Source organism: Paraburkholderia sp. UCT2 (genome assembly GCF_014397665.1).
GTDB classification, from domain to species: Bacteria; Pseudomonadota; Gammaproteobacteria; order Burkholderiales; family Burkholderiaceae; genus Paraburkholderia; species Paraburkholderia tuberum.
The window spans coordinates 1-167,921 of the sequence record NZ_VZQO01000010.1 but is presented as its reverse complement, the minus strand read 5'-3'; the positions used below and the strand labels follow the sequence as shown (position 1 = coordinate 167,921).

Genomic DNA, 167,921 nt, shown 5'->3' with positions numbered 1-167,921 from the left:
GCCGCCAGAAGGGCCGATCGCCGCGTCATGCTCCTTGCGAATACGTCGAGTATTCGTTGCGTCGCAATCCTTGCGCTCGGCCCTTCTGGCGGCCAGCGCAAGCCCGTTATTAGCGTGAACAGGCCCTAGGGGACGCGCAAGCGCTGCGCGATCAAAAGGAGACGCGCCGTGCAAGCAGGCGAACTGACGATTTCCAGCCGCATCGACGATCTCGACCTCGACATCGTCTACACATTCCTGTCGCAGGAAACGCCGTGGGCGCGAGGCATGCCACGCGCGACCTTCGAGCGCGCCGTCGCCGGGTCGCTGTGCTTCGGCGGGTTTGTCGACGGCAAGCAGATGGCGTTCGCGCGCCTCGTCACCGACGAGGCGACCTTCGCCTACCTATGCGACGTGTTCGTGCTGCCCGCGTATCGCGGCCAGGGCTATGCGTCGGCGTTGATGAAACATATCTTTGCGAGCCCTTCGCTCGTCACGCCGCGCAGAATCATGTTGGTCACGACCGACGCGCATCACGTCTATGCGCCGCATGGGTTCACGTCGCTCGAGAACCCCGAGCGGTATATGGAGCTGCATCGACCGGATGTTTACAAAGCGGCCGAATAGGCCCCGCCTCGGCACGCCTCCCACTGATGTGACCCAGCCTCAGCCGTACGCGCGCTCGCGCATCCACTTCGTCATGATCCACTTATCGCCGGCAAGCACCGGCGCGCCGCCGTGCAGAGTCGACGGATCGAGCTGGCGCTGGCCGTTCATGTAGCGGAAATACACCGCGCCGCCCGCGCGCACCTAGTCGCGCGTCAACTGCCCGCGATAGTGCAGCAGCCCTCGGCGCGCCTGCTGCCTGAGCATCCGCTGCACGAACGGCGACCAGCCGAACAGCGTGCCGCGCACGCCCATCGCCTGGCGCATCCACAGCCACAGATCGAAGCGGTCGCGATGCTCGACGATGAGCCCATCGCGGAACACGAAACGCGCCTCGATCCGGTTCACGACGTCGCGCCCCGTCTGGACGAAACGGTAGCGCGCCACCCACTGCGCGCGGCCGGTATGGTCGTCCGCCTCGATGTCGCTGAAGGTCAGCGTGAAGTCTTGCGCATGCTTGACGAGCATGCGCCACATGTCGCGCGCTTCGTCGCCCACCAGCTCGCCGAAAGCGGGGTCGCTGAAGACGACGTCGTCGGCATAACAGGCAACCATGGTCTCGGCGTCGCGTTGCTGGAAGGCGGTGTAGAAATGTTCGATCAGCTCGGTGTTGGGATGGCTCATTGATGTCGTATCGTGTATTGCGGGAGCGCGTCATGCACGCGCAGAGTCGCGCCGCGCTCCGGAAAAACAGCCCGCGCGCGGTAGGCGGCGGGGATGGCGCACACGATATCGGAAAACGGCGTGAAAAGGGGGGGCCGGCGCGAGCCGACCACGGCTTTTACCCTTCCGACACCGCTCCCTTGAAGCGCACTACCTCCGCCCGCCCGGCGAGCGTCCACACCACCGCCGCCACCGACGCCGCGACGAGCGCCGCTACCCCCAACGCCGCCGCAAAACCCGCGGCGAAGGCACCTTCGAAGTCGCGCGGCGCGGGCGCTTCTCGCCTCGGCTCGGGCCGCGTCCGGGTACGCTCGCGGCCGTGCTCGCCTGCGTGTCGCCCGGCGGTTATGTGTCGGCCGTGCCGCATACGCTCGCCGATTGCATCGCGCTGCCGGGCGTCGTCTACCGTGACATCGCCGGTCAGCCGATTGCGTCCGAAATCGCGCTCGCGTTTCGTCGGCACGAGCGAGCGCCCGCCGGCAAGGCGTTCCTGCGCTTCGCGCGCAATGGTAAAGATTCACGCTGACGGCAGCGTCGCTACGTTGATCGGGGTCGGCATCCTGTCGGATATTGCGGTAGGTCTGCCCTTCATGCAGCGCTACTGGGCGCTGATGACCTGCCCGCTCGTGACCATGCCGATGCGTCAGAAAGCTGGATCAACCTTCGTCCGCATATGCGCGGCCTCGAATCTCGGCCAGCGACGTATCGACCAGCAAGCGGCCCGCATCGAACACCGTCTCGAGCGCTTCATCCCACTCGCCCTCCACCGTGCTCCCGTCCCACGCGATCGGCAACGTGACCGTCCGGTACTCGCCGGTGCGGCGATGGCGCAGCAAGGTGAGCCGGCCCTTCATCGAGCGCTTGGCGTGATCCGTGACTGGATCCTTCGACACATCGTGCCACGTGTCGCCTAGCCGGATCGCCGAGCACTTCATCGCGAAGCGCTGCGTATCGCGGTTGATCTGCTGCAACAGCGCACCGCCCATGCCGAACACGATGTTGTCGGTGGCGAAGCCGGCCTCGTCCATCGCGGCGAGGATCGCGACGATCGAATCCGGGTTCACGCCGTCGCCCTGAATCACGCGCACATGGTCGAGCACGCGCCGCCCCTTGCTGTTGGTCTGCGACCCGAACGAAGCCTCCAGCGAGCGCAGCGTGTGCAGGACGATCGTGCACGGATCGCCGGAGTCCGGGCGAATCACGAGCATGCCGCCGGAATCGAGCACGGCCTGCTTCAGCTCGCCGCCCCATGCGTTCAGCGCGGCGAACAGGTCGTAAGAGTCGGACACCACCGAAACGATCGCGCCCGGCTTGCCGAAGCGGGCGATCATGTTGCGATACGCGTCGACTTCGCGCTCGCGGCCCCACGACGTGATCGTGCTGTGCTCGGCCGCCGGCACCGAGAACGCGGCCATGCGATCGCGGTAGTAGTGATTCGCCGCAACCACGCCGAGCACCGTATCCGAGCCCATGAAGCTGACGAGATGTGCCGCGCCGCCGATCGCCGCCGACTCCGCGCTCGACACGCCGCGCGCGCCGAAATCATGCAGCTTGAACGGTAGCTGCGAGAGATCGTCGCTGCTTTTGAGCAGATACGCGCGGATCGTCTGGCGCAGATGCCAGCTTTGCGTCGCGACCGTGATCGGATACCACACGCGCATCAGCATCGTCTCCAGATACGACGTGAGCCAGAACACCTGCGGATCGTCGCATTCGATGGTGACGAGCACGTTGTGCGTGGGCACGACCGAGCCTTCGGGCGCCGCGCGAATCCGCACCGGCAGATGGCCGCCATATCGCTGCACGACGTAGCGCCAGCCCGCCTCGTTGAACGGCTCGCCGTGCGCGCTGAAGAAGGTCCGCGCCTGGTCGATCATCGCGCCGGTAACCGGCCGGCACAGGTACTCCTTCAGCAGCATCTGTAAGCCGAAGAACAGCGTGCGGCCGTAACGTCCGCCGCGCGATTCGATGTACGAGAACATCGCCGTCGCGTCGGGCGGATATTGCAGATAGTGCGATGCCTTGTACGAATCCGTATTCAGAATCGGATTGGAGAGGATCGACGCGAGGTCGCTGAAACCCCGCGCGTTTTGCATGGACGGTGCTGCGCTCACGTGATTTTCTCGCTGGAGTGACCGGACGGCGCGAGCCTGCCCGACGCTTTCGAAACTCTGAGGCCGCGGCTTTACGCCTACAGACTATGCCGGGGATGACCCTGTACCTCACCTTACTACGGTATGCGCGATAGCGCTCGTCGTCGGACTGTAGCTTCTCTTCGCGCAGGATGAGTCTGACCTGCAGCGCCAACTGCAGCCGCAGACGATCATGTTCCGGATCTCGAGGTTCACCAGCAGAAGACCGGGCTCGAGCAGCGAATAGACGTCGTCCTAGCCCCCCGGCTTCAATTGCGGCGGCAGATTCGGCCACGTCGCGAGCAACCTGCCGAGCATGCTCCTGCGGCGCTCCGCACTCGCGGGCCACAGCATGTTCGCGAGCAGCACGATACCTTGCGCGAGCCCGCTGTCGCGCGCGCACGCGACGAGCGGCACGCCGCGGCTGAGCGCATCGTTGACGTGCTGATCGTCGCGCGGCAGTTGATGCGCGACCTTCGCGCCGAGCGTGCGTTCGAGCATCGGCAGATTGATCTGCGCGTCCTTGTCGTACTGGTTGACGACGACCCGCACCTTGCTGGACGGATGCCCCAGTTCGCGAAAGATATCGAGCATGCGGCGCGCACCATGCAGGTACAGCGGGTTCTGCCGCACCACCATGCAGATCGCGTCGCTATGCGCGAGCGCGCGGATCGTCGACGGATTCAGGCTCGGGCCGACGTCGATCAGCACCGCGTCGTAGCGCTCGCGCACCAGCGTCAGAATCCGGTCCAGCTGACCGGGCAGCAGTTCGGCGGCCTTCAACGGATCGCCGGCGCCGGCGAGCAGATCCAGGTTCGGGCACACGTGCATCGCGCACGCGTCGAACAGCGCCGGGTCGAGTTGCTCGTTGCGCGAGCACAGATCGACGAGCGTCATGGGCGGGGGGCGATTCGCCATCAGCAGGCTCGCGTCGGCGAATTGCTGGCTCAGGTCGATCAGCAGCACGCGCCGCTCACGCCGCGCGGCGAGCGCGCACGCGAGGTTGACCGCGATCAGCGTGGTGCCGCTACCGCCCTTGCTCGACGCCAGGGTGACCACGCGCGCGTGGCGGCGCCCGGTCTCGCGGCGCCGCGCTTCGATCTGCGCAAGCGCATCGACGACGGCCTGACGATCGAGCGGCCACGACAGCACCTGCCGCACGCCGACGCGCAGCGCCGCGCCGATCAGCGCGGTGGACGGCGCCGGCGTCACCAGCATGCAATGGAGCGTCGGCGCGCAGGCGAGCGTTTCCTCGATGCCGTCTAGTCCGCGGACGCTCAGATTGGCGTCGTCGACGATCAGCAGGTCGGCGCCGCGGACCACGCGCGCGTGCATCGGCAGTTGCCGGGCCGGACCGAACGCGGTGCGCAGCCGGTAACGCACGCCGCTCTCTTCGAGCCGCACGACGATTCGTTGCGCGTTTTCGATGCTCGCGGCAATCAGGAAGATGTCGATCATGGCAGCTCTGCGGCGCTTGGCGCGTCATGCGCGGGCTTTTATTCCAGTCGTCTGTTCACGATTGACGACGCAGGCTTCGGCGCGAGTTCCTTACCGCGACGCTCCTCCGTGAAAACCATGAGCCGGCAAACGGTGTTATCGAATTCCTGCGCAGTCGCTGCGAGCCGGCGAGCGGCAAGCGTCAGACGTCGGTTTCATCGTCGTCGCGCCGCTGCGCCGCGCTGCGTTCAGCGCGCACCGGCATGGCGTACAGCGCGTCGCGCAGCAGGTCGCGGCGGATTTCGGCTTGCGCTCGGCGCTCGAGCGCCTCGGCGACGACGAGCGTCAGCAGATCGACCGACGAGCCCGCCGCCTGCGCGAAAAAGCGCGCGCGCGATGCCGCGACATACCGCCGGTAAGTGCTTCTGGTTCCTCCCGAAGCGGCCGGCCTGCGAATCAGTTGTGGTTTCATGTCAGCCCCCGATGTCGAGCAGATTTGCGCCAGGTCACGCCGTCTGGTCTCAGCGCCCCGGCCGTTGGGCCAGGTCGCCGTGCCCGTGCCAACCCACGGACACGGCCCCTGGTTCACCTCGTATATCCGTCTCTCTGTGGAGACTAGGCCTCTCTCCCCGCTTCGTCGCGCCGGCCGGTGTCCTGATCCGGCGCTGCCCCTTCCCTTTGCGGCGCGTCGCTCGCGAACGTTGCCAGCGCGTTGCCTGTCGTTATCGCCACCCTTTTCGCGTCGTGAGGACAAAAAGTCGAAAAGGAAAAACGGCGAAGTCGTTGCCCTTTTTTCGTCCGGTTTTGAATGGCCGCCAAACCGGTCCGCCACTCACCCGTTTTCTAACGGTATTCAAGAAGGCCCCGCCGCGCTCCCGCAAACACCTGATGGCTTCCCCGACCATGTCTGCGAGTGAATTTTTACCGCCGGTCTTTTTTAATCCGGTTTTCCCCGTACCGTCGACCTGGCCGCAAAACATTTTTCTGTGCAGACCTTATTGCAATGGTTATGCCAACACGCGTTCGAATCGGTAAGGCGCCCGTCACGGCTTCACGCTGCCGAGAAATCGGTTTGCTTTTGACGCAGTGCGAGCCTGCCCGATTTTTGGCGTGGCGCGCATTGATTCGTTTCTGACACGCCAAATCGCCGCGCGCTGGCCGCAAAGCGCGCCTCCCGCTCCGTCTCGCCAGCCTGCTGACTCGCCGCGGGGCCGGCTACACGCGGCTTCGCCGCTCCTTCCGGTTGGCAAAGCGCCCCACCCGGCGCGGCAAAGCGCATTCGACTCGCGCTGTCCAATCTGTCGCAACTGTGAAACATGACTGCTCGCGCCCCGTCCGTTTTAGTCACGCCTTAATACCAGGGCAATTGCTACGCAATGTGCGATTCCGCGCATAACCGGCCTTGACCGCTTATTCATTAGTGATCCGTGTTAATCCGAAAATCCAACCCGCATTCTTCATCCCTGTTTCTTTGTCTGGCGCTTTCAGGCGCTTTCGCTTATCGTTAGGCCATGCGCCAATCAGAGCGCTTCTATCAGGTCAACGAGGCAAGCCACGGTTCAAGTGGTTTTCACGGTTCGGGGAAAAAATCGCCGGGCAGTTTCAGCAATGAACGACAAGGTCGCCGCCATTGCATGAATCGGTCCGCCATGCAGCGCGTTCCGGTTCGCGCCGCGCTTGCAGCGTGTCCCTTGTTCGTGATTGCTGCTGTCGTGAATGCGTCGCAGCCGGAGTGCAGCAACTGGCCGCCTGAATCTCACAACGTCGCACGGCAGTCCTGAGGATCGAACGGGGGGAACCATGACTACGACTTGTACGCCGGCCGATATGGAACGCACGGTTCTGTACGTGGCGAATGCGCCCGACCAGATACTCGTCGAGTTTCTGGCCGCATCGGGATGGCAAGCCGTGCACGCAAAAAGCACGGCCGTGGCGGAACGCATGATCGAACGCGGCAACATCAAGGTCGGTCTCGTTCAGTTGCCCGAAGATTGCACGTCACAGCAGCTGTCCGCGCTCGCGCTGTGCATGCGCCGCGTCGAAACCAACTGGGTCGCGCAGATCGTGCCGGGCCAGGCCGACAACGAGCTGGTCAGCCGTTTCATCCTCGATTACTGCTTCGACTTCGTCACGCAGCCGTGGCTCAACGAGCGGCTCGTGTTCGCGCTCGGCCACGCGCATGGGCTGTCGAGCCTGCGTCAGCCGCGCGTCGCGCCGGAGCCGTCGCTCGGCCGCCACGGCATGGTCGGGCAATGCGAGCCGATGCAGCAGCTCTACCGGCGCATCGACAAATGCGGCGTGACCGATGCGCCGGTGTTCATCGCGGGCGAATCGGGCACCGGCAAGGAGCTGACCGCTCGTGCTATTCACGACCGCTCGCCGCGCGCGGGCCGCACGTTCGTCGCGATCAATTGCGCGGCGATTCCGCCGAGCCTGTTGCAGGCCGAACTGTTCGGCCACGAGCGCGGCGCTTTTACCGGCGCGGTGCAACGCAAGCTCGGCCGGATCGAGAGCGCGCATGAAGGCACGCTGTTTCTCGACGAAATCGGCGACATGCCGCACGAATGCCAGGCGGTGCTGCTGCGCTTCCTGCAGGAAGGCACGATCGAGCGGCTTGGCGGCAACGGTCCGATCAGCGTCGACGTGCGCGTGATCTCGGCCACCCACGTCGATCTGGAGCGCGCCGTCGAAGACGGGCGTTTCCGTTCCGACCTCTATCACCGGCTGTGCGTGCTGCGCCTCGTCGAGCCGCCATTGCGCGAGCGCGGCGGCGACATCAAGCTACTCGCCAATTACGCGCTCAGCATGTACAAGCAGGACGGCGCGCGCAAGCTGCGCGGCCTGTCGAGCGACGCGATCGTCGCGATGTCGAACTATCCGTGGCCCGGCAACGTGCGCGAGCTGATCAACTGCGTGCGCCGCGCGGTCGTGATGAGCGAGGGCCGCTTCATCACCGCGAGCGACCTCGGCCTACCCGAAGCTGACAATGGCCCGGCGGTCACGCTGGCGGAAATCCGCAGCAAGGCCGAAAAGGATGCGATCGAGAACGCGCTGCTGCGGCACGGCTACAAGCTGTCCGATGCGGCGGCCGAACTCGGCATTTCGCGCGCGACGCTGTACCGGCTGATGCACTCGAACCGGCTGCATCAGGAGCCGGCCGGACGCGGCGCGAGCAGCGGCCCCCATGCCGATGACGAAGCAGAGCGCCAGACCTCTTCAGTGGCATAAGCGCGGATTTAAGCGTTTTTTGTAGTGAACGCTTAGCAGCGCACGGTCACGGCGATTGAGCATTCCCGACTTTCCGTGCTCTGCCCGCACGTAGCGTGGTCGTCGAGAACATCCTCGCGCCGCCGCCAGCATTGCCGCCCGGCAAGCGGCCTCCTACCTCCTGCGCAGTCCCGCCCACGGGGCTTTCCGGGCAGGCTTTCTGCTGCCTTCGACAGGCCTGCCGGCCATCATCGGCTATCCTGTCGGGTGAACGCCCCGCCCGACGGGCGCCGCTCTCGCGGCCCTTTCGCCCGTCCGGCGGGCCTGCGCCGCAGGAACTTCAGCGCCCCGCCCCGTGTCGGTCCCGGGTCACCCCGCTGAAACAGCCCATGTTCCGGCACAATCGTCCGCACTGGCTTCATCCCGCTTTACACCCTATGCCAAAATTTCTGCGTGTCTGTTTTTTCATTTTTCTGCTCGCAGGCGCGGCGCCCGTCTTCGCCGCCGCGCCTGAGCCTGCCCATCCCACGCCCGCGACACCCGCTTCCGCCGCCGTCACGCTGACACCTCAGCAGGCCCGCGACGCGCTCGCAGTCCTGAACGACCCCAAACGCCGCGCGCAAGTCGCCGATACGCTGCAAGCGATCGCCGCGGCCGGCGCGTTGAGCGCGCCGCCCGCATCCGCGCCGGCGGCGGCGTCGGCGCCCGCCGCCGCAAGCGGCGCAGCCGCGCTCGTGCCGGACGCGTTCAAATCCAATGGCCTCGCCTCGCAACTCGCGCGCGAGGGCGCGCATTACGCCGGCTATCTCGCGACCTCGCTGCGCGGCTCGATCGCCGCGCTGCTCGACGTCGCGTCGGTGCGCGCATGGTGGAACTGGCAGTTCGCCAATCCGCACGCGCGCGCGGTGCTGTTCGAGGTGCTGTGGTCGCTGCTGGCCGCGCTGATCCCCGCTCTGGTGCTCGAATGGCTGGCGCGGCGGCTGCTGCGGCGCGTCTATCGGGCGATCGCCGCGCGCCGCGAAGCCGCGCTGCAGGATGACAACGACAACTCACCGCCGCCCGCGCACGCCGCCGGCGCCGCGCCGGCAGGTCATCCGCCGCCCAGCACGCCGCCGCTGCCCCCGCTGTCATCGGTGCCGTCAGTGCTCGAAGCGCAGGCGCAAGCCGTCGCGACTGGCCCGGCCGCGCCGTACGCGACGCCATCCGCCAAAGGCCGCGCCATCGAAGCCGAAGGCAAGCGCAACGCGACGCACCACTGGACGCTGCTGCAACGTCTGCCGCGCGCGCTGCTGATCACGCTGGTGCGGCTCGTGCCGATCGCGGTGTTCCTCGGCGCGGCGAGCGCGCTGATGTCGATCTTCACCGGCAACGGCACGCCGCAGGATCGCGCGCTCGATTCGCTGATCGACGTCTATGTGGTGTGCCGCTGCGTCGTGATCGTCGGCGCGTTCTTCCTGCAGCCGAGCGCACCGCGTCTGCGGCTGCTGCGCATGGGCGATGCGTGGGCCGCGTTCGTGCTCGGCTGGATCGTGCGAATCGTCAGCGTGGTCGGCGCCGGCGTCGCGCTAGCCGAAGTCGCGCAGGCGCTTGGCATGAACGACGCCGCGCATCTCGCGCTGCTGAAAGTGGTCGCACTCGCCGGTCACGTGATGATCTCGATCCTCGTGCTGCGCTGCGCGAAACCGGTCGCCAACCGGATCCGCAATCGCTTCGCCGCTCACGAGTCGTTGGAGATGTTCGGCAACGCGTTCGCGGACGCGTGGGCCGTGGTGACCGTGGTCATCGTGATGGGCCTGTGGTTCGTCTGGGCCTTCGACGTACGGAACGGCTATCACGCGCTCGTGAATATCGGCGGCATGACGCTCGCGATACTGCTCGGCGCACGGCTCGCGTCGATCGTGATCTTCGGCGCGCTCGCGCGCATCTTTCATGTGCAGGACGAAGCGTCACACTCGCTCGTGCATCAGCACGCCTACCGATACTATCCGGCGCTGCGGCGCGTGATCGGCTGGATCATCGGCAGCGTCACCGCGCTGGTGCTGTTGCAGGCGTGGGGCGTCGGCGTCATCGATCTGTTCCGCAGCGGCACGATCGGCCACCGGCTCGCCTCGGCGCTCGCGACGATCGCCGTCGCCGCGATCATCGCGCTAGTGGTGTGGGAGGTCGTCAACGTGTCGGCCGAACGTCGCCTCGATAACTGGACGAGCAACGGCGATCTGGTACGCGCCGCGCGTCTGCGCACCTTGATGCCGATGCTGCGCACCGCGCTTTTCTGTGTGATCGCGCTCGTCGTCGTGCTGACCGGCCTGAGCCAACTCGGCGTGAACATAGGCCCGCTGCTCGCGGGCGCGAGCATCTTCGGCGTCGCGCTCGGCTTCGGCTCGCAGAAGCTCGTGCAGGACTTCATCACCGGCATCTTTCTGCTGATGGAAAACGCGATGCAGGTCGGCGACTGGGTCACGCTCGCGGGCGTGTCGGGCACCGTCGAATATTTGTCGATTCGCACCGTGCGGCTGCGCGGCGGCGACGGCTCGCTGTTTACGGTGCCGTTCAGCTCGGTGTCGACCGTGAACAACACGAATCGCGGCATCGGCAACGCGGCGGTGCGCGTGAATATCGTGTTCGGCCAGGACGTCGAGCGCGCGATCGAGACGCTGAAGGAAATCGGCGCATCGCTGCGCACGGACGACAACTTCAAGGACGGCATCCTGGCGGACTTCTCGTTCTGGGGCGTCGATGCGGTCGACGGTTCGGCGATCACGCTGGCCGGCCAGATGCAATGCCGCGATACGTCGCGCTGGGGCGTGCAACGCGAATTCAACCGACGCATCCTCGAGCGCTTCGGCGAACTCGGCATCGAGATCGCGAATCCGCAGCGTCATCTGCTCACGTGGGACCCGGCGAGCAAGGCCAGGTTCGATACGGCCCCGCCGCGCGAACGCCATGGCGACCGGCCCGACGGCGACGCCGCGGGGGACGGCCACGCTCCGCACAAGGGCGACGCGCCGCTCGACGACCAGATCCCGGTTGACCCGAGCCCGGCCGGCGGCCCTGGTACGCCCGGCAATCCGGGCTCGACCTCGCCGCACGCGTGACGCGTCGCGCGTCGCGCGCGTAAAGGTTCGCTAGCGCGGCGCTAGCGAACCTGCCACCAGCGCGGCAACAGGCGCCGCACTTCCGGCCTGCGAAAGCGGTCGTCGATCAGATGCACGACGCCGCGGTCCTCTTCGGTGCGGATCACGCGCCCCGCCGCCTGCACGACTTTCTGCAAACCCGGATACAGGTACATGTAGTCGTAGCCATTGCCGAAGCGCGCATCGAGCGCGCGGCGCATCTGCTCGTTGACGTCGTTGATCTGCGGCAGACCGAGCGTCGCGACGAACGCGCCGATCAGTTGCTGCCCGGTCAGATCGACACCCTCCGAAAACGCGCCACCCAGCACCGCGAAGCCGATGCCCTGATTCATCGTCCTGAAGCGCGCGAGAAACGCGTCGCGCGCGGCTTCGTCCATACCGGGTTCCTGGGCCCACACCGGCAAGCCGGGATGCCGCTCGCGCAGCAGCGCGACCACGCGTTGCAGATAGTCGAAACTGCTCAGGAACCCGAGATAATTGCCGGGCTGGGAGTCGTACTGCTTCGCGATCAGCTCCACGATCGGCGCGAGCGAGCGTTCGCGGTCACGCCAGCGCGTCGACACATGAGCGGCCACGTGCACCTGCAACTGCTCCGCGCGAAACGGTCCCTCGACGTCGAGCCATTGCGTGTCCTCGGCTAGCCCAAGTGTGTCGCGATAGAAATGCTGCGGATTCAGCGTGCCGGAGAACATCACCGTGGTACGCGCGGCCGCATAGCGTGGCGCGAGGAACGGCGCGGGGATCACGTTGCGCACGCAGAGCGTCGCACTGGTTTTGTCGCGCGGCGCGTAGCGGTCGGTGCTCAATGTCACGTCGAACATCGAGTGCTCGCCGAACTGCTCGGCGAGCGCGACGAAGTGCATCGCGTCGAAGAAAACGCGCAGCGCATGTTCGTCGATCGACAACGGCGCGTCGGCGAGCTGATCCGTTACCGCGCCGATCAGGTTCTGCGCGGCGGACAGCAATTTGCCGGGCACCTCCGCATACACCTGATAGCTGGACGTCTGCGTGCTCTTCACCGCATTCCACTCGCGCTGCAAGCGTTCGAGCGGCTTCTTCAGCGCCACCGGCGCGCTCTTGCGCGCGAGCCGGAACGCGCCTTGATCTAGCGACGCGGTATACATGCGCCGCGCGCGTTCGAGCAGGTTGTGCGCTTCGTCGACCAGCACGCCGACGCGCCACTGGTTGATCTGCGTGAGCGCATGCAGCATCGCGCTGCCGTCGTAGTAGTAGTTGTAATCGCCGACGATCACATCGGCCCAGCGCGCGAGCTCCTGCGACAGATAGTACGGACAGATATTGTGCGTGAGCGCAGCCTCGCGCACCGCCGCGCGATCGAGCCGTGGCGTCGCCAACGCGGCGGCGCGCGCCGCATCGAGACGGTCGTAAAAGCCGCGCGCGAGCGGACAGGACTCGCCGTTGCAGGCTTTGTCCGGATGCTCGCAGGCTTTGTCGCGCGCGACCAGTTCGAGCGTTCTGAGCGGCAACGGCGCGCTCTGGTGCAGCGAGTCGATCGCATCGAACGCGAGCGCGCGGCCCGGCGTCTTCGCGGTCAGAAAGAACACGCGATCGAGCCGGTCTTCGCCGCAGGCTTTCAGCAACGGAAAAATCGTCGCCAGCGTCTTACCGATACCGGTCGGCGCCTGCGCCATCAATGGCTTGCCGTCGCGTGCCGCGCGATACACGGCCACCGCGAGCTCGCGCTGCCCGCGCCGAAACCGCCCATACGGAAACTGCAACGCGACGAGCGCCGCGTTGCGCGCGACGCGATGCGCGTCTTCCTGCACGGCCCAATCGAGAAATCGTTCACACTGGTCGACGAAGAAGATTTCGAGTTCGCGCGCGCTGTGCTGCTGCGTCAGCACGGTTTCCTTCTGACTGCCGAGATCGAAGTACACGAGCGCGACCGTCAGCTCGCCGAGCCCGCGCGCCCGGCACAGCAGATGCCCATACACGAGTGCCTGCGCCCAATGCAGCACGCGATGATTCGCGGGCATACGCGCGAGATCGCCGCGATACGTCTTCACTTCTTCGAGCCGGTTCGCGATTCCGTCGTAGCCGTCCGCGCGGCCGCGCACGGTCAGACTGCGATGCGTGCCCGTCAGCGTGAGTTCGGTTTCGTAGCCGCTCGCGCGACGGCCGGCGACCATCTGATGACCCGCGATACCTTCGAGCGAAGTCGGCGCGGGCGTGAAGCGCAGATCGAGATCGCCGCGCCGGGCGGTGAATTCGCACATCGCGCGGACGGCCACCACGTAGCTCATACGACCCGCTCCGCTTCGGCTTGCTTCGCGGCGTCCGCTTCGCTCTGCGCCACTTGCCCGGCCCAGCGCACGTCGACGACGCGCACCGGCATGCCGTGCTGCGCGCAGTACGCGAGCCAGCGGATCTGGTTGTCCTGCAGACGATCGCCGGGGCCTTTCACCTCGATCAGTTCATAGCGACGCTCGGCCGGCCAGAACCGGATCAGGTCGGGCAAGCCCGAACGATTGCCGCGAATGTCGCGCAGCAAGCGCTCGAAGCACAGCTTCAGATGCGCGGCGGGCAGACAGTCGAGCGCGAGCGCGATGAGCTCGGGCGTCAGCAGTCCCCAGAACACGAACGGCGACTGCATGCCGGCCTTGTCGTGCAGATGCCGCAGAATCGTGTCGCGATAGACGCCGCTATCGAGCTGCGCGAAGCACGCGGCGAACTGCGTGGCGCGACGCGCGTGAAAGTCCGGCGCGTGCAGATCGGCCGGTCCGCGTTGGAACGGATGAAAAAACGCGCCGGGCAACGCCGTGAACACCGGCTCCCAGCACAGCAGGCCGAACAGCGAATTGATCAGCGCGTTCTCGACGTAGTGCACCGGCGCGGCGTCGCTGCTCAAATGATCGCGCACCAGGTACTCGACGGCCACCGGCGTATCAGGCTTCGGCAGCACCAGCGTGCCGCGCTCCACAGGCCTCGCCGCTGCTGCGCGCGGCACCGGCTCGCCGCACTTGCGCCGCAAGCGCGGCAATATCCGGGCGACGCGCTGCGCCTCTTCTTCGCTCTCAGGCGCGGCATCGGCCTGCGAGGCCAGCGCCAGCGCTTCGCCGTAACGCTCGCTGCGCTCGAGCACCCGCATGCGTCGAAGACGCGCGCCGGGCCAAGCGCACGCGTCGTACACCGCGAGCGCGGTGTCCCACTGCCCGCGCCGCTCGCAATCCTGGCCGATCCGGAACAGCAGTTTCGCGCGACGCGTTTCGAGCCACGGATTCGCGGTGCCGATCGAGCGGACGGTCGCGATCAGTTCGTGAAGGGTGGGGGTGTCGGTGTCGACCGGTAGCCATTCGAGCGCTTCGCGGCACGCGTGGAGCGCGAGATAAACGTCGACGTCCGCGCGTTGCTGGAACGCGCGCGACAAAGGCCCGAACGCGACCTTCTCGTACTGGAACACGCCAAGATCGGCGAGCACGAACTCCGACCAGTCCTGATGCAGATTGCCGAAGAACATCAGGCGCAAGCGATCGCACAACGGCGCGATCGCGACGTGCAGCACGCGGTCCGTAGACGCGTCGTGCCAGGCGGCGAGCGGACGTGATGTGCATGCTTGCGCGTCGCCGCTTGCGGTTTCGTAAAACTCGCGAAGCGTTTCGAGCAGATCCGGTTTGCGCAAAGCCTTTGCGCCGGGAATCCGCGCGATCGCGTCCGCGAAGATGTCCAGCAATTGCGCACGCGTGCTGAGCGCAAACAGGTCGTCGAGAGACAGGGCCGGCTCAGTGTCGATCCAGCGATGCACCGTCATCGGCATCACCGCCTGCAACGGACAGCCGATTTCGTCGTAAGCCAGGCGGCTCGCGCGGAACAGCATGCCTTTGCGCATCAGCATGCGCACCAGCAGCGCACGCGATGCCTGCGGCAACGTCGCGAAAGTTTCCAGAAAAGCGCGCTCTTCGTCGTCGAGCAGATCGTCGTAACGCGCGGCGAGCCACGCAAGCGCGCGCTCGAAATTCAGCAGGTAGTAAGGGGCTTCAGAGCGGATCTCTGAGCGAGCATCGGTTGCCACGGACGTTGTGCGGGACCTGTATGTTTATACAGTGATGATAGCAAAGTCCGGCGCTGCGACCGCCGCGCATCAGCCCGCGAGCCACACGACCGTCAGCGAGCGCACGCCCTGCGCGCCGCGAATCAGTACGCCCTCGATATCGGCGGTGGCCGAAGGGCCGGTAACGAGCGCCGCGTAACGCGCCCTGCGGAAATCGTCGCGACGATAGACGTCTTGCAGTCCATCGAGCAATTGCGCCGGATCGAGCAGCACGACCAGATGCTGGACGATGTAGCCCAATGCATTGACCATATATTCGCGCTCGCTAAACCACACCGAGCCGGTTTCGGCGACGCCAAAGCGCGCACGGACCAAACCGACGTCGACGTCCTGCAGCGATGCGGGGTCCGTATCCGCGCCGATCTTGCGCGTGCCCGGCACTTCGGCGCTCGCCGATGCGATCGATGCCGCCGCGCCAAAACGCTCGCGGATCATATCGCTGACGTCGCTCGCGCTGGCCGCTTCGACGCAAGTGCCGCCCATCGTTTGCAACGCCGCTGTGAAGCGCGCCCGCAGATCGCCGCCAACCGCCTCGAACAGCGGCACGTCGGGACGCGGCCGCGCGGCCGGTTGCGCGGCGCGCACCTTGGCGAGAAAAGCCTCACGCGTTGTCATCGCCGCCTCCGCGATTCTTTTTGTACCAGGCATGAAAAGTCATCTTCGGCGCCTCCGGCAATTCGCGCTGCCGGCCCCAGATATTCAGCGGGTTGTACAGCACGAAATTCGGCAGCCGCCGCAACGCGCTGCCCATCGACGACACCGTCGCGCGATACAAGGTCGGACTCGATAGCAGACGCCCCGCCATCTTCAGGACCTCCTGCTTCACGAACGGCACTTCGTGCTGCTCGGCGATCACCGCGCGCCATTTATAGATCTGCTCGTGAATGTTGATCTTCACCGGACACACATTCGTGCAACTGCCATTGAGTGTCGATGCGAACGGCAACGCGCTATAGCGTTTCAGATCGAACGTCGGATTGATGATCGCGCCGATCGGCCCCGAATAGGTGCCGCCATACGACAGGCCGCCGCTGCGTCGATAGACCGGACACGTATTCATGCACGCGCCGCAGCGGATGCATTTGAGCGAGTACCAGAAGTCCTCCATCGCGAGCCGTTCGGAGCGGCCATGATCGACGAGGATGAAATGCATCTCGGTGCCCGGCCGCGGCGCACGAAAATGCGACGTGTACTGCGTGATCGGCGAACCCAATGCGCTGCGCGACAGCATGCGCACGAACACGCCGAGATCCGACACCTTCGGTATCAGCTTCTCGATTCCGATCGATGCGATATGCAGCGGCGGCACGTTCGCCGAAAGATCGGCATTGCCTTCGTTCGTGCAGACGACGACCGTGCCCGTTTCCGCCACCGCGAAATTGCAGCCGGTCATGCCGGCCGTTTTCTCGCGCACGAAATACGGCCGCGTATTCATGCGCTGGCTTTCGGCCAGATAGTGGATGTCGCTGTTCGTCGGATCGGTGCCGATGGTCCGGCCGAACAGCTCGGCCACGTCCGCGCGCAGCTTGTGCACGGCCGGCACGACCATATGACTCGGGTCCTGGTGATCGAGCTGCTGGATGCGCTCGCCGAGGTCCGTTTCCATCACGGTAATGCCGCGCGGTTCGAGGTACTCGCGCATCCGGCATTCGTCGGTCAGCATCGACTTGCTCTTCACGAGCGTCGTCATGCCGCGCTCGGACATCAGCTTGTGGACGATCCCGTTGTGCTCTTCCGCGCTTGCTGCCCAATGCACGACCACGCCATTGGCCTCGGCCGCCGCCGCGAACTGCTCCAGGTAGTCGGCCAGATGCGACAGCGTGTGTTCCTTGATGCCCGACGCCAGCGAGCGCAACGTTTCCCATTCGGCAATGCCGTGCGCCTGCGCGTCGCGTTTCTCGCGCAGGTCCCACAGACGCTTGTCGTGAAACGCGACATGCTCGGTCTTGCTGATGAAAGAACCCGCGGCTTTGGCGTGATCGATGCGGTGATGGTCGCCGCTCATGCGCGTGCTCCATTGAGAACCTGCGCGATATGAATGAAGCGCGCGTCGGCTTTCATGCGTTCCGCGCAACCCTGCTGGTGCATCAGGCACGACATGTCGCCCGAAACGATGTACTCGGCGCCCGCATCCAGATGGTCGCGCACCTTGTCCTGCCCCATGCGCACCGACACCGCCTCTTCGGTGACCGAGAACGTGCCGCCAAAACCGCAACATTCGTCGGGCCTCGCCGGCTTGACGAACTCGATGCCCTTCACGCCTTCGAGCAACGCGCGCGGCTTCGAAAACGGCGTGCCGGCGATTTCCGACGCCGACGCCTGCTTCAGATGACGCAGCGCGCTGCAACTGGTGTGTAGACCGACGCGATGCGGAAACTCGGCCCACGGGAATTCGCGCGCGCCGATCACGTCGTGCAGAAACTCGACCAGTTCGTAAGCGCCAGCGCGTACTTTCTTCACTTCGTCGGTCTGCTCGAGCGCGGTCAGATGTTCGCGCACGTGATGAATGCAACTCGCGGACGGCCCGACGATGTAGTCGTAACCCGCGAAGTTGCGCGCGAATAGTCGCTCCGTGGCGGCGGCGTCCGCATGCGCGCCGCTATTGGCCATCGGCTGGCCGCAGCAGGTCTGCTGCTGCGGATAGTCGACCTCGATGCCGAAACGTTCGAGCAGTTCGAGCGTCGCGATACCGACCTCGGGATAGAACGCGTCGATAAAGCACGGGATAAACAGCGCGACTTTCATAGGCTCTTCAGGAAAAGCGGCGGGAACGATGTCTGTCGACCGGTGTGGCCTGTCTGGCCGTCTTGGTCATGTTGGTCTGACCAAGACTATAAAAAAGTCCGTTGGCGGTGTCAATTCGGACGGCGTGGGCCTTGAAATCAGGGAATCAGGAAATCACCGCGGCCGACGGCTTCGTCGCATCGTCCTTGTAAATCTCTCGCACGAACGCCAGATGCCGCTCGGCGGCCTTGCGTGCCTTGGGCGCATCGCGTGCGACGACCGCGTCGTAAATCGCCTGGTGCTGGCTCATCAACTGCTTTTCCATCGCGTCGTCGTAATCGATCAACCGATGATACTGGCGCATGCCCTCGCGAATCAGCGTATGAATGCCGTGCATCACATGCGCCAGCGCGACATTGTGCGTGGAGTCGGCGATCGCGAGATGAAACGCGGCATCGAGTTCGGCGAGATTCGCGCGATCGCGCGACAGCGACGCAGCCTTCAACGCCTCGAACGCCGCGCGGATTTTCTTCAGATCGGTGGCGGTTGCGCGCTGCGCGGCATAGACCGACGAAATCGCTTCGAGCCCCTGGCGCAACTCCAGAATGTCGGCACTGGTGCGCGGATTCTGCAGCAACAGTTCGGCAAGCGGCTTCGAGATGATGGGCGCAGTCACGTCGACCACCGTGAAACCGCCGCGCCCCGACGTTTCGATGTAACCGTCCGCCTCCAGCCGGATCAGCGCCTCGCGCAGCGATGGTCGCGACACGCCGAGCTGCGCCGCGAGATCGCGCTCGGCCGGCAGACGGTCGCCGGGCATCAGCGTACCCTCCGAGATCAAGTGCTTGATCTGGTCGGACACCACGTCGGAAATGCGCTTGCGCGCGAAGGACGGAATCGGGGTGAATGGCATAAGCGGCGAACGATGAAGCCGGTTGACAGAGCGCGCGGCTACTCCACGGTGCGGGGAATTATACCGTTCGACACCATGCGACGATTCGCCGATCTCAACGCGGCTGCTCCGTATAAAAGCTCACGAGGTCACGCTTCATCGCGTGCAGCGCGGCATCGTCGAGATACACCATATGGCCGGTCGGATAGTAGGCGATGCGCACGTTCTCGCGCAGCGACCGATCGAGGCCGAGATGCGCGAGCGCATATTCGGTCGCATAGAACGGCGTGGCGAGATCGAAGTAGCCGTTCAGCGATAACACCCGCAACTGCGGATTCTGCCGCATCGCTTCGGCCAGATCGCCGCCCGCGTAGGGCAGCTCCAGCCGTTCGCCCCACCATTCGCGATGTTTCCAGTCCCATTGCTTCAACGCGTCGTCGCTGAACACCAGGTAACGGTCGGTTGGCGTGTAGTGCAGGTCGTCCGACAGATGCTGATGAAGCGCCGCATTGAACGCATTCGACACGCTGTTCACCGACGCATCGAAGTCCGGGTCCTCCGATGCATCGTCGTAGTTCAGGCCTTCGAAACGCGCATCGTAGCGGCCCACGCTGCGCGACTCGTTGCGCAGCAACTCGTTTCGAAAACGCGACGGATAAAGACGCAGACGGTTACGCTTCACGAAACCCACGTCCAATCCGGTGAAGTACGCGATGCGCGCGGCGATCGCGTCGCGCTGATCGTCGGGCAGCGCATCGCCCTGTTCGAGCGCCTGCGCATAGGGTCCGCGGGCGAACGCGCGTGCTTCGTCGAGAAAGGCCGGCAGGCTCGCGGGCTTCGGCGTGACCTTGTCGTGATACCACGCGATCGCCGCGAAACTCGGCAGATAACTCTCGCTCCTGAAATCGTTGCCAGGCGTGAACGCCGCGGAATTGAGCACCGACGACAGCAGGATCACGCCGTTCAGCGCGATATTGTTCTGCCCCAACTGATAAGCGAGCATCGCGGCGCGCGCGGTGCCATACGATTCGCCGAGCAGGTACTTCGGCGAATTCCAGCGCTGATTCACCGTCAGATAACGGTCGATGAATTGCGCAAACGCACGGACGTCCTGATCGACGCCCCAGAAGTCCTTGCCCGTGCCATGCCCGACCGGTCTCGACAGGCCCGCGCCGACCGCGTCGATGAACACGAGGTCGCTGGTGTCGAGGAGGCTGTCGGGGTTGTCGTCGAGCGTGTACGGCGCGGGCGGCGTGCTCGCGGGGCTCGCGGTGCGCACGCGTTTCGGGCCAACCGAGCCCATCATCAGGAATACGCTGCCGGCGCCTGGGCCGCCGTTGAACAGAAAGGTGATCGGACGCGTCGCAGGCGTCCTGCTCGGCACCGTGTACGCGACATAGAACACGCTCGCGTTGGGCGCGCCGGTCTTGTCGTGCAGCAACAGATTGCCCGCGCTCGCCGTGTAGTCGAGCTTGCGGCCGTTCAGGCGAAGCGAATGCGTGGTGACGCTGGTGGTTTCGGGCGGCACGGGAATCGCGGGCGTCGAAGCCCTGTCGTTGCGAGGCCTTGCCGTCGCGTCGGCCGAGTCCGGTGCATTCGATGCAGCCTGCGTGTCGCCACGCGCCGCCGTCCGCTTGCGCGGCTCGCCGTTCGGGCGAGCCATCATCGCGCGCGGCTCGCTCGGTTCGCCGACCGGCGACGCGTTCGCCTCCGGCCCCTGGCGTGGTGCGCTCGGCGCGAATGCGGCGGCGTCCGTGCTTCCCCCCGTTGCCGTGCTTTCCGAGGTGCTCGACGCATCGGCCTGTTCGGCTGCCATGCACCGTTCGCCGAACGGCACCACACCAGCGACAGAAAGCGTCACCGTCAGCGCGGCGGCCGGTAATCCGGTTGTCAGCAAGCGGCGCAATGAAGAAGAGAAGCGATGGATCATGAAGTTTTCCGCGACGAGTCGAAACGCGCTGGAATCGGGGTGGCCGGGTTCGGGAGCACACCCGGCGCTCGATTCTTGACGCAAGTTTGCGCGGCGTCAACCGTCGGCGCCACAGCACGCCGAACATTACAAAGCGCTTTTTCCTCGACGTGGCGCAGACCTGCGCAGTCATGGCAGAATCGACAGCGCCTTCGTCGCCTTGTCGAGAATACCCAATGGACCAACTGGTACTGGATGCATTCGACGCTGCCGCGCTGATCCCCGGCTTTCGCGCGCCGCAACTGCCGCACGAGCAGCCCGACCTCTCGACGCTCGACGCCGCCGACCACGCGATGCGGCACTGGACTAGCACCGTCAACGGCCCGCTGCCGCCCGGCTCCGACGTGCACCGGCAGGAAATGTGCCGCATGTTTCGCGAGACCTTCAATCCGTATCGCCCGTCCGTGCTCGCATGGCCGCAGCTCGAAGCCGCGACGCTCAAGCGCATCGTCGATCTGCCGATCTGGGACATCGCCGTGCAAACCGAAGGCAGGGCGCGCCTGCGCATGGCCGCCTACGCGGCCTCGCTCGACACCCCGGACCTGCGCGACGCACTTGCGCTGAATGCGTGGGAAGAGAACCGCCATAAGGAAGTGCTGTCGCGCATGGTGCATGCGTATGGCATCGCGCTCGCGAGCGAGCCGTCGTACGTCTATCCGAAAGACACGGAACGGGCTTACCTCGTGACCGGCTATAGCGAATGTATCGACAGCTTCTTCGCGTTCGGCCTGTTCGAGGTGGCGCGGCGCTCGGGCCTGTTCCCGCCGGCACTGACCGAGACATTCGAGCCGGTGATGCAGGAAGAGTGCCGCCATATTCTGCTCTTCGCGAACTGGGTCGCGTGGCATCGCGCGCAGCTTTCATGGTGGCAGCGCATCCGCTTCGAGCTCAAGGTGGCGGGCGTGTGGGCGTTTCTGGTGTGGGAGCGCATTGGGCTCGCACGTGCGATGGATGCCGACGGCAACGTCCATGAGCACGATAACAACTTCACGGTAAACGGCGCGCAGTCGGTAACGGATGTCGATATCAGCGTGCCCGAATTGATGCAACTGTGTCTTCAGGAAAACGAACGTCGATTCGCTGGGTACGACCCACGGTTGTTGCGGCCCGAAACGATGCCTCGGCTGGTGCGCTTCGGCTTGAAATTCGTGCGCAGGAAAAAGTAAGCCGCGCCGAACGCACTGCCCAGCCACCTTCGGCTGGCCATGATGCCCACCGGCCGGATAGTCGCAATCTACAACCCACCGCCCTCTCGGTCCCGCCCCCCTTCCACGAACCGCGCGATCCTCTCGCACGCCTCGATCAATCGATCCTCGCCCACCACCAGCCCCAACCTCACGAAGCCGTTCGCCGTCTCCCCGAACGCACTCGCGTCGAGCACGGCCACGCCTTGTGCGCGAAACAGCTGCCATGTGAACTCGGTCGTATCGAGCCCGGTCCCGCTGACGTCGACCATCATGAACATGCCCGCTTCGGGCAACAGGCACCGCAAGCCCGGCACACGATGCAAGCGCTCGAACACGACGTCGCGCCGCCGCCGGTAGATCTCGCGAATATCGGCGACGATCTCCGCCCTGTTCTCCAAAGCCGTCAACGCGGCCTGCTGGATGAAACCCGGCAGGCCGTACAGCATCGCGAGCGCGAGCCGCGCCATGTGCTCGATCAGCGTCGCGGGCCCGATTGCCCAGCCGACGCGCCACCCCGCCATCGCATGCGACTTCGACAGACTGCCGAGCGTGACCGTGCGCTCCGCCATGCCGGACAACGACGCAATGCTCACGTGATCGCGTTCGAACGTGAGTTCCGCATAGACCTCGTCGGACAGCACCCACAGGTCGTGCTTGCATGCGAGCCGCGCGATGCGTTCGAGATCGGCGCGCTGCATCACCACGCCGGTCGGGTTGCACGGCGTCGCGAAGAAAATCGCCTTCGTGCGCGGCGTGATCGCCGCTTCGAGCGCGTCGCAGTCGACGTGAAACGCGCGCGCCGGATCGACCGGCACCGCGACGAGCGTCGCACCCGCCGCGCGCACGCAAGCCTCGTAGGTCAGATACATCGGCTCGGGAACGATCACTTCGTCGCCCGCTTCGAGCAGGCACAGCGACACCGCGAACACGCCGTTTTGCGCGCCGGCGGTCAGCACCACGTTGGCGGCGCTCACGTCGCAGCCCGTCGTGCGCGCGTGCTCGGCGGCAATCGCGGCGCGCAGCGGCTCGCGACCGGCCATCGCCGTATAGTGCGTATCGCCGGCCCGCAACGCATCGATGGCGCGCTCGACGATCGGCGCGGGCGTCGAGAACTCGGGATCGCCGACGCTCAGCACGATCACGTCTTCTCCCCTGGCAACCGCCTGCTGCGCGACCCGATGAATTTCCCACGCCGACGTGCGCCGCCCTTGCAGTCGCTCGACCAGATTCGAATACTTCATTGCGCTCACCCGTTGTTGTGCGGTCCGTTCCGCCGATCTCTTTCCAATTGACCCGCCAATGTAAAGGCACGCCGGCGAAACGTCCAGATACGAAAAAGGGTCATGCGAGCGGATAACCTCGCATGACCCTGTACGCAATGTACTGCTGTTTGAATGACTGTTTTGCTTCAAACCCCCGTTAAAACTTCGGCGCGTCAAAGCTGCCGGCGCAGTTCAGCCGGCGGCACCTTCATCAGATGCCGGTATTTAGCCACCGTGCGTCGCGCGACCAGCACGCCCTGATCCGCGAGCATCTTCGCGAGCGTCACGTCCGACAGTGGATCGCGCGTATTTTCCGCGGCAATCATCTCCTTGAGCAGCGCGCGCACCGCGGCGGCCGAACAGGTTCCGCCGCTTTCGGTGCCGAGCTCGCGCGGGAAGAAATGCTTGAACTCGAAGATGCCGCGCGGCGTCGCCATATATTTGTTGCCCGTCGCGCGCGAGATCGTGGATTCGTGCAGGCCCAGCTCGTCAGCCACGTCACGCAGCACCATCGGCTTCAGCGCGATCTCGCCGTACAGGAAGAACGCCTTCTGATGCGCGACGATGCATTCGGCAACCCGCTGGATCGTATCGAAGCGCTGTTGCGCGTTGCGGATCAGCCAGCGCGCCTCCTGCAGCTGCTGCGCGAGCGGCGAACGGCTCGCGCCGGCCGACTGCGCGAACAGCTGCGCATACATGCGATGGATTCGCGCCCGCGGCTGCACCGCCGGATTGATCGACACGACCCACTTGTTGCGCACCTGACGCACGATCACGTCGGGCACGACATAGTTATCCTCGGTGCGGCCGTAGCAATTGCCGGGCTTCGGATCGAGCTTGCGCACCAACGCGCAAGCCACACGCAATTCCTCCGCGCTGCAGCCGATCTGTTTTTGCAACTCGGCCTGCTCGCGGCGCGCGAGCCTTTCCAGATGATGCTCGGCGATCTGCCGCGCGACGTCACGTCCCGGCGTATTGGCGGGTAGCGCATTGATCTGCAGCGCGAGGCATTCCGATAGCGAACGCGCGCCGAGCCCCGGACGATCGAGCGCCTGCACGAGGCGCAACGCCACCAGCAGTTCTTCCTCGGTCAGCGTGGGTTCCAGATCGACGCTATCGGCCAGGTCGGCCAGCGACTGCCGCAGATAGCCGTCGTCGTCGAGCGCCTCGATGATGAAACGGGCCACCGCGCGATCGCGGTCGTCTAGCCGGTACAGGCGCAACGCGTCGTGCAACTGCTCGCGCAGCGTGGGTTGCGAGCGAGCCCAATCGGCCGGGTCGCTGCCGTCCGCGTCGCCGTTCTGGCGCATGGAGTTGCGCGAACCGTAGTCGCCGGAAAAATCGGCGGGCATGTCGTCCTGGCCCGCGCTTTCGAGCGTATCGCTACCGGCGCTTTCCGCCGGTAGTCCGTCCGGCTCGGCGGCGGCAAGCGTATCGACGGCGGGCGGCGCGTTGGCGTCTTCACCTTCGCCTGGCGTCGTGCCGGCGAGCGCGACGTCCTCCGCTTCGGATGAGTCGTATTCGAGGAACGGATTGGTATCGAGCGCCGTGCGCAATTCCTGCTGGAACTCGAGCGCCGACAATTGCAAGAGCCGCACCGACTGCTGAAGACGAGGCGTCAGTGCGAGAGACTGCCTTGTACGTAGTTCGATTGAAGGCATTGGAGTGATCCCGTTCGTTAGTAGCCTCAGACTCAACGAGCCGAGTTCACTGACCAACGCAACGTCCGTACCAGATCGCGCAAGACGCTGTTTTGATTGCGCTTTGTTTATTCAGGAGGATGAATTGCCCTGACCGGGCGCGCCGGTTTTTACAAACGGCAGGCAATTTCCGGTCCCTTTCTTCACCTCTCCGGCGCGCCTCGCGCATGGCCGCGCCGCAGCCCTATTCGTCAGTCGAAACTCCCCGGTGCATGCGGCTTTCGCGAGCGGCATGGATTGGCTCGCAGCCGGCAGGCACGATGGTTGCGGAGCAACGGTGTGTGGACGGACGCCGCCCTTCGCAAACGCCTCGATCGAGCGCGGATGCGAGTACAGCGTCCGGTGTCGAGAAACGGGCCCCTGACGGTACCGTAGCGGCGACGACCCCACGTGTCTCATCAGCGGCTTCGGCCGCGATCGGCCACCGGCCAACAAGACCGCCATTTTCATTACCACCTGATGGAGAGAACCATGAAGACGATCCAGCTACTGAAGACCGCAGGCAGCATCGCCGTCGTCGCGTTCGCGCTGAACGCGAACGCCCAGACCAGCGCTTCGGCCCCGCCCGCGGCGTCGGAAAGCGTCGGCCAGCATATCGACGATGGCACCATCACGACCAAGGTCAAGGCTGATCTGCTTGCCGCGAAGAACGTCAAATCGACGCATATCCACGTGAAGACCCGCAAGGGCGTCGTGTGGCTCACGGGTTCGGTGCCTTCGGCCGACGACAAGTCCGCCGCCGAAGATGTCGTGCAAAGCGTGAAGGGCGTGACCAGCGTGAAGAACCATCTGAAGGTCGCGGCTGACTGATATCCGCGCGATCGGTTCGCACCGATTCGACTGAACAGAACGTAACAGAGCCGGCTGGCAGAGCCGGCTCTTCCTTATTGCACTGACCCGTCGATCAATGCTTCATCGCCGCATACTGGTCGCGCAGATCGCGCACCCGGTCATGCGTTTGCAGCACGCCCTGGTACTGCCGCTCGACGATTGCCCGCACGTCCGCCGGCAAATCCTTCTCCAGCGCGTCGTGATAGCGTTTCTTCGCGACGTCCTCGCCTTTTTCGCACTCGGCAAGAATCGCATGGTCGCTGCGATTCGCTACCGCCGATTTCACGTCGACCCAGCCGCGATGCAGCGCACCGCTCATGCTGCCGCCGGTTTCGGGCTTGCCGCCCAGTGTCTGAACAGCATCCTGCAACTCACGCGCGCCGCGCGAGCAGTCCTCGGCACTCGAGCGGAACAGCATCTTCAGCTGGTCGTCGTGCGCATCCTCGGCTGCCTTCATAAAGCCCTTTTCGCCATCCTTCGACGTTTCGACCAGTTCATTCAATACGGAAACAACGTTGGTAGCCATTCAATACCTCCAAGGGTTTCGTTCATCGCGGAATCCGCCGCGCGGGGCTTTTTATGTGCCTCGCGATGAATCGGTTCGACGCGCGGCGGGCTGCATTTGATAGCACGCATCACGCGTGCCCGGCACCTCGCGCGAGCCGATGCGTAGCGAAAGGCAGCTCGAACGATCGCAGCCGCCGCGCGATGCGCGGCAACCGCGGGTGTAGCGCGACGTCGAAACAGCGCGGAAAACGGAAAACGGAAAACGGCCCGATGATCGTCATCGGGCCGTTTTTTGTTGGTATGCCGCGTCGCTCATATCACGCGCGCTTCTCCGCGAATTCCTTGATCGGCTCGGGCGTCTTCAGCGGATCGAAATCGGCCCAGCGTCCCTGCTGCCAGCGGCCGGTCGCCTTCTCGATCGACACGCCGCCCGCTTCACGCAGCACGCGCGCGGCGTCCAGCTGATTGTCGGGCGACACGTGCACGGCGACGAGCACGCCCGAATCGCGCGACTCCTCGTGATACGGCACGCGATGGTCCGATTTGCCGCGCTCCGTGGTGCGCGACATCGCGCCGACCAGCGAGCCGACATACGCGCCGACGCCGGCCGCGATCAGCGACACCAGCAGCGGCGCGGAAAACACCGCGAAGATCGCCACGCCAATCACCGCGCCAATCACCGCGCCGATCGTCACGCCCATGCCCGCGCCTTTAGGCGCTTCTCGCGCGCCGGGGTCGGTATCGGTGTCGCCGCCGATCGGGAAACGCGCATGCTGGCCGCGCGGATTGACGAAAAACAGCGTGACGTCCTCTTCCACGAAACCCGCATCGAACAGTTTTTGCGCCGCGCTTTCCGCACCGGGAAAAGTCGTGAAGCGTGCCGCGACGATGAGTGACATACGCCCTCCTTATCGTTAATTGCCGTTCGTGGACGATCCTGTCGCCGGTGGCGCGAGTCGGAAGCAGCGCGCCCAGTCAATGCGACACGCAGCGGCGCTACGCCGCGGCGCCGCGATCCGGTTCCATGCCTTCCACTCTGAACAGTCCGCTATGCAACACTACGCCTTCTCCGTTGTTCTGGTCGAGCGCTTCCGCGCAGACCGAGCGGATGCGCTGACGGCCTCTGTCGAAAGCGGCCATCAACGCCGCTTCAAGCGCGGACTCCGCGCCGAAATGATCTTCCAGAGCCTCGGCAGTGATCGCGCAAACCACTGGCTCGCCATCGACGCGCGCAAGAAAGCACACGGTCAGATTGGCGCCGTCGAAGGCCGCTTCGTCATCGGGGAAAGTGATCTGCATCAGAGAGTCCTCATAAGCAGGCCGTGGCAGGATCGCGTTCATGACGAGCCCTTCAATTTGCCGGCCAGTTGCTGCGCCATCTCGAGGTGATGCTTGACGGTTGGCAGCGCTTGCGCGGCCGCGGCCTTCAGTTGCGAGTCAGTGCCGCTCTCGCTTTGCTGCTGGAACAGGTCGACCGCGCGCTGATGCGCTTCCACGCCGACCTGCTCGACATAGGCCTGATCGAACTCGGTGCCCTTCAACGTCTGCAGTTTGCCGACCAGCGCGGAATCCGCGGACGGCGTCGGCTTGAAGCCCTTCTTCGCGACCAGCCCGGCCATTGCGTGCGACAGCTTCGTGTGGTCGGCGATCATCTGTTGAGCGAACTTCCTGACATGCGGATCGTTGGAGTTCTTCAGCGCAACCTTGCCAGCGGCGATTTCAGTGGCGTCCGACTTCGACGCTTCGAGCACGAACTGCTGATCCGCCGGTGACAGCGTCGTGCCGCCGGTCGGCGCTGCGCTCGCGGGCGCATCGCTCGCCTGCGCGCAGGCCGTGTCGATCGATGCCGCGCTCACGCCCAACACGGCCAGCGCGGCAGTCAACACTTGTAGGGAATACCGGAATTTCATGCATTTTCTCCCTGTCGAATCACCGATGCGCAGGCTCCGAAGCCAACGCGCCGCCCGCGATCAAGCCGCCTTGCGCTTCGTCAGTTGCGCGATCAGCGTCCTGTTGAACGCGGGAAGGTCGTCGGGTTTGCGGCTCGAAATAAGATTGCCGTCCTCGACCACTTCCTGATCGACCCACGTGCCGCCCGCGTTGCGAATATCGTCCTGCAGACTAGGCCAGCTCGTCACCGTGCGCCCCTTGATGATCCCCGCCGATACCGGCAGCCACGTGCCGTGACAGATCACCGCGATCGGCTTCTTCGCGTTGTCGACCGCTTTGACGAACGCCTGCGCCTGCGGCAGCAGTCGCAGCGCGTCGCCGTTCACGACGCCGCCCGGCAACACCAGCGCGTCATAGTCGTCGGGACTGGCCTTGTCGAAGGTCGCATCGACGTCGACGGAATCGCCCTTGTCGACGTGTTTGAAGCCCTGGATCTTGCCCGGCTTCGCCGAGATCACGTGGACCGTCGCGCCCGCCTCGGTGAGCGCGCGTTTCGGCTCCATGAGTTCTGCCTGCTCGAAACCATCTACGGCGAGTACCGCTACCTTGTAGCCATTCAGTGCATCAGTCATGCGTGCTCTCCTTCGTGCGGCGCCGCGCTCATGCACTTGCCCGTGATGCATGTGCAGAGGTCTGCGCCTTCGCTAAGCGTGGTTCAGCAAAAAACGTGCCTGCTTGAGGCAGTGTTCAGCGGGCGACATTACGTTGGCGGCGCACCGACGCTGCGGTTGCGCCGTTCAGCTCGAGCCGCCGCGTGTGCAAAAGCGCCGTGGTCAGACGTCGGTTTCGTCTTCGTCGGAGCGTTCCGCGCCCGGCGGCACTTGCGGATCGACGACGTGGTCGGTGTCGATATCGCGGTCCATCTCCAACGTCGAATCGCCATCGGCCGACGCGCGCTCGCCCGTACCTGAGCGATCGGTATCGCTGCCGAGTGCGGCGTCGCCGGCTTCGAGCGCGTGATTGTCGAGCTCCGTATCGACGTCGAAATCGTGACGCCTCGCGCCCGCCACGTCGCTGCCGCTATCGGACGAGTCGCTGGGACCCAGCGCGCCCGTCGTGCCGGACGTTTGCTTGACGGTCTGCTGCGGCTCTTCATCGGGGTTGAGTGTGCTGCTCATGAAAGCTCCTTTTCCGGTTGGTCACGTCGACTTTTCCGCAAGGACCGTTCCGCCTCAGCGCGCTGGTCACCTGCCAGTGGCATCGCCCTTGCTTCCCGCCGATCACACGGCACACATCGCACCTACCCGGCGAACCGGTTCGAACCGGGTTTGAAACTTCTACCTGCAACAATGGCTACCGCGACTCATTCCACGACCACATCACGCAGCCCGACCACCGCGAACGGCAACACCGCACCCCAACCGATGCCGCCGGGACTGCGCCACGCCGACGACACGAGGCCCGGCTACACACGCAAGCGCGACCGGAACGGCTTCATCTATTTCGACGTCGACGGCAAGCGCATCGTCGATGAGGACGAGATTCAACGCATCGATTCGCTCGCGATTCCACCCGCGTACGAAAACGTGTGGATCTGCCCCGATCCGCGCGGTCATCTGCAGGCGACCGGCCGCGACGCGCGCGGCCGCAAGCAGTACCGCTATCACCCCCACTGGCGCGAAACGCGCGACGCCGACAAGTACGAACGGATGGCCGAGTTCGGCCGCGCATTGCCCAAAATCCGCGCGCGCGTGGCGCGTGATCTGAAGCTGCCCGGCATGCCGCTCGACAAGGTCGTCGCGGCCATCGTGCAGTTGCTCGACACGACGCTGATCCGCATCGGCAGCGCAGAATACGCGCGCGATAACCACTCGTACGGATTGACGACGCTGCGCAAGAAACACGTGAAGATCAGGGCCGGTCAATTGCGCTTCCAGTTTCGCGGCAAGAGCGGCATCGAGCACGACGTGACAGTGGACAATCCGAACATCAAGCGCATCGTGCGACGTTGCGCGGAGCTGCCCGGTCACGACCTGTTCCAGTATCTCGACGAAGACGGCACGCGCCACAGCGTCGGCTCGACGGATATCAACGACTACCTGCGTCGCGTAAGCGGCGCGGACTTCACCGCCAAGGACTACCGCACGTGGGCCGGCAGCGTGTACGCGCTGGCGGCATTGCGCCGCTTGATGTGCAGCAGCGCGGCCGAAGCGCGTCGTCATATCGTCGCGATCGTGAAAGAAGTGGCGACGCTGCTACGCAATACGCCCGCCGTCTGCCGGCGCTGTTATATCCACCCAGCGATCATCGGCGCGTTCGAGGCCGACGAGTTGCAGAGCCTCGCGCCAGGCCAATCGCGCCGCGGACTCAAGGTAGATGAAGTGGCCTTTGCGGTGCTGCTCGCGCAGGCGCAAAAGCGTGCGGCGAAACTCGCGCGCGCATCCGGTGCCAAAGGACGCAAGACGCGGGAGTCGTCGGTCGACGACAGTATCAACGGTTCGTTGACGAGTCTGCTAGAAAAGTCGCGCGTGGTGCGCAAGAAAGCCACCGCCGCGAAAGACAAAAGCGCCGCGGCACATTTGCGAGCCACGGCACGCGTTCATACGCGGCGCGCTGCGCGGGAAATGGCCCCCGAACCGAAACCAAGGGCCCAGTGACAGGCTCAGCGCTGAATCGACCCCGGCTCAAACGTCTTCCTCGAACGCCGCCATCACGAGCCAAACGTCGCGTTCGCCGTCGCGTATCTCCGCCGCCAGCGCATAGGCATCGTTTGGTGAACATACGCGCGCGAGCGTGCTATGCGCGACTTCACCGTTGTCGAACACACGCTCCGACAACGGCCGCACTTCCTGCTTGCCTTCGAACATCGGCTGTTGCCGACGATACACGAGCGTCTCGGCCTTCCAGTTGCTGAAGCACTCGCGAACATGCGCGAAGTCCCCGCCGCAGATGTTCGCCTGATAATGAATTTTCTTCGTCACGATTTTCTCCCTCGATGGGGAGCGCGATACCGCCGGCGCGTTACGATGAACGCGCAGGTGCATGGCCGCGCCCGCATCGATCCAGCGTTACTGTCCCTTCGTATCGCTGCTGGCATTGGCGCCGGGCGTGTTCGTCGTATCGGTCATCGGCTTGTTTGCCTTCGACTTCTTGTGATGATGTTTCATCGACGAAGTCGATCCCATGGTGCTGCCCGTGACATTCGACGCGGGCTCGTTGCCCGCCGTCGGCGCCGCGGTCGCCGCGCCATGCGCGTTGCCGCCGCCGGTGCCGCTATTGCCGTTCCCGCCGCCCGCCTGCGCGAACGCGGCGCCCGACGCGACGGCGCCCGACGCGACCACACATGCCGCGAACAGCCATGCCTTCGGATACTTGCTCATCTGGGTTCTCCCTGAAGTAAAAGGACGGGTGCGATCCTTCGGTTCCCTGCTGCCATCGCTGAGAGTCGAGCAAGGCCTATGCCGCGCGATGCAGTCGTCGCATGCGTGCATCGCGCTTTGCTGAGCAGCGCTTGCGTCGGCACTGACGAAATAATTGCAAACGCGCTCGCATCCTTTACGCGCGCGCTGCCTCGTCGCGCGGATGCGCCGCGCGCCACGGCGTAACGGCGCCGCATGGCTGGATGGAACGGCCGTTGCTAAATGCCTCGGTACATTCACCCCTTCAAAAGGAGCCCATCATGGTGATGCAGACCCAGACACAAGGTGCGAACATCGTCGGTAAAGGCGCCGCGACCGCGGAAGGCCCAGGTCCGGATGTAATGGCCGCGGCTACGCTCGACGGCAACAAGGTTATCAGCAGCGACGGCGAGCACATCGGCAAGATCAAGGACATCATGCTCGACGTGCGTTCGGGCCGCGTCGCGTATGCGGTGCTGTCGAGCGGCGGCTTTCTCGGCATCGGCGACAAGCTGCTCGCGATTCCGTGGAGTGCGCTGACACTCGATACGCAGGAAAAATGCTTCGTGCTGAACATGGTGGCCGAGCGCGTGAAGAACGCACCGGGATTTGATAAGGATCACTGGCCATCGATGGCGGATCAGACGTGGGCCACGACCGTGCATCAGTACTACGGCAGCGAACCGTACTGGGGCCGCGACGTCTATACGAGGCGCGACGACCTCGGCGTCGATGACATTCCCGCGGGTTCGTCGGATGCGCCCGAGGCTGGTGGCGTGAAGCTCTGATCGCCAAATCGACCATTTTCGACGCGTGGCGAGTCCGACATTCCGCTTCAGGAGACAACACAATGGCGACCCGAAAGACCAGCAGCAAATCGAAACGCCCTGTGTCTCGTGGCAAGTCGGGACGGCCACCGCGTCAGCGCCACGCGCAGGCGCATGCCGCGCATCGCGCCAAAACCGCGAAGTCGAACGGCGCGTCCGGCGCGAAGAGATGGTCGCATCACGTAATGGAAACGAGCGACGCGATGGACATCCAGAAGGATATTTTCAAAACCGGCAGCGCGGAGTCCATCGCGCAATCGTTGAAGCACTCGTCGACGGCGAGCCGTCGACGCAAGGGCACGCCGTTTCAATCGGCGATGTCGATGCTCAATTTCTACATCAATCGAGCGGGCCGAAACCTGCCGAAGGAGCGGCGCGATACGTTGCAGCGGGCCAAGCGCAAGCTGCGCGAAGCGTTTGGACGAGAGCCGCGGTGAGGTGACCGGATGACGGCCCCATCACGCGGCACGGCGCTTCAGTCGGCTCCGGCTCCAGGCTGAATGCCGAAGGCAGTCTGCACGGCTTCGTACCGCGAATTGACGTTCAGTTTTTCGAACACGTTCTTCATGTGCCATTTGACCGTCTCGGGTGCCAGATTCAATGATCGTCCGATTTCCTTGTTGGACAGCCCGCGAGCGACGTAGCCCAGTATTTCGAGTTCTCGCGCGCTCAGTGTGCCCGGCGTTATCTTCGTGTCGGCATAGCTCGACGAAGAAGATGGCGCGTTATCCGCCTCGTCGAAAGCCGACAGCACCGTGCCGATATACGTGGCGTGCCCGGTCGCGATTTCCGATGGCGTGCGGCGAAAGCGTTCCAGTAACGCACGCATCGGCGGCCCCTCGTCCACGAAGCTATTGATCATCCCCATCGCGCCGCCGATCCGCAGCGCGTTTCCCAGCGCGGCGAACGCCTGTTCCGAAGCACCGTTCTGCTCATGCGCGAGAGAAAGCAGCAGCGAAACGACGGCCTCGGCATAGCGCCAGCCCAGTGCAACCAGATTGTCGAGTGAGCGCGAGAGAAAACCAACGGCGTCGCCGGCGGCATTTTCAGCGAGCAGAACGCGGGCTTGCAGCACGCAGTAGCTTGCCCACGTTTCCATCGCCGAGCCCCGTCGCCCTTCGCACATCATCGGTACACTCGCGCTCAGTTCGTCGGTGACCTGTCGCGCCTCGACCACCCTACCGTCGGCAAGCAGTTGTCTGACGGTTTCCGCATCGCACGCGAGCTTCAGACGCAACCATCGACGGGTTATCGCGAGCTGTCGACCGTCCTCGAGAACGGCGAGCGCCGGCCCTTTTTTGCCATCCCGCCACAGCAGGCGCGACGCGGTGAGCATATAGCGCATCAATGCGGCGAGCGGCGAAGTCTCCAGCGCGATGGTCATGCGACCGTCGATCAACTTGCGCGCCTTGGACAGCTCGTTGCACTCGTAGTAAATCGACGCAAGGCAACCGGCTACCGCGGCCGCGCCCGCCGACCACTCTCCTAGCTTGTCTTCGGAGTACCGCATCGCGACCTCCATCACCCGCCTCGCATCGGGAAGTTCGCCGTGTATCAGCGCGGCGATGCCGTACACCGCGTCGCGCAACATATCCGCGCTGTTCGGTTTCCGGCTGAGTCCCACCTGATCGACCCGCGCTCTCCATACGCGGGAGATGTAGGCGAACTGCCCTCTATACATCAAGCCGAAAATCTCCGCGCTTTGCCCGTAGTGGCGTACCCACGGTTCCGCAGGCGCCGTCGATGCCTCAACGGCACGCCCGAGTTCCAGCGCATGTTCGCTGTCGTCGTTCACGCAAGCGATCACCGCGTGGATCGCGTTGATCTCCGCCCATGCGACCTCGTCGGCTATCGACCGATCATCACGGGCCATTCGTTCGAACTCGTCGGCAATCTCGCCGATCTCCTTCGACGCGCGCGCGGTCTCAAGCGACATCGCGAGAGCCCAGGCTTTCACCAGACGCAAGCGCAGTCGACCCGCGATCACGTCCGGCGGCAGTTTGCGAATCCAGCCCGGCAGCATGAACGGGTCGCCGCGTTGGAGCATCTCCATCGCACAGTTTTCGGCCCACTGCGCCGCCTGCCCGATGTCGCCCGCGGCCAGCGCATGTCGCACGGCTTCGCGCCACAGGCGAGCCCGCGCGAACCACAGGCTGGCCCGGCGATGCAGCAACGGAACCTGTCGTGGCGTCTGACGCATGAGACGGCGGCGAAGCGCATCGCTCAGCAATGCGTGATAGCGATACCAGTTCTGCGTCTCATCGAGCGGCCGGATGAACACGTTATGCCGCTCGAGCCAGTCCAGCTTTTCTCCGCTTTCGCCCTCACCGCCCATGACATCGTCGCACAGCGTCGCCGTAAGCCGCTCGAGAATCGACGTGTAAAGCAAAAACGTCAGCATGGGCGGCGGTAAATGCGCGAACACCGTATCGTTCAGGTAGCGATCGATGCCGAAGCGGGAACCGGCGAGATGACTGGCGAGCGCGGCCACGTCATCGATCCGGTTCAGTCCGAGCGAAGCCAGTTGCAAACCGGCCACCCAGCCTTCGGTCGCGGTGTTCAACAACTCGACGCTGTTGCGGTTGAGCAGCGCGTTACCGGTGTGGTCGAAAAACGCCTGAGCATCGTCGAGCGAAAAGCGCAGATCGTCGACATTCACACGCGAAAGTTTGTCGGGCGAGCGCAGCCCGCTCAGCGACAGCGCCGGTTCGCCGCGCGCGCCGAGCAGCACGTGCAGGTTGTCGGGCGCGTAGCGCAGCAGGCGCGACACGATCGCGAGAACGGGTTTCGCGCTCAGACGGTCGACGTCGTCGAGCACCAGGAAAACACCGCGGCCGTATGCGGCGATGCCATTGAGCAGCACTGAAATGACCGTTCTGACCGGCGTGTGTGCATCGTTATCGAGAAGTTGCTGTGCCCGCCACGCGATCTCCTTCGACGCGCGACAAAGCGCCGCCACCAGATAGGCCCCGAGTTGCTGCGGATCGTCGTCTTCTCCATCGAGACTGAGCCACGCAACGGGACGCTTCTTTCTCGTTTGCGCTTCGCTCCACGCGGCAAGCAAGGTCGTTTTGCCGAAACCCGCGGGCGCGGTCACGAGCGTAATGTGACGCGGACGTCGTTCATCGAGTCGCCGGAGCAATCCCGGCCGTTGCACGCAACCCGCGGGAAGACGCGGCGGCATCATCTTGGTCAGGATCAGCGACACGATCCATTCGCGCTCGAAACTATCAGCGGTTGTATTCATGAGGTGTCCTCTCACCGGCTATCCGTGAGAGGCATGGAGGGTCGTTGTGAATTTGCTTTCAAGATACGCCGAACCGTATGACGACTCAATGAGGAGCCGCGCAACGAGGCGCGACCAGCGCAATCCGCTTCAGGTCGCTCATGGTCTCGTGTCGGATCGCTAGCGGAGATCGCCTTGCGCGTCCTGCTCGGACCTGTCCTTCTCCGCGACAGCGTCTTCCGGCTCGGCGCTCGCCGGCGCTTGCGCTTCCGCGCTGCCAGCAGCGACCTCGTCGAGCCGGTAGCCGTGCGTATAGACGGTCGTCAATCGCACGCCGTTGTCCGGATGCAGGGTCAGCTTGCGTCGCAGCCGGTAGATATGCGTGTCGATCGTGCGCGACGTACTATCCAGCTCGCGGCCCCACGCAAGCTTCGCCAGAAGCCGCTTGGAAACGACCCGTCCGAGGTTCGCGAAGAAATAGGCCGCCACGTCGAATTCCTTTTCCGTCAACAAGATCGATTCGCCGTGCAGAAAAACACTGCGCTGCGTGACGTCGAATACATAAGGCCCAACCGCGATTGCACTTTCCACCTTTATGCTGCGTCGTGTGCGACGCAACAGCGCGCCTACCCTTGCCCCCAGCTCTTTGGCCCGGAACGGCTTGACGACGTAGTCATCCGCGCCGGCGTCCAGCGCCTGCACGATGTCCACTTCCAGAAGCCGGCTGGTCACGAACAGCACCGCGGGTTCGCGGCCCAGGTGACGGCGTATCCAGTACAGCACCTCGAAGCCGCTCATGCCCGGCAATTCCCAGTCGAGCACCACGAGATCGACCTCGTTGGCCTGAAGGAAACTGATTGCGTCCTTGCCCCGCTCGACCTTGTTTATTCGATGCCCGGATTGCCCGATCTCCCTTTCGACCGAATCAGCTTGCGCGGGATTGTCTTCCACCAACAGGATATTCATCTATCGCCTTTTTTCTTTCGCCCTGGCGACTTGAAGACCGGCCCGCTCGACAGATGCGGCGAAAGACATTCGCATCTGGAATTTCACTCACACGAGCAACCAGTTCAAACAGGACGAAAAAGCCAACATAGAAAATCGCATACGGCACCAGGTCGGCGTGAGCGGCCAGCGGCGCCGGCCCCGTATGCATTGTGAATTTCGAGAAGAACGATAGAGCCAGTCGCTTTTCAAATCGCCCCCCTTTGGGAGGGGGGATTGTGTTTTCGAAGGGGGGGTCATATTGCACGATCACCCCCCCTTATCAGTGATTCGATCTGGCGCGCGAGCATTCGGCCGCGGGTCGGCGACGGTAATGGATCGGGATCGTCGCGGACATACAGCCGGTTTCCCCGTCGCGCTCGTACCGACGCCGCCCTTGACCTTCAGGTTGGCGGTCACGCGCGCGGAAAAGCCGATTGCAACGGCCGTGTAGCCCTTGTAGTTGCCCGAGCCGATTCCAACCGAGAGGGTCTTGCCGGGGTCGACGTCCGGGATCATCGTCAACGAGGTCGCGCCGGCGATGCCTGAATAGGCCTGGCGCGCCACCGCGTTCACCCCCTGCTGAACCGAGTCCAACCGCTGCATGTTGACCGCGTCGGTCGGACTGACGCCCGGCGCGACGTGCGAGATCGTCCGTTCGTGACCGAGCGAGCCGATCGACACCGAGTTCGCGTCGCTGGCGGCGGAGCCCGCACCGAGCGCGACCGAGTTGGGCGCGACCGCAACCGCATTCGCGCCGAGCGCCGACGAACCCGCGCCGCCGAGCGTGACTTTCGTGTGGGATGGGTCGTCGTACTGGACCGCGTCGCCGAGGCCGGTGGACAGTCAAGCGAGGCTGCTGTTGGTCGTGGTCAGCGCGATGGAAAGCGACGTTACGTCGCTTTGTGCCTGCTGATGTCAGTTGAGGTCGAAGTCGACAACGAAGTCAATTGCCCAAAATTGACGGCATCGGCCGGGCACACGCCGCGCCGCGCATCACGACGACCTTGCCCGGTTGCACGCGGCCGTCCTTGACCGCCGCGATCGCATCGTCGGATGTCGAGAAGCGGATCGCCTCGCCGGTGAACGCGCGCTGCTGACAGCCGGTCCAGTCTGAACAACGCTCACACCCCACTGCCGCCCACGGTCCGCTGACTCTTCCACTGCCCCTGCTGTACCTCGAACAGCGTATAAGGCGGCTTGATCAGATCTCCATGCGGATCGAACGCGATTCTCCCCGTCACGCCAGTCACGTTCACTTTTGGAAAAGCCGCGACGATCGTGGCGCGATCGAGCGAGTCCGCGTCCTGGATCGCCTGAATCATCGCCAGCGCGGCGTCGTATGCGAACGGCGCATAAAGCTCGACATCCTGATTGAAGCGCGCCTTGTAGCGCTTGCCGAACTCCTGCGCGGACGGCAGCTTGTCGAGCGCCGGACCGGGCTCGAGATCGCGCGTACCTTCGCCCGCGTTGCCCGCAATCTGCAGGAACGCGTTGCTCTTCAGCGCGCCCGCGCCAAACAGTTGCGCGCGCATGCCGAGCGAGCGCATCTGCTTGACCAGCATCGCGCCCTGTTCGTCGAGCCCGCCGAAGAAAATCAGATCGACGTTTTTCTGCTTCAACGAAGTCAGGATCGCGCGCAGATCGACCGCCTTGTCGTTGGTGAACTCGCGATCGACGATATTGCCGTTCGCCTGCTTCGCGCCCTTCTCGAACGCATCGGCGAGGCCCTGGCCGAACGCGGTGCGGTCGTCGATGATGCCGATGCGCTTCGCCTTCAACTGCTGCACCGCGAACTCGCCCGCGATCACACCGCCCACGCCGTCGTGCCCCATCGTGCGAAACACGTTCGCGAAACCCTGCGCAGTGAGCGCCGGGTTCGTCGAGCCCGGCGTGATCATCGCGACGTTCGCCGTGTGATAGACGGCCGAGGCCGGAATGCTGCAGCCCGAGTTGTAATGGCCGATCACGCCGACCACGCCGTCGTCGACGAGCTTCTGCGCGACCTGGATCGCGATGCGTGGATCGGCCTGATCGTCCTGCACGTCGAGCACGTATTTGACGGGTTTGCCGCCGATCATGGGATGCTTCGCGTTCGCTTCGTCCACCGCGAGCTGCGCGCCGTTCTGCAGATCCTTGCCGACCCGCGCGACGGGTCCGGTCAGCGGTCCGACGAAGCCAATCTTGACGATTTGCGGCTCGGCGCCGTACGACGGCGCATGCGCACACAACATCCCAAGGGCGAGTGCGACAACCAGGTTTCTGCGTTTCATGATGTCCGTCCTCTTCCGTGCAGCAGTTGCGGTGGTTAAAAACGACGCGGGCTATATGGCGCGAGATCGACCGGCGGCACGCGCCCCGCCACCAGATCGGCGACGACGCTGCCCGTCACGCCGCCCAGCGTGACGCCCAGATGCTGATGACCGAACGCGTAGACGACACGTGGCGACCCGCTCGACGGCCCGACGACCGGCAGGCCGTCGGGCAGGCTCGGACGGAAACCGAGCCAGTCGCTATCCGGTTGCGGCAATTGCGGCAGCGCGTGCTGCGCGGAGCGCGTGATCAGATCGAGCAGCGCGGCATTGCGCTGTGATCCATAGCCGCCGAGCTCGACGGTGCCCGCCGCGCGGATGCCGCCGTCCATCGGCACCATGTAGAAGCCGCGCTCGGCCCAGCCGCACGGCCGCGAAATCAGCGACGACGTGCCGGGAAAACGCACGTGATAGCCGCGTTCGGTATCGAGCGGTACGCGGTCGCCGCATTGGCGCGCGAAGCGGCCTGAAAACGCGCCGGCACAGACGACCACCTGCGCGGCGTCGTAGGCGCGACCCGCGTCGTCGACGATGCGCACGCTGGTGGCGCCCGGCACGAGCGTACGAACCGCGCTGCGCTCATGCGTGAGACCGCGAGCGAGCAGCGCTGCATGCAGCGCCTGCAAGAAGCCGCGCGGATCGCTGAGGAACCAGCTGCCGTTGAACAACGTGCCGTGCGCAAAGATCGGCGCGAGATTCGGTTCGAGTGCGGCGATGCCGGCGCGGTCGAAGTTTTCGAAGCTCACGCCGAGCGACCGGCGCAATGCGAGCGACGGCTGGGCCGCCTCGAACGACGCCGCATTCGAATACAGGTACAGGCATTCGCGGGGCCGCACGAAGCGCGACAGGTCGTCGCTCTCGAGCATCTCGCGATAGCCGTCGAACGCGCGCGACAGCAGGCTTGCCAGCGCCTGCGCGCTGTGCTCGTAGCGATGCGGCATCGACGCGCACAGAAAGCGCGCAAGCCACGGCGCGAGTTGGGGCAGATAGCGCCAGCGAATCCGCAGCGGACTCGTCGGCGAAAACAGGAAACGCGGAAGATTGCGGAACACCGCCGGGTTGTTCACCGGAATGCAGCCGTAGTTGGCGAACGTGCCCGCATTGCCGTATGACGTGGCCTCGCCCGGACCGAGCGCGTCGAACAGCGTGACGTGGTGACCGTCGCGCATCAGCCAGTAGGCGCACGACAGGCCGATGAAGCCCGCGCCCAGCACGGCGACTTCGCTCATCGCGTTCGCCGGCCGGCCGAACTGGCCGCCCGACCCGAACCTGCACCGGACGCACCGACCGGCAGGAGCGTGCTCTGCTGTTCTGTCACAACCGTCCCTCCTGTACAACAGTTGCGCGTCGCCTTTCGACACAGCGCCATACAAATCATGCTTTAATACTCACACAAAGTTTTTTTGTGTGCAATTAATTTGGCTTTGTGTGGACTTAGGTACTTTCCCCGAGCGAAACGGGCGGGCATCGTGCAGGGCGACGTACTTCCGCTTGGCAAGCCGACGACAAACGGGTTTAGTATTGGCTTGTCCGGTACGGTCGAACGAGTTTTTGTATGGAGATTCACGCTGGATGAAAAGCGCAATTGACCACACAAACGGAGAAGACGTTCTCCAGACAAAGGGGCGTCAGCCGACTTATCTCGAAGTGTCGCGCAGCCTCGAGGAAAAAGTCCGCAGCGGTCTCTACCCGCCGGGCAGCCGCCTGCCGCCGCAGCGCGAGCTTGCGTTGGAGCTGGGCCTGAATGTCTCGACCGTGTCGCGCGCGTACAAGGAGCTACAGACGCGTGGGCTGATCGTCGCGAGCAAGCGGCGCGGCTCGATCGTCACCGGCGGCGCCATGCCTGCCGTGCATGCCCGCAGCGACAACACGTCGGCAAACGGCAAACCCAACGCGAACGCCGTGCTCGATCTGACCGTGAACCGGCCTGCCACCGGTGAATTCCTCACACAACTCGCGCGGACGATGGCGCAAATTGCGCACGATCCCCGCTATCCGGAGACCCAGGAATATCAGCCGCCGCAAGGCCCCGAATGGGCGCGGGCCGCGGGCGCGCAATGGCTCGCCGCGCCCGGCTTCACTCCCGGCGCCGACAGCGTGGTCGTCACGAGCGGGGCACAGCACGGCCTGTTTGCGGTGTTGAGCAGCTTGATGGGTCATGAAGGCGTGATCCTGTCGGATCAGCTGACCTACTATGGGCTGAAAGCCCTTGCGCCGGTGTTTCAGTTCGAACTCGTCGGCATTCCGAGCGACGACGAAGGACTGCTGCCCGAGCGTCTCGAAGACGTCTGCCGGCATCGGCGCGTGAAGGCGATCTTCACGGTGCCGAATCTGCAGAACCCGACCGTCGTGACGATGAGCCTCGCGCGTCGCGCGGCGCTCGCCGACATCGCGCGTCGGCATCACGTCGTGATCATCGAGGACGACGTGTACGGTCCGCTGCTGCAAGCGCGCCTGCCGACGATCGCCAGCCTGTGCCCGGAGCTGACCTTCCATATCACGTCGACGTCGAAGGTCCTCGCGCCGGGTCTACGCATCGGCTATCTGCGCACGCCGCCGCATGGCGCGGCGCTGGCCGCGGAAGCGGTGCGAACGACCGCATGGATGCCTGCGCCGCTGTCGACGCTGATCGCGACGCGCTGGATCGAGGACGGCACCGCGCAGACGATCCTCGACGCGCAGCGCGCCGAGTTGCGCGCGCGCCAGGAGATCGCGCGCGAACTATTGCCCGCCGAGCATCTGAAGAGCGACCCCGCATGCATGTTCGTGTGGTTGCGCGTGCCGCCGCCGTGGCGCTCGGACGACTTCGCGGCAAACGCGCTCGCGCGCGGGGTCAACACGATGCCCGCATCCGCGTTCGCGGTCGATCGCTCGACGGTCGAGCACGGCGTGCGGATCAACCTCGCTTGCGCCGAGTCGCGCGAGCAGTTGACGCGTGGCCTGCTGATTCTCGCGCACACGCTGCGCGACCGGCCGCGTGCGCTGTTCGGCACGATCTAGCTCGCGGTGGAAGCGTGAAGCGGAGCCGCTAGAATATGGGACCTCCTGCCCCGCCGAGCCGCCTTCATCCGATGACTCCGTCCGACGATTCAAGCCCTTCCTCACGCACGCACGCCGCCGATGCGCTGTTCGCTTTCCTGAAGACGCTGCCGCTCGGCGACCGCTTGATCGAGGGCGGCTTCATGGCCGTGCAAGCCGTGGCGGGCGCGAGCCTCGCGTTCGGCATCGGTCGCGCGCTGCACACCGAGCAGGCGTTCTGGGCCGCGATCACCGCGATCGCGGTGAGCCAGCATAGTTATATCGACACCCGCAAGCTGTCGCGCGACCAGTTCATCGGTGCGATGGTCGGCGGTATTTGCGGGCTGATCGGCACGCTCGCGGGCGGCGGCCATTTTGCCGCGTACGCGGCGACCGTGGCGATCGCGATCCTGATCTGCTGGGTCGTCAACGTCGGCAGCGCAGCGCGCCTCGGCGGCATCACCGCGACGATCATGCTGCTGGCGCCAGGCATCGGCCCGGCGTGGGACAAGGCCTTTCTGCGGCTTGCCGAAGTGACGCTCGGCACGGTCTGCGCGGTCGTGGTCGCGCGACTGATGGCGTCGTTCGAAAGGCGCGCGTTCAGCAAGGGCGGACCGCCCAGATAGAATCCCCCACGCGTTGAGTCTTTAGTCAGTCATCCAGAGCATCGTCCGTTGGCGTGCGGCGCCGGTAACGTCCCGGCGTCACACCGACGCTTTGCGCGAACGCCTTGCCGAACGCCGCCTCCGATTGATAGCCGACCGCCTCGCCGATGTCCGCCGCGCTGCGTTGTGTGCGCAACAGCAGATCGCTGGCGATCGCCATGCGGATCTGCGTCAGAAAATCCATCACGGTCACGCCCGCGCGCTCGTTGAAGTGGCGCGCGTAGGTCGCGCGCGACATCGCCGCGCGCTCGCCGAGTTCAGAGATCGTCCATGCGCGTTCGGGCGCGTCGAGCATGGCCTGCACCGATGCGCCGAGGCGTGCGTCCGTCAGCAACGCGAGCATCCCGGTGCCGTTCGCATTGCGCTCGCCGTGCACGCGCAGTGCCATCGCGAACAGCGCGTGGCTCAAGGCCGTCACGATCGCGAGCGCGCCAGGCTGACGCCGCTCCGCTTCGCCGCGCATCAGAGTGATCATCGTCTGCAACGCATCGAGCGTTTGCGCATCCCCGAGCGATACGTGCAGCGGATCGGGCAGCACATTGAGCAGCAACGCCGATGAACCGGGTGCATAGACGAAGCGGCCGCACAGCAGATCGACGCCGTCATGAATCGCGGTGTCGTTGGGCGCGTGCGCGGCCGTGGCAGTGGTTTCGTGGCCATCGTTGCGCCGCACCGGCAGCATGCCGTCATGCCCGAGCGTCAACGGCAGGCCACCCGCCGAGCGCTTTACGTCGCGCATGCGATGCGCGGCGCCACGCGGAAACAGCATGAAATCGCCGGCCTGCAATTCGAGCGGCTCGCCGGCGGCGGTCTCGATCACACAGCTGCCGTCGAGCACCAGATGAAACGGCGCGACGCCCGCCTCCAGCGGCGCGTGATCGATGTCGAATGCGCCTGATAGCAGGCAGCGAAGATCGAGACTCGCTTGCGGCCGGGCAAGGTCGATCAGGCGACTGAGCGTGTCCATGAGACGAGCGCGCTAAAAGTTGAGTCGAATCAGTATTCAGGATATCGCGGCGCGGCGCAATACTTTGTCCCACGACGCCGGCAACCGCCGGTGCGCAACGGACCAAGGAGCACTGCCATGTTGAACTGGATCGATTACCGCAAGGAACTGTTCGGCCGTATCGGCGAAATGTCGAAGCTCGCGCCCGAAAGCGTGAAGGCGTATCAGGCGATGTCGAGCGCCGGTCAGAAGACCGACCTGCTCGGCGCGAAAACGCGCGAGCTGATTGCGCTCGCGGTAGCGGTCAGCCTGCGCTGTGACGGCTGTATCACGGTCCATACGGCCGAGGCGCTGAAGCACGGCGCGACCCGCGAGGAAATCGCCGAAGCGCTCGGCGTCGCGATGGCGATCAACGCGGGCGCGACGCTGGTGTATTCGGCGCGCACGCTGGACGCGGTCGCCGCGCATACGCAGGGGTAAGCGAGGTTGATGATTAGACGCAGCGATCGCCAAGTCATCGTCCGTCCTTACGTGCCGCGTCGACCGGTCATGTCCGGCGATGCGGCGCGCGGCCCTTGTTGCAGCGATCGATCAAACGCCTACCAGCCTGGTGACCGTTCCTCAGAACTGAATCGTCGTGCGCAAACCGGGAACTGCTTCGTTTTTGATGCGCTGGGTCGTTACGCGGAGAACCTGAGAGCGGTGGATCGTCTTCACGAGTTGGCGTTTTTTCCAGTCGACCGCCTCAGGCCCGCGCGCGCGAGCATGAAACTCGCGCGGCCCATCGATGAAGATTCGGCCTTCCAGGGCGAACGCGAGTACGCCGTCGCGTTATCGCTGCACGACGTGCCGAACCTCGGCCAGCTGCTGCCGGCGTTGCTCGCCCTGCCGCTCCAGCATCCAGCCGGGGTACTCCGCCGGCAGCGCGCTGACTTCGGCCAGCTTCGCGAGCTCATCGGCGGATAGCGCGACGTTGGTCGCCGCGATGTTGTCGTCGAGCTGCTCGATTTTCTTCGCGCCGACGATGACCGTGCTGACGACACGCTGATGCAGCAGCCACGCCAGCGCGATCTGCGCGACCGAGACGTTTTTCGCTGCAGCGATTTCGCGCATCACATCGATGCAGTCATACGCGCGCTCGCGATCGACAGGCGGAAAATCGAAGTTCGTGCGACGGCTGCCCGCTTCGGCCTGCTGCTCGCGTCCGTATTTGCCGCTCAGCAAACCGCCCGCGAGCGGACTCCACACCATCAGGCCGAGGCCTTCGCTTTGCAGCATCGGCACGAGTTCGCGTTCGAGATCGCGGCCCGCGAGCGTGTAATACGCCTGCAGCGTTTCGAAGCGCGCGGTGCCGAGCCGCTCGGCGATGCCGAGCGCCTTCGCGATCTGCCACGCGGCCCAGTTCGACACGCCGACGTAGCGCACGTGGCCGTGCTGCACGAGCGTATCGAGCGCGCGCACGGTTTCTTCGATCGGCGTGGCCGGATCGAAACCGTGGATCTGATACAGGTCGACGTGATCGAGTTGCAGACGCTTCAGGCTCGCCTTGATGCCGTCGAGGATGTGATAGCGCGACGCGCCGCGCGCGTTTGCGAACTCGCCGGTCTGGCCGAACACCTTGGTCGCGATCACGACCTTGTCGCGCGGTACTTGCAGATTCTTCAGCGCCTGGCCGGTGATCTGCTCGGACAGGCCGCCCGCGTAAACGTCGGCGGTGTCGATGAAATTGATGCCCGCGTCGAGCGCCCGGCCGACCAGCCGCTCCGCGTCGTTCTGCTGCAGATCGCCGATCTGCCGCCAGATGCCTTCGCCACCGCCGAAGGTCATCGTGCCCAAACACAACTCTGAAACAAACACACCGGTACGGCCCAACTGGTTATATCGCATCGTCGACGCTCCATCGTGGGTGCAGGAAGAGTCGTCAAGCGTACTGCAATTGGCGGAGGTTGGTAGGAGAGGCACACACGCCGCAAAAGACTACGAATTCCAGCAGCGGCGCGAAGCCCGATGCGCCGCGCACGAGCGGCGAAAACCTGCGAGACTGACGGCTATTGCGCCGTCAGCGTGGAATGACCCACAACCACAAAACGGTCGACATTGCCCGGTACCGACTGGATATCCCCCGCGCCGCCCTCATCTGCACAAGCATGACTTCGGCAAAGACTTCCGCCGCACTCGACGCGGCGCCCCGCTCCCGCAAGGCCCGCTCCACCGCGAGCGCGGCGCGCCCCGCCGCGCCAGCCTTACCGCCAGCCCAGCAGGCACTCGACGGTTTTCACCCAGCCGTCGCCAACTGGTTCCAGCAAACCTTCGCCGCCCCGACCGACGCACAAGCCGCCGCGTGGCCGCAGATCCGTAGCGGCCGTTCGACGCTGGTCGCCGCGCCGACGGGCTCCGGCAAGACGCTGACCGCGTTCCTGTCCGCGCTGAACGACCTGGTCTCGCAAGGCCTCGCGAACGGCGGCACGCTGCCCGACGAAACGCTGGTCGTCTACGTGTCGCCGCTGAAGGCGCTTTCGAACGACATCCGCCTGAATCTGCAACTACCGCTGCAAGGCATCGCCGCCGAACTCGACAGGCTCGGCCTGCCGCCGCTCGACATTCGCACCGCGGTGCGCACCGGCGATACCACGCAGCAGGAACGCAACGCGTTGAAAAAGCGCGCGCCGCACATTCTCGTGACGACGCCCGAGTCGCTGTACGTGCTGCTCGGCTCGGATTCTGGCCGCCGCATGCTGGCAACGGTGCGCACGGTGATCGTCGATGAGATCCATGCACTCGCCGGCAGCAAGCGCGGCAGTCATCTCGCGCTGAGCCTCGAACGGCTCGACGCGCTCTGCGCCCGGCGCCTGCCGCGCATCGGGCTGTCGGCGACGCAAAAGCCGGTCAGCGCGGTCGCGCGGTTTCTGGTCGGCGGCGCGAGCCTCGAGAGCGACGTACCGGCCGAGTGCGCGGTGATCGACGTCGGCCACGTCCGCGCGCGCGACCTCGCGCTCGAGATCCCGCCGGTGCCGCTCGAAGCGGTGATGGCCAACGAAGTGTGGGAGCGCGTCTACGACCGGCTCGCCGAGCTGGTCGCGCAGCACCGCACGACGCTGATCTTCGTCAACACGCGCCGGATGGCCGAGCGCGCCGCGCGTCATCTGACCGAGCGGCTCGGCAAGGACGCGGTCGCCGCGCATCACGGCAGTCTCGCGAAAGAACATCGTTTCGACGCCGAACAGCGCCTGAAACGCGGCGAACTGCGCGTGCTGATCGCGACCGCTTCGCTCGAACTCGGCATCGATATCGGCGACGTCGACCTCGTCTGCCAGATGGGTTCGCCACGCGCGATCGCGCCGTTCCTGCAACGCGTCGGCCGCTCGGGCCACCACGTCGGCGGCATGCCGAAGGGGCGGCTCTTTCCCGCCTCGCGCGACGACCTGCTCGAATGCGCGGCGCTGGTCGATTGCGTGCGGCGTGGCGAACTCGATGCGCTACGCATCCCGCGCGCGCCGCTCGACGTGCTCGCGCAGCAGATCGTCGCGGAAGTGTCGAGCGCCGAGTGGAGCGAGGATGCGCTGTTCGACATGCTGCGGCGCGCAGCGCCGTACGCGGATCTGTCGCGCGAGCAATACGACGCGGTGCTGCGCATGCTCGCCGAGGGCTACACGAGCCGCCACGGTCCGCGCGCCGCGTACGTGCATCGCGATGCGGTAAGCGGCACGCTGCGCGGCCGGCGCGGCGGCAAGCTGGTCGCCGTGACGTCGGGCGGCACGATCCCCGAAAACGCCGATTACGCCGTCGTGCTCGAACCGCAGGCGATCAATATCGGCACCGTCAACGAGGACTTCGCGGTCGAAAGCCTCGCCGGCGATGTGTTCCAGCTCGGCAACGCGTCGTACCGGATTCTGCGAATCGAGAGTGGCCGGGTGCGGGTCGAGGACGCACAAGGGCAACCGCCGAACATTCCGTTCTGGCTCGGCGAGGCGCCGGGGCGCAGCGACGAGCTGTCTTTCGCGGTCACGAGATTGCGGGAGCAGGTCGAGCGTTTGCTGACGCAGGGCGAGCCGGCGTCACACGCGGTTGCGTCGGTGCCAATCGCCGCGGCGCAATTCGAAGCAGCCGCAACGCCCGCGAAATCCGCGGCAAAGAGAGGACGCAAAGCGAAAGCTGCCGTGGCGCAGAGCACGACGCAGACCACAACGGCGTCCGCAACCGCCTCAGCCACGCTGCCCGCGAGCGAAGCCGAACCCACGGCCGCGCGCCTCGACCGCGCCATCGCCTGGCTCGCCGACGAGCTCGCGCTCGACGAGCCCGCCGCGCGCCAGATCGTCGAATACCTGGCGCGTGCGCGCGCCGCGCTCGGCGTACTGCCGACGCAGAGCACGCTGGTGATGGAGCGCTTCTTCGACGAATCGGGCGGCACCCAGCTCGTGATCCACTCGCCGTTCGGCAGCCGCGTGAACCGCGCGTGGGGGCTCGCGCTGCGCAAGCGCTTCTGCCGCAGCTTCAACTTCGAGTTGCAGGCCGCCGCCACCGAAGACGCGATCGTGCTGTCGCTGACCGGCAGCCACTCGTTCGCGCTCGACGAGGTCTGGCGCTATCTGCACTCGAACAGCGCCGAACATCTGCTGATCCAGGCACTGCTCGATGCGCCATTGTTCGGCGTGCGCTGGCGCTGGAACGCGACGACCTCGCTCGGCCTGCCGCGCTACACGGGCGGCCGCAAGACCGCGCCGCAACTGCAGCGCATGCGCAGCGAGGATCTGCTCGCGAGCGTGTTTCCCGAGCAGGCCGCGTGTCTGGAGAACGTCGTCGGCGAACGCGAGGTGCCGCGCCATCCCTTAGTCGACCAAACCATCGACGACTGTCTGCACGACGCGATGGACAGCGAACGCTGGCTCGCGCTGCTGCGCCGCATCGAGCGCGGCGAGTTGCGGCTCGTCGCGCGTGATCTGCCGGCGCCGTCACCGCTCGCCGCCGAAATCCTGACCGCGAAGCCCTACGCGTATCTCGACGACGCGCCGATCGAGGAGCGCCGCACCCAGGCGGTGCTGAACCGCCGCTGGACGGACCCTGAAAGCGCCGACGATCTTGGCGCGCTCGACGCCGCCGCAATCGACAGCGTGCGCGACGAGGCGTGGCCGCAGGCGCGCAACGCCGACGAAATGCACGAAGCGCTGACGGGCCTCGCGTGCATCACCGGGGCCGAGGCGCTCGCGCACGAGGATTGGCCGACGCTGCTTGCGGCGTTGGCGAAAGCCGGCCGGGCGACACGCTTGCCGCTGGCCGCGCAAGCCAACGCGAGCACGGGCAACGACAACGCCAGCGACAGCGCACTGTGGCTGCCCGCCGAACGCCTGACCTGCTTCGAAGCGCTGTACCCCGGCATCGCGTGCAATCGCTACACACCGCCGCTGAGCGCCCCGAAGGGCTACACCGAGAGCTGGAGCACCGACGACGCGCTCGTCGACGTGTTGCGCGCGCGGCTGACCGGCTTCGGCCCGCTGACGGTCGAGGCGATCGCGCGCCCGCTCGGTTTGCCGGCCGACCGGATCGAACAGGCGCTGATCCGGCTCGAAGCCGAAGGCTATCTGTTGCGCGGCCGCTTCACGCCGCACACGAGCGGCGAGGAATGGTGCGAACGGCACCTGCTCGCACGCATCCACCGCTACACGGTGAGGCGGCTGCGGCGTGAGATCGAGCCGGTCGAGCGGCACGACTTCATGCGCTTCCTGTTCGAATGGCAGCATCTGACGCCGACCACACGCGCCGAAGGCCGCGACGCGCTCGCCGCCGCGCTCGACCAGCTCGAAGGCTTCCAGGCCGCGGCCGGCGCGTGGGAGGAAGACATCCTGCCCGCGCGCGTGCGTGCCTACACCAGCAGTTCGCTCGATGAGCTATGCCGCGCCGGCAAGATCGTCTGGACCCGCCTGACCGAGCGGGCGCGCGGCGCCGCCGGTCCGGTCCGCGGCACGCCGATCGTGCTGCTGCCGCGCGTCCAGCTGCGTGCGTGGCGCGCGCTGCTCGATCCGGCGCGCCAGGTCGAGTTGTCGGCGCTCGCGCAAAGCGTGCACGACACCCTCGCGCAACACGGCGCGATGTTCTTCGACGAACTGCTCGCCGAGGTGCGCGTGCTGCGCATGGAGCTCGAAAGCGCGCTCGGCGAGTTGGTCGCGGCCGGCCTCGCGAACTCCGACAGCTTCGCGGGCTTGCGCGCGTTGCTGAAGCCAGTCGCCAAACGCAACGCGTTTTCCAGCAGCCGGCGCGCGCGAGCGAGCGCGCTGATCGGCGGCATGGACGACGCGGGGCGCTGGGCGCTCGTAAGCCGTCCGTCCGCCGTCGCGCCGGAAAATCCCCCCGAACGGCGGCGCCAGTTGCCGCCCGAGGCGCTCGAACACGTCGCAATGACGTTGCTGCGCCGCTACGGTGTCGTGTTCTGGCGCGTGCTAGAACGCGAGGCCGAATGGCTTCCGCCGTGGCGCGATCTGCTGCGCGTTCTGCAGAGGCTCGAGGCGCGCGGCGTGATCCGCGGCGGGCGGTTCGTCAACGGACTCGCGGGCGAGCAGTTCGCGCTGCCCGAGGCGATTCCGCTGCTGCGCGAGGTGCGCCGGCAGCCGAACGACGGTGCTCTTATCTGCGTTGCTGGGACCGATCCGCTGAATCTCGTCGGCACGCTGCTGGTCGGCGACAAGGTGCCGGCCGTGACCGGAAACCGCGTGCTGTATCGCGACGGCGTGGTGGCGGCCACGCTGGTGGCCGGCAAGTTCCGGTTCGACGCGGCGCTCGACGCCAACCCGCCCGAACGCGAACGCGCCCGCGCGCTGCTGGCGCGCCGCCTCTAGCGACGTCATCGTGGCGTCGTTCTGGCGGGTAATAATGCCGCCGCGCGCGGCCGCGCCGGCCCATACTCATGCTTAGCAAAACGTTAATGATTCTTCGCTCGAATTGTCACGCTTAGATACAATGAGGCAGTTTCATTTTAGTATGAGGAAGACTGTCTGCCGCCGCCCGCCTTGATAGGACCGCCGGCACACTCCGGGGATTTCATGAGCGACCAGCTACACGACCAGGTGCTTCACGCGCGGTTCGGCACGAGCAGCCCTTGCTGGCGCCTGGCGGCCGCCAGCGACACGCTGGAACTCGTGCCTGCGCACGGCCACGCGGCTGTCGGCGTCGCCATTTCCCTCACCTCTTCTCAAGCTTCCCAAGTCCGCGCGCTGAGCGGCGTGACCTCCCACGTCGTCGTCGACGTTCAGTTGGACGCCGCGCCGCTGCGGCTGCATCTGGTCGGCAAGAAACTCGATTGTCATCGTTGGGGCGGCACCGCGTCGGCCGATGGCGACACCGAATCCGTCGCGCGAGCGCTGCTGCACGGTCTGTCGTTCGCTGAACAGGTCGTCTCGGAGGTCAATTCGGTCGTCGTGATCGTCGACCGGAACGGCCGGATACAGCGCTTCAACCGGCTCGCCGAGGAGCTGACCGGACTCAGGGAAGAGGACATCATCGGCCGCAGCGTCTGGACGTTGTTCATGTCGTCCGACGACGGCGGGGTCTCGAACGAGGTCAGCGCGAATTTTTTCAATCGTGGCGAACCGTACGAGATCGAACGGCGCATCAAAACGGTGCACGGCGAACGGCTGTTCCTGTTTCGCAACAAATTCGTGCGCAGCGGCAGCGGCATCGAAGAGCAGTTCCTGATCTGCTCGGGCACCGACATCACCGAGCAACGGCTCGCGCAGGACCGCCTGATCGAGCAGGCCACCACCGACCCGCTCACTGGCCTCGCCAATCGCAACGCGATCCAGGAGCGCATCCAGATCGCGATCGAACTGGCGGCGCCGGGCGAAACCGTCGGCGTCCTGTTTCTCGATCTCGACAACTTCAAGAAGGTCAACGATCACTACGGCCACGTGTTCGGCGACCGGCTGATCTGCGACGTGTCGGATGCGATCCGCGACTGCCTGAATCCGGGCGACTCGCTCGCGCGTCTGGGCGGCGACGAATTCATCGTGCTCGCGGCGAAGGGCTCCGCGCATGACCTGGAAAACACCGCGCAGCGCATTCTCGATCGTATGCGCGTGCCGTTCGCTGTCGGGCTCGTCGAGGTCTATACCGGCTGCTCGATCGGAATCGCGCGTTCGCCCGAGCATGGCGAAACCCTCGAATCGCTGATCCGTTCGGCCGACACGGCGATGTACGTCGCGAAGGACGAAGGCAAGCGCACGCATCGCGTGTTCTCGCCGGAAATGAATCGCCGCGTCGCGGAGTTCATGTGGCTCGACACGAATCTGCGCCGCGGACTCGAGGAAGGCCAGTTGGCGCTGCACTATCAGCCGAAGCTGAACCTCGCGACGGGCGCCGTGCAAGGCGCCGAAGCGCTGGTGCGCTGGAATTCGCCGGAGCGCGGCCAGATCATGCCGGCGGAATTCATCCGTTATGCCGAGGAATCCGGACTGATCGGCGTGCTCGGCCGCTGGGTGATGGAAACCGCAGCGAAACAGGCGGCCCGCTGGAAAGCGGCCGGCTATGACCTGCGCGTCGCGATCAACGTATCGGCGCGACAACTCACGGATACAGCCGTGGTCCGCCATTTCACCGAGGCATTGCAGCACGCGAGTCTCGATCCATGCCTCGTCGACCTCGAACTGACCGAAAGCTGCCTGATCGAAAACGAAGCGGCCGCGATCGAGCTGATCAAGCAGTTCCGCGAACTCGGCGCGCAGGTGCATCTCGACGACTTCGGCACCGGCTACTCGTCGCTGTCGCAGCTCGGCCGTATTCCGCTCGACGTGATCAAGCTCGACCGCAGCTTCACGGGCTCGATCCACGCGGATATGAAGGCACAGGCGCTGGTGCGCTCGATGGTCGCCGTCGCGCAGGAGCTCGATTTCCAGGTGGTCGCCGAAGGGATCGAAACCGAGGCGGAAGAAGCCTTCATGAAGGGGCTCGGCGTCGATTACGTGCAGGGCTTCCTGTACGCGAAGCCGATGCCCGCCACCGAGTTCGAGCGCTGGCTGCTCGATAGGCGCAGCAAGCTCAGGCTGATCGCCTGAGCCCTGCTGTCGCGCGCTTCAGCCGAGGCGCGCGGACCAACCACCCACTTCGTCTTCATCCATCCCGACGGCGCGCGCCGCGCAGTGGATTTGCGTCCACGTAGCCGCGTCGATCGGAATGCCGGCGGCCTCGCGCTGCGCGCGCGTCACGCGCTCGGGCTCGCCGGGTTCGTAGATGCGCTCCGCGCCAGCCGCGAGCGGCGACGCCTTCACCCACGCGAGGAACGCATCGGCTTCGGCTTGCGCATCGGGCGCGTCGAATGCGGTCGGATCGATGATCACCGATAGCATGCAGTTGATGATCGCGTGCGTGGTACCGAGCGTGTCCGCATGCGTCGTGAAGCCGCCCGACAGCGCGCCGCCGAAAATCTCGCAGATCGCCGCGAGCCCGAAACCCTTGTAGCCGCCGAACGGCGTCAGCGCGCCGAACGGCGCTTCGTGCATGACTTTCGGTTCGAGCGTCGGCATGCCTTCGTGATCGATCAGCGCGCCGGGTGGCGTGAGCTTGCCCTGGTTATAAGCGACGCGCGTCTTGCCGAACGCGATCGTGCTGGTCGCGAAGTCGAGCACCAGCGGCGGTTTGCCGGGCCGCGGATAAGCGGCGCAGAACGGATTCGTGCCGATGCGCCGGTCCGCGCCGCCGAATGGCGCGACGAGCGGATCGCCCGCCACGTTGACGAAGTGAAACGACACCAGCCCGGCGCGCGCGCACTGCTCGGCCCAATGCCCGATGCGGCCGATATGATGCGCGCCGCGCAAGCCCACCGCGCAGACGCCGAGCCGCCGCGCGCGCTCGATGCCCCGCTCCATCGCCTCGAACGCGATCACCTGACCGAAGCCCTTGCCGCCTTCGACGGTCAGTACCGCGCCCGCGTCCTTCACGACGTCGGCGTGTCGATTCAGTTGCAGTTGCTGGTCGGCGAGCGATTCGACATAGCGCGGGATCATGCCGACGCCGTGCGAGTCGTGCCCGGTCAGATTCGCGGCCACCAGATGATCGGCCACCAGCTCCGCTTCGCGCGGCGTACTGCCCGCTCGCTCCCAGATCGCCCTAACGTAGGCATGCAGTTGATCGGCCGGAATCCGGGGCGTGGTGGTTTGGGCAGTCTGGGAGTCGGTCATTCAGCGTGTCGGTGAGGTTCGAACGGAAGGAATGAAACGGCGGGAAAAACAGCTGCATCAAAGCAGCATCGATAAACAGCGGGCCCGGGTCACGCCCGAGCCCCACTCAAACGAAACCAGAACTCACGGCGCCGCGGCAATCACTTCGGCAACCGCGGCCGTCAGCTTCTTGCCGTACGGCACGTGCAGGAACTCGTTCGGCCCATGTGCGTTCGACTTCGGCCCGAGCACGCCGCACACCATGAACTGCGACTTCGGGAAGCCCGCCTTCAGCACGTTCATCAACGGGATCGTGCCGCCGAGGCCCATGTAGGCCGCGTCGGCGCCGAAGTGCTGACGCGACGCATCGTTGAGCGCGGTGGCGAGCCATGGCGCGACCTCCGGTGCGTTCCAGCCGCTCGCCGCGCCCGCATCCGGCTTGAACGTGACCTTCGCGTTGTACGGCGGATCGAATTCGAGCAGCGCCTTCAGTTCGGCGACCGCCTTCTCCGCTTCGATGGTCGGCGGCAGCCGCAGCGACAGCTTGAACGCCGTGCGCGGACGCAGCACGTTGCCGGCGTCGGCGAGCGCGGGCAAGCCAGCCGCGCCCGTCACCGACAGCGACGGACGCCACGTCGAATTGAGCAGCGCCTCGCGCGGATCGGTCGTGGTGGGCAGCACCTGACGGCCGTCCTGGCCGCACGCCCACGGCATCTTCTTCCAGACGTCATCGCCGAGAATCCTTGCGGCGGCCTCCGCTTCGCGCAGACGATCGGCGGGCACCGTGCAGTGGAAGCCCTTCGGCAGCAGCGTGCCGTTGGCGGAGTCTTCGAGACGGTCGAACAGTTGCCGCATGATGCGGAAGCTCGACGGTACGATGCCGCCGTAGACGCCCGAGTGAATCCCTTCGTCGAGCACCTGCACTTCGAGATCGCCGCCGACGAGTCCGCGCAGCGACGTAGTCAGCCACAGCTGATCGTAATTGCCCGCGCCCGAGTCGAGACACACGACCAGCCCGACGTTGCCGAGCCGCTCGCGCAGCGCGTCGACGTAGGGCAGCAGATCGTAGCTGCCCGACTCCTCGCAGGTTTCGATCAGTCCGACGCAGCGCGGACGTTCGACACCCTGTGCATCGAGCGCGGCGAGCGCCGTCAGGCTCGCATAGATCGCGTAGCCGTCGTCCGCGCCGCCGCGGCCGTAGAGCTTGCCGTCTTCGAACTTCGGCGTCCACGGACCGAGGTCGTTGCGCCAGCCATCGAACTCGGGCTGCTTGTCGAGGTGGCCATAGAGCACGACGGTTTCGTCGCTGCCCGAGCGCGTCGCGGCCGTCTCGAAGAAGATCACCGGCGTGCGGCCCGGCAGGCGGATCACCTCGAGCTTCAGGCCGCGCACCGGTTGCTGCTCGGCCCATTGCGCGGCGTCGGTGATCACGCGCTCCAGATAACCGTGTTTCGCCCAGTCGGGATCGAACGCCGGACTCTTGGCCGGCACCGCGATGTAGTCCGTCAGCGCGGGCACGATCTCGTCGTTCCACTTGCGCTCGACGAATTCTCGTAGCGTGTCCGGGTTGAGTTGAGCCTGCTGGGTCGTGTCGTCGGTGATCATGATCGGGTCCGTGAAGTACTGTTCGGTCGAAACGATCATGATAGTCCCGATGCGTGTCGGGCTGAACCCCTTGCGGTGATTAGGGTGGAGGCTGGAACGCGCAGGTGCGAGGCGCGCGGCCGCCATTCGCGCGACAATCGCTACATGCATCGCGCATCAGGAGCTTGTATGGGTGGCAACGTGGCCGTTCAGGCCATCGGCGCGGCGTTCGCGCTGGCGCTGTATTTTCTGCCGGCGATCATCGCGGACCGGCGCAAGCGCCGCGACGTGCTGACGCTCGCGCTCTTCAATGCCTGCCTCGGCTGGACCATACTCGGCTGGGTGCTCGCGCTGTATTGGGCGCTGCAGCCGAATCCGGCGGAGAGCCTCGCGCGGGACGTCGTGGAGACACGCAAGGTGTCGACCTTGCGCGCGTTTTCATCGGCGCTGACGCTGCGCGTGCGGCGACGCGAGGCCGCGCGCGAGCGGCACAAGCGCTGAAACGATTCGGGCGGCTCGAGCAAGACGAGCAGCAAACGAACTACAGGAAACCGATTGATTGACGTGCACGGGCGTCACTCAGGGGCGTCACTCAGGCCGCGCGCCCGATGCGACTCCACTGTACCGAGCCCGCCGGAATGGAGCGCGGCTCCGCCCGCACGGCTTGCGCCGCAAAGCTTTCGTGACGCAGTTCGCCGTGTTCGTCGAACCACTCGCAGATCACCCAGTCGCCGGGATTCAGCGCGACCGGACCTGCGTACGTCACGGTCATGCGCGGGCCCCCTTCTTTTAACTTGACGACGTCGCCCACATTGAAGGCGGCGGATGTTGTCTGGAATGCGTCAATGGTAGCGGTCAGCATATTGGGTCCCCCTATCTTGAGCGTTTATTAAGTTGAGCCCGGCTTTATCGACTCCGACCTGTTGAATCAACACTCTAAAGCCAAGACAGACTAACAATTGAATTTAAACGCGGCAAGCGCTTTTTTATTGATACCGTTTTCATTGAACCCGCAGTTCATGCTCGCTGGCTAAAGTTCCCGGCATTACCGAAAACAATCATCGCGACACCTTGCGGCTAACCCTATGTGCGCTACCGCACAGACGCAACACTTACTGCAGGCCGTTTGCAGGCCGGTAGAAAATGCGAGGCCGGTTTCGTCTGATTAGAAAAGCTAAGGCGATGTCGTCGAGCCGTTAATCGGATGAGCCAGTTTGATCTAAATCAGAATTACCTGTGAACGAGCAGATCGCCGGTAAATACCATGCAGTTCGTTATACCGCTTCGTTCAAATTGAACGATTTTTTCAGCGAGCCAACAAATGAAAACGATTACCAGCGGATTAATTTCAAACTGCCGGGGCGACTGAGCGCCGCACGCCTTTCTGATGACGCACCAGCAGCACGCTAAGGCCGATACACACGAACATCAGCACGGCATTGATAGCGAGGCTCAGCTGGAACGCGTGCGCATAAGAGGCGGGTGCCGAACTGCCGCCGAGCGCCCCGAAGAACGCGCCGCTGATCGCCGCGGTGCCGAACGCGGAGCCGATCTGCAACGTCGACGAGACCACACCCGATGCAAGCCCGGCCTTCTCGGGCACCACCTCCTGCAACACGATGCGCATGATCGACGGCAACAGCAGACCATGTCCGACGCCCGCGCACACTAGCCCGCAGTAGAACAGCAGATCGGGCGTCGCGGATTGGGTCGCGGACCAGCCGGTCACCGTGAAGCCCAGCGTCATCATCGAGAAACCGAGCGTCAACACATGGGCGCCGATGCGCTTGACCACGGCCGGCGACGTCAACGGCCCGATCACGAAGCCGAGCGCGAACGGCATGATCGCGATGCCCGACGCGAGCGGCGTCCAGTGCAGGCCGGTTTGCAGAAAGATGCCGTAGGTCAGGAAGAACGCGCTATTGCAATAGAACAGGAACGCGAGCACGAGACCGAGCGCGAACGCGCGATTACGGAACAGTTGCAGATCGACGAGCGGATGCCCGCCAGCGCGCTCGACGCGCCGCTCGGTCGCGACGAACAGCGCGAACACCGGCACAGCGAGTGCGAACATGGCGAAGGTCCACGCGGGCCAGCCGGCTTCACGGCCATGCGTCATCGGATAGATGACGAGCAGCAGCACCGCCGACAGCAGCGCGACGCCCTTCAGATCGACGCCGGTATGCGTGGCCGGCTGGTTCTCCGGCACGAACTTCCATGTGCCGATGAACGCCGCGATGCCGATCGGGATGTTGATCAGGAAGATCACGCGCCAGTCGAGCCCGAACGGGTGATACGTGATCAGCGCGCCGCCGCCGAGTTGCCCGACGATCGACGACAAGCCGAACACGAAGCCATACAGACTCATCACGCGCGTCTGCTGATGCAACGGCACGACCGCACGAATCGTCGCGAGCACCTGCGGCGCCATCACCGCGGCCGCGATGCCTTGCACGATGCGCGAGATCACGAGCATGTGGCCGCTCGTCGCGAAGCCGCACAACGCCGACGCGATTACGAAAGCCGCCATGCCCGTCATGAACATGCGACGGCGGCCGAACAGATCGCCAAGGCGGCCCCCCGTGATCAGCAGCACCGCGTAGGCGGACGCATAAGCCGACACGACGAGTTGCAGTTGCGCGTCGCTCGCGTTGAGGCCCGTGTGAATCGACGGCAGCGCCAGATTGACGATGAAGTAATCGAGCGGCGCGAGAAAGGCGCCGACGAACAGCACGGCGAGCGCGAGCGCCTGGCGCTGAAAGCCGGGCGCCGACGCTTCGGCGGCGACAGCCATGCCGGCCATCGCCGGGCCGGGACCGGTCACGGCTGCGCTCGCCGCGCAGCTGACTGATCCACCGAATGCCGCCGGAGCGGACTTGATTGCTTCACTTTTCATGACCGATCGTTCAAAAATTGGTTAAAAAATTTTTGCGCCACTGCTCGCGAACGAGGCGTTACACCAGCGCGCGCATCGCCACATCGACGATACCGATCAGCGCATCTTGCTGATGCGCGACCCGCCCCATGACCCGCAAGCCCTGCATCACGCATAACAGGAAATCGCCGACGGCTTTTTCGTCGAGCGTCGAATCGAATGCGCCGCTCGCCTGACCGCGGATCACCGCCGCAGCGAGCAAAGTCGCCATGCGGCGCTGAATCGCGGCGACGCGCGCGCGCAGCACTTCGTCATCGGGCTGCATTTCGAGCGTCGTATTCGTAATGAAACAGCTGCGCCGGCCGCTCAATGCGCAGGACACCCTCGCGTAGTGCAGCAGCGCGTCGCGCAGCGCCTGCTCCGGTTCGGCCGTCGCGCTCAGTCGCTGCGCAAGCCGCGCGACCGCGCCTTCCGAGTAATGATCCAGCGCGGCGAGCATGATGCCGTGCTTGTCGCCGAACACGCCGTACAGGCTGCCGCGCAGCAGGCCGGTGGCCTTGCACAGATCGTCGATCGACGTCGCGTGGTAGCCGTGATCCCAGAACACCTGGCTCGCGTTCGCCAGCACGGTGGCCGTGTCGAACTCGCGCGGACGGCCCCGGTGACACGCTTCGCCGGCTTTTTTCGCGGCTTGCTTTGAATGACTCAATTGCGATGACCTTGTTGCCTGGTTGCGTCGGTCTGTCGATATTATGACTGGATGTTCAATAAATCAAGGATGGCATTCCGTAGGCCTACTCGCGTCGGGGTCATCCGTTCATTCGACAACCGGCATCAAAAAACCGGCGGCGGACATGGCCCGTCGCCGGCTTCGTTGCGCGCTCACAGTGACAGCAGGGGCTCAGGTCTCGAGCTTCGCATCCATCGTAATCGTTGCATTCAGCACCTTCGACACTGGGCAGCCGGCCTTCGCGTCCGCGGTGGCTTTGTCGAACGCGGCCTTGTCTCCGCCCGGAATCTTCACGGTCACGTCGAGATGCACTGCGGTGATCGCGAAGCCGCCGCCGTCCTTGTCGAGCGTGACGGTGGCCGTGGTGCCGATGCGCTCCGGCGTGATGTTGGCCTTGCCCAGCTCCGCCGACAACGCCATCGAGAAACATCCCGCATGCGCAGCCGCGATCAGCTCTTCCGGATTCGTGCCGATGCCGTCCGCGAAGCGCGTCGCGAACGAGTACTGGGTGTCCTTCAGGACGCCGCTGTCGGTGGAAATCGAGCCCTTGCCGTTCTGCAGACCGCCTTGCCAGACTGCCGATGCCTTGCGCTTCATTGCGCTCTCCTGTTTGTGCCTTGCCGCGCACGCTGCTCGACCAAAGATGATGCCCGCCGCGGCGGTCCGCCCGGATGTGTCCGCGCCTGGGCATCGGTCGCAGGTGCCGCGCGGCTTGCAGGCGCGGGCGTGGACCGGATTTCATCATAGGCGCTTCCGCGTCCCGGCGCGGAAAAGCGCGTTTTTCACTATCTCAAAACTGGCAACAATATTTCGCCAGAAAGCCGCTTTTTTGCTGACCTCGTAAGAAATAGACTGCGTTCAACGGATCGGGGAACGCGGTTCACACCGATCCACCACACAATCAATTGGAGGTCATCATGAAATCGCTTCTTTCCGCAGTCGTCGTCGCATCCGCTCTTATCGTTCCGGCACTGTCGTTCGCCCAGCAGGCAAACGGTCCGGTCACGCGCGCTCAGGTGCGCGCCGAACTCGTAGCCGCGCAAAAAGCAGGCCTCCTGAACCAGAACGACACCACCTATCCGAAGGCCGTGTCACAAGACTCGACGATCGTCACCGCTTCGGCGCAAGGTTCGCAAGACGTCGGCGGCGCAAAGGCCAGTTCGTCGGACGCGGGCGCGCCGGCGACGGTGCAGCAACGTCTCTTTTCGACGTATCGCGGTAACTGAGCGTGGTAACTGATCGTGATAACTGAGCGCGCAAGTCGTTAATGCAGCGCGCAGTAAAAAGCCCCGGTTGCGAAGTTCGGCAACCGGGGCTTTTCGTTGGCGCGCGCGGCGCCGCTGCGCAGCCGCTCGTTGGCAAAAGCGCTATTCGGGAAACGGCAGGCTTTGCTGCCCCAATGCGCGCATGTCGAACACGTTCAGCGTCATCGCGACCAGCGCGTAGTAGCCGAGCAGGCCGACCAGGTTCATCACGACCTGATGCCCGAAACGCCCGACCGCCTGCGCATACGTCGCGGCCGTCACGCGCTTCGTCTCGTACAGTTCGCTCGCGAAGTCGTAGATCAGCGCGTCGTCGGCATCGGCGAACTCGGGGCGGCGCCCCTGGCGGATCGCCTCGGCGTCCGCTTCGCCGACGCCCGCCTGCAGCGCGATCGGATAGTGGATGTACCACTCCGCCTGGGCCTGCCAGCGCGAAGCGGTCACCAGAATCGCGAGTTCCGACAGCCGCAGCGGCAGCCCGGTCTGGTAGCGGCAAAACGCGCCGAGGCGTTGCGCGTGCTGCGCGAGCTCGGGGCTGTGAATCCAGCCGAGGAAAGGCCCATTCAGGTTGCCGCGCGGCCCGGACAGGATTTCGTCGAGCACCGCCTTCTGTTCGGGCGTGGCAGTGGACATGTCGAAGTGAGGCAAGCGCTCGGTCATCATCGTTCTCGCAAAAGGCGGTGGGTCGAATCTCAGCGGGCGGCGAGCGACGCGCCGATCGCATCGCTGAGGCGGCTGACGATCTCGTCGATGTCGCGCTCCGTGCAGATGAACGGCGGCGCGAGCAGCACGTGGTCGCCGCTCCTGCCGTCGACGGTCCCGCCCATCGGATACACCATCAGGCCGCGTGCGAACGCTTCGCGTTTGATCGTCGCGTGCAGTTTCAGTCTGGCGTCGAACGGCTCTTTGGTAACGCGATCCTTGACGAGTTCGACGCCGACGAACAAGCCGCGCCCGCGCACGTCGCCGATATGCGCATGTTGCGCATAGTGCTCGCGCAGCCGGCCGCGCAACTGCTCGCCACGCGCCTGCACGTTCGCCAGCAGATCGTCTTCCGCGATCACGCGCTGCACTTCCAGCGCGGCCGCGCACGCGGTCGCATGGCCGATATAGGTATGGCCATGCTGGAAGAAGCCGGAGCCGCCGACGATGGTCTGATAGATGCGGTCGCTGACCAGCGTCGCGCCGATCGCCTGATAACCCGCGCCAAGGCCCTTGGCGATGGTCAGCATATCGGGCGCCACCCCGTCTTCGTCGCACGCGTACAGATAGCCGGTGCGGCCCATGCCCGACATGATCTCGTCGAGAATCAGCAGCACGCCGTAGCGGTCGCACACCGCGCGGATCTTGCGGAAGTATTCGCGCACCGGCGGCACCGCGCCCGCCGTGGCGCCGACCACCGTTTCCGCGACGAACGCCGCGACCGTGTCCGCACCGAGCGCGAGAATCTTCTGCTCGAGTTCATCGGCGAGACGCTGAGCGAACGCTTCTTCGGTTTCGTCCGCGCGCTGCTCGCGATATGCGTAGCACGGGCTCACGTGATGCGCTTCGATCAGGATCGGCAGGAACGGCTCGCGGCGCCATGCATTGCCGCCGATCGCGAGTGCGCCGAGGGTGTTGCCGTGATAGCTCTGCCGACGCGCGATGAAATGGCGCCGCTGCGTCTCGCCCTTCTCGACGAAATACTGGCGCGCGAGCTTGAGCGCCGCCTCGATCGCCTCCGAGCCACCCGACACGAAGTACACGTGCTCCAGTCCGGCCGGCGCGCTCGCGACGAGCCGGTCGGCCAGTTGCTCGGCCGGCTCCGTCGTGAAGAACGACGTGTGCGCGTACGGCAACCGTTGGGCTTGCCGCTTGATCGCGTCGATCACGCGCTGGTTGCTGTGACCGAGGCACGACACGGCTGCGCCGCCCGACGCGTCGATATAACGCTTGCCCGTGGAGTCGATGATTTCGATGCCGTCGCCCGCGACGGCCACCGGCAAGGATTGCTTCGGAGAGCGATGAAAAACGGTGGACATGATGTTCAGTTCCTGGTGAGGGCGGCGGGCGCTGAAACGCGGGCCGGTTCGGGCGTCGCGCATGCGACGAAAGTGTCGAACGCGCATTGCCTCTGGCGATACGCTTTCATCGACACACCAGCGTTGCCGATTTCGAACAGCGCGGTGGCGAGGGTGTTTTCGTCGTCGGGATCGTGAGGATCGTCGCGGTAGATCGGCAAGCCCGACGGCGCGCGATCGTGCAGTACGTCGAGCAGGGCCGCCGGTTGCAGCGGCCGGCCGCGGCCGGGCGATTTCGCCGAGCCGGTAGCCGATGTCGTACGGCTCGCCGCTGACCTGAAAAACACTGAATTCCTGCATCGACGCCACGGGCCGCACCATATTCAACAATCGGTACGTATTTATACGCTAATACAACATTTGTTGTCAAATGCCGTTGAACGATATCGAGCGGAGCGCGGCGTGCCTCACGCAATCGCTCAAGGCACGTACGCGCCCTTCGCATGTAACGATTGTTCGGCGAGCGCAAGCTGCTCGAGCGCATCCGCGCCTTCGAGCGCGAGCAAATGCGCGACCAGCGCTTCGGCGATCGCGGTGGCGGCCACCAGCGACGGAAAGAACGACGGGCTTTCGTGCGAGAAGATCAGTACCTTGTCGGCGTTCAACGCGATCGGCGACACGGCGCTGTCGGTGATGGCGATCAGTTTGCTGCCTTTTTCGAGCGCGGCCTCGGCGACGCGCGCGGCTTCGACCGAATACGGCGCGAAGCTGATGACGATGGTCGCGCTGTCGCGCTCGATCGTGCGCAGTTGCATTTCGAGCGTGCCGGCCTCGCCGTTGAGCAGCGACACCGACGGACGAAACAGCCGGTAGCCATAGACGAGACCGAACGCCACCGCGTAACACGAGCGGAAGCCCGCCACGTGCACGTGCGACGCACGCCGCAACACGCGCGCGGCCTCGACGATCACGCGGCCGTTATGCGCGGCGGTCGTTTCGAGATTGTGCTGCTGCGCGACGAGAAGATCGTTCGCGAGCGCATCTTTCGATTTGACCATCGAGCGCGCCCGGCTCGTCAACGGCTCGGGCCGCGTGCGCACGCGCGCGACGAACAGATCGCGCAATTCGTTCCAGCCGGGAAACCCCAGTTGCTGCGACAGCCGCACCAGCGACGCGGGCTGCACCTGCGCGCGCTCGGCCACCTTGCGCATCGACGACACCGCGACCTCGTCGGGATGATCGAGCAGGAAGCCCGCTCCCATCTGGAACTGCGGGCTCAGGTCGGGAAAGCGCGCCCGAATCAGGGCGACGAGCTGATCGAAGCTGTCTGGCATGGTGAGGTGGGTCGGCGCCGAGGTGAGAGATGACAACAAATGTTACCACCGGGCAGGCGCGTTCAACGGCGCGAAGATGCTCGGTTCCCCAGCGCTTCCCGATGCGCGTCGACGAAGTCCGCCATGCTGTCGAAGCGGAAGTCGATGTCAGGCTGCGAGCCCGGGTTCATCGTCGCGCCAAAGCCCGGCTGCGAATGACGGCGGTAAATCCAGCACGATGCCAGGCCGAACTCGTTTGCGGCCTTGTGGTCATGGAAGAGGCTTTCTGCCGTGTGAAGAATTTTTTCCTTCTTGATGCCGCGCTGATCGAGCTTCTGAAGCATGTACTCGAAGTTGCGCGGCGACGGCTTGTAGGACCCGACGTCCTCCGCTGTGATGACGGCGTCGAACTCAACCTGCAGCCTGGCGTTGCTGAAGGTGAAACTTTCGTTGTCGATGTTCGACAGGATGACCAGCTTGTAGTGCTTCTTCAGATATTGCAGCGCGACCGCGGAATCGGCGAATGCCGGCCAGTTTCTGATCGACTGGCCGTACGCTACGCATTCTTCGTGTGTATAGGGCAGGCCCCACTCTTCAGCCATGCGCTTATATACGATGGGAAGCAGTTCCTGATAGCGCTTCGCAGGGGTGAAGTTCTGCTGCGACGACTCGTGGCGAGCGTGCGCTTCGAGAACCTGGTCACGCGTGAGCGGTGTCCTGGCTCGCTCCAGCAGAGGCCTCAGGCCTTCAAGGATGCCACTCTCCCAGTCGATCAAGGTGCCGTAGCAGTCAAAAGTCAGTGTATCGAAATCGGTCAGTTTCACGACTCCTCCTGTCGGATGGCGTGCTCAAAGGTTGAACCCATGCCGAAGCGGAGCTAATCTGGTCAAACACGGGTCCAATACCTGGAGACTATATGCGCCACCTCGTCCTAACAATGGCTGTCTTAACAGCCGCCGGCATCACCGCATCCGCCAATGCTCAATCGGTGGTCACCCTCGGTCACTCGGCTCCGCTTACGGGCCCCCAGGCGCCGAACGGAAAGGACAACGAGAACGGCGCCCGCCTTGCTATCGATGAACTCAACAAGAGCGGTGTCACGGTCGCTGGCCAGAAGGTAACTTTCAAACTGGACTCCGAGGACGACCAGGCAGATCCGAAGGTTGGCGTTCAGGTCGCGCAGAAACTCGTCGACAGCGGCGTGATTGCTGTCCTCGGCCCGTACAACTCAGGTGTGGCTATTCCGGCATCGCGCGTCTATAACACCGGCGGGGTACCGATGCTGCCGGTTGCCTCCAATCCGGCGCTGACGAAGCAAGGCTTCAGGAACATCTTCCGTATCGGCGCGAGTGACGAGCAGCTAGGCGGAACGATGGGTCAGTTTGCGGCCAAAACATTGAAGGCCAAGACCGCCGCGGTGATCGACGATCGCACGGCATATGGGCAAGGTGTGGCCGAGCAGTTCGTCAAAGAGGCAAAGGCAAATGGAATTCAAATCGTGGACCAACAGTTCACGAACTCGTCGGCGACTGACTTCCTCGGGATTCTCACCAGCATCAAGGCCAAAAATCCGGATGTCGTCTTCTTCGGCGGATACGCTGCTCAAGGCGCGCCGATGGCCAGGCAGATGCGCGCACGCGGACTGCGAGCCAAGCTGCTTGGCGGTGATGGCATTTGCTCGGCCGACATGGGCAGGGTTGCCGGTGACGCGGCCTCTATCGTGTATTGCGCCCAGGGCGGCATCGCGCTCGACAAGACCCCAGCCGGCCGTGAGTTTCTGCAGAAATACAAGGCCGCGTTCAACACCGACACGCAGGTTTATGCGGTCAGCTACTACGACGGCGTAAAACTGCTGGCCGATGCGATGGTCAAAGCGGGAACCACGACCGACAAGGCAAAGCTCACCGCCCAGTTGGCAAAGACCAACTATAAGGGCGTGGCAGGCACCTACTCTTTCGATGAAAACGGCGATCTGAAGGGCGCACCCACGACCGTCTATGTGATCAGAAACGGCCTTCCGGTGCCCTACGGGCAGTGACGTTCAATCGAGTAACCCCAACGCATACATGAAAATCACTCGCACTATTTCGACAGTCGAGGTCCATACCGGCGGCGAAGCGTTCCGTATCGTGACGAGCGGGCTTCCTCGTCTTCCCGGTGACACCATCGTCAAGCGTCGAGCGTGGCTGAAGGAGAACGCCGACGAAATTCGTACCGCGCTGATGTTCGAACCGCGTGGTCATGCTGACATGTACGGCGGATACCTGACCGAACCCGTTAGTCCCACGGCAGACTTCGGAATCATCTTCGTCCACAACGAGGGTTATAGCGACCACTGCGGACACGGCGTTATCGCGCTGTCTACCGCGGCGGTCGAGTTGGGCTGGGTTCAGCGCCAGATTCCCGAGACGCGAATCGGCATCGACGCTCCATGTGGCTTCATCGAGGCGTTCGTGCAATGGGATGGTGAACACGCCGCCAACGTACGCTTCGTCAACGTTCCGTCGTTCGTCTGGAAACGGGATGTCACGGTCGAGACGCCGTCGTTTGGCACGGTAAAGGGTGACATCGCCTTCGGTGGTGCCTTCTACTTCTATACGGACGGTGCGCCGCACGGTCTCGCAGTCCGGGAGTCTTCTGTCGAGGAACTGATCAAGTTTGGGGCCGAGGTCAAAAAAGCTGCAAACGACGCGTACCCGGTTGAGCATCCCGATATCCCGGAAATCAACCACATCTACGGGACCATCATTGCCAACGCGCCACGGCACGAAGGCTCGACGCAAGCCAACTGTTGCGTGTTCGCCGACCGTGAAGTGGACCGTTCGCCCACCGGCTCAGGGACGGGCGGACGCGTCGCGCAACTCTATCTGCGCGGCGAACTGGCGAGCAACGAGACGCTCGTCAATGAGTCCATCATCGGCACGGTCTTCAAGGGGCGTGTACTCAGTGAGACGACCGTCGGCGACTTCAAGGCCGTCGTCCCCGAGGTCCAGGGCAACGCATACGTTTGCGGTTTCGCAACCTGGATCGTGGACGAGCGTGACCCGCTGACTTACGGTTTCCTCGTCCGATAATCGGTTCCTTGCAGTCGCTTTTAGCGCGGAACGCCGTGACAGGCATTCCGCGTTGTTTGATTGGCGAATCGCGCGGCCCGACCAGTAGGTCAAAGCGCGGCTTCGGGCGCGAGGCCAGCGCGTTGGCATCACCTCATCGCCCGTTCTTACCTTGCGTCTTCTTTGCGGTCGCTCTGCTTCGGTTCCGAAGCGCGAAGAACACACCGGCTCCGAGCGCGACGAGCAGAACCACGATCAGGCCGCCACTGATGCCGCTCATGCCGGTCATGCCACGAGATTCGCTCTGGCTGGGCGCCGCCGAGGCAGCCACGGGCGCGGAAGCCTCCGCCGCGACGGGCTGCGGAAGCGCCACACCGGCGGCACTCCCTTGACGCACCAGAGAAGCCTCCGATGTCGGCGAGGCCTGGGACACCTGAGATGCATCAGACGCGGATACGGCTGGAGGCGCTTCGGGATTGGGACCGACAGGTGCCATCGCCGTTTCCGAGGCCGTCACGACAGACGCGGCCGGCTCAGGCGCGGCCGCCTGTGGAGCGACGTCGACGGACCGGGCCATCGCCTTCCACTGCGCGAACACCCCATCCACGCAGTGCACATCGATACAGGCGTTTCGCGCCTGCCGCCACTTCGCCAGTTGCGCGGAAGAGAGTTTCCCGCTGCTCAGAAGAGCCTGTTGCTGCGCGAAGATGTCGTCGTACTCGTTGTTCAGGATCGCGTGATCGCAAATGACGCGCTCAGCGGGTTGCTGCGAGGTTGCACACTGAATGTCGTTCGCCGATGCCGCGGTCGAACCCAACGCCGCCATGGATAGCAGCAATACTCCGAATCGTCGTGCCAGGTGCACCCGTCCTCCCAGAATGTGAGTGTCAAAGTCCAGGCACCACGATGAATCCGCCTGGCTCGTCACCATATGTATCGACTCTGCCTTCCAGCAGATACCGTGCCGCCAACGCGCATAGCGCCGCGTCGACGTCGTCGATCGAAGTCAGCGACGCTGTTGCGATACCTTCCCGTTCGAGGATTGCCCGGCGCTGCGGACCCTTTTGCTTCGCGGATGCGACGTCCGTCCCGAGGAAAGCGCACGTGATCGCGTGGGGAAATGTCTCGAAGCACACGCGGCCATTGATTTTTTCGCCGCCGCTGAAAAGCGGAAAGTGCGCGACGAATGCGTCGTAGACGCGCTCGCCGTTGAACATCCATCCATAGAAGCCGCTGTTGCTGGCGATCGCCGTTTCGCGAGCCGGTGTCGCAAACGAAAAGATTCGCTGCCGCGCGAGCGCCTTCTCGGCTAGTCGTCCTGCGGCGCCTGTTCGCCAACGACACGGCGCATCGATGCCGACCGCCGCCACCCCGAATGCGCGACACCGTTCCAGCATCTGTTCGGGGGTCGCGTTGCCGAGATGGCTCACGATCTCGGTGCCGCGCAGGACGACCAGATGGTTTCCCTTCCGGTCGCCGCCAACATCGATGCCCGCTACCGTGGTCGGCGTCAAAGCAGCGCCACCACCCTCACATCGCCCTGCTCCGCCGACGCCACCACCTTCTCGCCGATCCGGCGGAACGTGATCGACACCGACGCATCCCCGACCCGCAGATCGCTGACCTCGAGCCAGTCGATACCTTCGGGCAGCATCGGCTGTTCGATCAGCACTTCGCGGCGCTCGGCGTCGATCGTGATGCCCAGACACGCCTCGAGCATCATGAACGGCGAGCCCGCCGCCCATGCCTGCGGCAAACACGCGACCGGATAGGCCGTGGGCGGCTCGCCGCGGCGTCGCGGGAAGCCGCAAAACAGCTCGGGCAAGCGCATGTCGAAATTGACCGCGGCCTGGAACAGCGCCTGCAGCAGCTTCACGGCCGACGCCTTGCCGCCATAGCGTGACAGCCCTCGCGCGCACAGCGCGTTGTCGTGCGGCCAGACCGAGCCGTTGTGATATGCCATCGGATTGAAGCGCGCCTGGCTCGCGGCCAGCGTGCGCACGCCCCAGCCGGTGTGGAACAGCGTCGAGTCGAGCGCCCGCACCACCGCCTCGCCGCGCTCGCGCGTGGGCAGGCCGAACGCCAGCAGATGCCCCGCGTTCGATGCCATCACGCGACACAACTCGCCATGACCGTCGAGCGCGATGCCGTAAAAGCCGACCTCGTCCATCCAGTACTTTTCTTCGACGCAGCGGCGGATCTTCTTCGCGCGCTCCGCGTATTGCGCGGCCGCGTCGCGCAGGCCGCGCAGCTTCGCGTAGTGAGCCATCGTGTCGAACGCGGCGCTCGCATAGGCCTGCACTTCGACGAGCGCGATCGGGCCGTCAGGGAAGCGCCCGTCCGCATGGAACACCGAATCGTGACTGTCTTTCCAGCCCTGGTTCGCGAGGCCGCCATCCGATTCGCGCTGGTAATCGAGCAGCCCGTGCCGGTTTTTGTCGCACACGCCCGCGACCCACTGCGCCGCGCGTTCGAGCGCCGGCCATAGTTCGTCGATCAAGCCGACGTCGCCGGTGCGGGCCGCGTAGGCGCCGGCCAGCACGATGAACAGCGGCGTGGTGTCGACACCGCCGTAGTACAGCGCGAACGGGACTTCGCCGGCCGCGGCCATTTCGCCCTTGCGCATCTCGTGCATGATCTTGCCCGGCGCGGCGTCGCGAAACGGCGAGTTCTCGCGCGCCTGATGCTCGGCGAGAAAGCGCAGCACGCCGGCTGCGAGATGCGGTTGCAGCCACAGCGTTTGCAGCGACGTGATCACCGCGTCGCGGCCGAACGGGGTCGAAAACCATGGGATGCCCGCGTACGGGTACGGGCCGGTCGCGAGATCCGTCGTCAGCAGGCCGAGGTCGGCGAACGAGCGGTCGATCCACGCGTTGAACAGCGGATTGCTCGAACGCACGCGCGCGCTCGCGTTGCGTCGCTCGCGCATCACCAGGTGCGCATCCACCATTGCCGCGCGTACCGCCGTGCGGCCGACGCGCGGGCGCTCCGCATCGATCTGCGAGAGATGCGCTTCGCTCAACGCATGCATCGGCTGCGACACGTCGGCGCCGGGCTTGCCGGTCATCGGCACGACGTGCACCGCTATCGACAGATAGATCGACACGCATGCCTGCGCGGGCAGCTTGACGGTGTAGTCGGCGCGGTCGGCGAACAGCTTGTCCGGCTGCGGCGAGAACGCGATCCGCACGTTGCGCGCCACGTCGTCGAGACCGATATAGCCGAGCAGCACCTCCTGATTCTCGATGCGCGCGGGCTGCACGCGACCCTGTTTGTCGCGCTTCAGGCCGCGCACTTCGAACATATCGCGGAAATCGCTGGAAAACGAAATCGACAGCGGCACGGTCGCATCGTGCGTGCCGTAGTTCGTGAGCTCGATCGCCTCGTTGAGCACGGTGCCCGACAGCACGCGCACACGCTCGACGTGGATCACGCCTTCGGGCGTGCTGTCGCCGCCGAGCGGCGGCAGCGGGCGGTTGGTCAGATGCGCGGTGAAACTGGTGTTGTCGCTGCTGACGCTGCCCGACAGCAGCGACGGCGCGCGGCCGCCGAAGGTCAGGCGCAGTTGCGACATCACGCGCGTATCGTTGACGAACAGGCCATCGTCGTGGCCGGTGATATCGCCGAGCGGATCGTTGACGATGAAGGTGTCGCCCGACTTGAGCACGTGCTGCGTAGCGCTCGCGACGTTAAGGTTTTCCGTCGGGATGAAAACGCCGTCCTGCTCGGGCTCGCGATGATCGACGCCGCCCGAGTGGGTCAGCCCGCCGAGGGCTTCTGGCTGCTGTATCAAGGTCGCTCCTATGGATTCGCTGCTGCGTTTGGTTGCACTTCGGGTCTCGCCTCGGATCGGCCGCCGGATTGCCCGGTTGCCCCGTCACCCGGGCCCCGGTTGGCCGGCCCCCGGTAGGCCGGCCCCCGGTAGGCCGGCCCATCCGATTGTAGAGGCTCTTTCCGCGTGAGACGAGCTTATCGCCTCGGAGTTTCGGCTTTTTGGGCCGTTTTTTGACGGCGTTTTCGGTGGCACGGGACGTGCAGGCGGCAGGATACGCGGAACGTAAAAAAACCCACGGCCTCGTGAGCCGTGGGTTGGCGACCGTCGTTGAACGCGTTGTCGGGCGTCTATCCGGCCTGTTACCGCTTCGCGACCGGCTTCGCTTCACGCAGCGTCTCGCCGATGAACAGCTGACGCGGACGGCCGATCTTCTGCTCGGGATCGGCGATCATTTCGTTCCACTGCGCGATCCAGCCGACCGTGCGTGCCATCGCGAAGATGCAGGTGAACATCGACGTCGGAATGCCCAGCGCGCGCTGCACGATGCCCGAGTAGAAGTCGACGTTCGGGTACAGCTTGCGCGACACGAAATATTCGTCTTCGAGCGCGATCTTTTCCAGCGCCATCGCGAGCTTGAACAGCGGGTCGTCGTGCAGGCCCAGCTCTTCGAGCACTTCGTGGCAGGTTTCGCGCATCAGCTTCGCGCGCGGATCGTAGTTCTTGTACACGCGGTGGCCGAAGCCCATCAGCTTCACGCCCGAATTCTTGTCCTTCACCTTCGCGATGAAGTCGGGAATGTTATCGACCGAGCCAATCTCTTCCAGCATGGTCAGCGCGGCTTCGTTCGCGCCGCCGTGCGCCGGGCCCCACAGACACGCGATACCGGCCGCGATACACGCGAACGGATTCGCGCCCGACGAACCGGCGAGACGCACGGTCGACGTCGACGCGTTCTGCTCGTGGTCCGCGTGCAGGATCAGAATGCGGTCGAGCGCGCGCACCAGCACGTCGTTGACCTCGTACTCCTCGGCGGGATTCGAGAACATCATGCGCATGAAGTTCGCGCTGTACGACAGGTCGTTCTTCGGATACACGAACGGTTGACCGACGCTGTACTTGTACGCCATCGCGACCAGCGTGGGCAGCTTCGCGATCATGCGGATCGCCGATACGTCGCGATGCTGCTGATTCGTGATGTCGAGCGAGTCGTGATAGAACGCGGACAGCGCGCCGACCGCCGCAACCAGAATCGCCATCGGGTGCGCGTCGCGACGGAAGCCGCGGAAAAAGAAGTGCATCTGCTCGTGCACCATCGTGTGCTGCGTGACGGTGTTCTCGAACCCGGCTTTCTGCTGGGCGTTCGGCAGTTCGCCCTTCAGCAGCAGGTAGCAGGTTTCGAGGAAGTCGGCGTTCTGCGCGAGGTTGTCGATCGGGTAGCCGCGGTAGAGCAGTTCGCCCTTGTCGCCGTCGATATATGTGATCTCGGAGTTGCACGCCGCCGTCGACATGAAGCCAGGATCGTATGTGAATTTGCCGGTCTGGCCGTACAGCTTGCGGATGTCGATGACGTCGGGGCCCAGCGAGCCCTGATAGATCGGCAGATCGATGGTCTGGTCGCTGTCGGAAAAGCTCAGCGTTGCGTGTGACTTCGAGTTCATGTACGTCTTCCTTTTGCTTGATACCGCACTCGCGCCGGCATGCATCGCAGTCGTACGGCGAGGCGCGACATCGGCGCTCCCGAAGAAGTACGGGCATGCTCAGGCTCCGCTGCGCATTCTACGGGTCGGCGTGTCGTTGATTGCGTCGATTGATCGCAACAGTCCATCTCCGTGGGCGCAACATTCGTTGTCGGCACGCGGCGGGTGCATCGCGATGCCGATGAAAGTTGCACGAAAGTCGGAACACCAGCCGCAACAATGTTTTGCTGCCAGCACACTGCGTCGGGCGGGATCCATCTGCGATACTCAGTCCGTGCATTGATGCTTGCGGCCCGCGATTCGAAGCGGGTTTTTTTGATCACACAGAAAAGCAGGACGAATACAAATGAATGTCTCTCTCGAAACGCTGTTTCCGGATCATGTCCATACCGAAGACCACACGGTCACCGCGCTGAATCATCAGGATATCGTCGTCGCGTTGTCGGCGGCGCTGAAGACGCAGGACGTCGCGGTGCTGCACATGCTCTATCCGCGCACCGACGCGCGCACGCATCGCAGTCTCGACACGCTCGTCGACGTGCTGCATGGACACGGCCTGCATGAAGTCGCGGATCTGATCGCGCAGGAAGCGCACTATCTGTTGTTCAAGGACCCGGTGAAGGCGTGGAAGGTGTTCCACGAAATCCGCAACGACTCGCTCGCGATCGGCGTACATCTGTACTATCACGGGCTCGTCGGCGAGGCGGCCGAACGCGCGCTCGACAAGGACGCGCATCGCAAGGCCTGATGCAGTAACGGGCGATCGGCGGCGCGCGCCGGCCGATCGCCCTTGGTCTTCGCTTCACTTGCTCAGCGCGCGCTCATCGCCTGAATGAAATCATCCACGTAACGATTGAACGCGGACGGATGCGCGAGGTTCATGCCATGCGACGCACCGCGTACCGTTTCGCGGCGCGCATCGGGCAACCATCCCAGCAACGCCGTCACCGTGCGGTGGAACATGTCGGGACTCTTCTCGCCGTCGATCAGCAGGACCGGGCAGCGCAGAACGGCCGCGTCCTCGGGCACGTAGGCGGGTAGCGGATCGCGGAATTGCCGCGCGAGCGTGTGCGCGTTGTCCGTCGCCATGCGGCGAAAACCCGGGGTGCTCATCGCCCAGAAGCCGGGGCGGCTCACCGAATCGACGAACAGTTGCAAGCCTGCTTCGACCTCGCCGCTTTCGATCAACCGAGCCGCTTTCGCACGCAATGCGTTGACCGTCTCCGGCACGCTCGCGGGTGGACGTCCGGCGATCTGCAGCGGGCCGCCCGGATCGGCGAGCGTCAGCGTGCGCACGTGTTCGGGATGGCGTCGCGCGAAATGATAGGCGACGCAGCCGCCGCGCGAATGCCCGACCACATGCGCGGGCCCCGCGCCGAAACGCGCGATGAACTCCGCCACTTCATCGGCGTGGCTGCTCCAGCTGAACGGCAGGTCCGCCGCGCTATCGGTCACTGGCCAGTAATGCGTGAGACTGACCGCGACGCAGCGATAGCGCTTCGACAGTCCGGCCAGTTGGGGCTGCCAGTAGCGGTAGTCGCACAAAGAACCGTGCACGAACAGCAGCAAGTCGCCGTCGCCGGCCTCGACGTAAGGCACGCGCAAGCCGCTGCGTAGTCCGATGAAGGATGGCGATGACGACAGCGACGAAGCGGAAACGGATTGATTCACGGGTGATCGACGGACAGCGCGGCATCGGCGCGCGAATGCGGGCGGAGCCGGCAACAAGCATTGGAAATGAGCATATCGGCGTCCCGGAAAATGGGACGCGATGCGTATTGTCACATAAGGGTCAGCGACGCGTCGGGCAGGCAACTGCCAGGTGCCCCGACCAAGCGCTTATTGAGCACCCACGAAAAGAACGAATTGCGCGAACATCGCCGCGCATGCATGCGCCGGAGGGCATCAGACCAACCACGCGTCGCGACACGGGGACTAGTCACTCAGGAGCCGCTTCAATTCCTCAAGAAATGAGGTGGTGGTATAGCCCCAAAGAATCGGATTGAAATTGAATCCATAGGTTTCATAGAATTTCTTGTCGAGACTTTCGCCTGCTTCTTTTTTGATTTTGTCTATTTCACCTAGCGCCTCTGCAATTTCTTCTGGTGAACTATCGCGTTTGTAGCACGATACAACCTCCTCCAAAGTATCACCCCAAAGATCGCTGTCCTGGTTGAGATATCCCCCGAACAGGACATAGAACTGGGGATATGATTCTTCGTTCATCATTTCAGTAGATTGGACGTCAAAATGTAATACGGCATGCCATTGTATTCTTCATATTTCAAGACAACCTGAACCGTACTCATATCCTTTAATTGCCCGGTTTCTCGGAGAACTCCATACCCTGCAGTTTTTCCCACATTATCAAACAAAATTAAAACTTGCCTCGGATTTGATTGAGCCCAATTCCTGATTTTCGCTGTGTTGGATTCCATAACCTTGGAGATCGCCCATTCCGCCGTCGGTAAATCCCTAAACGACGATACTACGTCTCTTTTGGGTTCCAAGCGCAGCCTCTCCCGCAACTGCTCGACAGTCTTCCCTATATGTTTTTCTATTGTGTGCCCACCGAGCCCCGGATTGAGCGCCTTCGCCCCGTGCATTTGCAGATTGATCCGGCCCATCGTAATGCTGGCCGCGCGGGCAGCCTTGATCGAGCCAGCAAAGCTGAACGGCACGATCATATCCAGTGACAGGCCGATGTTGTTCGCCATGTCGGGGCTGGCTTTCACCTTCTCCGCCAGCTTCGTTGTGCCTTGCTGAATGAGCGTACTGGTATCCTGCGCGGTCCAGACCTGTCGCAGACCGCCGCCGCGGTATCAGAACCATGTACGCCGAACACCACGCACCCGGCCTTGCTTGCCATCGTCGGTTCCGGCAGCACACATAGAGCCGCTGCCCCGACCATTTCCAGCACTCCGCCGACAATCTGCAAACCGCCCCACAGCCGGTTGGAAAGCATCTCGGTGGGGCTGATCGACCGGCGGGAGAGCACCGCCGACAGTTGCGGCGCACTGAGCACCACGCGCACGCCATCCGCATCCTGCTGATACGACATTCCGAACTCCTCTGTAACTGTTGGGGCTGCCAAGCTAGCAGGCGACCACAGGGGTACGGAATGGGCGATGGATGATTTTAGGGTTTCGTTGCGATCAACCAAATGTCACCATTTGTGCGCATCGGAATGCACATCGCGACAAATGGTCGGCGCGGCTCTATGTGTGCTGAGGCAGCCAACGTTGGCAAGCAAGGCCGGGTGCGTGGTGTTCGGCGTACGTGGATCAGATACGGCGTCGGCGGGTTTGCGTCAAATCCGGACGCGCCAGGATACGGCCACACTGACCCAGCAGGGCATCTGCGATGGAATGGGGTGGAATGCAATTTGGCAGTCACCCAAGCCCTTATCCACCGCTCAAGCGTCCCCGGCTTCGTCCACCCACCCCGCCGCGGCCGCCGCGCCCGCGCCACGCACCGCGCAGGTCAGCGGTTCGTCGGCGACGTGCACGTCGAGGCCGATTTCCCGGCTCAAACGCCGCCCCAGATTGCGCAGCAGCGCGCCGCCACCGGTCAGCACGATGCCCTTGTGCGCGATGTCCGTCACGAGTTCGGCGGGAGCCAATTCGAGCCCGCGCTTCACCGCGCCGATCACCTGGCTCAGCGGCCCTTCGATCGCCTCCGAAATATCGCGGTTGCTCAACTGCACCGTGCGCGGTAGCCCATCGTCGACGCTGCGGCCGGTTGCGTTCATCTGCTCGAGCGGCACGTCGTGCACGGCCGAGCCGATGGCTCTCTTGACGTGCTCGGCGGTCTGCTCGCCGAGCAGCACGCCATACAGATTGCGCACGTAGCCGATGATCGCCGCGTCGAAATTGTCGCCGCCGACGCGCACCGAGCCACTATACGCGGTGCCGCCCAGCGCGATCACGCCGACCTCGGTGGTGCCGCCGCCGATGTCGACCACCATCGAGCCGGTCGGGTCGCCCACCGGCAGGCCCGCGCCGAGCGCCGACGCGAGCGATTCGCCGATCAGGCTGACCTTCCACGCGCCAGCCGCCTCGGCCGCTTCGCGGATCGCGCGGCGCTCGACGTGGGTCGCGGAGGCCGGCACGCACAGCGTGAATACCGCGCGCCGGCTGAAGAGCGAACGCGGCCGCGCCATGTCGACGAATTGCTTGATCATGTGTTCGGCGGCGGAGAAATTGGCGATGACGCCGTGGCGCATCGGCCGCACCGCTTCGAGGTTGCGCGGCACGCGGCCGAGCAGCTGGCGCGCCTCGGCGCCGATCGCGGCGATCCGCTTCGACCCGCTCGCGGGCTGCCTCTCGAAGCACACGACGGACGGCTGGTTCAGCACGATGCCGCCGTCGTCGGTATAGATAAGGGTGTTGGCCGTGCCGAGATCCACCGCCACGGCGTGGCGGAACAGTCGCTCAAAGAGCGGGTAATGCGGCGTCGGTCTGGCCATATGCAGGCTCTGATGTGTCGTTATGCGCCGTCCAAGGCGGTCTGGAAATGCGCCCCCGGTACCCCGAAGCCGCGCGACACGCCCCGCTGGGCGTTGCGCTTCCCGCGCGGCGGGGGTGATTTTCAAGCTATTGCCCATATGACGGCAAGCCCATCAGAATCTTTAGGGCCACTTTCTAGTGGGTTTGTGTCAATCGCGCGACAGCTCGCCCAGCGCGCGTTCCAGCGCATCACGGCCGAGCGCGACGCCGTCGGCGGTGATCGTGTGGCCGACGCCGGGCAGCACGTAGGCGTCGACCGCATAGCCGGCGGAGTTGAAAGCGTCGGCCGCGGATTCGAGTTCGCGCACCGGGATCACCTCGTCGTTCTCGCCGTGGACGAGCGTGAGCGGCGTCGCGCGGTTCGACGACACGATCGGCGAGGCGAGCCGCCCCGAATACGCGACGACGCCGGCCGCGCCCTCAACGCTCGACGCGACGTGATGCAGCGCCATGATCGAACCTTGCGAGAAGCCGACCAGCGCAAGCCGATCGAAAGACAGCTGCCAATGCGCGAGCTCGGCGTCGAGCACGCGGCGCAGCGCCGGATAGGCGGCGGCGACGCGCGCCTCGCGGTTCGCCGCGCCGACGTCGCGCAGGCTGAACCACTGGCGGCCGCCGAAGCCGCCGTCGAACGGATCGGTGCCGTCGAGCGACGCGAACGCCGTGCCGGGCAGGTCCTCGCTCCAGATGTCGGCGAGCGGCATCAGATCGCGCGCGTTGCTGCCGACGCCGTGCATCAGCACGACGAGGCTCGTCGCGGGCGCGTTTTGCGGCGCGCGCCGCCAGCCGTGTTCGAATTGTTGCCAGCTCATGGTGGGGTCCTTTTTTCCGTGGGATTGGGTGTACGTTTCGGCCTTTGCTGACGCAACCTCAGCCGCGAGCATACGCCGCGTGCCGCGTTCGCGCCGTCGGGCGCCGCATCGGCTGCTGCCGTGGCCGGCGCCGCCCGGCGATTGCGGGTATGCTTTTGCGCATCGACGGACCCGCCGCCGCGGTGCACGGTCCACGGCATCCTGCGCCGAGCATGCATTGCGAATCGCGCGCCCTCGCCGTCCGTCCTCACGCCGTTCGCGCCGTCCGCCGCAAAACCTCCGGAGAACGCCTTTTGAGCCAGCCCAACGCCGCGCCTGATTCCGCGTCGCCGCCGCCTCAGCCACCCGCGCCACCGTCGCCGCCCGCGCCTCTCGAAGGCGGCCGGCTGGTTCTCGCGACGATCGCCGTCGCGCTCGCCACGTTCATGAACGTGCTCGACACGTCGATCGCGAACGTCGCGATTCCGACCATTTCCGGCAACCTCGGCGTCTCGGTCGACGAAGGCACGTGGGTGATCACCGTGTTCGCGGCCTCCAACGCGGTGGCGATTCCGCTGACCGGCTGGCTCACGCAGCGCATCGGCCAGGTGAAGCTGTTCGTCGGCGCGATCCTGTCCTTCACGCTCGCGTCGTGGCTGTGCGGCATCGCGCCGACGCTGCCGATCCTGCTGCTGGCGCGGGTATTCCAGGGCGCGGTGGCCGGGCCGCTGATTCCGTTGTCGCAGGCGATCCTGCTCGGCTCGTACCCGAAGGAGAAGTCGTCGACCGCGCTCGCGCTGTGGGCGATGACCGCCACCGTCGGCCCGATCGCGGGCCCGGCGCTAGGCGGCTGGATCACCGACAGTTACAGCTGGTCGTGGATCTTCTACATCAACATCCCGGTCGGCCTGTTCGCGGCCGGCGTCACGTGGATGATCTACCGCACCCGCGAATCGCCGACGCGCAAGCCGCCGATCGACGTGGTCGGCCTCGGCCTGCTGATCACGTGGGTCGCGTCGCTGCAGATCATGCTCGACAAGGGCAAGGATCTCGACTGGTTCTCGTCGCCGGTGATCGCGATTCTCGGCCTCGTCGCGCTGATCAGCTTTGCGTTTTTCCTCGTATGGGAGCTGACCGAGGAGCACCCGATCGTCGATCTGCGGCTCTTTCAGCAGCGCAATTTTCTCGGCGGCACGATCGCGATTTCGATCGCCTACGGGGTATTTTTCGGCAATCTCGTGCTGCTGCCGCAATGGATGCAGGAGTACCTGAACTACCGTTCGATCGACGCCGGCCTCGTCACCGCACCGCTCGGCATCTTCGCGATCATTCTTGCGCCGATACTCGGCCGCGTGCTGCCGCACTCGGACGCGCGCGTGATCTCGACGGTCGCGTTCGTCGGCTTCGCGATCGTGTTCTATATGCGCTCGAAGTACGTGATCGAGATCGACACGTGGCACCTCGTGCTGCCGACGCTGCTGCAAGGCATTCCGATGGCGCTGTTCTTCGTGCCGCTAACGGCGATCATCCTGTCCGGCCAGCCGCAGAGCCGGATTCCGGCGGCGGCGGGGCTGTCGAATTTCGTGCGGGTGTTCTGCGGCGCGGTGGGCACGTCGATCGCGGGTACCGCGTGGAACAACCGCACGATACTGCATCATGTGCGGCTGACCGAGCAGGCGTCGGTCGACAACCCGTTGTTCGCGCAGCAGATCGACAACACGCAGTCGGTGCTGCATCTGAATCCACAATCGGCGAATGCGCTGTTCGATTTCACCGTGAACACGCAGGCCGCGATGATGGGCCTGAACGACGTCTTCTTCGTGTCGGCGATCATCTTCCTGCTGATCATTCCGCTGATCTGGATCACGCGGCCGGCCAAGGGCGGAGGTGGACCGGATGCGGCCGGCGCCCATTGAGGCAGATTCGTTTTCGCGCGACGGCGACGCTCGCGCGGTGGCCACGAAGCGGCATCAGCGGAAATAGCGGGCCGGCGTGTCGCCGAACGCATCGCGAAACACCGCGATAAACGACGACACGTCGTTATAGCCGACTTCGAGCGCCACCTGCGTGACGCTCTCACCGGCGCCCAGATGTTCGAGCGCGGCCAGCAGACGCAACTGCTGGCGCCATTGACCGAAGGTCTGCCCCGTTTCCTTCGCGAACAAACGCGCGGCCGTGCGCGCGGTCACGCCCGCGGCCGCGGCGAGTTCCTCCAGCACCAGCGATTGCGCGGGATTCGCGCTGAGCGCCTCGGCGATGCGCCGCGCGCGCGGATCGCCCGGCCAGTTCAAGCCAAGCGGCGCGGCGGGCAAGCCGGCGACGCGATCCAGCAGCACCTGCAGCAGACGGCGGGCGGGTTCATCGGGCGCGCGATCGTGCGGCAGATCGGCCGCGGCCGCGAGCAGCGCCTGCACCAGTGTGTCGGGGACCAGCGCGCCGGTCTGCGCGGGCAGCGGCGCGGCGGCGGCGGAGTCGTCGGTGGCGTCCATTGCGGCATCGGTTGCGACGTAGAGTGAATACGACTGCACCGGCCGCGTCGCGTGCAGGCAGTGCAGCGTATTCGCGGCGATCCACAGCGCGCGGGCGGGCGGCACGACCCAGCGGCCGGATGCCGTGCGCACGGTCAGCACGCCTTCGCTAACGCAAATCAGACGCGCGCGCCGATACGCGCGCCACGGCTCGTCCAGCGTCGCATGGCGCTCGCCGACCACGAAGACCGCTTGCTCGATGCCGTCCGGATCGAAGGCTTCCGTCATGGTGTCTGCTCTGACGCGGGACGTCCGCGAAGGGAGCAAGATTAGCATGCGCGCGGGGCGCGGCTGCGTGGCGGGCTAACAGGGTCCGGCCACCGTGAGCGCGCACCTCGCCTAAAAGCGGGCAGCTCAAAAATCTCTCGAAGGCGATGCTAACTTTCTCGGCCAGCTGTTAGCCTTGAGCACCTGAACAAACGAGCCCCTTCGTCCATCGGGCCAGCCGTAATCAGAGCCTGAACGAGGCTGACAAATGGCGCGATCCCGGCAACGCTCCTCACGCCGCCCGGATCGCCACGAGCCTGATCGCCGACGAGCCCTACCACCCGTACTTGAGTTCGACGCCGGCGTAGTCGGCATTGCGGCCGCCCGCCTCACGAATCGAGTTTCCCACCTGGAAGTGCACGGCTTCGACCGAACCTACCAGATTTGCCGCAATCGTCCAGTCCGCGCGCAACTGCACATACATGCCGGTCCACCGGCTGCCCTTGCCCGCCGTGCCCGGCACTGGCTGATTCGGCTGCTGGTACACGGCGTCGCCGGTCGTCTCGCGCCACTGGAAGCCCAGCGCGCCAAGCAGCGTGAGACTGGCCGAAGGCTTGAGCGTGATGGACGGTTTGATGTGGATCAGGTTCGCGTAACCCGTATAGCCTGCGAGCGTGAAGTAATAGCCGTTCGGAAATAGCGGATTGAAGGTCTCAAGCCGCCCATCATGCGGGTGCCGGTCGCCAGAGGCAGCGTCGATCTGCAGCGCGACGCGCGGCGTCCACGGCAGGTCGAGCTTGTAACCCGCGAGCGAGCCGATCGCCCACGCGAGAACCGTACTGTTACCGACCGTTCCCGTCTGCAGCATCGCCTCGGCATCCCAATCGACGCGGCCGCGCGTGCCGAAATAATGCAGGTCCCAGACGTCGCGGTGCTCAGAACCTTGAGCGTCGAGGTATCGCGCGTTGGTGTTGTTGTAGCGCGACCAGTAGCCGGACATATCACCCGGCCCGACGGATTGGCGCTCGAAACGCACGCCGCTGAAAGTGAGATTGCGGTTCGACACGTCGTCGAACACCGTCGCGTTACGGTACTGCACAGGCTGCGTCGCGTAGGCGATAAAGCGCCACTTCTGGTATTCGTAGTCTGCCCAGATAGCATCGAACGCCTGTCGTACGTTCGGGCCATCGCGTACGGCAATGAAACGCTGCAAGTCGAATGCCATTTCCTGGCGGCCAACGCGAAACTTGAACGTACCGCCGCCGACCGCTCCGGTGTAGGCCACGAATGCCTGCTCGAGATCGAGCGGATTCTTGTCCACCGGCGTGACCACGTTCTTGCCAAACGCCCGCGCATCCACGAGTTGCACGAAAAACTGCCAGTGCTCGGCGAGATGTGCATCGGCATGCACTTCGATGCGCTGAATCAGATAAGTATCCGACTGCGCAAAGCCGATACCGAACAGCGGGGCGTCATTGGTTTCGATACGCTCACGCAGGTTCGCGCCAAGCGACAGATATGAGGCGGGGTCGCCGCCGAGCGGAAGGTACTTGAGGCTGTCGAGCGGCTTGCGCGGAACGCAGGGGTTCGCAAGCACGGACCAGTCCTCCTGCCAGCGGTTGAACATCACGGCAGGACGTTTGACGTTGCACGCGTCGGTCGTTGTGGCGTCATTCGCCACCGTGCCAGTGGTCGCGCCGGCCGAGTCAGCCGCGAGGCTCGCACCTGCAACCGGTTGCGCCGCCGTATCCGCGAACGCTGCGTCGGCGCCCATCAGCAACAGCCCGGCGATGGCCGTCAAGCGCGCGGCCTTCTCGAATCGACGCCCGCGCATCGTGCTCGATACCATGGATTTCCTTGCCTGTGTCGGCTTATGTTTGTGTTTGCCCGTCCCGCTCACGCGCCGGGCCTGAGCGGGGTGATTCCCTACGCCGCCTGGATTCATGAGTGCCCCGGTGCGCTCGCGCGCTCATGCTCTCCCGTGGTCACCGCGAGCCCGACGAGGGCGCACGCCGGCGCAAGCAGCGTCCAGAATCCCATGTAGACCACCCCCAGTGCCCCGGCCACCGCGCTAACCGCAAACGCGACAATGGCCGGCATCATCGACCCGAAGCGCGAGCGCGCCGCCGCGCGCACGCTGTCGACCGTGCCCGGCGACAGCATGTCGATCACGTCCAGAACGGCTTGCGTGACGTTGCCCGTCATTACGGTATTCGGCACGCCAGGACGCTGGATCAGGCGCGGATGCGCATTCTGCACACCCATCGCGAACGCACCCACGACGCCGGCCACGATGACAGGCAAGCTGTCGGGCCGGCTGACCGGCGTCGCCCATACGCCGGCGAGGCAAAAGCCGACGATCAGCACGGCCTGCACCGCATAGAGCAGGCGTGCGCCCTGACGCGCATGCCCCTGCGGGAGCCAACGCACGAGCAGGCTGCTGAGAACGACCCCGCCGATAAACGCGGGGAACACGATCAGCTTGAGCAGAACGCCCTGCCCCGAGCCGGCGATGCCGGCGCCAATCAACACGAAGTTGCCCGTCACGTGTGCGGTGAACAGACCGAACAGTGCAACGAAGCTCAGCGTGTCGACAAAGCCGGCGATCGCGGCAAGGATCGTGTCCTCGGACTTCATTGCGCCGCGCCTGCGTGAATTTCGGCGATATAGCCGCCCGGGAACTGCACGACCGCGGCATCACGCCTGGCCGAGGTGAACGGCGGCACCAGCACGTTGACGCCAGCGGCCTTCGCCTTTTGAAGCGTATCGGCCAGATTCGATACTTCGTAGCCGGTCACTTCGCGCCCGAACGGGTAAGGCAGATGACCGTCCGTCACGAGCACGGTCATCTTGCCGAACGGCGATTCGATTCGAATGCGGCGATAGGTGTCGTCAGGTCTGCCGATCTCGACACCTGGCGCCTTCAGGTCATCGGACACCACCTTGCCGTGCGAGAATTTGACGAAATCGTGAACCAGCTTGTGCACGCTTTGCGGCGACACGTAGACCCGATTCTCGGGAATGGTCTGCAGCTTGTCGTAGTGCGGGGCCTCGGTGTGCCAGTAGAGCTGCATGTTGGTACCACCCGGCCACGTGATGATCGCATCGCGGCCGATCGGGTCGGGGAACGTATCGACGATCACATCCGCACCGAGTGCACGCGCCGACTTCACCGCCGCGTCCATGTCCGTCACGAGGTAGCCCGTGCGCTCCGCGCCGAAGGGATACGGCATGGGCGTCTTGAAGCCGAACACGGAGATCGTGCCTGCCGGGGTAAATACGAGCTGCGACATCGTCTGACTCGGTGTCGGCGTGACCTGGAACACACCCTGCTTCGACTTGCTGCCGCCGAACGTCGCCGCGAAGCTGTCGGTGAAGCGGTCGAAGTCCTCTGGTGCCACGTATACGTGCGTCGTGTCGTACTGCGGACCGACTGCGACCGACGGCGCTTCGACCGGCGCTACGGGCGGCTTCGCGAAAGAAACGGGCGCGGCGACGAGACCGCCCGCGATCATCAGGGCAACTAAGGCAGTGCGAATTGCTTTCATAGCGGAATTTCCTTGATATTTCATCGTACTGATCAATCGGTCAGGCGCGGCTCTCGCCGGCCGGACGCTGCGAATCGCCGAGCAGGATCGCGAGCACGAGCCCCGCGATCAGTCCTAGATGCTCGAAAAAACTGTTGAGCGCCATGAAGCGCTCGACACCGGCGTGGTTCCAGAAGTCGTTGGCAACCAGCATCGCGACGACGGTCAGCATGCCGAGGCCGCCTGCGCCGATCCACGCGAAGCGGCGCAATACCACGCACAGCGAGCCGACGATCTCGACCGCCACCGCGAGCGCTGCCCAGAGGGCGGCCGGGTGCAGGCCGAAATGCGCCTGCTCCGCAATCGCGCCCTCGAAGTTCAGCGCTTTGGTGACACCGCCGATGAGGTAGGCGGACACGAGCGCAAGGCGCACGAGCGGCCCAACCCACGGCGGCGATAGCAGCGAACGAACCCATGCGGGGTTGCTGCTGCCGTTCCATATCGTCATGTCAGATCGCCCAGCAAGAGCAGCCGAATGCGCCCCAGAAGCCCTTTGCGTCCGACGTCGGCAATGCACTGGCCCACGCGCTCGCATGCGCATGGCCGTGAAGATCGCAGGCGCTCGCGCAGGCGCACATCGCCGCGGCAGCGGCGCGTCCGAGCGGCGCGCCCTCGCGCTGCGTAGCGCCCCAGCCGCCATAGCCGCCGTATTGGCGCACCGGCGACCAGTCCGGCATTGCAGGCGGGATTGGCTGATCGTGTTGCGAGAATGGACCCGCGCCCCAGACGATCTTTCCGCCGACCACCGTGAGCAATGCGGTGGTGCCGGCAATGTCGTCCTCCGCGCACGAGAAGAAGTCGCGGTCCGGAACCATGAGGTCGGCGAGCTGCCCGGGCACCATGCGCCCTTTCTTGCCCTCTTCGTTCGAGAACCACGTGACGTACTCCGTCCACATGCGCAGCGCGGTATCGCGATCGAGCAGGTTACGTTGCGGATACATCCGCAGACCGCCAACTGTCTTGCCGCTCACGAGCCATGCGAGCGACACCCACGGGTTGTACGACGCGACGCGCGTCGCATCGGTGCCGGCCGAAACCTTGATGCCCTTCTCGAGCATTCTCGCGACGGGCGGCGTGGCTTGTGCCGCTTGCGCGCCATAGCGCTCGACGAAATACTCGCCCTGATAGGCCATGCGATGCTGAACCGCGATGCCGCCACCCAGCGCCGCAATGCGATCCATCGATCGCTCGGAAACGGTTTCCGCGTGGTCGAAGAACCAGTTGATTCCGTCGAGCGGAATATCCTTGTTGACCTTCTCGAACACATCGAGCGCACGGCTGATGGTTTCGTCATAGGTCGCATGCAGGCGCCACGGCCAGCGGTTCTGTGCGAGTACCCGCACCACGCCTTCGAGTTCACCTTCCATTCCGGGCGGCAGTTCGGGGCGCGCCACGCGGAAGTCCTCGAAGTCGGCCGCCGAAAACACCAGCATTTCACCCGCACCGTTGTGGCGGAAGTAGTCCGAACCATCGTGATACTTGACCGAGCCGGTCCAGTTCACGAAGTCTTCCTTTTCGGCCTTCGGCTTTTGCGTGAAGAGGTTGTACGCGATGCGCACCGTCATCTCGCCCGCATCATGGAGCTTGCGGATGACTTCGTAATCGTCCGGATAGTTCTGCGAGCCGCCGCCGGCATCGATCGCGCCGGTCACGCCAAGGCGGTTGAGTTCGCGCATGAAATGACGCGTCGAATTGTATTGATACTCCAGCGGCAGCTTCGGGCCTTTCGCGAGTGTCGCGTAGAGGATCGACGCATTGGGGTTGGCCAGCAGCAGCCCGGTGGGGTTGCCCGCGCTGTCGCGCATGATCGTGCCGCCCGGCGGCTCCGGCGTATCCTTCGTGTAGCCCACCACGCGCAACGCGGCGGCATTGAGCAGCGCCCGGTCGTACAAGTGCAGGATGAAGACCGGCGTATCCGGCGCGACGGCGTTCAACTCATCGAGCGTCGGCAGCCGTTTCTCTTCGAATTGGTGCTCGGTGAAGCCGCCGACCACGCGCACCCATTGCGGCGCGGGCGTGATCGCAACCTGCTGCTTGAGCATCTCCATGGCAACGGCGAGCGAGCGCACGCCGTCCCAGCGCAGCTCCATGTTGTAGTTCAGACCGCCGCGGATCAAATGCAGGTGATTGTCGATGAGGCCTGGCAGCACCGGCCGGCCACCGAGATCGATAACTTTGGTTGCGCGGCCCGCGAGCGGCATGACGTCGGTATCGCTGCCGACCGCGACGAAGCGGCCATCGGCAATCGCCACGGCACTGGCGATCGGGTTCGAACGATCCAGCGTGGTGAACCGTCCATTGTGCAAAATGAGATCGGGATGAGTAGCGGTTGCGCCCATTTGCGTTTCCTCGTTTCTATCAGTTCGATTAAAGGCCCAACAACTGCCGCAGGGATGGAATGGCCTGTGCGCCGATCAACATGCCAAGCAGGCCGATGAGGGCAACGAGCGGAGGCGCGGGCGAGCGGACCTTGATCACGCTGTAGATCACGCCTATCAGCATCCCTGCACCGAGGGACATCAGATAAGATTCCATACGATCAGTCTCTCCGTGAGATTGGAATGCTGATGCGAGACCTCGCGGTTCAACCCGAGTACCTCGCGGGCAATGGACTGCAGCGCAGCGATCGGCAGACCGCGTGCGCTGCCGCCGACTTCACGCGGAGCGCATCGCCCCGCTTTCGGCGATCGCGGAGGCGATTAGCGTGCCGGTACAGCCGGCAGCACCTCGTGCGGCGTAGCCGTGCGCTGCGCTGCCTTATGGACCATCGTGTACGCGTAGTCGACGCCCATGCCGTACGCGCCCGAATGTTCCTTCGCGATCGCCATCACGGCGTCGTAGGTCGCGCGGTGAGCCCAGTCACGCTGCCATTCGAGCAGGACCTGCTGCCACGTGACGGGCACAGCGCCCGCCTGGACCATGCGCTGCATCGCGAAGTCGTGCGCGTCTTTCGACGTGCCCCCCGATGCGTCGGCCACCATGTAGATCTCGTAGTCACCTTCGAGCATGGCGCAGAGCGCGAACGTCGTGTTGCAGACCTCGGTCCACAGACCCGCCACGACCACCTTCTTGCGGCCATTCGCGGCGAGCGCGTCGCGTACCTTCTGGTCGTCCCACGAATTCATCGACGTGCGTTCGAGCACCTTGTGCTCGGGGAACACGTCGAGCAGTTCCGGATACGTGTAACCCGAGAAGCTTTGCGACTCGACCGTGGTGATCGTGGTCGGAACGTTGAACACCTTGGCCGCCTTGGCCAGACCGACGACGTTGTTCTTCAGCACCTGGCGGTCGATCGACTGAACGCCGAACGCCATTTGCGGTTGGTGATCGATGATGATCAGTTGGCTGTTCTGAGGAGTGAGAACTTCGAGCTTCGAATTGTTCATGACGGGTAGGTCCTTTGAACCGGAGAGAGGAGGAAGCCGCCATGCCGGCATGACCGGCAGGCGTCCAATGTGCATTGGCGCTGGGCAATTCGACATCCAGCTCCGGTTATTTGACACGCAAGGACAGAGCAGCAACAACTAAAAAGGGATTAAATTTTATTGCCCAAAGAATTAATCTTAAAAGCTCTTAATTGGTATTTTTTTAATCCAGAGTAGCCGGTAGTCTTTCCACGAATTCGCTGGGTAGATCCTGTCACGGGACAGGTCGTCAATGAGACTCGCACTATGAAACCGTATATCCTTTCCTTGTTGGCCGGCATCCTTGCCGGGGTCGTCTATGGTGCGATCGGCGTGCAATCGCCGGCCCCGCCCACCATTGCGCTGATGGGCCTGCTCGGCATGCTGGCCGGCGAGCAGATACTTCCCCTCGCACGCAGGGTGCTCTCCGGTTACAAGTTGGGTGCCGCATGGCGCGAGGCGAAATGCAGCCAGCACATGTTCGGCTCGCTGCCGGGCGCTCAAGGCTCCAACGCGGCCGCAAGGGACCAGCAGTCATCCTCATTCTGAGCGGCGCTTCACCGAAGCCGCGGTAAATTCGAGGCGGTTGTCTTCACAGCGGTCTTGCTGCGGCGGAGCAGCTTGACCTGGGACTGCGCGATGTCACTCCATGTCTGCTCCGCTCGACGCACGGCGCAATCAAACGACTCGTCTTCCACCGTGCAGCGACCGTCTACCGTGATCAGCCACCCCTTGCGCGTACGCGTGCAACTCACGCGTCCGTCTTCCATGAGGTCGGCGTACCAGCGCCAGACACGCGCATCGTCAGCGTTCGCACGAACGGCGGCAGCGAGACGCGCGATCTCGAGGCTATGCGGGTGCGAGCCTTGCAGTTTCAAACCCATTTCATTCCCTTTTCGAAGCCACTCAAAACTGGGCGCCAGGAGCAAGAGGCCTGTTCGCTGAGGCGACGCGCGCCTGAAAGTCCTTGTGACAAGCTGAAGAGTTCTGAACAGACGCGCGTTGCCTCGCAGGCGCGTCACGCAGATCTCGTCGTAGCGCCTCAGGACTTGAGGAACGCGAGCAGGTCCGCATTGACCTGATCGACGTGCGTGCTGCACATGCCGTGCGGCGCGCCCTTGTACACCTTGAGCGTCGCGTTCTTGACGATCTTCGCCGAGAGCTTCGCCGAATCGTCGATCGGCACGATCTGGTCGTCGTCGCCGTGCAGGATCAGCGTGGGCACGCTGATCTTCTTGAGGTCGTCGGTGTAGTCGACTTCAGAGAATTGCTTGATGCACTCATACTGGCCTTTGATCGAACCGGCCATGCCCTGGCGCCAGAAGTCCTGCACGAGGCCCTGCGAGACTTTCGCGTCGGGGCGGTTGAAGCCGTAGAACGGCGTGGCCAGATCCAGATAGAACTGCGAGCGGTTCGCGGCCACGCCCGCGCGGATGTTGTCGAACACCGACATCGGCAAACCGTTCGGATTGTTCGCAGACTTGACCATTTGCGGCGGCACCGCGCCGATCAGCACGGCCTTCGCCACGCGCTTTTCGCCATGGCGGCCGATGTAATGCGCCACCTCGCCGCCGCCCGTGGAATGGCCCACGAGCATCGCGCCCTTCACGTCGAGCGCGTCCAGCACAGCCGCGAGATCGTCGGCGTAGGTGTTCATGTCGTTGCCCTCGGACGGCTGGCCCGAACGGCCATGGCCGCGGCGGTCGTGCGCGATCACCCGGTAGCCCTGATTCACCAGGAAGAGCATCTGCGCGTCCCACGCGTCAGCCGAGAGCGGCCAGCCGTGCGAGAAGACGACCGGCATGCCCGTGCCCCAGTCCTTGAAGAAGATCTGCGTGCCGTCCTTCGCGCTCACGTAGTTGCCGCCGTGATGATGCGAGGTGCCGTGCGTATGCGCCGAGCCGCCCGTCACGGACGCGGCTGCGTTCGCGGACAGGCTCGACATGGCTGCCACGGCGCCGGCCATGCCCGCACTTGCCGAAAGCAGCCTGCGGCGCGACGCCGAAGGCCTGGTCGAATCGATTTGCTGGGTGTTCATGCTAGATCTCCGTCGTTGCATCGCCGCGCGCGGGCGTGGCGACGACCTTGCGTGTTGAGATGGATAGCGATGCGGCGAGGAGCGAGAACTCGCTGAATAGCGCCACATGCCGGCAGGCACTCTAATGATGCAAGCGGCCGAAGTCCTTGGCGCAAACTGAAAAGTCCTGAAATGAAGCCGCAATGCCTTTGCGCCCAGCGAGGCGCAAAAGCTTTAGCCACGATTCGGCGCCGTCGTCGCGCTCACGCACGACCCCAAAGCTCGATCGAACGGATATCTCGCATGCGCCAGAGATTAAATATTCTTAATCAGACTCTGCCTGATCCAGACGAACCTATACTTTTTCCGCGAGCCTCCTTTCGCGTAGTTGCTGTCACGCCACGTTCACCAACCAAGACTCGCATCATGAATCCGTACATCCCTTCGCTGCTTGCCGGTACTCTCGCCGGGGTCGTCTACGGTCTGATCGACGTGCAATCCCCGGGCTTCTAGCGGATGAACAACGTCGAGTTTTTTCATTACCTCCTGCTGTTGATCTGCGGAGCGGGCGCCCTGACGTGGCTCGCGGAGCGCATCGCGATCCCGCCTGCCGTCGTTCTGCTGCTCGGCGGCTGTGTGATCGCAGTCGCCGGCAGGCGCGTACCCGACGTGGACCCGAACCTGCTGCTCGCGGCCGTGCTGCCGCCGCTGCTGATGTCGAGTTCGTTCTATACGGCGTGGAAGGAATTCCAACGCGGCATCGGCACGATCGTTTCGCTCGTGCTCGGGGCCGTGACATTCACCACCGTCGCAGTGGCTGTCGCCGTGCATGCCTTCAACCCGAACCTGCCATGGGCGGCGTGCTTCACGCTCGGTGCGATCGTCTCGCCGCCCGACGCGGTCGCCGCCAAAGCGATCCTTCAGCGCCACCCGCTACCCGCCAGGCTCGTGGCCGTGCTGGAAGGCGAAAGCCTCGTGAACGACGCGTCGGGCCTGCTGCTCTATCAAATGGCGGTCTCGGCAGCGCTAGCCGCGACGATCACGGTCACGAGCGGATCGGTGCTGTTCTTTACGCTTACCCTGATCGGCATCGCGGTCGGCATCGTGTGCGGCCAGGCCATGTGTTGGGTGCTGCCGCGTCTGGGCGATCCGATGCTCGGCATCGTCGTGACCTTCGTTATGGCGTGGGCCAGCTACGGTATCGCGGAGGCCGTCGGCGGATCGGGTGTGCTGTCCGTCGTGACCTGCGGTCTCGTGCTCGGCATCCGCCAGCATCGGGTATTCGACGCCGATATGCGCATAAAAGCCAAGGCGACCTGGGAAGCGGTCGTGTTCGTGCTCGAGGCGCTGGTCTTCATCCTGATCGGCCTCACACTGCATGCACTCCTCTCACGGGTGAATCACGAATCGGCCGTGTTGACGGCCGGGCTGCGTGTCGCGTTGCCGGCAACTGCGGCAGCCATCGTTGCGCGCCTCGCGTGGGTGTTCGCTGCGATCTGGCTGCCCGACCAGATACGCGCGAAACGCTCGGGCCGCGAGCCGTGGAGCTTCAAGGAAGCGGTTGTGCTCGGCTGGGCGGGTATGCGCGGCGTCGTCAGTCTGGCGGCCGCAATCGCGCTGCCAGACAATTTCCCCGGCCGCGACCTGATCGTCTTCAGCACATTTCTGCTGATCATCGCGACGCTTGTCGTGCAGGGCGGCAGCCTCGCGCCGCTCATCCGGCTGCTGAAACTGCGCCCGACAGCCCGTCACACCATGTCCGAGCATGAGGCGCGCGCCCATGCGTTCGGCGCCTCTCTCGCTGCGCTCGAGGAAATCGACGAGCGCTCGTCCGGCATCGAACGCGCGACGTTCGAGCGGCTGCTAGCCGAATACCGGATTCGCGTCACCGCGAACGAAAGCGCATACCAGTTGGGTGCGGACCGAATCGAACACCGTGCGCACTTCCTGCGTGTCGAACTCGAACTCGTCGGCGTGTCGCGCGAGGCATTGCTCGGCCTGCATCGCGACGGCAAGGTGGACGACGCGGTCCTGCATCGCATCGAATCCGAACTTGATTTCGAGGAGCTGCGGCTGTTGCGGCTGCTCGAACCGTGACGGCTTGCCTCCACCTCGGCCCTTAGCGAAAGGTATTCATCATGCCCACTACGATCAAGGCTCTGCTCACGCCGCGCGAAAGCGACATCGGCAACCTGATCGTGCGGCGCGTGCTTCCCGCCCGTGCCGCGCGCCTCATCGGACCATTCATTTTCTTCGACCATATGGGGCCAGCCGTGCTGCCCGCTGGCAGCGGCGTGGATGTGCTGCCGCATCCGCATATCGGCCTCGCGACCGTCACGTACCTGTTCGAAGGCTCGTTCATGCATCACGACAGCCTCGGCTATCGGCAGAAAATCGTACCCGGCGACGTGAACTGGATGACGGCCGGTCGCGGCATCGTCCATTCAGAACGCACGCCGCTGGAGGATCGGCCAGTTGAACAGGCGATCCACGGCATTCAGACCTGGGTCGCGCTGCCTGTCGAACACGAAGACGCCGCGCCCGCGTTCATTCATCATCCGGCCGATACGCTGCCGACGTTCACGCGCGACGGGGCAACCGTCCATGTGATCGCAGGCACGGCTTTCGGGAAGACCTCGCCGGTCGAAGTCTTTTCACCCACGCTCTACGTCTATGCCGAGTTCGCGGCTGCCGGTCGCCTTGCACTCGATGCCGAGCACGAGGAGCGCGGCGTCTATCTCGTCGACGGAGATCTGGCCATCGACGGGACGCCGTTGTCTCCGACAACGATGGCCGTGCTGGAGCCGCGTGCAACGGTCGAACTCGCCAGCGCGCATGGCGCGCGCGTGATGCTCCTCGGCGGCGCGCACCTGCCGGGCGAACGCTTCATCGAGTGGAATTTCGTGTCTGGTTCGCGCGAGAAAATTGTGGCTGCGCGGCAAGCCTGGGCTCCGCGGACCTTCGGCAAGGTGCCTGGCGAAGAGCATGAGTGGACGCCTCAACCCGAGCGTGGCACACATTGAGCATCGACTTGGGGAGCGATTGCGTTTGGCGCGTCATGCCGCTCATTGCGCGCCTCAAGAAGCCTTGACGCGCGCTTCGTCTCGACCGAGCCACGCATGAATCTGGCTGACTACCGCTGCGCCGTCTCCTACCGCTGCGGCCACCCGCTTCGGCGCGCCTGATCGGACGTCGCCGATCGCGAAAAGCCCCGGCACATTCGTCTCGAGTGGGAAGCGCTCAGTGCCTGCGTTCGCATCGGGCGGCCCCGTTTCCACAAAGCCGCGCTCATCCAGTTGAACGCCCATCGATGTCAACCAGTCTGTTTTTGGATCGGCGCCGATGAACAGGAAAAGATGCTGTATCTCAATGAGCTCACTACCCTGTTCGTGATGAAAGACGCGAATTCGCTCAAGACCACCGTCGCTCGCTTCCAGTGATTCAAGCGTGCATCTTGCGCAGATCGACACGTTTGGCAGAGCGCTGAGCCGGTCTATCAGGTAACGGGACATGGTGGCTTCGAGACTATGGCCACGTATCAAAACGCGTATGCTTTTCGCGAAGTTGGCGAGAAAGACGGCAGCCTGCCCAGCCGAGTTACCGCCACCGATCAGCACAACGTCTTTCCCGCTGACTAGACGCGCCTCGATGGGCGACGCCCAATAGTAGATCCCTCTGCCCTCGAAGCGCTCAAAGCCCGTCACGGAAGGCTTTCGATACACTGCTCCGCTCGCGACCACGACTGTCCGCGCACGCACGCACTGTCGATCGGAAAGCGCGAGCACGAAGTTGCCCGCCGCGCCCTCGACCCGATCGACCGCAGTGGGAATGGCCACGTGAGCACCAAATTTCAATGCCTGCTGAAACGCGCGTGCTGCAAGAGCTTGCCCCGATATGCCGGTCGGAAAGCCAAGGTAGTTCTCGATACGTGCGCTCGCACCGGCCTGACCACCTGGCGCGCGCCGATCGAAAACCACGGCCGAAAGCCCCTCCGACGCCGCGTAAACGGCCGCCGCCAGGCCCGCCGGACCCGCGCCGATGATAGCGATGTCGTAGCACTGCGACGCACAGAACGTCGGCACCAGGCCGAGCCGGGTGGCGAGCTCCACTTCGTCGGGCGCCCTCAGGACCGACCCGTCCGGGCAAAAAACAAGCGGGAAATCGTCGGCCTTCGAAGTGAGGCCGGCGAGCAGCTGCACGGCGTCCGAATCCTTGTGTGCATCGATCACCGCAGCCGGATAGGCATTGCGCCGCAAAAAGCCTTGCAGGCGGACCACCCTCGCGTCGTCACCCTTGCCGACGATAATGGGACCGAGCCCCTGCTCGATGAGCCCGAGACGCCTCAGGATCAACGCGCGCATGATGTGCTCGCCCAACTGGGCGTCCGCGATGATCAGCGCCCGCAACTGCTCTGAGTTCAGGACGAGCGTATCGCAGTCAGTCATGGCAATCGCGTCCACCAGCGACGGCTTGCCGGTGAGTTGCGCCATTTCGGCCATGAAATGGCCGTCATGATGGTCTGTCACGACCGTGGTACGCCCTTGCGGGTCGCACGAATAGATCCGCACACTCCCGCGCTGCAAGATGAATAGCCCTTCTGCAATGCGCCCGGTCCTGAAGATCGAATCGCCGGCCTTGAACGACTTCGGGCGGCCATAGCGGCTCGCACTGCGTATCTCCGCATTGGAAAGGCGCGGAAACATTTGATGCTGCCGATATTCAAGGGACGAAAACGGAAGTTCAGAGTCGAGTGAGCTTGCGTTCGTATTACCTGCGTCGATCATATTCGCCTCGCCTGCCGGCCGCGTTGAGTTCGAGTCCGGATGTTAGCGACATCAAGCCCAAAAGTTCTTGTTGCGAAGCTGAATAGTTCTGAAGAGACCAGCAACCCCAGGGGAAGCGCTTTCCCATCGAATGGGCCATTGCGCCACGCGCAACACGAGCTCGCGCGCCGAGTATATTCAGCGGGGAGCTCGTGTTGTTTTGCTTGGTGAGCATCGCAACTTGCCCACGGGGCATGCCATGGAACGCGCAAAAATCACGATCGCCGACGACTTCATTTGTCCATGGTGCTGGATCGGACATCGAAATCTGGAGGCCGGCAAGGCCCTTGACGATCTTCCCGAATTAGATGTTCGTTATCTTCCGTTCGAATTGAACCCGGAAATACCGCCTCAAGGGATGCACCGGCGCGCCTACCGAAGGCTCGAGTTCGGTAGCTGGACTCGCTCGGAAATGCTGGGCGGACGTGACTTTGCCGTGACGCGCCGCTATTTGAACTTGACGAGATCCTTGAAGATCAGTTGAGCCCAGGTATTCCCCCTGGCCTGGACGAGCGAACCGCCATCCTTGAGCGGTCCTAGCGCAATCGGCGCGAAACCGAGTTGTTCAGCCAGAGCCGCGACCGGTGCCACCGCACTTTCGTCATCGCTCGACAGAAACACGACGCGGCTGCCGCCATTCACACTCGGATCAGCGGCCAGAACGGCGGCGGGCAGATGGTTAAAGCCCTTTACGAACATGGACCCGGCAAACGCTTTGGCGACAACTGCGGAGGACGGCAGACCTTGTAGCTCTTCGACGGGAACGCCATAAGCATTTGTCGCGTCGATGACCGTCTTGCCCTTCCAACTCTTGATCTGCTTCGCGACCTCGCGGTGCTCCCAGAAAGGAACCGCCAGGAAGATCGTGTCGGACGCGATTGCATCCTGCAGCGTCCTGGGGACGACGGTAGGGCCGATCGCTCGTGCCTGCTGCATCAACGTCTCGGGAGGGCGCCGGCTGGCGACCGTTACGTCGATGTTCTTTCTTGCAAACGCTCGAGCGAGTGCCTGGCCTACCGCGCCAAAGCCAATAATCGAATAGCTCATGCGAACTCTCCATTCAGGTGACGTTTTGATCAACCATGGACCCATGGTGATTATTGGCAACCGGGCGCGCGGGACCGTTGCCCGCGTCAGGCGGCCCGCTGCGCGCGATGCGCCATGCGAGCCACAGCAGACACGCGGAGCCGAGCGCCTTCAACGCCGTTTGCAGCGACGACAGCGCGAGCAGACGTGACAATACCCGCTGGACAATCACCGAAACCAATCCAGGTTATTGATCAGGATTTCATATTTACAGACGCAACACGGACCATCTTCGTCAAGTTGACAGGCCCCCTACGCGCTTTTCGGCGCGATTTCAGATAGCCGAGAAGCCGCCGTCGACAGACAATTCCACCCCATTCACGAAGCTCGAATCGTCTGAAGCAAGAAACAGCGCGACCGTCGCAATTTCCTCAGGACGACCCATCTTTCCCCGCGGGATCAGGGATTCGAACATCCGCTTCGCCTCCTCGGTGAGAACCTGGTCCTGCATCGGTGTGGCGATCGGCCCCGGGCTCAGCACGTTCACCCGGATATTCCTGCCCTTCAGTTCGTTGAGCCAAGTGCGTGCGAATGAGCGCAACGCCGCCTTGCTCGCCGCATACACGCCGTAACCAGGAAAACCCTTCACCGAAGCAACTGACCCGGTCATGAAGATCGATCCGCCATCGTTGAACAACGGCAACGCCTTCTGAACCGTAAACAGCGTGCCGCGCGTATTCAGGCCGAATTCCGCATCGAAGTGCTGCTCGGTAATCTCGCCCAATGGGACGGCTTTGCCCATGCCAGCGCTCGCGAACAGGATGTCGATCTTGCCCTTTTCACGCCTGACTGTATCGAACAGGCGGTCGAGGTCGTCGAGATTGGCCGCGTCGCTGCGCACGCCGGTCACGTTCCGGCCAATCTGCTTGACGGCTTCGTCGAGCACCTCCTGCCTGCGGCCCGTGATGAAAACATAGGCGCCTTCTTCAACGAACCGCTTGGCGCTCGCCAGCGCCATGCCGCTCGATCCGCCCGTGATGACTGCAACCTTACCCTCAAGCTTTCCCATGACATCTCCTTTCGTGGTGTCGGACAGCGTCTCGGTTCCCATTTGCACAAATGTGCTGTATCTTGTGGATCACCGATCCAGATACAGCTTCATTTTATACGGATCACCGATCCGATTGTCAAGGCGATTTATGCGAGCCGACGCTAGAAAAAATTACAGCCATCTACTTGCGGTCGCGCGTGACGTCGTCACCGAGCATGGCGCCGATGCGTCCATGCGAGATATCGCCCGCCGGGCCGACGTCGGGTTGGCCACCCTGTTTCGCCATTTCCCGACACGAGAAGCCTTGTTCGAAGCGTTGCTGCGTATGAACGTGGACGAACTGATACAGCAGGCAGCCAAACTAGAAACGTCGAATCCGCCTGACCAAGCGCTGGTGTCCTGGTTTCGCGAAGGGGTTGCATTCGTTCGTAGCTATAGCGGCATTTGCGCCTTGTTCGCGACCGCGCACGCGGACCCTGACTCCGCGCTTCACGCTTCGAGCACAGCGCTGCGTTCAGCGGGCGCGCGACTACTGCGCCGTGCTCAGGCCGAGGGAACGGCGCGCGCCGATATGGATGGGGTCGACCTGTTCGCCCTGATGTCGGCGCTCGGCTGGCTCGACGGCCAACCCGGATTCGCGCCACGCGGGGATCATCTCTTTCACATTATTACGAGCGCCATCCTGACAAACCGGTCGAGCAACGATGTCGAGAAGGCAACGTGTTGAATCAGATCGCCGACGCATACTTTCCTACCAGGAAAGCCCCGGGGATTCGAACCAGACGGCGGAAAGCTGACTGGAGCCGACACTCGAATGGCCATTACCGCACTTGATCGATCGGCCGCTTCTGGCCGCGCGGAGACATCCGGGTCAGTCCTCGATCTCTCTATCTCAGCCGGGTTGAAGGTGCTGGCACTCCGTTTGGAACCAATAGTCGACCAGGCGCTGTGCCGCTTGTAGATCATCCGGGTAATACGGATCATCAAACCACGGTGACGGGTCGTAGCCCGCTTTCCTCAAGGCAGCGAGTTCGCTTTGGTGCTGCGCCATCGTAGGGGGCGCGTTTGTCTTGAGCGCCGCCAGGTCGCGGCACTCTGTCGGAGTGAGGTGCGGCCCGGTATACGACATGCCACCGGCGACACAGCCGGTGAGCAAAATCACCAGAGCGGGAAGTATTGACTGTGTTCCAGGCCGATTTCTCATAGTACGTCTCCTTCCCTGCGCCGCGCCGTGAACCAACTCGTAGTGCGCACCGTTGCCGCTGCGGGTGAAAATGCCCGCCTTCGACGCATGTCACTTCGAAGCCGGAGCCGGCGTCGCCTTCTCTCACCACCTTGTAGATTCCACACGTCTGAACCTTCTCGCCCGGTTTGTGCCCTTCGGCCCTATCACGCTCCTTCGGTTGATCCGCCGCAGGAGCAGCAAGCATCGTTCCTCCCGGCTACCGCGGAGCCCACGTCAGGCGTGAACGTCAACTTGTCCCGCGAGGCGCCGTCTGCAAGCCCGCGCCTCTCCACTACAGGCCAACTATCGTCGATCCAGTTGCGCAGGCGCGACTCGGCCCCCTGGCTGGGATCGGTCGCCGTGACGGCGAAACCATGAGCCAGGAAGTGTGTCACCCAACCCGCGCCAATGACATCAGTGCCGACGACGGCGACGTTGACGGCTCGCGTTGTCATCGGTTAGCCCTCCTGGCAGACAGCGTGGATTGGTTCGCGCAACGGCCGCAGCCCAATGATCTTCCGTGCTTCAGCCGGCGTGGCCGGCTCGTAACCCATCTCGCGGACCAGGCGAACAAGCCGCTCGACCAGGTGAACATTGGCGGCCAACTGACCTTGTCTGTTAGTAGAAATTGTCTTCGAGTCCGACGCGCACGTCCCCTCCCAGCAACAGCGAGTTCGTCGCGGCAGGCAACTGCGCGGCGCCGATAGCGCTGACGTTGAAGACGGCGTTGCGGGGCAGATGATCGATCATCGTCTGCAACAGCCGGGGCGTGTAGGGCAACGCGCCCCGGAACGCATTGGCGCCGATCACGATATTGATAAAGTGCGGTGCGTCGTCGAGCCCCTCGTTGATGGCGCGCTGAACATCCTGGACGATGTCGGCGAGGCTGACCGGCCACAAAGGGACCCTCGACGACTTAGGCTACATCGTCGACAATCGCCATAAATTTGACGCATGCGGGCGTCTTATCAGTTGTGTCGCGCCGTTCCGGAAGCCGATTGATCGAATCCAGGCGGCGAACAATCTGCGTTCGAATGCGCTATCAGGGATATGACACGCTCTTCGAGACCCTCCCGCATCCGGCTGCAGGATGCTCCGCAATGAGGGCGGCCGAATCGGATACTCCTCATTGCATTGCAGCAAAGGCGCCGCCGCCGTCCGCACCGGCAGGCGCGCAGTTCGCCCGTTGCCGATCCCCCGCTCCTTGCCTGCCGCGACGTCACTGGATCAGCGGCACCACGCCGAGCTTTTCAGCCAGCATCCTTTCGTAGACACCAAAGTGCAGATCGACCTCTTCCTGGGTGACCACGGTCACGAAAATAGTGATCTGCGCGGGCTGCAGGCCCAGCACCGTCGCGATCGCCGCTTCCAGCTGGGGCGCGCATAGCCGGTCGTCGGCGAACGTGGTGCCGACAGCAATCTCGTAAGCGGACTCCTGCCGGAACACCACTTCAACCAGCCGCGCCCGGGCACTCATGTTGCTGTCGATCGCCAGCCGGATGACTTCGACCGCCGTGCGCATCGTCTCGGTCGGGAACCCCTTTGTTGAGCGCAACCGGATACGGTGACGCCCAAGAGTGAGCCAATCGTATTCGAATTCCATGGTGTCCTCGCATGGTGTTGCAGGGTGTCGTGAACGTAGGGGTGTGGCAATCCAAATTCAAGAACAAAAAGTCGCCATGGCCCACTTGAAATTTCTGTTTTCAGTCCTATCTTGAATATCGCTCAGGCAGTCGCGCCGGCATTCCGGCGCGCTGCGTGTTTCGATTTGTTTGCCGCAGCATGGCAGACGGACTGGAGCGCGTAGGCCGGTTCGTTTCCCTGCTGCATCCAAGGAGGAAACGATCATGAGTGATCTCTACTTCGGGACCGACCTTTTCAGCGAGTTCGACCGTCTGCAACGGCAGATGGCGAGCCTCTTCGGCGGTTTCCCGTCCAGTATCCGTTCCGGGCGCCTGGGCGCCTTCCCGCAGGTCAACATCGGTTCGACCGACGACTCTATCGAGATCGTTGCGTTCGCGCCCGGTATCGATCCGGCGCATCTCGACGTATCCATCGACAAAGGGCTGCTGACCATCAGCGGCGAGCGCCAGACCGTACGGCCGGAAGCGGCCGGCGACGACTTGCGTACTTATGCGCAGGAGCGGTTCGTCGGCACCTTCCGGCGCGTCATTGAACTACCGCAGCATGCGGACCCTGACAAGGTCACGGCGCAGTACACCAATGGTTGCCTGACCGTGAGCATCGGCAAGCGGGAGACGTCAAAGCCGCGGGCCATCACCGTCCAATGAAACCCGTCGCAGAACTGAGGAGGACATCATGAACGACACGACAGAACTTGCCAGGAAAGACGAAACGGCGGTGGCCCGTCGCGAAGACGAGCAGTCGCAACGCCCGATCACGCTAACGCCGCCCGTAGACATCTTTGAGGACAGCCAGGGCATCACCCTGTGGGCCGATCTGCCCGGCGTTACAAAGGACCACCTTGATGTGAAGGTACACGATGGCAACCTGTACATCGAGGCCGAGGCGGTGGTGCCCACGCCGGCGGGGCTGCGCCTGCAACATGCGGAGATCCGCCAGCCGCATTTCGCGCGGGCGTTCGCTCTTGGGGCTGACTTCGACGCAACGAAAATCGATGCGAACCTGAAAGACGGCGTGCTGAAACTGACGATACCGCGCCGCGACGAAGCCCGGCCGCGCCGCATCGAGGTGCGGACGGACTGAGGTCGGCAGTGGACAGCAACAACGGCGAGAAAACCGGTGGCGGTCGTCTGGCCGCCACCTACTGACTGCGGAGGCCTCGATGCGGACGTCATACATGAATGCTGGCGCGGACGCACGCTCAGCATACGGCGCGGTGCCGGTACGTGAGCTCAGGACGCGCCGCGGATCGCGAGGCGGCCGTGGCGGCGTTCCGCAGATGCAGTCCGGAATGTCGAGGGCAGAGTCGCGACTTCAGCGCAATGACAGGAATCCGGTTCTCCGGCCAGACTGTAGAGGAGGATACGATGAATACGGATCCGAAAAAGTGGAATCCCTTCAAGTTCCTACGCGGGGCGGCCCGCAAGTCCGATGCGGACAGCCCGGAAAGCCCCCCGGCGAACGAACAGTGGCGTGCCCCGTGGCCTGACATTCCGCGGCTGTTCGCACGCGAACCGTGGCGTGCTTTGGAAGAGTTCTTCCATGACCCGTTTGCAGGTCGCGGCGCCCTCGAACGATGGTTTGGCGACTTCAGTTCATCGCGCTTCCAGCCGCGCATCGACGTGGTCGACGAAGGGAAGGTGTTGCGCGTGACCGCCGAGCTGCCCGGGATGGAGCGCGAAGACCTGAGTGTGAGCGTCGAGGACGGGGCGATCGTGTTGCGCGGCGAAAAGAAACAGGACGTGCGCAGCGAGGAAGACGGCTGCTACCGGCTCGAGCGCGCCTATGGAAGCTTCATGCGCACGATTCCGATGCCGGAAAACGCCGACCCCGATCACGCATTGGCAAAGTTTGACAATGGGGTGCTCACGTTGACTGTGCCAAAAACGGAGCCGGCGCGATCCACTAGCCGCACGATCGATATCGGCTAGGCCAAACAGGCAAGAAGTGCCCTGGTCGCGGCGGACATCGGGCGAGACGGGCCGTTAGCTCAGCTGGTAGAGCAGCGGACTTTTAATCCGTTGGTCACTGGTTCGAATCCAGTACGGCCTACCCCGTCGGCTCGCTCGAGTCGGACCTTTGCACGCGCGACAGGGCTGGATAGCCGGTGGCCGGTCAGGGGGTGCCGGATGAGCGCATCGGCTCGAGCCCGGCTTGCGGAAAGTTTCTCGTCAGCGTGTAGCTTGGTCATTCGATGATCTTCTTGCGGAAGACTCTCCGAGCTTGATCGATGAATTCCACCAAGGGCGTCCAGCGACACTCTGCTAACGAGAAAGTTGAAGGTCTTTTCAGGGTCGGGAGTGTGAGTTCGCAGATGCAGGAAGCTGCCGTCGGGTTGCTCAATGCCGCCACCGTCAGCAATGCGCCGCCACATTGCTGACGGCCTGCTGGCTCGCGCGGAAAATCATCTGTTCCGACTCTCCGCGCTTCTGCTTGGTAGTCGCTTGAGCTACTGGACGCGCAGCCTCTTCCCCGGCAGTTGCGACCGCTGTGTCGCGTATGTCGACAAATTTGGAAAGTTTGCCATGGGCCTGTGGCAAGAGCCTTCGAGGAAATCAAATGCTCGCTCCGGTAGCCCGCCTACGACGCGAGCGAGCCACTAAGGCTTCATCCACACGTGCGTATATACGTGGAGAACCAGGAGCACGGGCACGACCGGGGCTAGCTGGACGAACGAAGCCAACCTCGCGGAATTTCCATAGACTGCGCGAAACCCCGCTGAGCTGTTGAAAGACGCCACCCGAATCGCTACCTCAACAGGAAGGACAAGCAGGAGGAATACACTTCCCTCACCATCTGTTGGAACTGTCGCCCTCGGCATCGCTTTCGCCCGGAATTCGTCTACGTCGACATGTCTTCCGCAACCATTGATCTCAGTTCCGTACCTCCAAAGATTAAGTGGCGTTGGCGCGAGTCCGCGCTCCACCATTTCTGGAGGCGTGGGGTAACCGCGGATGTGCGTGGTACGCCAGATCACGAGAGCCAGCATCACCACGATGACGCAAGGGATCGCCCAGACGACAACTTCAATTGCAGTGGAGTGTGCCCATTTGGGCGCATAGGTCGCGCTCCTGTTTGACGCGCGATAGTGCGATGCGAAGTGCAAGGTCAACAGAATGACCGGAACGACCACGAGCAGCATCAGACCCAACGCAAGCAGGATCAGACGCTTCTCCTGTGCACCGATGTCGCCCTTGGGATTGAATGAAGTCATGCTGCATCCGCCGAGCAGGCCGAATGCGCCGAGCGGCATAACGCGGCCTGCGGCAACGCAAAACCGTTTGACGGTATCAGATTGACCGTGCGCACTTGACCCGATACAGGGATTTCTTCTACATAAACCTGGGATTCTGCATGTCATGGACCTTGGTTGCCGGTAACACCACAGGCGGACGAACTCACCTGCGGCAGCGCCCCTTTGGCTGGCGTGGAAAGGGACCGGCCAAACTGAACCCGGCCGGCCCCAAGATGGCTAGCGGCCTGTCGCATCCTGCACAGCTTCCTTCGTGGTTTCCCCAAGTGGGGCGGACTTCGGCGCTGCCACTTCGAGATGTGGTTGCGCGACGCCCGCTTCATGGCGCCTGCGCGAATAATGCGCTGGCTTGGTAGCGCCCTCCAGTCGCGCCGCGTGAGGCGCGCCCCCGGGACGATGCACGTCGTGCGTCACGAATCCCGAATCGTGATTCGGTATCGCAAACCAGTCCGGATGCTCAAACGACGCGCGAATGTCGTCCAGACCCGTCTGCCAGTGCTCGCTCATCGTGTCGATGCTGAATTCGTAATCCTTATAGTGCCCCTCATACGCCTTGTTCTTGTATATGAGGTGCACAACATTGACCGTGCTGCCATCGGCAACTTCCCGTGCCTCCCGGATGAGCGGATGCTGCTTCTCCAGGCCCGGCGGCACATGCTTCAGTAGCTCCTTGATGAGCTGTGCATGACGCTGGGTCGATCCGAGCATCGCGGTGATAGCGCGGGTCCGGCTGGAATACTGGATATCCTTGGCGCGCTCGGACACATCCAGCATGTCGCCCGGGAGGCCGCCGCTCGAACTCCAGAGGTCAACCTGGAAGACCAGGGTGTCCTTGTGCTGCGGGTCGCTTACAACCTCGGTCAACGGGGTGTTCGACACCAGACCGCCGTCCCAGTAATATTCGCCATCAATCTCGACGGCAGGAAAGCCCGGAGGGAGCGCACCCGAGGCCATGAAGTGCTCTGGCGAAAGGCGCATCTGGGTGTTGTCGAAGTAGACCAGGTTACCCGTGCGCACGTTGACCGCGCCGACGGAGACGCGAATATCGCCATCGTTGATTCTGTCGAAATCGGCGAATTGCAGAAGGGTCGCCCGAAGCGCGGTGGTATCGTAAAAGCTCACTTCTTCTGGCGAGCGCTTGCCCATCCCTGGGATGGGCACCGGAAGGCGCGGCGAGAAAAAGCCTCGCTGCCCTTCGGTGAGTGCGCGGCCTGCCGCCCAGCAGCTCGACCACTTGCGCGACAGGTCGTGCATGCCCGCGGCGCGGGGTAGCCACGCGCCAAGGTTCCCAAGCATGTCCGCCGGCTGGCAGATGGTGTTCCAGAATCCATGCAATGCCTCGGTACGCTTGCCCGGAGCGTTGCCCGCGATGATGGCTGTATTAAGCGCGCCGATGGAGATGCCGGAAATCCAGTCCGGATGAATGCCAACTTCCTCGAGGCCTTCGTAGACGCCGGCCTGATAGGAGCCCAGCGCGCCGCCACCCTGTAGCACGAGAGCGACCTCGTCATAGGCCGGAAGCTTGAAAGTCTTGCGAGGTGTGCCTGATGTTTCTTGATCTTGACGCACTGGGCGGCTCCTTAGTGCATCGACCAGCCGTGGCTGACGATAATGGACTGGCCCGTCAATGCGGACGATTCGAAGCCGGCGAGGAATGCCACGGTGTTGGCGACGTCTTCCACCGTCGTGAATTCGCCGTCGACCGTTTCCTTCAACATCACGTTCTTGACGACGTCTGCTTCCGAAATGCCCAACGCTATCGCCTGCTCCGGAATCTGCCTGTCGACAAGCGGCGTGCGCACGAACCCCGGACACACGACATTGGCCCGTACACCGCGCGAACCACCTTCCTTGGCTACCACGCGTGCGAGACCGAGCAGTCCATGCTTGGCCGTCACGTAGGCAGCCTTCAGCTTCGACGCTTCGTGCGAGTGGACCGAGCCCATATAGATAATCGACCCACCGTTGCCCGCAGCGTACATGTGCCTGACAGCAGCTTTGGTCGTGAGGAACGCGCCGTCCAGATGGATGGCGAGCATTTTTTTCCAGTCGGAGAAAGCATAATCTTCAATCGGGTTGACAATCTGGATGCCCGCGTTCGAGACCAGCACATCGATGCTGCCAAGCCTGTCGACAGCCTGCTGGATGCCGGCGTTGACCGCTTCTTCGCTCGTCACGTCCATTGATACAGGCAGCGCTTTGCCACCCTCCTTGCGGATGCTCTCGGCCACGCTCTCAGCAGCCTTGAGGTTCAGGTCCGCGATTACCACCGACGCGCCGAGCGCCGCGAGCTTGCGTGCGCACTGTTCACCGATACCACTTGCAGCGCCCGTCACGAGCGCGACCTTATCTGTTACGGACATGCCTTTTCCTTAATATGTCAGAGGGGTGCTTACTGATTCGCGGCAAGCTTGAGTGCCGGCGCCTCGGCGAGGTAATCGAAAGCCACCTCCCCGATGTCGAGCGTGAGATTGGCGATAACGTGCCGCGCGCCGACGATTTTGCGCACCGGCAAATCCGCCACAGGAGCCAAGGCATGGGGGTGCAGCTCAAGCGCGGCCGGACCGCCCCACGCGCCGAGCACCGTGACATCCCGCAGGAAGTAGCGCACGAGCTCGCAGATGCGGGCTGAACCGTCGACGTCCGGAATGACTTTCAGTAGATAGTTCGGCGTGTCCGCCAGCTTCTTGCGCTCGACCTCGAGGTCAAGTGGCTCGTACTTGTAGCCCATCGTGCCCGTGGCAATGCGCTGGGTGCCATAGTCGAGCGTTCCAAGCAGCGTGTCGTTGCCGTCAACACGCAATTTCGGACTCGCCAGCTTCTTGGGGAAGCCCCAAATCTCACGACCGCCTGCGATCGGGCCTTCGTCGTCGAGGTACATCGCGTGTGTGTAGCTGCCTGGCGCGCCGGCATCATCTCTCACCGAGATAACCTGGCCGCTTTCCGTGTAATCGCCGAATCCCGACGAGTCTGGCATGCGAATGAATTCGTAATGCACGAGGGGGCTTGCGACTGTCAGTGGTTCCGGCACCACGGCGCGCAAAGCGTCCATGTCGGTCTCGTACGAAATGATGAAGTACTCACGATCAAGGAAGCGAAACGGCGGGCGGGGGTAGGAAGGATTGTGGACGGGCATCGCAAAAGCATCTTTGCGGATTTGTTCGATTTTCAACTATCTCTCCAGTAGTGACGTCAAATGACGTCGCGTCTTTAAAGCCCACGCATGCGTACCAGAGATGCTGTGCTGCATACTGCGCCTCTGCCTTATCACACGTGTCGGGACGCAACGCTCAGGCGCCGGGTTCGAGTGGCCCAGTGCTTTGCATCGTTGTACAGAACATGGGCAATAGTAGCGCCTTGCTCCATGCATTGGGGTCCTTGCTGGTCGCAAAACATTGTGCCCCTCGCCGCAACAATTGGTTCGATCCTTGTGCGCGTCAGCTTCTCATCGGCGAAACGCCGCGTGTAGCGATGTCGCTTCGTGATAGGCAATGTCGCACATATAGGCATACGTATTAATTGCCACATGGCTCGTTGTTTCGTCCCCGATGCCTCGCTTGCTTCAGGCATGTCGATTCGAAACCGCGTCCCCGAGAAGATAAACGCGCGCAAAGTCACAGTTAGACATTAACGGAAGCCGCGACCATCATTGCGCCTGCGTTTCGCGGCGGCGGATCGCCTGCTCTGGGAGAGTACACGGCGTCGCCCGCCTCAATCGGATGACCGCTCAACACGCACGTGCCCGGCCCCTTCGCGATGAACACCCGTCAGGGGTGGTAATCACAGCGACCGCCGCACGAATCGCACCAGGAAACCGACAGGGTCTGCAAAGGGTTCGGCGCCACTTTCAGGTCAGGCGGATCTTCGGTTGGACGAGACCGTTGATCTGTTCCGCTGTCCACAGCAGCGTCGCCTTTCGAAAGCCATGGAGAGCCTGCTGATGGCGCCGGTAGAGCATGGCGTGACTCAGTTGAGCGAAACGTCCGCGCACGAAACCGCCACGAAAAAGTCCGAAGCGCCCAAGCGTGCCGAACGCGTTGTAGTCGCTCAGCGAGACGAGCGAACCGAAATCGCGGAAACGGAAATCGGCAAGTGGCTTGCCTGCAAGCCACCCCGGAAGGTGACGCGCGAGATGCTCGGCCTGCTGCGTGGCGACCTGCGCGGTCGGTGCAAGTTGCCGTTCGTGACCGGCAAGTGTCAGGCTTGCGCAATCGCCAAGCGCGAACACGTGATCGTCACGCGAAGACTGCAGACTCGCTCCGACGACGATCTGGTTGGACCGGTTCGTTTCGAGTCCGTCGAGATTGTTCATGAAATCCGGCGCCTTGATGCCCGCTGCCCAGACCATCAGATCGGCTTCGGCAAGCGTGCCGTCGCCGTGGCGAAAACCATTCGCCTCTGCCGCGGTAACGCGCGTCGAAGTCAGCACGCGAAAGCCGATATGCTCGAGCTGCGACTGGCTCGATGCCGATATCTCCGGCGCAAACGCCCCGAGCACGCGCGGGCCGCTTTCGAGCAGCGTCAGACTCAGCCGCTCTCGCACAGTCGGGTCTCCGTAACTCGACGCAACGTCAAGCAAGCGGCTCAGTTCAGCGGACAGCTCAACACCCGTTGCACCCGCGCCGACGATCGCCACACGCAGTGGTTCGTCCTTCGCGACGCTTCGAAATACGCGCGCTCGCAACGCGGCGTTGAACGCTTCGGCCTGTTTTTGACTGTCGATGAAATGGCAGTGCTCTTTCACGCCCGGCACGCCGAAATCGTTCGCCCGGCTACCCAGCGACAGCACAAGCACGTCGTACCCGACCGTTCGCGGACCGAGCACTACTTCACCCTCCGGCGTCCTGAGCTCGTCGAGCTGGACCAGCCGCCGGCTTCGATCGAGCCCGCGCATTGCGCCGGGCTGATAGGTGAAGCCGTGATCGCGGGCATGGGCGAGGTAGATCACCTGCTGCTGCTGAACATCGCGCGTGCCGGCTGCGATAGTGTGCAGCATCGGCTTCCATATGTGCGTCGGGCTGCTGTCGATCAGCGTGACGCTGGCCCGGCCGCTACGCCCTAACAGGTCGCCGAGTCGGGTAGCCAGCAAAATTCCCGCAATCCCGCCGCCAACGATGACAATCCGTATTGGTTGTGACATAATAAATTCAACGCGTGATGAATAAATCACATCGTAGCCCAAAGCACGAACTCCGTCAAACCGTGGCCCTCCTCAGCGTCTCACGCGCCGTCAGTTAAACTTCGGCTGAATTGACGATCCACAACTCACACCCAAATGAACGACGTAAAGTCAGGACCTGCCAAGCGGATCGAGAAAAAGCGTACCCGCGGACGACCCGCGTACAGTGCTTCCGTCGGTGCCGACGTCCTCCTGCGAAAGGCCCGGCACACCTTCGCAAAGCGTGGATTCGACGCTACCAGTGTGCGGGAAATCGCGCGCGACGCGGGTGTCGACCCGGCGCTGATCGCGCATCATTTCGGGTCGAAAGAAGCGCTATGGGTTGCGGTGGTAGAGCAGATCGCGGATCAGGCTGCGCCAATGATCGACGCCACAGCCAGGTTGCGCTCGGCCACACTAGGTGCGCGTGAGCGTGTCGAACACGCAGTGGTTCTTTTCATCGATCAGGTTTTCGACGAACCCGACCTTGGTATGTTTTTTTCGACTGCCGCGACCGAAGAAGGCGAGCGCTTCAACATACTCATCGAGCGTCTGGTGCGCCCCTATCACGACGTATTCGTGCCTTTGCTCGAAGATGCATCGAGGGCGAAGGAATTGAAACCGCACCACCCCGAAGTCATGTTTTCCATGCTGATGAACGCCATCAGCAATACCGTGGCTTACCATCATATGCTTCGGGCTTTCTCGTCACTTCCTGAAGATCAGACCAGGTTCAAGCGCGCGGTGCGGGACACGGCGCTGAACATGATCAGAAAGTAATCAGCAAGACCCAATGCGCTTCGCGACAAGCCCAGAATCCTCCACCTGCTTATCGTGCGCGTGGTCTCCTGACGCATTCGCTGCCCAAGAGAACTACCATGGCGATGACCGCCCCAAGGACCGTGTCCACGATCCGCTCGCCGACGAGGGCGAGGGGAGCGCTCGTCCCGCCCACCGCTGAGATGGTCAACGCGGTTGGGGTAATGAAGGTCAGGGCCAGGGCGTAGTGCCGCGCGGCCACGACTTCGATCGCGAACTGGAGCAGCGCGAGGAGCCCGACGAGCCAGAGGCCTTTCGGGTCGACGAGCTGGATCAAGCCAAAGACAGCCGCGCCCAAGACCGTGCCCACAACGCGGTGCACGGCCCGAATGGCACTTGAGCGCGAGACGTGGCTGCCCTGCAGCACCGCACCCGCGACCATAACCGTCCAGTAGGCACGGTGCTCCCCAAAAGACAGGCTCAGCAAGCCGGCGCTGGCAACCGCCACGATCACCCTCGCGGCGATCGTGGCCTTTTCCCCGTCGAGCAAGCTGGGAGGAAACCGCATGCGCAAGCTGGGCGCTTCGCCCTTGCTCTGGTGCACAAGTGGCAGCGCGAGGGGTGCGATCACGAGCAAGTACGCACTGAGCGCGCCGAGCGCGACCAGAGAGGGGATCATAAAGACGCCAAGGGGCGAACCGCTGAAACGCGCGGAAGCGGCCAGATGACCGCTGACACCGGCGACCAGCACGAACTGCATCGGCCCGGGCGGGCCCATTCCGACACCGAGCAGAATGATGCTGGCGAGCGCAGCCACGGCGACGAGGCAGGCGATGGTCAGCCACGCATTCGTCGCGCACAGTACGCCCAGCGTGGAGGCGGCCACGAACCCCGCCGCGACGAACGGCAAGGCCTGGAGCCGGTCGCCCAGGCGCAGCGTCGAGCCGTAGAGAGCCGTGAAGGCGCCGAGAGAAGCGATGAGCCCGAGTGACTGGTGGCCGGCCAGCATGAACGCGCTCAGAGGCACGCCCATGGCGACGCCCCCTCCGACGCCGGCCGACCACCGCCACGGGCCGTCGTTGAAGCCGAGCAGGCTTTTCAGTACGCGGGGCGGCAAGAAAGGTCTTCTCATTTGGGATTGTTTTGTGAAGCGGCCAGGCGATTAGATAATGAAATTTGAATCGAAGGCGGAGATCGCGTTTTCGCTCCGACGGCGCTCCGGATTGCACGTCTTGTCCGTCGACACTTCAGAGCCGCATCCCGCAGGGTCGCAAGTGACCAACCGCCTTTTCGCGGCTTCAAGACGGCCCTCTCCTGACGACGTCGGTCTACGCGTTCGTGCTACCAGTTCGTTTGTCGCAAGTGCCGCTTCCCCCGAACCCACCGAGGTTCAAGTGCGCGAGCGCGATCGAATGACGTTCACGTGACGGCCATCATGCGGACCGCTTGCCTCGCGCAACGGTGTGCGACGACGTGATGGCTCCGGTCCTCCGACTTTCAACCAACGCACGCGTACGCTGCGAGATTCGCGCCGCTGCCTCCCGGATCGATTCGACAAGACGGTCCAGATTGGCAAATTCGAGTCGCTGGGTCGGCACGATCACCGCAAGCGAACCGACTGCTTCACTGGAGTCGTCCGTAAATAGCGGCGACGCCAGTGCAGAAACGCTGCTTTCCAGTTCGCCCCTCGACAGATAAAAACCGGCACGCCGGATTTTGAGCAGCGACGCGCGAAACTCGTCGAGTGTCGCCCCAAGGCCGCTTTGCGCGATCTCGTCAGCATACTGATCGAACAGGACCGCGAGCTTGGCCTTCGGAAAGGTGGACAGGATCGCTTTTGGAGCGGCGCCGAGAAACAGGGGGCGAGGACGGCCCCGGCCGTACCGGAGGTCAAGCGCCGCGCCGTGAGTCTCACGATGCGTGTCCACGAGTTCGTTACCGTACCAGCGCGACATCACCACATCGAAGCCGGAGTGTTCACTCAACTCACGCATGATCGGCTGCCCGACCGCAAGCAGCGGATCCGACATGCGCAGGTGGTAGTCAAGCTTGATGATGCGAGGGCCGAGACCATAGTCTCCTCCTGCAAACCGGATGAGCAAGCCAGCATCCAGGAGCTCGCGTACATAGCGATAAGCCGTTGGAGCTGAGCAATCGAGTTCGGCGGCAACGTCTTCGACGGACAGGAACGGCTTCGCCTCCGAAAACAGCTCGAGTATGGATAAAAGTCTCGTAATGCTCGACATCTATGCGCTGCGCCTCCTCGTGTGTGAACGGAATTATATGCACTGGCAAGATCGCCATTGACGCCTTCGACGACCACCGCGCGGAAACAGTCGCACGCGAGCCACGCAGCGCCACGCTTATGCAAGCCCCATGCGCTCGGCCATTTCGGTTTGCCAGACACTTCGCGGCCTGAATCCCGATAGCGTTCTTGCGTGGCGTTCGACAGCCGCCATCAGTTCAGCATCGGGCAAGCCGAAGTCCACCGGCACCCGCATCGGCTGGTCGACGTACCACGGGGTGTCGATGTAGAGCTCGAGGCGATTGCCCTCGGGATCGCGCGCATAGATCGAAACCGAATTGCCGTGGGTGACGGGGTTGATTTCCTGCAGGCCTTCCGCAACGAACTGCCGATGAAACCGCCTCAACGTGGCAAGGCTGTCAGCTGTGAACGAAATCTGGTTGATCGGATTGAACGCCAGGTGCTCGGGGCGGCCGCTCGCGAGCACGATCTGGTGATGCACCGCGGGATCGCGGCTCAAGAATACCAACTGCACAGCGCCGTGCGGCGTCTGCAGCGAACCCCGATCCGTCACGGTGAATTCCATCACCCGCGTATAAAAGTCCTCCACGCGCGCCATGTCGCTCACATAGAAGCCCATGTGACTGAGGGACAGCCCTGCCCTCGCTTTCTTCATACCGTTCATGCTTGTCTCCAAGTAGTGATAAACCCCAACAAAAAACACGTTGTGACATCTGCTAAATTTAGTCTATTCTCACAATAAGATAAATGCACGGGTTTTTTACAAATCTAGGCGTTGATCCAATCTACTTTTTATCTATCCGGAGCATCAATGAAACTCGCCAGCTTCTCCACGCACCTTGGCTCGTCGTTCGGCATCGTTCGCGATGAAACCGTGTTCGACCTTGGCAAACGTCTCGGCGGCCGCTATGCCGATCTGAAGGCACTGATTGCCGCTGACGCATTCCGCGAGGCCGCGCAGGCCGCCGATGGCAGGCAGGGCGACTACCCGCTGTCGGAAGTCACGCTGCTGCCTGTGATCCCGAACCCCGAACAAATCTTTTGCGTGGGACTCAACTACGCAGACCACGTCAAGGAAACCAACCGCGAAACCACCGAGCATCCGGTCATCTTCATGCGGGTGCCGGCTTCCCAGGTTGGCCATGGCCAGCCGATGCTGCGTCCGCCTGAGTCGCAGAAGTTCGACTATGAGGGTGAGATTGCCGTCGTCATCGGGCGCGGTGGACGACGCATCGCCGAGGCCGACGCGTGGAATCACATCGCTGGCTACGCCTGCTACAACGACGGTTCCGTGCGCGACTGGCAGCTTCATACGGGCCAGTGGGGCCCGGGCAAAAATTTCTATCGCACCGGCGCGTTCGGACCGTGGATGGTGACGAGCGACGAGATCGAACCCAACGCGGTGATGACGCTCGTCACCCGCCTGAATGGACAGGAAGTACAACGCGCGACGACGCAGATGCTGATTCACGGCATTGCCAAACAGATTGCCTACCTGTCGACGTTCACCCCGCTCTCTGCGGGAGACGTGATCGTGACCGGCACGCCTGGCGGCGTCGGCGCGAAGCGCAATCCGCCGCTGTTCATGAAGGCCGGCGACGTGGCGGAAGTGGAGGTTGATCGGATCGGCGTTCTGTCCAATCCAATCGCCGACGAAGCGTAAAAGTCGTAGCCGGGCGCGTTCGTGTGCGCTCGGCGTCTTATCTGGCGGAACAAGACATGTTAGAGAAAACTATTTCGACGCACGCGTGCGACTACGACGTGGCCGTTATCGGTCTCGGGCCCACCGGGGCGACGCTCGCGAACCTGCTGGCAATCGAAGGCTTGCGGGTGCTGGTGCTGGAGCGAGACAAGGAGATTTTCGCGCTTCCTCGCGCGGTGCATTTCGACGGTGAATGCATGCGCGTGTTCCAAACCCTCGGTTTAACCGACAAGCTGCTACCCAAGCTGTTCGTGGGTCCCGGCATGAAATTCGTGAACGGGGAAGGCAAGTTGCTGATCGACTGGCAACGGCCAACCTGTATCGGACCACAGGGGTGGAGTGCGAGTTACAAGTTCCATCAGCCCGATCTCGAGAATGCGTTACGCGAGCGTCTTGCGCAGCAATCGAGCGTTGACGTCCGGTTGCGCCACGAAGTGTTCGCGCTTGACGAGGCGAGCGATGGCGTCCAGTTGCGCTTCGAGGATACGTGCTGCGGCAAACTTGGACGTACCACCGCGCGATATGTAGTTGGCTGCGACGGTGCGCGCTCGATTGCGCGACGCTTCATGGGCACCGAATTGACCGATCTGAAATCGCATGAACGCTGGGTTGTGGTCGACGTATTGCTCGATGCACCGCGGCCCGATCTTGGCGACTACTCGGTCCAATACTGCGACCCGGCGCGCCCGACCACTTACACGCGTGGTCCCGGAAATCGGCGCCGCTGGGAAATCATGGTGATGCCCGGTGATGACGTGACGCAACTCACGTCCCCCGAATGGCTGTGGGACAAACTCGCTCGCTGGATTTCTCCGGCCGATGCGCGCCTCGAACGTTCTGCCATATATACATTTCACTCGGTCGTGGCGGACGGCTGGCGCCGTGGCCGACTGCTGCTTGCAGGCGATGCCGCACATCAGACGCCACCCTTTATGGGCCAGGGGATGGGAGCCGGCATTCGCGACGCGTCGAATCTCGCGTGGAAGCTTGGTGCCGTCATTCATGGCGAGGCGCCCGATACCCTCCTCGACAGCTACGAATCCGAACGCTCGCCGCACGTGCGCTTATTTATCGAAACGGCGGTACAGCTCGGCTCAGTCATTCAAACGACGAGGTCAGACCTGGCCGAAGTCCGTGATGAAGAAATGAGCGCAGCGATTCGCAATTTTGTGACCCCACAACCCAGGCTTGGCCCGGGCGCATGGATCGATGAACCATCGGGCGTGGCCGGGCATATTGCACCGCAACCCCGCCTGCTGGACGGACAACTCGTGGACGACGTGGTCGGCTATCGGTTTGCGCTGCTTGCGCGACCCGAATTGCTCCGTAAATGCCCCGACGTCGCCAATAGCGCTGCGCAAGCGGGCGTCGGGATTGTGGCCAGCGATGGAGCGGCTGTTCGCGAGTGGTTGGAGTCGATCAACGCTCCAGCGGTGCTTGTACGCCCCGACCGGTATGTGTACGGCGTCGCGCAGGACGGTGAATCCTTGCAAAACCTTCTGCACCACGCCGTACCCGGCTTGCAAACCGAAGGTGCTGTGGCCATGTGAGCCCGCACCCCCCGTTGTCACGCGAGATGTCTCGCGGTCGACGCACGTAGACCATCGGACAAAGAATCCGATAATCAAATTGGAGGAGTCATGGGAATATCCCACAGCCCGGTCGGCGGCGCCGACCGTTCACAGCCATCCGGCTTGTCCCGGTCGCAGTGGAAGATGATTCTCATTGCAAGCCTTGGCGGCTCGCTGGAGTTTTACGATTTCATCGTCTACGGCTTTTTTGCCCATAACATCGCGGCCCAGTTTTTCCCGAACTCGTCGTCGCTGGTCAGCATGCTGGCTACTTTCTCCGTGCTCGCAATCGGGTACGTGATCCGACCGCTCGGCGGCATTGTGCTCAGTAGCTGGGGCGACCGGTATGGCCGGCGTCCAGTGTTTCTCGGCTCAATCATTGTGGTCACGACCGCGACGATCTGTCTTGGTCTGCTGCCCAACTTTCAGAGCTGGGGCATGACTGCATCGATCCTGTTGATCCTGCTGCGCATGCTTCAGGGTTTTTGCGTCGGCGGAGAAATGCCCGGCGCGATTACCTACGCAGTGGAAGCCGCGCCGCATCGGGCGGGGCTCGCCGCGGGCATTATTATCTGCGCGGTGAACCTGGGTGTTTTGCTGGCCACATTCGTCAACCTCGGCATCCAGACCTACCTGTCCGCCACGGACGCGGCGGCGTATGGCTGGAGGATCGCGTTTCTTTTCGGCGGCGTTTGCGGGATCGCTTCCTACCTGATGCGCCGTAATCTGGACGAGTCGCCCGAGTTCAAGAAGATGCAAGGAGCTGTCGTCAAACAGCCGTTTCGCGAGACCTTGCGACGTCATGGCAAAGCGGTCGCGACGGGGGCACTGGCGATCGCCGTGATGGCCGGCGTCAACGGCATACTTTATGGCCACATGCCCGCCTACCTCGTCCAGCAGCTGCACTATGCACCACGGACCGCGGCAATTGCCCAGAACGCTTATCTGATCGTCAGTTCCCTCGGCCTCCTCGCCGCAGGCTGGCTCGGGGACAAGATTCCACGCCGGTACCTGCTTCGAGCGTCAGCGGCGCTGCTGATCGCATTGAGCTACCCGTTCTATGAAGCGCTGGCGAGTCATACCGTCAATCCGGTGGTGCTGTTTGTGCTTGCCGGCGTGGTTTTTTCACTGGCAAGCGGGACATGGGCGTCGGTGCTCGCCGACCAATTCCCTGTCCAGGTCAGATTCAGCGGAATCGCGCTGGCTTACAACCTGGCCGTTGTCGTATTCAGCGGCTTTGCGCCCTTGCTGGCGACCATGCTGATTCGCATGACCGGCTCCCTGGCAGCGCCAGCCTGGTATGTCATCGCCGCATGCACGGTCGCGCTGCTTGCGAGCTATGGGTTGCCGACGGGAAAGTCTCGGGCCGGGCCGCCTTCAAAGACAGATGGACTGAGCGGCGAACTGTTGCGTTGAGCCGAATCGAGCCACGACGCGGCCGGCACCGTCTCTCACAAGAGGTATCCATGCAGTATTTTCGGGAGATTTACGATGAAAGATGCGTCCATTCAGGCCGCCGTCGAGGCGTTGGAACAACAGCGCTGCGACGCCACGGTGGCTGGAGACCTGCTCAAACTCGCGTCGCTACTCGACGACGATCTGACGTTCGTCCATTCAGCTGGCTACGTTCATGGCAAGTCGGAGTATCTGTCCTTCCTTACCGAGAAGATCAAGGTGCGTCAAATCGTGCGTCCGCAACCGCTCGCGTATAGGTTCCTGCCAGACACAGTGATCACGACGGGCCATCTCGAGCAATCCCTGGTGCGCAGGACCGATGGATCTGAGCTCAACATTCGCGCGCTCATAACTGAAATCTGGGTCAAACGCGAGGGCGGCTGGAAACTGCTGCATCTCCATTCTGGGCGCTTGCCGGATTGACGCAGATCCCTATCTTGCCGTCCATCTCGGGGTAAGCCTGGACACCGATCCTGAACAGGTTAGCGATCTTATGCTGCGTGCCTGTCAGGCGCACCCGTCGATTCTCGACCATCCGGCGCCATCCGTCATGTTCAGTCAACTGACGCCCGACGGCATTACGCTGAGCGTCACCGGTTATGTCCGCAGCCCCCGGATCACGGGGGATATCAAGAGCGATCTGCTGTTCGAAATCCTCAAGCGATTACGTGCGGCGAAGATCCCACTGTCGAAGCCGCAAACCGTTATGGTCGGGAATCTGCATGACCAGAGTCGCGCCGCCTTTGCCACAACCAGCTTATCGGTCTAGCGTCCGCCGGAGCAGGAACGAGCCGGCGGTCAAGAAACCAGGCGGGATCAGCGCGTTTTCGTCGAAAAATCCGGCGGCATAGTGCGTCCAACTCACGCGGTCCGCTCGGACTAATAATGCTTCCCGGACTGCAGATCGTCGATCACTAACGCGAGAAGCATGCCAGCACGCGAGTCGCCCGCTCATGCGCGCCAGATAGGTTTCGCACGGCTCGGTACGCGCGGCGATGTCGCTACCTGGTGCCCCGCAACCTGGGTGGTGCATAGGGGACCGCATTCGGCCCCATTGCAGTGCGTGCGCGTTGCAGGCGCTCGCCCGTCAAGGTGCGCACCGCAACGCGGCTACCCTCGATATGGCGCGCGATCAACGCAACGCTACGATCCGTTTCGCGACAACGAATCGCATCGAGGATCGCGACATGTTCGTCGTAGGTTTCGTCGATGCAGTCGCCATACACGAGATCGAGCCGCCGCACGACCCGGATGCGATCGGTCACGCGCTGCATCGCATTGGTCAGCTCGGCGTTATCGGCGGCCTGCACGAGGGCGTGATGAAATGCTTCGTCGAGCGCGACCATCTCGCGGCCGTCACGCCGACGATGAACAGGCGGGATCTTCCAGATTTGTTCGAGCTGACCGAGCATCTGTGCGACGCCTTCGGAGAGCTCCCCTTCGGCACTCGCAAGCTTCGAGACAGCAAAGGTTTCAATCAGCTTGCGCATTTCATACAGGTCTTCGAAGCGCTTGAAATCGACCGGCACGACTTCCCAGCCGCCGCGCACATAGCCGCGCATCAGGCCGTCGCTTTGCAGGCGCTGCAAGGCCTCGCGCGCAGGCGTGCGGGACACGCCGAAACGCTCGGCGATGCTGCCTTCCGTCACGCGGTCGCCGGGCAGCAGGCGCATATCGAAGATATCTTCGCGGACACTGACATAGACATGATCAGCCCGCGAGGGGGGAATGCCGGTGATGTCGTTCACGCTTGGAACCTGAGTTGGCGAGTGTCGGGGCTGAGATTATTGTCCGACCCGAACGCGCCATGTCAACACGCGATGAAAAAACCGGCATCGCACGGACATCAGCCGCGAGCGAAATACGCCTTTACAGCCGACAGAAACGTATCGATGTCCGCGCGCCTGCAGCGCGGACGATTTCGATTGAATTGAAAATCGGGTTATGCCGCCACGCGCTCACGAGTGGCTGCTGGCGAGCGAAAGCGCCGGGTTGCGCGCAGTGGCATCGCGCTGCTGTGGGTTGGGCGATTTCAGTTCCGAGCCGCGTTCGGACCCAACGGAGAAAAGATTGACCGCTCCAAGGAGGTTTCGTGCTTGCCGGTTCAAGGCGTCCACGGCGGCGCCCGATTGCTGGACGAGCGCGACGTTCTGTTGCGTGCTGTGCTCCAGGCTTGCGATCATCTCGCGGACCTCGCCGATCTGAAGCGTTTGCTGCTGACACGCGTCATGGATTTCGCTCATGATGCCCGTGACGCGCGCCGACGAACCCACGACCGCGGTGATGGTCGAGCCCGCGTCATCGACCTGGGTAGCGCCGTCTTTCACGCGAGCGTCGCTCGCCGCGATCAGTTGCCTGACTTCCTTCGCCGCTTCTGCGCTACGTTGCGCGAGGACTCTGACCTCGCCGGCCACCACGGCAAAACCACGTCCCTGGCTACCTGCCCGCGCGGCCTCGACAGCCGCATTCAGCGCGAGGATGTTGGTCTGGAACGCGATCCCGTCGATGACCGAGATGATCTCCGCGATGCGCGCCGACGACGCCCGTATCCCATGCATCGTCTCCACCACCCGGCCGACCGCCATGCCGCCTTCCCCAGCCGTTTCCGAGGCGTGCCTGGCAAGCTCGTCCGCGTGTCCCGCGTTCGCAGCGTTGGTGGCCACGCTCGCGTCGAATTCCTTGAGTGCGCCGGTGGCCTGCTCGAGCGCGCTGGCCTGGAGCTCGGTGCGCGCGCCAAGATCGGCATTGCCGGCGGCAATCGCGTGACTCATGTCGGCGACTGCATCGGCGCCATCGCGCACCTGTCCCACGATGTCCGCGAGCGCTTCTCTCATCCGCACGACAGTCGCCATCACGCTACCCGTATCGCCGGTGCGCAACTCGGCGCGCTGGGAAAGATCGCCGCGCCGGATCGCATCGGCGAACGCGATCAGCTCCCGCGGCTCGGCGCCGAGCGACCGGCCTATGTTGCGCACGACAAGCACCGCAACGCCAAGACCGATCACGCACGCAAGCCCTGTCAGCGCGAGCATCATCAAGCGGAAATCGACGCTTATCTGGCGTGCCTCGGCGCCGCCCTGCCGGTTCAGTGCTTCCTGAAAGTCGATCAACTGGTTGATCGCCGCGAGCCACTCGACCAGCGCGGGGCGCGCTTGCTGGAGCAGCACGGTGCGTGCCCCTTCGGTGTCGCCGGAGGTTTGCCGTGCAATCACCTCGTCGATAAACGGCGTGGCCTTGTTGCCCGCCGCGATCACGCGCGAATAGATAGCGCGCTCGGCTGCGGTGATGTCGGTGCGCTGCGCGTAGACGGCGGCAAGCGGCTTTGCCGCCTCGTCATAATCCGCCGCGAGTTGCTGGATATGCGCGACGACGGCCGGCAGCTCATCATGCGATACGAGAGTGACATCGCGCACGGCGATTGACCGGTCATGGACGCTACCGCGAAAGTTGATGGCGTACCGTTCTTTGACGCCGTTCACGTCGATGATCTGATCGAGTCGTTGCCGCACGGACTCGACGCGTGTGATGGCGATGACCGTCAGCGCAACGAGGGCGAAGAGGACGATGCCGAAGCCGGCAACCAACTGGGTGTGGACACGCAAACCCGCCGTAGTCCTCATGAGTTCACCTTTTTCGTGAGAGATGCATTATTTGCTGCGCGTGTCTTCGGCTGTTTCGAAGACGGCGCTCGCAGACAGCGTGCAATGACTCGCGGTCTGACATATCGCCTGAAACGCCACCACGATGCGTCATGGCATTGTGCCGAGGCGCAGGCGGTTCGTGAAATTGGTTTGCCTCATGGCGACGATTGCGAACACTTATGACGCAGCCGCCATGCGTAAGCCAAACACTGCTTATGCACCGACGGCGGCTCAGCCCGAACGGGAGACGGCGCGGGCACAAATGAGCAACCGCCATGGCGCCTGCGCGGCAACGCAGTTCAATTTCTCAGGAGTATATCGTCACCTGACGAGTTGCGCTGGAGACGACTCGGACGATCGCAGCGATAACACCGGCGAGCCGCCCGGCGCCGACTCGCAATGCGTTTATAGCGCAGGCAGCAGGCTCGGCAGGCTCGTCAGGAAGGCGCGCACGTGCATGGCAATCACCGCTGCGGCGGGCATGCTGTTTTCATTCGAATAGATGCGGCGGCGAATCGCCAGATGAGACACGGCGCCATGTAACAGCCAACCCACTTCGCCCAGTTGAGTCGGGTCGGCGGGCATGCGTAGACCCAGTTCATACGCGGACTCCGTGACGATGATCTCGAGCGCATGGCTGACGATCGCGTTCGTATAGGCCGGCGCCGTGTGCAGGCCCTCGAGCGACGAATAAAGGAAGAGCCTCAGCCAGCGGCGCGTCAGGAGCGTGTCATAGTACTCGCAGTAAAAGCGGTTGAGTCGGCTTTCAATCGGCACACTTCGGTCTTGCAATTGAACAAACCAGATTGCGTCGAAGATTCCGACGACTTCCCGCTTGTAGACTTCATCAATCAAAGCGGCCTTGCTCGGGAACAGGCTATATAACAAGCGTTGCGATACGCCGCAGGCTTCCGCGATGGCGCGGGTCTGTGCGCCGAGACCATGCTCCGCGAAATATTCCGCGGCCTTCTCCAGCACGCGCGCCTGACGCTCGGCGCGCGGCAAACGCTGCGGCGCTTTTTTCATCGGCCGCTTGACCGCCACGCGGTCGGCGCCGGTTCCACGGCTCGGCTTCTCGATAGTCCCTTTGGTCTTCATCGCTCCCTACGCTCCCGGATCATAGCTGTTATCATCACATGACGATTTGCGTTTTGATAAAGTATACACCCCGGGCGTGGGCGGCAGTCCCGCGCTGCCCTGCGTGACCCTCGCATTATCTCAGCCGTTGCGAAGCGAGCGTCGTCCTTGCTGCTGCCAACTAACCTGGAACCGGATGTTCGTGCATGTCCGCGTTGCCACGGAGGCATCGTGATGGGAGTCGGCGTGACGGCGCCCGCATTGGCATCGAATCCCGCCCAGCCGATGGCGGGCCGCCACGAACGCTCTCTTTAGCAAGCCTGAAGCACGTTGATGACGCGGCTCACGAGCAACGGGCGCGTATTGTGTCCATATTCGGCCATATGCGCGGAGGCCCCGTGCGCCCTCAACGCTTCCGCGCTTTCCCAGCGCTCGATGACAGCGAACGTGTCCTTGCCGAGCGGTGTCTGAATCGTCCCGAACTCAGGTACGTCGATGACGGCCTCGTAGCTGATGCACCCCTCTTCGGCCAACACCGCCGGCCGGTTCTTGTTGAAAAGTGCCAGCACGGCTTCGCGTTGACCGGGCTGTGCAGTGATTGTGGCAATGACATGGATCATCCGGGTACTTCTCCTTTTCTGTTTCGGCGCCGATCGCCGTGTGAAATCATAGCCGCGTTTGCGTACGTTTGCCGATAGAGCCTCATCGAGTTCAGACCGCACTTCCGACGTGGCTCGTCAGCGATTCGATCCGTCACTACATCGCGACGCTCAGCACGCTCTTGCCTATCTGAACATGACAGCGGCGTAATGCAGAGGTCAGCCTGGCGTCACCCCATCCGCGGACAATAGAGCTTACTCACCCTCGCGGCGGTGGCGCGGCGAGACCCCAGGCTTCATTCATCGTGCCTGAAGCTGACCACAATTAACTTGAGAGGTAATTCACCATGAAGACTCTGATCTATGCAGCGTTGGTTGCCAGCGCACTCGTCGTCCCCGCAGTCTCCTTTGCACAGGACGTCACTGCCCCGCTGACGCGCGCCGAAGTGCGCGCGGACCTGGTGCAAGTCGAACAGGCCGGGTATCGCCCGAGCGCCAATGACTTGCACTATCCAACCGATATTCAGGCTGCGGAGGCGCGTATTCACGCGCAGGATGCCACGACGCCGAGCAGCATGGCAGTCGGCGGAGTGTCAATGAACGGCTCCTCGCAGTCGGGTGCGCCGTCGACGCCCGCAGGTGCTCACTCGATCTACTTTGGTCACTGATGCACCTTCATGTGCATGTCATCCGTGAATCGTCGCTTGACTCTCCACCTAAAGCGATCTTCATCGAGAGGTAAGTGACGATCATCCTGAACGATACGGCTGTAGGTTACCTCGATGTCGTGCAGGCGCAGACCGTCGTACTCGAAGCACAACGCAGCGTGCTCGATATCCAGACACGCCAGCTAAGTGCCAACGTGCAACTGCTGCATGCGCTGGGCGGCGGATGGTCGAGCGATGAACTCGCCCAGGTGGCTGCCACGCCGGCACTCGTCGCGACAACGATGGCGCACGGCGCAAATTGAAGGCCTGCACAGGGCGCAACCGTGAGGGGTGACCCGGTTGCGCACGCTGTCGATAGCACGCGTAGCCGTCCGATGTGGCGGAACCTCTTCGGAATGCCGCGACTCTGGAAATTCTCCTGCGCGTGTCCGGCTTACGAACCGTGACGGGGAATCCGCCCAAAGAAAAGATGCTTGGGATCATTGAACCCGGGGGTCGAGGGGTGACCTGTCGTGACGAGCGAGTCGACGAAGTCTTCGTCTTCGGCGCTCAGGCGATAGCTCAAAGCTGGCAGATAATCGTCCCATTGCGCCACGGTGCGTGGTCCGGCGATGGTTGAACTGATATAGCTGCTGTTGAGCACCCACGCGAGTGCGAATTGTCCCGCACTCAGTCCACGCGCCTCTGCATGCTCGCGAACGCGCCGTGCCAGCTCCAATGATTCGGGCCGCCATTCGGCCTGCTGCAAGCGGCGGTCGCCGCGCCCTGCACGCGTATCGGCCGCGGGCGTCACGCCCAATTCGTATTTGCCGGTCAGCACGCCGCGAGCGAGTGGGCTGTACGAAATCACGCCGAGGCCGTAACGATGCGCGGCTGTCAGCTGTTCGGCCTCGGCCTGCCGATTCGCGAGGTTGTAGAGCGGCTGACTGGCTACCGGGGCAGCGAGACCCAGTGCCTGGGCGGTATGACTGAATTCGGCGATCTTCCATGCGCGATGGTTCGACAGGCCGTAGTAGCGCAATTTGCCGGCCTGGACCAGATCATTTAGCGCGCGCACCGTTTCATCGACCGGCGTGTCGTGATCTTCAGCGTGGAGGTAAAGCAGATCGATATAGTCCGTCTTCAGGCGCTTGAGGCTGGCCTCAACGGCTCGCACCATGTGTTTGCGCGACGCGCCGCGCGCATTGACGTCACCATCGCCGAATGGACTGGCAAATTTGGTCGCCAGCACCCAGCGATCGCGCCGGGCGGCGATGCAACGCCCGACGACACGCTCCGATTCACCGCCAGCGTAGACGTCGGCGGTATCGATCGAGTTGACGCCTTGTTCATGCGCCTGGTCGACGATGCGTGCCGCGGTTGCTTCGTCGGTCGGATCGCCGAACAGCATCGTCCCAAGCGTCAGCGTCGAAACCTTGAGGCCGCAGCGGCCAAGTTGGCGAAATTCCATATGAGACTGTTCCGTTAGTTTGAAGGATCTAACCTGGGAATTCCACGTGACACATCCATAGAGACGGGCACGTCGAGACCAGGTGATTGAAGCGACGACAGTTGGCACCCTCGTCTGGGCAACGCACCATTAGGGCCGTGCAAGGCTCCGCCCGTCGCGGAGAAACGGCCGCTTCATTCATTCACTTTTGCCCGTCGTACTTCTCCACGAACTCGGCCGCCGTGAGCCCACGAAAATCGGCCAATGCCGCGTCAATGCGCTCGGCGCTCCAGTCCCACCAGGCTATCTGCTGCATGCGCTCCGAGGTGCGCGCGTCGACGCGAAAACGCAGCACCCGCGCCGGCACCCCGACGACGATGGCGAACGGCGGTACGTCCTTGGTCACAACGGCTCCTGAGCCGACCGCGGCGCCAGTGCCGATCGTCACGCCGGGCATGATGATGGCATCGTGGCCGAGCCACACGTCGTGACCAATCTCGACCGGCTCCTGGGCCCGCCACTGGAAGATGTCAGCGTCGTCGTCGAGAGACAATCCGTACGATCGTGAGCGATAGGTAAAGTGATGGTGGGTCGCACGCCACGAAGGATGATTGGGCGGGTTGATGCGTACGCCGGTGGCGATATTGGCGAACTTGCCAATGAGTGCGTGGGCGATCTGATTGTCACCCATCGCATAGCCGTAGTCGCCGATGACGGACTCGGCGACATGGCTGCGCGGACCGAGATAGGTGTAACGGCCAAAGTCGCTGGCGCGAACTACCGCCGTTGCATGGATTTCCGGATGCTCCGACAGAACGCGACCGAGCGCCCACGGATCGACGCCGACGCCATGATTGATCAACATATCGATTCTCTTGCTTCAATGATAAGGAGAGCCTCGGGCCGCCGGCTGCGCACTTCCCATGACGATCGCGCCAGGGCATGTAGAGCGACGGCGACGCAGGTGAGCGGTCCGCGTTCAGGTGACACGGCTGCGCAGGTAAGCGGAAACGCGTTCGGCACAGACGACCAGGACGAAGGTGGCGATCAACAGGAACGACACCGTCTGGTACTGGAACAGGTTCATTGCAGTCAGCAGCTGGAAGCCGATTCCGCCTGCTCCAACAAAGCCGAGCACGAGCGACGAGCGCAGGTTTTCGTCGAAGCGGAACAGCCCAATGCCGAGCAGCGAGGGCAACACGCCCGGCACGACAGCATGGCTTAACACCTGCAGGCGCCCTGCACCGGTCAGCGTCAACGCTTCGACGGGGCCCATATCCATGTCTTCGATTACTTCCGCGAACAGCCGCCCAAGCATGCCGACCGAATGGACCGCAAGCGCAAGTGCGCCCGGAAACGGCCCCAGCCCGACCGCCGTGACGAACAACAGTGCCCAGACCAGATCGGGCACTGCCCGGGTGACGCCGATCAGCGCGCGCGCGGCGTAGTACAGGGGCAGCGCCGGTGTGACATTCGCGGCCGCCAGAATCGACAGCGGAAAGGCGAGCAGCACCCCGAACACCGTGCCGAAAATCGCCAGGTCAATCGTTTCGAGAATCGGCCACAAGTTTGGGACGAACTGATCGAACGCCGGCGGCAAGGCGCGCGAAATAATGTCGACCATACCGTGGGCACCGGTGACCAGATCCTGCGGACGGGCCTGGACGACGATCCACGCCTGCACAAACAGCGCGAACAGCACGACGGCGGCACACACCGACCAGATGGTCCGGCCGCCCGACGAGCCCGTCGATGCGCGCATTTCAAGAACCTTGCTCATGACGCCTCGGCCAAATAAAGGCTCGCGATCTGTTGACGGGAGACGGCCGACGCCGTCCGATCGAATTCAAGTAGGCCGCCGCGCAGACCGATCAGTCTGTCGGCATATCGCGTCGCCAGTTCGGGCTGGTGCAGTACGCACACCACTGCGAGACCGTCCTCGTCGGCGAGGCGGCGCAGCAGCCGCATGACTTCGTCGGCTGCTTCGGGGTCCAGACTGGCGACCGGCTCGTCGGCGAGCAAGACGTGAGGACGTTGGGCCAGCGCACGGGCCACCGCCACGCGTTGCGCCTGTCCGCCCGAAAGCGTGCCGGCGCGCTGGCGCGCCAGATGCAGCAAGCCGACCTCGTCCAGATAGGACAGCGCCGGATCGATCTCCTCGCGAGGCACCCGACCCAGCGCGGTTGCCAGCGTCCGGTGTCGGCCGAGCGCGCCGCAGCAGACGTTCGCCAGCACGCTGCGCCGCTTCACGAGATTGGCGTTCTGCGAGATCAACGCAAGCGGCAGACGCGCCTCACGCAAAGCTTTGCCCGACAGTGCGGCGAGATCGCGTCCAGCCACCTCGACCGACCCGGTGGTCGGCCGATTCAGTCCGACCACGCACTTCATGAAGGTCGACTTGCCGCTGCCATTGCTGCCCAGCACCACGACCAGCTCACCGGCGCGGACCGACACATTCATGCCGCGCAGCGCAGTGTGGCCATTTGCGTAACGCATCGTCAGATCACGGACAGCCAGCTTTACACCGGGCCCACGCGTCGTATGGAGTGCTGTTCCGGGTAGGCTCGACGCGCCGGCTGAAAACCGGCTCGCCGAATCTATCGGGACGCCACCCGAGGTGCTGGACAGAGTGCTCACAGTTTTGCCAGGTCGATGTGAAGAGTCGAAACCAGATCGCGGATCTGGTTATAAGCAGCATCCGTTTGCGGCACCGTCTTCAGTTCCGGGTTTTGGTTCGATGCCAGGAACTTCTGATCGGCTTCCGGTAATTGGCGTAGATCGAGCGAACTCAGCACACTGGTCAGACGGGCCTTGAAATCCGCCGGCAAGTCTCCGCGCACGGCCAGCGGGTCGAGCGGAATCGGTTCCGATTTCCACAGCGTCACGTAAGCCGCAGGATCGAATTCGTTGTGTAGCTTGGCGCTGGCGATTTCTTCGCTGTTCAGCTCCCCCGCTTCGACCTTGTGGTTGCGCAGCGCCTCGAACGACGCCGTGTGGCTGCCCGCGTAGACCGCTTTTACGCCCTTGTCCGGATCGATGCCGTTCTTGCTCAGTCCGAAGGCGGGAAACAGATGGCCGGACGTCGACGCCGGATCGGCGTAAGCGAACGAGCGACCCTTGATGTCGCCCAGCGTCTTGATGCCCGAGCCGGGCCACGTGACGATGGAGGCGTAGTAAGTGGCCGGCTTGCCCTGCTCGCCGGCGAACGTGGCGACGGCTTCGGCGTGCGCGACCTGATGCGCGAGCACGTAGCCGAGCGGACCGAATTCGCCGAATTCGAGCTTGTTGTTGCGCATTGCCTCGATCTCGGCGTTGTAGCTGGTCGCGACGTAGAGTTGCACCGTGCAGCCGAGCTTGTCGCCAATCATCTTGGCGAGATCTGTATAGACCGGCAGCATGCGCTGAGCCGATTCGTAAGGTTCGACACCAAAGCGAATCACACCATCGTTCGGACACATACCCGCTGCATGTGCGGTAACGGAGACAAAACTCACGGCCAGAGCTGCTGCAGATAAAAAGTTGGATACCTTCATATTTTCCTCAATTTATGTTTCGTACAGACCAGGCGACTCAACAACGGATTGCTTTGTTCCGGGCATCAGACAACGCGCTCGCCTGCCCGATACGTCGCGCGGGGGACAGGCAGCGCATCGTGCATCCGCACGCGCACAAAATCGGCACGCAAACCGGGGGCGATGGCGCCGCGGTCGTCTAACCCCACTGCGCGCGCGGGTTGCGCGGATACCGTTGCCATCGCGCGCGGCAGCGTCCAGCCGGCCTTGCCGACCAGTTCGAAGGCGGCAGTCAACAGGCTCGAGGGCACGTAGTCCGATGACAGGATGTCGAGCAGTCCGGCTTTCGCAAGTTCGATTGCCGAGACGTTGCCCGAGTGCGATCCGCCTCTTACGACGTTGGGCGCGCCCATAATCGTTGCAATGCCGTGTTCGCGCGCGGCTTGCGCGGCGATGCGGGTGGTTGGGAATTCCGCCAGGACGATGCCTTCGGCCGCTGCCTGTTCAACATGCTCGATTACGGTGTCGTCGTGGCTCGCCACCGGCACGCCGAGCTCCATGCAGCGCGCAACGATCTCGCGACGGTGCCGGTCGGCGAAACGTTCCTGTCCGTCTGAAAGCTCAGCAATCACTGCGGCGAAGTGTTCGTCGGTCAATTTGCCGTGCCGTTCCTGCCAGCGACGCCATTGATCCCGATCGTGCCATTGGCGCTGGCCCGGCGTGTGATCCATCACCGAAGCGAGCCGCAGCAATGGATGTGTGCACAGTGAATCGAATACATTCACGACGTCGGGGGCGGCGATTTCGCAGCGTAGGTGGAGGAAATGCTCGGCACGCAGCAACTCGCACGCGGACAGGCGCGCGAGTGCCTCCACGCACTGCGTCTGAAGATCCCGGCTGTGCATGTCGACGTCCGAACGCGCGCCGATCCTGAGCGAATCGAATACGGTTGTGATGCCCGCCGCGGCCACCTGTGCGTCATGAATCACCAACGCCGCGTCGATATTCCATCTCACGCCCGGCCGCGGCGCCAGATGCTTCTCGAGATTGTCTGTGTGTAGTTCGACCAGGCCCGGCAACAGATAGTCACCGTTCCAGTCTTCGGCTTCGGCAGCCGACGTCGTGCCCCGTTCAAGGTCGACAATGACGCCGTTTTCAATCCGCAAGGTTCCCGTAAATTCCTCGTCCCGCGTGACGACGCGAGCGTTCCTGATCAGCATCGACATGCTCCGTATGTGTGTCGGCTTTAGCGTGCTGCTGTACGACGCAGCGTTGGTCGTGATTCGACGCGATGAGTCGTGCTGTTGCGTCCGCGATCTCGACGCTCCGCCCGGCAGAAAGCGACGCTCGTGCTTCATGGGCGTTTCCTGCCGGCCCAGAAAGCGGTTGCTGGCCGCACTTTCGTCTAAACGTCTAGATGTTTAGGGAAAGATCCAACCGGCCGATTTCGCGAGCACGACCGTGATGGCTTCATCACGGTCCGCGCTCTACCATGCACGACTGCGAATTCATTTCACCCGACCGGAATGACAAGACCATGACAGCGACCGACAACAAACACCGAGCGTTTCAATCGAGCCCGGAGTAAACGTTGTAATGGAGCGGCAAATCGAACAGATTCTTGATTGACGAGGTGGACAGGGGCATCGCAAGTGGACGCCATTCGTCGTCGATGAGCATCGAGGGCAGTCGCAATGCTGAAGCTGGCTGCCTCAACACTGGCTCATGTTGGGACGGCCGCCTTGGCATCCACGTAAAGCGCGTAGAGCGACTGGCCGGCGGCCATGAACAGGCGGTTGTGCGCTGCGCCGCCAAAGCACAGGTTCGCACAGCGTTCAGGCAGCGCAATGCGGCCGATGGCCTCGCCGTCCGGTGCGAACACCATCACGCCGTTCAACGTCGGTCCTGTACCCCAGCCGGCCCACAGGTTGCCGTCGGTGTCGCAGCGGAAGCCATCCGGCGCGCCGTGCTCGCCGTCGCCGAACCACACGGGCCCTTCACCAAAGCGCATTCCAGTCGCAAGGCGCTCCACTGCGGCATTGGTAATGCGATATTTCAGAAAGCGCGGATCGAGGACCTCCACCGACGGATCGGGATAGGTTTCGCTCTGTCGCCACCTTGGAATCTCTACCATCTCCCATCTTCCATTTACGATTTGCGGGGCGGGCAAGTCAGTCGTTCTTCTGGATATACGCTGCGAACGCCTGCTCGTAGTCCGGATGCCAACGCGATAGCGCGGGGCGATTCTCTACAATGTCTCCCGCAGCCCAAAGGATGCGTCGCTCGTCGAGGGAGCGAGGCACATCGTTGTCGGGGCACAGAATGTAGAAATCGCCGGCACCCAGTCGCTCGATCATGAAATCGACAGTCTGCTCGGGCGTCCAGGCAGCGGCCGGTTTCTCGGTACGACCTTGCGCGGCAAGCTCCGTAAACACAAAGCCAGGGATCAGCAAATGCGCGCTGATCCGGCAGCCTGGCGTATTGCGCAACTCGTGCTGCAGTGCTTCGGTAAACGCCTTCAGGCCGGCCTTGGAGACGTTATAAGCCGGGTCGCCGGGCGGCGTCGTGATGCCCTGCTTCGAACCGGTGTTAATGACGAGACCCGGGCGTCCGCGCGCGATCATCGCGGGCACGAAGGTCTGAGTGCCACGAATCACACCCCACAGGTTGACGTCGAGCACCCGCTCCCAGTTAGCGGCCGCGCCGAACATGGCGCTACCCGGTTGAATCCCCGCATTGTTCATGAGGATATCCGTGCCGCCGAAGCGATCCCGAACGGCTGCTTCGAGGCGGACCAGGTCTTCGAGGCGGCTGACGTCCGTCTCGACGGCCAGTACATCCTTCGCGCCTTCAGCAGCCACGCTGGCAATCGCCTGCTTCGCGTGCGCCAGGCGGTCCTCACCCAGATCCGCGATGCACACGCGAAGCCCGAGCTGCGCGAACCGCTTCGCCGAGGCGAGTCCAATGCCGGCAGCGCCGCCTGTCACGACGGCGACGGATCCGGGAGTGAAAGTAAAGTGTGTCATCAATAGTCCTTTCTGATACGTCATAGAACGTCAGCCCGCCACCTCACAAGCAGACCGCCAAACGGCAGGTACGTCGATAGGTCGCGCGGCCGGGAAATTCGTCACTCACCTCAGTCCATCGGGCAAAACGGCACTGGCGACAGAAACACCGATTCCTGATGGACGAGATATGGCAGGATGCGCGGCGTGAAAGCTTGCCAGCGTGGATCGGCTGCGAGTTTCGCGCGCTGCGCTGCCCGATGCGCGTAGTCCTCATAGCCCCAGCAGAACACGATCGAGTTCAACGTGCCTGAGTCCTTCGTCCAGCAACCCTTGAGCCGGGCGTACTGACTGATGATGCCAAGCCCTTCGCGCTCGTAAATGTCCAGGAACTCGCCTGCCTTTCCTGCCGTTATCTGATACGTACGCATTTCTACCAGCATGATTCCCTCTGTGTCGATCGGTACTCTTTCACAGCACGGCGCCGTCAGACCGCGTGGCTTTCGACGTGCACCTTCAGCGCGCTGAAGAACTCGTCGAGATTCTTGCTCGCGGCGGACTGGATCAGGCGCGACCCCACGCTCATCAGCTTCCCGCCAATTTCGACGTCAGCGTCGTACACCAGCACGGTCGTATCCCCCTGCGCTTCAAGTTGCAGGCGCGCCGTGACTTTGGCAAAACCCAGCGCACCCGCACTGCCCATACCGGCAATCGTATAGGCCCTGGGCGGATCGAGATCCGACAATTCGACGTTGCTTTTGAAGGTCGCCGACATCGGGCCGACGCGAATCTGCACGGTCGATTCGAAATGCAGGTCGTCGAGCCTCTTCAGCGCTTTGCAGCCAGGCAGGCATGCTTCGAGTACTACGGGATCGTTCAATGCACGCCATGCGGCTTCAGGGGGCACGGGCAGGATGGTTTGATCTGTCAACTTCATCGTCGCCGCTCAGCGCTCGTAGAGTTTGAACAGCGCCTGCGTGCCGTTGCGCGCGCAGCCCCGCTCGGCCAACTCCTGGTACATTACGCGCACCAGTTCCAGACCCGGCAATTCACGTCCCATGCTCCGCGCTTCCTCGTGCGCAATCCGCATGTCCTTGATGAAATGCTCGATGAAGAAACCGGGTGCAAAATCGCCCTTGGCAATACGCGGCCCCAGGTTGTTCAGCTGGAATCCACCCGCCGCGCCTCCGCCAATCGCGCTCAATACGGTGTCGGCATCCAGGCCGGCGCTGTGCGCATAGGCGAGCCCTTCGCACACGCCCATCATCGTCGACGCAATGACGATCTGATTGCACAGCTTCGTGTGCTGACCCGCACCCGGGCCGCCTTGCAGGACGATGTTGGTGCCGAGGCAGCGCAACATCGGTTCCACGCGTGCGAGCACAGCGCTTGCGCCGCCGACCATGATCGACAGGCGCCCTTCGCGCGCACCGATGTCGCCGCCCGATACCGGCGCGTCCAGCATGTGCACCCCGCGCTCAGCGGCGTGCGCGGCCAACTCTTCGGCCAGTTTTGGACTCGACGTCGTCATGTCGACCAGCACCGCATCGCGCCGCGCATGCGCGATCAGACCGTCGTCGCCCAGATATAGTGTGCGGACGTCCGCGGGGGTGCCGACAATCGTGAACACGACGTCCGATACCTCGGCGAGCGCCCGCGGGGTCGCTTGCCAGGTCGCGCCGGCCTCGATGAGCGGCTCAGCCTTCGCACGCGTACGGTTATAGACATGCAGCGGATAGCCGGCGGCGGCGAGCCGCGAGGCCATCGAGAAACCCATGATGCCAAGGCCGATAAAGCCAATCGCGGGTTTGCCTGTAGATTGATTCATGAAGGTTGGTCCGTTCAGAGTTTGTCGCGCAGCAAGTCGCGCAATAGCATGGGAGTCAGTGGATGACGGTCGGCAACGACGCCAAATGGCGCCAGCGCATCATTGACCGCGTTGGTCAATGCGCCGATCGCTCCCATCACCCCGCCTTCGGCCATCCCCTTGATGCCGGCCGCCGTCGACTTGCCAGGCGTATGCAGCGGGATGATCTCGAAGTTGGGCAATTCAGTTGAAGTAGCGATCAGGTAGTCGGCGAGTGAGCCGGTCACGTTCTGTCCTGAGTCGTCGTAACGCATCTGCTCGAACAGCGCGCCCGACAGTCCCATCGCCACGGCGCCATGCTGCTGCCCTTCCACCACGGTGGGATTGAGCAGCGTGCCGCAGTCTTCGGCGACGACGTAACGCGCGATACGGATTGCGCCGGTCAAGACGTCCACCTCGATCTCGCATCCATGAGCCGCATTCGAATAGGTCATGGCCGGAGGGTCGTAAGTCAGGTGAAATTCAAGGCCCGGCGTCAAACCTTGCGGCAACGCAGTGGGATCCAGATACGCACGCCGCGCCACGTCGGCAAGCGTCAAACCTGTGTCGATCCACTCGTGCGCGCGACGACGCTCGATTCTCGCGTCGATCAGGCGCAGCGACTGCTCGTCCGCCAAACCAAGGCAACCGGCGGCGATCGCGAGCACCTTGCGGCGTGCGTCGAGTGCGCACAGGTAAAGCGCGCCGCCGCCTGCCGTGCCGCTGCGGGCGCCACGACTGCCCATACCGTATGGTGCGATATCAGTGTGGCCCATATGAATGCGCACGCTCGACGGCGGCACGCCCAGGCCCTCCGCCACCGCGTTGGCCATCGCGCTTTCATAGCCCTGGCCGCTGGGCCCTAGACCGACCGACGCGTTCACCACCCCGCCTGGTTCGATACGGATCCAGCTTGCCTCGTGCCCCGAACCGGGAATTCCCGCGGCCTTATAGAAGCGCGAACCATACGTGGTCGGTTCCACCACGTTGCACAGGCCAAGCCCCAGGTAATGGCCAGTTGCGCGCGCCGCCTGCTGGCGCTCGCGAAAGCCCGCGTAGTCGAGCGCCGACAGCAAGGCCTCGAACGTCTGGGTCGGCGTGATGTCGTCCAGACATTCTCCCGTAGCAGTGCGGTACGGCAGTTCTGCCGGACTCAGCAGGTTGCGCCGGCGTACCTCGACCGGGTCGAGTGCCAGTTCCCGCGCGATTGCATCCAGCGTGCCGTCCATCACCCAGCTGGTGATGGACATCGGCGCGCGCATCGGTGCATTGCCACATTTATGACTGAGCACGACCTTCACATCGAAAGCGTAGTCCTGCAGCCGGTACGGTCCGCTCAGGATCATCGCAATGACGCGCGCCAGATAGTTGGCAGGAAAGAAGCAATAGGCGCCAAAGTCTTCGCGGAGTTCGAGTTCGAGAGCGAGCAGCGTGCCGCGCTCATCGACCGCTGCGCGGGTGCGGCAGAAGTCCTCACGCGAATTGGCGGCCGCCGTCAGGTTCTCGAGGCGATCCTCACGCCAGCGCACGGGCCGTTTCAATTGGCGAGCCAGCGCAGCAACCGTCAACTCTTCGCGGTACAAGGCGATTTTCTGTCCGAACGCTCCACCGACATCGGGCGAAATCACGCTCACCTGAGACTCGTCGAGCTTGAGGCGCTGCGCCAGTTGAGTGCGCAAAGGATGTGGCACCTGCGTTCCAATATGGAACGTCAGGTGGTTCCGTCCGGCGTCCCAGACCGCTGCACAGCCGCGGGTTTCGATCGGCACATGGGTCTGGCGCTGCTGCTGGAAGGTCGCTTCGACTATCCGGAAGGCCCGGCTGTTGGCGCGCTCAGGGTCGCCATGCACATAGGTCTGGTGCGAGACCAGGTTGCCTGGCACGGCCGGGTCGACTTGCGCCGCGTTGGGCTCCAGCGCCTGCCACATGTCTGTTACCACGGGCAGCGGCTCGAACTCGACGAGCACCTGCTCGGCAGCGTCTTCAGCGAGGTACCGGTCCGTCGCGACGACGCAAGCGATCAGATCGCCCTGAAAACGCACTGTGTCCACTGGCATCGTTGCAAATTCGACGGGCTTCAGTCCTTCGACGGGTGGTGCGACACGGAACGGTGTAGTCCACTGCGCGAGTTCCACGCCCGTGATGACGGTTACGACGCCGGGCATTGCGGCGGCGCCGTGAATATCGATGGAGACGATCCGCGCATGAGCGTGCGGCGAGCGAACAAAGCACACGTGAAGGACACCGGGTATCTCGATGTCGTCGAGATACCGGCCATAGCCTGTCAGCAGCCGATAGTCTTCGGTGCGAGGCGTCGCTTTGTTAAGGTAACGAAACGTCTGCTCAGACATCGACCGTCTCCGCGCGCATCCGCTCGGCCGCGAGCAGGATCGCCCGCACGATGTTCTGATATCCGGTACAGCGGCACAGATTGCCCGACAGCACCTCGCGCACCTGGGCCTCGGATGGCCACGGGTTCTCGCGCAGGTACGCTTCAAATGTCATGACGATGCCGGGGGTGCAGAACCCGCACTGCAGACCGTGGCACTCATGCAGCGCCTGCTGGAGCGGCGACAGACGACCGTCTTGCGCTACCGCCTCGATGGTCGTGATCTGCGCTTCATCCATCTGCACGGCGTAAGCCAGACATGAGCGTGCCGGACGACCATCGATCAACACGGTGCATGCGCCGCACACACCGTGCTCGCATCCGACATGCGTGCCCGTCAGCCGGCAATCTTCGCGCAGCACATCGGACAATAGCTTGCGAGGCTCGCAATGCACATCATGGCGCGCACCGTTCACACTCAGATAAATTGCTGTCTTTTCCATGAACGGCCTAATCGGGTTGTGTAACGCCAGCGGTTATCCGCTGCAATGCTCGAGCGATGAGCGCCTTGACGAGGTCGCGCCGATACGCGGCGCTAATGCCTGGCTGATCGTGCACCTCGACGGCGTTTGCGACTGCCTCGGCAATCCTGCCGACGCTCGGCGCATCGGCCGTTTCGCCGACGAATCCCGCAGCGATGTCGTCAAGCACCAGCGGCACATCTGCCACACCGCCTACGCCGATCCGCAACGAGGCGAACCTGTCATCCGCGAGCACGGCGGTGACAGCGCAAGCCGCGATCGCGAAATCGCCGTGTCGTCGGCTAAATGCTTCGAAGGCATGCCGCTCGCCGGACAACGCCGTCGGAAAGCGCACCGTGCGAATGATTTCGTCAACCGCCAGATCGGTGGTCATCACCGCGATCAGAAACTGTGCCGCCGACACCTGTCGGCTGCCGGCCGGCCCGACAATCTCGATGCGTGCGCCTAGCGTGCTCGCAATGAGCGGTAATTGCGCCGCGGGGTCCGCATGCGCGAGACTGCCGCCGAGTGTCCCGCGCTGTCGGATGGCGTAATGTCCGATCGTCGCCGCCGCTTCAGCCAGTAGCGGGCAAGCAGCGCGTACTGTGTTGCTGGTGGCCAGTTCGTGATGGCGCGTCATTGCGCCGACCGCTAGCGTATCGGTTTCAAGCGTGACGCCCTTGAGTTGAGGCAGCGCATTCAGATCGACCAGGTGCGCCGGTTGCGCGAAGCGCATATTCATCATCGGCCCGAGGCTTTGTCCTCCGGCGATCAGCTTGGCGTCAAAACCGTGAAGAGCAAGAAGCGACAGTGCGTCGTCGAGCGTGTGCGACCGGTGATACGAAAATGCGGCGGGTTTCATATGCCTTGCGCCCGCGGACTCAGGCCGCAATTCCGGGCGAAGACCGGCAACCCGCGACAGCCCCCGCCCGCCGATAACCGAGGCAATCGACGACGGCCATTCCCGATTCGCTTGACGCTGCTCATGATTCGCTCCAGCCGCGTGCGCGGCGCTGTTCACCCGGTGGGATGGCTGCCGCTTCAGCCATCGCTTCGGAAACGAGGATATCGCCGATAAACTAAATCGTCAACTGACGACTACATTTACAAATTGAGAGGATCATGGTCGGTGCAGTTTGCAGGCCGTGCATTTTCTTGGTGCCACTACGATGTTTGTTGGATTTTCAAATATGTCTTCACATGAAGACATATGATTTGATAGAGTATATCGTCCGCCGGCATGAACCGGTGTCGCCATGCTCCCGGTTTCAGCCGTGCACTATCTCAGTGCCATCGCGAAGCGAGCGCCTCATCTATGACTGCCGGCATTGGCACTTCCCGCGCCAGGGCGTTTGCGGGTCTTTCACTCAACCCGTTTCGGTTCTCCGCTCATGTCTTTGTCAAGCCGTCAATCGGTCATCATCGCGTTGATCGTCGCCAGTGCCTATTTCATGGAGAACCTGGACGCTACGGTGATTGCGACAGCGCTGCCCCACATGGCCGCCACGTTCGGCGTCACGCCCGTGAGGCTGAGTATCGGCATGACCGCCTATCTGCTCGCGCTCGCGGTTTTCATCCCCATCAGCGGCTGGGTAGCGGATCGCTTTGGGCAACGCTCAGTGTTCGGTAGCGCCATCGTCGTGTTCACCGGCGCGTCGATACTTTGCGGGCTCAGCAACGGTCTCGTCGAATTCACGGCCGCGCGGATCCTGCAGGGACTCGGCGGCGCAATGATGGTGCCGGTCGGCCGGCTTGCAGTGCTGCGCAGCACGGAGAAGCGTCACCTGATGCGCTCGATCGCCTACATTACCTGGCCCGGGTTGGCCGCACCGGTGCTGGGTCCAGCGTTGGGCGGCTTTATCTCGACCTATTTCAGCTGGCGCTGGATCTTTCTGCTGAACGTACCGATCGGCCTGCTGGGCCTGGCGCTGACCGCCACGTTCATTCCGAACCACCGCGAATCCAGCCGTCGTCCGTTCGATGTGCCCGGATTCGTGCTTAGCGGAGTCGCGCTAACCTGCCTCATGTACGGCATGGAACTCGTCGGGCAACTGCATGGCGACTGGCACGTCGCGGCCGCGGCGCTGACCGGTGGCGTGCTCGCCGCTGCCTTCGCGGTACGGCATTTCCGGCGTGCCGAACACCCGCTGATCGATCTCGCGCCGTGGCGAATCCCGACCTTTCGCGCAACCCTCGATGGCGGTTCGTTGTATGTGGTCTCGGTCAGCGTTTCGCCCTTCCTGTTACCGCTGTTCTTCCAGCTCGGTTTCGGGCTCAACGCGTTCGCCGCCGGTCTGCTGGTGCTCGCTTACGCGGCCGGCAATCTGGCCATGAAGACCGTCACCACGCCCATCCTCAAGCGCTTTGGTTTCCGCAAGGTAATGATCGTCAATGGCCTGCTCACTGCCGTCACCATCGCGCTGTGCGCCCTGCTCTCGCCGGACACGCCGCGCGCGCTGATCATGCTGGTGCTGCTGGTCGGCGGCCTATGCCGATCGATGCAGTTCACCAGCATCAACACGCTCGCATTCGCGGACGTGCCGCCGGCGCGGATGAGTTCGGCGAGCACGTTTTTCAGCATGGTCCAGCAGATGACCATCGGTCTCGGCATCGCATTCGGTGCGATCGCGCTGCATGCTGCAGTCCTGATACATGGCGGCCACGCGCAGTTGTCGCTTGCTGATTTCCGGGTCGCGTTTCTGCTTGTCGCGGTACTGGTACTGATCTCCGTGCTGTACTTTATCGGCCTCGAACCGGACGCCGGCTGCGAGGTTAGCGGCCATACGGGAGCCGCATCGCGGTAGTGCGGAAATTGTATCGGGAGCGTTAATGGCGACTGGCCCAAATTAAACAGAGAGAGAGTCCGTGCAGAATAACCCGGGAACGCCATTGACGACTTCACAAGCCGCCTCGCCCCACGCGGCGCCCGTAGCGGACAGCTCAGTCGCTCGCAGCGCCTCGCAACAGGCGCTGATTCTCGCGGGCGTTTGTATCGCAGTACTTGTGCTGCCGCTGAATTTCGGCGGTGCGGCGGTGTCGGCGCCGACTATCGGCACCGCGCTGGGAGGCAGTCCAGTGGCAATCAACTGGATCCTGAACGCGTTCATGCTGAGCTTCGGCAGCAGTCTGATGGTCGCCGGAGCGCTCGCGGATCTGCTCGGACGAAAACGCGTATTCGCCGTCGGGGTAGCGCTCTTTGCAGCGACATCACTCGGGATCTCCGCCGCGCCGAGCCTCGTGTGGGTCGACTTTCTGCGCGCGCTGCAGGGCATTGCTGCCGCGTTGGTGCTGGCCGGATCATCGGCAGCGCTTGCCCAGGAGTTCGACGGGCATCGCCGCGCTCGCGCGTTCAGCATGCTCGGCACGACCTTCGGCGTGGGGCTGGCGCTGGGTCCGCTTCTCGCCGGGTTTCTTACGCAAACATTCGGCTGGCGCTCGTTCTTCCTGGCGGATGCGGCAATCGGCTTGACGGGCTTTGCGCTCGGCGTTCCAAAACTGAGGGAATCCTATGATCCGCACGCCAATGGTCTCGATTGGCCTGGCGCCATCAGCTTTACCGCGGCACTGACCCTGTTCACCTTCGGCCTGCTGCAAGGGCCGGAGAGCGGCTGGAGCAGTCCGCTCATCGTTGCACTGTTCGTGGGTGCCGCGGTCATGGCGATCGCCTTCGTATGGATCGAAGGTCGTGTTACCCGGCCTATGCTCGACCTGTCGTTGTTTCGCTATCCGCGCTTCGTCGGCGTGCAGGTACTCCCGCTTGCGACCGCATTCTGCTACGTCACGTTGCTGCTTGTCTTGCCGACGCGATTCATCGGCATCGAAGGACATACCGCGATCGGCGCGGGCTTGATGATGGTTTCGCTTTCGGCGCCGATGCTGATCGTGCCGCTCACCGCTGCGCATCTCACGCGCTGGATGTCGGCCGGCGTCATCTCGGCGATCGGCCTCGTCATTGCGGCCATCGGCATGCTCTGGTTCAGTGGTATCGGACTTGATGCGTCAGCCACTGTCCTTGCGATTCCCCTGTTCGTGATCGGTGTCGGTGCGGGGCTGCCGTGGGGACTGATGGACGGCTTGTCAGTCAGCGTTGTTCCAAAGGAACGCGCCGGCATGGCGACGGGTATTTTCAGCACGACGCGCGTGGCGGGCGAAGGCATGACCCTCGCGGTGGCTAGCGCGATATTGGCAGTGCTCACACGCTTGCGACTATCCGACGCACTCGCGGGATCTCCCGGCGCGTCGGCTCATGCCGTCACAGAAGCCGCCCAGCGCGTGGCCACCGGCGATCTGGCACATGCTGCGGCACTTCTGCCCGCACTCGGGCAGCCTGCACTCGTGCATGCGTACGACGGCGCGTTCCGGGTACTGCTCCATATGCTGGTGGCCATCACGCTCGCCTCCGCGATCATGGTGCTTGGGTTCCTTGGCCGCACACCATCCGCGACGAGCCCAGACCATGCCAGCCCAGCGCTTTCCGGAGGCGAAGGGATCGCCGACCGGTGAGACGCGCGCGGCTGCATTGGAGAAGACGCGGGTTTTCGCAGCGAAGGCTTCCACGGAGGAAGCCACAGGTAAGGATTCAACCACGACGATGACTGAATACTGACCGACGCATTACCGATCCTGCTCTTTGACATTGAATCTTTATTCATGTCAATTCAGTCAATGGATTTTTCCGCAGCAATATAAATTGACAAAATCACAAGCGAATTTCTTTCGATCCAGCGCATTAGCTTGAGATACCTTACCAATTAGAATACTGGACTCTACTGTCAATTTCAGCAAGACAGTTTTCCAATTTTTGGACGTTCACGACGCATTCTTTGCGGGCGAACGTGACGATCCAGTCCCGCCTTGCGCAATGTATCGCCGAACTTTAGCCCACTATTTACGGACTGTTTTCGAAGAAGAGCAGTGTCGAGAACTTGCTCAGGCTCCCTTCCTGGAGATCCTGCAACCCGCTCTTTGTCATGCCTTTTTGCAGTACTCCTTGTTAATTCCAATTGAGCTATACCACATAATTTTAAACTTGGCTGCTTTCATTTTTATCATCCTTTTTTAGTCTTGAAAGAAACCGACCTCCTATTGCAGGCATAGAGAAAATAGATTGGCGCTATGAAAAGCCCAATCATAGGATGTGCCTGGTTTCCTCCTGACCTGAACTGGGATCACAACGTGAAATTACGCACGACACAAATCGCAGCAAGCATTCTTTCCATCGCCTCCGCAATCGTCACCGCGCAACCCGTGTACGCTGAAGATATGACGCGCGATAGTGGCTCGCCGGTCGGCGACAACCAGAACTCCCAGACCGCCGGTCCTGAAGGTCCGGTACTGCTGCAGGACTCGCATCTGATCGAGAAGCTGCAGCGCTTCGACCGGGAGCGCATCCCGGAGCGCGTCGTTCATGCGCGCGGCACGGGTATCTTTGGCGAGTTCGCGCCGACCGCCGATATCAGCGCGTTGACCACCGCCAAAGTGTTCACGCCTGGCACAAAGACCCCGGTCTTCGTGCGCTTCTCGACCGTGATGGGCTACCGTGGATCGCCTGAGCAGGCGCGCGACCCGCGCGGCTTTGCCGTGAAGTTCTATACGCAGCAAGGCAACTGGGACGTCGTCGGCATCAACTGGCCGATCTTCTTCATCCGGGACGCCATCAAGTTCCCAGACTTCGTGCACGCAAACAAGCCGTCCGCCGTGACGGGCGTGCAGGATCCGAATCTGGCCTTCGACTTCTTCGCCCATACGCCGGAAGCGACCAGCATGCTGACGCACCTCTACACCGACGAGGGAATGCCTGACTCATACCGCCACATGGATGGCTACGGCGTGCATGCGTTCAAGTTCGTCAATGCCAAAGGCGAAGTTCACTACGTAAAATTTCACTGGAAGAGCCGTCAGGGCATCGAGGGCATCCGTCCGCAGGATATTCCTCATTCGATCGGTGCCGACTGGAATCTGATGACCGACGACCTGTACAACTCGGTCAAGGCGCATTCGTATCCGCAATGGGATCTGTACATTCAGATCCTTTCGCCGAAGGATCTGAACAAGTTCGACTTCGATCCGCTTGACGACACGAAGGTGTGGCCGTCGTCGATCCCTGAGCAGAAGGTCGGGACGATGACGCTCAACCGGGTTCCGGATAACTACTTCCAGTCCACTGAAGAATCGGCATTCGCGCCGTCCCGCCTCGTGCCGGGCATCGAGCCTTCGGAGGACCGGATGCTGCAGGGTCGTCTGTTCGCGTACGCCGACACGCAGATGTATCGCCTGGGACCGAACTACAACGATTTGCCGATCAATCGTCCTGTTGTGACTGTGTACAACAATAACCAGGATGGCTTGATGAATTCCGGCGATCGCAAGGCTGAGGTGAACTACGAGCCCTCCAGCATCGCGGAGATCTCGCAGCAGGCCAGGTACAAGTCCGTGCAGACGCCGGTCAGCGGAACGACGCAGCAAATGGCGATCCACAAGACCCTCGACTTCCGTCAGGCTGGCGAGTTCTACCGGACGCTGTCTGAAGCCAACAAGGCGGATCTGGTCACGGCATTGTCGGGCGATCTGGGCCGTGTAACAAACGACGCGAACAAGTACACGATGCTGTCGTACTTCTACAAGGCTGACTCCGATTACGGTACCCGCCTCGCACGCGCCACGCACGCGGATCTCTCACGTGTGCAGGATATGGCGTCGCACCTTGGCGATAACTGAAGCCAGTAGGCAACGCAGACGGAGCCTGCGCAAGCGGGCCCCGTCTGCCTGAACACGATTTCCGACGGAGAACGTCATGCGAGGTTTCTCTACTGCGCGGCGAGTAGTTCGAAACGCAGCCGTGGCAGCGATAGCCGCACTTCTGAGCGCGAGTTGTGCGGAGCACGTTTATCGGCCAGCAACGTATTCCGGCACGGTTGACACGCGAACATACACCGATGACTGGTTCGCGGCGGCCCGCGAAGGGCGAACCGATATCATTCAATTGCTGATCGACGCGCACTATCCGATCGAAACCGCAACGCCTCAGGGATATACGGCGCTCATTCTTAGCGCCTACGATAATCACCCGGACACGCTAAGGGCGCTTCTTGCCGCTCACGCCAACGCATGCGCCGCCGACAAACACGGCAATACCGCGTTGATGGGTGCACTGTTCAAGGGCGAAACGAACATTGCGCAAATATTGCTCGGGACGCACTGCCCTATCGATCAAACCAACAACGCAGGGGAAACGGCGCTATCGTTTGCTGCGCTGTTCGGCCGGCTCGATATGCTCTCGGTGCTGGTGGCGCACGGAGCGAACGTCAATCATGTCGACGCACGCGGCGGCACCGCGCTGCAAATGGCCATCTCGCAACACAATACCGCCGCAGCCGATGCGCTGCGCCAGGTCGGCGCTACGCAGTAATGTGGAGGAACTCGATAGGCTGTCCGGAAACTTGACCGCAGAAGTTCCGTTCCGCCTTTTTTACTCGCTCAAAAGCGCGCCGGGTTCATCCATGCTCGACTTGCAACCGGTATCCACGGCGGCGTCGCTCACGCGAAACGCCGGGAATTTTGTAGCAAGCTCGGCGATTACGTTTGCAGGCCGCTCTGCGTTCACGCGAAAGTATTGATGATGCTTCCAACCATGCCGTTTGCACTGACAGGCGACGCGCTCGCAGCTTCCGCTTCGACGAGAGCCAGGGCGCCGCTTTGCGGCGTATGCGCGGCAACGCCCTGCGAGGACTGCTGCATCACTTGCATGGCCACGCTTGCGGCGGTTTGCGTAACGTTCATGATCTTTCCTTTATTGAAGACGCAGACGTTAGCACGTCTTCCGATTTTGCGCAGATCTCACCAATTGAATTCGCTGCTACTGTAAGCGCGAAAAATCGCGCTGCGGGTCTGGATGGCACGAATGTCATCTTGCCGACTGATTTGCGACATGCAGGAGCCGTTATGTTGATACGTCGCTCAGAGGCCTATGTGCATTATTGAAAGAGCGTAAGCAAGAAGGAATACAACGGGGTTGTCTTCAATGACGGAAATCACGGCCGTAGTCAGCATCACGATTGCAGATATCACGCGTCTGACCCACATATTCGGCGAGGAATCGATTCAACAGGCTCTCACTCAGTTCGGCGAGGAAGCAACGGCTTTGCTAAACCGGTTGCTGGCTCAGCATCAGGTCATTGACCGATATCGTTCCGATGTCGACGGACATTGCTCTGCGTGTTTCCGTGTGCTGTCGGGAGGCTTGCCGCGTGATGCCAGCGAAGCGGCGCAGACCATAGAAAAGGCAGGGAGTCATCTGATTCGCGAGCGGCTACTTGCTATTTTTGGCGGCGGGACAGGCGCCCGGATCAACTGCGATCTGTCGGTGTTCGTTTTGCCTTCCGAAGCAGTCTCAGGAGATGCCAAAACAGGTTGGTTTCAATGGACGAAAGATCGATCGAGGTCCCAACCGAAACATCAACATAAGGACCGGGACAACTCATCGACCAGAGTGAGAGCAATTCTGCGCGAACGCTCCGTACAGACCGTGTTGCAGCCGATAGTGCGCATTAAAGACGGTGCAGTGACGGGTTTTGAAGCCCTTTCCAGAGGTCCGCAACGGACGCCATTTGAACGCCCGGACGTGCTGTTCGACGCGGCCCATGCGGCCGGCTGTGCCGTGGAGATGGAATTATTGTGTGCCGAATTGGCTCTCGAGCGCACCAAAGGCAAACTGCCGCCCGGGAAGTTTTTGACCATCAATCTGGGCCCGGATGCCTTGACCCTTGCTGCGGAAAAACTGCCGTTGGCTGGCCGGCAGGAAGTCATGTTCGAACTCACCGAGCACTTGCCGCTCAACGAAGCCGAGGGTTTGCGAGACGCGGTAGAACGCCTGCGTAGCATCGGCATTGGCTTGGCCCTGGACGACACGGGCTGCGGGTTCGCAGACTTCGATACCGTTCGCCTGCTGAAGCCAGAAATCGTCAAACTGTGCATTACAGTGATCCGCAATGCCGATAAGGGTGCGCCCTTTGCAGCCGCTATTCGCGCGTCGGCTGAACAGCTCTGTAAGCTCGGCTGCAAGGTGCTTGCTGAAGGTGTCGAAACGGCAGCCCAGCACGACGCATTGCAGAACTGCGGCATCGAACTTGCGCAAGGGTGGCTTTACGGCAAGCCGGCGGCCGTTGCGTCAGTGCCAGGCGGCAGGTGACCCAACGGCGGGTTCGCAGAATGATTTCGAAAGAGCTGGCGCGCACCGAAGTGCACTGGACACCGCCGCCCGCGCACAGCGTTCCGTTGACGCGACAGCTTTATCGTTTAACGCTGATTTCATTCTCACGGTAGGCAGCCGCTCGAACTCCGTTGCATTTTGCCGCTACGTCCGTTTCAACAGCGACGTATCCACCGGTAACGCACGAATCCGCTGGCCGGTCGCGTTGAAGATCGCGTTGCAGATGGCCGCTGAAGTCGGCGGCACGCCCGGCTCGCCAACGCCGCCAGGCGGTGCATCGCTCGGCACGATATACACGTGAGTCTCGGGAACGGAATCGATACGGGCAACCTGGTAATCCGTGAAGTTCGATTGCTCCGACGCGCCGTTGCGGAAAGTGAGTTCACTGTACAACGTGTTGCCGAGCGCCATCACCACCGCGCCCTCGAACTGCGCAACAACCCGATCGGGATTGACGATGCGCCCGCAGTCGACGGCCAGATCGACGCGTGTCACACGCACCGAACCGTCGTCGGCCACCTGCACATGCGCGACCGCGGCCACATAGCTCAGGAAGCTCCGATGTACCGCAATCCCGCGCCCATGCCGCGCCTGCAATGCGGTCGACCACCCGGAGCGCACGGCGACCGCGCGAACCACGGCCGCATAGCGGGCGGTGTCGATCGGGTACTCGTCGATCGACGCGCCGTAGTTCGGGTAATCGACGCCTAGTGCATGCAGATCGACATGCCGCGGCGTGCCGAGCAGCGTGAGCAGGTGCTGCACCGGATCCTGCCGCGCGGCCGCGGCAAGCTCATCGACGAACGACCCTAACGCGAAGCCGTGGGGAATGTTGTACACCGATCGATACCAGCCAATGCGCGTGTGTGCGGAGGCGGCGCCGTTCTCACACCGCACGTTGGCGATGTCGTAGGGCATATCGGTCACGCCCTGCCCCAATTCCCCCGCCGCCCCATAGCGGACATCGGCCTTGAACGTCGAACTGATGGACGGAAACACCGTGCGGTGCAACCACGCGACCGTCTTGCCTTGCGCGTCGAGCCCGCCTTCCATGTGCTGGGCGCACACCGCATGGAAATAGTCGTTGTGCACGTCGTCTTCGCGAGTCCACGTGAGCTTCACGGGCGCGCCGACCTCGCGTGACAGGAATGCCGCCTCGGCCACGTAGTCAGGCTTGGACTTGCGGCCGAAGCCGCCGCCCAATAACGTGACATTGATCGTCACGGCCGGCTCCTGCACGCCGAGCACCTGTGCCACGGTCGTGCGAGCCTGCTGCGGATTCTGCGTCGCGGTCCATACTTCAACCGCACCGTTCGCATAGGACGCGGTCGCGGCGAGCGGCTCCATCGCCGCATGCGCCAGGTGCGGCACATAGTAGTCCGCCGAGACATGGTGGGCGGCGCTCTTTAGCGCAGCCGCTGTGTCGCCGTTGTTGCGAACGATTTTGCCCGGCTGCCGCGCGGTGTCCTCGAGCGCCTTGCGATAAGCCTGACTGTCATACGATGCATTCGGCCCAAGGTCCCAGTCGAGCCTCAATTTCCGCCGCCCTTGCATCGCGGCCCAAGTGCTGGTTGCCACCACCGCGATGCCGCCCAGCGGCTGGAAACCGGCGGGCAACGGCGCAGCGGGAATGCGCACCACATGCAGCACGCCGGGCACTTTCATCGTGTCGGTCGAATCGACGCTCTTGAGCGTCGCGCCATAGACCGGCGAACGTTCGATCGACGCGTACGTCATTCGGGGCAACACGACATCGATGCCGTACGTCGCCCGGCCGTGGACGATGTCGTCGAGATCGACGATCGGCAGCGACTTGCCGATGTAGCGCCAGGTACCCTCGTCTTTCAGATGCAGCGTGTCACGGCCCGGCACCGGCTGACGCGCCGCCGCCGTTGCGAGCGCGCCGTAGGCCACGCGCCGCCCGCTCGCCGCATGCACGACATGACCCGGCTCAGTGTGGCAGGTCGCCGGCGCCACGCGCCATTGCACGGCGGCCGCCGCCACGAGCATCTGCCGGGCCGTGCCACCTGCTTCGCGCAATGGCTGGAAGAACTGGCGGATGCTGCGCGAGCCATCGGTATTCTGGTCGCCATACTTCGCATCGCCTTGCGCCTGCACGACCTTGACGGTGTTCCAGTCGGCATCGAGTTCGTCCGCAAGAATCATCGCGAGACTGGTGCGGATACCGGTCCCCATCTCCGAACGATGCACGACCAGAATGATCTCGCCGGACGGCGCGACCGAGACGTACACGTTCGGTGCGAAAGCCGCTTTAGTGCCATTCGCGGATGACAGCACGCTCGCCGCGAGTGCGGTACCCGCGCCGCCGATCTGCAAGCCCAGCACAACCCCACCTGCCAAAGTCCCTTTCAACACCCCGCGCCGGCTCAGATTGACGATTTCGCCCATCACGCCTCCGACGCTGCCGCCTTGATGGCGGCCATGATGCGTTGATAGGTGCCACAGCGGCAAACATTGCCGGACATCGCTTCGACAATCTGCTCGTCGCTCGGCTTCGGCGTCTGCTTGAGCAACGACGCGGCCTGCATGATCTGTCCAGGCTGGCAGTAACCGCATTGCGGCACATTGGCGGCTTTCCACGCGCGCTGCACGGGGTGATCGCCGCCTTTGCCGAGTCCCTCGATGGTCGTGACGGGCTTGCCCTGAACATCCGCCAGTGCGGTCACACACGAACGCACAGCGACACCGTCCAGATGGACCGTGCATGCGCCGCACGCGCCGACCCCGCAACCGAACTTGGTACCGTGCAGCCCGAGGAGATCACGGACTGCCCACAGCAGCGGCATATTCGCATCCGCATCGACGTTGTGATGAACGCCGTTCACAATGAGTTCCATCAACTGATTCCTCGTAGTCGACGCGAACGGCACGAAGTCGTCATGCGCCGTATCGCTTTAACCGCCCAAGCCTATCAGGCTCTCGCCTGATAGGCGTTGCACCATCCCGCGCCGCTCACCTGTTTCGCACCAAACAGCGCGCAAAGCGCGCTCGTGTCGGCTGGCTTGCCCTGATAGAACTGGCAATTCGAGCAGCGCTGGGTGGCGCTGAAGCGCGGATATTTCGCGTGATCGACGCGCGATGCGTCGGTCCGGTAGCCGAGCGCCTGCGCGGCCGGATCGCTTTCCTGAAGCTGCGTGGGCGCGGCCCACGCCGTGCCGCCGGTCATTGCCAGCGCCGCGGCGCCAACGGTATGCACAATGAAAGTTCGTCGATTGGTTCGCATGTTCAATACACTCTTTTCACGACACCAGAACACGTTGCGGCGGCGCCATAAACTCCGGGCCTACCGGGTCCTTGACGAATTGCGAGACGATCGCGTCGATTTGCGCGAAGGCCTTTTCGTCGAGTCGCCAGCCGAACGCGGCTTCGAGTCCGTCCAGTTGCGACGGACGGCGCGCACCCCACAGCGCGATCGTCGGGCCGCGGTCCAGCACCCAGCGCACTGCAAGCGCAAGCACCGACTTGTCGAAGTTATCGCGCGCGAAGACGTCCAGTGCTTTCACAGCGTCGACATACTGCTGACGACGCGGCGCACGGAACTTCGGGTCATGTTGACGCAGATCGTCGCCCTCGAAACGCGTCTCGGCGCCGATGCGCCCTGCCAGCAATCCGCGGCACAGTGCGCCATAGGCGAGTGCAACCAGCCCATGCTGTTTTACATAAGGCAGCACATCGCGGTCGATGTCGCGTTCAAACAGGTTATAAGGCGGCTGCGTGGTGGACAGCGGCGCCACGCGGCGGAACGCGTCCATTTGCGCCGCAGAGAAATTGCTGACGCCGAGCGCGCGAACCTTGCCTTCCTTGCGTAGGTCGTTCAGCACCGCGGCCGTCTCTTCGATTGGCACGAGCGGATCGGGCCAGTGAACCTGGTATAGATCGATGTAATCTGTCCGCAAGCGCCGAAGTGTATCCTCTACTTCGTGACGAATGCGCTCCGGCGAAGCATTGCGAAATACCTTGCCGTCCTGCCATTCGAGAGCGACTTTAGTCGCGATGACTGCCTTGTGGCGATATCCATCGGCCAGTGCTTTGCCGACGATTTCCTCCGACGCGCCGAAGCCGTACGCCGGCGCCGTGTCGATAAGGTTCACGCCGCTGTCGAGCGCCCGGCGGATCACCGCAATCGAGTCCTTCTCATCAGTGCCGCCCCACATCCATCCGCCGATCGCCCACGTGCCCAGGCCGATACGCGATACAGGCGTCGATAAACCCTCAACTTCAATTGTTTCAATAGTCATGCGATGCTCTCTGGTTAAAGCGCCGCATCCATGTCGAATGCGGTCCGAGAAAATGCGACGTGCCCAAAGGACGGGCAGGCGAGTCGATTATTTCAGCCGCATCCGGCGATCACAAGAAGGCACCTGAAGGTTCCATACTTTCCCCATGGAAACAAATTGCTACGACGGCCCTCACGCCGCCGAGAACCCACAGAAGAAAACCGATGACCTCGCGCGCAACGTCATCGAGCAGATCGCCGACAAGTGGACGATCCTCGTGATCGACGCGCTGGGCACCCATGGCGAGATGCGTTTCTCGCGGCTACGCGACGAGGTGGGGGGCGTCAGTCAGAAGATGCTCACGAAGACCTTGCGGCAACTCGAGCGCGACGGTCTCGTCACGCGCTATGTGCATCCCGTGATACCGCCTCGTGTCGACTATCAGTTGACGCCGTTAGGACGCAGTCTGCTCGACAAGATCTGTGGGATCTGGGACTGGGTGGAAGCGCATATGGCGGAAATGGAATCGGCGCGACGGCAGTTCGATCTCGGCGAAAGGCGTACCGATCGCGCGCCTTCGAACCGGGACGCGGAGTCCGGCTCAGAAACGCGCCTGGAATAGCCGAACGCGCACTGTCAGGTTGGCCGCGAGCTGGTAAGACGTTGCGACATCAGGGACGCCCGGAACGCGGCAAAGGAGGAACGCATTCGCCTGGAAGCGCGGCGCGTTGGCAGCGCGCTTGCCATGGGTGGTCGGGTCGCCGGTGTCTTCCTGAGCCGTCTCGATAGACGCGAGGCCGGCCACGATCGATAGAGGAACGCCGTGCCTTCATGGCCTCATTTCAGGAACCCGTCATGTGGATCGTCCAGCTCGCGCTGCGCCGCCCTTATACCTTCGTGGTCCTCGCCGTACTGATCCTTATCGTCGGCCCGCTTGCGATACTGCGCACGCCGACCGATATCTTCCCGAACATCGACATCCCGGTGGTCAGCATCGTCTGGACGTACAATGGCTTTTCCGCCCAGGACATGGCCAATCGCATCACGTCGAATTACGAGCGCGCGCTGAGCTCGGACGTCGACGACATCGAGCATATCGAGTCGCAATCGCTGAACGGCGTCTCGGTGGTGAAGATCTTCTTCCATCCGGGCGCGGACATCAATCGCGCGATCGCCGAGGCAGCGTCGAACTCCGCATCGATCCTGCGCGTGCTGCCGCCCGGCACGCTCGATGGCCCCGGGCTCGCCGCACGTCACATCATTCCGCTGTTGCTGCCAGTACTGCCAGTGCCGGAAGAAGGTGCGGACATCGCTGTAAGCGGATGGGCGAGACCCGCCGCGGACAGCAGCGAGACGGCGGCCTGATCGGGCATGCCATTGGCGTCGAGAGCCCCTGCTGCCGCTAGCGCGCCCAGGTCGCTGTCGACACCTATTTGGCCAACTGTAAAGGATGTCGTTAGAAACGCCGGTGCCGTCAGCGTGACCGCATAGCGCTGCTGTAGATTCGTGACGACTGCCGATTGCGCAGCCTGCACGTCGGCCTGGTTTGCCAGCACCTCCTGGAACTGTGAGTTGGTCGGGAAGCCCGCTATCAGACCGCTCTCGCTCGTGCCGAGTTGCGAAGCGATGTAGACAAACATCAGTTCGGTCTCTGGCGTCGTATTGAAGGTGCCGCCGGCAAATGCCACCGAATGCAGGCCAATGCCACCAGAGGTCACGGTGAGGATGCAGGGAGGCGTGGCATTGAACGTAATCGCGTAGTGTCCACCGCCGTCGGACAGGGTGGAGCCCGAGCCCTGCACACAACTGAAGCTGACCGTCGCGCTGGCGACCGCACTACCGGTGGCGGCCGTGCCGGATATAGCGACGGTTGGCGTCACGTTTCCGCCACCGCAACTGTCGAGGCCGATACAGGCGTTTCCGCCGCAAGCGGCGAGCGTTGCGAGGGAAGCCACGCAAATTGCAGCCAGCGCCGGACGAACGAAACACGCGTAGTGAGTGTTCATGGTTGCCTGCCGTTGATAGATCGGGATGGGGCAATCGGTTCCACGGAACGGACCAATGCTACGTACAATTTTAGCGCCCCATGCTTGGAGACCGTCCTACACGTCAATCACATTCGCCGGTGTTATCAACTGCTGAACGGTGGCTCGTCGGCTCGCCGACAGGCGACGTTCATTGTGTTGCATCGACCGGTTGAATCCGCCGTGCAGACCTGCCATTTGAATTCAGCCCTTGGAGTAGCTGCCCTCGTGTTTCGGCAGGGCGTCAGATACATGAACCCACGGTAACTTGCTCGATGTCCAAGTGTGATGCTCGGGAGGAACCAGGTCCGGCACGTCGAGACTGCATGTCGTAATGTCAATCTCGTCGGGGAAATCGTCGTGTTGATAGGTCAATTGCGTGCCACAGTCCGGGCAGAAAGTTCGCAAAACCGCTTTACTGCTTGCGAAGCTCCTTGGTTCGCCATGGACGAACCGAAACTCGGATCGCTTGACGCTAAACCAGGCGACGAACGGGGCCGCAGATGCGCGGCGACAGTCTGCGCAGTGACAAACTGTGGAGTTGAAGGGTGTATCCAATACTTCATAACGGACTTCTCCGCAAAAACAGCGACCTTTGAGCATTGCTCCCTCCGTGGCGTGACAGTCGCCCGCAGCGCAACGATCGTATGCGCCCGCCAATTGTAGAGGTCCGGGCTGAAGATCTCGCAGGGTCGATAGCGCAGGTGGCGCTCGAACTAGGGGATAGCGCCTCGGTCGGCTGTTTCCTTTCCGAGTGTAACGGCGACTGACCGCTTTCGGCTACCAGTTCGGATGGCCGTTCCTGGCCGAGCGGTGACGACTAACTACCCAATAACGCGGCCATCTGCGCCGTAGACTCCACACTCGTCGCCTTGTACCTTTGCTTCGAGCTTCCGTGCTAACTGCCACATCTTGCCGAGAATCGCGACGTCAGGATTCTTGACTACTACATTGCCTTGCCGGAAATCAAACCACGCCATGTTCCCACTTACAGCGGTTCCGGCATGGGCTGTCCAGACGGCCAATCCCTCGCTCTATCCGCAGGACGTTGGCGTCGCCAACGATCGCACTCGCATAACCGTCGAGACGCATATCTGGGTCGGACTGAACGAGTGCCTTCCACTCGTCGATACCAATTTTTAGTCCGCTTTCGTCAAACCAATTTTCCTTGCGGGTGATGTGGACGTCGTATCCCATATCTATGTCCCCGAACTCGCAGTTAGTCTGCAAAGCAGCATTGTCAGCGATCTGGCAGCCTCGGTCGAGTGCCCGCTTCTGGCCGGCTGGTGCCTGATGACGCTCCGTGGGAGCCGACACACAAGGGCCCTCCGATACGCCTTGGCAAGGTGGTAACCGAGGGTTTCACGGGATGAAACATTCGCTCGTATCCGCCGATAACTCGAGCAGGAACCACCTGGATGGCCGCCGGACAGTCCGCCGGCGCCACACGGCGCGCCCATACACATGCCACTTCGCACGGCAGCCCTGCGCGGTTTCCATTCATTTGCACGAGGACTCAGGATGCACAAGCTCAGTTTTACGCAGAAGCTTTGGCTGCCGTTGATCATCAGCCTCGTCGCGTTGCTCGCCGTCTCCGTATCGGCGGCGTGGCAGTCGCGCGAGACGCGCATCGAAGAACGTAAGCACGACCTCACGAACATCGCGCACGTCGGACTCAGCATCGTGACGGAGTATGCGGCGCTGGCGCAAAGCGGCGCGTTGCCGGAGGCGGATGCCCGCAAGCAGGCACTCGAACGCCTGCGCGGCGTCCGCTACGGCGAAGACGGCTACTTCCTCGTGATCAATTCGAAGCCGCAGATGGTGATGCATCCGATCAAGCCGGCACTCGAAAGCAAGGATCTCGCGGGCAGCGCCGATGCCGACGGCCGTCACCATTACGTGACGTTCGCGTCGACCGCACAGGCGCCGGACGGCGGCTTCGTCGACTACGTGTTCCCGCATTCAGGCGCGGCGTCGACACAGGCGGTCGGCAAGATCGGTTACGTGGTGCGCTATGCGCCGTGGGATTGGATCATCGCAACCGGCGCCTATGTTGACGACATCGACGCTGCGTTCATGGCGTCGTTGTGGCTGATCGGCGCGATCTTCGTGGCCGTGTCCGCGGTCCTCGTGACGCTCGTCGCGGTGACGAACCGCAGCATCGCGCGCATGGTCGGCGGCGATCCGGCCTATGCGGCCAACGTGGCGGACGCGATCGCATCGGGCGACCTGACGGTGGCGATCCGCACGCGCAACGGCGACACGTCGAGCCTCCTACACGTAATGCAGCGGATGCGCGATGCGCTGACGGGGAGCAGCGTCGCTGTGTTGTCGCCGGGCGGTATACGGCCGGGTGCAGCGCGCATGTCATCGCGCGCCAGGTGCTTCAGGGCCTCTACAACGACAACGGCGAGATTGTGCAACTGAGCGTGCTTGCCGCCGACGACCCCTCCGCCGAGTCGATCAACGTGATCGAGACGCGCAAGCCGATCCGGTTGTCTTTTCCGGTCGGACTACGCCGGCCTCTCTACTGTTCGTCAATCGGCAAGCTGCTTCCTGCGCACCAGCCGCCGGCGCGGTCGACGACTACCGGGCGAAGACGCGCCTCGTCGCATCCACGCCAGAGACCGTCATGGATCCGGGCCTGTTGGGAGATCAACAAGGTTCATGATTATCCTCTGTCCTGTCCTCTGCAGTGCATAAGCGCGGACCTTGTTCAACCCCCTACCTCAACGCCTTGTTGCGGCAGAGCCCGCAGCCATCATCCCACACCGCAATATCGCCAAAGACCGAAAGAAGATAACAAAATCGTAATCAGGCTGTCAGTCCGGGAGCAACGTCAATTGACGACAATGGGCTCATCGGTGCATTGCGTCGGGCATGCCCTGATGGGATCCGATCAACGGGCCGATTGGCAAATTCTTAGAGACTTCGGAGGAAACTGTGAAAAAGACAACACATATAGCGATTGGCGCCCTTGCGTGTTCGATCGCGATGAGTGCCGTGGCGCAGACGCAGCCCACCGGCAAGACCCGGGCGGACGTTCGCGCGGAACTCATCGAGGCGCAACGGGATGGTCTGGTGCCTACGCCGAAGTACGACTACCCGCCAAGCGAAGCTGCGATTGAACGCAATAAGGCACTGTATGCGATCACTCACAATGGTGAAGAAATATCTCCCGTTTTAGCGGCGCCAACGCAATCCTCCAGTGAAACGGTGCAGTGACAAGCTTGCCAAGAATGTCTGCGTCAGCGCGCGAATGTCAAACCTGGAGTCGAAGATGACTTTATTGAACATAGCAATCCTTTCCGCTTTTCTTCTTGCGCCCGTTGAGGTCGCCTATGCACGTGATGGACCTCGTGAAGAAGGATTAGGGTAAGAAGTACAAGGAAACATGCAATGCCCGCCTCGGACTCACACGGATCGGCAAAGCCGGCGATTTCGGAAGACCGCGCAGTCTGTCGGCGGGGAAACGCGTGTGACGTAGCGTAAGGTCAATGGGCCGCGCCGTGAAGCGAGGCGCATCGTTCATGCGCAGGCATCTGTCGGACGCGCCGAGTCGTTACTGGGAGTTTCATGACAAGCATGGCACGCAGCGCGTAGTGGTACGGCCGATTCTGAGCATGCAAAACCCACTGTTCATAAAGCGCGCAGTCCAGGCGGGCCTCGGCATCGCCCGGCTTTCGCGCTCGCTCATTCAAGGTGAGCTGGCAGACGGCTCATTAAAGCCAGTGTTCGAAAACATCGAATTGTGCGGCGACGCGCGGACAGTGTGGGTGCTCTATTCCGGACAACCGTACATGGCGGTGGCGCTCCGCCGCTTTGTCGATTTCGTGGTAGAACGTTATCGCCAGAATCCACATAAAGACAAGCGCGAAACTGTCGTTCCCGTGGGGGCGGCACAACACCATTTCAGCAATACTGAACTGCAGTGGATGGGCATTTTGTAGGTCCTAAAGTGCAAATACTTTCGTCAGATCCCGGCTCCACGCACCGGCGCGCGAGCTAGATCATGGCGAGGTACTCAAGCAAACCTTAGGAATCTACACTTATGAAGCGACTCCTCATTACGGGCGCAGCGATCGGTTGCACGATCGTCCCGATGGCCGCGCTGGCGCAAAGCAGCGTCACGCTGTATGGCCTGATCGACGAAGGTCTGAACTATACGAACAATACTAAGCAAGGTTCGGCTGTGCAGATGGAAAGCGGCTTTGCACAAGGCAGCCGATGGGGCGTGAAAGGCAGCGAAGATCTGGGCGGTGGCACGAAGGCCCTCTTTCAGCTGGAAAATGGCTTCGACGTCAACTCCGGCGCACTTAGACAAAGTTCGCGCATGTTCGGCCGGCAGGCGTACATCGGTTTGAGCAACACGAAGCTCGGGACCCTGACAATGGGCCGTCAGTATGATTCAGTCGTCGACTATCTCGCCCCGCTTACGGCGAACGGCAATTGGGGCGCTATCTGTTGTCGCATCCGTACGACAACGACAACTCAGACAATTCGTTCCGACTGAACAACAGCGTGAAGTACACCAGTAACGCCTACGGCGGCTTTTCTTTTGGCGGTCTGTACGGTTTTAGCAATCAGGCGGGTGGCTTTGCTGACAACCGGTCGTATAGCCTCGGCGCACAATTCGTCGCTGCCAACGTTTCAGTCGCAGCGGCGTACATGCAGATCAACAACCCGGGCGGAAACTCCGGTGGGTCGCTTGCAGCCGACGACACGAATTTTTTCGCGAGTCGCCAACAGGTGTGGGGCGCCAGCATTAACTACACGATCGACTCTGCAATACTCGGCTTCGTATATAGCCACACGGCGCTTAATAACGCGACGGGCTCCGTCTATGTCGGCAACTTCGCGAATACGGCAAGCAGCCTGAAGTTCGACAACTTTGAATTGAACGCGAAGTATCAATTCCTGAAGAATGCGTTCGTCGGAGCGATGTATAACTACACGATCGGTCACTTCAATAGCGCCGCCGGCGATTCGAAGCCGACGTGGCATCAGGTAGGACTGGTGGCGGACAACAACCTGTCGCCGCGTACTGACGTGTACGTGCAGGGTATGTATCAGCACCTGGCGGGCGGCAGTGCGCCCGCGGCGCCGCTCAACACGGCGTTTATCACGGGTGCAGATTCGCCTTCGACGACAGCAAATCAGGTCATCACGCGCGTAGCCATTCGCCACCAGTTCTAACCGGTTCCCGCTTCATCGCGCCATCCCGCGCCCACGCATTGACAGTCAATACGTGGGCGCGCGCTCGTGTTTCCTTTGCATCAGTCAGACGTGACGCCCGCATGCGTCGGGCTCGTAGAGGCCAACGCCGTCGCGCTAACCGGGTCGTTCTGGTACTCGATTGCGTAAAGCTCCTTGTTGCGGCCAATTCTCGTGGCTGGCGGCGGATAGTTGTTCTCCGGTACCGGCAAGAGCCCATCGGCCTGCCTGCACCAGTTGCTGGTGTACTTCGGCGCGCGTCATTCCCGGAATGGCGGTTTGGGCGGAAGCGCTTGAGCCAAAAGTAAGGCTGACTGCGGCGGGTGCGACTGCGACGCTGGAAAGCAGCTTGATCGTGCTTCTCCTATCAGGTTTGGAAATGTGGACATGGCCATGCTTTCCATTCCGATCGCACGACCTGTCCTATCTCTCACCACGCGACTACGGAATTGCTATCTGCGTGCGGCGGCTGTCGATTGCATTCCGAACCGCGTCCGGTTATCCGGCAGATGACAGACTTGTATTGTGGCTGACCGGAACCGGTAAGCACGGCCCACACATACTCCAGACTAGGCCTGAATTCAAGCAGCAGTTTTACTGCGCGAGCCTTGGGTCGGGCAACTCTATTTGCTATTTATCAGGAATTCGTCATGTGGATTGTGAGGCTTGCCCTGCGCCGCCCGTACACATTCGTGGTACTGGCTCTGCTGATCCTTATCGTCGGGCCGCTTTCCATTTCGCGCACGCCGACCGATATCTTCCCGAACATCAATATCCCGGTGGTCAGCATCGTCTGGACGTACAACGGCTTTTCTGCCCAGGACATGGCCAATCGCATCACATCGAATTACGAGCGCGCGCTGAGCTCGGACGTCGACGACATCGAGCATATCGAGTCGCAGTCGCTGAACGGCGTCTCGGTGGTGAAGATCTTTTTCCATCCGGGCGCGAACATCAATCGCGCGATCGCCGAGGCAGCGTCGAACTCCGCATCGATCCTGCGCGTGCTGCCGCCCGGCACGCTGCCGCCCAACATCATTACCTATAACGCCTCGACGGTGCCGATCCTGCAACTCGGCCTCTCCAGCGACACGCTCTCCGAACAGCAGCTCTACGACCTCGGCAACAGCCAGATCCGCACGCAACTGGCGACGGTACAAGGCGCGTCGGTGCCGCTGCCGTTCGGCGGCAAGGTCCGGCAGATCATGGTCGATATCGACCCGCGCGCATTGCAAGCCAAAGGCCTCGCGCCGCTCGACGTGGTCAACGCTGTCAACGCACAGAACCTGATCCTGCCTGGCGGCACCGCGAAGATCGGCACGAAGGAATACAACGTGCAGATGAACGGCAGCACGGACACCGTAGCCGCGCTCAACGATCTGCCCATCAAGACGGTGGCGGGCGGCGTGGTGTATGTGCGCGACGTCGCGCATGTGCGCGATGGCTACGCGCCGCAAACCAACATCGTGCGCAGCGACGGCAAACGCGCCGCGCTTCTTACCATCGAAAAGTCCGGCAGCGCGTCGACGCTCACCATCATCCAGCAGGTCAAGGCGATGCTGCCGCATATCGCGGCCGGCCTGCCGAGCGCGCTGCACATCACCGCGCTGTCGGATCAATCGGTGTTCGTGAAGTCGGCCGTCGTGGGCGTGGCGCGCGAAGCGCTGATCGCCGCCGCCCTCACCGCTTTGATGATCCTGCTCTTTCTCGGCAGTTGGCGCGCCACGCTGATCATCGCGGTGTCGATTCCGCTCGCGGTGCTGACCTCGCTGATCGCGCTGTCCGCGCTTGGCCAGACCATCAACATCATGACGCTTGGCGGCCTCGCGCTCGCCGTAGGGATTCTCGTCGACGACGCCACGGTCGCCATCGAAAACATCACGCATCATCTGGAGAACGGCGAGCCGCTGCACGACGCGATCCTGAACGGTTCCGGCGAAATCGCCGTGCCGACGTTCGTATCGACGCTGTCGATCTGCATCGTGTTCGTGCCGATGTTTCTGCTTTCAGGCGTGGCGCGCTATCTGTTCGTGCCGCTCGCCGAGGCGGTGGTGTTCGCCATGATCGCGTCGTACTTTTTCTCGCGCACCCTGGTGCCGACGCTCGCGATGTACCTCATGCGCACACGCAGCAACGCGCTGGTGACGGGCAGTGGACCGATCGCGCGCCTGATCCGCTTTCAGGCCGCCTTCGAACATCGCTTCGAGCGGCTGCGCGAACGCTATCGCGGCGTGCTCGGCGCGGCGATAGCGAGTCCGCGGCGGTTCATCGCGATCTTCCTGCTGTTATGCATCGGCTCGCTCGCGCTGGTGCCGTTTGCGGGCCGCGATTTTTTCCCCGCCGTCGATACTGGCGAGATCCGCCTGCATCTGCGTGCGCCGACCGGCACGCGTATCGAAGACACCGCGCGCCTCACCGACGAAGTCGAAGCCCGTGTGCGCAGCATCATTCCGAAGCAGGAACTCTCGGCGATGCTCGACAATATCGGCGTGCCGGTGAGCGGGATCAATCTGACCTACGACTCATCGGACCCGATCGGCCCGGAAGACGCCGACGTGATGATCACCCTCGCGGCGAAGCACAAGCCGACCGCTCAATATGTGGCGAGACTGCGCACGACGCTCGCCAGGGATTTCCCCGGTGTCACGTTCGCCTTTCTGCCCGCCGACATCGTCAGCCAAATACTCAACTTCGGGCTGCCCGCGCCGATCGATATCCAGATCGTCGGCAACCGGCTCGACGCCAACCGCGCCGTGGCGAACCGCCTGCTCGCGCAACTGCGCGGCGTGCGCGGTCTCGTCGACGCTCGCATTCAACAACCCGGCGACGCCCCCGCGATCAACGTCAACGTGGACCGCACACGGGCGATTCAGGCCGGGTTGCTGCAACGCGACGTGTCGCAGAACCTGCTGATCGCGCTGTCCGGCAGTTCACAGACCACGCCGAATTTCTGGCTCGATCCGCACAACGGCGTGAGCTATCCGCTGATGGCGATGATGCCGCAGTACGACATCAACTCGTTGCAGGCGCTCGCCAACATTCCGGTCGCGCAAACCGGAGGCACCGGGTCCAGCGTGATGACCACGGCCGCAAACACGGGCGGTCCGGCACCGCAAAACCTGCTTGGCGCGTTGAGCACACTGACACGCGTCACCCAGCAAGCCGTCGTCTCGCACTACAACGTGCAGCCGGTGCTCGACATTTTCGCGTCGGCGCAAGGACGCGACCTCGGCGGCGTGGCGGCGGACGTGACCCGGCTCGTCGATCAGATCCGACCGCAATTGCCGCCTGGCGCGTCGATCGTCATGCGCGGCCAGGTGCAGGCGATGCACGACTCGTTCAGCGGTCTTGCGAGTGGCCTCGTGTTTGCGATCGCCTTGGTCTACCTGCTGATGGTCGTCAATTTCCAGTCGTGGCTCGACCCGTTCATCATCATCAGCGGCTTGCCGGGCTCGCTCGCGGGCATCGCATGGATGCTGTTCAGCACGGGCACTCGCCTGAGCGTGCCGGCACTCACCGGCACCATTCTGTGCATCGGCATCGCCACGGCCAACAGCATTCTCGTGATCAACACCGCGCGCGAATTTCACCGCGGCGGCAAGCCGCCGCTGCGGGCCGCGCTCGAAGCCGGCTTCAGCCGCTTCCGTCCAGTGCTGATGACGGCGCTCGCCATGCTGATCGGGATGCTGCCGATGGCGCTCGGCCTCGGAGATGGCGGCGAACAGAACGCGCCGCTCGGACGCGCCGTGATCGGCGGCCTCGCGCTCGGCACGGTGTCGACCCTGCTGTTCGTCCCGGTCGTCTACGGGATGGTGCATGCATGGCTCGACAAACGCCGCGCGGCGCGCATTGACACGCAAGAATCCGGCGTTCCCGCCCGCACTCATTGATTCCGACGAGACCTTGCCCATGAACGATTCATCCCTTCCGCCCGAGCTTGGCGAGCGGTCAGAAGCGTCCGCCGAGACCGCCGACACCGCGCGTTTGCATAGCGCCAAGGAAACCCAGCATGCCGGCGCCACGCCGGCAGCGGCCGCCAGCACGAACGCGCGCCGCCGCATCTGGCCGCTTGCGTTGACCGGACTTGCCGCGGCCTTGCTGATCGTCGGCATCGTGCCGCGTCTGCGCGCCAGTGCCGCGCTCACGCAACAGACCCAGGCGCAAAGCATGCTCAATGTCTCGGTCGTCACACCGCGCGCCGCGCCGGCCGTCCACGAACTGTTGCTGCCCGGCGCGGTTACGCCGTTCGCGGAAGCGTCGATCTATGCGCGCACCAGCGGTTATCTGGCGCACTGGAACACCGACATCGGTGCACAGGTGAAAAGCGGTCAGACGCTCGCGACAATCGAAGCCCCCGAACTGGATGCGCAACTGCGCCAGGCCCGCGCCGACGAAGCCACGGCGCAGGCCAATTTCGAGTTCGCCAGGACCACCGCGCAGCGCTGGCAGCAGATGTTGAAAACGCAATCGGTCGCGCAGCAAGACGTCGACACCAAGGTCAGCGACATGGAAGCGCGCCGCGCGATGCTCGCGTCGGCGCAGGCGAACGTCGCGCATCTGGCCGAGCTTGTCTCATACGAGAAGATCACCGCGCCGTTCGACGGCGTGATCACTGCGCGCAACGTCGACGTCGGCGCACTGGTCACGGCGGGCGGCACGCCGGGCACCGCGGGCATGTCGGGCGAGCTGTTCCACATCCAGCAGACCGGCGTGCTGCGTGTCTTCGTCGATGTGCCGCAGAACGACGCGCCCTACGTCACGCCGGCGACCGGCGTGTATCTCACCGCCCAGCAGTATCCGGGCCGTCGCATCGCCGCGAAGGTGGCGCGCAGCACCGATTCGATCGATCCGTCGAGCCGCACGCTGCGCGTCGAGATCGACGTCGATAACAAGGATGGCGCGCTGATGCCCGGCGCTTACACGCAGGTGCATCTGCAATTGCGATCGACCACGCCGGCGCTCGACCTGCCTGTCAGCGCCTTGCTGTTCCGGCCGGACGGCGTGACGGTCGCCGTGGTCGATAGCAACGGCCGGGCGCTGCTCAAGACCGTGCATATCGGCCGCGATTTCGGCACGCACGTGGAAATCACGACAGGCCTCGCCGCCACCGACCGCGTGATCGACAACCCCGGCGATTCGCTGAACACCGGCCAGATCGTGCAGATCGCGCCGGCCATGCCTGGCTAAGTGCATCGTCACAGAAAGGATTCACTGATGGTTTCTCTGTCTCTTTCACGGCCGCGGCTGTACCGCACGCTCGTGGCCGGGATGATCGGCGCGCTGCTCAGCGCGTGCTCGACCTTGCCCTCCTATCAGCGCCCGAGCGCCGAGATTCCCGCGCAGTATGCGGGCACCGCACCCGGCTGGGCGCAGGCCGCACCGGCTGACGCTACGCCGCGCGGCCCATGGTGGACGATCTTCAACGATCCGGTGCTGAATCAACTCGAAGCGCGTATCGACGTGTCGAACCAGACCGTGCGCAAGGCGGTCGCGCAGGTCCAGCAAGCGCGGTCGATGGTGGACTATCAGCGCGCCGGCTTTTTCCCGACGATTACCGCTGGTGTCGCGCAGGATCGCTCGCGGACCTCACAGAATGTCGAAGGCAAATCGCTCGCGGGCAAGACCGTGCCGGACTATTCGGCGGGCGTGTCGGCGAGCTGGGAGCCGGATTTGTTCGGACGCGTGCGCGATAGCGTGAACGGTGCGCAGGCCGACGCCCAGGCGAGCGCAGCCGACCTCGAAGGCGTCCGCCTGTCGATGAGCGCGGATCTCGCCGTCGACTATTTCTCCCTGCGCTCGCTCGACACGCAGAAGAAGCTGCTCGACGACAGCGTGACCGCCTACGCGGCCGCGTTGAAACTGCTGCAGCAGCAGCTGAAAAACGGTGCGATCGATGCGTCCGCGGTTGCCCAGGCCACGACGCAACTCGAAGCGACGCGCACGCAGGACACCGACATCGACGTGACGCGCGCACAACTGCAGCATGCGATTGCCACGCTGACCGGCGAGCCGGCTTCGAGCTTCGCGCTGCCGCCAAACGGCTCGGCTGTCACACCGCCCGCGATTCCGGTCGGCTTGCCGTCGCAATTGCTGGAGCGTCGCCCCGACATCGCCGCCGCCGAACGGCGCGTGGCGTCGGCCAATGCGCAGATTGGCGCCGCGCAGGCGGCGTTCTTCCCGGATCTGGTGCTGTCGGCGAGCGCGGGACTGGAAAGTACCTTTTTCGCACCCTGGCTGAGTGCGCCGAGTCTGTTCTGGTCGCTCGGCCCGCAACTGGCCGGCACACTGTTCGACGGCGGCAAGCGCCGCGCCACTCTGCACGGCGCGACGGCGCAATACGACGGCGCAGTCGCGGACTATCGCCAGTCGGTGCTGGTGGCGTTCCAGCAGGTCGAGGACAATCTGTCCGCCTTGCATTCCCTTGCCGACGAAGCCGCCAGCCAGCAGCGCGCCACCACGGCCGCTGAACTGTCGTTGCGGCTCACGACGAACCGTTTCAACGCGGGCGCGGTCAGCTATCTCGACGTGGTCACGGCGCAGACGATTGCGTTGACGAATCAGCGTGTCGCCGATCAGATCGCCGCACGGCGGTTGGAGTCGAGTGTGTTGTTGTTGAAGGCGTTGGGTGGGACGTGGGGTGATGAGGGCAAGCGTGCGGCCGGGTCTGCATAAGCCCCCTGGATACCCTTCACCCGCCCCGCCGAAATACCAGTACAAAGCGCGTACTCCGTGCATCGCTCTGCGCATGCACCGAGCCGCCGTGCAGCTCCATGATCGTGCGCACGATCGCAAGCCCGAGCCCCGTCGATCCCGTCGAGCCTCGCGACAAGCCCGAAGACGGCAGCGAGCTGCGTGACGGATCGATCCGATAGAAGCGGTCGAAAATCCGATCGAGGTGTTCGGCGGCAATAGGCTGCCCTTCATTCGACACGGTCACGCGCACCGCGTCGGCCGATGCGCTCGCGTCCAGCACGATCTCGCCTCCTTGCGGCGTATAACGAATGGCATTGGCCAGCAGATTGCTCACCGCGCGGCGAAACAGTTCGAGATCCGCCGTCAAGCTGGCTGCGCCGCTGACCCGCACGCGCACTAGCGCCTCTTCGGCAATCCCTTCGAAGTATTCGGCGATATGGCTCAACTCTTGCGCCGCATCGAACTCACGCATGTGCTTGACGAACTGCGGATGTTCCGCGCGCGCCAGAAACAGCACGTTCTCGATCATTCTCGACAGCCGGTCGCACTCTTCCAGATTCGAGGCGAGCAGCGACTCGTATTCATCGACGGAACGCGGCCGGGCGAGCGCCACTTCGGCGGCGCCGCGCATGTTGCTGAGCGGCGTGCGCATGTCGTGCGCGAGGTCGGCGGTGAAACGCGACAGACGCTGAAACCCGTGGTCGACACGTGCGAGCATCGCATTCAGCGACACCACCAGCGCCTCGAGTTCGCTCGGCACGCGCGCCACCGTGATCCGCGTATGGAGGCGATTCACCGTGACGAGGCCCGCACTTGCCGCGATATCGCGCAGCGGCCGCAGCGCGGCCCGAATCAGCAGATAGCCCAGCAGCATTGCCAGGATCACGCCGGCCACGCCCGCCATGTGGAGTTTGTCGCGGTAACGGTCCAGCAGCAGCCAGCGGTCGCTCATGTTGCGCGCCACCAGCACGCTCGCCGTTTCGCCGTCGCGTAGACGCGCGTCGGTGAGAATGCCGCGAATCGGCGCGCCGTTGCGGCCGGTCCACTCGCCGATATCGGCCTCGGTGATACGCGCCGAATCCGCAACGCGCGCAAGCGGCGGCAACGCGGCGAGCGTCGCCGCGCCGCTGGCCGCATTGGGCACGGCAAAAGTCTCGGCGATGTTGTGTTCGACTGCCCGGTTGGCATCGGGATCGAATACTTCCATCGACATGGCCTGGTTGCCGAGCACGATGCTGATCAAACGGTCGCTATGCTCGCGAATGCCCTTCGACGTCTCCAGCTCCTCGGCAAGCCGCCGTGCGTGGCGCGCGGCAAGCACGATGTCGAGATTGTCCTGCGTCTTGATCTGCTTTTCGAGCGCGAGATACAGAAAGCTGCCGACGAGCACGAAAACCGCCAGCGTCGTGGCGCCGAAGGCAAGCGCGAGCGTCGCGGCAAGCGAGCGGACGCGCATCAAGCAGTGTCCTTCAATTCGAGCACATAGCCGACGCCGCGCACCGTGTGAATCAGCTTGACGGGAAAGTTGTCGTCGATCTTGGTGCGCAGCCGGCGAATCGCGACCTCGACCACATTGGTGTCGCTGTCGAAATTCATGTCCCAAACATACGACGCGATCTGCGTGCGGCTCAGCACTTCACCCTGACGCCGCGCGAGCAGTTGCAGCAGCGAGAATTCACGCGGCGTGAGATCGATGCGCGTGCCGCCCCGCTTGACGCGGCGGCGGTTCACATCCATCTCCAGGTCGCCCACCTTGATCAGTTCGCTTTCGCGCGGCGGGCCACGACGCGCCAGCGTACGCACGCGCGCCAGCAGTTCGACGAACGCAAAAGGCTTGACGAGGTAATCGTCCGCGCCGAGCTCCAGGCCGCGCACGCGGTCGTCGATGTCGTCGCGCGCGGTGAGGAACAGCACCGGCGTGGCGCGCGTACTGCGCAACGTCTTGACGACGGTCCAGCCGTCCATGCCGGGCAGCATCACGTCGAGCACGATCACGTCGTATTGTTCTTCCTGGGCGAGGATCAGCCCTTGCGGGCCGTCGTTCGCGACGTCGACCGCGTAGCCGGATTCTTCCAGACCTTTCTTCAGATAGGCCGCTGTTTTTGGCTCATCCTCGATCACCAGGATTCGCATCGGTCGCTCCGCTTTGCGTTGACCATCAAATCATACCGTCAAGCACTCCGGCCGGTGATTACGATCCGGTAATGTGCGTTCGCACAGCCACCGGCCATGCCTGCTGTCCCGTTGAACATGGACACCCGCAGTTTGCTGACCGGTTGACGTACTCAGGGTCACCTTACCGGCGGCCGGATATCAACGATCAAACGGCTTGGCGACTATTTGCCTGATCGTCAGCGGACGTCGAGCAGCACGTCGCACTCGACGGTGGGGTTGCCTCGCGAATCGAGAATCTCTCGACCGATGATATCTACGATAGTGCCCATGGTTCCTTCGAAAAAGTGACCGCGGCGAATGCCTAATTGAAACCGCCGAGGGTAACGGGCTGACTACATTACTTTTAAGCGTGCGCTACTAAAATAGACCCGTTACCCAACTTAACGCTCACGCCATTGCATCGAGCTTAGCAATTTGCAGGAGATTGGTCGTCCCTGATTCCCCAAATGGCAATCCCGCTGCAATCACCACCAAATCACCTTGACGCGCAAAGCCTTCGCTCGCTGCCGCTTCGCAAGCGAGTTCGATCATCTCGCCGACGTCGTGTGCGTTTCTAAACGGCAACGCGTGGACACCCCAAACAAGGGCGAGTCTGCGAGCGATCAACACCGAAGGTGTCATCGCTATAATCGCTGTGGATACCCGCTCTCTAGCCGCACGAAGGCTCGTGAATCCCGACGATGTGTACGTCACGGTAACTGCGGGCCCGATTATCCGAACGACTTGCCGTAAGGCGCAACAAATTGCGTCTGCCGTTGTTGACTGCGCCTTGGTATGTGACGCATCGATTCCGGTTCGATACTCGGGATCGCGTTCGACCCGTTCAATGATCCGATTCATGACAGACACCGCGTCCAACGGAAATCTTCCACTAGCCGATTCTGCAGAAAGCATGACAGCGTCCGCGCCTATGTAAATAGCGCCCGCCACGTCGGACGTTTCCGCTCGCGTTGGAACCGGCGAATTTGTCATCGATTCGAGCATCTGCGTTGCGACGATGACGGGCTTTCCGGCTTCCCGACAACTCCGGACGATTCGCCGCTGCAATTCGGGGATCTGTTCCGCAGGCAGTTCCACCCCAAGGTCTCCCCGTGCCACCATAATCCCATCGCAACGCTCAATGATTTCGTCGAGATGGTCAATCGCAAGCGGCTTCTCAAGCTTCGCCATGATCCACGCCCGATCGCCGATGATGGCACGAGCTTCGTCAATGTCTTCCGGGCGCTGCACGAATGAGAGTGCAACCCAGTCGACCCCGTTCTCGAGCCCGAACGAAAGGTCCTCACGATCCTTGCGGGTAAGCGGCGATATAGGCAGCATCGCGCCTGGAACGTTGACACCCTTCCTGTCCGAGATCCGACCTGCGACGATGACGGAGGTTTCGGCAAAGTCACTGCCTTTCGCTTCTACACGCAGCTTCACCTTGCCGTCATCGAGCAACAACTCTGAGCCTGCTTCGATTGCCGCAAAAATTTCAGGGTGCGGCAAAGGCGCGCGTTCGCTATCGCCCGGTGTCGGATCCAGGTCGAGCCGAAACTTTTGGCCGACCGAAAGCTCGACCGCTCCGGCCTGAAATGTTCCAAGCCGAAGCTTCGGTCCCTGCAAATCCAGGAGGACGCCGATCGGCCGACCGGATTCCTTTTCGAGGTTTCTGATGGCGGAAAGCCGTTGCAAGTGGTCTTCGTGGCTCCCGTGGCTGAAATTCAGCCTGAATACGTCAACGCCAGCATCGAATAGCCGCTGGATCATTCCACTTTCTGAGCTGGCCGGACCAAGAGTCGCGACGATTTTTGCATTGCGAGACCGCTTCATTTCAATTCTCCTGCTGATGGTCAGCGCTTTTCGGAAGTACTAGAACAGCGCGAAAGTCATTCACATTCGTCAGCGTCGGCCCACAAATGACCGAGTCCCCAAGCCCTCCGAAAAAGGTGTGGCCGTCGTTGTTATCAAGACTCGCCTGTGGGTTCATCCCACTCTTCCAGGCACGGTCTAACGTATTGGGTGAGATAAAGGCCCCTGCTATCTCGTCCCGACCGTCAACACCGTCGGTATCACAGGCGATTGCATGCACCCCATCTTCCCCCTCCAGGGCAATGGCAAACGACAAGAGGAATTCGACATTTCGTCCACCACGCCCGTCGCCCTTCACCGACACAGTGGTCTCGCCGCCGGAGAGCAAAATACATGGCGCCTTAAAGGGCTGATTACGTCGGGCGACCTGGAGAGCCATTCCCGCCATGACCTTCCCGACATCTCGTGCCTCACCTTCTATCCGGTCGCTCAATATGTAGCAAGGAATCCCTGCAGCCTTCGCAACCTCCGCCGCAGCCTCAAGCGCAATCTGTGGGGCGGTGATTATCTGATAAGCAGAACTCGCCAAAGAGGGGTTACCCGGCTTTATCGATTCTCCCGCCCCGCTCTCCAGGATTTGCATGGCGGCCAGTGGCATCGCAATGCCGTAGCGTCGGATAATGTTCAACGCGTCCGCGCAGGTCGATGGGTCAGCAACAGTTGGGCCGGATCCGATATCGACCGGCGAGTCACCGGGCACATCCGAGATCAACAGCGTTAATAGTTGCGCCGGATAACATGCGGCAGCAAGACGCCCTCCCTTTACAGCCGAGAGGTGGCGACGAACGCAGTTGATTTCGCTAATCGCTGCGCCCGAATTAAGCAACGCACGGTTGATATCCTTCTTTTCTTCCAAGGTTAATGGATCAAGCGGCAAAGACAGCAGCGATGACGCACCTCCAGACATAAGGCAAATTACGAGATCGTCTTCGGTCAGGCCACTTACCAGGTCGAGGATGGTCCGGGTTCCGCGCAAGCCGTTAATATCGGGAACTGGATGCGCTGCTTCGACTATCTCGATCCGGCCGCATTGGACCGCGTACCCATATCGTGTTACCACCATGCCCGTCAGTTCACCAGGCCAAATCTTCTCGAGCGCACTGGCCATCGAAGCCGATGCCTTTCCCGCGCCAATTACAATCGTCCTGCCCTTTGGCGGCGGTGGCAGAAACGGCGCTATACATCGCGACGGCTGAGCAGCTTCCACAGCAGCCGAAAACATTTTGTTAAGCAACTCGCGTGGCTCGTTCTTCATTGCGGTATGAGGCTCATTTGGCATAGGACGATCGGTCGATGCTTTTCAGCCAGCCCAGGCCTTCTGCAGTCGCCGTGTGCGGCTTGTATTCGCAGCCAATGTAGCCGCCATAGCCAAGCGAATCGAGGAATTCGAACAGGAACGGGTAGTTGATTTCGCCGGTGCCGGGCTCGTTGCGGCCCGGGTTGTCGGCAAGCTGGATATGCGCGATCAACGGCAGGTTCTTCTTGATGGTCGCCGCTAGCTCGCCTTCCGTCCTCTGCATGTGATAGATGTCGTACTGCAGGAAGAGATTGTCCGAGCCGGTGGCGCGGATGACGTCCAACGCTTCCGACGGACGGTTCAACGCGAAGCCTGGAATATCATACGAGTCGCACGGCTCGACGAGCAGCTTGATGCCCTCCAGCTTCAGCGCAGTGGCGGCGAAGCGCAGGTTGTCAACAATCGTCGAACGCGTCTTGTCCGCGTCCACGCCCTTCCGAATGCCGACCAGACAGTTCAGTTGCGGCACCTTCAGCGCTTTCGCGTATTCGATCGCGCGGCCGACGCCATCCTGGAACTCGCTCACGCGATCCGGCAGTGACGCGATGCCGCGTTCTCCGGCATCCCAGTCGCCGGCGGGCAGGTTATGCAGCACAAGCTTGAGGCGGTTTTGCTGCAAACGGTCGCTCAGTTCGGCAATCTTGTACGGGTACGGAAAGAGAAACTCCACCGCATTGAAGCCCACATTTGCCGCCGCGGCGAAGCGCTCGAGGAACGGGACTTCGTTGAACAGCATGGTCAGGTTGGCTGCAAATTTCGGCATGGTCCCTTTCTCTCTGGTCGGTCAGTTGTATAGCGGATCCCGGGCGAACGGAAGGTTCGCCCGGCTGATGCCCCGTCGAACTCAATCCAACAGGCTGACGGCGCTCGGCGCATCGGCACGTGTCACGGCGAGCTCTTCAAACTCGTTGATCGCATCGATCTCGGTGCCCATCGAGATGTTGGTCACGCGTTCGAGAATCACTTCGACGATCACCGGCACGTTGAACTCGGCGAGCATCGACTGCGCTTTTTGCAGCGCCGGCTTCAGCTCTTCCGGCTTGAACACGCGAATCGCCTTGCAGCCGAGACCAACGGCCACCGCGACGTGATCGACGCCATAGCCGTTCGTCTCCGGCGAGTTGATGTTCTCGAAGCCGAGCTGCACGCAGTAGTCCATTTCGAACGCGCGCTGTGCCTGGCGGATCAGCCCGAGGTACGAGTTGTTCACGACGACATGCACGTACGGCAGCTTGAATTGCGCGCCGGCCGCGAGCTCCTCGATCATGAACTGGAAGTCGTAGTCGCCCGACAGCGCGACGATCGGCCGTTGCGGATCGGCCGCGCGCACGCCGAGCGCCGCCGGAATCGTCCAGCCGAGCGGGCCGGCCTGGCCGCAGTTGATCCAGTTGCGCGCCTTGTACACGTGCAGGAATTGCGCGGCGGCGATCTGCGACAGGCCGATCGTGCTCACGTAGCACGTGTCGCGGCCGAACACCTGGTTCATCTCTTCGTAGACGCGCTGAGGCTTCATCGGCACGTTGTCGAAGTGCGTCTTGCGCAGCATCGTGCGCTTGCGTTGCTGGC

Annotated in this window: 153 protein-coding genes, 1 tRNA gene and 10 pseudogenes; 55 read left to right on the top strand and 109 right to left on the bottom strand. The window is 63.2% G+C overall.

The genetic code is table 11. The features are described from left to right. Positions 1-168: 168 nt before the first annotated feature. Positions 169-606 (top strand): GNAT family N-acetyltransferase, encoded by a 438-nt coding sequence (locus F6X39_RS11325; RefSeq protein ID WP_187616677.1) that lies wholly within the window; start codon positions 169-171, stop codon positions 604-606. 39 nt (positions 607-645) lie between these two features. On the opposite strand, the pseudogene F6X39_RS11320 reads toward F6X39_RS11325, so the two are convergent. Then, positions 646-786 (bottom strand): annotated as a pseudogene (locus F6X39_RS11320) (2-oxoglutarate-dependent dioxygenase); the annotation flags it as partial. Positions 787-789: 3 nt separating this feature from the next. After that, entirely contained in the window at positions 790-1,269 is a 480-nt protein-coding gene (locus tag F6X39_RS11315) for a nuclear transport factor 2 family protein (protein WP_187616676.1), read from the bottom strand. Positions 1,270-1,555: 286 nt separating this feature from the next. On the opposite strand from F6X39_RS11315, the pseudogene F6X39_RS11310 reads away from it, so the two are divergent. Beyond that, positions 1,556-1,834: pseudogene (locus F6X39_RS11310) on the top strand (LysR substrate-binding domain-containing protein); the annotation flags it as partial. A 130-nt stretch (positions 1,835-1,964) separates the two neighbouring features. Here F6X39_RS11310 and F6X39_RS11305 read toward each other — a convergent pair. From F6X39_RS11305 to F6X39_RS11295, 3 genes are all read right to left on the bottom strand, one after another. Continuing rightward, positions 1,965-3,404 (bottom strand): nicotinate phosphoribosyltransferase, encoded by a 1,440-nt coding sequence (locus F6X39_RS11305; RefSeq protein ID WP_187616675.1) that lies wholly within the window; start codon positions 3,402-3,404, stop codon positions 1,965-1,967. A gap of 291 nt (positions 3,405-3,695) precedes the next feature. Beyond that, positions 3,696-4,898, bottom strand: coding sequence for a CpaE family protein (locus F6X39_RS11300; RefSeq protein ID WP_187616674.1), 1,203 nt, complete (start codon positions 4,896-4,898; stop codon positions 3,696-3,698). 181 nt (positions 4,899-5,079) lie between these two features. Then, the gene (locus F6X39_RS11295) at positions 5,080-5,349 is read right to left on the bottom strand and encodes a hypothetical protein (protein WP_184059979.1); all 270 of its coding nucleotides are present in this window, start codon (positions 5,347-5,349) and stop codon (positions 5,080-5,082) included. Positions 5,350-6,388: 1,039 nt separating this feature from the next. Here F6X39_RS11295 and F6X39_RS11290 point away from each other — a divergent pair. The 3 genes from F6X39_RS11290 (at position 6,389) to F6X39_RS11280 (ending at position 11,179) form a co-directional block, all read left to right on the top strand. Beyond that, positions 6,389-6,658 carry a hypothetical protein gene (locus F6X39_RS11290; RefSeq protein WP_187616673.1) on the top strand — a complete coding sequence of 90 codons (270 nt, stop codon included), beginning with the start codon at positions 6,389-6,391 and terminating at the stop codon, positions 6,656-6,658. 19 nt (positions 6,659-6,677) lie between these two features. Continuing rightward, a complete protein-coding gene (locus F6X39_RS11285) occupies positions 6,678-8,105 on the top strand; it encodes a sigma-54-dependent transcriptional regulator (RefSeq protein ID WP_187616672.1) in 1,428 nt (475 codons plus the stop codon). Positions 8,106-8,521: 416 nt separating this feature from the next. Further along, entirely contained in the window at positions 8,522-11,179 is a 2,658-nt protein-coding gene (locus tag F6X39_RS11280) for a mechanosensitive ion channel domain-containing protein (protein ID WP_187616671.1), read from the top strand. 41 nt (positions 11,180-11,220) lie between these two features. Here the strand turns inward: F6X39_RS11280 and F6X39_RS11275 are convergent, their stop codons facing one another. The 7 genes from F6X39_RS11275 to F6X39_RS11245 all read right to left on the bottom strand — a co-directional run bounded on the left by F6X39_RS11275 (position 11,221) and on the right by F6X39_RS11245 (position 20,833). Then, complete coding sequence (locus F6X39_RS11275) at positions 11,221-13,482, bottom strand: ATP-dependent DNA helicase (protein WP_187616670.1); 2,262 nt, start codon at positions 13,480-13,482, stop codon at positions 11,221-11,223. Further along, positions 13,479-15,248 carry a VRR-NUC domain-containing protein gene (locus tag F6X39_RS11270; RefSeq protein ID WP_187616669.1) on the bottom strand — a complete coding sequence of 590 codons (1,770 nt, stop codon included), beginning with the start codon at positions 15,246-15,248 and terminating at the stop codon, positions 13,479-13,481. The genes F6X39_RS11275 and F6X39_RS11270 overlap by 4 nt, the downstream gene beginning before the upstream one ends. 69 nt (positions 15,249-15,317) lie before the next feature. Beyond that, a complete protein-coding gene (locus F6X39_RS11265; RefSeq protein ID WP_187616668.1) occupies positions 15,318-15,902 on the bottom strand; it encodes a lactate utilization protein C in 585 nt (194 codons plus the stop codon). After that, positions 15,889-17,292 (bottom strand): lactate utilization protein B, encoded by a 1,404-nt coding sequence (locus F6X39_RS11260; RefSeq protein ID WP_187616667.1) that lies wholly within the window; start codon positions 17,290-17,292, stop codon positions 15,889-15,891. Before F6X39_RS11260 ends, F6X39_RS11265 begins: the two co-directional genes overlap by 14 nt. Beyond that, positions 17,289-18,032: a (Fe-S)-binding protein gene (locus tag F6X39_RS11255; RefSeq protein ID WP_018425278.1), complete on the bottom strand. Its 744-nt coding sequence runs from the start codon at positions 18,030-18,032 to the stop codon at positions 17,289-17,291. The genes F6X39_RS11260 and F6X39_RS11255 overlap by 4 nt, the downstream gene beginning before the upstream one ends. 145 nt (positions 18,033-18,177) lie before the next feature. Beyond that, complete coding sequence (locus tag F6X39_RS11250; RefSeq protein WP_187616666.1) at positions 18,178-18,924, bottom strand: FadR/GntR family transcriptional regulator; 747 nt, start codon at positions 18,922-18,924, stop codon at positions 18,178-18,180. 94 nt (positions 18,925-19,018) lie between these two features. After that, positions 19,019-20,833, bottom strand: coding sequence for a S10 family peptidase (locus F6X39_RS11245; protein WP_187616665.1), 1,815 nt, complete (start codon positions 20,831-20,833; stop codon positions 19,019-19,021). Positions 20,834-21,048: 215 nt separating this feature from the next. Between F6X39_RS11245 and F6X39_RS11240 the strand changes: the two genes are divergently transcribed. Beyond that, complete coding sequence (locus F6X39_RS11240; RefSeq protein ID WP_187616664.1) at positions 21,049-22,038, top strand: ferritin-like domain-containing protein; 990 nt, start codon at positions 21,049-21,051, stop codon at positions 22,036-22,038. A gap of 68 nt (positions 22,039-22,106) precedes the next feature. Here F6X39_RS11240 and F6X39_RS11235 read toward each other — a convergent pair whose 3' ends face one another. Together F6X39_RS11235 and F6X39_RS11230 are read right to left on the bottom strand one after the other, a co-directional pair. Beyond that, on the bottom strand, positions 22,107-23,300 hold the full coding sequence (locus F6X39_RS11235) for a pyridoxal phosphate-dependent aminotransferase (RefSeq protein WP_187616663.1): 1,194 nt from the start codon (positions 23,298-23,300) through the stop codon (positions 22,107-22,109). Between the two features lie 194 nt (positions 23,301-23,494). Further along, positions 23,495-24,982 (bottom strand): RNA polymerase factor sigma-54, encoded by a 1,488-nt coding sequence (locus F6X39_RS11230; protein ID WP_187613571.1) that lies wholly within the window; start codon positions 24,980-24,982, stop codon positions 23,495-23,497. 510 nt (positions 24,983-25,492) lie between these two features. On the opposite strand from F6X39_RS11230, the gene F6X39_RS11225 reads away from it, so the two are divergent. Then, complete coding sequence (locus tag F6X39_RS11225) at positions 25,493-25,831, top strand: BON domain-containing protein (RefSeq protein ID WP_018425284.1); 339 nt, start codon at positions 25,493-25,495, stop codon at positions 25,829-25,831. Between the two features lie 94 nt (positions 25,832-25,925). On the opposite strand, the gene F6X39_RS11220 is transcribed toward F6X39_RS11225, so the two are convergent. From F6X39_RS11220 to F6X39_RS11195, 6 genes are all read right to left on the bottom strand, one after another. Then, positions 25,926-26,378 carry a PA2169 family four-helix-bundle protein gene (locus tag F6X39_RS11220; protein ID WP_090809752.1) on the bottom strand — a complete coding sequence of 151 codons (453 nt, stop codon included), beginning with the start codon at positions 26,376-26,378 and terminating at the stop codon, positions 25,926-25,928. A gap of 298 nt (positions 26,379-26,676) precedes the next feature. After that, entirely contained in the window at positions 26,677-27,258 is a 582-nt protein-coding gene (locus tag F6X39_RS11215) for a hypothetical protein (protein ID WP_187616662.1), read from the bottom strand. A 97-nt stretch (positions 27,259-27,355) separates the two neighbouring features. Further along, a complete protein-coding gene (locus tag F6X39_RS11210) occupies positions 27,356-27,700 on the bottom strand; it encodes a DUF1488 domain-containing protein (protein WP_187616661.1) in 345 nt (114 codons plus the stop codon). After that, on the bottom strand, positions 27,697-28,269 hold the full coding sequence (locus F6X39_RS11205) for a DUF4142 domain-containing protein (RefSeq protein ID WP_187616660.1): 573 nt from the start codon (positions 28,267-28,269) through the stop codon (positions 27,697-27,699). The genes F6X39_RS11210 and F6X39_RS11205 overlap by 4 nt, the downstream gene beginning before the upstream one ends. A gap of 60 nt (positions 28,270-28,329) precedes the next feature. After that, positions 28,330-28,881: a type 1 glutamine amidotransferase domain-containing protein gene (locus F6X39_RS11200; protein WP_187616659.1), complete on the bottom strand. Its 552-nt coding sequence runs from the start codon at positions 28,879-28,881 to the stop codon at positions 28,330-28,332. 201 nt (positions 28,882-29,082) lie between these two features. Beyond that, positions 29,083-29,427 (bottom strand): chemotaxis protein, encoded by a 345-nt coding sequence (locus tag F6X39_RS11195; protein WP_090809741.1) that lies wholly within the window; start codon positions 29,425-29,427, stop codon positions 29,083-29,085. 171 nt (positions 29,428-29,598) lie between these two features. On the opposite strand from F6X39_RS11195, the gene F6X39_RS11190 reads away from it, so the two are divergent. Further along, a complete protein-coding gene (locus F6X39_RS11190) occupies positions 29,599-30,906 on the top strand; it encodes a DNA topoisomerase IB (protein ID WP_187616658.1) in 1,308 nt (435 codons plus the stop codon). A 27-nt stretch (positions 30,907-30,933) separates the two neighbouring features. Here F6X39_RS11190 and F6X39_RS11185 read toward each other — a convergent pair whose 3' ends face one another. Together F6X39_RS11185 and F6X39_RS11180 are read right to left on the bottom strand one after the other, a co-directional pair. Then, entirely contained in the window at positions 30,934-31,230 is a 297-nt protein-coding gene (locus F6X39_RS11185; RefSeq protein ID WP_187616657.1) for a hypothetical protein, read from the bottom strand. Between the two features lie 87 nt (positions 31,231-31,317). Beyond that, on the bottom strand, positions 31,318-31,629 hold the full coding sequence (locus F6X39_RS11180; protein WP_187616656.1) for a hypothetical protein: 312 nt from the start codon (positions 31,627-31,629) through the stop codon (positions 31,318-31,320). A 299-nt stretch (positions 31,630-31,928) separates the two neighbouring features. Between F6X39_RS11180 and F6X39_RS11175 the strand changes: the two genes are divergently transcribed. Both F6X39_RS11175 and F6X39_RS11170 read left to right on the top strand, forming a co-directional pair. Further along, the gene (locus F6X39_RS11175) at positions 31,929-32,435 is read left to right on the top strand and encodes a PRC-barrel domain-containing protein (protein WP_187616655.1); all 507 of its coding nucleotides are present in this window, start codon (positions 31,929-31,931) and stop codon (positions 32,433-32,435) included. Positions 32,436-32,497: 62 nt separating this feature from the next. Then, positions 32,498-32,911, top strand: a complete 414-nt coding sequence (locus tag F6X39_RS11170; protein ID WP_187616654.1) for a DUF3175 domain-containing protein — start codon at positions 32,498-32,500, stop codon at positions 32,909-32,911. A gap of 38 nt (positions 32,912-32,949) precedes the next feature. Here the strand turns inward: F6X39_RS11170 and F6X39_RS11165 are convergent, their stop codons facing one another. From F6X39_RS11165 to F6X39_RS11150, 4 genes are all read right to left on the bottom strand, one after another. Next, on the bottom strand, positions 32,950-35,721 hold the full coding sequence (locus F6X39_RS11165) for a LuxR C-terminal-related transcriptional regulator (protein WP_187616653.1): 2,772 nt from the start codon (positions 35,719-35,721) through the stop codon (positions 32,950-32,952). Positions 35,722-35,880: 159 nt separating this feature from the next. Continuing rightward, positions 35,881-36,666 carry a response regulator transcription factor gene (locus tag F6X39_RS11160; RefSeq protein ID WP_187616652.1) on the bottom strand — a complete coding sequence of 262 codons (786 nt, stop codon included), beginning with the start codon at positions 36,664-36,666 and terminating at the stop codon, positions 35,881-35,883. Then, positions 36,626-36,952 (bottom strand): hypothetical protein, encoded by a 327-nt coding sequence (locus F6X39_RS11155; RefSeq protein ID WP_187616651.1) that lies wholly within the window; start codon positions 36,950-36,952, stop codon positions 36,626-36,628. Before F6X39_RS11155 ends, F6X39_RS11160 begins: the two co-directional genes overlap by 41 nt. A 2-nt stretch (positions 36,953-36,954) precedes the next feature. Next, positions 36,955-37,530, bottom strand: coding sequence for a YadA family autotransporter adhesin (locus tag F6X39_RS11150; RefSeq protein WP_187616691.1), 576 nt, complete (start codon positions 37,528-37,530; stop codon positions 36,955-36,957). 104 nt (positions 37,531-37,634) lie between these two features. On the opposite strand from F6X39_RS11150, the gene F6X39_RS11145 reads away from it, so the two are divergent. Next, positions 37,635-37,784, top strand: coding sequence for a hypothetical protein (locus F6X39_RS11145; protein ID WP_187616650.1), 150 nt, complete (start codon positions 37,635-37,637; stop codon positions 37,782-37,784). Positions 37,785-37,808: 24 nt separating this feature from the next. On the opposite strand, the gene F6X39_RS11140 is transcribed toward F6X39_RS11145, so the two are convergent. Together F6X39_RS11140 and F6X39_RS11135 are read right to left on the bottom strand one after the other, a co-directional pair. Then, positions 37,809-38,957, bottom strand: a complete 1,149-nt coding sequence (locus F6X39_RS11140; RefSeq protein ID WP_187616649.1) for a branched-chain amino acid ABC transporter substrate-binding protein — start codon at positions 38,955-38,957, stop codon at positions 37,809-37,811. Between the two features lie 35 nt (positions 38,958-38,992). Continuing rightward, positions 38,993-40,225, bottom strand: coding sequence for an NAD(P)/FAD-dependent oxidoreductase (locus tag F6X39_RS11135; RefSeq protein ID WP_187616648.1), 1,233 nt, complete (start codon positions 40,223-40,225; stop codon positions 38,993-38,995). Between the two features lie 343 nt (positions 40,226-40,568). On the opposite strand from F6X39_RS11135, the gene F6X39_RS11130 reads away from it, so the two are divergent. Next, positions 40,569-41,996: a PLP-dependent aminotransferase family protein gene (locus F6X39_RS11130; RefSeq protein ID WP_187616647.1), complete on the top strand. Its 1,428-nt coding sequence runs from the start codon at positions 40,569-40,571 to the stop codon at positions 41,994-41,996. 71 nt (positions 41,997-42,067) lie between these two features. Beyond that, on the top strand, positions 42,068-42,640 hold the full coding sequence (locus F6X39_RS11125; protein WP_187616646.1) for an FUSC family protein: 573 nt from the start codon (positions 42,068-42,070) through the stop codon (positions 42,638-42,640). A gap of 25 nt (positions 42,641-42,665) precedes the next feature. Here F6X39_RS11125 and F6X39_RS11120 read toward each other — a convergent pair whose 3' ends face one another. Continuing rightward, entirely contained in the window at positions 42,666-43,646 is a 981-nt protein-coding gene (locus F6X39_RS11120) for a cupin domain-containing protein (protein ID WP_187616645.1), read from the bottom strand. Between the two features lie 117 nt (positions 43,647-43,763). Here F6X39_RS11120 and F6X39_RS11115 point away from each other — a divergent pair, with 117 nt between their 5' ends. Then, on the top strand, positions 43,764-44,105 hold the full coding sequence (locus F6X39_RS11115; RefSeq protein ID WP_184009880.1) for a carboxymuconolactone decarboxylase family protein: 342 nt from the start codon (positions 43,764-43,766) through the stop codon (positions 44,103-44,105). Between the two features lie 351 nt (positions 44,106-44,456). Here the strand turns inward: F6X39_RS11115 and F6X39_RS11110 are convergent, their stop codons facing one another. Beyond that, the gene (locus F6X39_RS11110) at positions 44,457-45,512 is read right to left on the bottom strand and encodes an aldo/keto reductase (protein WP_018425310.1); all 1,056 of its coding nucleotides are present in this window, start codon (positions 45,510-45,512) and stop codon (positions 44,457-44,459) included. A 260-nt stretch (positions 45,513-45,772) separates the two neighbouring features. Here F6X39_RS11110 and F6X39_RS11105 point away from each other — a divergent pair, with 260 nt between their 5' ends. Further along, complete coding sequence (locus F6X39_RS11105) at positions 45,773-50,452, top strand: DEAD/DEAH box helicase (RefSeq protein WP_187616644.1); 4,680 nt, start codon at positions 45,773-45,775, stop codon at positions 50,450-50,452. 204 nt (positions 50,453-50,656) lie between these two features. Continuing rightward, positions 50,657-52,663 carry a cyclic di-GMP phosphodiesterase gene (pdeR, locus tag F6X39_RS11100; RefSeq protein ID WP_187616643.1) on the top strand — a complete coding sequence of 669 codons (2,007 nt, stop codon included), beginning with the start codon at positions 50,657-50,659 and terminating at the stop codon, positions 52,661-52,663. A gap of 18 nt (positions 52,664-52,681) precedes the next feature. Here the strand turns inward: pdeR and F6X39_RS11095 are convergent, their stop codons facing one another. Together F6X39_RS11095 and F6X39_RS11090 are read right to left on the bottom strand one after the other, a co-directional pair. Continuing rightward, the gene (locus F6X39_RS11095) at positions 52,682-53,785 is read right to left on the bottom strand and encodes a malate/lactate/ureidoglycolate dehydrogenase (RefSeq protein ID WP_187616642.1); all 1,104 of its coding nucleotides are present in this window, start codon (positions 53,783-53,785) and stop codon (positions 52,682-52,684) included. Between the two features lie 123 nt (positions 53,786-53,908). After that, positions 53,909-55,369 (bottom strand): M20 family metallopeptidase, encoded by a 1,461-nt coding sequence (locus F6X39_RS11090; protein WP_187616690.1) that lies wholly within the window; start codon positions 55,367-55,369, stop codon positions 53,909-53,911. A gap of 168 nt (positions 55,370-55,537) precedes the next feature. On the opposite strand from F6X39_RS11090, the gene F6X39_RS11085 reads away from it, so the two are divergent. After that, entirely contained in the window at positions 55,538-55,849 is a 312-nt protein-coding gene (locus tag F6X39_RS11085) for a superinfection immunity protein (RefSeq protein WP_187616641.1), read from the top strand. Between the two features lie 91 nt (positions 55,850-55,940). Here the strand turns inward: F6X39_RS11085 and F6X39_RS11080 are convergent, their stop codons facing one another. From F6X39_RS11080 to F6X39_RS11065, 4 genes are all read right to left on the bottom strand, one after another. Continuing rightward, positions 55,941-56,210: a YodC family protein gene (locus tag F6X39_RS11080; RefSeq protein ID WP_184039698.1), complete on the bottom strand. Its 270-nt coding sequence runs from the start codon at positions 56,208-56,210 to the stop codon at positions 55,941-55,943. A 486-nt stretch (positions 56,211-56,696) separates the two neighbouring features. Then, positions 56,697-58,244, bottom strand: coding sequence for an MFS transporter (locus F6X39_RS11075; protein WP_187616640.1), 1,548 nt, complete (start codon positions 58,242-58,244; stop codon positions 56,697-56,699). Between the two features lie 58 nt (positions 58,245-58,302). Continuing rightward, entirely contained in the window at positions 58,303-58,932 is a 630-nt protein-coding gene (locus tag F6X39_RS11070; RefSeq protein WP_187616639.1) for a TetR/AcrR family transcriptional regulator, read from the bottom strand. Positions 58,933-59,124: 192 nt separating this feature from the next. Continuing rightward, positions 59,125-59,550, bottom strand: coding sequence for an OsmC family protein (locus F6X39_RS11065; protein ID WP_184039692.1), 426 nt, complete (start codon positions 59,548-59,550; stop codon positions 59,125-59,127). A gap of 320 nt (positions 59,551-59,870) precedes the next feature. On the opposite strand from F6X39_RS11065, the gene F6X39_RS11060 reads away from it, so the two are divergent. Further along, a complete protein-coding gene (locus tag F6X39_RS11060) occupies positions 59,871-60,179 on the top strand; it encodes a DUF4148 domain-containing protein (protein ID WP_187616638.1) in 309 nt (102 codons plus the stop codon). Between the two features lie 141 nt (positions 60,180-60,320). On the opposite strand, the gene F6X39_RS11055 is transcribed toward F6X39_RS11060, so the two are convergent. From F6X39_RS11055 to F6X39_RS11035, 5 genes are all read right to left on the bottom strand, one after another. After that, positions 60,321-60,875 carry a carboxymuconolactone decarboxylase family protein gene (locus tag F6X39_RS11055; protein ID WP_187616689.1) on the bottom strand — a complete coding sequence of 185 codons (555 nt, stop codon included), beginning with the start codon at positions 60,873-60,875 and terminating at the stop codon, positions 60,321-60,323. Between the two features lie 32 nt (positions 60,876-60,907). Then, positions 60,908-62,236 (bottom strand): aspartate aminotransferase family protein, encoded by a 1,329-nt coding sequence (locus F6X39_RS11050; protein ID WP_187616637.1) that lies wholly within the window; start codon positions 62,234-62,236, stop codon positions 60,908-60,910. A 5-nt stretch (positions 62,237-62,241) separates the two neighbouring features. Continuing rightward, on the bottom strand, positions 62,242-62,562 hold the full coding sequence (locus tag F6X39_RS11045; protein WP_410450036.1) for a hypothetical protein: 321 nt from the start codon (positions 62,560-62,562) through the stop codon (positions 62,242-62,244). Between the two features lie 132 nt (positions 62,563-62,694). Continuing rightward, complete coding sequence (locus F6X39_RS11040) at positions 62,695-63,549, bottom strand: MurR/RpiR family transcriptional regulator (protein WP_187616636.1); 855 nt, start codon at positions 63,547-63,549, stop codon at positions 62,695-62,697. Positions 63,550-63,611: 62 nt separating this feature from the next. Next, positions 63,612-64,352, bottom strand: coding sequence for a haloacid dehalogenase type II (locus F6X39_RS11035; RefSeq protein ID WP_187616635.1), 741 nt, complete (start codon positions 64,350-64,352; stop codon positions 63,612-63,614). Between the two features lie 92 nt (positions 64,353-64,444). Between F6X39_RS11035 and F6X39_RS11030 the strand changes: the two genes are divergently transcribed. Both F6X39_RS11030 and lhpH read left to right on the top strand, forming a co-directional pair. Next, complete coding sequence (locus F6X39_RS11030) at positions 64,445-65,566, top strand: branched-chain amino acid ABC transporter substrate-binding protein (protein WP_184039676.1); 1,122 nt, start codon at positions 64,445-64,447, stop codon at positions 65,564-65,566. Positions 65,567-65,594: 28 nt separating this feature from the next. Beyond that, a complete protein-coding gene (gene lhpH / locus F6X39_RS11025; RefSeq protein ID WP_187616634.1) occupies positions 65,595-66,602 on the top strand; it encodes a trans-3-hydroxy-L-proline dehydratase in 1,008 nt (335 codons plus the stop codon). A gap of 133 nt (positions 66,603-66,735) precedes the next feature. Here the strand turns inward: lhpH and F6X39_RS11020 are convergent, their stop codons facing one another. The 4 genes from F6X39_RS11020 to gltA form a co-directional block, all read right to left on the bottom strand. Then, the gene (locus tag F6X39_RS11020) at positions 66,736-67,407 is read right to left on the bottom strand and encodes a hypothetical protein (protein WP_187616688.1); all 672 of its coding nucleotides are present in this window, start codon (positions 67,405-67,407) and stop codon (positions 66,736-66,738) included. 61 nt (positions 67,408-67,468) lie between these two features. Further along, positions 67,469-68,095 carry a DUF429 domain-containing protein gene (locus tag F6X39_RS11015; RefSeq protein ID WP_187616633.1) on the bottom strand — a complete coding sequence of 209 codons (627 nt, stop codon included), beginning with the start codon at positions 68,093-68,095 and terminating at the stop codon, positions 67,469-67,471. Then, positions 68,092-70,371, bottom strand: a complete 2,280-nt coding sequence (locus F6X39_RS11010) for an amylo-alpha-1,6-glucosidase (RefSeq protein ID WP_184039787.1) — start codon at positions 70,369-70,371, stop codon at positions 68,092-68,094. The genes F6X39_RS11015 and F6X39_RS11010 overlap by 4 nt, the downstream gene beginning before the upstream one ends. A gap of 344 nt (positions 70,372-70,715) precedes the next feature. Continuing rightward, complete coding sequence (gene gltA, locus F6X39_RS11005) at positions 70,716-72,014, bottom strand: citrate synthase (protein ID WP_187616632.1); 1,299 nt, start codon at positions 72,012-72,014, stop codon at positions 70,716-70,718. 385 nt (positions 72,015-72,399) lie between these two features. On the opposite strand from gltA, the gene F6X39_RS11000 reads away from it, so the two are divergent. Beyond that, positions 72,400-72,801 carry a hypothetical protein gene (locus tag F6X39_RS11000; RefSeq protein WP_184031255.1) on the top strand — a complete coding sequence of 134 codons (402 nt, stop codon included), beginning with the start codon at positions 72,400-72,402 and terminating at the stop codon, positions 72,799-72,801. 62 nt (positions 72,802-72,863) lie between these two features. Here F6X39_RS11000 and F6X39_RS10995 read toward each other — a convergent pair whose 3' ends face one another. From F6X39_RS10995 to F6X39_RS10975, 5 genes and pseudogenes are all read right to left on the bottom strand, one after another. Further along, a complete protein-coding gene (locus F6X39_RS10995) occupies positions 72,864-73,724 on the bottom strand; it encodes an alpha/beta fold hydrolase (RefSeq protein WP_410450033.1) in 861 nt (286 codons plus the stop codon). A gap of 264 nt (positions 73,725-73,988) precedes the next feature. Continuing rightward, a complete protein-coding gene (locus tag F6X39_RS10990) occupies positions 73,989-74,282 on the bottom strand; it encodes a contact-dependent growth inhibition system immunity protein (protein ID WP_187616631.1) in 294 nt (97 codons plus the stop codon). Continuing rightward, positions 74,279-75,114: pseudogene (locus F6X39_RS10985) on the bottom strand (RNase A-like domain-containing protein). The gene F6X39_RS10990 and the pseudogene F6X39_RS10985 overlap by 4 nt, the downstream one beginning before the upstream one ends. Before the next feature lie 354 nt (positions 75,115-75,468). Then, positions 75,469-76,521: a rod shape-determining protein gene (locus tag F6X39_RS10980; RefSeq protein ID WP_187616630.1), complete on the bottom strand. Its 1,053-nt coding sequence runs from the start codon at positions 76,519-76,521 to the stop codon at positions 75,469-75,471. A 189-nt stretch (positions 76,522-76,710) separates the two neighbouring features. After that, on the bottom strand, positions 76,711-77,373 hold the full coding sequence (locus F6X39_RS10975; RefSeq protein WP_187616629.1) for an alpha/beta hydrolase: 663 nt from the start codon (positions 77,371-77,373) through the stop codon (positions 76,711-76,713). Between the two features lie 293 nt (positions 77,374-77,666). Here F6X39_RS10975 and F6X39_RS10970 point away from each other — a divergent pair, with 293 nt between their 5' ends. After that, positions 77,667-79,268, top strand: a complete 1,602-nt coding sequence (locus tag F6X39_RS10970) for a DHA2 family efflux MFS transporter permease subunit (protein WP_184059875.1) — start codon at positions 77,667-77,669, stop codon at positions 79,266-79,268. A gap of 54 nt (positions 79,269-79,322) precedes the next feature. Here the strand turns inward: F6X39_RS10970 and F6X39_RS10965 are convergent, their stop codons facing one another. The 8 genes from F6X39_RS10965 to F6X39_RS10930 all read right to left on the bottom strand — a co-directional run bounded on the left by F6X39_RS10965 (position 79,323) and on the right by F6X39_RS10930 (position 87,060). Then, positions 79,323-80,108, bottom strand: coding sequence for an AraC family transcriptional regulator (locus F6X39_RS10965; protein ID WP_187616628.1), 786 nt, complete (start codon positions 80,106-80,108; stop codon positions 79,323-79,325). Between the two features lie 313 nt (positions 80,109-80,421). Further along, positions 80,422-81,936, bottom strand: a complete 1,515-nt coding sequence (locus tag F6X39_RS10960; protein WP_187616627.1) for an alginate export family protein — start codon at positions 81,934-81,936, stop codon at positions 80,422-80,424. Between the two features lie 92 nt (positions 81,937-82,028). After that, a complete protein-coding gene (locus F6X39_RS10955; RefSeq protein ID WP_187616626.1) occupies positions 82,029-82,724 on the bottom strand; it encodes a YoaK family protein in 696 nt (231 codons plus the stop codon). Beyond that, positions 82,721-83,635 (bottom strand): glyoxalase, encoded by a 915-nt coding sequence (locus tag F6X39_RS10950; protein WP_187616625.1) that lies wholly within the window; start codon positions 83,633-83,635, stop codon positions 82,721-82,723. The genes F6X39_RS10955 and F6X39_RS10950 overlap by 4 nt, the downstream gene beginning before the upstream one ends. A 40-nt stretch (positions 83,636-83,675) precedes the next feature. Further along, positions 83,676-84,122, bottom strand: coding sequence for a DoxX family protein (locus F6X39_RS10945; protein WP_187616624.1), 447 nt, complete (start codon positions 84,120-84,122; stop codon positions 83,676-83,678). A gap of 1 nt (position 84,123) precedes the next feature. Then, positions 84,124-86,013 (bottom strand): amidohydrolase, encoded by a 1,890-nt coding sequence (locus F6X39_RS10940; RefSeq protein WP_187616623.1) that lies wholly within the window; start codon positions 86,011-86,013, stop codon positions 84,124-84,126. Between the two features lie 28 nt (positions 86,014-86,041). Further along, positions 86,042-86,209: a DUF1427 family protein gene (locus tag F6X39_RS10935; protein ID WP_187616622.1), complete on the bottom strand. Its 168-nt coding sequence runs from the start codon at positions 86,207-86,209 to the stop codon at positions 86,042-86,044. 164 nt (positions 86,210-86,373) lie between these two features. Next, positions 86,374-87,060 (bottom strand): hydrolase, encoded by a 687-nt coding sequence (locus F6X39_RS10930; protein WP_184031324.1) that lies wholly within the window; start codon positions 87,058-87,060, stop codon positions 86,374-86,376. Positions 87,061-87,345: 285 nt separating this feature from the next. Between F6X39_RS10930 and F6X39_RS10925 the strand changes: the two genes are divergently transcribed. Further along, on the top strand, positions 87,346-87,627 hold the full coding sequence (locus F6X39_RS10925) for a XapX domain-containing protein (protein WP_184031326.1): 282 nt from the start codon (positions 87,346-87,348) through the stop codon (positions 87,625-87,627). Between the two features lie 8 nt (positions 87,628-87,635). Here the strand turns inward: F6X39_RS10925 and F6X39_RS10920 are convergent, their stop codons facing one another. Both F6X39_RS10920 and F6X39_RS10915 read right to left on the bottom strand, forming a co-directional pair. After that, positions 87,636-87,962 carry a hypothetical protein gene (locus F6X39_RS10920; RefSeq protein WP_187616621.1) on the bottom strand — a complete coding sequence of 109 codons (327 nt, stop codon included), beginning with the start codon at positions 87,960-87,962 and terminating at the stop codon, positions 87,636-87,638. A 158-nt stretch (positions 87,963-88,120) separates the two neighbouring features. Continuing rightward, positions 88,121-89,116 carry an alpha/beta fold hydrolase gene (locus F6X39_RS10915; protein ID WP_187616620.1) on the bottom strand — a complete coding sequence of 332 codons (996 nt, stop codon included), beginning with the start codon at positions 89,114-89,116 and terminating at the stop codon, positions 88,121-88,123. A gap of 495 nt (positions 89,117-89,611) precedes the next feature. On the opposite strand from F6X39_RS10915, the gene F6X39_RS10910 reads away from it, so the two are divergent. Next, positions 89,612-91,192 carry a cation:proton antiporter gene (locus F6X39_RS10910; RefSeq protein WP_184031332.1) on the top strand — a complete coding sequence of 527 codons (1,581 nt, stop codon included), beginning with the start codon at positions 89,612-89,614 and terminating at the stop codon, positions 91,190-91,192. Positions 91,193-91,233: 41 nt separating this feature from the next. Then, positions 91,234-92,118: a pirin family protein gene (locus F6X39_RS10905; protein WP_187616619.1), complete on the top strand. Its 885-nt coding sequence runs from the start codon at positions 91,234-91,236 to the stop codon at positions 92,116-92,118. A gap of 54 nt (positions 92,119-92,172) precedes the next feature. Here F6X39_RS10905 and F6X39_RS10900 read toward each other — a convergent pair whose 3' ends face one another. Next, on the bottom strand, positions 92,173-93,879 hold the full coding sequence (locus tag F6X39_RS10900; protein WP_187616618.1) for an FAD-dependent oxidoreductase: 1,707 nt from the start codon (positions 93,877-93,879) through the stop codon (positions 92,173-92,175). Between the two features lie 238 nt (positions 93,880-94,117). Here F6X39_RS10900 and F6X39_RS10895 point away from each other — a divergent pair, with 238 nt between their 5' ends. Beyond that, entirely contained in the window at positions 94,118-94,402 is a 285-nt protein-coding gene (locus F6X39_RS10895) for a DsbA family protein (RefSeq protein WP_187616617.1), read from the top strand. Here the strand turns inward: F6X39_RS10895 and F6X39_RS10890 are convergent. From F6X39_RS10890 to F6X39_RS10880, 3 genes are all read right to left on the bottom strand, one after another. Next, positions 94,366-94,965, bottom strand: a complete 600-nt coding sequence (locus F6X39_RS10890; protein ID WP_187616616.1) for an NADPH-dependent F420 reductase — start codon at positions 94,963-94,965, stop codon at positions 94,366-94,368. The genes F6X39_RS10895 and F6X39_RS10890 overlap by 37 nt on opposite strands. Before the next feature lie 13 nt (positions 94,966-94,978). Next, entirely contained in the window at positions 94,979-95,176 is a 198-nt protein-coding gene (locus F6X39_RS37595; protein ID WP_410450027.1) for a hypothetical protein, read from the bottom strand. A 102-nt stretch (positions 95,177-95,278) separates the two neighbouring features. After that, positions 95,279-96,013, bottom strand: coding sequence for an SDR family NAD(P)-dependent oxidoreductase (locus F6X39_RS10880; protein WP_187616615.1), 735 nt, complete (start codon positions 96,011-96,013; stop codon positions 95,279-95,281). A 130-nt stretch (positions 96,014-96,143) separates the two neighbouring features. On the opposite strand from F6X39_RS10880, the gene F6X39_RS10875 reads away from it, so the two are divergent. After that, positions 96,144-96,722 carry a TetR/AcrR family transcriptional regulator gene (locus F6X39_RS10875; RefSeq protein ID WP_187616686.1) on the top strand — a complete coding sequence of 193 codons (579 nt, stop codon included), beginning with the start codon at positions 96,144-96,146 and terminating at the stop codon, positions 96,720-96,722. Positions 96,723-96,887: 165 nt separating this feature from the next. On the opposite strand, the gene F6X39_RS10870 is transcribed toward F6X39_RS10875, so the two are convergent. From F6X39_RS10870 to F6X39_RS10855, 4 genes and pseudogenes are all read right to left on the bottom strand, one after another. Next, positions 96,888-97,199 (bottom strand): DUF4148 domain-containing protein, encoded by a 312-nt coding sequence (locus F6X39_RS10870; protein ID WP_187616614.1) that lies wholly within the window; start codon positions 97,197-97,199, stop codon positions 96,888-96,890. Positions 97,200-97,384: 185 nt separating this feature from the next. After that, positions 97,385-97,675: a 3-hydroxyacyl-CoA dehydrogenase NAD-binding domain-containing protein gene (locus F6X39_RS10865; RefSeq protein WP_187616613.1), complete on the bottom strand. Its 291-nt coding sequence runs from the start codon at positions 97,673-97,675 to the stop codon at positions 97,385-97,387. Positions 97,676-97,678: 3 nt separating this feature from the next. Further along, positions 97,679-98,123: pseudogene (locus tag F6X39_RS10860) on the bottom strand (3-keto-5-aminohexanoate cleavage protein); the annotation flags it as partial. A 316-nt stretch (positions 98,124-98,439) separates the two neighbouring features. Further along, positions 98,440-98,823 carry a hypothetical protein gene (locus F6X39_RS10855; RefSeq protein WP_090809669.1) on the bottom strand — a complete coding sequence of 128 codons (384 nt, stop codon included), beginning with the start codon at positions 98,821-98,823 and terminating at the stop codon, positions 98,440-98,442. A gap of 244 nt (positions 98,824-99,067) precedes the next feature. Between F6X39_RS10855 and F6X39_RS10850 the strand changes: the two genes are divergently transcribed. The 5 genes from F6X39_RS10850 (at position 99,068) to F6X39_RS10830 (ending at position 101,244) form a co-directional block, all read left to right on the top strand. Then, positions 99,068-99,511, top strand: coding sequence for an Hsp20/alpha crystallin family protein (locus F6X39_RS10850; RefSeq protein WP_187616612.1), 444 nt, complete (start codon positions 99,068-99,070; stop codon positions 99,509-99,511). Between the two features lie 28 nt (positions 99,512-99,539). Further along, positions 99,540-99,947 carry an Hsp20/alpha crystallin family protein gene (locus F6X39_RS10845; protein WP_187616611.1) on the top strand — a complete coding sequence of 136 codons (408 nt, stop codon included), beginning with the start codon at positions 99,540-99,542 and terminating at the stop codon, positions 99,945-99,947. Positions 99,948-100,231: 284 nt separating this feature from the next. Beyond that, the gene (locus tag F6X39_RS10840) at positions 100,232-100,795 is read left to right on the top strand and encodes an Hsp20/alpha crystallin family protein (protein ID WP_187616610.1); all 564 of its coding nucleotides are present in this window, start codon (positions 100,232-100,234) and stop codon (positions 100,793-100,795) included. Positions 100,796-100,843: 48 nt separating this feature from the next. Then, a tRNA-Lys gene (locus F6X39_RS10835) sits at positions 100,844-100,916 on the top strand. Between the two features lie 178 nt (positions 100,917-101,094). Further along, positions 101,095-101,244: a hypothetical protein gene (locus tag F6X39_RS10830; RefSeq protein WP_187610787.1), complete on the top strand. Its 150-nt coding sequence runs from the start codon at positions 101,095-101,097 to the stop codon at positions 101,242-101,244. Positions 101,245-101,820: 576 nt separating this feature from the next. On the opposite strand, the pseudogene F6X39_RS10825 reads toward F6X39_RS10830, so the two are convergent. From F6X39_RS10825 to F6X39_RS10800, 6 genes and pseudogenes are all read right to left on the bottom strand, one after another. Next, positions 101,821-102,117 (bottom strand): annotated as a pseudogene (locus F6X39_RS10825) (cytochrome ubiquinol oxidase subunit II); the annotation flags it as partial. A 219-nt stretch (positions 102,118-102,336) separates the two neighbouring features. Next, on the bottom strand, positions 102,337-103,686 hold the full coding sequence (locus tag F6X39_RS10820) for a DUF3734 domain-containing protein (RefSeq protein ID WP_187616609.1): 1,350 nt from the start codon (positions 103,684-103,686) through the stop codon (positions 102,337-102,339). Between the two features lie 11 nt (positions 103,687-103,697). Beyond that, a complete protein-coding gene (locus F6X39_RS10815; RefSeq protein ID WP_184059855.1) occupies positions 103,698-104,480 on the bottom strand; it encodes a 3-hydroxybutyrate dehydrogenase in 783 nt (260 codons plus the stop codon). 29 nt (positions 104,481-104,509) lie between these two features. After that, positions 104,510-105,289, bottom strand: coding sequence for an acetoacetate decarboxylase (locus F6X39_RS10810; RefSeq protein ID WP_187616608.1), 780 nt, complete (start codon positions 105,287-105,289; stop codon positions 104,510-104,512). Between the two features lie 448 nt (positions 105,290-105,737). Then, complete coding sequence (locus F6X39_RS37590; protein WP_184062589.1) at positions 105,738-105,881, bottom strand: DUF3331 domain-containing protein; 144 nt, start codon at positions 105,879-105,881, stop codon at positions 105,738-105,740. A gap of 83 nt (positions 105,882-105,964) precedes the next feature. Beyond that, positions 105,965-107,257 (bottom strand): NAD(P)/FAD-dependent oxidoreductase, encoded by a 1,293-nt coding sequence (locus F6X39_RS10800; protein WP_187616607.1) that lies wholly within the window; start codon positions 107,255-107,257, stop codon positions 105,965-105,967. A 135-nt stretch (positions 107,258-107,392) separates the two neighbouring features. Between F6X39_RS10800 and F6X39_RS10795 the strand changes: the two genes are divergently transcribed. Further along, positions 107,393-108,055 carry a TetR/AcrR family transcriptional regulator gene (locus tag F6X39_RS10795; RefSeq protein WP_187616606.1) on the top strand — a complete coding sequence of 221 codons (663 nt, stop codon included), beginning with the start codon at positions 107,393-107,395 and terminating at the stop codon, positions 108,053-108,055. Between the two features lie 49 nt (positions 108,056-108,104). Here F6X39_RS10795 and F6X39_RS10790 read toward each other — a convergent pair whose 3' ends face one another. From F6X39_RS10790 to F6X39_RS10780, 3 genes are all read right to left on the bottom strand, one after another. Continuing rightward, positions 108,105-109,166: an FUSC family protein gene (locus F6X39_RS10790; RefSeq protein WP_187616605.1), complete on the bottom strand. Its 1,062-nt coding sequence runs from the start codon at positions 109,164-109,166 to the stop codon at positions 108,105-108,107. A 301-nt stretch (positions 109,167-109,467) separates the two neighbouring features. Further along, complete coding sequence (locus tag F6X39_RS10785; RefSeq protein ID WP_187616604.1) at positions 109,468-110,280, bottom strand: IclR family transcriptional regulator; 813 nt, start codon at positions 110,278-110,280, stop codon at positions 109,468-109,470. 117 nt (positions 110,281-110,397) lie between these two features. Further along, entirely contained in the window at positions 110,398-110,964 is a 567-nt protein-coding gene (locus tag F6X39_RS10780; protein WP_187616685.1) for a VOC family protein, read from the bottom strand. 147 nt (positions 110,965-111,111) lie between these two features. Here F6X39_RS10780 and F6X39_RS10775 point away from each other — a divergent pair, with 147 nt between their 5' ends. From F6X39_RS10775 to F6X39_RS10755, 5 genes and pseudogenes are all read left to right on the top strand, one after another. Continuing rightward, positions 111,112-111,963: a fumarylacetoacetate hydrolase family protein gene (locus tag F6X39_RS10775; protein WP_187616603.1), complete on the top strand. Its 852-nt coding sequence runs from the start codon at positions 111,112-111,114 to the stop codon at positions 111,961-111,963. A 56-nt stretch (positions 111,964-112,019) separates the two neighbouring features. Continuing rightward, on the top strand, positions 112,020-113,552 hold the full coding sequence (locus F6X39_RS10770; RefSeq protein WP_187616602.1) for a bifunctional 3-(3-hydroxy-phenyl)propionate/3-hydroxycinnamic acid hydroxylase: 1,533 nt from the start codon (positions 112,020-112,022) through the stop codon (positions 113,550-113,552). A gap of 90 nt (positions 113,553-113,642) precedes the next feature. Continuing rightward, complete coding sequence (locus tag F6X39_RS10765; RefSeq protein ID WP_187616601.1) at positions 113,643-114,989, top strand: MFS transporter; 1,347 nt, start codon at positions 113,643-113,645, stop codon at positions 114,987-114,989. A 75-nt stretch (positions 114,990-115,064) separates the two neighbouring features. Next, positions 115,065-115,451: a nuclear transport factor 2 family protein gene (locus F6X39_RS10760; protein WP_184059839.1), complete on the top strand. Its 387-nt coding sequence runs from the start codon at positions 115,065-115,067 to the stop codon at positions 115,449-115,451. A 37-nt stretch (positions 115,452-115,488) separates the two neighbouring features. Beyond that, positions 115,489-115,797: pseudogene (locus F6X39_RS10755) on the top strand (DUF3772 domain-containing protein); the annotation flags it as partial. Positions 115,798-116,029: 232 nt separating this feature from the next. On the opposite strand, the gene F6X39_RS10750 reads toward F6X39_RS10755, so the two are convergent. Both F6X39_RS10750 and F6X39_RS10745 read right to left on the bottom strand, forming a co-directional pair. Then, positions 116,030-116,776, bottom strand: coding sequence for a GntR family transcriptional regulator (locus tag F6X39_RS10750; protein WP_187616600.1), 747 nt, complete (start codon positions 116,774-116,776; stop codon positions 116,030-116,032). 210 nt (positions 116,777-116,986) lie between these two features. Continuing rightward, a complete protein-coding gene (locus F6X39_RS10745) occupies positions 116,987-118,570 on the bottom strand; it encodes a methyl-accepting chemotaxis protein (protein WP_262413890.1) in 1,584 nt (527 codons plus the stop codon). Between F6X39_RS10745 and F6X39_RS36745 the strand changes: the two genes are divergently transcribed. Then, entirely contained in the window at positions 118,457-118,852 is a 396-nt protein-coding gene (locus F6X39_RS36745) for a hypothetical protein (protein WP_262413895.1), read from the top strand. The genes F6X39_RS10745 and F6X39_RS36745 overlap by 114 nt on opposite strands. 222 nt (positions 118,853-119,074) lie before the next feature. On the opposite strand, the gene F6X39_RS10740 is transcribed toward F6X39_RS36745, so the two are convergent. Both F6X39_RS10740 and F6X39_RS10735 read right to left on the bottom strand, forming a co-directional pair. Continuing rightward, the gene (locus F6X39_RS10740) at positions 119,075-119,767 is read right to left on the bottom strand and encodes a TetR/AcrR family transcriptional regulator (protein ID WP_187616598.1); all 693 of its coding nucleotides are present in this window, start codon (positions 119,765-119,767) and stop codon (positions 119,075-119,077) included. Positions 119,768-120,057: 290 nt separating this feature from the next. Next, a complete protein-coding gene (locus F6X39_RS10735) occupies positions 120,058-120,366 on the bottom strand; it encodes a putative quinol monooxygenase (RefSeq protein WP_121324335.1) in 309 nt (102 codons plus the stop codon). Positions 120,367-120,692: 326 nt separating this feature from the next. On the opposite strand from F6X39_RS10735, the gene F6X39_RS10730 reads away from it, so the two are divergent. Together F6X39_RS10730 and F6X39_RS10725 are read left to right on the top strand one after the other, a co-directional pair. After that, positions 120,693-121,013 (top strand): DUF4148 domain-containing protein, encoded by a 321-nt coding sequence (locus F6X39_RS10730; protein ID WP_187616597.1) that lies wholly within the window; start codon positions 120,693-120,695, stop codon positions 121,011-121,013. Between the two features lie 74 nt (positions 121,014-121,087). Further along, complete coding sequence (locus tag F6X39_RS10725; protein WP_410450018.1) at positions 121,088-121,315, top strand: hypothetical protein; 228 nt, start codon at positions 121,088-121,090, stop codon at positions 121,313-121,315. 131 nt (positions 121,316-121,446) lie between these two features. Here F6X39_RS10725 and F6X39_RS10720 read toward each other — a convergent pair whose 3' ends face one another. The 14 genes and pseudogenes from F6X39_RS10720 to F6X39_RS10655 form a co-directional block, all read right to left on the bottom strand. Beyond that, on the bottom strand, positions 121,447-122,463 hold the full coding sequence (locus F6X39_RS10720) for an aldo/keto reductase (protein ID WP_187616683.1): 1,017 nt from the start codon (positions 122,461-122,463) through the stop codon (positions 121,447-121,449). A gap of 181 nt (positions 122,464-122,644) precedes the next feature. Then, the gene (locus tag F6X39_RS10715) at positions 122,645-123,307 is read right to left on the bottom strand and encodes a DapH/DapD/GlmU-related protein (RefSeq protein ID WP_187616596.1); all 663 of its coding nucleotides are present in this window, start codon (positions 123,305-123,307) and stop codon (positions 122,645-122,647) included. 114 nt (positions 123,308-123,421) lie between these two features. Then, a complete protein-coding gene (gene phnE, locus F6X39_RS10710; RefSeq protein WP_262413861.1) occupies positions 123,422-124,204 on the bottom strand; it encodes a phosphonate ABC transporter, permease protein PhnE in 783 nt (260 codons plus the stop codon). Positions 124,205-124,218: 14 nt separating this feature from the next. Beyond that, on the bottom strand, positions 124,219-124,902 hold the full coding sequence (locus F6X39_RS10705) for a phosphonate ABC transporter ATP-binding protein (protein WP_262413860.1): 684 nt from the start codon (positions 124,900-124,902) through the stop codon (positions 124,219-124,221). A gap of 173 nt (positions 124,903-125,075) precedes the next feature. Further along, complete coding sequence (locus tag F6X39_RS10700) at positions 125,076-125,975, bottom strand: phosphate/phosphite/phosphonate ABC transporter substrate-binding protein (RefSeq protein ID WP_187616593.1); 900 nt, start codon at positions 125,973-125,975, stop codon at positions 125,076-125,078. Between the two features lie 65 nt (positions 125,976-126,040). Then, positions 126,041-127,174, bottom strand: coding sequence for an alpha-D-ribose 1-methylphosphonate 5-triphosphate diphosphatase (locus tag F6X39_RS10695; protein WP_187616682.1), 1,134 nt, complete (start codon positions 127,172-127,174; stop codon positions 126,041-126,043). Positions 127,175-127,677: 503 nt separating this feature from the next. Continuing rightward, a pseudogene (locus F6X39_RS36740) lies at positions 127,678-127,923 on the bottom strand (SMP-30/gluconolactonase/LRE family protein); the annotation flags it as partial. 202 nt (positions 127,924-128,125) lie between these two features. Next, positions 128,126-129,004, bottom strand: a complete 879-nt coding sequence (locus F6X39_RS10685; RefSeq protein WP_262413859.1) for an SDR family NAD(P)-dependent oxidoreductase — start codon at positions 129,002-129,004, stop codon at positions 128,126-128,128. An 86-nt stretch (positions 129,005-129,090) separates the two neighbouring features. Then, entirely contained in the window at positions 129,091-129,402 is a 312-nt protein-coding gene (locus F6X39_RS10680) for an NIPSNAP family protein (RefSeq protein ID WP_026226227.1), read from the bottom strand. Positions 129,403-129,446: 44 nt separating this feature from the next. Beyond that, the gene (locus F6X39_RS10675; protein WP_187616591.1) at positions 129,447-129,896 is read right to left on the bottom strand and encodes a CoxG family protein; all 450 of its coding nucleotides are present in this window, start codon (positions 129,894-129,896) and stop codon (positions 129,447-129,449) included. A gap of 9 nt (positions 129,897-129,905) precedes the next feature. Next, positions 129,906-130,787 carry an NAD(P)-dependent oxidoreductase gene (locus tag F6X39_RS10670; protein ID WP_187616590.1) on the bottom strand — a complete coding sequence of 294 codons (882 nt, stop codon included), beginning with the start codon at positions 130,785-130,787 and terminating at the stop codon, positions 129,906-129,908. A gap of 14 nt (positions 130,788-130,801) precedes the next feature. Continuing rightward, positions 130,802-133,156, bottom strand: a complete 2,355-nt coding sequence (locus F6X39_RS10665; RefSeq protein WP_187616589.1) for a xanthine dehydrogenase family protein molybdopterin-binding subunit — start codon at positions 133,154-133,156, stop codon at positions 130,802-130,804. Next, the gene (locus tag F6X39_RS10660; protein ID WP_187616588.1) at positions 133,149-133,637 is read right to left on the bottom strand and encodes a (2Fe-2S)-binding protein; all 489 of its coding nucleotides are present in this window, start codon (positions 133,635-133,637) and stop codon (positions 133,149-133,151) included. The genes F6X39_RS10665 and F6X39_RS10660 overlap by 8 nt, the downstream gene beginning before the upstream one ends. Positions 133,638-133,644: 7 nt before the next feature. After that, the gene (locus F6X39_RS10655) at positions 133,645-134,517 is read right to left on the bottom strand and encodes an FAD binding domain-containing protein (RefSeq protein WP_187616587.1); all 873 of its coding nucleotides are present in this window, start codon (positions 134,515-134,517) and stop codon (positions 133,645-133,647) included. 529 nt (positions 134,518-135,046) lie between these two features. On the opposite strand from F6X39_RS10655, the gene F6X39_RS10650 reads away from it, so the two are divergent. The 4 genes from F6X39_RS10650 (at position 135,047) to F6X39_RS10635 (ending at position 141,063) form a co-directional block, all read left to right on the top strand. Next, positions 135,047-136,459 (top strand): DHA2 family efflux MFS transporter permease subunit, encoded by a 1,413-nt coding sequence (locus F6X39_RS10650; protein WP_187616586.1) that lies wholly within the window; start codon positions 135,047-135,049, stop codon positions 136,457-136,459. Positions 136,460-136,625: 166 nt separating this feature from the next. Beyond that, positions 136,626-138,158 (top strand): MFS transporter, encoded by a 1,533-nt coding sequence (locus F6X39_RS10645; RefSeq protein WP_222945186.1) that lies wholly within the window; start codon positions 136,626-136,628, stop codon positions 138,156-138,158. A 759-nt stretch (positions 138,159-138,917) separates the two neighbouring features. Continuing rightward, the gene (locus F6X39_RS10640) at positions 138,918-140,372 is read left to right on the top strand and encodes a catalase (RefSeq protein ID WP_187616679.1); all 1,455 of its coding nucleotides are present in this window, start codon (positions 138,918-138,920) and stop codon (positions 140,370-140,372) included. Positions 140,373-140,448: 76 nt separating this feature from the next. Next, positions 140,449-141,063, top strand: a complete 615-nt coding sequence (locus F6X39_RS10635; RefSeq protein ID WP_222945185.1) for an ankyrin repeat domain-containing protein — start codon at positions 140,449-140,451, stop codon at positions 141,061-141,063. A 191-nt stretch (positions 141,064-141,254) separates the two neighbouring features. On the opposite strand, the gene F6X39_RS10630 is transcribed toward F6X39_RS10635, so the two are convergent. Then, positions 141,255-141,434, bottom strand: coding sequence for a hypothetical protein (locus F6X39_RS10630; protein ID WP_187616584.1), 180 nt, complete (start codon positions 141,432-141,434; stop codon positions 141,255-141,257). Positions 141,435-141,675: 241 nt separating this feature from the next. Between F6X39_RS10630 and F6X39_RS10625 the strand changes: the two genes are divergently transcribed. Beyond that, positions 141,676-142,842, top strand: a complete 1,167-nt coding sequence (locus F6X39_RS10625) for an EAL domain-containing protein (RefSeq protein WP_187616583.1) — start codon at positions 141,676-141,678, stop codon at positions 142,840-142,842. Between the two features lie 165 nt (positions 142,843-143,007). Here the strand turns inward: F6X39_RS10625 and F6X39_RS10620 are convergent, their stop codons facing one another. The 4 genes from F6X39_RS10620 to F6X39_RS10605 all read right to left on the bottom strand — a co-directional run bounded on the left by F6X39_RS10620 (position 143,008) and on the right by F6X39_RS10605 (position 147,122). Then, complete coding sequence (locus F6X39_RS10620; RefSeq protein ID WP_187616582.1) at positions 143,008-145,272, bottom strand: xanthine dehydrogenase family protein molybdopterin-binding subunit; 2,265 nt, start codon at positions 145,270-145,272, stop codon at positions 143,008-143,010. Next, a complete protein-coding gene (locus F6X39_RS10615) occupies positions 145,272-145,724 on the bottom strand; it encodes a (2Fe-2S)-binding protein (RefSeq protein WP_187616581.1) in 453 nt (150 codons plus the stop codon). The genes F6X39_RS10620 and F6X39_RS10615 overlap by 1 nt, the downstream gene beginning before the upstream one ends. 71 nt (positions 145,725-145,795) lie before the next feature. Next, positions 145,796-146,107 carry a high-potential iron-sulfur protein gene (locus tag F6X39_RS10610; protein ID WP_187616580.1) on the bottom strand — a complete coding sequence of 104 codons (312 nt, stop codon included), beginning with the start codon at positions 146,105-146,107 and terminating at the stop codon, positions 145,796-145,798. A 16-nt stretch (positions 146,108-146,123) separates the two neighbouring features. Next, positions 146,124-147,122, bottom strand: coding sequence for an aldo/keto reductase (locus F6X39_RS10605; RefSeq protein ID WP_187616579.1), 999 nt, complete (start codon positions 147,120-147,122; stop codon positions 146,124-146,126). A 145-nt stretch (positions 147,123-147,267) separates the two neighbouring features. Between F6X39_RS10605 and F6X39_RS10600 the strand changes: the two genes are divergently transcribed. Continuing rightward, positions 147,268-147,723, top strand: a complete 456-nt coding sequence (locus tag F6X39_RS10600) for a winged helix-turn-helix transcriptional regulator (RefSeq protein ID WP_184062629.1) — start codon at positions 147,268-147,270, stop codon at positions 147,721-147,723. 233 nt (positions 147,724-147,956) lie between these two features. Next, a pseudogene (locus tag F6X39_RS10595) lies at positions 147,957-148,331 on the top strand (efflux RND transporter permease subunit); the annotation flags it as partial. Positions 148,332-148,354: 23 nt separating this feature from the next. Here F6X39_RS10595 and F6X39_RS10590 read toward each other — a convergent pair. From F6X39_RS10590 to F6X39_RS36735, 3 genes are all read right to left on the bottom strand, one after another. Further along, positions 148,355-149,107 (bottom strand): hypothetical protein, encoded by a 753-nt coding sequence (locus F6X39_RS10590; RefSeq protein WP_187616578.1) that lies wholly within the window; start codon positions 149,105-149,107, stop codon positions 148,355-148,357. Positions 149,108-149,329: 222 nt separating this feature from the next. Beyond that, entirely contained in the window at positions 149,330-149,728 is a 399-nt protein-coding gene (locus F6X39_RS10585) for a GFA family protein (RefSeq protein WP_184040516.1), read from the bottom strand. Positions 149,729-150,091: 363 nt separating this feature from the next. Continuing rightward, positions 150,092-150,322, bottom strand: coding sequence for a hypothetical protein (locus F6X39_RS36735; RefSeq protein WP_262413857.1), 231 nt, complete (start codon positions 150,320-150,322; stop codon positions 150,092-150,094). 324 nt (positions 150,323-150,646) lie between these two features. Between F6X39_RS36735 and F6X39_RS10575 the strand changes: the two are divergent. From F6X39_RS10575 to F6X39_RS10545, 7 genes and pseudogenes are all read left to right on the top strand, one after another. After that, positions 150,647-151,468 (top strand): annotated as a pseudogene (locus tag F6X39_RS10575) (cache domain-containing protein); the annotation flags it as partial. A gap of 600 nt (positions 151,469-152,068) precedes the next feature. After that, on the top strand, positions 152,069-152,350 hold the full coding sequence (locus tag F6X39_RS10570; RefSeq protein WP_316251677.1) for a DUF4148 domain-containing protein: 282 nt from the start codon (positions 152,069-152,071) through the stop codon (positions 152,348-152,350). Positions 152,351-152,655: 305 nt separating this feature from the next. Continuing rightward, positions 152,656-153,075, top strand: coding sequence for a LysR substrate-binding domain-containing protein (locus F6X39_RS10565; RefSeq protein WP_262413856.1), 420 nt, complete (start codon positions 152,656-152,658; stop codon positions 153,073-153,075). A 101-nt stretch (positions 153,076-153,176) separates the two neighbouring features. Further along, a pseudogene (locus tag F6X39_RS10560) lies at positions 153,177-154,321 on the top strand (porin). Positions 154,322-154,989: 668 nt separating this feature from the next. Further along, positions 154,990-158,229 (top strand): efflux RND transporter permease subunit, encoded by a 3,240-nt coding sequence (locus F6X39_RS10555; RefSeq protein WP_187616577.1) that lies wholly within the window; start codon positions 154,990-154,992, stop codon positions 158,227-158,229. A gap of 19 nt (positions 158,230-158,248) precedes the next feature. Beyond that, positions 158,249-159,526: an efflux RND transporter periplasmic adaptor subunit gene (locus F6X39_RS10550; RefSeq protein WP_187616576.1), complete on the top strand. Its 1,278-nt coding sequence runs from the start codon at positions 158,249-158,251 to the stop codon at positions 159,524-159,526. A 27-nt stretch (positions 159,527-159,553) separates the two neighbouring features. Continuing rightward, entirely contained in the window at positions 159,554-161,011 is a 1,458-nt protein-coding gene (locus F6X39_RS10545; protein WP_187616575.1) for an efflux transporter outer membrane subunit, read from the top strand. 16 nt (positions 161,012-161,027) lie between these two features. Here F6X39_RS10545 and F6X39_RS10540 read toward each other — a convergent pair whose 3' ends face one another. From F6X39_RS10540 to F6X39_RS10515, 6 genes are all read right to left on the bottom strand, one after another. Continuing rightward, entirely contained in the window at positions 161,028-162,488 is a 1,461-nt protein-coding gene (locus F6X39_RS10540) for a heavy metal sensor histidine kinase (protein ID WP_187616574.1), read from the bottom strand. Next, positions 162,488-163,165: a heavy metal response regulator transcription factor gene (locus F6X39_RS10535; RefSeq protein WP_187616573.1), complete on the bottom strand. Its 678-nt coding sequence runs from the start codon at positions 163,163-163,165 to the stop codon at positions 162,488-162,490. Before F6X39_RS10535 ends, F6X39_RS10540 begins: the two co-directional genes overlap by 1 nt. Positions 163,166-163,594: 429 nt before the next feature. After that, positions 163,595-165,019, bottom strand: a complete 1,425-nt coding sequence (pyk, locus tag F6X39_RS10530) for a pyruvate kinase (protein WP_187616572.1) — start codon at positions 165,017-165,019, stop codon at positions 163,595-163,597. A 1-nt stretch (position 165,020) separates the two neighbouring features. After that, the gene (locus F6X39_RS10525) at positions 165,021-166,313 is read right to left on the bottom strand and encodes a glycerate kinase (RefSeq protein ID WP_187616571.1); all 1,293 of its coding nucleotides are present in this window, start codon (positions 166,311-166,313) and stop codon (positions 165,021-165,023) included. A gap of 13 nt (positions 166,314-166,326) precedes the next feature. Continuing rightward, positions 166,327-167,118 carry a hydroxypyruvate isomerase gene (gene hyi / locus F6X39_RS10520; RefSeq protein ID WP_187616570.1) on the bottom strand — a complete coding sequence of 264 codons (792 nt, stop codon included), beginning with the start codon at positions 167,116-167,118 and terminating at the stop codon, positions 166,327-166,329. A gap of 81 nt (positions 167,119-167,199) precedes the next feature. Continuing rightward, on the bottom strand, positions 167,200-167,921 hold a 722-nt coding region (locus tag F6X39_RS10515; protein ID WP_262413853.1), incomplete at its 5' end, for a thiamine pyrophosphate-dependent enzyme.

Bases quoted from the DNA above. Each gene is read 5' to 3' on its own strand.
- F6X39_RS11315 (WP_187616676.1), bottom strand. From the start codon at position 1,269: ATGAGCCATCCCAACACCGAGCTGATCGAACATTTCTACACCGCCTTC.
- F6X39_RS11305 (WP_187616675.1), bottom strand. From the start codon at position 3,404: ATGCAAAACGCGCGGGGTTTCAGCGACCTCGCGTCGATCCTCTCCAAT.
- F6X39_RS11300 (WP_187616674.1), bottom strand. From the start codon at position 4,898: ATGATCGACATCTTCCTGATTGCCGCGAGCATCGAAAACGCGCAACGA.
- F6X39_RS11295 (WP_184059979.1), bottom strand. From the start codon at position 5,349: ATGAAACCACAACTGATTCGCAGGCCGGCCGCTTCGGGAGGAACCAGA.
- F6X39_RS11290 (WP_187616673.1), top strand. From the start codon at position 6,389: ATGCGCCAATCAGAGCGCTTCTATCAGGTCAACGAGGCAAGCCACGGT.
- F6X39_RS11285 (WP_187616672.1), top strand. From the start codon at position 6,678: ATGACTACGACTTGTACGCCGGCCGATATGGAACGCACGGTTCTGTAC.
- F6X39_RS11280 (WP_187616671.1), top strand. From the start codon at position 8,522: ATGCCAAAATTTCTGCGTGTCTGTTTTTTCATTTTTCTGCTCGCAGGC.
- F6X39_RS11275 (WP_187616670.1), bottom strand. From the start codon at position 13,482: ATGAGCTACGTGGTGGCCGTCCGCGCGATGTGCGAATTCACCGCCCGG.
- F6X39_RS11265 (WP_187616668.1), bottom strand. From the start codon at position 15,902: ATGACAACGCGTGAGGCTTTTCTCGCCAAGGTGCGCGCCGCGCAACCG.
- F6X39_RS11260 (WP_187616667.1), bottom strand. From the start codon at position 17,292: ATGAGCGGCGACCATCACCGCATCGATCACGCCAAAGCCGCGGGTTCT.
- F6X39_RS11255 (WP_018425278.1), bottom strand. From the start codon at position 18,032: ATGAAAGTCGCGCTGTTTATCCCGTGCTTTATCGACGCGTTCTATCCC.
- F6X39_RS11250 (WP_187616666.1), bottom strand. From the start codon at position 18,924: ATGCCATTCACCCCGATTCCGTCCTTCGCGCGCAAGCGCATTTCCGAC.
- F6X39_RS11245 (WP_187616665.1), bottom strand. From the start codon at position 20,833: ATGATCCATCGCTTCTCTTCTTCATTGCGCCGCTTGCTGACAACCGGA.
- F6X39_RS11240 (WP_187616664.1), top strand. From the start codon at position 21,049: ATGGACCAACTGGTACTGGATGCATTCGACGCTGCCGCGCTGATCCCC.
- F6X39_RS11235 (WP_187616663.1), bottom strand. From the start codon at position 23,300: ATGAAGTATTCGAATCTGGTCGAGCGACTGCAAGGGCGGCGCACGTCG.
- F6X39_RS11230 (WP_187613571.1), bottom strand. From the start codon at position 24,982: ATGCCTTCAATCGAACTACGTACAAGGCAGTCTCTCGCACTGACGCCT.
- F6X39_RS11225 (WP_018425284.1), top strand. From the start codon at position 25,493: ATGAAGACGATCCAGCTACTGAAGACCGCAGGCAGCATCGCCGTCGTC.
- F6X39_RS11220 (WP_090809752.1), bottom strand. From the start codon at position 26,378: ATGGCTACCAACGTTGTTTCCGTATTGAATGAACTGGTCGAAACGTCG.
- F6X39_RS11215 (WP_187616662.1), bottom strand. From the start codon at position 27,258: ATGTCACTCATCGTCGCGGCACGCTTCACGACTTTTCCCGGTGCGGAA.
- F6X39_RS11210 (WP_187616661.1), bottom strand. From the start codon at position 27,700: ATGAACGCGATCCTGCCACGGCCTGCTTATGAGGACTCTCTGATGCAG.
- F6X39_RS11205 (WP_187616660.1), bottom strand. From the start codon at position 28,269: ATGAAATTCCGGTATTCCCTACAAGTGTTGACTGCCGCGCTGGCCGTG.
- F6X39_RS11200 (WP_187616659.1), bottom strand. From the start codon at position 28,881: ATGACTGATGCACTGAATGGCTACAAGGTAGCGGTACTCGCCGTAGAT.
- F6X39_RS11195 (WP_090809741.1), bottom strand. From the start codon at position 29,427: ATGAGCAGCACACTCAACCCCGATGAAGAGCCGCAGCAGACCGTCAAG.
- F6X39_RS11190 (WP_187616658.1), top strand. From the start codon at position 29,599: ATGGCTACCGCGACTCATTCCACGACCACATCACGCAGCCCGACCACC.
- F6X39_RS11180 (WP_187616656.1), bottom strand. From the start codon at position 31,629: ATGAGCAAGTATCCGAAGGCATGGCTGTTCGCGGCATGTGTGGTCGCG.
- F6X39_RS11175 (WP_187616655.1), top strand. From the start codon at position 31,929: ATGGTGATGCAGACCCAGACACAAGGTGCGAACATCGTCGGTAAAGGC.
- F6X39_RS11170 (WP_187616654.1), top strand. From the start codon at position 32,498: ATGGCGACCCGAAAGACCAGCAGCAAATCGAAACGCCCTGTGTCTCGT.
- F6X39_RS11165 (WP_187616653.1), bottom strand. From the start codon at position 35,721: ATGAATACAACCGCTGATAGTTTCGAGCGCGAATGGATCGTGTCGCTG.
- F6X39_RS11160 (WP_187616652.1), bottom strand. From the start codon at position 36,666: ATGAATATCCTGTTGGTGGAAGACAATCCCGCGCAAGCTGATTCGGTC.
- F6X39_RS11140 (WP_187616649.1), bottom strand. From the start codon at position 38,957: ATGAAACGCAGAAACCTGGTTGTCGCACTCGCCCTTGGGATGTTGTGT.
- F6X39_RS11135 (WP_187616648.1), bottom strand. From the start codon at position 40,225: ATGAGCGAAGTCGCCGTGCTGGGCGCGGGCTTCATCGGCCTGTCGTGC.
- F6X39_RS11130 (WP_187616647.1), top strand. From the start codon at position 40,569: ATGAAAAGCGCAATTGACCACACAAACGGAGAAGACGTTCTCCAGACA.
- F6X39_RS11125 (WP_187616646.1), top strand. From the start codon at position 42,068: ATGACTCCGTCCGACGATTCAAGCCCTTCCTCACGCACGCACGCCGCC.
- F6X39_RS11120 (WP_187616645.1), bottom strand. From the start codon at position 43,646: ATGGACACGCTCAGTCGCCTGATCGACCTTGCCCGGCCGCAAGCGAGT.
- F6X39_RS11115 (WP_184009880.1), top strand. From the start codon at position 43,764: ATGTTGAACTGGATCGATTACCGCAAGGAACTGTTCGGCCGTATCGGC.
- F6X39_RS11110 (WP_018425310.1), bottom strand. From the start codon at position 45,512: ATGCGATATAACCAGTTGGGCCGTACCGGTGTGTTTGTTTCAGAGTTG.
- F6X39_RS11105 (WP_187616644.1), top strand. From the start codon at position 45,773: ATGACTTCGGCAAAGACTTCCGCCGCACTCGACGCGGCGCCCCGCTCC.
- pdeR (WP_187616643.1), top strand. From the start codon at position 50,657: ATGAGCGACCAGCTACACGACCAGGTGCTTCACGCGCGGTTCGGCACG.
- F6X39_RS11095 (WP_187616642.1), bottom strand. From the start codon at position 53,785: ATGACCGACTCCCAGACTGCCCAAACCACCACGCCCCGGATTCCGGCC.
- F6X39_RS11090 (WP_187616690.1), bottom strand. From the start codon at position 55,369: ATGATCACCGACGACACGACCCAGCAGGCTCAACTCAACCCGGACACG.
- F6X39_RS11085 (WP_187616641.1), top strand. From the start codon at position 55,538: ATGGGTGGCAACGTGGCCGTTCAGGCCATCGGCGCGGCGTTCGCGCTG.
- F6X39_RS11080 (WP_184039698.1), bottom strand. From the start codon at position 56,210: ATGCTGACCGCTACCATTGACGCATTCCAGACAACATCCGCCGCCTTC.
- F6X39_RS11075 (WP_187616640.1), bottom strand. From the start codon at position 58,244: ATGAAAAGTGAAGCAATCAAGTCCGCTCCGGCGGCATTCGGTGGATCA.
- F6X39_RS11065 (WP_184039692.1), bottom strand. From the start codon at position 59,550: ATGAAGCGCAAGGCATCGGCAGTCTGGCAAGGCGGTCTGCAGAACGGC.
- F6X39_RS11060 (WP_187616638.1), top strand. From the start codon at position 59,871: ATGAAATCGCTTCTTTCCGCAGTCGTCGTCGCATCCGCTCTTATCGTT.
- F6X39_RS11055 (WP_187616689.1), bottom strand. From the start codon at position 60,875: ATGACCGAGCGCTTGCCTCACTTCGACATGTCCACTGCCACGCCCGAA.
- F6X39_RS11050 (WP_187616637.1), bottom strand. From the start codon at position 62,236: ATGTCCACCGTTTTTCATCGCTCTCCGAAGCAATCCTTGCCGGTGGCC.
- F6X39_RS11040 (WP_187616636.1), bottom strand. From the start codon at position 63,549: ATGCCAGACAGCTTCGATCAGCTCGTCGCCCTGATTCGGGCGCGCTTT.
- F6X39_RS11030 (WP_184039676.1), top strand. From the start codon at position 64,445: ATGCGCCACCTCGTCCTAACAATGGCTGTCTTAACAGCCGCCGGCATC.
- lhpH (WP_187616634.1), top strand. From the start codon at position 65,595: ATGAAAATCACTCGCACTATTTCGACAGTCGAGGTCCATACCGGCGGC.
- F6X39_RS11020 (WP_187616688.1), bottom strand. From the start codon at position 67,407: ATGGCGGCGTTGGGTTCGACCGCGGCATCGGCGAACGACATTCAGTGT.
- gltA (WP_187616632.1), bottom strand. From the start codon at position 72,014: ATGAACTCGAAGTCACACGCAACGCTGAGCTTTTCCGACAGCGACCAG.
- F6X39_RS11000 (WP_184031255.1), top strand. From the start codon at position 72,400: ATGAATGTCTCTCTCGAAACGCTGTTTCCGGATCATGTCCATACCGAA.
- F6X39_RS10990 (WP_187616631.1), bottom strand. From the start codon at position 74,282: ATGATGAACGAAGAATCATATCCCCAGTTCTATGTCCTGTTCGGGGGA.
- F6X39_RS10980 (WP_187616630.1), bottom strand. From the start codon at position 76,521: ATGGCCAGACCGACGCCGCATTACCCGCTCTTTGAGCGACTGTTCCGC.
- F6X39_RS10975 (WP_187616629.1), bottom strand. From the start codon at position 77,373: ATGAGCTGGCAACAATTCGAACACGGCTGGCGGCGCGCGCCGCAAAAC.
- F6X39_RS10965 (WP_187616628.1), bottom strand. From the start codon at position 80,108: ATGACGGAAGCCTTCGATCCGGACGGCATCGAGCAAGCGGTCTTCGTG.
- F6X39_RS10960 (WP_187616627.1), bottom strand. From the start codon at position 81,936: ATGGTATCGAGCACGATGCGCGGGCGTCGATTCGAGAAGGCCGCGCGC.
- F6X39_RS10955 (WP_187616626.1), bottom strand. From the start codon at position 82,724: ATGAAGTCCGAGGACACGATCCTTGCCGCGATCGCCGGCTTTGTCGAC.
- F6X39_RS10950 (WP_187616625.1), bottom strand. From the start codon at position 83,635: ATGAAAGCAATTCGCACTGCCTTAGTTGCCCTGATGATCGCGGGCGGT.
- F6X39_RS10945 (WP_187616624.1), bottom strand. From the start codon at position 84,122: ATGACGATATGGAACGGCAGCAGCAACCCCGCATGGGTTCGTTCGCTG.
- F6X39_RS10940 (WP_187616623.1), bottom strand. From the start codon at position 86,013: ATGGGCGCAACCGCTACTCATCCCGATCTCATTTTGCACAATGGACGG.
- F6X39_RS10935 (WP_187616622.1), bottom strand. From the start codon at position 86,209: ATGGAATCTTATCTGATGTCCCTCGGTGCAGGGATGCTGATAGGCGTG.
- F6X39_RS10930 (WP_184031324.1), bottom strand. From the start codon at position 87,060: ATGAACAATTCGAAGCTCGAAGTTCTCACTCCTCAGAACAGCCAACTG.
- F6X39_RS10925 (WP_184031326.1), top strand. From the start codon at position 87,346: ATGAAACCGTATATCCTTTCCTTGTTGGCCGGCATCCTTGCCGGGGTC.
- F6X39_RS10920 (WP_187616621.1), bottom strand. From the start codon at position 87,962: ATGGGTTTGAAACTGCAAGGCTCGCACCCGCATAGCCTCGAGATCGCG.
- F6X39_RS10915 (WP_187616620.1), bottom strand. From the start codon at position 89,116: ATGAACACCCAGCAAATCGATTCGACCAGGCCTTCGGCGTCGCGCCGC.
- F6X39_RS10910 (WP_184031332.1), top strand. From the start codon at position 89,612: ATGAACAACGTCGAGTTTTTTCATTACCTCCTGCTGTTGATCTGCGGA.
- F6X39_RS10905 (WP_187616619.1), top strand. From the start codon at position 91,234: ATGCCCACTACGATCAAGGCTCTGCTCACGCCGCGCGAAAGCGACATC.
- F6X39_RS10900 (WP_187616618.1), bottom strand. From the start codon at position 93,879: ATGATCGACGCAGGTAATACGAACGCAAGCTCACTCGACTCTGAACTT.
- F6X39_RS10895 (WP_187616617.1), top strand. From the start codon at position 94,118: ATGGAACGCGCAAAAATCACGATCGCCGACGACTTCATTTGTCCATGG.
- F6X39_RS10890 (WP_187616616.1), bottom strand. From the start codon at position 94,965: ATGAGCTATTCGATTATTGGCTTTGGCGCGGTAGGCCAGGCACTCGCT.
- F6X39_RS10880 (WP_187616615.1), bottom strand. From the start codon at position 96,013: ATGGGAAAGCTTGAGGGTAAGGTTGCAGTCATCACGGGCGGATCGAGC.
- F6X39_RS10875 (WP_187616686.1), top strand. From the start codon at position 96,144: ATGCGAGCCGACGCTAGAAAAAATTACAGCCATCTACTTGCGGTCGCG.
- F6X39_RS10870 (WP_187616614.1), bottom strand. From the start codon at position 97,199: ATGAGAAATCGGCCTGGAACACAGTCAATACTTCCCGCTCTGGTGATT.
- F6X39_RS10865 (WP_187616613.1), bottom strand. From the start codon at position 97,675: ATGACAACGCGAGCCGTCAACGTCGCCGTCGTCGGCACTGATGTCATT.
- F6X39_RS10855 (WP_090809669.1), bottom strand. From the start codon at position 98,823: ATGGAATTCGAATACGATTGGCTCACTCTTGGGCGTCACCGTATCCGG.
- F6X39_RS10850 (WP_187616612.1), top strand. From the start codon at position 99,068: ATGAGTGATCTCTACTTCGGGACCGACCTTTTCAGCGAGTTCGACCGT.
- F6X39_RS10845 (WP_187616611.1), top strand. From the start codon at position 99,540: ATGAACGACACGACAGAACTTGCCAGGAAAGACGAAACGGCGGTGGCC.
- F6X39_RS10840 (WP_187616610.1), top strand. From the start codon at position 100,232: ATGAATACGGATCCGAAAAAGTGGAATCCCTTCAAGTTCCTACGCGGG.
- F6X39_RS10830 (WP_187610787.1), top strand. From the start codon at position 101,095: ATGAATTCCACCAAGGGCGTCCAGCGACACTCTGCTAACGAGAAAGTT.
- F6X39_RS10815 (WP_184059855.1), bottom strand. From the start codon at position 104,480: ATGTCCGTAACAGATAAGGTCGCGCTCGTGACGGGCGCTGCAAGTGGT.
- F6X39_RS10800 (WP_187616607.1), bottom strand. From the start codon at position 107,257: ATGTCACAACCAATACGGATTGTCATCGTTGGCGGCGGGATTGCGGGA.
- F6X39_RS10795 (WP_187616606.1), top strand. From the start codon at position 107,393: ATGAACGACGTAAAGTCAGGACCTGCCAAGCGGATCGAGAAAAAGCGT.
- F6X39_RS10790 (WP_187616605.1), bottom strand. From the start codon at position 109,166: ATGAGAAGACCTTTCTTGCCGCCCCGCGTACTGAAAAGCCTGCTCGGC.
- F6X39_RS10785 (WP_187616604.1), bottom strand. From the start codon at position 110,280: ATGTCGAGCATTACGAGACTTTTATCCATACTCGAGCTGTTTTCGGAG.
- F6X39_RS10780 (WP_187616685.1), bottom strand. From the start codon at position 110,964: ATGAACGGTATGAAGAAAGCGAGGGCAGGGCTGTCCCTCAGTCACATG.
- F6X39_RS10775 (WP_187616603.1), top strand. From the start codon at position 111,112: ATGAAACTCGCCAGCTTCTCCACGCACCTTGGCTCGTCGTTCGGCATC.
- F6X39_RS10770 (WP_187616602.1), top strand. From the start codon at position 112,020: ATGTTAGAGAAAACTATTTCGACGCACGCGTGCGACTACGACGTGGCC.
- F6X39_RS10765 (WP_187616601.1), top strand. From the start codon at position 113,643: ATGGGAATATCCCACAGCCCGGTCGGCGGCGCCGACCGTTCACAGCCA.
- F6X39_RS10760 (WP_184059839.1), top strand. From the start codon at position 115,065: ATGAAAGATGCGTCCATTCAGGCCGCCGTCGAGGCGTTGGAACAACAG.
- F6X39_RS36745 (WP_262413895.1), top strand. From the start codon at position 118,457: ATGGACGCTACCGCGAAAGTTGATGGCGTACCGTTCTTTGACGCCGTT.
- F6X39_RS10740 (WP_187616598.1), bottom strand. From the start codon at position 119,767: ATGAAGACCAAAGGGACTATCGAGAAGCCGAGCCGTGGAACCGGCGCC.
- F6X39_RS10735 (WP_121324335.1), bottom strand. From the start codon at position 120,366: ATGATCCATGTCATTGCCACAATCACTGCACAGCCCGGTCAACGCGAA.
- F6X39_RS10730 (WP_187616597.1), top strand. From the start codon at position 120,693: ATGAAGACTCTGATCTATGCAGCGTTGGTTGCCAGCGCACTCGTCGTC.
- F6X39_RS10720 (WP_187616683.1), bottom strand. From the start codon at position 122,463: ATGGAATTTCGCCAACTTGGCCGCTGCGGCCTCAAGGTTTCGACGCTG.
- F6X39_RS10715 (WP_187616596.1), bottom strand. From the start codon at position 123,307: ATGTTGATCAATCATGGCGTCGGCGTCGATCCGTGGGCGCTCGGTCGC.
- phnE (WP_262413861.1), bottom strand. From the start codon at position 124,204: ATGCGCGCATCGACGGGCTCGTCGGGCGGCCGGACCATCTGGTCGGTG.
- F6X39_RS10705 (WP_262413860.1), bottom strand. From the start codon at position 124,902: ATGAATGTGTCGGTCCGCGCCGGTGAGCTGGTCGTGGTGCTGGGCAGC.
- F6X39_RS10700 (WP_187616593.1), bottom strand. From the start codon at position 125,975: ATGAAGGTATCCAACTTTTTATCTGCAGCAGCTCTGGCCGTGAGTTTT.
- F6X39_RS10695 (WP_187616682.1), bottom strand. From the start codon at position 127,174: ATGCTGATCAGGAACGCTCGCGTCGTCACGCGGGACGAGGAATTTACG.
- F6X39_RS10685 (WP_262413859.1), bottom strand. From the start codon at position 129,004: ATGACGTATCAGAAAGGACTATTGATGACACACTTTACTTTCACTCCC.
- F6X39_RS10680 (WP_026226227.1), bottom strand. From the start codon at position 129,402: ATGCTGGTAGAAATGCGTACGTATCAGATAACGGCAGGAAAGGCAGGC.
- F6X39_RS10675 (WP_187616591.1), bottom strand. From the start codon at position 129,896: ATGAAGTTGACAGATCAAACCATCCTGCCCGTGCCCCCTGAAGCCGCA.
- F6X39_RS10670 (WP_187616590.1), bottom strand. From the start codon at position 130,787: ATGAATCAATCTACAGGCAAACCCGCGATTGGCTTTATCGGCCTTGGC.
- F6X39_RS10665 (WP_187616589.1), bottom strand. From the start codon at position 133,156: ATGTCTGAGCAGACGTTTCGTTACCTTAACAAAGCGACGCCTCGCACC.
- F6X39_RS10660 (WP_187616588.1), bottom strand. From the start codon at position 133,637: ATGGAAAAGACAGCAATTTATCTGAGTGTGAACGGTGCGCGCCATGAT.
- F6X39_RS10655 (WP_187616587.1), bottom strand. From the start codon at position 134,517: ATGAAACCCGCCGCATTTTCGTATCACCGGTCGCACACGCTCGACGAC.
- F6X39_RS10650 (WP_187616586.1), top strand. From the start codon at position 135,047: ATGTCTTTGTCAAGCCGTCAATCGGTCATCATCGCGTTGATCGTCGCC.
- F6X39_RS10640 (WP_187616679.1), top strand. From the start codon at position 138,918: ATGACGCGCGATAGTGGCTCGCCGGTCGGCGACAACCAGAACTCCCAG.
- F6X39_RS10635 (WP_222945185.1), top strand. From the start codon at position 140,449: ATGCGAGGTTTCTCTACTGCGCGGCGAGTAGTTCGAAACGCAGCCGTG.
- F6X39_RS10630 (WP_187616584.1), bottom strand. From the start codon at position 141,434: ATGAACGTTACGCAAACCGCCGCAAGCGTGGCCATGCAAGTGATGCAG.
- F6X39_RS10625 (WP_187616583.1), top strand. From the start codon at position 141,676: ATGACGGAAATCACGGCCGTAGTCAGCATCACGATTGCAGATATCACG.
- F6X39_RS10620 (WP_187616582.1), bottom strand. From the start codon at position 145,272: ATGGGCGAAATCGTCAATCTGAGCCGGCGCGGGGTGTTGAAAGGGACT.
- F6X39_RS10610 (WP_187616580.1), bottom strand. From the start codon at position 146,107: ATGCGAACCAATCGACGAACTTTCATTGTGCATACCGTTGGCGCCGCG.
- F6X39_RS10605 (WP_187616579.1), bottom strand. From the start codon at position 147,122: ATGACTATTGAAACAATTGAAGTTGAGGGTTTATCGACGCCTGTATCG.
- F6X39_RS10600 (WP_184062629.1), top strand. From the start codon at position 147,268: ATGGAAACAAATTGCTACGACGGCCCTCACGCCGCCGAGAACCCACAG.
- F6X39_RS10590 (WP_187616578.1), bottom strand. From the start codon at position 149,107: ATGAACACTCACTACGCGTGTTTCGTTCGTCCGGCGCTGGCTGCAATT.
- F6X39_RS10585 (WP_184040516.1), bottom strand. From the start codon at position 149,728: ATGCTCAAAGGTCGCTGTTTTTGCGGAGAAGTCCGTTATGAAGTATTG.
- F6X39_RS36735 (WP_262413857.1), bottom strand. From the start codon at position 150,322: ATGGGATACGACGTCCACATCACCCGCAAGGAAAATTGGTTTGACGAA.
- F6X39_RS10565 (WP_262413856.1), top strand. From the start codon at position 152,656: ATGCGCAGGCATCTGTCGGACGCGCCGAGTCGTTACTGGGAGTTTCAT.
- F6X39_RS10555 (WP_187616577.1), top strand. From the start codon at position 154,990: ATGTGGATTGTGAGGCTTGCCCTGCGCCGCCCGTACACATTCGTGGTA.
- F6X39_RS10550 (WP_187616576.1), top strand. From the start codon at position 158,249: ATGAACGATTCATCCCTTCCGCCCGAGCTTGGCGAGCGGTCAGAAGCG.
- F6X39_RS10545 (WP_187616575.1), top strand. From the start codon at position 159,554: ATGGTTTCTCTGTCTCTTTCACGGCCGCGGCTGTACCGCACGCTCGTG.
- F6X39_RS10540 (WP_187616574.1), bottom strand. From the start codon at position 162,488: ATGCGCGTCCGCTCGCTTGCCGCGACGCTCGCGCTTGCCTTCGGCGCC.
- F6X39_RS10535 (WP_187616573.1), bottom strand. From the start codon at position 163,165: ATGCGAATCCTGGTGATCGAGGATGAGCCAAAAACAGCGGCCTATCTG.
- pyk (WP_187616572.1), bottom strand. From the start codon at position 165,019: ATGAAGCGGTCTCGCAATGCAAAAATCGTCGCGACTCTTGGTCCGGCC.
- F6X39_RS10525 (WP_187616571.1), bottom strand. From the start codon at position 166,313: ATGAAGAACGAGCCACGCGAGTTGCTTAACAAAATGTTTTCGGCTGCT.
- hyi (WP_187616570.1), bottom strand. From the start codon at position 167,118: ATGCCGAAATTTGCAGCCAACCTGACCATGCTGTTCAACGAAGTCCCG.